We start from the raw sequence: 230,686 nt of genomic DNA, 5'->3' as shown, positions 1-230,686 counted from the left end.
GCTTCGCATGGATCCTGATCGGGTCCTGGGTGGCAATCTTCCCGGGGACATTGGATGTGCTCTTCGGCTTGCCGTACGACTTTGAGGCAACCTGGGGCGTCTCGCAGTTCACCTTCGAGGCCTTCGCCCTCGGCACGTTGGGATGCATCCTGGCACTGGGGCTCGTGGGTTACGCCCGTGGCAAGAGGGTGCGGGAAGCGGTAGCGCCCAGGAACGAGGCGGCGGAGCTGGTCAACGACTAGCTGCGGAATCGCCGGAGACGCACGAGTTCGCCGGAGGGGCTTCCCCGCCGTGTGCTTCAGCTGGTGAGGACAGCAAAACCTGTCACACAACAGCCTGACACACACGGAAGGCCCAGCGATCTGGAGCCTTTCCGGCGATCTCGACGGCGAGCTGCCGCCGTCGTAAGTCAGCGCGCTTCGAGGTCCTCGAGCGTTTTGCCCTTGGTGTCCGAGGACAGAAGGGTCGCGACAGCTGAAACCAGGCAGATGCCGAGCGTGGTCAGGCCGATGACCATGGGGATGTTCGCTGATCCCGGGGGAGCGATCGCCGTGAACAGGCTCGGGAAGAAGGAAGCGATCATGAGCCCGATGTTCTGCGAGACAGCGAAGCCGGTCACCCTCATCCGCATGGGGAACTGCTCCTGGAAGAACGTGGCAAAGGTGGCATTCCACATCTGGAAGAGAATGCCTTGAACGATCACGACGCAGACGAAGACCAAGGGAAGGCTGCGCTGCTCGATCGCCCACAGGTAACCCACTGTCAGCAATCCGCCGGCAATGCCGCCGGCCACCATCAGTGTTCGCCGGCCAATCTTGTCGGACAATGCGCCGAACAAGGGGATGGTCAGCACCGCGGCCACATTGGCAGCCAAGGTCACCCAGAGGAACTCGCTGCTGGAGAAGCCGATGCCGTAGCCCTTTTGGGTGGCGAAGGAGACGCCGAAGATGAGGGTGGCCATGCCGATGACGTTGGTGAATGTCATGATGATGCAGCGCAGCAAAACCCAGGGGTGGGTGCGCAGGAGGTCCACCAGAGGGAAGCGGCGCTTGGTGCCGGCGTCCTCGGACTGGGCCAAGTAAGCGGGAGGCTCCTCCACGCGGCGACGGATAACGTACCCGGCCACGATCACCACGGCGCTGAGCAGGAACGGCAAGCGCCAGCCCCATGAGTGGAACTGCTCATCAGGGAGCAGGGCGGCGAGCGGAATCAGGACGGCTGTGGCGAGGATCGAGCCCACCTGCGTGCCTTGCAGGCTGAAGCTCGCAAAGAACCCGCGCTTCGCGTCAGGGGAGTGCTCCACGATCATGGCACTGGCGCCACCGAGTTCCCCTGCGACGGCGAATCCCTGGATCAGCCTCAGAATTACCAGGAGGACGGGAGCCAGAAGGCCCACCTGTCCGTACGTGGGTAGGAGGCCGACGGCAAAGGTCGCGAAGCCCATGAGCAGCATTGCGAAAACCAGCACCTTCTTGCGCCCGTGGCGGTCACCGTAGGCTCCCAGGATCACAGCGCCGAGCGGGCGGGAAACGTAGCCCACGGCGTAGGTGGCCAGCGAGGCGATGATGCCGACGGTGGCATTCTCGGTGGGGAAGAAGATCGTGGGAAACAGAAGTGTTGCCGCCAGCGAGTACAGAGCAAAGTCGTAGTACTCCAGCGCGCTTCCGATCCAGCCGCTCATCGCGGCTTTCTTCGGATCCTTCTGACCCGCTGTGTGTTCCGGGGAGGTGCTGAGATCCCTCCGGTGCGTGACTGTCACGTCGCTGTACTCCTCTGGCGTCGTTGGCAAGGAACAAGAACTCTTCCCATCCAGGACTGAACAAAGTGGTCATTCAGCGTGAGGAAGGTTACATCTTGAATCGATTCATAAATCATAACGGCGTGACGTGGGTTACGTCAACGCACGACGGCGGCAGGCCACCTTCGGTTCCACTGGAACCAAGGCGACCTGCCGCCGTCGGTTATTTACTACTTGGCCAGGAAGCGGAGCAGGACTTCGTTGATTTCAGCGCCGTGTGTCCAGAGCATGCCGTGCGGTGCGTCTTCGATCTCGACGTATTCAGCGGATGGAAGGCGCTTGGTGAACTCGCGGCCTGTGGAGTCGATGGGAAGGATGCGGTCGTCAGTTCCGTGGACGATGAGTGACGGAACGGTGACCTTCTCGATGTCGGAGCGGAAGTCCGTGAGCCATGAATCCACAACTGCGAAGGATGCGTACCAGGACGAGCCTGCGGCGACGTTCCAGGAATTCCGCAGTGCTTCTTCGCTGAGGCGGTTGCCCAGGAAGTTATCGGTGTTGAAGAAGTCGTTGTAGAAGTTGGTGAACCAGGCGTAGCGGTCTTCGATTGCGGCGTTTCGGATGCCGTCGAAAACGGACGAGGGAACGCCGGTGGGGTTGTCGTCCGTCTGGAGGAGGAAGGGTTCAAGGGATGCCAGGAACGCGGCCTTGGCAATGCGGGCTTCGCCGTACGTGCCGATGTAGCGTCCAACTTCGCCCGTACCCATCGAGAAGCCAACCAGCACGACGTCCTGCAGGTCCAGGGTTTCAAGCACGGTGTTCAAGTCAGCCGCGAAAGTGTCGTAGTCATAGCCTGTGGTCGGCTTGCTGGACTTGCCGAAGCCGCGGCGGTCGTAAGTGATGACCCTGTATCCGGCGTTCAGGAGGGCGGCTGACTGCTTTTCCCACGAGCCGCCGTCCAGGGGGTAGCCGTGGATCAGGACTACGGGCTGACCTGTTCCGTGGTCTTCGTAGTAGAGCTCAATGTCCGTGGTGTTCTCGGTGCCAACCTTGATGAAGCCCATGATTTGTCCCTTTTCTCGAAGTGGAGAACGATCGTTCTCCCTGTGTGTTCTCCATAGTAGAGAACGTTCGTTCTCATTGCAAGTAGAATGGGTGCATGGATATTTCCGAAGTTCGCGAACGCATCGTTGCCACTGCCGACGAGCTCTATAACGCGAAGGGAATCCAAGCCGTTGGCATGGACGAACTTCGTTCGGCGGCAGGAGTCTCGCTGAAGAAGCTCTACGCGGAGTTCCCGTCAAAGAGCAGCATCCTCATGGCCGTGCTTGAGCGCCGGCACAAGTCATGGAGCGAAGGGCTCGACGCCACGGTGCAACGAGCTGGAACACCCCGGGAGCGTCTCCTCGCCATCTTTGACTACCTTGCGGGCTGGTTCTGCCAGGATTCGTTCCGGGGCTGCGGTTTCATCAACAGCTTCGCTGAACTCGGAGCCATCAGCCCGGACGTCGCCGAGTATGCGCGGAAGCACAAGGAATCGTTCCAGGAATACGTCGCCCGTTTGGCCAGCGAGGCCGGCGCGCCAAGCTACCTGGCGCCGCAACTCGCCATCCTCGCCGAAGGTGCGCAGACCACTGCGGCCATTGCAGGAACATCCGATGCCGCCGGGCAAGCGCGTCACGCAGCAGCGGTCTTGATCGACTCAGCCCTCGCAGCCGACTAGGCTTCTGACACGCGTCCGACGCGGCAGGAAGAAGACTATTCGTGTTTGAAGTCCCCAGCATCTTGTTCCTTTCGGCAGGCATTGCGGTGTTGGCCGCAGCAGTTCTGCCGAAGTTATTGCGTGACATGCCGCTTTCCATGCCGATGGTCTTTCTGGGCAGCGGAATTCTGGCCTTCACCCTGCTTCCTGACTTACCGGACCCGGATCCCATGCAATATGCGGATTTCACGACGCACCTGACCGAAGTGTGCGTCATCATCTCCCTCATGGGTGCCGGATTGGCTCTGGATAGACCGTTCCGGTGGCGCGGGTGGACCACAACATGGCGCCTCCTCGGGATAGTCATGCCATTGTGCATCCTGGTGATGACGCTCCTTGGCCTGTGGGTGTTGGGCCTGGGGCTGGCCGCCGCCATCCTTGTAGCGGCAGCGATCGCCCCCACTGACCCGGTGCTGGCCTCCGAGGTCCAGGTGGGAAAACCCGCAGACACTGAAGACGACCCTGACGAGGACGAGGTTCGCTTCGCCTTGACCTCCGAGGCGGGTTTGAACGACGGGCTCGCCTTCCCCTTTGTTTACCTGGCAATCCTCATCAGCTTGGTAGGGGCATCCCCGGAGGCATGGCTGGGGGAGTGGCTCGGGTTGGACGTGCTGTGGCGCACTCTTGCCGGGGTCCTGATCGGATTCGGAACGGGCAAACTGCTGAGCCTGATCTTCTTCGCTGCCAAAGGTAAAAGCTTCCGCCTGTCTGAACACTCCGAGGGCTTTGTGGCCCTCGCAGCTACGTTCCTTGCGTACGGTGCCGCGGAGATGGTGGAAGGCTACGGCTTCGTTGCTGTCTTCCTCTGCGCACTGACCATCCGTTCTGCAGAGCACAACCACTCCTACCATCAGGTGCTGCACAGCTATGTGGAGCAGCTTGAGCGCCTCATGACGGTGGTGATCCTGGTTCTCCTTGGTGGTGCGATAGCCCGCGGACTTTTGGACGGAATCGGTTGGCCGGAGCTGTTGGTAGCGTTCGCGTTCCTCTTGCTGGTCCGCCCTTTGGCTGGATGGCTTGGGTTGATGGGTGGAAAGACCGGTCCGCGCGAGCGCCTGGCCATTTCCTACTTCGGCATCCGCGGGATCGGGTCACTGTACTACGTGGCATACGCGCTGAGCCATGGCAACTTCGAAGCTGAGGCCCACGAGCTTTGGGCCCTGATCGGCTTGGTGGTTGCACTTTCCATCGCGGTGCATGGGGCCACCACCGCGCCCCTTATGAACCGGTTGGATCGGCTCCGGGCCGCAGAAGCCCGCAAGCAACATGGCGACGAAGGACGGGCGCCGACCACCGCTGTATAGGCGACGGAGCCAGGCCGGTTGCTACGGGCTCGCGGTCTCTGACAGCCATTCCCCAAGGGATTTTTGGCCGATGATCGCCTCGCCCACTGGCACGATGCTGGTTTCCTGGATGGGTATACCGAAGTACCCGGCGTTGGTATCGGCCACCACGGTGCGGGCATCGCCCTTGGCGCTGAGGACTCGCTTGCCGAACTCGTACATCGGCGCCCTCTCGGGGCCCGCTATTTCGACTGCGCCGTTCAAGGCAGGGGAAATTGCGGCTTCTGCTACCAAACGGGCGACGTCGGCGGCGGCCATGGGCTGCATCAAGTGATCGGTGAGGAAAACTGAGCCGTCGCGTGTGCTGACATCGGCGATCATAGGAATGAACTCGAAGAATTGGGTCGCCCGAACCACGGTGTAGGGAACCCCGCCATTCCGGATGGCGTCCTCCTGCGCGGTTTTGCCGGCGAAGTAGCCCACAGGGCCGATCCGGTCAGTGCCAACCACGGAGAGTGCGACGTGGTGCTGTACGCCGGCCTTCTTCTCTGCGGCTACGAGGTTGTTCGTGGAATTTGTGAAGAACGAGACCACCACGTCTTCGTCAAAGTCGGTGGTGTTGGTCAGGTCGACCACCACGTCAACACCTGTCATCGCTTCATCCAAACCCTCCCCTGTAACTGAGTTAATGCCGTTCGAAGGGGATGCCGGGACAGCCTCGTGCCCTTGGTCTTTCAAAATCTCCACAACCTGCCGGCCAATGAGGCCTGTTCCGCCTGCAATCAGAATCTTCATGTCCATGTCCTCCACCCTGGTCATCTCGGACAAACTTTGTCCGAGATGAACATTACGGACAGTTTTTGTCCGAGTCAACTAGTATGGGTACATGAAATTGTCCGGGGGTGTTGAGTGGGCCATCCACTGCTGTGTGGTGCTCAGCAAGATGGATGGGCCTGTGCCTGCCGGCAAGTTGGCCGGTTTGCATGACGTCTCGAGCAGTTACTTGGCCAAGCAGATGCAGGCCCTGTCGCGAGGGGGACTTGTTCGTTCCCTTCAGGGGCATGCCGGAGGGTATGTACTCACCCGTCCGGCTGATGAGATCAGCATTCTGGATATCGTCTTTGCTGTTGAGGGCAAGCAGCCGTTATTCGTCTGTACCGAGATACGCCAACGCGGACCCCTCGGCACGCCTCCGGAGGAATGCTTGGCGCCCTGCCCCATCGCGAAGGCAATGATGACAGCAGAGGTGGCCTGGCGTGACTCGCTTAGCACAATCTCCATCGGCGATCTGGCCCGACAGGTGAGCAGCACGTCAGGCCCGGAAGCCTTTCAATCGATCCAGGAATGGTTTTCCGGTACCCCCTGATCCCCATGACTTGCGAGCGGTGGATACTGGTGCGCACTGCGGTAGGGGACCAGTACATGGAAGACTGGACGCATGTCACCCCGTCCCATGAAACCGCGCCCCCAGTCCGACGCCGCTGACAATGAAGGCCCCACGCCGCTGAGTAAAGGACGCCGTCACCTCGCTATGAGGCTCGACGACGCGTGGCTTGGTTTTCAAACGCGTCTTGCGATCCGGCGTGGCCGGGTGGAGACAGTCATCCCTTACACCGGGTACGGCAGCACTTCCTGGGTCCGGGTCCTCGCACGGATCGTCCGAAGTGACCCCAGGGACGCCGCGGGTCACACAAATCCGTTGCAGGAAAGCATGCGCGGCTGGCGCAACTTCACCAGCGCGCCCGTGGCCCACGCCCAAGTGAACGTGACCATCGCCGGCACCGTTTTTGACGTGAGGGCTGACCGTGGCGGTGTGGTGGATGCTCGTATTCCCGTAGCCCTCGACGCCGGTTGGCACACCATTACGCTGCAATCCGGCGAGTCCGAAGTCGTGGAGGCTCCCGTGGAGATCGTCGCGGACGATGCCGAGTTCGGCGTCGTGTCTGACATTGACGACACCGTAATGGTCACTGCGCTGCCGCGTCCGTTCCTGGCTGCTTGGAACACCTTCGTCCTCAACGAGCACGCGAGGACTCCCACGCCGGGCATGGCTGTGCTGTATGAACGGATCGCCAGGACGGCACCTTCCGCACCTGTGCTGTATCTGTCCACTGGAGCATGGAACGTTGCCCCAACCCTGTCCCGGTTCCTATCCCGCAACTTGTACCCCGCCGGTCCCAAGCTCCTCACGGACTGGGGCCCTACTCCTGACCGCTGGTTCCGCAGCGGCCAGGAGCACAAGAAGACCTCGTTGGAACGTCTCGCGGAGGAGTTCCCCAACATCAAATGGCTGCTGGTGGGCGACGACGGACAGCATGATGAGTCCATTTACTCCGAGTTCGCCCAACGTCATCCCGCCAACGTCAGGGCCATCGCGATCCGTCAACTCTCCGCGGGTGAAGCAGTGCTCGCCGGTGGGCGGTCAAAGTCCGGAGGCCAGCCCACTCCTGGAATCCCTTGGATCTATGCCCCGGATGGAGCGGGAATGTCGGCCCAACTCGAAGAACTTGGCATCATTCGGAATGAGGTTCGGTCCGCCGACGATCCCGAAGAAGGCGAAGTGCACACGGCATCGGAGTGATGACTACGCAACGTCGATGAACACTGGGTTGGCGTAGAACCAGGTATCCGCCCACGGGTCAGCGTCCCCGAGGTTGTCTCCGTGGCGGATGGGCCCGGCGGGGTCCACGGCAGCGCCGTAGTAGCCTGCACCGTGGCGGTTTCCGTCGCTGCCGCGGAGCCGGAAGTAGCAGGATGTCTGCACGTCCTTGATGACGTGCTTGATGGTGAACGTTCCGGTACGCCCGGAAACATCGATCTGCTTCCATACCGCTGTGCCAGGGGCCCTCAAAGTGTCGGGATCTGCCGCGGCACCGGTTACGGCGCCACCGATGACGTCCACGTGGGCGAGTTTCGGGAGGATCCCCGCAAAGTTGCGGTAGTCCGTCGTCCTAATGGTGATGGAAATTTCGACGTCGGCGCCTCGCCTTACCTGCAGTCGGGAGCCGAGGGTGACGCCGTTGCGCCCGTTACTGTTGCCTGCTCCGGCGCCGCGCACCTCGCGGACCCGCACGTCGAGTCCCTGGAGGAGGTGTCCGTGGTCCACCCACATGCGGCCGTTGCGCATTGCTTCCAGGACGCCGGTGTAGGAGCGTTTGGTGACACCCGTGTGAAGGCGGCTGAACTGTCCCGGCCAGTAGTCGCTGCCGCCCTGCTTTTCACCGGTATCAAAGGGATCGGGACGCTTGCCCGTGACGGACCAACGATCGAATTCGCTGGGCAGGCTGAGGTAGGGCTCCTCTGGCGGATACGGTCCGGTTTTCCAGGTGTCCTTCACAGTGAGGTGGTTATCGGAGTTGGACGTGATCCAGAAGGGCAGGCCTTCAGCGAGCATGGAGTCCCAGACGCCACCCACCGTTGCGGTTGCCCAGTCGAAGCCGCCGTAGGGCCGGAAAGCGTCGGCAGGGTAGCCGGGAAAGCTGTACTGGGTAGGGTTGTTGGTGTATTCGCCGCGCTGGTCGCCGGCTCTGGAGAACTGGCTGACGCCGGAGCCTTGCGCACCCGGGGCGCCTTCCATGCCGATCATCACTTCGCGGGCGGCATCGCGCCAAGCCCGGAGTTCGTGCGGGGAGTCGATGCCCAGACGCATGGGGTGGTTGGCCAGCGCTACGACGTCGTCGATGTAGCCGGAGCGCCGTTGGTTGGCCAACCAGGCAATGGCTTCAACTGCTTTTCGCTCGAACGTCTCCACTTGGGCCGTTCCAGGGGTTGGCTTCTCCCATTGGTTCAGCTTTCCGTCCCACACCAGTTCGAAGGTCCGCAGGAGGTTCACTTCATTGGGACCGGGGGCGACGAGCACTGACGCGTGCTCAGCTCCCGGGATGTACCATTCGAGTCCCTGGAAGATCAGGAGGTCGGGCCTCGCTGCACGCTGCGCCTGGATTTCCTTGTTGGCGTTGACTGCTCCACCGTTGTTGGCGTGGCCAAAGTTGCTGTGCTCAGTCAGTGCCAACCAGTCCACGCCGTAGGACTGTGCGGTATCGAGCTGCTGCTTGATCATGTACTTGGCGTCGTGGCTGTACTGGGTGTGGACGTGGTGGTCTCCGACAAGCCACTTCAGCTGGGGGTCGTTGCCGCCCGGGTTCGCCGTCGCCGGCCGTGCCATGGCGGCCGTTGCCGCGCTGCCCGCGGCCAGGATCCCTGCCGACTGCAGGATGTGCCGGCGGCTCAATCCCATGGTTTTCAGCTCAGCATCGGCAAGCTCCACTCGTTGGCTGTGGGTGGTCGTGTTTTCGTCTGCGGTGCACATGGCGCTTTCCCTCTGTAGTTTTGTGATCCCCCCAGCGCGATCAGAGTAGGGAAGCGGAATGGCGCGGAGGTTAACCGGGCGGGAACGGTTGGCCCTATTCCAAGGTGGCGGCATGATTGTCATGTGTCACTTTTCCGAAGAAGAAGTGACTAGACTAAATCAGTGATCAGTCCCTTTTCTGCAGTACGTCCTCTTGCGCAAAAAGCGATTTCCGGAATCCTCGGACTCCCCGCCGCTGACATAGACCCTGTGGTTCGTGAGTCTCAATTCGCCGACCTGCAGCTGAATGCCGCCCTTGCCCTGTCGCGCCGACACGGCATGACTCCAATGGAGCTGGCTGAGCTGATCGCCGATGCCCTGGGCGGCGAGCCGTTGATCGCCGAAGCTACGGCCAGCAAGCCGGGCTACGTGAATATCGTGCTTGCTGATTCGTGGATTGAGCAGCAAATTAGGGACCTGTCGATTCCGACTCGACTTGATCCCAGTGGCCGGCGGGTTGTTGTGGACTATTCGTCACCTAACGTTGCTAAAGAAATGCACGTGGGACATTTGCGGACGACGGTTGTTGGAGATGCACTTGTTCGGATCTTGGATTGGCTTGGAAACGACGTCATCAAGCAGAACCACATTGGCGACTGGGGCACACCTTTTGGGATGTTGATAGAGCATGCTCTTGATGCGAAATCGAGTGGCCAGGACGCCCATGAACTCGCGGAGGATCCAAACGCTTTCTATCAGGCCGCCCGGGAAAAATTTGACGCAGACGAAGACTTCGCCACCCGCGCCAGATTGCGGGTTGTGCTGCTTCAAGCCGGGGACGAGGCAACCCTTTCCCTGTGGAGTGATCTGGTGGGCGAATCCAAGACTTACTTCAACAAGGTCTACGCTGCCCTTGAAGTATCCTTGCGCGACGAAGACTTGGCCGGAGAGAGCACCTACAACGCTCAATTGCCCCTGCTGTGCGAAGATCTTGAGAAAATCGGCCTTGCTACCGTTAGCGAGGGTGCGCTGTGTGCCTTCCCTGAGGGCTTCAAGGGACGGGATAGCCAGCCCGCGGCCCTGATATTGCGGAAGAGCGATGGCGGCTACGGCTATGCAACAACAGATGTCGCGGCCCTAAAGTACCGGGTACAGGAGTTGAAAGCCGATTCGGTGGTCTACGTCGTCGGTTCGCCACAGGCCAACCACTTGGAGATGGTATGGCAGCTGACCAGGGAAGCCGGCTGGCTCACACCGGCCACTGACGTAACCCACGTGAAGATCGGTAACGTTCTCGGCCCTGACAATAAGATCCTTAGGACTCGAAGCGGAAAGAGCTTTAAACTCCTCGATCTTGTTGCTGAAGCGGTGGCCCGGGCGCACAAGGTTCTCGTCGAGAGCAGCTCCCTTGAGAGTCCTGACGAGATGCAAGCTGTTGCGAGAATGATTGGTACAGGCGCCGTCAAATATGCCGACCTCTCAGTCGCTCATGACACCGAGTACATTTTCGACCTTGACCGCATGGTCTCACTCAGTGGAAACACGGCGCCCTATCTGCAATATGCCGTGGCACGCATAAGGTCCCTGATTGAGCGGGGTGAGCGAACCGGCCAAGTGACAAACACTGTCGTAATCAGCCTTCCCGAGGAGCGGCAGCTGGCCATGTCTCTCCTCAATTTTGAAGCAGCAGTGGAGACGGCCGGCGAAAAACTGGAACCGCACCGGCTCTGTGCATATTTGTTCGCGCTGACGCAACGTTTTTCGTCGTTCTACGACGCAGCACCGGTCCTAAACGCCGAAGACGATGCCCGTTCTTCCCGACTGGCTCTCTGCCGTGCCACTGAACAGGTGCTGGTTCAGGGGCTTAGTCTCCTTGGAATTCGTGCACCGCAGCGTATGTAATTCTGAGGGGAGCCTAGGGGTTGCCAGCCTCGGCTGTAACGCGGACAAGCCTGGAAATGGCCAAGCCCTGGATCAAAACCCGGACGAGGTGATAGCCCACGTAGGCAATGAGGGCTCCTGTCAGTCCTAGATCCAGAACGATGCCGAGGAGGAAAGCCAAAGGAACTTGAACAGCCCATGCGGCTAAAGTTGTCGCCACGAGAACTGTTCTTGAGCGACGCCAGGCTCGAAGATACGCGGCCGATTGTGCGCTTAGCCAGATCAGCGGGGACGAAACAGCCACAAGAACCAAGCCGGAGGCAGTCAGAGATGCAAGACTTCCGTCTGTGAACCAGGACGCCACAGTTTGGGTAAAAGTACCCAGCAGAGCGCCGAGCAAGATGAAGATGACAAGGATGAGTACGTGTGGCCTCCAGCTGAAAAGACTGGTTCCAGGCCCGCCGTCCCTACCCTCAAGGATTTGAAACGCAGTAGCTCCTGCTATAGCCAGGGCCGTCAGTACGTCCATGACGGTGATAGCTACTTGGCCCGCGCCCAGGGCTGCGTCGCCCACCACTGCGAGAATGGCTACGAAGGCCACCTCGCTGGTATTGAGGCTGATAACGTTACCGAATTCTGATATGAGAATAGGGCGATAGTCCCGAGGCAAATCATTGCGGATGACATTCCTCCAGCAGCTGCCTGGAGAGCTAATCGGACGCAAAAACGCATAGGTAATAACCATAAATGTGACGCTGAAGGCCTCAGCCAGAATGCTCCCATAAGCGGATCCTTGAACGCCCAACGCGGGCAGCATCCCGAAGCCATAAATGAGGAAGGCTGAAGCAACCACATTTAGAGTGTTCGACGTAATGCTGTTTACTACTGAGTAGATCGGCTTCAGCGATGCTTGCAGATGAACTGAAAGAACCATGGCGACGCTGACCGCAGGCAAGCCCCAAGCCCTGACGCTGATCCAAGCCACGGCTTCGGCTTTACTGGCTGGGCTTGAAAGCATCAACTCCGCCAGCGGTGATGCGAACGCAAGTATAAGAGCCACCCACGTCAGCGACGTAATGAGTACTATGCCGAGCGAGCGCCACAACAAATATGAAGCGAGCAGTCTGTTGTCATCGCCCAAGGGTCGAAGTACAACCACTTGATGCGTAATAGCAATCGCTTGGCTGGAGGTCACTGCAAACATGTATAGGGTGATTCCAAAAGCCACAGCGGGGAGAGCTGCATCGGAGACGTGACCCACCAGTAGGACGTCCGCTATTCCGATCAGGAGTGGAGCGAGCATTCCGGCAGTGAGCGGTAAAGCCAGCTTGGCAAGCTGCCGGGTATGGTTTGTCAGATTGGAACCCGTATTGGCCTGGCTCCTCGTTGATAGCTTCACGACTGAATACGCGATCCGTGTAGTTTGGCGTAGTTGAACCAAGCTGTCACTTCAGTTTGCAGCGATGTTCCCAACAACCTGAGTGACTGGCCTCTCTCCAAAAGGATTGCGGCACGTCTCAATGCTGCCAGCGCCAGTGCTGCGCTGAGGTCCCGTTGTGTGATCCGGGGCTCAGACTGACCCCGTCCGAGAGACCACCACTCAACTATTTTGGATACCGGGGGCCGATTCTCCGCGCCTACGCCCGCAAGGAACGGAGTTAACGCCTCCAAAGGATGGGTGAACGCCACGTGTTCCCAACTGCCGATTCGCAGTCCATCTGCTTCGATGCTCGCTTCGAACGGCGACAAGGCGAGTGTTGAAGAAACGCTTGTCATAGGTAGCAATTGCAGGACAGCTGCTGCGGCATCTCGGAGCGCGTGCATGTCATGGCTGTTAGCGGGGAGTTCAAGGTTTGGGACCCGTGTTGGTCTTTGCGGCGTCATTGAAGAGCCAGAGGTTACCAGCTCTGGCTCGATAAATTGTTCGCCTATCCATCGCTGGGCCCTTGCATAGGCTCTCAGCGCGGTTTCCCAATCGGGTTGCTCACTGAGCCCGCCTCCGAGCGGTGCTTTGTATACCTGCACATTCAGAGAAAGCCACTCCTGCGTTAGGGGACGTTGAAGCATGGACCGAAGCATCGTGTGCGGGAGTGGCGCGGGGTATTCCTTCGAGTACTGCGTTTCTGCACGCACCTCAAAGAATTCGCCTTGATTTGTCGCTACTCTGATGACCAGGGTGTCGCAGCGCAGTTTATGGGGTTGGATAAGGCAGTCGTCCCCGAATGTCTTTTCCAGTTCGGCTTGCAGTTCCCTGATCCATCCTTGGCGAAGCCACGGGACAAACGGCATGGCGGTTGGTTCCGCGACGCGATTTAGTTCACGGACAATGTCCGCACCTGCCTGTGAGAGACAAGTAATCCAGGAGACGTTTTCCAAGCTGATCCAAGTGAACTTTGACCAATATGACTGATCAACCTCGCACAGGAACACACTTTCGTCGCGACAAGCGAACTCCCACAAAGGATAGGCAGTGACGCCGAGAGCAGTTTCCACTGCAGTGGAGATTGCCGGGGCTTCGGCCGAATTTATGGCCGCCACGTCAATTTCCAAGTGATGGCCACCGGCTGCAGCTATTTCAAAGCCTAGCTCGGAGGAGCGTGTCAGTAGGACTTTCATCGCGGGGTAGGGCTTTCTGTGAGCAGGTTGGCGGTTGCTGAAGTGAGGGTTCGGTAGAGGCCCACAACGCCTGGTCCGGAATCGGCAACTTGGAGGAGGCCGGGATCTGTGAACAGACCGCGGCTGGCTGGTGCTGATGAGAGCACATCAAGCCACCGATTAGCGGTTTCAATTGACCCTCCAACGGCGATCAGAGCTGCGATCAGCCCGAACATCTCTTGATAGGTGACAAGCTTCATCGGATCGAGCAGCGCGGACGTGCGGGGGCGCCAGCGCAAGGGACCTTCAAAGGCGAGGGAAGAGGAGTACACACCCAAACGGAAGATGTCAGCGTCCCAGTCAGTCGGGTCCGTACGTGCCGAATGATCGTGGCGGCATCGAATGGCGTATCCCCGAAGCCTGCTATCCACCGGATGCTGGAAGCGCACACGGTGCAGAGCATCCGTGATGATGTCACGGTGATGCATTACACCTACGGGTAGGAGCGCATGTGTTCGTCGTGTGCTGTAACCGTACAAGCGGCTCGTAATCCCGGGGAGCTTCTCGCCCAGAACTTGTGCCTCATCATGACACTCGCTGCAAAACTCAAACCGGACCCTGTCCAGTTCCAGAGGAGTGGATACTGGCAATTCCACAGCCGTATCGACCCTCGCATTCATTGCCCGCCAAGAGGCGTCCATCAGGGTGGTTGAGGGTATGCCCGGAAGTTCGTCTAAGTGGTTCATGATCCTAGCTTTCAGCCCACTGACGCAGATGTTGCACGTGCTGAGAGCGGGCTAGTCGCAGAACACCAAAAAGCCTCGGCCACAAGCTCGCCTGGGTAGCTTCGGTCTGTAAAAGGAACCACGGGCATTTCAGGGATGGACAAAGTACTATCCGAAGCGATAGCAGCGTAAGTCATGGTCTCGATGAGATGACCTAAGTCCAAGTAGATGGTTTGGTAAGCGAGGCTGCTTCGGTACCTGAATTGCACGCGCTCTATGGAAAGGTGGATTCCTATCCTGACCGCGCTTTTGGCAGGACTTTCCCTGACCTTGGGAACCAAAGCACCGTCAATGTGAGCCAAAGCATGTAGCCCGGGATCGTATGCGAAAGAGACTTCCTTCCCGGAACCTTGCTCTGAGGGAAATTTCAAAGTCAGGTCGAAGGGGTGCGATGCTCCATGTGAGGGCACTGCGCGAAGTGTTCGTGGAAGTGCGCCGATCGTTGCATCGGCAAGAACTGCGTGGCACAGGTACAGAAAGCTTCCAAGCTTCGCATGGCTTCCTGTAGCGGCGGCAAGACCTGGAACCGGCAGAGGGATGACGTCCCGACGTTGATGTTGTTTCCAGGCCGCAGGCGGTGCGTCCTCGCTGGCCCACCGATTCATCTCCTGTATGTCGTTTCCGATTGTCGCGGGATCTGTATAGTCGGGGCGCTTGCTGCCTGAACAAAATTGATAGTCGCGTGCCCGTGCGGTGTCACGCTCGCCTTCCAAAAGACACACTTGTTCGTGCAACAGGCCCAACCGAAGCAGTTGCTCCAAACAGTCGGAAATTGAAGCTGGATGTACGTTCGACAGCTGCGCGAGCTTGACGGAGTTGGCGGCATCGACAACCTCCCAGGCGGACAAAACAGTAAGTAACCGCCCCAGCCAAGCCGGTATGGTCGACAGCCTACGAGCAGGTCGTTCGCCCCCCGTCTGCTCTACGACCCACGAGTCGTCAATGCGCACCAAAGCGAACGACTTGCAGACGAACAGCCGCTTATCCAGCATGGCCAGGCGCAAAAGTAGCCCGGAAACCGGCCGCATTCGTTGATTCCAAAGAGAACTTTCTCATGTCTGGAACCCACGTTCGCAGGACATGAAGGCCCAGCGAATCCGTTAGGGAGTTTCCGTAGTCCAAGACCACCGCGTGCACTTCATCGCCCAGCTGGGCTAGGGGTTTGCTGGGTCGGATTTCTTTCAAATGGCATTCTCCAAGGGGGTAATGTTCGTGAAGCTCGTCCATGTATTGAGGCGGAAGCGACGTGGGCGGGTAAGACGGTCCAAAGACCGGCCGGCCATCAACGACGTAGAGGTCGCTTCCGTGACGGAGATGACTCGCTTCATCCACCGCAGCCTTAGTAGCAATCGCGGCATCCGGGCTGGCAGCGGAACCAAAAGAACACGAAATCGTGGACTCGTCGTCGCTCCACCACCATAGGCAACCAGTCACGGTTATCCCTTCCCATTGACTGTGCCAAACGTCCACACCGCTCCCATCAACGTCCAAAGCGCCGAGGCGCTGGGTTGCTGCATGGGAATGTTCACTGCACCGAACGCTGTCAGTGGCCGCCCACCAGTCATCCAGCATGGACCTTTCCAAGACTTCAAGGAGTGCCCGCGCGGCGGCTTCCTCGTACGTATCAAAAAGTGCAAAACCGATGCTGTCGTTCGGAAGTTGGCAGCTCGGGACTGGAACAGTATCGGTTTGACCATCGGAAACGTAGGAGGCCCCATGTAAAGCCCACTCATTAGTGTTCGGAACTAATAGCCGGACTTGACCCCGGGGCCGAGTATGAGCAGATCGACGTTCAAGGCCCTCAAACCAGCCTTTGCATACGGCTTCCATGCGGGTAGGTCCTGCTCCGCCTGCAACAATGGCTGCGTTCCGGGAGCCGGCAGGCAATGTCAACGCAACGTCGGAGAGCCACAAGCCCGAGGCTGGCTGAAATTGCGTTGAACAGCGCAGCACGGGGCCGTAGGGAGGAGCCACCCACTCCAAACTGTGGCCGAAATCGAATGAAGTGAATACATGTGATTCCAGACAATCCGGATGGGCCAGCCCTGGCCTCAGGGGGTCCTTTGCCCTGTCCACTCCTAACCCTGCCCGCGCAGCCTCAACAGTCCAGAGATTTATGCATCCCGGGCAACGCACTCCACGGCCTTTCGTGCCAAACTCCACACTCATGGCAAGGCAATCGTGTATACGGGCAGATTGAGGGAGTCTTTGTCGTGGCCGAGAAGTTCGTTGGCAACTTGGTCATCGAACGCTCCGATGGGACAGGATGCAATTCCTTGTAAGGACAGTGCCAACACCAGGTTTTGGGCAATGTGGCCAGCCTCAAGAAGCATGTACCTATATCCCCGTTCGCCATAGCGCTGACCAACGGACCCCAAGTCCCCGGTAAGCAGGAAAGCTCCCTGAGACGTTGCGGCGGGAAACGCCGACACTCGTAGAAGGTTCTCTCCCGACTCCAAAGTCATTGCCTGCTGGTCCCAGCCGACAGTTCCATCCGGTTGCAGTGTAGCGATACCCACAGCGGGGTTGCCCCTAAAACCGATCCACGCAAGTGAGACGGAATAGGTGCCTCCGGGTGACGGATAAGCCCGCCGGCCGGTGGCGGGAAGCCCTTGTCCTGCAAGCAGTGTGTCCTCAACAAGTTGAGGTGTAATCACTCTCCGTCTGATTCGTTCCGAGGAGCGGAATGCCAAAATCTCTGACAGCCTCTCGAGCCCCGCTCCGTGATGCCTCTCCTGCAGCGGAGGGTGAACCGAATACTCCCCGCCCGAAGGTTGGGGCGGTACCGGGTAATTCCCCTCGCTCGAGGCCGCATGAAAACAAAGTGCGTCTACCAAATAGCTGCGAATCTTTGGCGATGCACACGGGTTGGACGTCAATTTCAACCCGCAGACACCAGATAGAGAGCGGACTCCTCGAGTCTGTCAGTGCCCAGTAGGGCGTCGGCCCGCTCTGCCACATGCGCCGGAGTTGGGAAAGTTGTTAGGCCAAATCCCGTAAAGCTCACAAGGTATCGCTGAGCAAGTTGACCTACCACGGTCATTAGGCCTCGATATGCTCTTGGATTGGACCTGTACTTGAACATCAGCCTGGACCAAACAACTGAGATGATGATCGCGCACCTTCCTTGCCCGGCCGGCGTTTGACCGACAAATGTGCGCTGCAGCAGCTCCCTGTGGTCCCCCTGACGGATCACCCCCAGAGCATGGTCCTTCGGGTCGTAGTGATACAGACCCGGCGCGATGCCATCGATGTCGTGCACTGCTACATAGGCCTCGAGATCTCCGAAAGTATTACGGAGTAGCGCGCCAGGATCACCTTCGTGGTCATCCTCTGCAGCTCGACGAAGACGCAACAGGGGATCGTTCACGTCGCGCAATACCCGGCTCAAATCCTGAGCGCTAAACGCGGCTCCCGTCCACGGCTGGTGCGTCCGCCTTGCGAGGAGGACCTCGGCAAGGTCGCGCACGGGAGCGTCACTAGCCTCTGGCAGGGCCGTATAGTCCTGGGCTCTGTATCGCCAAAACTCAGGTGTCCCGGCAATGGCGATGTCTTCCTTCAGCGATTCCTCGATCGGGACGAAATGTTCCGTCCCCGGGACGTCACTTCGGGGGAACTCATCGGAGAGGCAATGGAAAACCAAGGCATCGGTCCAGCCATAGCTATGCCAGAGCTTTGCCTCATCCAAGAGTGGATTATCCTCCAGCGCATCTTGAAGAACACCAGCTTTTAGCAGGCTGTCTACAAATGTCTTGACATCTGCCGGATTGTGGTTCTCCAGTGCGCTGACAAATGAGCTAACGACGGCCTCATAGGAGCGAGGCTCGCTGCTCTCAAGCAGTGGCGCGATGAGCTCAGCCGACGGTAAAGTGAAAGATTTACGTTCCAACAGCAAATCAATTCCAGGCCGCTCATCAATCCTTATTCTGCTGCAACGATTGAGGGTTATTAGCTCCATGACTTGCTCTCCCTAACGGCGATAAAGCCCATTGATGGCTCTGAAATTCGTGGGTTCCCCAAGAGTTCTGATACCGCATTGTCCATCAATGAGTAGCCGGCAAGAGTGGTGTAACCCAAAGAGTGTGCTACAAGGTTGGTGGTTTCAATAACATGCCCAACGTCATGGTGCAGCGGTCGATAGGTGAAGTTTTCGCGGTACCGATGCATGTTTCGCTCAGCCACACTCGTCAGAATAATCATCATTGACAGCGGTCCCGTGATCCATTCGGGCTTTTCCAGTATGTGATCATCTACCCACTGCTGCGAAACTTCTTTACCCAAGGGCTCCAGAGCGTGATTTCTCACGCTGTAATGGCTGACTGAACCCTGACTATTTTCCGCGAAGAGGATCACGTAAGCCTCAGTGGGGTGTCGGCTGCCTCCACTGGGTGACGTTTTCATCACGTGGGTGCCTGAAACCGGCAGGCGTTTACTGCCGGTTTGTCCAAAGGAGTAGTACAGCAGATCCGATAGGCGTTGCATGGGTGCAACTCCCGCGGGAGGCTGCTGATCGTTCGCGGCACGAAAAACCTCTCCATAATCGACGCTCAGCGTGGATCGCGGCTGAGGGAGCGAAGAGGCCGGATGGTGCAGGAGATCAAGATAGTGGGAGGGGGCCGGGGGGCCAAGCCTGCGCTGTTGGTGCATGAGCCCGACGTCCTGCTGCTGGCCCGTCTGATTCGTATAGTCGAGGCGTTCGGCGCTATCGGATGCGACTTGGTATTCGAAGGCGGCTGCCCAACCGGCCTGACCCCAAATATGCTGGGCCTTTGTCAGTGCGATCATTTCCGGCGTCTCGCGAATGACCAGTTCGGCTCTCTCCAGGCGAGATATTTCTTCGAGGGCCCGTTCATGCGTGATCCCGACCATGCCAGCCAGAGTTGTGGCTGCAGAATCAGGGTGAGTCCACTTGCCCAACTTTGAAAGAAACATCACCAAGCGTGGATCTAATTTCCCTTTATACCATTGCCGGGCTGTGGCGGAGGTCAGCCGTAACTCTCCGCCCATTGATTGAATTTGTAATGCATGTGCACGGGCTATTCGCACGCCGTCGTTCTCCTTTTGAGATGGTTCAGCTCACCCCAAAGGGTGAGCTGAACCATTTAACTGATCAAAGAATGATCACGCATCCCTGCCGGCGTGCGGCGATGGGCTGTACTTCGGAAAGATCGAGCTCAAATACTGAGTCGAGTTTCTCGGCCTCTGCAGTGACAGCCTTCTCGGCTGCTGCGGTTGCAATAGTTTCAGTCATAGATTTCACCCCCTTGATATCTAGATACCGAGAGCCTAACGCATCGATAGGCCGCATGTGCAACAGCTCACACCAGCCCAAGTGCCGTCTCTCCCTCGACTTTAGTAATTCTCGGGAATCAGATTCTCTGCATGGGCGGGGGGTGAGAGGCCGGCTTCGGCGCGAATTGGCGTGTTTCTGCCTCAAGTTAAACGCAAGCCATGATGCCAGCCATTCCGAATTCAACCTTCTTGGGTTGGCGGGCCCAGATTCTATCTCGCACGTAATATTTGTATTAATTGTTGACTTGCAAACACCGCGAATATGTGTTCCATGGATCTATTTGGGGATCAAGTAACGCGTCGGCTGTGTGACTTGCTCTTTATATAATTGCGGATAACATACGGCTGCCACTTTAGGTCTTCAATGCGTCCTGCGTGCTTTGTGCTGGCTTTTAGCCGCTCGCCTGGCTGAGCACCTCAGCCTCCTTGGGCGCCCCGACGGATCCCCGCTGAATCAAAGTCGCCACCAACTCCGGGCCGGACCCAGCGGTTTTCCTGCCCTCGATCTGTCGGATCAGCGCAGAGGCCGCGGCAATACCCATGTCATAGACGGGCTGTGCGATGACGGTGAGCGGTGGTGTGGTGAGGCGGGTCCAAGCGAAGTCGTCGTACATGAGGAACGAGACGTCATCCGGGATGGAGCGCCCTGATTCCTGGATGGCTTCCACAACGCTCAAGGCGATCAGGCCGTCGGAGGCAACAATGGCCGTGGCGGCATCCGGTCCGTCAAGCAGCTCACGCGTAATCCGCATGATGGAATCGGCGTCCCCAGCATTAAGCCGGATGAGGTCTGTGGGGTGGGGGAAGCCCGCATCGTCGAAAGCCCGGCGGATGCCGTCCAGGCGATCTGAGATCTGCGAAGAGTCCAAGGTCATCCCGGCAACATAGGGGGCGTCGGTCCGGACCGTGGAGACAACGGCGATCCGCCGGTGTCCGGCTTGGATCAAATGCAGGGTGGACTCGTAGGAAATGCTTCCCATGTCCACGGCAAAGGTCTCAACATCCACCCCTGCTGCGGCGCGGTCCAGCAGGACCAAGGGGCGTCCGGACTCACGGACCTGCTGCAGATGAGAGGTTTCCACTGAGGATGCGGGAGCCACGATGAGTCCGTCCACCCGCTTGTCCAAAAGCACGCGGACTGCATCCACTTCGGCAGCTCGTTCTTCGTCCGTGTTGATGAGGATGACGTTGTAGCCGCTCTTCTTCGCGGTGTCCGTGATGCCCCTCATGGCGAGTCCGAAGTGGGGGTTTTCGATGTCGCCCACCACCACGCCAATGGTGTTCGACTTGCCGGTGTTCATGCTGCGCGCGAGTTCGTTGGGCCGGTACTCGAGCTCCTCGGCCGCGGCGAGGACGCGCTCGCGAACCTCATCGCTCACGGCGCCGTAATTGCCCAACGCGCGGGCGGCTTGTGCCTTGGACACTTTCGCGGCTTTGGCGACGTCGGCAACCGTCACGTCCCGCCGTCGGGATCCGTCAGTGCTCATGTTCACCTTTCAGGAGGGGTGTTGACGCGGCTTTGTGAGTTCCGCTACATTTCTATCAATCGATGTGAGTCCGGTCTCAATCCTAGGGGCTGAGACCGGACTCAACAAGACCCCGCATCGAGCAATAACTTCAGCGGCTCCTGACAGCACCGCTTTCCCTCCCACGATTGGACAACGCTGTGATCAAACTGAATTTCCGCCCGGCAGCGCTCGCAGCAGCAGCCTTGGCGGCCATCCTCGCCCTCTCGGGTTGCGGCGGATCCACCGCCAGCTCCTCACCTTCCGCGGACAACCCCTACGGGCTGATCGAGCCCGGCACCATCCGTGTAGCCAGCCTCGGAGACTCCAAGCCATACACCTTCACGGACAGCTCCGGTAACTTCACCGGCTTCGACGTGGAACTGTTCAAGGACGTGGCCCACCGCGCCGGCGTAGACAAAGTTGTCTTCACCGGACAGGACTTCTCCGGACTCCTGGCAGCCGTAGCCAACGGACAGTTCGACGTCGGCGTTGCAGCTATCGGCATCACGGACAAGCGCAAGGAAACCGTGGACTTCTCCGACGGCTACCTCGCCGGATACCTGACGGTCATCACCACCAAGACCTCAGGCATCAACGACGCCGATGGCCTCAACGGCAAGCGTCTGGGCGTGGTCCAAGGCACCCTGCAGGAAGCATACGCAGTAAAGAACTTCACCTCGGCGCAGCTGGTCCGCTTCCCGGACAACAACACCGCCATCTCCGCGGTCAACAGCGGTTCCGTGGACGCCCACTTCCTGGACTACGAGGCAGCCAAGGAATACCAGGAGCAGTTTGGACTGGTGAGTGCCGCGGACATTCCGTCCTTCGACGCCCCCGCCGGCTTCGCCATCGCCAAGGACAAGCCCGCCTTCAAGGAAGCCTTGAACAAGGGCCTCGCCGAAGCTATGGAAGACGGCACCTGGAAGAAGCTCTATGAGAAGTGGTTCCCGGGCTCGCCGATGCCGGAGCAGTACCTTCCGAAGGCCGAGCAAACCTCCAGCCCGGCTCCGACCGCCAGCAAGTAAGCCCCAAAACACCTAACGTCTGAGAGCACTCAATGGATTGGCTCAATACCATCAGCCGCACGTTCTTCGACTTTGACGCCATGGTCGAAGTACTGCCCCAACTCCTCGGAGTTGGTCTTCTCAACACCCTGATCATCTCCATCGCAGCAACCATCCTCGGCGTAGTGATGGGCATGGTGGTGGCGGTCATGGGCATCTCGCGCTCCAAGTGGCTGCGTATCCCGGCAAGGATCTACACAGACCTCTTCCGCGGCCTGCCCGCTATCCTTACCATCCTGCTGATCGGCCAGGGATTTGCGCGGTTGAGCCAGTCGGTCTTCGGACCCTCTCCTTACCCGCTGGGAATCATCGCCCTGAGCCTCATCGCCAGTGCCTACATCGGTGAGATCTTCCGGGCCGGCATCCAGAGCGTTGATAAGGGCCAGGGGGAGGCCTGCCGGGCTTTGGGAATGAGCTACTCCAAGTCCATGGCCCTCGTGGTTGTGCCGCAAGGCATTCGCAGGGTCCTGCCGGCCTTGGTGAACCAGTTCATCGCAATCGTCAAAGACTCGTCGCTGGTCTACTTCCTTGGACTCCTGGTCAGCGAGCGTGAACTGTTCCGGGTAGGCCAGGACGCAGCAGTACTGTCCGGCAATCTTTCGCCGCTGGTCATGGCAGGCATCTTCTACCTGATCATCACGGTGCCCCTGACCCATTTGGTCAACTACTTCGACAACAAGTTCCGCACCGGCCGGCGTCGTCCCACGGCACCCACCAGTGGGCTGAAGGAAGTCAAGGAACTCGATGCGGCCTCGCCGCTCATCACCGGGAGCAACACGTGAACCTCACAAGCAGCAGCAGTGCCACCAGCACTAACCAGCCAACCAGCGACATTGAAAAGTTCCACGGCTCCAGCCTGGAACTGCAAAACCTGACCATGGCCTACGGAGACGTTGAGGTTCTCCGCAACGTCAGCCTCAATGTGGCACCGGGAACCACCACCTGCATCATTGGCCCTTCCGGTTCCGGAAAGTCGACGCTCTTGCGCGGGGTAAACCGCCTGCACGAGCCCAAGAGCGGCGACGTGCTGCTGGCTGGCGAAAGTGCCCTCAAGGTCAAGCCGGACATCCTCCGTGCACGTATCGGAATGGTATTCCAGCATTTCAACCTCTTCCCGGACCACACCGCCCTGGAAAACGTGGCATTGGCCCTGTGGAGCGTCAAGGGAATGTCAAAGTCGGAGGCCCGCGAACGCGCCCGGCGACGCCTTGCAGAAGTTGGCCTCGCGGAACGCGCTGACCACCGGCCACGTGACCTCTCCGGAGGGCAGCAGCAACGGGTCGCTATCGCCCGGGCACTGGCCATGGAGCCTGAGGTCATGCTCTTCGACGAAGCCACCAGCGCGCTCGACCCCGAGCTGGTCAAAGGTGTCCTCAACCTCATGGCAGGTCTCGGCCGCCGCGGCATGACCATGCTGGTTGTCACCCACGAGATGGGCTTCGCCCGCAAAGTGGCCGACCAAGTGGTTTTCATGGATGAAGGCGAAGTAGTGGAAATCGGAACCCCCACCGAGCTCTTCGACAATCCACGCAGCGAACGTCTTCAGCGCTTCCTCTCGGAAGTGTTGTAATGGGCGGGACTGTGACGCGCCGGCCAATAGCGGCACCCATCCGTACCGCCGTCGTCGGGTTTGGCGTCTCCGGCAAGGTGTTCCACGCGCCGCTGATTGAAGCGGACCCGGACTACTCGCTTGACGTCATTGTCACGGCAGATCCGCAGCGCATAGCCGAGGCCCGGGGGCTCTACCCGCAGGCAAGGATCGTCCCCACCCCGGAGGACATGTTCGCCCTCGCTGGAGACTTGGACCTGGTGGTCCTTGGAACGCCGCCGCTCACGCATCTTGAGCTCGGTGCCACAGCCATTGCCCATGGACTCAACGTTGTGGTGGACAAGCCCTTCGTCACTACGGTCGCCCACGGTGAGGAGCTGATAGGGCGCGCGTCCGACGCCGGTGTGCAGCTCACGGTCTTCCAGAACCGCCGGTGGGACGCCGACTTCCTGACGCTGCGGAAGCTGCTGCAGGACGGCGCCTTGGGCGAGGTTCGAACGTTCGAGTCGCGCTTTGAATGGTGGCGGCCGGAGGGCTTTGGCAATTGGCGCGATTCGGCCATGCTGGCCGAGGGCGGCGGGATCCTCCATGACCTCGGCGCGCACCTGATCGACCAAGCCATCCAGCTGTTCGGCCCCGTGGAGGAGAGCTACGGCGAGACCGCTAACCATGGCCCCCACCTGGATGCCGCCGACACCGAAGCGTTCGTGTCGCTACGCCACGAATCCGGTGTCCGGACGCGGCTGTGGATGAACGGAATGACCGCGCAAGTGGGCCCGCGCTTCCACGTCCTTGGCTCCAAAGCCGGCTACACCAAATGGGGACTGGACAGCCAGGAACCTGCCCTGGCAGCCGGCATCACGCCGTCGGACGCCACCTACGGCACAGAACCCCAGGAGTCTTGGGGGCTTCTGGGAGTGGACGGAGCAACCACGCCAGTCCCGGCCGAGAAGGGCGACTATCCACAGTTTTACAGGGAACTCGCAGCCTCTCTCCGTGGTCACGGGCCACTTCCCGTGCAGCCGGCGGAAGCGCTGGAAACCCTCAGGATCATCGAAACCATCCACGCGTTCGCCTAGGCGCGTTTTGCAGTATTTACCTCAAAGAAAGGGAGAACCATGTCCTCCACCAAGCACGTCGCCGTCATCGGAGGCGGCATCCTGGGCGTCTCCACCGCCGTCCACCTGCTCCGCCAAGGCGCTTCCGTCACTTTGCTGACCGAGCAGGGCCTGGCAAGTGAAGCCACCGGCCGTTCGTTGTCCTGGCTCAACTCGGCGGGGGAACGCTCCACGCCGTACCACCTGCTGCGGGTGGCCGGCGTTGACCGGTACCGTACGCTCTTCGCCGCGGACCCCAGCCGTGAATGGCTGCAGTTCGGGGGCGGCCTCATGTGGAACGCTGCCGGGCAGAGCGAGGTTACCGAAGCCCGTCACGCTTACGAGAAGTCGATTGGCTACGACTCCAAGTTGCTGTCCCCTGAAGAAATTGCCTCGGTGACCCCTGGCATCGATGCCAGCGCCGTCCCCGGGAAGGCCATCTTCAACCCGGGCGAAGGCTGGGTCAGCCTGCCGGACCTGGTGAACTTCCTGATGGAGGAATTCCACGCCTTGGGTGGCAAGCTGGTCCTTAACGCCGGAAAGGCCTCGGTAATGGTCGACGGCGGCCGGGCTACCGGCGTCGAAACTGCAGCAGGTGAAACCTACCCCGCTGATGCCGTGTTGGTTGCGTGCGGTGCTGCGACGCCCGCCGTCGTGAAGCCTTTGGGTGTGGAAATTCCCAACGGTTCGCCGGTTTCCATGCTTGTGGTCACCAAGCCGGTGGAGCATCAGGTCACGGCGGTGATGAATACGCCCCGGGCTGCTGTTCGTCCCAACCCCGGCAATACTTTCGCCCTGGATCACGACTGGTACGAGGAAGACATCACCGAGCATGCCGACGGTTCCTTCACCATCCCGGATGACGTTGTCCAGGAGCTTGCCGACGAATCCTCCAAGCTCATCGCGGGCAATCCAGAACTCAAACCGGCATCCTGGAAGATCGGTTACAAGCCCATCCCCGGCGACGGCGAACCGGTCTTCGGTGAACTCGGCCAGGTGCCGGGCTGCTTCGTAGCCTTCACGCACTCCGGTGCCACGCTTGGCCTTATCGCCGGCGAACTGCTGTCGGGCGAGATCCTCAGCGGTGAAAAGCACCCGATGCTGGCCACTTTCCGTCCGGGGCGTTTCTCCTAAACCGCTGTTGCCCTAAACCGCCTTTTAAGAGGCCAATGGCCCCGATACGCCATCTGCTCAAGCGTGTCGGGGCCATTGGAGTTTACGCCGGGCCTGATCGGGCTGGGGGAAGGAAACCGATCAGGCCCGGCGGGGCTGTTGTGTTGCTGTGTTTAGTTGGTGGTTTCGGTGCGTTGGGTGCCGGTGAAGGCGAAGGCGATGGTGGAGGTGGCGCCTTGGAAGTCGTTGTTCGCGGTGGCGGGGAACGCGGTGGTGACTTTGAGGTTGTCGGTTTTGGCCGAGGTCAGGGAGGTGAGGTTGTTCAGGACTTTGTTCGCGGCGATCACCGGTGAGGACGCGACCACGGTGGTTTTGGTGCCCGTGCAGCTGTAGGGGGCTGCGGCGCCGGTCCAGGCGACGGAGCAGTTTTCGATGGTCAGTTGCAGGCCGTTGGTGGCGTCGGTGGTGAGCAGGGATGCGGTGGTCCCGGCGGAGGTGGTGAGGGTGACGTTGTTCAGGTCCGAGTTGCCGGTGTTGGCCAAGGTGACGAGTTTTTCGACCTTGTCGCCCGGGAGCAGGCCTGCGACGGGGACGTTGAGGGTATTGGCCGGGCCGGGGGCGCCGAGGGCGATGGTGACGGTCCCGGCGGTGACTGCCTGGGAGGCGGAGGTGGAGGAGGTGAACGCGCCGTAGGTGCCCATGCCGGCCACTGCGGCTGCGGTGCCGACCAGTGCGACCGAGGCGAGGATTTTGCCGGAGGTGGTCTTGAGGCTGATGGCCATCTGAGTATGGTCCTTTCGGGAGGCCACCGCGGGTCCGGCCGGCCGTTCATTTTCCAGCCTCTCTGGCTGACAAGAACTACTGTGCCGGGCCCGGATCAAGAACAAATCCTGTGTTCGGTCAACAATTCCTCAAGAAAACCTCAAGACTTTTGCACCGTCTTCCCGCGCCTGCCCGGGACATTCCCGTTTACCTGCAACTCTGGCGTGATGGAAGGCTTCCGCTGGAGTTGCTGCCCACCGACACCAAACCCTTGGCAGAGATCAACGAAGGCCTCGATGCGCTTACCGAGGGGCGTGTGGTGCGAAGGCTTGTCGTAGCGTGATGACCCTTGAGGGCCTGAGCACGTTGAAATGCCGTGCTCAGGCCCTCTCGGCTGGGGAACCGGTGCGGCCAGGTTGGGCTACGCAATGACCCTGACGGTCGCCTGGGAATTATTGCCCTGGGCGTCGACCGCTATGACTTCCGCTCGGAAACTCGAACCATCCCGTTTGACAGGCAGAGGTACGTCCAGCACGGATGGTGCAGGGACCACATCAAAGCGATTAGCGAGCTTGGTGTCCAGGATCGGGTCGTTGCTTCCTTCGCGCGTCACACGAATCTTGTAGTGGTGCACCATCTCGTCGTCAGCCGCCTGGTTGATGCGCAACGTTAGATTTCCATCCTCTCCGGGCACGGCCGCCAGCGGTTGACCGTTGGGCCACGTTGGGCCGGATGTGTTGCGGTTCGCGTCCGTGTAGGTGAACGTCTCAACAATCTTGTTGCTGTCCCCGCGAGTGCTTACTTCCCACGCCTCACCAGCGAGCGTGCCATCGGACAGGTACGGCGGCTGCCAGTTAGCGGACCAGTTGCCGTCGGTGTAAATGTCATGGAGATCGGCATTGAAATTGATGCGGTTGATGACTGTGCGGCCGGGGTAGACCTCGACGGCAACGGCCTGTGCTGTGGGGGTTTCGAAACGGTTGGCCAGTTGACCCTCAGCCGTGAGCATTTGATAGCCGTGGTCGATCTCAATGTACGACGAGCTGGAGTCATTTACTGCAGTAAATGTCTTTTGGTGGATGGACCGGGGGTCGTTCAAGTTGAGGTGCGAGTGGCCGGAGAAGTAGATCGCGTGAGGAAAAGCTGAAAGGTCCTGGGCTAGTCGTGGATTGCTGGTCTGCTGACCGTCCATAACGGTTCCCGGAGTGGGTCGGTGACCCTGGATGATGACCGGTAGGTCCCGGTATGCCGGGTCGGCAGTGATGCCAGTCAGTTGCTCCCGCAGCCATGCGCCCTGTTGGGTGGAGTAGTTCTCCGTGTTGACGGTGATCATGGGAACTCCGTTGACTTCGGCGCGGTAGTAACCGCCACCGGAGTCCGGGAACCATTCTTTCGGGTACCCGGCGCGGAGCTCGGCCAGCGTTGCGTCATGGTTTCCGTACGACATAAAGACCTGGGTGTCACCCATGCCCTTCCGCTCGAGATTCTCGGCGAAGATTCTCTGCACTATTTTGTGGTCCTGGCCGCGGCCGTTCCAATTGTCGTTGATCATGTCGCCGTTGGAAAGGATGGCATCGGGGGTGCCAAGCACGTTCTTTATGGTGTCGAAATAGGATGCCCAACGCTTTCGATCGCCCTCGTAGTCGCCAACGTGTACATCGGACATGATCATGAATCGGGCTATGGGTTGTTCGCCCTTCCTGATGAGGTAGCCCTCGCTGGAGACAGCTCCGGGCTGATCTCCCTTGAAGGCCCGGGCCGTGAGATTCATGTCCTCGGTGATCTGGATCGGCTTGCCGGCAAAAGTAGGGCTGGCCTTCGTAGGGATGGTTCCGTCCGTCGTGTAACGGATGGTCTCTCCCGGGGCTGCGTTCAACCGGACCGACACTGATTCTTCGTGGCGTCCACCGTCGACGCTGAATGTCGGAGCCTCAGGCATGTCGTGCGGCGATGCCACTGCCGGCGGGGCCAGTGACAGCAAAGCAACAGCCATTAGGGCAGACATTCCTGCGAGGCGAGTCGCACTAGAGGGGTTTCTATGATTGGCAGTGTCTTGATCAGGCATTGATGCTCCGTAAGCCCATGCCGTGCGGGTGCCCGGCTAATTGGTGGTTGTGGTCCTCCCAAGGATTTAGCGGATGGGTATATGCAAGCCGAACCGACGATGAACAGTAATCATGTGTGTGGCGAAGGTTGTATGTACAGGTTTTTCGCTTGCGAGGCATGACCTAGTGCCGTTTCACCTCTGGATTCAGCTACCTTCATCGCGGGGTTGTCGATACTAGTCCCATGCTCGTCAGTCAGATCGAGCAGTTTCGGAGAAGCTGCCCGGGCTGCCGAGCCCTATCGTTGGGGTATCCGCATGAAATCCAGCAGAGAAGAGGGGCCTGCCATGGCTGAGACCGGAACAACTGACAAAGCGAAGTCCTACGACGGCTTCACTGAAGAAGAGCGCGCCGCAATGAAGGAGCGCGCACAGGAACTCAAGAAGGCGCCACGCAAGAAGGCGTCCAAAGCCGACGGCGAGGCTGACGTTATGGCCAAGATCGCTGAGATGCCTGAATCGGACAAGCTTATGGCCGAGCGCCTCCACGCAATCGTCAAGGAGCACGCCCCGGAGCTCACGCCCAAAACCTGGTACGGCATGCCGGCATACGCCAGGGACGGGAAGAACATTGTCTTCTTCCAGAGCTCACATAAGTTCAAGGCACGGTACGCCACCCTGGGCTTTGAAGAGAACGCGAAGCTGGACGACGGAGCCATGTGGCCCACGTCCTTCGCCCTCACGGAAATCACGCCTGAGGTAGAGTCCAGGATCGTCGAGCTCATCAAGAAAGCACTGGGATAGGGCAGCGCTCCTACGTCGGTTGGCTGTTGGCGGGCGGGAGATCAGGATTCATGGGTTCAAGGTCCGGGTCTTCCGCCGTCCAGACTTGAATGATGGCCCACGTGACGGCCGCAATGGGGACCGCCAACACGGCGCCGATGATGCCCGCGAGGATGGTGCCTGCTGTCAAGGCCATCAGGATGACCAGCGCGTGGAGCTCCAGGGATTTGCCCATGACGATCGGTTGGAGGAGGTCGCCTTCGAGCTGGTTGACTGCGATCACCACGATGATCACGATCAGTGCCACTAAGGGGCCGTTGGCCACGAGTGCCACCAGGGCGGCCAAAATTCCGGCCACTGTGGCACCTACCAGGGGGATGAACGCGCCGATGAACACGATGATGGCCAGGGGGATGGCGAGCGGAACCTGCAGGATGAGCAGGGCAGCGCCGATGGCCACCGTGTCCACCAGCGCCACAATGGCCGTTCCCCGGACGTAGCCACCCAGGACCTCCATGGTCCGCTTGCCGACGCGGCGAAGCTTGGCTTCGCGCGTTCCCTTGAAGGGCCGCAGGAAGAATTCCCAGATTTTGGCGCCGTCCTTGAGGAAGAAGAACAGGATGACAACCACCAGGCTGGCGCCGGCCAGGAACTCGGTGACCACCGACAACCCTGTCACTGCGCCGGACCGTACTTGGCTGCTCTGGGCAAACTCCACCACCGCTTCGCGGGCCTGGTTCATCTGCTCCCGGTCAATGGGGAAGGGGCCGGTCAGCAGGAAGTTCTCGAGTTCGTCCAGCCCTTGCGCTGCCTGGCTTATCAGTTCGTCCCATTGGCTGCGCACTGACAGCACGATGACAGTGATAACTCCGCCGAGCACTATTAATAGCCCCAGGAATGCGACGCCGGTGGCCAAGCCGCCGCGCCATCCGCGACGTCGCAGCATATTCACGAAGGGGCCGATGGCGGCGGCAAGGATCAGCGCGATGAGTACCGGAATGACCAGTAGTCGAATTTGCAGCAGCCCGAAGATTGCCACCACTGTCAGGGTAAGGACCAGCAGTATCTGGCTTGCCCGGATGGCCGTCCGGCCCAATGAGTCTTTCCAGAGATCGGGTTTGTATTGCCTGCGGACGGTTACGGGCGCTGTTTGTTTGGACGACGTCATGATGGCTCCTGTTCGTTCGCATCGGGTCAAGCCGACGTGATCAAACATAAGCCTACTGACTATTTTGCTGGCGTGGCGACGTGCCGGGTTGAAATGACCGGCTAGTGAGTCGGATCCGGATGCGGCGGAACCGGTCCGGGATCAGGAACCGGAGATGGACCCGGGGTGGGATTCGGGTCCGGAATAGGGCTCGGCGGGAAGGGTGTGGTGGGATCCGGCGGCGGTGGGACAGGTCCGGGATCCGGGGGAAACGGCTCGGGCTCGTGGGTTGGAGGCAGTGTCATGTCTCTCCTTTGCGTACTCAGGGTATTGCTCCGGCAGATACCAGCAGCCTACTCCCGCTTTCTTGTCAGCCACAGGGCCGACGTCCTGACGGCGCGCGGATATGGTGGTTACTTGTCCCGCTGATGCGCCACCACCCTGATGGTTTTGACTGATGGGTCTGCCGGATCCGGAAGAACCATCCCTGCTGCAGAACCCGTGCGCAGGTAATCAACCACAGCCGCGTTGATTTTTTCACCGGGCAGGATTGCTGGAACGCCTGGAGGGTACGGTGTGATCTGTTCTGCAGCAATGCGGCCAGCCGCTTCTTCGGCCGGCACGTTTTCCACGGGACCAAAAAAGGCATCCCGGGGGAGCACTACGGTGTCCATTTCCAAATCTTCCGGCTCCGGTATTTGGACCTTTGATGGCTCAGGCATCTGTGGAGCGGCATCGATGAGTTGCCGCAGACCCGTCAACAAGCGCTGGCTGGTTTCTTCGTCGTCGGACTGGGACAGTGTTGCCTCGATGCGTCGATGGTCATTGAGACCGACGTCGATTCGGCAGTTGGTTCGCAGCCAGTCCGCGGCCTGGTACCCGCTGATGCCTAGCCGTGCCACATCTATCAGGATGTGCAGGGGATCAAAATCGTGCGACGCCTCGGCCCGGATCAGCTCCGGCCCCAGGACGTGGAGCCCATCCATGCCATCGATGTCGGCCCGCACGCTATCTGCAAGGGTCAATGCCTTTTCCAGCAGGCCCCGTCCTTCCTGCAACATGTGCCTACGCCACCCATCAATTGCCGCATAAATCATTACGTTGGCGCTGGTGGTGGAGAGCAAGTCTGCGCACTGGCTGAGTCGAATCGGATCCACCAGGTCTCCCTGGAGGTGGTAGATGGACCCCTGTTCGAACCCCATACCCATCTTGTGGACACTGACCACGCAGATGTCGGCGCCGGCGTCCATCGCCCAGGTCGGGAGTCGATCATGGAACGGCAAATGCGCGCCCCAGGCCTCATCAATGATGAGCGGCTTTCCGCGAGAGTGGCAGATTTCGGCGATCTTCTGAATGTCGGCACACGTACCGTAAGGGGTGGGGCTCGTGATGAGCGCTGCAGCGGCATCCGGATAGCGCTGCCACATCTTCTCCACCTCTTCAGGGGACGGAGGATGGGCGATGTGCAGCTCGCGGTCCCACTGTGGGCGTATCCAGCGCGGCTGCAGCCCGGACAGGATGATTCCGGCCACTACGGACTTGTGTGCGTCGCGCCCAATCAGCAGGTCGCCGTTGCCTTTGGTCACGGCCAGGATGGACGCCTTGACTGAGAGGGAACTGCCGCAGGTTGAAAAGAATGCCTTGTCAGCCCCCACGGCATCGGCCATGAGCTCCTCGGCCTTGCTGAGGTATCCACCGGAGGACTTGCGATCGTCCAAACCTGCAGTGGAAAGTACATCGGAGCGAAAGGGGTCGGAGCCCATAACCTCCAAGGTCCGGGAATCGGCGCCCCGTCCCTGACGATGGCCTGGCGGGGTGAAGCCATATCGGTTGAGCCGGTGATACTCGGCCAAGGCGTCCAGTAGTGGCGCTTCATTATGGTCCATGGTGTCCTCCATTCCTCACAGCGAGGAAAATAAGTAAACTTACAAACCGTTCATCGAACTCTCCTTTTTTCGTACCCCGAAAGGCGAAAGGTGAATCAGTCGTGACCCTCCAGCAGAAATTGCCGCGACCCGCTGTCGATGCAATCGCCGCAGCGGTGGACTGGAATATGGCCTCATGCATTGAGGCGCTCATGGATTTGGTCAAGATACCGGGAGTGGCATGGCCAGGCTTTGACCGGGAGCCGTTGGAGCTGAGCGCCGCCCATGTTCGCGAACTCTTCCTCGAAGCTGGTTTTCCTGATGCACGTATCGTCCGTGGCTTCGGGGATGGAGGCGTGCCCGGTGCGCCCGCCGTATTGGCTCAACGGCCTGCAGCACCTGGATTTCCTACGGTCTTGCTCTATGCCCACCATGATGTGCAACCTGCCGGTCCAAACGAAGCCTGGTGGACGCCGCCCTTTGTGCCGGTTGAGCGCGGTGATCGACTGTTCGGGCGTGGCGTAGCCGATAACAAGGCCGGAATCATCATGCACCTCGCCGCCGTCAAAGCGATGGACGCGGTACTCGGGTCGGGGCACGGTCTCGGCCTCTGCATTTTCATTGAGGGAGAGGAAGAAGCGGGATCGCCAACCCTTGCCGGGATATTCGAGGACCAAGGGAGTGAGCTTCGTGCACAGGCAGCCATCGTGGCGGATTCCGGGAGCTGGGGGGTCGGAACGCCTGCGCTCACAACGAGCCTGCGGGGCTTGGTGGACGGCATCATCCGGGTTCGAGTCCTTGATCGTGCCCTGCATTCCGGAACCTATGGCGGCCCGGTGCTGGATGCGTTGACCGTGTTGGCGAAGCTCATGGCCAGCTTCCACGATGACGACGGGGCTGTTGCGGTAGAGGGTTTGGTTTCAACTTCCGGAAACGGGCTGGATATGGATCAGGACGTGTTCAGGCATGACGCAGGCGTTCTCGCAGGGGTGGAGCTGGCGGGCAACGGGTCACTCACTTCCCGGCTATGGACTAAACTCGCGCTCTCCTTCGTGGGTTTGGACGCCCAACCCATAGCCACGGCGGGGAATGTTCTGCTACCGGAAGCCTCCGTGAAGTTCAGCCTTCGGCTGCCCCCGGGGAGCGACCCCAACCAAGCGATGGAAGCAGTCAGGCGGCACGCGGCGCAGCACACCCCCTTCGGGGCGGAGGTGACGTTCTCTCCGGGAACGCGGAGCAAGCCCTTCACGGTGGCTCCCGATGATCCCATGATTCAGTCAGCCCTCTGGTCCTTGGAGACAGCCTGGGGGGCCCGCGCCGTCAAGATGGGGGTCGGTGGGTCCATACCGTTTGCCGCGGCGCTCGCGGAACAGCAGCCGGACTGTTCCATCCTCATCACCGGGGCGGAAGACCCCGATTCCCGTGCCCACGGTGCCAACGAATCGGTGCACCTCGGCGAACTCAGGAACGCGATATTAGCGGAAGCACTCTTTCTGGCGCAGTTGCATGTGCGATTTTTCTAGGTCATATGACCTAGAATCAAACTTATGAACGACTTCCTCGAACTCGATACCACCGGTCCCGTGCTGATCGTCGGCGGCTACGGCACCGTCGGAACGGCACTAACGCGCCTCGCGGCACCAGATTGGCCCTTGCTGCTGACGGGGAGGAACCCTGATCGCGGCAGCCATTTGATCAGCGGCAAGATTCCCGGCCAGCAACAAAACGTTTCAGTGCAGAAGTGGGACCTCAACCAGGCGGAGCCGTTTGCCGCCAAGGTCAGGGCAGTCATCAGCGCTGTCAACGATCCGGATGACAGGGTGCTCCGTGCTGCCGTCGGAGCCGGAATTCCGTATGTTGACGTCACCCGTTGGACCAGCCGCGTCACCCGGGCAGTCACGCAGGCCACCCTCCTACGGCCAACTGCTCCTGTACTGCTTAGCTCGGGCTGGATGGGCGGGGTCACCAACATCGTCGCAGCAGCATTGGCCGAGGACGCGGGCGGCGGGGACACGATCGACGTCGCCATCCGTTACGACATCAATGACCAGGCCGGTGTCGATTCAGTGGACTTCATGGACCGGCTGGGACTGGACTTCGAAGTACGCAAAGGCGGTCAGGCCGTCGTCGTGCGCCCCCTGACTGACACGCGCTGGGTGGACATCGCCGGCCGCCGTACCAAGGTGGCGCGGCTCGACACCCCGGAACAGTTCACTTTGCCTTTGGCTATCGGAGCGGGATCGGTAGCAACCCGGATTGGGTTTAGTTCCAATGCGTCCACGACGGCGTTGCTCGCCGCGCGTGCGGTGGGACTGTTCCGCTGGGGTAGCGGGGAACGGTGGGCGCCGCTGCGTCGCTCGTTACTGTATTCACCCGGCTCAGGTGGAACAGCACATATTCGCATTGATGTGAAAGGTCCGGCCGGAACGCGAACTGCGGTTATTTCCGATCCGCAAGGCCAGGCACATCTCACCGCGCTGGGTGGGCTGCTGGGGCTGCGCACAGTCCTCGCAGAAGGCGCGAGGGTCGGAGTTTCCTTCCCCGAATCCGCACCGGATCCGGCATCCCGGCTCGCGGAACTTGAATCACACGGTGTGACAATATTGAGGTCATGACCGAAAGCAAGGGCGCCCTGCGAAAGGCGGCGCTCCTTGACGCTGCAGAAGAAGTCTTGGTCACCAAGGGCAACGCCAACGCGGCAATGCGCGATTTCGCCGCCGCCGCGGGTGTCCGGATCGGGCACTTGCAGCACTACTTTCCTACGCGGGCAGACCTGATCCGGGCCGTCCTTGAGCGAAGCCTGGAGCGCTCGTTGCAGCGGCTTGCGGAGGAGTCCGGGCTGGACCTTGGTGCAAGCCAGGTCGAAAGCCTGACCCGGGATGATTCGCGTCGGCTCTTGACGGCGCTGCTGCATGAACATTCGGCCCTTGAGGACGTGAAGATGCACGTGGAGATCTGGGCGTTGGCCTCCGCAGATCAGCAGGCGGCAAGTGCGCTGAGGAGCTTCTATACGCAGTACTCAGCTCATGTTGCCGGCGTTGTGCGGCGCGGGAGGCCGGAGTTACCGGAGCCGGAACTTCACGGTGTGGCAGCCGCGATCGTGAGCCTCTTTGAGGGGGCGGCTGTGACACGCTCGGACATCGCGGGCTTGCGAACTGGGCCGGGCGACGACGCCATCATCCGCACGGCACAGTGGTTGATTCACGGACAGGAGCCCGCCCAGTGAATCAGATTGAGCCCACTCCGGCCCAGCTCCGGTGGCAGCAGCTGGAGTTCGGCATCTTTGTCCACTTTGGCATCAACACCTTTGCCGGCAAGGAGTGGAGCGACGGCAGCATTCCGGCGTCGGGGTTCAACCCGACAGAACTCGACGCCGGCAGCTGGGTCCGCACGGCGAAAGAGGCGGGCGCGAGGTACCTGATCCTGACCGCCAAGCACCACGACGGATTCTGTCTTTGGCCGACGGCAACCACTGACTATTCAGTTAAATCCGCGCCGTGGCGGGGCGGGGAAGGGGACGTTGTCCGCGAGGTCGCGGACGCCTGTGCTGAGCAGGGGATCGGGCTGGGACTCTACCTGTCCCCGTGGGACCGGAACGCTGATTGTTATGGCGATCCCGCCGCTTACGACGACTTTTACGTCCGGCAACTCACGGAACTCTGCGCGGGCTACGGTCCGCTCATGGAATTGTGGTTCGACGGCGCAGGCTCGGTGGGTCGTGAATATGACTGGGACCGGATCATCGCTGTTGTTAAGGAACACCAGCCCGACGCCATGATCTTCAACATGGGCCAGCCCACCATTCGCTGGGTAGGTAATGAGAACGGACTGGCGTCTGATCCCGTGGATTACGTTGTGGACCGCACCTCCGACACCCAATACACGGACTCCAGCTCCGGGTTGCATGCCGAACACTACTTGCCCCCGGAGTGCGATGTGTCCATCCGTCGCGGCTGGTTCTGGCATCCGGACGACCAACCGAAATCCGTGGAGCACCTGCTCGCCATCTATTACCAATCGGTGGGAATGGGCGCGAACCTCCTCCTGAACCTCCCTCCTGATACCCGTGGACTCATTCCTGACGAGGATTCCGCGAGGCTCAAGGCGTGGAAAGCTGAGTTGGATCGTCGTCTCTCCGGCGCTGTGGAAGCGTCGGTTGAAAATCACGACGGCGGAGCGACCCTGAGTTTCCCGGTTCCGGTTACGTTCAACCATCTGGAGCTGGTGGAGGACCTACTGTCCGGACAGCGGATCACACGACATGTGGTGTCCACTGATGGCGTCGATTTTATTGACGGGATGACTGTGGGTAACCGGCGGATCCACCAGCTGCCGGCTATTACTTCATCAGAACTGCACGTGAAGATCACGGGCGCCGGCGGACGGCTGGTCTCAGCGCGGGTTTATGGCGGCGCGTTGGAGGCTGGAGTACCGGCGATCCCCGAAGGCTACGAAGCCCCAACGGACGCACCGGAATAGATCTCCGTTCGCTCCTGTACCCCCAAATTGCCGTGGCCGCTTGCCGGGCGGCTAATAATGTCGGTGCCTGCTGTCAGAGTTAGGGCATGGAGCGATTTGGGGAGAGGCAAGTGGGCGCGGTGGTGGCGGATGCGCTTGTTGCTGCCTCGTCTCACGGCCTGCCGCCCCGGGTCCCTGCGCCGCCCGGCGCGGTTCCGGCCAACACCGTGAGTGGGGATTTGATCGAGCAGTTGCGGGTGCTGGAGGAGATGAAGTCGGCCATTACGGCTTTGCAGGCGCGGGTTGCTGTGGCTTTTGATCTTGCCCAGCGTGCCGAGCAGGCCGAGGCGGGTGTTCCAGCGGCGGAGCGGGGGCAGGGTGTGGGTGCGCAGGTGGCGTTGGCGAGGCGGGAGTCGCCGAATCGTGGGTCCCGGTTGCTGGGTTTGGCGAAGGCCCTTGTGCTGGAGATGCCGCGGACGCTGGCGGCTTTGAAGTCGGGGCAGTTGAATGAGTGGCGGGCCACGCTGCTGGTGAAGGAGACGGCGTGTTTGTCTGTTGAGGACCGGTGCGCGGTGGATGAGGAGCTCGCCGCCGATACCGGGACTTTTGATGGTGCAGGGGATAAGGCGATCGTTGCGGCGGTGAAGGCTGCCGCGTATCGGCGTGATCCGCGGTCGGTGGCGGGGCGTGCCAGCCGTGCGGCCGCTGAGCGGATGGTGAGCCTGCGTCCGGCGCCGGACACGATGACGTACCTGACCGCGTTGCTGCCGGTGGCCCAGGGGGTGGCTGTTTACGCAGCTCTCTGCCGCGCGGCTGATTCGGCCCGTTCCAGCGGTGATGCGGGGTCAGGCGGGGTTGTCCCGACCCGGGGTCAGGTCATGGCCGATACTTTGGTTGAACGCGTCACGGGTACACCCGGCGGGGTTTCGGGGATCAACCTGGACCTTGTCATGACCGACCGCACCCTCTTCCAAGGCGACAGCGAACCGGCCCGGCTAAAGGGCTACGGAATCGTCCCGGCCGAATGGGCAAGGGAACTTCTCGGTTCGGGGCAAGCCGGCCCAGATCACGCGAGAACGGCGGGTACAGAGTTCTCTGTCTGGCTTCGGCGGCTCTACACCGCGCCGGCCAGTGGCGAGCTGTTGAGCATGGACTCCAAAGCGCGGCTCTTCCCGACGAGGCTCCGTCGTTTCATCGCAACCCGCGACGATACCTGCCGCACGCCGTACTGCGATGCGCCCATCCGGCATATTGACCATGTGCTTCCGTGGCGTTCCGGAGGGACAACACACCTCACCAACGGTGCAGGGCTGTGCGAGGCGTGCAACCACACCAAGGAAATCCCCGGCTGGGCCAGCAAAACCGTACATGCCGACGTGCACGGGGGGACGCACACCCTGGAAATCAGCACCCCCACCGGACACAGCTATCAATCAAAAGCCCCACCCCTGCCCGGACACCGCCCGTCCAGAACGTAGAAAACTCATCTAGCCTTTTCCGCGGACGCCCGAGTGCTGCCCGCCGAAGCCTGATGCTGCCTGCCCTGGGGCTTGTTGCTGCCCGCTCGGAGACTCATTTCTGCCGACCTCGATGGGCCTGCAAAAAATTTCTGAAAAAAGTTCGTACCCCGCGTAACCCTTTGGTGTGCCGCGGCGATTACGTCTTTGAAAGGGCCGAGCTGGAATTTGTCCCCCATCATGTTCCAGCTCGGTTCTTCCTTGTCCCGGGGGCGTTTGATCTCCAGGGAGGTCTCGAAAAGTTTGGTCTCCGGGGAGTTTGTCGGGATAGCGGGTCCTTCTACGGGAGGGCGCGGAGAGCAGTTACCCTTGGTGGGGTCGTCCGTTGGTGACAAGGCGGACGTCCAGGCCCAAGCAACGGACCTGCCGCCGATCGAAAGCCTCCTTCTGTGACCGACGCATTGACCGATGAAGCGCTACATGCACTCAAGGGCAATAACGCGGAACTGTTCGGCGCCGTCTACCAGACGTTTGCCGGCCAGGTTCTCGGCTATCTGACGGCCAAAGGTGTGCCAGACCCGGAAGCAATCACCCAGGACGTGTTCCTGGCAGTTTTGCCCCGACTGGATGACATCAGCGGCGGAGTTCACGGCCTCCGGACCTTCATTTTCTCGGTGGCCCATGCCCGTATGGTGGATGAGCATCGGAAGCAAAGCAGGGCCCCTGAATATCACGAGTTTGACCCGGAGCGGGATACTCGGGAAGTGAGTTCCGCGGAGGCGGAAGCCATGGTTCTTTTGGCGCCCAAAGAGGTGATGAACCTTCTGGACTATCTTGGTGACGACCAGCGGGAGGTTTTGACACTTCGAATCGTGGCAGGCCTGACCGTTGAGCAGGTTGCCGAGATCATGGGGAAATCCGACGGGGCAGTGAAACAGCTGCAGCGGCGGGCACTTATTACGCTCCGTGAGCACTCGGCAGTAAAGGAATACGTGTCGCCATGACGTACAGGGATAGTGAACGCGAAGCAACCGTGGACGAGCTGCTGCTCGATGCCGATGCCGCCAACGGCACAGGTGTCGAGGCCACTGGTGTCGACGCCACGTCCGGCGTCCGTCAGGCGCTCCTCTCCTTGGGTTCCTTCGCCAACCTTCCAGCGCCAACTCCGGGTGCGGAGCTTTCCGCCATGCTGGCTGGTCCGCACGATGAAGTCTCCAAACGTCGCTGGAGGCACAAGCACCGCACCGCCGTAGTGAGCGTAGCCGTGGTGGCAGCGATGGGTCTGGGCGTCAGTGGTGTTGCCGCAGCGAGTTCCGGCTTCACCCGGAACCCTTCCTTTATTGATGAACTTCTGGGCAACGTCCGGCCCCAGTCCGTGGCCGCGTCTCCCGTCCTCCCGGTTCCCGATGCCCCCCGCGTCAGCACGGAACCTGCTCCGGTTGTGGATCCTGCGGCGGTTCCGTCGGTCCCTGCCACTCCATCCATACCCGTGCCAGGCCGCACAGCACCAGACGAAACTCCCGCGCAGGCGCAGGCACAGGCACAGGCACAGGCGCCGGCGCAGGGACAGGACGTGCTCGCGGCCCCCGGTCCCGCCAGTGGCGGGGAAAAGCCTGCTTCTGCCGGCCGCGCCCAGGGCGACTCAAGGCAGGGCGCCCCAATGCCGGGCGACTCCACGACGGGCCATGCCACGCCGGGCAGTGCCACGCCGAACCTTGCCATGCCGAATCTTGCCACGCCGAACCTGCAAACAAAGCCCGCCCCAACAAAGGCGGAGAAGCAGCAATCCGCTAAGCCTGATGCGTCACTTCGAGGGGCCGGGAAGCCTGGGCATGCTTTGCCGGGAGCGGGCGGCATCAAGCCCGGAAACGTTCCTCCCGTTCCGGGCAAGCAACGGACTGACGAGCAGTTAAGGACGGCGGCGGACAAGTGGAAGCAGTGGCTTAAGCAGGCCGACAGTCGCTAGGAAAGGACAGCCTCCTAAAGGAGAACCACGCCTCACGTGCAGAATATTCGGCAAAGCTGCTCGCGGAGGGCCGGGAGTAGGCTTGGCTCATGATGCATGTCAACGACCCGGCCGTCGTCGAGCGGTTGATGCGAACAAAAGGCACCTGGGCCATCGTTGGCCTCAGCACCAACCAGTGGCGCTCGGCCTACGATGTCTCGCTGTATGTCCGGGACAAGATGGGCATGGAGATCATCCCCATCAACCTCAAGGGCGAGGAGGTGCACGGCGAAAAGGGCTATAAATCCCTGGCGGACATCCCCGAGGCCAAGCACCCGATCGATGTTGTTGACTGCTTCGTTAACTCCCAACGCGTGGGCGCAGTGATTGACCAGGCGATTGCGATCGGTGCCAAGGCAGTATGGCTACAACTCGGCGTCTTTGACGACGACGCCGTGCAGCGTGCACGTGAGGCCGGACTCGATGTTGTGGTCAACTCCTGCCCGGCACGCGAAGGCTGGCACTACGGCCTGTGATGGCCGCGCTGATTCCTCTGCTAGATTGCAGCTGAATCATTTCTTGAGTCTTGGGGGACAACCATGTTCGGTGGCCATTCTGCGGTGCCTGTTTCCGCTCCCAGCAGACGGGCCGTCTTCAGTGTTTTAGGCGTTTCCGTGGTGGCCGGATTGACGGCGTGCACTGCCGCTGAAAGCTCGACGCCGGCGTTAACGCCCACTGGCGCTGCCGGCTCGCACGAGGCCCCGGGACCGAACGGTGCGTTGGCCGTCGGAGGCGAGGTACCGACGTCGTCCGCTTCTCCGACGCCATCTCCGACGCCAACTCCGACACCGTCAGCCACCAAACGCATCCGCCGCACGTTCATCCCGGATTACCAGCTGCCCCCGATCGTTGGCGGACTGGCTCCGGTGATTACCAAAATCGAGACCACGCACCCGGTGGTGTTCCTGACCATCGATGATGGCAACATCAAATCGCCGGAGTCGATCAAACTCCTGGCGGAGTACGACTATCCGTCGTCTCTGTTCCTGACCAAGGACACAATCTCGGACAATCCGGCTTTCTTTAACGCCTTCAAAGCCCAGGGCAGCCTGGTCGAGAACCACACGGTCACTCACAACATCAACATGGTGAGGCAGTGGGGTTATCAGCAGCAACTGAATGACATGGTGGGAATGCAGGAGTACGCGCTCCAGCACTATGGCCGCCGTCCTACGCTTTTCCGGCCGCCGGGAGGTGCCTATTCCAACGTGATGCGCCAAGCCGTTGCTGACGCAGGAATGAAGGCAATCGTTACGTGGGAGGCGAAGGCGAACGCCGGGAAGATGGACTACCAGGTGGGCAACTCACTGCGTCCCGGTGACATTGTGCTCATGCACTTTCGGGCTGAGTTCGCCGCTGACCTCGCTGCTTTCCGCGCCGCGCAGTTGGCGGCGGGACTTGAAGTTGTGCTGCTGGAGGACTTCCTGCGCGTGGTGTAGGCGGGCGTTAACGTAGCCCGCTGCCCGGAGCGCCAGTAGGCTCTCCCCATGGATGTTTCCACCCTCCGCGAGATTTGCCTGGGCTTTCCGGGTGCATTCGAAGACTTCCCGTTCGGTCCGGAGACCTCCGTGTTCAAGGTGCGTTCAGCCGTCGCGGGTGGTTCGCGTCAGGAGGCCAAAATGTTCGCTTTGTCCACCATGGATCCGGACAACTGGTCCGTGAGCCTCAAATGCGAGCCCGCATTGGCCGAACAACTCAGGGCCGCCAACCCCGAAATCACCGGTGCCTGGCATATGAACAAGACCCATTGGAACGGTGTCCGCCTGGATGGTGCCCTGCCCGATGACATGATCCGGGACATGGTGGAGGACTCGTACGACCTCGTGGTGGCCACCCTGAGCCGCAAGCAACAGGAGCAACTGGGCTGGGCCAGGCTTGCAAAACCACAAGGCAACTGACACGCGCGCAAACCCCTCCCCACGGCGCTGACATGGGGCTAGATTGATACTGCATACCTAAAGACCTCAGCCACTGGCTGGTCAGGAGCGGTTTGATGCTGGATCAGAAGACACTGGACCACCTATGGAACGTTCGCGATCCTGCAGCCTCGGAGGCCGCGTTCCGCGCGGCGATGACAGAGGAAATATACGACGCCGACGAGCGCGCTGAGCTGGCAACCCAGCTTGGGCGGGCCATTGGTTTACAGGGCCGTTTCGAAGAAGCCGATGCCCTCCTGGACGAAATTGACGACGACGAGCCAACTGTTGGCGTGCGTATCCTCCTTGAACGCGGTCGGGTTCTCCATTCCGGTGGGCGGGCCGCCATGGCTGTGCCTCTCTTGGAGCAGGCGGCGGAGTTGGCGGACCATCTTGGTGAGGAGTTCCTGGCTGTCGATGCCCTGCACATGCTCTCCATCGCAGATGCTGCCAACGCCGAAGTGTGGATGCGTAGCGCCCTTGAATATTCGTCCACGGCCCATGATGAGCGAACCAAGCGTTGGATGATTGCTTTGCACGCAAGCCTTGGTGCGTTTCTGCAGGGTAAAAACCGGCTCACCGAAGCCTTGGTGGAGTTCCAATTGGCCGAACAATGGGCGGAACGACTGGGAACTGAGCGGCAGAGGGCCATGGCGCGGCAGGCAATTACGGAGTGCGGAAAAGCCTTGGCAGAGGGTCCGTAGAAAGATCACGCTTTGACAAATGTTGATCGAAACTGCCAAGAAAGATTGATTTTCGATCATTCGTGGTGAATTATGTCACAGAAGGTTGGTGCTGCCAGAGCGCCAACCCAGACTGTCTGACTGAACGGCTTTCCCGCCGCAACAGTCGACACTACGAGTCACTGGAGGGTTTAGAAATGAACGTTCAGCACCAGTCCGTCGGACGCCGTGGATTCCTGCGCGGAGCACTCGCAGCAGCAGTGCTCGTGCCCATGGGTGGAACCATTGCTTCCTGTGCCGCGGGTGGCGGCGGCACTACCACCGGTCCCACCGGCACCGTTTCCGACACCAACCCCTTTGGCATGGCGGAGAAGGCAACCCTCGACGCCGTGATCTTCAAGGGCGGCTACGGCATCGACTACGTCGAGTTCGCGGGCAAGATCTTCGAAAAGACACACGAGGGCTCCACCGCCAAGATTGCCCCGTCCACGGACATTGCCCAGGAGCTCCAGCCGCGCTTCGTCGGTGGCAACCCGCCGGACCTGATCGACAACTCCGGCGCAAAAGCCATCGGCTTCAGCACCATCCTGGCTCAGCTCGAAGACCTTACCCCCCTTGTGGAGGCAAAGAACCTCGAAGGCAAGGTCATCAAGGACACCCTGTACACCGGCGTACTGGCTCCAGGCACTTTCGACGGCAAGCTTGCTGCCCTGAACTACGTGCTGACCGTATTCGCCATGTGGTACTCGGACTCCCTGCTCAAGGAAAACGGCTGGACACTGCCCAAGACCTGGGATGAGATGTACACCCTGGGCGAGCAGGCAAAGGCCAAGGGTAAGTACCTGTTCGTATGGGGCAAGGAAGCTGCCACGTATTACCAGGAAATGGCGATCGCTTCCGCGGTTAAGGAAGGCGGCGACGAAGTCCGCATCGGCTTGGAGAACCTCACCGCTGACTCGTGGTCCCACCCGGCTATCCAGTCCGTCTTCACTGCGCTGGACAAGATCGTGAAGGCCGGGTTCTTCAAGCCCGGTGGGTCCGGCACCCAGTTCACGGCAGCGCAGGCTCAGTGGACCAACGCCCAGGAGGCCGTGTTCTACCCGTCAGGTTCCTGGATTGAAAACGAAATGAAGGACCAGACCAAGGCAGGCTTCAACATGATGGGCGCCCCCGTGCCCACGGTCAGCGCCAGCCCCAAGTTGCCGTACACGTCCCTCCACAGCGCTGCGGGCGAGCCGTTCATTGTTCCCTCGCAGGGCAAGAACGCTGCCGGTGGCAAGGAACTGCTCCGCATCATGCTGTCCAAGGAAGCTGCGACCAACTTCGCCAAGACCAAACTGGCCCCCACCATCGTCAAGGACACTGTCCCGGCCGACGGCTTCGGTTCCACGGCACTGGTCTCGCAGACCAAGTTGCTCGCTGACGCCGGCGAGGACATCTTCACCTGGAACTTCATTGACCTCTACGGAACCAACAAGGACCAGCTGGTGGTCTGGAACAGCTTCCTGGACGGCAAGTCGGACGTCGCAACCCTCACTTCCGCACTGCAGAACATCTCCGACAAGGTCCGCAACGACAGCTCGGTCAAGAAGATCGAAGTGAAGTGACCTCAGTGAAAACTCAGCAGAGCCGGAACGACGACGGCCTGGCCGCCGTCGTTCCGGCAACGGCTCCACAGCAGCTGGTCAAGCGGCGGCGGAAACCGTTGACATGGGACAAGGTCAGCTTCTTCGCAGTCTTCCTCGGACTGCCGCTGGCGATCTACCTGTTGTTCGTGATTTGGCCGTTCGTGCAAGCCTTCGGTTATTCGTTGACGGACTGGTCCGGATTCTCTCCCAACCAGAACTTCATCGGCCTTGAGAACTACACCAAGATCTTTACGGACGATATTTTCATGAAGGCCATGGGGAACAACATCCTCCTGGTCATCTTCCTCCCCATCATCACCATCATCCTGAGCCTGGTGCTCGCATCATTGGTGACGGTTGGAGGCAGCAGCAAAGGCCAGATTAAGGGCCTGAGGAACTCCAGCTTCTACCGGGTTGTGTCGTTCTTCCCGTACACGATTCCGGCAATCGCGATCGGCATCATGTGGGGGCAGATCTACGATCCCTCCGGTGGCCTGCTGAACGGCATCCTTACCGGACTCGGCTTTGACCAGTTCAAGGACTTTGCCTGGCTGGGTGACAGGAACACCGCAATGATCGCCACCATGTTCGTGATTGTCTGGGGCTTTGTTGGCTTCTACATGGTCCTGTTCGTGGCTGGCATCAAGGGCATTCCTGCCGAGCTTTTCGAGGCCGCCAGGATCGATGGCGCCGGTCGCTTCCGCACCGCCGTGTCCATCACTATCCCTTTGATTCGCGACAACATCCAGACTGCCTACATTTACATGGGCATCCTGGCGTTGGACGCCTTCGTTTACATGGCGGCACTGAACTCGGGCGGCGGCCCGGACAACTCCACGCTGGTCATGGCGCAGCAGCTGTTCTTTACAGCATTCAGCAAGGGACAGTTCGGCCTCGCCAGTGCCATGGGCGTTGTGCTGGCCGTAGCCACGCTGATCTTCTCCGGATTGGTCTTCCTGGTCAACCGGCTCACCGGCGGCGATAAGGACGTGAGCCTGTAATGACTACCAAAGTCTCAACTCCCGAAATGAAGTCACTGCACTTCCAACCGCGGACACCGGCAACCACAACGGGCGACAAAGTGGTCGGAGCGGTCTCGCACACAGCGCTGACCATATGGACCCTCATCGTCATTCTTCCTTTGCTGTGGACGTTCATGTCCTCCTTCAAGACGTCCAGCGAGATCTTCGCCTCGCCGTTCGCCTTGCCGGGTGAATGGAAGCTGGATAACTACGTCAAGGCCTGGAGCGAGGCGGGCATCGGATCTGCCTTCCTCAACTCGGTGCTGGTGGTGGCCGTGGCACTGGTGATCGTCATGGTCCTCGGCGCCATGTGTGCATACGTTCTGGCCCGCTACACGTTCCGGGGCAGCCGGGCCATCTACTACCTGATGCTCGCGGGGCTGACTTTCCCGATCTTCCTCGCCATGGTGCCGTTGTTCTTTGTCCTGAGGAACATGGGCCTCCTGAACACCCTGCCGGGACTGATCCTGGTGTACGTGGGCTTCGCGCTTCCGTTTACGGTGTTCTTCCTGTTCTCCTTCTTCAAGTCGCTGCCCCATGAAATCACTGAAGCGGCGGCCCTGGACGGAGCAGGGGAGTGGCGGACGTTCTTCCAGGTCATGCTGCCAATGGCCAAGCCGGGCCTCGCCTCGGTTGCCATCTTCAACTTCCTGGGCCTCTGGAACCAGTTCCTCATTCCGGTGTCCATCAACGCCGCCGGTCCTCGCGTCCTCTCCCAGGAACTCGCGGCGTTCGCCGGCCAGATGGGCTACGCCGTGGACTACGGCGCGCTGTTCGCGGCCGTCAGCGTCACTGTCATTCCGGTGCTCATCGTCTACGTGATCTTCCAGCGCCAGCTGCAGGGGTCGGTTTCGCAGGGCACCTCCAAGTAACAGGCACCTCCAAGTAGTACAACCAAGCTAAAAAGCGTTCGACGGCGGTCCTCACCTAAGGGTGGGGGCCGCCGTCGAGTATTAATTCTGAAAGGATGGAACGGATTCTGTAGTGCAACGAAAGGCAGCAGTCCGTGATCTTTATTGTGGTCAAGTTCAACGTCAAGCCCGACTGGTCCGAGCGTTGGCTGGACCTGGTGGCCGACTTCACCAAGGCGACCCGCGAAGAGCCCGGCAACTTGTGGTTCGACTGGTCCCGCAGTGTGGACAACCCCAACGAGTTTGTTCTGGTGGAGGCCTTCAAGGATGATGCCGCTGAGGCCCACGTTAACAGCGAGCACTTCAAGAAGGCCATGGCGGACATGCCGCAGGCCCTTGCGGAGACTCCCCACATCATCAGCCGCCAGTTCGAAGGCAGTGGCTGGGACCGCATGGGCGAGTTGACCATCGACTAAGCGAAAACAAAAAGGCGGTGCCAGGCTCAACGAGCCCGGCACCGCCTTCTTAGTCAGTCCTCAGAACATCCAAGGGATCTCTGCATGGCCGAAATCGCTGAACGAGCCGAAACGGCCGGCCTTGAACGCCAACACCTCGCCGTCCCGGTCCCGGCACGTGGTGACCTGGCCGAAGAAGACCTGGTGATCTCCGACGTCGTACTGCTGCACCACCGTGCAATCAGCCTGCGCGAGGGCGCCCTTGATCACCGGAAGCCCGCTGTCCGTAACGTCGAAGTCTCCTTCGCCGAAGCGGTCGCCGCCACGGACGGCGAAACGCCTCGCCACTGACTCCTGCTTGGCACCCAGGATGGATACCGCGAACTTACCACTGGCCATCAGGGCCTCGCCGGTGCGGGTGCCGAAGTTCAGCGAGATCATCAGGATGGGCGGTTCCAGGCTGATGGAGGTCAGCGAGCTGATGGTCATCCCGTACAGCTCGTCATCGTGTTTGGTGGTGACCACGGCAACGCCGGTGAGGAATCGGCCCATCGCGCGGCGCATACCCATGGCATCGGGAATGGTGAAGGCTGGTGCCAGGCTCATGTCAGTTGCTCCGCTCCGTTTTTGCCGGATCCGTGTAGTACCGGACCTCGAACATTTTGGCGCCGTTTTCGGAAACCCATGGTCCGTGCTGCATTCCGGGAGGCCGGGTTGCCCAGTCGCCGGCCTTGAAGGTCTTCCCGAGGCGCTGATCCACGAACGAGCCCTCGAAGATGAAGACCTCTTCCCAGAAATCGTGCGTCAGTACGCCGTTGGGGGAAGTATCCGTCCCCGGCTCGAACTTGAGGATGCGCGTGACGCTGTCATTGTCCGTGTCGCGGGCGAGGATGGCCTCGGAGAGGCCCTCGATGTGTGGGTTGCAGGGTGCGAAGTCCACTGAAGATACAGGTGTGAACTCCACTTCAGGCTTTGCCATGGCTATGCTCCTTCCATGCCGGTGCCGGACCCGTTGACTGTGCTGTCGATGCTGTACGAACCGAGGAAGGTGTCCAGCTCCGCAACCAGTGCGTCATAGCCGTAGTTCCTGTAGGTGTAAGCACCGCGAACCACGAACGGAGCGCCCGCATAGAACATTTCGTACTGCTGGTGGCGACCGGCGAACTCGGAACCGATGATGTCCCAGGCAAGTTTGAACAGCTTGACGCGTTCCTCACTGGCAACGCCGGGGGACTGGACGTAGCGCTCCATGTCCGGCCGGGTAACGCTGCTGGTCATGTCGGCGATGCTGGACGGCAGCTGCAGGACGCCTCCGCCTACCAAGTCGCGGAGGATGGAAATCACGCGCGGGTACGTTTCGGACTGCAAGCCCATGGCCCCGTAAAGTGCGCTCTTGCCCGGAACCCTCATGCCGGCGTCGTCCGTGGTTGCCGTGTATTCGGCGGCGAGGACAGCTGACTCAACGGACTGCACAATGGCGGCGAGCTCGCCGAGCTTCTCCTGCACTCCGGGGATCTTGTCCGTGCCGTTGACCTGCGCAACTTTGCGGGCAACGGAGGCGATGAACTTCAGTTTGGTGGAGAACCGGATCTGGGCCTGCCAGTTGCCCAGGGCGTGGGCGCCGGTGTCGAAGAACTGGCGGCGCAGGGTCTCGATGTTCCGGTTGATGAACACGCGGTCCCAAGGGATGAGCACGTCATCGAAAACAACCAAAGCGTCAGGCTCGTCGTAGTGGCTGGTCAGCGGGTAGTCGAACTCGCTGGTTGCAGCCGGTGCGAACGGACGGCGGCAGTACAGCTTCAGTCCGTCGGTTGCCACCGGGATGGCGAAGCTGACCGCGAAGTCCACATCGTCCGGGCCCAGGGGCTTGATGCAGGTGACAAACACTTCGTCGGCAATGGCGGCGCCTGTGGCGAGCATCTGCGAACCGCGGACAATGATGCCTTCCTCGGTTTCACGTACGACGCCGACCTGCAGGTATTCGCCTTCCCAACCGGACGCTGTGGTTGCGCGGGAAACCTGCGGGGGAATGATCGCGTAGGAGAGGTACAGGTTCTCGGAGAGGATCTTCTTGTAGTACCGCTCCACGTTGCCGGCAAAGTCGCGTTCGTCGTTCTTGAAGACGTCCGGGTGGGAGCCGAACGCGGCGAAGAACGTTCCGACGTGGTCGGGGCTGCGGCCCACCCAGCCGTGAGTGTGCTTGGCCCACTTTTCGATCGCTTGGCGGCGAAGGACAAGCTCTTCCTGCGTGCGGGGAGCGGCGAAAGTGCGGTTGGCCGGTGCGTTGATTTCTTCCGAGTGGAACTGCATGCCGTTGGCAGGATCGGCTGCGATATCGAACAGCTCGGCCATGGTCCTGGCAACGTTCGCGAAGGCCGGGTGCTCCAGGACGTTGCCGACTACCTCGCCGTCGAGGATCACCGTCCGGCCGTCGTTAAGGGACTTCAAATACTGCTTTCCGGTTCTCATCGGAGTGAGCCTTTCTTGATTTTGTAGTTATGTTCAATGGTGGTCCCATTCGGGAAGGAGAGCTCCAACTTCCAGGAAGTTCCGTCTACGAACTTCCCGTTCAGGAGCGGAAGCGTGCCTCCCAAGCACATGAAATCAGCGTCGCCGATGTCGGTTCGTGACAGAAGACGCTCGACGACGTCGGCCGGCTTGAGGAGGCCGCTCAGCGAACCTTCCTGGTACAGGGCGCCGTCAACCCATGAACGGGCTGTGCATGCGTCGAGATCCAGGTCTTCCAGTGATTCGACAGCGATCACCTCGTTTGCGACGGGCTTGGGGCATGCCCGCTTGGAATCGCCGATGTCCTGGGCTTCAATGTCCCGGTCAGTGTGGTCGGAGCCGATGCCGAGGTAGTACTTTCCGTCGTGGCGGATGTAGAGGGGCTCGATTTCACCTGATGTCAGGTTTTCCGACGTCTCGTGCTCGCCCGAGGTCTCGAACAGGTCCGAGTCCATCCGGTAGAACATGGGAACTTCCGGTGGGGGAGCTACGCCGATTGCGGCGAGCTCATCGATGTGATGCTGGACTGCCTTGGGATCGCGGCCCGTGTAACCGGCCACTACTGCGTGGAAGTCGGTGATCACGATTGTCCTGTCGGTGCCCACCACCCTGAAGGTGAGGGGGACTTGCCTTGTGGTTTCCTGTGTTTGCATTGGTTCTCCTCTAAACAGTCAAAGTGTTGTAGGCGGGTAGGCGATCGCCAATGACGGGAAACTCTTCGCGGACTGCCTGAACCTGGCGGGGATCAATGTCCACCATCAGCACGGTTTCGTCAGAGCCTGCCTCGGCGATGACATTGCCGCCCGGGTCTACCACGCGGCTGTGCCCGCCAAGGTCCACGCCTTCCTGGTTGCCCGCGGCGTTGCAGGCGATCACGAAGATCTGGTGTTCCAGAGCCCTGGCAGTGGTGAGCAACCGCCAGTGTTCGCGCCTGGCAGCGGGCCAGGCTGCGGGAACGATCACGATGTCCGCGCCTCGGTGGCTCAACTCCATCCACAATCCAGGAAAGCGGAGGTCGTAACAGGTGATGCCGGCAACGGCGCCGAACGGCAGTGGGACTACTGGAAGTGAGGAGCCGGCAGTGAGCAGGCTGGCTTCCTTGGACTTGTAGCCGAACACGTGGATCTTCCGGTACGTGTGGACCACGTTGCCGTCCGGCCCCAGCAGGATGGAGGTGTTGCTGAGCTGGCCGTCCCCACCCGCCTCGATGATGCTGCCGAGGTGAAGGTAGACACCCAGCTCCGCCGCTACCCGCGAACACATGGAAACTGTTGGCCCGTCCAATGTTTCCGCGAGGTCCTCATAGGCATCGAAGTGGAAGTAGCCGGCGCTCCAGAGTTCAGGAAGCACGATGAGTTCTGCGCCGTTGATGCCCCGAAGGATGGCTTCCACGCGATCAATCCGTTCCTCACGGGTTTCGGAGTCCGGGCTGGCCACTTGGACGAGTGCGATTTTCATGCTTGCTCCTTATCCAGGCTTGGGGTGGGGTCCCTGTCCAGGTCGCTGAGCTTCAGGCCCTTGGTTTCCTTGGCGAACATCACCGAGACCATGGAGATCAGGCCCATGGCGGCGAGGTAAATGCCGATCGCATAGCCGGTGCCGAAAGCGCTGTAGAGCGCCAGGGCGATGATGGGGGACAACGAACCTGCGATCAGCGACGCCAGGTTGTAGGACACTGAGGTTCCGCTGTACCGGACGTCCGTTGGGAAGAGCTCGGAGAAGAACGCGCCGATCACTGAGCTGTACGCCGCAAAGATCAGGAGCCCTCCCACAGCTGCGGCAATGATGCCCCACACTTGGCCGGTGTTCAGCAGGAAGAAGAACGCGAAGGCCCACACCATGGTTGCGATCGAGGCACTAATCAGGATTGGTTTGCGGCCCACCTTGTCTGCGTAGACGGCGAGGATGGGAATGGCGACGACGGCGACGTCCTGGCCGATCATGACTGCGGTGAGGCCCGTCTGCCTTTGCAGCCCCATGATCTGGGTGACGTACGTGATGATGAACAGCGAGTAGATGTAGAAGCCTGCGTTCTCACCCATCCGGCTGCCGGTAGCGATGAGGATTTCGCGCCAGTTGCGGCGGAACAGTATGGCCAGTGGCAGCTTCCGTTCCTTGTTGCCTTCGGCTTCGCGCTTGCGCTGTGCTTCCTTGAACAGCGGGGTTTCCTGCACGTAGAGCCGCAGGATAAGACCAATGACAACCAGCAGTGCGGACAATCCGAACGCGATGCGCCAGCCCCAGGCCAGGAATTCGCTCTCCGGCATGGTGGCGGCCAGGATGGCCAGGACGCCGGCGGCCATCAGGTTGCCCAGGGGCGGACCCATGTTTGGCCAGGAGGACCAGAAAGCACGCCGGGTGCTCTCATTGCTGTGTTCGGAGACCAGGAGGACGGCGCCGCCCCACTCACCGCCGAGGGCAAAACCTTGGATCAGGCGGAGCAGCAGGAGGAGCAAAGGTGCTGCCAGGCCAATGGCGGCGTAGGAGGGGATGAAAGCGATAAGGGTTGTAGCCACGCCCATGAGCATCAGGCTGGCAACCAAGGTGGCTCGACGACCATGCTTGTCGCCGAGGTGTCCCAGGACTATTGCGCCGATGGGACGGGCAAGGAAACCGGCTGCGAACGTTCCCAAGGCAAGCATGGTGCCCACCATTGGATCGTCCGTGGGGAAGTAGAGCTTGTTGAATACCAGCGCGGCCGCGGTGCCGTAGAGAAAGAAGTCATACCATTCGACGGCGGTGCCGGCGAGGCTCGAAGCAGCAACGACGGGCAGGCTGGAGTGCTTCTGTCGCCTCAGTTCTGCTTTCTTCAATTCGGTCATTGTGGGGGTCCTTTTGCGGGGAGGTTCCGGTGCGTGAGCGGTGTCACTAAGAAGACTGTAGACGAGTTGTATACAACCTGTCTATATTTGAATCGGAAGTTTTTTCGGGACCCTCACCGTTCTGAATGCAACTCGTATACTGGGCTAGGCGAGAAAGGCTCTGCATGATCCAGATGACTCCCACTGCACAGTCGCAGCCAGAAGTGGCCTACCAGTGGATGAAAAGCTACATCGCGGCGCTCCCTCGTGAGGAGGAAACCTTCCTCAACGAAGGAGTCCTGGCAAAGACCACCGGCACTTCAAGGACACCTGTCCGTGAGGCCTTGCTTCGTCTTGAAGCCGAGGGATTCGTCAAACGCGTCCCCCACAAAGGCGCCTACGTCCCGCCAATCTCAGACCCCGATGTCCGTGCCATCCTGCAGGCCAGGGCGGTAGTGGAAAAGTGGGCGGTCTCAGCCGTGGAGACCATGCCTGACGCCCAGATCGACGCCTTCCAGCGCATCATTGACCAGCAACAGGAAGCGCGGGAAGACCCCGCGCGGTTCATTGAGCTGGATACCGAATTCCACACCCTGATGGTCCGGGCAGGGGGCAACCCCGTGCTTGCCGATTTCTATGCTTCCCTCCGGCAAAAGCAGCTGAGGATCGGAGTCAAGGCAGTCAGCCAAGGCACCGATCGCGCCGGGGATGTCCTCCGTGAACACCAGTTGATAGTTGACGCCCTCCGCAGCCGAAGCCTCGACGCCGCGCATCAGGCCATTGATGCACACCTCGACTCCACCCGCCTGGCCGTCATCGGCTACTAGTCTCCGCTAGTCCTCGCTGTGCAGCTCCCGCTGCCGCGAGCTCAGCAGCTCAAACTCAGGCCGGGCAGCCACGAACCGTTCAACGGCGTCGAGCACTTGCTGAAGGTGCGCGTGGTCGGCGGCCACCACAGCGGCACCCACCAGCGCCCGCCTGTGTTGGTCCTGCATGCCCGTTTCAGCGGCTGAAACCTCGAAGCGCCGCTTGAGCTCAGCCACGAGGGGCCGTACCAGCGAGCGCTTCTCCTTGAGGCTATGGACATCGCCCAGGAGGACGTCGAATTCAATCCAACCGATCCACATGGTTCATTATCACTGCAGGTCAGAGCCCGGGGCGAGGAGGACTTGATTGAATCTTGAGCCAACTCAACCGGTCTTCTTGAGTTGCACCCGGCAGGGTCTATGAGGTTGGCCTAATACGGCTGACGGACACATCCGCTGCTAGTTACCCAGGACTGCCAACGTGACCCGAACCCCTGCCGCACCCCGTACCCATCCGCGAACCCGATTGCATGCTGCGGCCACCATCGCCGCCTGTGCCGCAACTTTGGCGCTTACCTTCACCGCTGCTCCGGGAGCCCTCGCGGCACCCTCCCAGGGGCCAGGCCTCCAAACCTCGTCCAGCGTATCGGCCCTTGCCGGCCAGGCTGAGCAGACGCTGGTGGCACCGGTGATCGTGGGGCTGGATCCCACCCGGATCAGGGGAACCATCGTGGTGTCAGGGAAGCCGGAAGGGACGGTGCGGGCGACCGTGAACGGCCGGGTGGTCTTGGAAACCAGTGCAGCGGCCAGCATTCCCCTGGAAGCCGAAGTGACAAGCGCCGACGTTGTTAACCAGCAGCTCATCGTGGGGCTGCAGTTCCTTCCGGCCGCGCAAACCATGTGTGTCGTTTCCAACGCCACAGCCACCCTCAACAACCTGGTGGTGGACTTCAGCGGTACAGCCAAAGCTCCCACGACGGTAGGCGAGTTCTTCCCGGCGTCCGTGCCCGCCGTCGTACTTCCCGTCCCCGCGGACCCCCGCGAAGACGTTTCCGCAGCAATTATCACCGCTGCCGCGGCGATGTCCCACCGCTATCCGCAGGCTTCCGTCAGCGTGGTGCCGGAGGCCAAACTTGAGGCACTCGCATCGAGCCTCACCGCGGGCAGCCGGGTCCTCAGCGTGGTTCCGGATCAGGGTGAAACCGGAACCAGGCTCGCCACAGCCGCCGGCCTCCCTCAACTCATCCTCAGTGGCCACGACGAACAACTGCGCACCGCCGCCAGGGCGCTTGCCAGCGACAAGACAGCGCTCGCCGTGACGTCTTCCGTGACCGGCCTGACCTCCGCGTTGCCCGCCTCACCCGGCCTGACACAGAGCCTAAAAGACCTCGGCAGCACCAGCCTTAAGCTGTCCGGCTACGGCGCGCCGGAGTCCTACGTCGGTGTCTCCCAGTCACAGTTCGGCGGCCCGGTTTCCTCCGTGAAAGTACAGCTCAAGGGCACGCACACGGCAGTCCCGGATAACGCCCAGGCGCAGCTTTCAGTCTTCTGGAACGACTACCTGCTGAGTTCCAGGAACCTCGACGGCGGCGACACCTTTACGGTGGACGCTGACATTCCCGCAGGGCAGCTTCAGGCGAAGAACGGCCTGCGGATCCGGCTTGCCGCCCTCCCCGCCGGAGGTGACTGCAGCGGACCTGCCGGCGTCATGCCCATGGAGGTCACTGTGGACACCGCGGGCAGCACCCTCACCGGAATCCGTGGCGGTTCGACAAAAGCCGGCTTCGCACGCTTCCCCCAGGCCTTTGGCCAGAGCGTTCCCGTGGCCTTCGGTGACGGGGACGCCCAAGCGAACACCGTCAACGCTGCCACCTTGGTGACTTCCTTGCAACGGGACAATGCGTCCTTACTGGATACCCGCGTGGTGAGCCTGGACAGTCTGGCTGGCTCCAGTGAGTCGGGTCTGGTGGTTGGTGCCACCGCGGATGTCGCCAACAGGCTATCGGCTCCCCTCCGCTTGGCGGAGTTCCGCACCATCTCGCCGGACGACGTCGAATATGGCGTGGGTTCCTCCGCGCCGTTCGGCGTGTTGGAGGCCTTTGAACAGGGCGGCCGGGATGTGTTGCTTCTGGGTGCGTGGGCCCCGGAAAATGACACGGCCGCGGCGGCTGCCTTGCAGGAGTCACTGGCATCGCATGTCAGTGGCACTGAAGGTGGTTGGGCTTCCCTTTCCCGGAATCTCCTGGTCACGCAGCCGTCAGGGACACCTGTGTTGTTGGAAAGCAATGCGTTGGTTCCCCAAAAGGCTGTCACGGACGACTACCGCCCCTATGCCTGGTGGATTGGTGGGGCGGTGCTGGTGTTGGGCCTCGCGTTCGCGTTGCGTACCTTGCTCAGGACGCGGCGTGCCAAGGAAGCCCGGGCGTATGTGGATGCTGAGGAGCAAAAGGCGGGCAAGCCGGCAGAACAGAGTCATGGCAACTAACGTCACCACTCGCCCGAGGGCTGCCCACCGGCAGCCTGCACTGCGATCCCTGCCGGCGCTGGTCGCATGGGGGTGGGCGCGGCTAGGCGCTCCGGTGGCAGGCCGTAAGGTTCCCGGCACCAGGATCGTGGCTGTGGTGTCACTGTTGGTGGGCTACGCTGCCTGCCTCTACACCATCGGCCACGGTACCAACCTGGACTACTCCGACGCCCAAAGCCACCTCACCATTGCCCGCCGGATCTTCGACAGCAAGGCACCTGGATTTGAACAGTTGGGCACGGTATGGCTGCCCATGCCGCACCTGATGCTGGCCCCGTTCGTGGTGAACATGTGGTTGTTCAGCACGGGCTGGGCCGCGGGACTGCTCGGCATCCTTGCGCTGTCCGCCACCGCTACAGGGCTGTATCTCATCGCGGCCCGACTCGGCTTGGGCCGGGCCGGCCGGCTCGCGACCACTCTGGTGGTCCTGGCGAATCCGGCAATACTTTACGTCTACACCACTGCGCTTACCGAGCCCGCGCTCATCATGTGCATCGTGGGCGGCATGGCAGGTCTGGCGCATTGGGCAACCAGCCGTCGTCGAATGAGTGCAGGCGAACTAGCCGTCTTCGCCGGTATTCCCTCCGCTGCCGCCGTCCTGTCGCGGTATGAGGGCTGGGCGTTGGTGATGACCGGAACGCTGTTCGTGGTGATTGTTTCCAAGCGACGAACCGGCAGTTGGCGCGAGGCCCTGATCATGGCGTGCGGCTACGTCATGATTCCGGCCGCAGCTGTGCTGTGGTGGATCTCCTACAACTGGGCCATCTACGGCGACCCGCTGGAGTTCATGTTCGGGCAGTACTCCGCGTACGCGCAGCAGAAAAACATTACCGACGGCGGCCTGCTGCCTACCAAAGGCAACGCAGGGATCACGCTGACTACTTTTCATTGGTCGCTGCTGGAAACAATGGGCGTCGTCGTCCTCGCTTTGGCGGCGTGCGGCGCCGCCGTACTGGTCTTCAGGCGAGGTTTCGCCAACAGCACCTTACTGGTGGCGGTGACCGGCAGTGCTTATGCGTTCGCCCTGCTGAGCCTGTTCCTGGGCCAAACCGCCATAAATAATGATCATTCGTTGCCATCCACTTGGTGGAACAACCGGTTTGCCCTCACGGCGCTACCGTTGGTGGCACTCCTGGTGGCGGTATTTGTGGAGGAGCTTGTCCGCCCGGTCCGCACAAGGTACGTGCTGATCGGTGCCTTGTTGGCCGGGCTTATGGTGCAGAACTTGTGGTGGGCTGAGGACCCCGCCAATCGCCTCGCCGTGTTGGCGGAGGGACGGATGTCCGCAGAGTCAACCGCGAACTCAACTGCTGCTGCGCGCTGGCTCAATGAGCACTATCAGTCCGGCGGAATCCTGATGGACGAAAGTGCGCGCGGCAATGCAGTGCTTCCGGTCATGGGCATCCCGCTCAAGGAGATCTTCAATCGCGCCTCCGGTGACTACTTTGGGCCCGCCTTGGCGGACCCGGCGAAATATGCCAGATGGGTCTTCGTCAACGTTGAAGCGGGAACCGGGGCCCGTGACTCCGGGCCCACGGACCTGGTGTACCAGGCGATAGTCAAAAGCCCCTCCTTCAACGTCCGCTATTCAGTGGTGTTCTCCACCCCCACCCATCGGATCTATGAAAGGTCCTCCGACACATGACACCCACGTCACGCGCTGCTGATCGGCAGCTCAACCGGCAGTCGATCGGACAGACACTGCTGGCGGCCGGACTGATCACCCCGGAACAGCTGCAGCGGGCGCTGGACCGGGCCGCACGCGAAGGCGGGTTGTTGGGCCGGCACCTCATCCTGGAAGCCGGCCTGGACCGCCGTCGCATTTATGAAGTCCTTGCGCAGCAGTGGGATGCGCCGCTGGTTAACTTGGTGGCCGAGCCACCCGCCGACGCCCTCATGGAGCAGCTCGGTTATGACGAGTTGGGTGAGCCGCAGTGGCTGCCGTGGCGCATGGACAATGACGTCCTGACTGTGGCCACTGCGGTGGCTCCGTCAGCTGGCATAGCCGAGGAAGCAGCTCACCGCTTCCACGCCGCAGGGGTGGAATTCCGTACCACCACCGATTGGGACATCAACCAGTCCATCCAGCGTTCCTTCCGCCGCCATCTTCTCTATGAGTCGGCCGAGCGGTTGGCCGAGGAACGGCCAGGCGAGTCCGCACGGATTGCCTTGACGCGCTGGCAGCGTTTCCTGCCGGTGGTCCTCGTGGCCGGACTCATGCTTGCATTCGTGATCTCGCCCCTGACGGCCGTCATTGTGCTGTTGGCTGCGGCCAACATCGTTTTTCTGGTGAGCATCGGTTTCAAATCATTGGCGAGCCTTCGCTATCCGTTTGACCAGCTGCACTATGCCGCCGTAGTGCGGGCAAGGGACCGGGAGCGTGCCCGGCGTGGCCTTCCGCCGTTGGCCGAGGAGCGGGTTCCGGATGCCGAGCTGCCCGTGTACACCATTCTGGTACCGGTGTTCCGCGAGGCAAACATCATTGACAAGCTCCTGAGCAACCTGGGACAGCTGGATTACCCCAGGTCAAAGCTGGATGTGCTTGTCCTGCTCGAAGAGGACGACGCCGAGACGATCGCAGCCGCGAAGGCCTCGCGGCCTCCGGAGTATGTCCGCATCCTGGTTGTGCCCAGGGGAGATCCGCAGACCAAACCCCGGGCTTGTAACTATGGGCTGACATTTGCCCGTGGTGAATACGTGGTGATCTACGACGCCGAAGACCGCCCGGACCCGGGCCAGCTCCGGGCATCCATCGCAGCTTTCAAACAGGACGAATTCGAGCGCGCGCACCTTAACCCCAGCCGCAAACCCCTGATCTGCGTTCAAGCGGCGCTCAACTACTTCAATGCGGACCAAAACGTCCTCACCCGCATGTTCACCATCGAATACACGCATTGGTTCGACTCCATGCTGCCGGGCTTGGATAACTCGGGCATTCCCCTTCCTTTGGGCGGCACGTCCAACCACTTCGTCACGTCCCTCCTGAAGGAAGTCGGCGCGTGGGATCCCTGGAACGTCACCGAGGATGCGGACCTGGGGCTGAGGGCGGCAGTTGACGGGTACCGCGTGGGCGTCATCAACTCCACCACGTGGGAGGAAGCGTGCTCGCAGGTGCCGGCGTGGATCAAACAGCGAACCCGCTGGATCAAGGGCTACATGATTACGGCGGCAGTGAACACCCGGAACTCCCTGCGCTACATGAAGAGCACTGGAATTGCCGGCACCATCGGTTTCCTTGGCCTGATCCTCGGAACACCCTTGGCTTTCCTGGCCTACCCCTTAGTGGTGGGATTCACGGTGGTGACGTACATCGGGTATGACATCGTGGGCCTCGTGCTTCCCTCATGGCTGCTGGTGGGCGGTGCGGTATCAATGCTGCTCGGCAACGCCATGATGATCATCGTCTCCGGGGTTGCCACCCTGCGCCGCCACGGATGGCGGATTGCGATCTTCGCGTTACTCAACCCGTTCTACTGGGTGTTGCACTCCGTTGCTGCTTGGCGGGCCGCCTGGCAGATGCTTACCAGCCCGCACAAATGGGAGAAGACACCACACGGACTGGAGGCGGAGTATCACGACGACGGCCACTGGGTTGGGTGACAGCGCGCCGCATCTTGAGCCAATCTTGAGCAAACGCCGCATTGAGGTTGAGTAAGCCCCGGGACACTGAACTCAAAGGCCGGAGGGTGACCAGCTGAGGGGGTTGGACATGGAACTCGATGCATTCTCGGTGAGGGTGGCGCTGGGCGTGGTCACAGTGACCCTCCTGATGCTGTTCTGTACTTCATTCCACCGTACGCGCTCGCCTTATGCAGGCTGGTGGAGCCTGGCTTTACTCGAGTTCATGGCGGGCAATGCCGCCTTCCTCCTCAACGGAACCCCCCACCAGCAGTGGGCCAACCCCCTGGGCAATGTCCTGGTGGTGGCAGGCGCTTTCAGCGTGTGGGCCGGAGCGAAGACCCTCCGGGACCGGAAAGCCGCGTTTTGGCAGCTGGCTTTCGGTCCGGCCGTCACGGCTATTGCATCCTTTCTGGAAAACCCCGGGAGTAACGTTTGGTCCGGGGGCTTCGTTTATCTGGCCATGATGACGTTGGGCATAACATTGGCCGCCTATGACCTCTGGTTTATCAAGTCTTCGCATTCGCAAGTCCATAAAGCCCTGTCCATCGCCGCCGGCCTGCTGGCCGCCTATTACTTGGGCCGCTGGATGGTTTATGCCCTCGAAGGCCCTGGCAGTTACACGTTCCGCACGTATTTTGGGCCTGGACCGTCAGCGCTGATATCAATGGTCCTTCTGGTCACGGTGTCTTTCAGCATGACGGCCCTGACCAGCGACCAACTCATCAAAGGCTTAAGGGAACGTGCCACCCGCGACCATCTCACGGGACTCCTCAACCGTGGAGCCTTCCTGGATCTCGCCACAACGGAACTTGAGCGCCTTCATTCCACAGGCTCCGGCGCTGCAGTAGTCCTGGCCGACCTGGACCACTTCAAAGCAGTAAACGACGAACATGGCCACGGGGCAGGGGATGTTGCACTGCAGGCATTCGCTGACGCTTGCACAGCCTCGGTCAGGTCCACGGATCTCATCGGACGCTATGGAGGCGAAGAGTTCGTCCTCTTCCTGCCGGGAGCCACGCAGGACCGGGCCGGGAACATCGCCACGGAAATCAGCCGCCGGATGGCAGCCTTGCCCACTCCGGAGGGTGTTGTGTTCCCCACCATCAGCTACGGAGTCACATCAAGCATTCCCGTTGCGGCCGACCTCAATCTCATGATCGAGGTAGCGGACGCAGCCCTTTACAGCGCGAAAGCGCAAGGAAGAAACAGGATTGTAGGAGCCGACCGCCTTGAGGCGGCCACTATCGCGGATGAGGCAAGATCATGACCTTCAACGAACTCACCACCCGGATCCAGATCCAGCACACCCAGGAATTGTCCGCGTTCCGGCAAGGTATCACGAGCCCTCCATACAAAGCCGGGACACCTACCATGCTGAACGCGGACCGCCGTTCAGTACGGATGGGCCCCGTTCAGTCGGTGGAGGACACAAACGCCAACCTCACCATCGTGGCCGACGTCGAAGGCCTCGCCTGGTTCACGGCGGACAAGGGCCTCCTGGGCAGCTGCATCACAGTCTCCATCGCCGGTCACCGCAGGAACACCGGCACCCGAGTGCACCTCCCGCTCGCAGAATGCGACGCCTGGATTGAGGCAATCCTTGGCGGGGCGTGGATCACCCACGTGTACCGCTCCGGAAACAAGGTAGAGCCCGATGGCAAGCTGGACATTGCCTCATACCGGTTGTTCCTGGACGAACGCCGTAACCCCGTGGCCAAACCGCAGGCTGTCGCCGACGCCAGCCTGCGACGCTTGGAAGAGTCGTGAGAGGCTCCAAGCCTCGAAGGTTGATCCCGGCTGCTTCGGGGATCGAGAAACTGGAACAGCAAGTCAAAGCGCTCATGGAGGAGCTCCATTTTGTGCGCCAGGAACAGCGGCAGGAGGCTCTCACCGATTCGCTGACGGGGCTAGGCAACCGCCTCGCCTTGGTGGACGCCTTTATTGAAGCTCAGGGAGCCACGGCCAACGGCGCCGTCCCGCCGGCACTCCTCCTCCTGAACCTGGATGGGTTCAAGGCACTGAAAAACTCCGCGGGCCACGCTGCGGCGGACCAGATTCTGGTCACTGTTGCCATGCGTATCCGTTCGGCGGTTCGGGAGAACGACGTCGTCACCCGCCTGGGTGGCGACGAATTCGCGGTGCTGTTGCCAGCCACCCCGCAAAGCCAGGCCACCGCCGTCGGGAACCGCATCCTGGCCGCGCTGGAGCCGAACATCGACCTCGGCAACAACAGCATCCGCTGCGGCGCAAGCCTGGGGCTGCGCACCTCGGAACCACATCACAGCATCGAGGACCTTCTGCAAGAGGCCGACCTGGCCATGGAAGAATCCAAAAACGAGGGCAGGAACAAGCTTCGACTTTTTGATCCGGCCACCCTTCACGCCCGGCAGCTTCAGCGACAAATAGTGGGAGAGCTCCGCGAAGCCATACGTTCTGATCAATTGGTCCTCTTCTACCAGCCGATCGTTGAGCTTTCCACTGGCAGGATCGAAGGCTGCGAGGCTTTGGTTCGCTGGAATCACCCCATTCATGGACTGATCATGCCGGACCAGTTCATTCCCGTTGCGGAGGCCACCGGCCTGATCGCGGAATTGGGCAGGTGGGTCCTGCGCTCGGCCGTCGGACAGTTGCGACAGTGGCGGGACAATCCGGCCACCACACAGCACGACTTCTCAATGCGCATCAATGTTTCTGCCGCGGACCTTCAAAGCCTCGAGTTCGTGGACGACGTCGGTGAAGCCCTGGCGGAGGAGAGCCTGGCCCCGGAATCACTGGTGCTGGAGCTCACCGAGAGCGCCATCATCCACAACAACGAGCTGGACCGTTACACCTTGGCAAGCTTGCACAAGCTGGGAGTCGGACTCGAGATCGATGACTTCGGTGCCGGTTACTCGTCCATGGGCTACCTGAGGAAACTTCCGGTGGACCGGGTAAAGGTGGATCGGCAGTTCGTAAGGGACCTGGGCAAGGACCCTTCGCAGCTGGGCTTCCTGGCCGCTATCCAGGAAGTCATCCGTTCCTGTGGCCTTGAGGGTGTTTGGGAGGGGATCGAGACCGCCGAGCAGGCAGAGGCGCTCCGGAGCATCGGCTGCGCAAGCGGGCAAGGGTATTACTTCGGGCGACCGTTGCCGGAGGTGGAGTTCACTGAGCAGTTGGCTCGGCAAGTGGTGTGGCCGGCTTAAACAGGAACGCGGGGCCACATAAGCGGCCCCGCGTTTTGCCTGCTCCTAGCCGAAGTACTTCGGCAGGGTGGCTTCGTGTGCTTCGCGGAGAGCATCCAGGGAGAGCTCATCCACTCCGTTGATCTCCAGCTTTCCGCTGGCAGCGTCAACAACGCCGATACGGAGGTGGGCGAAGCCGCGCGCGGTGCACATGTCCTTGAATCGGACTTCCTCGGAGCGCGGCACGGACACGATGGCCCGGGCCTGGGACTCAGAGAAGAGGGCCGTGAAGAGGTCCACGCCGTCGCGCTCCATAAGTTCTTCAAGGGCGATGCGGGCACCGACACCGTAACGCAGCGAGGACTCAACCAGTGCGGCCGCCAGGCCACCTTCGGAGAGGTCGTGTGCTGCATCAACCATGCCGTCACGTGAAGCGTTGATCAGGATCTCGCCCAAGCCGCGCTCAGCTGCGAGGTCAACCTTCGGTGGCAGGCCACCAAGGTGTCCGCGGAGGTTGGACCATTCCGAACCGTCCAGCTCTGCTGCGGTGGTGCCCAGCAGGTAGATGGCCTGGCCGTCCTCGCGCCAGCCCGACGGCGTACGGCGGGCGACGTCGTCGAGCTTGCCCAGAACTGCCACCACGGGGGAGGGGTGGATCGGCGTGGTGCCGGTCTGGTTGTAGAGCGAGACGTTGCCGCCGGTGACCGGGATGCCGAGTTCCATGCAGGCGTCGGACAAACCACGGATGGCTTCGGCAAGCTGCCACATGACATCCGGATCCTCAGGGGAACCGAAGTTCAGGCAGTCGCTGACGGCCATCGGAACAGCGCCCGAGGTGGCAACGTTGCGGTAGGCCTCAGCCAACGCAAGCTGTGCACCCTGGTAGGGCTCCAGGTAGGTGTAGCGGCCGTTGGCGTCGGTTGCCAGGGCGACGCCCAGACCGGTTTCTTCGTCAACGCGGACCACACCGGCATCGTCCGGGTACGCCATGGCAGTGTTGCCGCCAACGTAGCGGTCGTACTGCTTGGTGATCCAGTCCTTGCTGCACATGTTCGGTGATGCCACCAGTTCGGTGACGGCTGCAGCCAGCTCCGAGGGAGCGGACGGACGGCCGGCGTCCTCAACAGATCCGGTGAAGGAGTTGGCCTGGACCGAGTCCTGCCACTCCGGGCGGGCGAACGGACGGTCGTAGACCGGGCCGTCGTGCGCAACGGTGCGGGGATCGACGTCGACGATTACTTCGCCTTCCCAGGTGATGATGAGACGACCGGTGTCGGTGACCTCACCCAACCAGGAGTACTCCACGGCCCATTTGTCCATAACAGCTTCGAAGGCTGCGATGTTCTCCGGCGTGACAACGGCCATCATGCGTTCCTGCGACTCAGACATGAGGATCTCGCCGGGGGTCAGCGTGGGATCGCGCAGCAGGACCGAGGTCAGCTCGACTTCCATGCCGCCGTCGCCGTTGGATGCGAGTTCGGACGTTGCGCAGGAAATACCTGCAGCGCCAAGGTCCTGGATGCCTTCAACCAGGGAGCCCTTGAAGAGCTCAAGGCAGCACTCGATCAAGACCTTCTCAGCGAAGGGGTCACCCACCTGGACGGCCGGACGCTTGGAGGGCTTGGTGTCATCGAAAGACTCCGAGGCCAGCACCGAAGCGCCGCCAATGCCGTCGCCACCGGTGCGCGCACCGAACAGGACAACCTTGTTGCCCTTGCCGGAGGCGTTGGCCAGGCGGATGTCCTCGTGGCGCATGACGCCCACGGCCAGTGCGTTCACCAGCGGGTTGCCCTGGTAGACGGAGTCGAAGACCATTTCGCCGCCGATGTTCGGCAGGCCGAGGCAGTTGCCGTAGCCGCCTATGCCGGCAACGGCACCGTGCATGACGCGGGCGGTATCCGGGTGGTCGATCGCGCCGAAACGCAACGGGTCCATCACGGCAACCGGGCGGGCGCCCATGGAAATGATGTCGCGGACGATGCCGCCGATGCCGGTTGCGGCACCCTGGTAGGGCTCAACGAACGACGGCGAGTTGTGGGACTCGATCTTGAACGTCACGGCCCAGCCGTCGCCCAGGTTGGTGACGCCGGCGTTCTCGCCGATGCCAACCAGCATGTCCTTCTTCATTTCCTCGGTGACCTTCTCGCCGAACTGGCGGAGGTGGTTCTTGGAGGACTTGTAGGAGCAGTGCTCGCTCCACATGACGGAGTACATGGCCAGCTCGGCGCCGGTGGGGCGGCGGCCCAGGACCTTGACGATCTCGTCAAACTCGTTCTGCTTCAGGCCGAGCTCGGCCCACGGGAGTTCCGTGTCCGGGGTCTTGGCTGCGTGCTCAACGGTATCGATGTTGAACTTCTTGGTGGTTTCCGTGGTCACTTGTCGCCTCCCACAATCTTGGTCAAAACGGAGGTGAAGAAGCCCAAACCGTCGGTGTCGCGGGGTGCGCCGTCGAGCGATTCCGGGCCGAAGCCGGTCTCCACAGCGTGCTCGGGGTGCGGCATGAGGCCCACCACGTTGCCGGCTGCGTTGGAGATACCGGCGATGTCACGGCGGGAGCCGTTCGGGTTGAAGCCCACGTAGCGGAACACCACGCGGCCCTCAGCCTCAAGGGCATCCAGGGTCTTCTCGTCAGCGATGTACTGGCCGTCCTGGTTCTTCAACGGCACAATGATTTCCTGGCCGTCCGTGTAGTCCACTGTCCAGGCAGTGTTGGCATTCTCCACGCGCAGTGTCTGGTCGCGGCAGATGAACTTCAGGTGGTCGTTCTTGATCATGGAACCGGGCAGCAGGTGCGACTCGGTCAGGATCTGGAAACCGTTGCAAATACCCAAAACCGGGAGCTTGGCCTCGGAGTTCGCGGCGTCGATGATCTTGGACATCAGCGGTGCGAAACGCGAAATGGCACCGGCGCGGAGGTAGTCGCCGTAAGAGAAACCGCCGGGGATGATGACAGCGTCAACGTCGCCCAGTTCGGTATCTGCATGCCACAGGGAAACCGCTGTGCCACCTGCAAGCCGCACCGCACGGGCGGCGTCGCGGTCGTCAAGGGTGCCGGGGAAGGTCACGACGCCGATCCTGGCGCCGGCCAAGCGGGGCTCTGCGGCGACGGCCACTGCCTCGCCAATCAGGGGAATCGAAGTCATATCAGGCCTCGACGACCTCGACGTTGACAACATCCTCGATCACCGGGTTGGACAGGAGAGTCTCGGCAGCTTCGCGGGCCTGGGCCAGGATAGCGTCGGTCACCTCGCCATCGACGGTCAGTTCGAAGCGCTTGCCCTGACGGACTGCGCTGAAGCTGTTGAAGCCGAGGCGGGGCAGAGCACCCACGATGGCCTTCCCCTGGGGGTCCAGAATCTCGGGCTTGGGCATGACGTCAACGACGATCCGGGGCATCCGGTAACTCCTGTGCGTGAGTTGGGTGAACCTTAAATAAGGCTGCCGCGGAGGTGCCGTCTCACGCCGTTCAGCCGCATCCAAACAGCGTTTTAGCACAGGGCTAAACACGTTGTGAACTGCAATGTTTGAACGGCATGGGGGGCGCTCCGCGAGCTTGCACACCTATTCTACCGGGATCAAGGCACATACCCTATTCAGGCGGATTGCGCGAGGGCACCCCGCCGTGATGGCAGAAATCGCTGGCCGCGGTTGTCCGCCGTCACTAAGATTGCGGCATGGCTGAGAAACCGAAATCGATGGTGCTGGGCGTAGTGGCCGCAGCCGTTTTTGCAGGTCTGGGCCGGATGGTCATCCAGAAAATCATGGCGGACAGGGCCGCCCGGGAGCATCGCGTCACTGCGCCTTTGGACAAGGAAACGCGGGCCAGGATCAGTGACGCCCTACGCACTCCAAGTAAGTAGGACCTAACCTCCGAAGGGCCGAAATTCGGCGGAATGGCGCGGATTAGGGCACATACAAATGCGCTATTCAAAGCGGTTAAATGTTGTGATTCCGGCGTAGTTTGGAAGGACACCAGGGGTTCAGCCCCCAGTACCTTTCGAGAGCCAGTACCTTTCAAGGGCCAGTACCTTTCAGGATCCAAACCAGGAGGAACAATGACCGAACACATTGCCGAAGTATCCGCCTGTAGCGTTGGCACGTGCGGATTCAACCACAACGGTTGCACCGCATTCGGAATCACCATCGGCGGCAGCCAGGACCACGCTTCCTGCGCAACGTTCATTGACACCAATGCCATGGGCGGCCTTCCCAAGGTCCTCGCCCACGTAGGTGCCTGCCAGCGCTCAGAATGCGTCCACAACAACAACCTCATGTGCGAGGCACATGACGTCAAGGTCGGGCCCGGCCGCGAAGCCGCCGACTGCCTTACGTACGAGCACGCCTGACAATTCACGCGAAGCGGGCCTGACCTCCATGAAGGTCAGGCCCGCTTTTTTGTGCGCTTACCGTAGGGTTAGCCGCCCTTGGGGTTGTTCGCGTCCTGCAATTCCTGCTCGGCCACGGCCTGGATCAGTGCCAGGAGTTCAGGGTCCAGCCCCGGCGCAAACTCTTCCTTGCGCTCTGGTGACATGGTCATAGGGAAGCCATCGGGCATGACATCGGTGGTCAGCTCGGTGCCATCGTTGGAGGGGGAAGCTCCCCGGAAGAGCTTGCCGGCTTCGCTGAGGTTGTCCGCGCTGAAGGTGTACTGGATGCTCTGCAGGCCCTTGTCCAAAAGCTTCTTGACTTCGGGGAACTGCTCAGCGTTGGTCTTCGGAATGGGAAGTACTTTGCCCCAGTTCACGCCCAGGCTTTCCAGTGCCTTGGCATAGGCATTCTCGTGCGCCTGGTCGCGCACGATGAGGTACGCGATGGTGGAGCGGGCTGTCTTGTTCTCCGTCATTTCGTAAATGCGGCACTTCTGGAGCCTGCCCGTGGATTCGAGCATCAGGTTATACAGCAGGTCCAAGACCAGGTTGCCGCTGTTGTAGACGTACGAACCACTCCACGGGTTGCCCGCGGCATCCACCGGCAGTGCACCCTGTGCGCCCACCAGATAGTGGTGGATGTTGCTGTGGTCCAGGGCGATGTTCAGGGGAGTGGCTCCCTTTGCTCCTGGCTCATCCACGGGGTCGGTCTTCTTGCCCTGGTAGCGCGGTGAGCCGTCAAGGAGTTGGGAAATGGTGGTTCCAATAAGTTCCACGTGGCTGATTTCTTCGGTTCCGATGCCCTGAAGGAGGTCCTTGTAGGGCTTGGAAGCCGGGTCGCCGCGGAAGTTCATGCTCTGGAACAGGTATTGCATCATGGTGCGCATCTCACCGAATTGTCCGCCGAGGCCTTCCTGGAGGGCGTTTGCTGCGGCGGGATCGGGCTCGTCAGCGGCGATTTCGTTGATGAGAAGTTGGGTGTGCAGGTACATTGCGATTCCTCACGTTGTTCATGCTGCGTGTTTGGGATGGAAACCCTCTGCTGGCCACCCCGGACCCACCTACCATAAGCATGCTTACTATTTGGAGGCAATGAAAATATCGATTTGATTGCCAGGCGTTAGCCCGCAACCTGATTGGTCAGTGCTGACCCTTCCTTGAGCGCCTTGATGTTGGCCAGGACCAGCTGGGTGGCGCCCTTAGGGCGGTTGCCGGCCACGTGCGGCGTGATAATCAGATTCGGTGCGGTCCACAGTTTGGAGTCGGCGGATAGTGGTTCGTCCTTGGTGACGTCGAGGGCGGCGACGCGCAGCCTGCCTTCTTCCAGGGCCGCCAGAAGGGCGTTCTCATCCACGGTGGCGCCGCGTCCTACGTTCACAAAGATGGCGGTGTCCGGGAGGTGCCGCAGGATGTCTTCGTTCAGGGCATCCTCTGTTTCCGCGGTGGCCGGCAGGATCGATACCAGGACGTCGGTGGTGTGCAGGACCTCCGGGAAATCGTCGTCCGCCACCACGGGGAAGCCGTAACGCTCACCCTTGGAGCTGGCGACGCCAGTGACGTTCGCGCCCAAAGCGGCCAGTAGCGGGGCCAGCCGTCCCGCGATGGAGCCAAATCCCCAGATGGTGACGTTAGCGCCGTCGAGCGTGTAGAGCTGCTCCGTGTCGGGTGCGGACTGGGCTGCGTTGTACGGCTGGTTCCAGGTGGAGCCTTTCTGTGACTCCATTAGCTGGTCCATGCGGCGGACCGCCGCCAAAATCAGGGTCAGTGCATGTTCGGCCACGGGACCATCGTGAAGAGAGCGGCCGGAAGTGATCGCCACGTTGTCGCCAAAGCCTGCTGCCAGCACAGAATCCGGTCCGGCCGCGAGCGTCTGGACCAGTCTGAGCCGGGGCATTTCCCTGGCTGCGTCGGCAAGGTTGTCCGACGTGTTCCGCCATGCCACCAGGACCTCGGCGTCGCGGTGGTCGCTGGGGATGGGCTTGTCCACCTGATACACGAAGGCCTCATCCTCGAGTGGGGAGAGGTCCAATTTGATGGTGTCGGGGACAAGGATTTTCACAGCGGCTCCGTTGCTTAGAGTGTCTTGGCGGTACGCACTCGAGGCTACCGCTCACGCCCTTGGTCCTGTAACGAATCACCGCTCCTATGACAAGACAAAAAACTTGAAATGTGCTGTATGTCATATTTGGCTCTCACTAGGTACTCTGTGACTCGGCTGGTTGCGCGGCTTTGACAGGAACTGTCAAAGGTTCAACCAACTAAAAGTTGACAGGGCATGGGCGATGGAGCCCGGTCCTCCCTCAGTGAAAGGTGCAACCACTCGTGAAATCACAAGGAAAGAGCTTCGTCAGAAGCGGGGGACTTCGAAAGGCTGCGGTACTTGCCGTTGGCCTGCCGTTGCTGCTCTCGTCGATGGCGATGCCGGCCCAGGCCGCTCCCGCCCCGGAGACGCCAGGGAATGTTGCAGGCGTGGCCAAGAAGAACCTTGACCCCAGCGCCTACAAGGACGGCCGATACATGGTGGTCCTGGCCGAAAAGCCTGCAGCGACGTACGACGGCGGCACGGCCGGGCTTGCTCCCACCAAGCCCGAAGAAGGCAAGAAGCTCGACGCCGACAGCGCCGAGGTGAAGGAATACCAGCAGCACCTGCAGCAGAAGCAACAGGAAGTTGCACAGCAGGAAAACGTCACCATCGAGCGCGACTTCACCACAGCTGTCAACGGCTTCAGTGCCAACCTGACGGCGGACCAGGCGATCAACCTTGCCAAGGACCCCAAGGTCCTCATGGTGGCACCGGACACGCAGTACGCTCCGGACTACTCCACCACCGACTTCCTCAAGCTCAGCGGTCCCAACGGAACCTGGGCTACCCAGTACGGCGGACAGGACAACGCCGGCAAGGGCACCGTTGTTGGCGTGATCGACACCGGCTACACCCCGTCCAACCCGTTCTTCGCCGGTGAGCCTGTTGGCCCGTTGGTGGGCAATGCCCAGGTAGGCGTTCCATACCGCACCGCTGACGGCAAGATCGCAATGCTGAAGGCCGACGGCGATACTTTTGTTGGTGAATGCCAGCCTGGTACCGACACGGGTGCTGACTACGACGGCAGCGCCTGCAACTCCAAGGTTCTTAGCACCCACTACTTCGCTGACGCCTTCCTGGAAACCGTTCCGCCGGAAAACCGCGCCCCCGAAGAAGTCATTTCTCCCGTCGACGTGGACAGCCACGGCACCCACACAGCCAGCACGGCAGCGGGCAATGCCAACGTAGACGCCGTAGTGGATGGCCGCAGCTTCGGAACCACCAGCGGCATCGCACCCGCCGCCAAGCTCGCCGTCTACAAAGTTTGCTGGGAAGATACGGATCCTGCCACGGGTGGCTGCTACGGCTCCGCCTCTGTGGATGCGATCGAGCAGGCCATCCTGGACGGTGTGGATGTGTTGAACTACTCCATCTCGGGTTCAACCACGTCCACCACCGATCCCGTCTCGCTGGCCTTCCTGTCGGCAGCTTCCGCAGGCATTTTCGTGGCAACCTCGGCCGGCAACTCCGGACCGACCGCAAGCACCGTAAACCATGGAGCACCATGGCTGACCACGGTAGCCGCGACGTCCTTCTCGCAGGAGCTTCAGGGCACTGTTGAGTTCTCCGATGGCAGCAAGTTCCGCGGAGCGAGCATCATGAACCGTGAGGTGAGCGGGGCCGGCGTCGTGCTTTCCACCAACGTTGCAAGCGGTGAAGGCAACGCGGCGCTTTGTGCTCCGGGCTCGCTGGACCCGGCCAAGGTAGCCGGCAAGGTTGTTGTTTGTGACCGTGGTGTTGTTGACCGCACCGCCAAGAGCGCTGAGGTCCTTCGCGGCGGTGGCGTCGGCATGATCCTGGTGAACCTGACCGATTCATCCCTGGACACTGACAAGCACGTCATTCCTACCGTCCACGTGAACCCGCCCGCCACTCAGACCATCAAGGACAAGGTCACGGCCAACCCGGCCATCACCGTATCCCTCCTGAACCGCGATACCACGGGCCTGCCCGCTGAAGCACAGCCGCAGATCGCAGGATTCTCCTCGCGCGGTCCGCTGCTTGCTACCGACTCGGACCTGTTGAAGCCTGACGTGTCCGCTCCCGGCGTCGCTATCCTCGCCGGCGTTTCGCCGATCGGAACCAGTGGAGATAACTTCGGCTTCCTCTCAGGAACGTCCATGGCTTCCCCGCACGTAGCCGGTTTCGGCGCCCTGATCCTGGCCAAGAACCCGCAGTGGTCCCCGGCCACCGTGAAGTCCGCCATGATGACCACCGCCGGTCCGGTCAAGCTGGCCAACGGCGCCATCAACAAGGATGTCTTCGCCACAGGCGCCGGACAGGTGGACCCGGCCAAGGTCCTCTCGCCGGGCCTGGTGTACGACGCCACCACCGAGGACTACCTGAAGTTCATCCAGGGCACAGGCATGGATCTGGGCATGGAAGGGCTGGGCACCACGCAGGCGCGGGACATGAACGTTCCCTCCTTCGCGCTGGGCAACCTCGCAGGCAAAGTGGAGGTCACCCGTACCCTGACTGCCCTGACTCCGGGAACGTACCGTGCATCGGCCAACGTTCCGGGTGTCAATGTCAAGGTCACACCGTCCGTGCTGACCTTTGGCGCTCCCGGTGAGAAAAAGACGTTCAAGGTGCAGTTCGAAAACAAGAATGGCGAACTTGGCAAGTTCGCCATGGGTTCGCTGAATTGGCAGGGTGCCAACAAGACCGTCACCTCGCCGATCGCCGTCCGGCCGCAGTCCGTCATCGCGGACAAGGCGCTGACGTTCACGGGAACGGGCCCCAACGGCTCCGGAGCCATCAACATCACCTCCGGCACCAACCTGCCGGTAGGCGTCACCGTTGATGGCCTTTCCAAAGCGGATTCCTCGGCAGTCGAACTGGTCCCCGGCCCGTTCGCGGGCGAAACCAATGCGTCCAACTATGTGAAGAAGGTGACCGTTGGCGCGAACAGTGCGCTTGCCAAATTCTCGGTGATCTCTTCCAACGAGGCCGCGGACTTCGACATGCTGGTGGTTACCCCGTCCGGGCAGCAGCTGCCTGCCGCGACGGCGTCTGCCAGCGAAACCCTGTCCGTCCCCAGCCCGGCGGCCGGTGACTACTACGTGTACGCCAACCTGTACGCGAGCCCCAACAACCAGCCTACAAAGGCCACTGTTGATGCCGCCGTCCTGGGTGCCAACCAAGGCAACGCCACCGTGACGCCGAATCCGATCCGCCTTGCCAACGGCAAGACGGGCCAGATCTCGCTGAACTGGAAGAACCTGGAGCCAGGCTCCTACATTGGTCGCCTGACCTTCGCAGGAACCAGCGAGCCGAGCTTCGTCACCGTCCTGGTCAACCCGGGCGGAACCGTGGTGGTTCCGGATGAGGAAGACCCCAAGAAGGACAAGAAAGACAAGAAGCACGGTGGCAAGATCCGCGCCGATGAGCCGACACAGAGCAACAACGCCGGCTAAGGATTTCCTGATTCAGTAACCCGGCGACGCGCAAAATTCGCGCGTGCCAGAGAAACGGGCTGAGGACACCTGAACCCAGGTGTCCTCAGTCCGTTTGCGTGTCACGGGCCTGTCGGGGTGTGGCGGGCCGGACCTACACCGCTCCGGCTGAGCCTCCGGTATTACCCAGCAATGCGGCCAAGGTCTTCCAGCGTGCAATCTCGCAACCATCAGTCCTACTGAACTGGCTGTGCACTTCGCGTCCCCGGAACCACCCGGTGACCACAGCTACCTGCGGGCCGCCGTACTGCTGCGTGCAGATCCGGTCCGGCCGCGGCTCGGGAAAGAAGACTTCCTCACCAAACTGCTCGACGGCGGCCAGCGCCGCAGTTGCATCAGGCAAGTTCGATTCCAGCGAGTCAGGGTCAGGCGACAGGATGCCTGCCGCGGACCGAAGGTGGAAGACCCGGCTTTCAGCGCCAGGTGCCTCCGTCAGCGTGACTGTCAGATCGACGTCGAACCCGCTCTTGTCTGTGCCGTTCTTATCAGTGCCGTTCTTATCAGGGCCTGACTTATCTGCGTGGCTATTGTCTGCGGAAACCATGTTTACCTTTCGCTGGTGGCGGCGGGTGCTCAGGCAGCCAAACCGCTCAGCTCATCCAAGAGCGGCCCTACTGCCTGGAGCACGCGGGCCCGCAACTCCTGGGATTCGGCCGCGAAAGCCCGCTGGTATTCAACGTACTCGGCCTTGCCCTGCGGTGTCTCAATCCTGATGGGCGGGTAACCCCATTCTTGAAGATCGTAGGGGGATGCCTGCATGTCCATCGTGCGGATCCGCCAAGACAACTCGAAGCAGTCCATCACCAGCTCGCTCGGCAGGGCAGGCGTTAGCTTGTAAGCCCACTTATATAGGTCCATGTTGGCGTGCAGGCAGCCCGGCTGCTCCATGGTGCGCTGATTCTCACGGGTGGGCGTCAACTCGTTCAGGGGCGTGGCGTCCGGGGTATAGAACCGGAACGCGTCAAAGTGCGAGCAGCGGATGCGGTTCTCTTCAACAACAGCATCCGTGCCCTCGCCGCCAAGCCTCAGCTTCAGGTATTCATGCCGCAGCTCAAACTTTTCCTGCCGGTACACCATGGCCCACTCATGCAGGCCAAAGCATCCAAACTGTGCCGGTCGCTTGGCCGTGCCCGCAAGGATGATCCCGGCGAAGCGGACAGCTTCGGCGCGGTCGGCGAGGAAGCCGGCCCGCTCAAAGGTGACCGCAGGCGTGCCTGGAGCCAGCCCTACAGAGGTGAGTTCGGCGTCGTCGAGCGCTCTGTAGAACTTCCAGGAGACGCGCTCCAAGGCGCGCTCGCCGCTGAGGACCATGCCATCGCCGGGATGCCAACGCTGCAACTGGCCCGGCTTCTGTGTGTAGTACGTGAAGAGAAAGTCCTCCACAGGATGCTTCTTACCGGCTGAACGACGCGCCAGATATGGATCTGCATAACGCGCGACGCGTGCATGGTGGGCCGCCTCCAGCCCGAGCCATTGCTCCTGGGGGAGGTGCCGCAGCCTAGAGGCCGCCATCTGATCCGAGGACGCTCTTCGCGGCGTCCCATAGGGCGATCTGGCAGCCATCCGTCCGGTTGAAGGAAGCGCTGACTTCCTTGCCGTCCACTGAACCGGTCACCTTGGCCGTTGCCGGGCCCCCGTACTGCATGGTGCAGGCCTGGTCCGTTCGCATTGGGGCGGGGCTCAGGATGGAGGGGCCGTTCTTGAGTGAAGTGCAGGCCACGGCTGCTGACGGGTGGCTGCTTTCGGCGGCGGGCACGCCATTCGTGCAGACGAGCGTGAAGGCCTGGGGAGCGGACTCCGGGGTTTCAACAAGCGTGATGGCGAGTTCGGCATTGCCTGCGCCGGCGGCTGCTGACGCGCTGGGAGCTGCGGTTTTGCTGGGGGAGCTGCTCGGGCTGCTGCTTGAAGTGGCCGACGACGTCGGCGCTTCAGTCGGGCTGTTGGTTGAACCGGGGGTGCCTGAGCATGCGGCGAGGCCGACGACGACCAATACTGCCAGTAAGGGCCGAACAAATCGCATGCGCATTGAGTCTCCTAGGTTGCATCCATTTTACGTGGCACTTTTGGTGCTCGCTTCAAGGACACCACCGAGGCTGTGGGCTTGGCTAGGGAGTCGCGCTGACGGGTTTCTGCTGTTGGGTCGCAGCGATCAGTCCGGTCATGGCCTGGTGGAGTTCAGCTACTTCTTCACGGCTGAGTTGGAGGCGCTCACGGATCTCGCCTGGAACGGCGGTGGCCTGCTCGCGAAGGGCGGCACCCTTATCCGTCAGTTTGACCGCCAGCGCACGTTCGTTGCCCGGAACGCGCTCGCGGGTAATCAAGTCAGCTTCCTCCAGGCGCCTGAGTAGCGGCGAGAGGGTGGCGGGCTCATGGAGGAGGCTGTCGCTGATGTCCTTCAGTGTCCGGGGGCTTCGTTCCCAGAGAGCAAGCATCACCAGGTACTGGGGATGGGTGAGCCCGAGCCGCTCCAGCACAGGCTTGTAGACGCCCACAACACTGCGCGAGGCCACTGTCAGGGCGAAGCAAAGTTGGCGCTCCAAGAGGAGGTCGTCGGTCTCCCTGGTGGACTCATCAAGGGCTGTCATGGCTGCCTCCTGTGCTTGCTGCCTGATCTATTAGCGCACTCCCGGCGATTAGTTAGTGCACTAATGATTAGCGTACTATGGACTTACTGAACCGCCTAAAAGAGGAGTCGATCCGCGTGGCCAAGGAATCCTTCACACGGAAGTTCATGCGCGCGACAGGGAAGTTCCGGGTAATTTTCGGGCCCGCTCACAGCAGTTCCCTCGATCACGAGATGACCGAAGCCAACCGGAAGCTGCTCGCGCAGCGCCAGGCTGAGACCCAGCAGTGGGAAACCCTCCGCCGGCCCGACGGCAGCACCTATGTGGTGCCCCGCAACCCGGAGGACAAATCGCTGCGGTAGGCGCACCTATCCCTCCCGCCGAGGTGGCACCTAATGCCCATGTTTTTGGGAAACATTGGCGTTATATGCCATCTCGACGGGGGATTTGGGGCGTAAAATTGGCCTCACTGAACGGCACGCGCCAGCCCTGCCGCTTTTCTCTCTCCGGTAAGGAAGGAGGTGGAAAACATGGGACGCAGAATGGAAGGCTTCGTCCATGTGACCGAGCGGCTGCAGTCCGTTTTTGGACCGGCAACCCACGGCGATACGGACAGCCCCGTGGTGCACAAGCACGATGATTTCGAGACCGCTTCCGAAGCGGATCTGAAGAATTTCGACGTCGAAACCGATTCTGAGGGCCATCACTACGCAGTCCGGAACAATGATCCGGGGCCAACCAGCACCGACTACAGCCTTTAATGAGGCGTGAGAAGCCGAAGGGTCGGACCGCGAACTCCGGCCCTTCCTTACGTGCCCACCGGCCTAACGTGCCCACTGGCCTGGCACCTTGACCTTCATCAGTTCATCGTGCCACTGTTGAGCAACTAATCAGCATGCTTATCATATGGGTAGTACGGTAATGCTCGTCTACAGAGGGGGCCGTCAATGAGTTTCCAGGATGATGCAGCAAGGATTCCGGGTGGTTCCGCCCGCCCGGACCGAGGAAGCCCGAACCAGGGTAGCTCGGAGCAACAGGAGCGCGTGATCCCGCCAACTTCGGGACACGACCGGCCGACCCGCACGGCTGCTTTGTGGGTGGCGGTGGCTGTGGGCTTGGTGGTTCTGGTGGTGCTGATCGTTTTCTTCGTCCAGAACCAGGACATGATCACCGTCCGGTTCTTCGGATTGGAGGGGACCCTCGCGCTCGGCACCACGTTGTTCATAGCGGCTGTGGGCGGCGGGGTCCTTGTGGCCCTTGCAGGCGGGGCCCGAATCCTCCAACTCAGAATCGCCAATCATCGCCGCAAGAAGGCCGTTGGCGGACCGGGAAGCGGCTACTAGCTTTAACTGCGGAAGGACCGGAGCGCTTGCTCCGGTCCTTCCGCAATTTAATCCCGACGGCGGCACTCCCTGACGATGTTAAGTCCGCCGGGGTGGTGGGCGGTTTTAGCCTTCGCAGTCAGTGCAGTAGGCGACGCCATCTTTTTCGCGTGCGATCTGCGAGCGGTGGCGAACCAGGAAGCAGGAGTGACAAGTGAACTCGTCGTTTGCCTGCGGAATAACCTGGATGACCAGTTCTTCGGCGACAATTTCGCCACCGGGGCCGTTGGCGTCGAGGCCATCGGTTTCGTCCAGTTCAAGCACGACACTCTTGGCCGTGGGAGCGCTGGCGGACTGGAGAGCCTGGAGGGACTGCTCCTGGTTCTCTTTTACATCGGTACGGAGTTCGTCGTAATCGGCTGCCACTTTTTAATGCCTCTTCGTGTTAGGGGGTTACCGGGTATGCAACGTACAGCATGCCACGAAAATTCCATACCATACCCCAGTTCTACAGCTTGTGGCGAAAACCACGTGGGTGGCGGGCAAAAAAACCCGCCATCCAACGTCATTTCGCCCCTGTGTTACCGAAGTTCCAAGTAGTTACCGAAGTTCAATATCCAACGCTTGGAAGTCATCGGACGCATGGCGACCCACCAACAGGCGGAACGTGCCCTGCTCAAACTGCCAGCCGCCGTCGTAATGTGCAAACGCTTTGGCGGGGATGCGTATTTCCACGCTCTCCGTGCCGGCTGGAGCGAGGTGTGTCCCGGCGTAGCCCGCGAGCCAGCGAACGGGGCGCTCCACGGTGGAATCGGCGCGGTCCAAGTAGACCTGGACAACTTCCCGCCCCGTGCGTGTGCCGGTGTTGCGGACTGGCACGTGCACCAAAACATCGTTCCCGGCGGTGACAACCTGTGGGGCGTGGGCCTTGCCCAGTTCAAAGGTTGTGTATCCAAGGCCATAGCCGAACGGCAGTGCCGGGGCGGCGCCCCCTTCGGCTTCCTGCTTAAGCCACGCACGGTAGCCGATGTGGATTCCCTCGGAGTAGACCACCTTGCCCTCAACGGGTGTGGTGTTCAGGACGGGAACGTCTTCCAGGGCGGCGGGCCAGCTCGTGGGTAGGCGTCCGCCCGGTTCTTCGACGCCGAGCAGGATGTCGGCGATTGCGTTGCCGAATTCCTGGCCGCCGAACCAGCCCAGCAATACTGCGCTTACCTTGTTGAGCCACGGCATGAGAACCGGTGACCCGGAGTTCACCACAACCACTGTGCGCGGGTTGGCGGCGGCTACGGCTTCCACGAGCTGGTTTTGGTAGCCGGGCAGGTGAAGGTCCTTGCGATCGAAGCCTTCGGATTCAATAGCGGCGTTGGTGCCAACAACCACCACTGCTACGTCGGAGTTCCGGGCAGCTTCCACTGCGGCGTCAATCTCAGCCTGCGGGTCCGTGACCACTGTCTCCTCACCCAGCAGGATGGCCGTGAACGGAATGACCTGTTGCTTGGGCAGCTGGTACTCGGCTTCGATCCGAACAGTCTGACCGGCTCCGGTTTCGAGTGCGTGGACGGTCTTGGGTGGATCGAACAGGGCGGCGCCCAGAACTTCGGTGTCGTCCTTGATCTCGTTGTTGAAAACTTCGGCTCCGTCCAGGACGAAGCGGATGTGGCCCACGGTGCCAACACCAACGTGGTGGACGCCTTCTGTCTCGGCTGTCCAGTCCGTTTCCATGCGGATGGAGGCCGCGCCGTCGGGAATTCCGATGCCAAACCAGATCAGATGCGAGGCCAGGCGGTCTTCGCCGGAGATCTCCGTGCCATCTTCCGCCAGGAAGGTCACGCGGATTCCGGGGACATCGGAGACGGGATTATGGAGTGATGCCCGGGGGAACGGCTGGATGCCCTCGGCTACCTTGGCGCCACGCGCGTAGGTGACGGTGACGTCGTCGGGCAGTGCCTTCCGCAGGCCTTCCAGCGGCGAGACGGTGTACTTGGGTATCACGGTGGCGCTGCCGCCGCCCTGGGTGCGGGCTTCGTCGGCGTTGTGGCCGATCACAGCCACATGGCTAAGCGCCTTGGCGTCCAGCGGCAGGATGCCTTTGTTGCGGACCAGCACGGCGCCGCGGACAGCCACTTCACGTGCGACGGCGGCCCCGTCCAGTTGCGTCGGGAGTTCAGTGACTGCAGGTTCGAAGCCTTCCAGGGAGCCAACACGTGCGGCGAGGCGCAGGATGCGGGTGACCTTTTCCAGAATCGACTCGCGGCTGACACGGCCATCGTTGACGGCAGCGAGGAGCTTCGGCCCCCAGTGGCCTACCGGGCCCGGCATTTCCAGGTCCTGGTGGGCGTTGGCGGCTTCCACCGAGCGGACGCCCGTCCAGTCGGAGACCACCACGCCGTCGAAGCCCCATTCGGTGGACAGCGGCGTTTCCAGGAGCTTGTTCTCGCTGGCGGTTGTGCCGTTGATGGAGTTATATGAGCTCATCACCAGCCAGGCCCGGGCCTCGGTGATGGCGTCCTCGAAGGCTGCCAGGTAGAGCTCACGCAGGGGGCGTTCGTCCACCACGGAGTCCGCGGTGAAACGCTCGGTTTCGGCCTCGTTGGCCAGGTAGTGCTTGGGGGTCGCACCAACGCCCATGGACTGGACGCCTGCAACATACCCGGCCGCCATGGTTGCGGTGAGCCGCGGGTCCTCGCTCATGCACTCGAAGTGGCGGCCGCCCAGCGGGGAGCGGTGCAGGTTGATGGTGGGGCCCAGAACGGCGTGGACACCCTTGCGGCGGGCCTCCTGGCCCAGGACCTGCCCGTACCGGCGCGCGGTTTCGACGCTCCAGGTCGCGGACAAAGCCGACGACGACGGCAAGGAGACTGAGTCGTGGCGCTCATCAAAGTCTTCCCCGCGGACCCCGGCCGGACCATCGGACATGACCACGCGGGACAGGCCGATCTCCGGGATGGCGTGCGTGGACCAAACGTCCGCGCCTGTCAGCAGTTGGACCTGCTGCTCGAGCGTCAGGCTCCGGGCCAATTCGAGGATCCGGGCTTCCGCATCCTGAGCTCCTGCGTGTGGGGCCGTGACGGCGGCCGAGAGTGCGGGGTTCATTTATTTGACTCCTTTGATACGTGTGACGAGGAGGGTTCCGATGATGCCCACAACGGCACCACCGAGGAACAATGCGGGGTAGCCACCCAGGGCGATGACGGGGAAGGCGATAGCAGGCACCAGGGATTGGGGGAGGGCCTGGGCGATGTTGAAGACGCCGAAGGTCTTGGCATTTTCTGACTGGTCGCTGGGCAGCAGGTCGGTAATGAGGGCTACGTCCACGGCGCTGAAGATGCCGAGTCCCAAGCCCAGGATCCCTTGGCCTACCAGCACCTGACCGGTGTTGGTGCTGGTAGCGATGACTACGAGGCCGCCCATCATGATCAGGGCCGAGATGATGACCATGCTCTTGCGTTTGCCCAGGCGGTCGCTGATCCAGCCACCTGCAAGGCTGGTGACCACAGTGCCCGCGGAGCTCACCAGGGTTGCTTGGAACACCAGGCTGGTGACCTGCGTTTCGGCGACGTGGAGGTGGTCGGTGAAGAAGTACGGCAGGTAGAGAAGGCCGGCGCAGTAGCCCACGTAGACCAGGAATTTGGTGACCCAAGCCCAGCCCAGGCCCGGGTAATCCTTGGGGTTGAAGTAGAAGGAACCCAGGATCTCCTTGAAGTTCAGTGGTGCCGGTTTCTCGGTGAGGACGCGGTCTTTGAAGGTAAAAGCAAAGGCAATGGCTATCGCCGTGCCGACGATCCCCGGGACTACCGCCATCTGTAAGGCGGTTTCGAACATCTGCGCGAAGAAAGCCGCTGCCACCAGGCCAATGGGCAACGTCATGCCGATAAGGCCGGATAGGCGTCCGCGCTCCGTTGGGCCGGCTTGGTCGGGAAGGGTTGCAACCAGGGCGGCCAGGGCGGCGTTGAAGCCCAGCTGTGCTACAACCCAAGCAATCAGAACCACTCCGACGTCCGTGGCCGAACCCAGCAGGAAGAGTGCTGCAAGTCCAAGGAGTGATCCGCCGACAATCCATGGTTTCCGCATGCCGAACCGGGACGTGGTTCGGTCGCTGAGCCGGCCAAAGAACGGATTGGCGAGCAAGGCGACGGCTGCTCCAACACCTGCCACGAGGCTGAGGGCACCAGCGCGGGTATCCGGCGTGGTGATCTCCGAAACCTTGATGGCGAGGACTACCAGTGCCGGGGCGAGGACGGCCATCCAGAGGCCGGCGCTCGCGATGGGCATGCCGATGACGTAGGCACGGGAAGCGGCTTTATGCGGGGCGCTTCCAAGCCCCGGGCCGACGGTTTCCGCGCCTGCTACCTGCTGATTGAGATTGAGGGCCACATTGCCTCCTGATGAACGGGTGACCCACCGTTGGGTCTCGAAGGAAGACTCTAGCGACAAAAATCTAGTGTGACTAGGTTTTGAGGATAAAAGTCGAGTGATGCTCGATTTTTGAACCTTCAAATAGACTGAACGGATGTCAACACCCAGGGCCCGCGGCCAGTACGCCAAGGGCGCCGAACGCCGCGAACAAATAATCCAGACGGCTACTGATGTTTTTGCCACTGAGGGCTTTGAAGGCACTGCCCTCAAGCGCGTCGCCGAACTGGTAGGCGTCAAGGAAGCCACCCTGTTCCACTATTTCAAGGGCAAGCAGGAACTACTGACTGCAGTCCTGGCGGAAAGGGATCGCCGGTCACTTGCAGTTGGTGGCGAGTCCGAGGTGGGCTTGAGCCTCTTGCCCGGCATCGCTGAGCGGAACCGCAACGAGCCCGGCCTGACCACGCTTTACGCGGTGGCCTCCGCCACGGCCAACGATCCCGGGCATGCCTCCCACATGTACTTCAAAGAGCGCTACGAAACAGTAGTGCGGGACGTCGCCGTGGACATCGAGCGGCGACAGAAGGCAGGCGAGGTACGGACCGACGTCGGGGCTGAAGCACTCGCGAGGCTGGTGGTGGCTGCCTTCGATGGTTTGCAGTTGCAGTGGCTCTACGACAAATCCGTGGATATGGCAGAGGGGCTGACGCAACTGGTGGAAGTCCTCCTGGCGCCGGCTCACCCAACTAAGTAGCACATAAGGCCGTTCTGAGAGCTCAGAACGGCCTTATGTGCTACTTAGTTGGGGCGTTGCCCGGGGGTGATCCTAGCGGCCGGTGCCGCCGTAGACGGTAGCCTCAGCGTCGCCGTCGAGCTCGAACGCATTGTGGATAGCGCGCACGGCATCGTCCAGGGCGTCAGCGCTGGTGACCACGGAGATGCGGATTTCCGAGGTGGAGATCATGTCGATGTTGATTCCGGCGTCGGAGAGGGCCTTGAAGAACGTGGCCGAAACGCCGGGGTGCGAACGCATGCCGGCGCCGATCAGGGAAAGCTTGCCAACGTGCTCGTTGTATTCAATGCTCTCGAAGCCGATCTGGCCTTCAGCTGCACGCAAGGCCGCAAGGGCGTCCGCGCCTTCGACGATGGGCAGGGTGAACGAAATGTCCGTCCGGCCGGTGCCGTGGGTAGAGACGTTCTGGACGATCATGTCGATGTTCGAGTGCGCGTCTGCGATCACCTGGAAAATTGCAGCTGCCTTGCCGGGAATGTCCGGTACGCCCACTACTGTGACCTTGGCTTCGGACCGGTCGTGTGCAACGCCGGAGATGATTGGCTGCTCCAAGGCAACTCCCTCTGAAATAGTGAACTTTTCGTCGGCCCCGGGGATGACCCAAGTGCCTTCGTTCTGGCTGAATGACGAGCGGACGTGCAGCGGCACACCGAAACGGCGTGCGTACTCCACGCACCGCAGGTGCAGGATCTTGGCACCGGAGGCGGCCAATTCCAGCATTTCTTCGCTGGAGATACGGTCGATCTTCTGGGCGGAGCTCACAACGCGGGGATCGGCCGTGTAGATGCCGTCCACGTCTGTGTAGATTTCGCAGACATCAGCCTCAAGTGCGGCGGCCAGAGCGACAGCGGTAGTGTCGGAGCCGCCTCGGCCCAAGGTGGTGATCTCGTTAGTGCTGCGGCTCATGCCCTGGAAGCCTGCCACGATCGCGATATGTCCCTTGTCCAGGGCAGTGCGGATGCGGTGGGGGTCGACGTCGATAATCCTGGCCTTGCCGTGAATGCCGTCGGTAATCATGCCGGCCTGGGAACCGGTGAAGGACTGCGCGGAAGCGCCGAATTTGTTGATGGCCATGGCGAGCAGGGCCATGGAAATTCGCTCACCCGCGGACAAAAGCATGTCCATTTCGCGGGCGGGAGCTGAATCGGTGACCTGGCTTGCGAGATCCAGGAGTTCGTCAGTGGTGTCGCCCATTGCGGAGACAACAACCACAACCTCGTTGCCGGCCTTCTGCGCATCCACGACGCGCTGTGCGACCCGCTTGATGCCATCAGCATCGGCAACCGAGGAACCGCCGAACTTTTGAACGATCAGCTGCTTGGTAAAGGCAGCCTCGTTGGAGAGCTCTTCGATTTTCACTTCGGTAGTGGGCATAGTCATGCGCGCACCCTCACTGCATCAATAGGGTTCGAACGCGGCGTGCTGAATCCAAATTGGAGCACACCTGCGTAGCTTATTTGCCCAGTTTATCGCCGCGTGCAGGGCTGGTAGGAATTGTGACCACATAGCGGCCATACGCTCTCACTACCACCCTGCAGTGCCCGTGCCGCCCTTGAACGGACCCACGATCTGGTGGGTGATCCACCCGCCGTAGAAGTTTCCTTCCTGGAAGGTCACCTGCTCGCCGTCAATCTCGCAGGAATCCATATGCTCCGGGTACAGGGCCACCCGGCCGCTGAGGGCCTCGAAACCTCGGGTCGGTTTCGGGTAGGTCCACCCGCCACGGGATACGGCGACGCCGCCGGCAACGACGTCGAAATAGCTCGCTTCGCCCTTGAACTCGCAGAAAGTGGTGCCCCCAACAGGGACCAGCACACCGCTCCGGAAGGCATCCAACGGCACGTAGTAGACAGGCGGATGACTGGTCTCCAGGACCCGCACAGCTTTGGTGGTGTCCACAATCACCTGACCGCCAAGCCGCACCACGACCCGTTCCGAGCGTGCTTCGATCCTCGGCGGGCGCGGATAGTCCCACACCGATTCCTGACCGGGGCCCGGTTTGATGGGACGGGGGCGCCGAAAGACGCCGGAAAAACCACGACTGGAGACCATGAGCCATGGTGGCACGTTCAGCTGGGATCTCGCCCTGAATTCGTGAAATCGGGGCTTACTCCGGAGGCTAGGATTATTGTCCGTGGATGCGAAGGAGAAGGAACACCTCAACCGGGTGCTGAACCGTCCGTACTACTACGGGTACGCCATGAGAGGTAAGACCCTCTTTGCGTACACGAAGGAAGAGTGGGGCATCGGTGCGAGTTCCGGCGGCGGCGACTACAACTTGATCCGCTCCTTCTATTTCAGTCTGGCACTAACGATTCTGATGGCGCCAGTTGCGCTGGCCTGCCTGATTCTTGCGCTTGTCCTCTTGATCAACCTGCAGATCACGGCCCTGATCATGGTGTTTTTTGGGCTCATCTTTGGCTTCGCCTTCCTCCAATGCTGTTTTAACGTCAAGGAAGAATGGCTGGGGAGGAAGGCTCGGAAACTCACGGGACTTCCGAAGCCTTGGTGGAAAGCATCCGATGACCACGCCTATGAATGGTTCTTGAACCATCCACACCCCCACATTCCCATGACGCTGGAGTACTTCCCGGATTCCGTGAAACTGCGGCAGGCAGCAGATAACGCCGCATCGAACTAGAGAGCGCATGACCGCCCGGCGTACCATCCACTTCATGAGGTTTGCGAGTGGCGATGGCCGGCTTACCTGACCACACGGGCGGTTCGGCTCAGGGGCGGAATGAACCCGAATACGAAGTGATCGGCGGCGTGATTGACGATCATCCGTCCAGCACTGCCCGGAAGGCGGATTCGGGGCCGCCGCGCGCCCCCGGAACGTTTAAGGTGACTGCGGGCGAGGCATGGCAGAACACCCGGACGTCCTTCACCTCGTGGTGGTTCTGGCTGGCCTGCGCACTGGGGACTGCTCTCGCATGGGGGATGGCCACAGCCTTGGTTGCGTGGGCAGAATCCAATGGTTGGTTCGAGACCGGCGATGCAAGTGCCACCTACCTGGTCATGGCGGCTATCCTGGCACTCGTGGCAGCGGTGTTGGGGGCCGGTTGGGGCTTCCGGCATACGAAGGGAAGCATCCCTGTTCTGCTGCTGTCAGGAGCCCTGCGGGGTGTGGCCCTGGCCGCCGTCGCGTGCGGTGGCTTGCTCATGGTGGCCCTCAGCGTCGGCGGGCCCATGGCGCTGGCCGGAGCCGCCGTCGTCGTCATTGTTCTTGAAGTAGCGCTATTCGGGCTGATCGGTGCCGGTTCGCGGAGATGCTTCGCCAAGGCAACTCCCGGCGTGGCTTTGGCGGTTCTGTTGGTGGTTTTCCTTTGCATCGGCAATGTGGCGGTAACCATCCTGCTGCTTCCTGCAACCGCGGGAACAGCTCAGGTTTCGGTGCCCGTCAACGTCGAACGGGACGACTCCGGAAGGACAATCTCCTACCTGTGTGTTGGCGACCTTCGCACGGTGCAAGTTCAGCATACGGACCGGATAGCTTGGCTGGCCGCGTCCAATCCAGCGCTGCTTCTGGGAAGCGTCGGTGCGGACTTCATTCCCGCAGAAAATGACCTGCGCTGGGTACTATCAGGACTGCAGTGGGCTGCCGACGGCCCATCACGCGAGGTCCAGTGCATCGGCGGGGAATCGAGCCAGGGGTTTGCGCCATCGATGCCCGTTTCAGTCACCGGACTCGCACTTCAAGCCGTCGTGGCCGCGTTGGTGCTTGCTGCGGCGCATCGGCTGGCTTTACGGAGGCTGCGGGCTAGTTCGGGTTCTGGCTAAACGGCTGGCGCACGTACTCGGAAATTACGACGCCTGAGCCGAAGGCCGTCGTCGACACCTCGCTGAAGGCGCTGGGCTGGTAGGTGCCGGGCGCGAAGAGCGGGACCCCGTTACCAAAGAGCAGCGGGCTGCGTTTGAGTACAAGCCGGTCGATCTCACCTGCGAGCTGCGTTGCCAGGTGCCCGCCGCCACAGAGCCAAATCGACTTCCCGGGCCGGGACTTCAACCGCCGCACAACGTCTACCGGGCTTTCATCGGTAAGCGTCAAATTCGGGTGCTCGCCCGGGATGTCCGCCTCGGTGCGCGTCCGGGAAAACACTATTTGTTCGAGGTGCTGGTACGGGCTGGTCATGCCCGCCGGAAGGCCCACGGCGTAGGTATTCCAACCCATCACCACCGTGTCGAACATTGTCCCGTTCCGTTGGATGCCCATGGCGTCCGCAATCACGGTAGGGATGGCGTCAGGGAAGCGTTGATTCTGCGCGGTCATGTGGTCGCCCTCCACAGGAAACGCGTCGAATTCGCCCCCTGGGCCGGCAATATAGCCGTCAAGGCTCACAGCAACGTAGTACACAAGCTCTCGCACGGGACCCCCAAGGTGGTTGATGTTGTGATTGCGGGATTACAAGAGGGCGTTCCGCCTGCCCTCGAAAGCGCGGCCCAAGGTGACTTCATCGGCGTATTCAAGGTCTCCACCCACGGGCAGGCCCGATGCCAAGCGCGTTACGGTGATTCCGATCGACTTGAGCATGCGGGCGAGGTAGGTTGCCGTAGCTTCGCCCTCGAGGTTGGGGTCCGTAGCGATGATGATTTCCTGGATAGCGCCGTCGTTGAGGCGTGTGAGGAGTTCGCGGATGCGCAACTGTTCCGGACCGATGCCCGCAATGGGGTTAATGGCCCCGCCCAGCACGTGATAGCGGCCACGGAAGGACCGGGTGCGCTCGACGGCCAACACGTCCTTTGACTCCTCAACCACACAAATGACCGACGGATCCCGGCGCTGGTCGCGACAGATGTTGCACGTTTCCTGCTCTGTCACGTTGAAGCAGACGCTGCAGAACTTCACGCGTTCCTTGACCGTGGTGATGGCCGTTACCAGGCGCTTCATGTCCTCGGGGTCCGCCTCAAGGATGTGGAACGCCAGGCGCTGCGCTGATTTGGGGCCCACACCGGGAAGCCGGCCGAGCTCATCAATCAGCTCTTGAACTGCACCTTCGTACACAATGTCCTCGTTAGGTTGAAATCAATGCTGGGGTCAGCGGGGTTGAAGGGGAGAACCGTCCAAGGCGCGCTCTTCGATCAGCTTTCCGCCCAGAATACGCTCCACCGCGGCGCGCCCAAAGACGCGGGATTCCTCGATGGTTTCATCTTCCGGACTGGGAATGTCCTCCGCGACTGACTCTGGCTTCGCCTGGGTCCGCACCGGTGCCTGGACACGGCCCGCTTGGGCTTCGGGGCTGTTGGTCAACCGCTGATACAGGCTCTGACGACCATGTGGACTGCCCGACGGCGCAGCCTCCTCGAGCGTGGCAACGGAGCCGTGCGCTTCCTCGGGTTGAGTCGCCAGAGACGGCCAGGCCGCCGGGGCGGCTGCTTGTTGCGTTCCAGGCCAACTCGACGCCGGTGCGACGTCCCAGCTGGAGCTCGGGTTCTCCTCGGCATTGGTGGGGTGACCGTAGGTTCCGGACGTTGTTGCCGGCGCCGGTGCTTGCGCCGCGGCCGGTTCGTAGTCCGGAGTGTTCGTTGCTGGCGCGCTTACTTCGACATCCTGCGCAGGTTGCTTGCCCACGTTGGACTCCGTGCCTACAACCCAGGTTCCGGGCGCCTGCTCGACTGCGCGCGACCACGGATCGTCGGAAACCTTAGCTGTGGTGCTGTTCGCCGGGGCGGCCGACGTTGTGGCCGACGTGGAGGATGCCACTAATGCTTGCTCGACCGGTGCGACGCCTGCCGCCGACGGCTGGCGCTTTGGGAAGGACTGGCCGTCCACTGCAGTGGCCGCTTGGGAACTCGTGTGGCTGTAGCCGGCCGGTGGCTCCCAGTCCGCAGGAGGCTCTTCATCCAGCGGCGGCGCATCCTCATCGAGCGGCGGACCCCAATCGTCGTCAGGGTATGAGTAGTCGCCGGAAGGCTCGGACACCGGCGGTGCGGCCGGAGTTGAGGCGGGAGTTGGGGCGGCCGGTGCGGGTGCCGGTGCAACTGGGGCGGGAGAAGCTACGGTCGCTGCGGCCGCGGGGGAAGCTACGGGTGCGGCAGCCGGTGCGGCTGCGGGGGAAGCTACGGGTGCGGCAGCCGGTGCGGCCGCGGGAGGAGCTACGGGTGCGGCAGCCGGTGCGAGACCCCATGCGGAGTCGACGGCTGACACCGGTGCCGGCGCGAAAGCTGTTTCCGCAGGCGCTGACGCGACACCTGTGGCTGTTGCCTTGGGTGATCCACCACCAGCCGACGCAGGGCCGCTCGCTGATGATGCAGCAGCCGGAGCTTCCCGGCTAGTAGGTGCTTTTGGGTTTGGCTCAGAGCTCGCTGAGCTGTTGCCGCCGGCCACTGCGACGATCTGGCAATCGATACCGATGGTCTTATGAATCGCCTGCCGAAGGTTCTCGGAGTGATCCGCACGTCCGAACGCACCGGCGAGGCCACCTGTTGTGAAGGCGAGCGTCAGTACCTGTCCGTCAAACTGTGCCACTTGGGCATTCGGTTCAACCAGCGCCCAAGTGCTGCGCTTGATCTTGGTCAGCGTCTGCAGGACATCCGGCCAGGCCCGGCGTAATGCTTCCACATCGCCGGCGCCTCCGGGAGCTGGCACCGGAGCAGCACCAGTCTGGGGAGCTTCGACGGGTGCCTGTTGGGGTGCAGGCGCTTGATGGGCTGCTGCAGCTTGTGCGTGCGGCGCGGCCTCCGCGGAAGGGGACGCGTGCCCTGGACGAACAGCGTCAGTGGAAGGGGTTGCCGGCGAGGCCGTAGGGGCGTGAACAGGCTGGGTCTGCTGTTGTGGAGCTTGAACAGGCTTCGGCTCAGACTGAGCTGTTTGGGATGAGGCAGCCTGCTGCGAGCGACTGGCAGCCGGACGGTCTTCGACGGGCCAATCACTGGTGGACACACGAGGTGCCGTGATGGCGTCCCGCGAACCAGCGTCAGAGGACGGATGAGCAGAGGACGGCTCCGGAGCGGGTGCCGCCGGGGCAGCCGTGACAGCCGGAGTTTCTGCTTGTGCATGCACTGTAGGTGCTGGCGGCGTAGTAGCCGCAGGGACCGGTGGGGCAGCAGCCACAGCCGGGCCGCCGCCGTCGCCCGTGTAATTCAGGCGACGTTCCACGCGGTCGATGCGTGCCGCGATGCCACGTTCGGTCTGCTCGGCGCTGGGCAGGAGGATGCGTGCGCACAGCAGTTCAAGGTGAAGGCGCGGCGACGTAGCACCGGTCATCTCGGTGAGCGCCGTGTTGGTGACATCCGCGGCCCGGGATAGCTCCGCCGCGCCCAGATTGGTTGCCTGATTGCGCATCCGGGCGATCTGGTCTGCGGGCATGCCGCGAAGAATGGCCTGTGCGCTCTCGGGCATCGCCTGGACGATGATGAGGTCGCGGAATCGTTCCAAGAGGTCTTCGACGAAGCGCCGGGGATCGTGACCGGTCTGGATGACGCGGTCCACGGCACGGAACACAGTGGCGGCATCCGCTGCAGCAACGGCGTCCACGATGTCATCCAGCAAGGAAGCATGCGTGTAGCCGAGCAACGCAACAGCGAGCTCGTAGTCCAAGCCGTTGGGACCGGCGCCGGCCATGAGCTGGTCCAGGACGGACAGGGTGTCACGAACGGAACCGCCACCTGCGCGGATGACGAGCGAGAGCACGCCGGGAGCCACAGGAACGTTCTCCTGCTGGCAAAGGAGCTCGAGGTACTGCATGAGCGGCTCCGGCGGCACCAACCGGAAGGGGTAGTGGTGCGTACGGGAGCGGATGGTCCCGATCACCTTGTCCGGCTCGGTGGTGGCGAAGATGAACTTGATGTGTTCCGGCGGCTCTTCGACGATTTTGAGGAGCGCGTTGAAGCCGGCGGACGTGACCATGTGGGCCTCGTCAATGATGAAGATCTTGTAGCGGTCCCGGACCGGGGCGAAGGTTGCGCGCTCGCGGAGATCGCGGGCGTCGTCCACGCCACCGTGGCTGGCGGCGTCAATCTCGATAACATCCAGCGAGCCGGAGCCGCCGCGTGCGAGTTCGACGCAACTGGGGCACTTGCCGCAGGGGGTGTCAGTGGGGCCTTCGGCGCAGTTCAGGCAGCGTGCAAGGATGCGCGCGGATGTGGTCTTGCCGCAACCGCGGGGGCCGGAGAAGAGGTAGGCGTGGTTCACGCGGTTCTTGCGGAGCGCCGTCATCAGCGGCTCCGTGACGTGTTCCTGCCCGATAACGTCCGCGAAAGAGTCCGGGCGGTACCTTCGATACAGGGCAGTTGTAACAGTCACAAGTGAAACCTACCTATAGGGACTGACAGTTAAAGTAAGTGACCCCTCATGCACCCGCCAGAGCCCATCTACCCTTGCTACCTTCCGGTCCTGGGGGAGTTCAACAGGATGACGCCACATGAGGGGCCGTCGACAAGCTTACCCGAACTTGGGTTGGGGTTCGAATCGGCTGGAAGGGCTGTGGATAAGGCTCGACGGCGGGTGGCTGTGTTGCGAGACTCAGCGCCAGCCATTCACCGGCCACGTCGTGAAAGCAGGCTCCTCATAAGGGTGCGCGGCCCGCAAAGCCCGCACGACGTCGTTGAGCATGTCCTCCTGAACAACGCACTCAACCCGGATTTCGGGCACCTGCTCCTCGATCCCCACCTCACCAACAACGGGGCGCGCTCCAGGCAGTGGCGTGAAGCGGCCAGTGCCTGGTGAAGTAAAGGCGCAGTGGGAGTAGTCGCCGATTCGCCCGGCGCCTGCGTCGCCAATGGCCAGGAGGACTTCCTCGATATGCGTCTCAGGAACGTAGGCAACCAGGGCGTGGAGCTGATCCATAAGCACATCCTGTCAATAAACTTCGGCTACAAACAGGTCTCAGCCATTGCAAAACGAGGGACCGCAGCGGACCATGGGTATGTACACCGATTGGGGCAATCTCAAGGTTGTGAGCTGCGAGGCCTGGGAGCGAGGGGCCGGACCCGGCAGCTCAACGGTGATACCGCAAGAATGGGCGCGTTGGGGGCGTCCATTTTTCCGTTAAGCAGCAGTTCGCCAAGCCTGTCCAAGGGAGCCATTTCAGCCCGATTACACGATGCCGAAATTCTCAGGTACAGTAGTATCTGCTTTCGAATCGGAAGCAAGGAGAATTCGCCTAGCGGCCTATGGCGCACGCCTGGAACGCGTGTTGGGTTAACGCCCTCGGGGGTTCAAATCCCCCATTCTCCGCGTTTGGCCCCAGTCCTTGGACTGGGGCCTTTTGCATTCCCGGAAGTTAATCGGCGTCAGCCTGCTGCTCGGCATCCTGCTGCTGTTTTGCCGCGACCCTCTCCAGCACTTCGCGGCAGGCGGCAGTTGCAGGATGGATACGGCCGGCCGTTCTGGTGGACGTAAAGACGGTTCGCTTCGGAAGGCCCGGGAGGTCCAGAAGTTGGACTGTGCGGGTTCTCCCGGTCCAGACGAGGTCCGGCATGAGGGCCACGGCATTCCCGGATTCAATGAGGCGGATCTGGGCTTGGAGGTCGGCCGTTTCGTAGCGAACATCCGGTTCGAAACCCGCCGAGCGGCACGCCTGCTCGGCCCAATGCCTGGAGGCGGCACCGCGAGGCTCCATGACCCACGGCATTGAAGCGGTATCCGCAAGCGAAGAAACAGTTTCCCCACCCAAACCCACCGGGGGAGTGGCCAGGCGGATGGCGTCGCTGGTGAGGATGACGCGGTCCAGGCCGCTGTGATGCGGGGCGGCGTGGCCCGGGTATTGCTCCGCCACCACAAGATCGAAGTCCCGCGCCCAGGTTTCGTAAAGTGCGGTCTCGGGCTCGCGCTGCGTCATCTCGACCCGGACCTCGGGATACTCCTGGCGCATGATGCTGAGGAAATCCGGAAGCAACGCCAACGCGGCGGACTGGAAGACGGCGAGCCGGACAGTGCCTGTGACCATGGAGAGCGATGCTGCGAGCTCAGTCTCGGCGCGCTCCAAGGTCTCCAGCAACGCAGCGGTGTGAGCCACGAGGATCTCCGCCTGCGGAGTCAGCTGCACCCGACGACCGGCTTTGCGCAGCAGTTCCACGCCGGCTTCCTTCTCCAGCAAGGTCAGCTGCTGGGACACCGATGAAGGGCTGTACTGCATTGCATCGGCCACCTCAGCGAGGGTTCCGCGGATCTTCAATTCGTGCAGCAAACGCAGCCTGCGGACGTCCAGCAAGGCGGCCTCCAAAGGTTCGGGATGGGTAATGAATATTCGTCAGAAAAGATCGCTTTTCCTAACGTGATTGTAGATCCATACTGATGGAAACAAACAAACTTCTCCGCCTCAGAAGGAGCCCCCATGACCAGCACCCTCCCGGATGCCACCGCCCCGCAAACCCAGGATTCCGGGCAGTTCGATGCTTTGGCCCACGAAGCCATCGCCTTGGTCCGCCACTGGCTTACCGAAGCCAGCAAGATCCCCGTCGATGTCTCAGCGCAGCGACTCGCGGGCGTCCTGAAGGACCCGAACGGCCTTGACTTCACTGTGGGATTCGTCGACGGCGTCATCCGCCCCGAGGACCTGTCGGTCGCCGGCCGCAAGCTCGCCGAGCTGGCCCCCAAGGTGCCCAAGTTCCTCCCGTGGTACATGCGCAGCGCTGTCCGCGTGGGTGGCGTCATGGCTCCGATCGTCCCGCAGGTAGTCATCCCGATCGCCCGCCGCGTGCTTCGCGAAATGGTGGGCCACCTGATTGTGGACGCCACGGACGCCAAGCTCGGCCCGGCGATTGCCAAGATCCGCCAGGACGGCGTTCACCTGAACGTGAACCTGCTCGGCGAAGCAGTCTTGGGCGAACACGAAGCGCAGCGCCGCCTGGATGGAACACTGAAGCTCCTTGCCCGCGAAGACGTGGACTACGTTTCCATCAAGGAATCCTCCACCGTGGCACCGCACTCCCCGTGGGCCTTCGACGAAGCCGTGGACCACGTTGTAGAGAAGCTCACCCCGCTGTACCGCCTCGCAGCGTCCTTCCCCAAGCCCAAGTTCATCAACCTGGACATGGAGGAATACAAGGACCTCAGCATGACCATCGCGGTGTTCAAACGCATCCTGGACATGCCCGAGTTCAAGAACCTGGAAGCCGGCATCGTCCTCCAGGCCTACCTGCCGGACGCCCTTGGTGCCATGCAGGAACTCCAGGAGTGGGCCACCGCCCGCCGCGCCCAGGGCGGCGCTCCCATCAAGGTCCGCGTGGTTAAGGGAGCCAACCTCCCCATGGAGCAGGTTGAAGCTTCCCTGCACGACTGGCCGCTGGCTACCTGGGGCACCAAGCAGGACTCCGACACCAGCTACAAGAACGTCATCAACTACGCCCTCACCCCGGAACACATTGACGCTGTCCGCATCGGGGTCGCAGGCCACAACCTGTTCGATGTCGCCTTTGCGTGGTTGCTCGCCAAGGAGCGGGGCGTCACCAAGGGTATTGAATTCGAGATGCTCCTGGGCATGGCTACCGGCCAGGCCACCGCAGTCCGCAAGGACGTCGGCAGCCTCCTGCTCTACACACCGGTGGTCCACCCGGGCGAGTTCGACGTCGCCATCGCCTACCTCATCCGACGCCTGGAAGAGGGCGCCAGCCAGGAAAACTTCATGAGCGCAGTCTTCGAGCTGAGCGAGAATGAAGCCCTCTTCAAGCGCGAACAGCAGCGCTTCCTTGATTCTCTCGCCGGAATGACGGACGAGGTTCCTGGCCCCAACCGCCAGCAGGACCGCCGCCTCCCCGCAGAGCCGGCACCGCTCGAGGGCTTCAGCAACACCCCGGACACCGACCCGGCGCTCCCGGCCAACCGCGCCTGGGGCCGCGACATCCTCAAGCGCATCCCCGGCTCCACCGCAGGCAACAAGATCGTGGAGTCCACCAAGGTCTCCGACGCCAGTGAACTGGACCGCATCATCGCCACGGCCGTGGACCATGGCAAGGCGTGGGGTGCCCGTCCGGCAGCCGAGCGCGCAGCCATCCTGCACCGTGCCGGCGACATCCTCGAGGCGCGCCGTGCGGAGCTTCTTGAGGTTATGGCTTCCGAAACCGGCAAGAACATCGACCAGGGCGATCCCGAGGTCAGCGAAGCGATCGACTTCGCGCATTACTACGCCGAGCGCGCCAAGGATCTGGAAACGGTCGACGGCGCCACGTTCGTCCCAGCGAACCTCACCGTGGTGACACCGCCGTGGAACTTCCCGGTGGCGATCCCCGCAGGCTCTACGCTCGCAGCGCTCGCCTCAGGCTCCGCCGTCGTGATCAAGCCTGCAAAGCAGGCCCGACGCTCCGGTTCCGTCATGGTGGATGCACTCTGGGAAGCCGGCGTACCGCGGGAAGTGCTGGCGCTCGTTCAGCTCGAAGAGCGCGAACTCGGCACCCAGTTGGTCTCGCACCCGAGCGTTGACCGCGTCATCCTCACCGGTGGCTACGAAACCGCTGAGCTCTTCCGCTCCTTCCGCCAGGACCTGCCCCTGCTTGCGGAGACCTCCGGCAAGAACGCCATTATCGTCACCCCCAGCGCTGACCTGGACCTGGCTGCCAAGGACGTTGTGTACTCGGCCTTCGGCCACGCCGGCCAGAAGTGCTCGGCCGCATCACTGGTGATCCTGGTGGGCTCGGTGGCCAAGAGCGCCCGCTTCCATAACCAGCTGATCGACGCCGCACGCTCCCTGACGGTTGGCTACCCGGAGAACGCCACAACGCAGATGGGACCGATTATCGAGCAGGCCAACGGCAAGCTCCTCAACGCCCTCACCACCTTGGGCGACGGCGAGACCTGGGCCATCAAGCCCGAGCGACTCGACGAAACAGGACGTTTGTGGTCCCCGGGCATCCGTTCGGGCGTCAAGCGTGGCTCCTACTTCCACCTCACCGAGTTCTTCGGCCCGGTCCTGGGTGTTATGACCGCAGAGACCCTCGAGGAAGCCATCGCCATCCAGAACGAGATCGAGTACGGCCTCACCGCCGGCCTGCACTCCCTGGATTCCGCTGAAATGGGCGTCTGGTTGGACACCATCCAGGCCGGAAACCTTTACGTCAACCGTGGCATCACCGGTGCGATCGTCCAGCGCCAGCCTTTCGGTGGATGGAAGAAGTCGGCAGTCGGTGCCGGAACCAAGGCCGGTGGACCGAACTACCTGATCGGACTGGGCAGTTGGCTCCCCGCCGAGGCCAAGGCCAAGCGCGGCACGATGCTTCAGGGTGCTGCCGCACAGATTCTCACTGCTGCAAAGTCCGCCGACGTGTCCGCTGAGGAACTCCAGACCCTGCAGCAGTCACTCTTCAGTGACGCAGCGGCCTGGGAATCCGAGTTCGGCACGCGCAAGGATGTCTCCGCCCTGTCCGCAGAGCGCAACGTCTTCCGCTACCGCTCCCTCCCCGTCACTATCCGGCTCTCCGAAGGCGAGCGGCTCGCTGAACTGCTCCGCGTTGTAGCAGCCGGTGCCGTAGCGGGTTCGGCACTCAAGGTGAGCTCCGCCGTCGCGCTTCCCGACGCAGTGGTGACCGTGTTCGCGAACCTCGGCGTCAGCGTCCGGATCGAGGACGACGCCGCGTGGCTGGCCCGTGCGGCCAAGTTCGACGCCGGCCGGATCCGCCTGATCGGTGGCGACTTCGCCGCGCTGAGCGCAGCCATGGGTGGCCGTCCGGACGTCGCGGTTTACCACGGTGCTGTGACTCAGGCCGGCCGGATCGAGATGCTGCCGTTCCTCCGCGAGCAGGCTGTGTCCATCACCGCCCACCGCTTCGGCACCCCGAACCACCTGTCGGATCACCTGATCTAAGGGCTTGGCCACGAAGGCCGGGTAGGACGGATTCGCTCCGACCTACCCGGCCTTCATTGTTGTCGATTGACCTGGCCCGTCAGGCCTCGGCGTAGCCGAGCCTCTGCAACCTCCGCCGGGCAGCCTGCTCGCTCGGACCGTGGGAACCCAAAGCGAACCGGACCATGCCCAGCACGGCCCCGGCAGCGGTGATGACGGGCAAGGGAACCGGACCAATCCCGGCACGGCGAATACCGAGCATCTCGCGGTACTTGGGTTCAAGGCTTGCGACTGCGGCTGCGAAGAGGATGCTGTAACCGGGTTTGAGGAGTGGGCTCAGGGGCGGGTAGCGAATGAACGACACCGTCTCGGCCAAGCGCTCATCAGCCCGAAGTATCCCGGAGGCGTACCACTGTTCAAGTTCTTCCTGAACCTCGGCCTCGGTCAATGGCGGGTCCTCCACTCCCATCAGCCGTCCGGCCGCTGCCCATTCGCGAACGTAGGCGTCGGGCCCACCTGGGATGGGCCGGCCCCAGATCCGGTTGGCGGTAATGAAGGAGTCTGCGTAGGTGATGTGGACCCAGCGGAGGAGTTCGGGATCGTTGGCGGCGTACTCGCGGAGGACTCCGTTGCCGTCTACATACGTTCCCCGGACGCGCTCGTGGATTTTGCGCACGCGCGCGGTCGCAGCTTCGGCGGCCTCCGTGGAACCGTAGGTCACCGTGAAAATCCATCGGACCGTGTTAGCCAGCCGCCCCAGGGGGTCTTTTTGGAAGCCTGAGTGCTCATAAACTCCGGCCAGCGCGCCGGGATGCAGGGCCTGCATCAGCAGTACCCGGATCCCGGCCACGATGGTAGCCACATGGCCGTGAACAGCCCAGACAGCCGATCCCGGCAGGTGATATCCGGCGTCGTCCCCTTCCGCGAGGCGCGGCACCCACTCCGGAGGCGTGCCCGACGTTCCGGTGAAGGTGCGCTGCAGTTCGTGCCTGTACTCCGTGAGGTAGTTCCTCATAGGTCCCATCAGACCTCGCAATTGCGCCCATGTACAGGGGAGATTTAGTACGGATCATGTCCCTATGACGGACGCATAAGGGCATGATCTGTATACGAACAAGAACGCCTGGTTAGGAGCGGACGCGCCTCCGGGATGGTGCAGCTGCCACCAGTAGTGCGGCGATGGCGACGGCGGCACTCAAGATGAGGCCCGGACGGTACTGTTCCAGCATGGTTTGGGCGCTGACGGTTCCGGCGGCCTGGCCGTGACCGCTGACCAGTGCTGTGGTGACCGCCAAAACCAGGGCGGCTCCGACTTGCGTACTGGTCTGGATCAGGCCAGCAGCGAGCCCCTGCTCGGAGTCCTTGATCCCGGCGGTCGCTTGGACATTGATGGACGGGAAAGCCAGCGCGAAGCCGATGCCCAACAGGACCACAGAGGGCAGGATATCCAGCACGTAGTTCGGCGTGGTGCCCACCCTGAGGAACAGGACGTAGCCCAGGCCAAGGGCTGTGAGCCCGGTGAGAATCAGTTGCGTGGCCCCGAACTTCTCAATGAGACGGTCCGCAAACGGCGCACTCGTAGCCACCAACAGGCCTGCCGGCAGCAGGGCCAACGCCATTCCCAGCGGAGTCCAGCCCAGCACGGACTGCAGGTACATGGTGACGATGAACTGGAAGCTGAGGTAGGAACCAAACAGTCCCACCGCGCTGAGATTCGCCCTGGCAACCCAGCCTTCCTTGAGGATGCTGAAGCGGATCAGTGGATGCTTGACCTTGTTCTCGATCACCGCGAAGGCTGCCAGCACGGCGATTGAAACTGCGAATCCGGCGATTGTTGCCACAGATCCCCAGCCCTGCTCCGGTGCTGAAACCAAGGTGTACACAAGGCCGAGCATGCCCAACGATAGAGTCACGGCGCCCCAAATATCGTGCCCGCTGTTTTCCGCCGACGGCTTGTCCTTCGGAATGAACTTCATGCCGAGGAAGACAACCACGACGGCGATGGGCACCGAGACCAGGAACGTCCAACGCCAGCTAAGGCTGGTCATCAGGCCACCCACTACCAGGCCCAGCGAGAAGCCGCTTGCGCCGAACGTGGTGAAGATGGACAGCGCCTTGTTGCGCTCGCGGCCTTCGGCGAAGTTGGTGGTGATGATGGAGAACCCGGTGGGTGCGGTGAACGCCGCGGCAAGTCCCTTGATGAACCGCGTGGCGATCAGGATGGCGGGATCGTCCACCAGCCCGCCAAGGAGCGACGCTGCGGCGAATACGGCCAGCGCAATGAGGAAGATTCGACGCCGGCCCAACAGATCGGCGAGACGGCCACCAAGGAGCAGGAGGCTTCCGTAGCCCAGGACGTAGGCCGAAACGATCCACTGCAGGGAATCGGTTCCCAGGTTGAGTTCCTGTCCGATGGACGGCAGGGCAACGCCGACCATGGAGACGTCCAGCCCGTCCAACGCCAGGACGGTGCACACAACCATGAGCAGCAGCCACTGGGCGCGCGTCCAGTGAACGGCTGAAACCAAAGGCGGCTCAGTTGAGGATTTGAGGGTGGTGGGTGATGTCATGGATTTGAATCTACATGACACGTCATTCAATGACAAGGAATATGATGTGGAATATTATGACGTGGATTCTAAAGCCGTAATGAACTAGAATCGGAGCATGGCAACGACGCGTGACCGTCAACTGGTTGAGCAGTGGCGCAGCATCCAAAACTCGTACTTCCGCACCGCAGGAGCGATAGACCGCGCCCTCGAAGCGAAGTTCGACATTGGCCTCAACGAGTTCGAAATCCTTGACCTCGTTGCCGAAAGCGAAGAGTCTGCGTGCCGGATGAAGGCTTTGGGGGAGCGCACGCCCATGACCCAGAGTGCTGTCTCAAAGGTGGTGGACCGGCTGGAAAGAGCCGGCCTGGTGTCCCGCGAAACCTGCGCAGACGATCGCCGCTCCCTCTTCTTGGAACTGACTGAGGCGGGGCGTGCACTCCACGCCAACGCCGCCGTCGAACACCGTGCCCTGCTGAAGGAAAACCTGGGCTCTTAGCGTCCGAAAACAAACCTCAAGGCTCTTGAGCCAAAACTGAGCCAACCTTTCGGTGGATGGCACCCGGGAAGCCTTTATTTCTCCCATGATTCCCGCAACAATGGTGCTTGCACGCCAGGCTGGGGTTTGGTGCCGCTGGCTTTGGGGAGTGTTTTGTGGGCAAGCATCATGAATCAGACCGGGTAGCAGATTTGATCCGCGCCGTAGGCTTCCATCGCGTTCTCATCGCGGGAAGTCTCGCCGTCCTGGCTTTCTTTGCGTTTGGCTTCCAACCCTTGAATTCTGTCTCCAGCAGTTCCGTTGGCGGAGCACTGGCACAGGGGGTAGTGGAACCAACGGCTCTAGGCACCCTGGTGCCGCCGGATGCCGAGACTTTGGTGATCGACTCCATGCCGGAGCCCCCAGAGCAAATCCCGGGCACGCCCATGGTCTACTTCGACCGCGCCATGGTAAGAACTGTCAGCAAGGACGGTTCCACAGGCCTTACCGTTGCCTCGGCCAGCCTGTCCCGGCCCCCCGCCGGCAGTCTCTACTCACCGCTTGAGGTCCTCAATAAGAGCTCGTCTTACGGCTACCGCTACAGTCCCTTGACGGGCCTGGCAGGAGAGTTCCACTGGGGCCAAGACTACGCAGCCGCCTGCGGTACGCGGGTCTATGCCGCAGACGCCGGCGTGGTGCGGGCTGTGGGATGGCATGTGTGGGGCGGTGGCAACCGGGTTGAAATCGAGCATGGCAACGGCTTGGTCACCACGTACAACCACCTCCAGGCAATAGGCGTGACCCAAGGCCAATCGGTGCGGGTGGGCGAGGTCATCGCAGAGGTTGGGACCACAGGCTGGTCGACAGGATGCCACCTTCACTTTGAGACGATCGTCAATGGTCTCCATACAGATCCCGCGAACTGGACTCTCCTGTCCATCCGGCAGACTGATCCACTGCAGACCATCGCCATGGTGAACTACCAGCCGGGTGTTGGCAACGGCGCCTCGGGAACCCCGCAGTGGGCAGTTCCTGTATCGGATGGAACCAACCGGGCTGTCATTGGTGGAGAGCACGAACACGACGAACCGCTTCCTGTTCCACCGCCGGCCCCGTCGGGAACCACTCCGCTGGCCACCACGACGCCGAGCAACCCTGGTGGAACTCAAAGCACACTGCCAGCCACCTCGACGCCGGTTCAAACCACGACGCCCACGCCTTCACCTTCCGTGACGGCGACACCGACGCCGACCACTACTGCTGCGCCGACACCGACACCGACCACTACCGCTACACCGACGCCGACGCCGACCACTACTGCTGCGCCGACACCGACACCGACCACTACTGCTACACCGACGCCGACCACTACTGCTACGCCGACACCGACCACAGCTCCGGAGACCAGCACCGTCCCACCGACGCTGACGACGGCCCCGGTGGCACCCGCCCCTCAGTCGGCCATTGCCCCGCCGCCGCCGGCAGTCGTTGAACCGGCTCCGGTCGCGCCCGCAGTTGTGGAACCGGCTCCGATCGTTCCCGCAATTGTGGAACCAGCTCCGGTCGCGCCCGCAGTTGTTGAACCAGTGCCGGTCGTGCCGGCTCCGGCGCCAGCAGTGGTTGAACCGGTGCCAGTCGTGCCGGCTCCGGCGCCAGCAATCGTGGAGCCTGCGCCGGTAGTTACCCAGGCTGTTCCGCCGGCTCCTGCACCTCCGGTGGCCCCTGCGCCCGCGCCGGTTGCCGTCCTTCCGACGGCGCTGCCGGTAGTCGTGCTTCCGCCCGGATACGTCCTGATCGCACCGGACCTGGTCCAGCGACCTGATGGTGTGATCGTGCCGTTGTCCACGCTCATCCTCCCGGCACCCTAAACCGGATACACGCTAACGGCACGTGAAACGCCGGATGATCCTGCGTTTCGCGGCCCCAAGCCAGCTCCCGTAAGCTCGATGGCGGCAAACCCGCCAGACGACGTCGTCAGGAAGCGAATCCCATGTCCAGCCTTTACAGCATTCCCCTCACCTTCAACGATGGCACCGAAGCCGACTTCGGCCGGTTCGAGGGCAAGGCGGTCCTGGTGGTGAACGTCGCTTCAGAATGCGGTTACACGCGTCAATATGCCGGCTTGGAAGAGCTCTACGGCAAGTATCGCGCGCAGGGCTTGGAGATCCTCGGCGTGCCCTGCAACCAGTTTGGTGGGCAGGAGCCCGGCGCTGACCAGGAGATTGCCGAGTTCTGTGAACGTAACTTTGGTGTGTCCTTCCCGCTGACCAGCAAAGCCAATGTCCTTGGCAAGCAGCAGCATCCCCTGTTCGCCAAGCTGGCCCGGGACGAGGACGGGCAGCCGGCCAAGGTGAAATGGAACTTCGAGAAGTTCGTCATAAATCGCGGGGGCGAACTCGTGGCCAGGTTCCCATCCGCAGTGGAGCCTGACTCCGAAGACCTTGTAAAAGCAGTGGAAGAAGCACTGGCATAAGACCACCAATCCCGAAGGGAGAAAAGTAATTTTCCAACATTCCGCCGGAAGTTAGCCAGTTGTTGGCTTGTTGTCTGGTTGGATTGGAGCTACTGGATTGACACGGGAGGCGCCGTCTCCCACCAAACGCTAAGGCGAAGCTATGGAGCTCATCGAGGCCGAATACCCCAAACCAGGTCATGTGCTTTTGCACCTGAGCGATCTTCACCTGGTGGGTGGTCCGGGCACGCTCCACGGCTCGGTGGACAGTGCAGCCAGGCTCCGGGAGATCTGCGAGCAAATCATCGCCTCCAGAATCAGGCCAGAGGCCATCATTTTCACCGGAGACCTCGCTGACAAGGGCGAGTTGGAAGCCTACAAGCAACTCCGCGAGATGATTGAACCTCTGTGCGCGTCACTGGGAGCCAAAGCCATCTGGGCCATGGGCAATCATGACAACCGGGCGAACTTCCGTTCAGCGTTCGCCGATGCCTCCGCGGCCAGCAAGCCACAGGATCCCGTGGACCGCAGCTACTTTGTCAACGGACTCCGCATCATCACCCTGGACACCACGGTCCCCGGCCATCACTACGGCGAACTGTCGGAATCCCAACTGGAGTGGCTGGCCTCTGAACTTGCCACGCCAGCCCCGGACGGCACCATCCTTGCCCTTCACCACCCGCCTGTCCCATGCGTGCAGGACCTCGCCGTGTTGGTGGAGCTGCGCGGCCAAGCCGCACTGGCCGCCGTCGTCCGTAACACAGACGTCCGCACCATCCTGGGTGGCCACCTGCATTACTCCACGACGGCGAGCTTCGCCGGCATCCCGGTATCGGTCGCCTCAGCTACCTGTTATACGCAGGACCTGGCGGTGCGCGCCGGCGGGCAGCGCGGCCGTGATGGAGCCCAGTCCTACAACATGATCCACGTCTACGAGCACACGATCGTGCACTCCGTGGTTCCGATGTCCGGTGGCGTCACGGTTGGCGAGCCCTTGGATGCAGCCGAGGTTCAGCAGCGCCTGGCGGCGGCAGGTATCCGCATTCCTCACGAGTCCCGGGTGGGGGCCCACACTTCGCCGGGAACGCACACCTCGTCGCTCCCGCTTGTTTCTCCCGGCGGCTTTACTTCTCCCAAGGCGCCTTGACGGGGAAGTACTTCTCCAGGAAGTCGGTCACCAGGTCGGCTCGTTCATTTGCCTCGACTTCGGGGAAGCTGCCGTCGTTCAGGCAGAAGAAGTCCATGTGGCGCTTGGCCAGGAGCTTTGGCAGGTAGTGCAGTCCGGCCCACATGGTGGAGTCCACGTACCTGACTTTGGCGCTGGTCTGCGTGACCGCGCGACCGGTAAGCAGGGCGTAGTAGTGGTAGAACGAATTGGTCACCGAGATGTTGTCCGCGGCCCGGAACCGACTGCCGGCAGTCTTTGCGAACTCGGCAGGGAATTCCTTCTCCATTTGGGCCACCACGCTGCGGCGCAGCGGCGCGGCCGTGTGTTCAAGGTGCCGGGTGGTGATCCGGCCGAAGCGCTCCCAGAGCAGCTTGCGGTTCACACGGGCTGCGTTCTCAAAACCGCTGCGTTCGGCGTCATTCTCACCCAACCCAATGCGGGTGTCAGCTTCGATGAACTTGGTAATGCCACCCGGCGTGAAGAACATGTCGGGGCCCACAGGGCGGCCAAAGAACATGTCGTCATTGGAGTACAGGAAGTGCTCTGATAGGCCCTTGATGTGGTGCAGTTGGCACTCTACGGCCTGCGAATTGTGGGTGGGCAGCACGGAGGGGTCGGCGAAGAACTCCTCGCTGCGAACAATGGTGACCGACGGGTGGTCGGCCAGCCATTCCGGTGCGGGGGAGTCCGTGGCGATGAAGATCCGCCGGATCCAGGGCGCGAACATGTGAACCGAGCGCAGCGCGTACTTCAGCTCGTTGATTTGCCGGAAGCGCGCCTCATGGTCGTCGCCCTCGCCGAGGACAGCCCCGGCCTGCTGGGCGCGCCTCCTGGCGATGTATTCGGGGTCACTGCCGTCCACCCATGAGAAGACGATGTCGATATCGAAGTCGATGTCGCTGGCATGGTCAGCGAACATGTTCTCGATGGTGGGCCATGACAGGCCATGCCGTTGGACTGTGCCCCGCACTGCGTCCTGGCGCAGCATGGTTCGGCGGGTGAGGGAATTCTCCACGGGGAGTTCCAAATGATCGCCCTCGAACCGCCACAGCTCAAGTTGCACGCCCAGGGCCGGGCCATACCAGAGCCCGCCGCCGATCTCGACACGCGGCCGGTACAAGCGGAAGATTCGGGCTTTTCGGTTAGCCGTGAGATCGCCGTCCGCCACCAACATGGAGGTCTTCTTCTTGGCGTCCACGGTCATGGAATAGAAAGGCTCATTCCGGAAGGCCGTGACCAGTGCCTCGCGAACCTCCTTGCGTGACTCCCAGTCAACGGCAATAACGGGCCGCTCATCATTGCCGCGCACGAGGATGAAATCGATACCGGCAGCGTCCAGAGCGGCCCTGACAGCCAGAAGATCGGACACCATGGCCTGTTGCGGAGTCAGGTCGCCGTTGACCAGGGCGTACCGCCCACGGTGACGGACGACGTCGGACCTGTGCTTAAGATGCGCGACGACGGCAGGCGAGATCGCCTCAGCAATCGTGTCCTCTTCGATGGACGGGCTGCCGTGGTAAATCGGATCGACCTGTGCTTGTGTGATGGCTGTATCTCCGGGATCGTGGGGGTGCGGGTTGCGATGGAACTTAGATCGAAAGGGCTTCGCGCCAGCTGCGAAGGAAAGCGCCGCCGGCGTCGTCGTGGATCACGTCATCCGCCAGTTCAAGGTCGGCTGCCGTCAAAATGGTGTAGGGCTTCACCGGCACGCCGTCTGCGGGCCGGACGTCCACGTGCTTCACATCGTGATCGTTGTGGTGAAGCCAGTCTGCCATGGCGTAGTCCGTGCGGGAATCACCCACCGTCCGCCAGGAGAGCGGAGTAATGCCTTGGGCTGCCAGGAGTTCAACCGCGCGGCTGGCTCCGAGGTCCTTGCCCAGCCGGACCGATTCGATGTCGGTGGAGATGATGGTGGGGTCCAGGCGGTAGTCCGCGGTGTCATCGGACTCGGGTGCGTGGTGGTCCAGGATGGCGGCGTTGAGGCCGTGGCGTCCCATGATGTCCAGGGCATCGGCGTCGAAGAGTTTCTGCTCCGCCAGGTAGTCCTCGCTGGCCACGTCCAGGTGCTGCTCCACGGAAACCATGGCGCGCTTGGTCTCATCGAAAAACATGTGTGCTGAATAATCCTCTGCCACGAGCCTGCGGATATCGTCGCCGTAGGCTTTGGGAACTGCGAGTTCGTGGTCTACGTGGATGGGGCCAGGGCCTTCCGCTGTGTAGCTGAACCATACGGCGCCCTTCTCGCAAATAGCGTGAATGACAGTGTCCGCCGGCATGCCAGCGGCAATCATGGGTTCCATGACTTGCTCGCTGATGAACGCATCAGAGCGGCCCGTGTTGAAGATGACGGGGATCCCGGCCGAAGCCAGGGCCACCATGTCCGCGATGATGTCCGGCTTGACGTCGCGCGTTACAGGGCTGGCGATAGGGCCATCGACATCCAGCAGCAACGCCAGAGCGGGCGTAGCGCGGGCAGCGGTCCGGTCAGTACCTTGCAGCGGTTGAGTCATGAACCCATTCTGTCAGTCCCGGCGGTTCCCATCACAGCTATGACGCGCGCGACGACGGTTAGTCACCTTTTGGCTACAACGTGCCTGTGCTGCGGGTCACAAGTTCCGTTAGGGCGGCTTCTTCCATAGGCTTGCAGAGTGATCTTCAAAGCTGTGGGCGAGGGACGCCCGTACCCTGACCATGGATACTCTGCGCCGCGGGACTGGGCTGCCCTGCCCCCGCGTCCTATCCGCCTCGATGAACTCGTTACCACCAAACGGACCCTGGACCTGGAGGCATTGTTGGCTGAGGACTCAACCTTCTTCGGTGATTTGTTCCCGCACGTTGTCCAGTATCAAGGCGTCATGTACCTCGAGGACGGGCTCCACAGGGCCGTCCGCACGGCGCTCCACCAGCGCACGGCAATTCACGCACGTGTATTGGTGATCGATGGCTAGCAAGCGCAGGCGTCCCAAAGATGTGACGCAGCTCCACGGCCACCATGTAGTGACAGGCCCGGAGCTTCGGGCAACCTTTGCCGAGGACGCCCAGGCGCACAAGGGCCGCTTCCGGCGGCGGCTGTTCCACGGAATAGTCCTGGTACTGCTGGTTGGCGTCATAGCGGCCGGAGCCGTGGGTGCCTGGGCGATCATGAACGGGGTGGTCAAAGTTCCAAGCTCGATTGCCAGCAAAGCGCCCACCAGCCTCTGCCCCAGCACCACGTTCGATTACGTCCCGAACGAGACCGTCACCCTCAACGTGTTCAATGCCACCTCGCGCGCCGGGCTGGCCAGCACGGTCGCTGAACAGTTCACGGCGCGTGGCTACAAGGTGGCCTCGGTGGACAACAGCGATACCGCTTACTCTGGCATTGGCGTGGTGGTCTCCGGAGTCAAGGGCCAGGCCGCGGCGTTCAACGTCCAGCGGAATCTTGCTGGAACGGACTACTTCGAAGACAACCGTGAGGACGAGTCCGTGGATGTCATCCTGACGCCTGGTTTCGAAGACTTGGTGGAACCTCAGCTGGTGGACCAGACCCCGGGTGCGCTGCAGTGCCCGCGTGAGGACCTGCGCATTGCGGACAACTCCAAGTGGCCCATCATTCCCACGCTGCCCGCGGATCAGTAGCTGGCTGAGGTCAGTAGCTAGCTGGCGAGGGCATCGTGGGTGGGCGATTCCAGGCGCATCGGCTTTCCGGCCTCGTCGAAGCGGGCTCCCGCGCCCAATTGGATGAACCGCACCGTTTGCGCCGTGTGAAGCTCGAGGGCCGTGTGAACTTCGGGGGCGGCGTGAAGTTCGGAGGCGCTGTGAAGCTCGACGTCGGAGGCCGGCGGCGGCGGGGCGGTCTCGCCGTCGGGCGTTCGGTTGCGTCGTGCGGCGCTGGCGGAAAGCGTTCCGTGAATGAGGCGCGCCAACTGGGCGACGTCCGTGTCCGGAAGGTAGCCCTGCTCCACGCCGTCCTGGAGGATGTCTTGGAGCAGGACGTTGAGGTCGCCCACGTGGTCGGCGAGCTTCGCGAAGGAACCGGGGGAGAGGACGGCGGCCATTGCCGGTCCTGGAGGCAAGTGGCGCCGGCTGAGATCCTCAACCTGGGACCGGACATAGAGGGCAAGCCTGTCAACGGGGTTTTCCAACGCAGCGAGTGAATCGCGGAGGTCAACGATGAAGCGCTCTGTCTCGTCCAAGGCGTACGCGATCAGCAATTGCTCCATGTCTGCGTAATAGTTGTAGACCGCCGTACGTCCGACGCCGGCGTGCCGGGCGACGTCCGTCATGGTGAGTCCCGGGAGGCCATGGGTGAAGAGGAGCTCTCCAAAAGCGGTCAAAATCCGACGTTGGGTCTCGGCGCGTTGGGCAGCGTTCGTGGCGGCCGTGATCCTTGGCATATAGACACTTTACAGTGATCTGTCACTAAGAGCTGTGAGGCCGGAGCGTCAGTTGCCTGTAGGAGCCCCGGCTGTGGTTTTGCGGAGGACCAGATGCGGCGTTCGGACTACGCTGCCCGGTGACTTCGCCCCTTCGATTCGGTCCACGGCACGGCCAACGGCCGAGGCGGCAAGGAGTGGAGCGTCTTGGCTAACGGAGGACAGCTGGACGAAACTGAGCTTTGCGAAGTGGCTGTCGTCATAGCCGAGCACCGATATATCCTCGGGAATCCGGATCCCTGTGGCCCTGAAGCTTTCCATGATGCCGAGGGCCGACCTGTCGTTGAAGGCGATGACTGCCGTGGGCAGGTTAGCCTGAAGAATCTGCCCGGCTCCCATGCCGTCCTCCTCTCCAGGGCCACCAGGAACAACCACAGGTTGGAGCCCGTGCCGCATCATTTCAGTGCAGTACGTCTCCCGGCGTTTGTCCGACGAAACGGCAGCGCCGCCGTCGACGTGGATGATCCGGCGATGACCGAGACTTACCAAGTGGTCAACGGCTATCGCGATGCCTGCGTGATCGTCACTGCTGACCGAATCCACGAGGTCGCCCACATCGTCGCGAAGGAGGCTCACCACCGGCACCTGGCGGGCGTGCAGGGCGAGATCATCCACGCTGAGGGTTGGGGCGATGATGATCAATGCCTCCGCGCCGACATCCAGCAAGGTCTCTATGGCGCGGGCCTCGGGCCTGCCGTTCGCTACGGCGCTCAGCGCTATTTCATAGCCTCTGGCGGAGGCCTCGGCGTAGGCGGCATCCACAATTTCCGCGTGGAAGGGCTGTGAGCTGGAAAAGATGAGACCCAGGAGTTTGGTCCTACTGCTCCGCAACAACCTCGCCCGGGAGTCTGCTCGATATCCGAGTTGGCGGGCTGCCTCCAAGACTCTTTGCCGCGTTGATTCCGCGGCGCCGGGTGCATCCCGCATCACGATGGAAACCAAGGCGCGGGAGACGCCTGCCGCTTCGGCTACGTCCATCAAGGTGGGGCGGCGCTGCAATTCCGACATATTTCCTCCTGGCTGCCCACAGTCTATAGAACGATCTAGACGTACGGCGAACGACATGTCAGGATGGTGCGACTAGAACGATCTAGATCGACTATTTCAGGAGCTTACTATGGGTTACCTTCAGCACCCGGTCACCGAAGACCGGCCGGTTCGTATCGCACTGATCGGAGCGGGATGGATCGGAAGTTTCCACGCTGAGTCGGTTGCGCATCGCATCCCCAATGCCCGGCTTGAGGCAATAGCCGATCCTGCCCTCCCTGCGGTCGAGGCACTTGCCGACCGCCTCGGCGTTGCCAAGATCAGTAGTGACGCCGCAGATGTGCTGAATGATCCTGATGTGGATGCTGTTCTTATCGCGGCGCCTGCGCGTTTTCATGCCGGGCTGATCGCCGCGGCTGCGCGGGCAGGTAAGCACGCTTTCTGCGAGAAGCCGGGCGGCAGGACCGTGGAAGAACTTGATGAGGCACTGGACGCAGCAGGGACCGCGGGCGTGATCGTCCAGTTCGGCTTCAACCGCCGCTACTCAAGCGACTTTGCCGCCGCCCGCAGGCTCATTGATGACGGTGCCATAGGAACCCCTCAGTTGCTGCGGTCCCTGACCCGCGATCCCGGCAATACTGACGGGATTGCCAACCCGGATCGGATTCCGCCGGGCACCATCTTTTTGGAGACCCTCATTCACGACTTCGATACCTTGAACTGGCTGAACCCGGGGGCTGTCCCCGTTCGCGTTCATGCTGTGGCTGACGCGCTGGTAGCTCCTGAAGCGAAAGAGGGTGGCCTGTTGGATACCGCTGTGGTCACTGTGACCTACAGCAACGGAGCAATTGCTGTTGCCGAGGCCAACTTCAACGCGCTTTACGGCTATGACGTGCGGGGAGAAGTTTTTGGCTCTGCCGGAATGGTGACGGCGGGAGGCCCGCAGGCCAGCTCTGCCATGAGCTACACCGCCGCCGGCATCAATGCGTCCACCGTCCGCCTGAACGTGGACCTCTTTCACGATGCGTATACGGCTGAACTCGCCCACTTCGTGGACTCCGTGAAGGCTGACCGTGACGGTATGCAAGCCCCCGCCGCACGAACTGCCGGTGGAGGCGACGCGCGCAACGCCTTGGCCGTGGCCCTTGCCGCGTCCCGTTCAGCTCAAACCGGGCTGCCGGTTGATGTGGCAAGTATTGCCGTACTGCGGCCAGCGGAACCCGCACTGCACACCGTAGGTGATGAAGCATGAGCCTCCGCTTGGCTGTCTGCGCTGAAATGCTCTACGGCGAATTGCCCTTGACGGAGCGCGTGAAGAGGATCCATGAGCAAGGCTTTGAGGTGGAGTTGTGGGACACCCGGGGCCGGGACATCGCGGCCCTGGTAGCAACGGGAGCCCGGTTCTCGTCGATGAGCGGCTATTTCGGCGGTAGCCTCACTGATCCGGGCAGCGCCGATGAGGTGCTGGCATCGGCGGAGAAACTGGTTCCTGTCGCGCTTGAACTTGGTATCGAGCGTATGGTGGTCCACCCTGCAGAGCTCGGGGATGGCGGCCGGGCTGTCCGCCCCGTTCACCGATCCACCGGCGAAATGTGGCTGACCGGTCGGCGCACGCTCGAACGCCTGGCGGCATTGGGCGAGAAGCACGGAGTGGTCTTCGCGTTGGAGAACCTGAACACTGTGCTGGACCACCCCGGCATCCCTTTGGCGCGGGCAAAGGACACCCTGGCGCTGGTCTCGGCGGTAAGCCACCCCAATGTCAGGATGATGCTGGACCTCTATCACGCTCAAATTGGTGAGGGGAACCTGATCGAACTTATCCGTGCCGCGTTGCCTTGGGTAGGAGAAATACAAGTAGCCGATGTCCCCGGCCGGTGCCAACCCGGCACCGGGGAAATCAATTACCCCGGCATCGCGACTGCGCTTAAGGAGGCCGGATACAAGGGGGTGGTTGGTCTCGAAGCGCAGGCTGCCGGAGGGGCCGGCCTGGAAGCAGGGGACACCGCGCTGGCGGCTTTCCGTGCTGCCTTTGAAGACTAGCCAAGAGTGGCCGGCGCTCTTGCCATGGGCGACAGTGCACTGCGTCCAAGGGCAAAATCTCGCGTAGCATCAAGGAAAACCGGTCAACAGCAGCGCCGGCCAACAGCAGCTAGGGGGCGTCTTGCGCGCAACGGTCAAGGACGTAGCGCGCCGTGCAGGGGTCTCGCCTAAAACGGTATCGAACGTGATGAACGGGATCGTGCCGGTGAGCGGCCCCACGCGGCTCAGGGTTGAGCAGGCCATGGCGGAGCTGGACTACGTCCCCAATCTCTCGGCGCGCGGACTGCGCAATGGCCGTTCGGGTGTTATCGGACTGGCGCTGCCGGATCTGGCGACTCCCTTCTCCGCGGAGATCGCCCAAAACATTGTGGAAGTTGCCCATGAGCAAGGCTTCAGCGTGCAGATCGAGGAAACGGGCTCCGACCCGCACCGTGAGCATGAGCTGATGACCCGGGCGAGGGCCAACCTGATCGACGGACTGATCCTCAATCCCGTGGTGCTCAAGGAGAGTGCCGTGCAGGTGGGCGTCGCGCTGCCTCCGGTGGTTCTCCTGGGTGAAGTCACGCAGCAGCTGGCCGACCGCATCTTTGTGGACAGCTTCGCGGCGGCGCGGGACATGACACTCGCTTTGGCAAGGCCTGGACGTCGGCGCATCGCAGTTCTGGGTGTCAATCGCGGAAGGCAATCCGCCACGGCGATCCAGCGGGCAGGCGGCTATGAAGCAGCACTTCAGATGCTGGGAATTGCCAAGGATGAGTCGCTGCTGATTTCCTGCGACAGTTGGACGCCTGCTTCGGCAGCTGCATCGTTGGATGAGTATCTGGACGCAAACCCCGTACCTGAGGCACTGTTCTGTTTCACCGACTCCATGGCTCTTGGCGCCTTGAATACCTTGTGGAAGAGGGGCGTGCGCATTCCGGATGACATCGCAGTAGCCGGTTTCGACGACGTGATCGACGGACGGTTTGCGGTACCTTCGCTGACCACCGTGTCCTTCGACAAGCGGGCAATTGCCGCGGAGGCCTTGCGTCTTTTGACCGAACGCATGTCTGACAGGTCCCATGGGCAACGCTTGGTTGAAATCGAGTACACCATTGTGGAGCGGGACAGCAGCAGAGGCTGAAACGAGAGCCTGCCACTAAATTGTGCGCGCTAACAATTTTCTCTTGCCCTGTACATTACATCGATGTAATGTGAGACCTGCGTCACCCCCGGGCCAACCTTTACCCAAGCGTGGAGATGCACCGGAACCGGACTTTGCAGTGCAGCAGTGACCTTTCAGCGGACCCATCCAAAGGAGTGACGGGTGAAGCAGTTTGAATCTTTGACCGGGAAACAGTTGTCCCGGAGGCAGTTATTGACAGGATCGGCCCTTCTTGGCGGAGGCCTGCTGGCCACCGGCCTCACGGGCTGCGGAGGTGCGGCCCAGGCCGCTGCAGTGCAGGACATCGGGTTCTGGCACCTGCTTTCCGGCGGTGATGGCATCAAGATGCAGGCCATGATCAACAGCGCCAACCAAGCCAATCCTGGTTTCAAGGTGCATCCCACAGTGCTTGCGTGGGGTCCGCCGTATTACACCAAACTGGCCATGGCCTCCGCAGGTGGCCGCCCTCCCGAGGTGGCCATCATGCATGCCAGCCGGGTTCCCGGATACGCGCCGGGCGGACTCATTGAGCCGTGGGACCTGGACCTGCTTGCAGAGAACGGCGTAAGAGCGTCCGATTTCGCCCCCAGGATCTGGGAGAAAAGCCAGCACGACGGCAAGGTGTTCTCCATCGCCCTGGATTCACACCCTTTCGTCATGTTCTACAACACGGATATCGCAGGTAAGGCCGGAGTACTGGGCAGTAACGGCCAACTACAGGAAGTGACCTCACCCCAGGAATTCAAGGCGATGGCCCTCGAAATGCAGAAGGTCACCAAAGCCCACGGCCTGTCCTTCGGCTATCTCGGCAGTGGTTCGCAGATGTGGCGCCTCTTCTACACCCTCTACAAGCAACACGGCACGGACATGGAACTGACACCAGGGCAGCCCATGAAGGTGGACCGGGAAGCGGCCATTGAATCACTGGAGTTCATGGCATCCCTCTTCGATGACACCATTGCAGCCCAAGCCGGAGACATCAGCACGGGCATCGCGGAGTTTGCCCGTGGGGGATCGGGGATGCTGTTCAGCGGCGTGTGGGAACTGCCCACCATGAAGAAGGCCGGAATACCCGTAGACGCGGCCACCATTCCTACGCTGTACGGAACGCCGGCTTCTTACGCAGACTCGCACTCGTTCGTCCTCCCACGGCAACTGAACTTGAATGAGGACAAGCGCAGGGACGTCTACAAGTTCGTCACCGATGTCCTCAAAGGATCCCTGTCCTGGGCAGAAGCCGGACACATTCCGGGCTTCCAGCCTGTGGTCCAATCACAGGCCTACCGCGAACTCACGCCCCAGATTCACTACGCCAATGCGGCGGACATCATTGCCTACGATCCCGAATCCTGGTTCAGCGGTTCCGGCTCGGACTGGCAGACCTACTTCGCGGAGACCGTGCAGAACGTCCTCCTGGGAAGGGACAAGGCAGCCGCGGGATGGGCTGCCTTCGAGCAACGCACCAACACCCTCCTCTCCCGTCCCAACCCCGTCTAACCGGCCCACCCACCGAGCGACCAAAGGAGTTCTTGAATGAGTACCTCTACGCTGTCCCGGCCGAGGCCGGAGAGTCTGCGCAAACCCGGGAGCCGCACCCGAAGCAACCTGAGCGGCTGGGGATTTGCCACCCCCTTCCTTGTCTTCTTCCTCGTTTTCCTCGTCTGGCCCATTCTCTACGGCTTCTACATGAGCCTTACAGGCAAGTCCCTTACCGGCGCCAACGACGATCTGATTGGCTTCGCGAACTATGCCGAAGCCTTGGCCGACGCCGATATGTGGCGGTCCCTGGGCAACACCCTCTACTTCACGGTGATCAGCACCGTCCCGTTGGTCCTCGTTGCCTTGGTCATGGCCGCCCTCCTCAACATCGGCCTTCCAGCCCAGTGGCTGTGGCGGCTCTCCTACTTTGCGCCGTACTTGCTGGCCTCCACGGTGGTTTCACTGTTCTTCACCTGGATGTACAACCCGCAGCTCGGCCTCATCAACGAGTTCCTGACAGGCATCGGCCTCCCACGCGTTGCCTGGTTGAATGACCCCAACGTGGCTATGTGGGCCATTGTCATCGCCACGCTCTGGTGGACCGTGGGCTTCAACTTCCTGCTCTATCTGGCCGCGATGCAGAACATCCCCGCGCAGCATTATGAGGCAGCCTCCCTGGACGGCGCCGGAGCATGGCGCCAATTCTTCTCCATCACGCTTCCGCAGCTGACACCCACCACCGTGATGATCGTGCTGCTCCAGATCCTGGCGTCGCTGAAGATCTTCGATCAGGTGTACCAGATGACCGCCGGCGGGCCAGGTGGATCCACCCGGCCCGTGGTGCAGTACATCTTCGAAACCGGGTTCACCGGATACCGGCTGGGCTACTCGGCAGCCATCTCCTACATCTTTTTCGGACTGATCGTGGTCATCTCGATCATGCAGTTCGTCATCACACGCCGCAGGAGTGCATAACCATGGCAACCCCTACCCTGACCCGTCCCGCCCCCAGTACCACCACCGGCAACAGCCTCAAGCTCCGCCAGCCCCGCAAGAAGCTGACCGTTGGCAGGATCGCGGCCATCGTCGTCGCTGCCTTCATCGCAGTGCTCTGGCTGATTCCGTTTGCGTGGGCCACGGCCACCGCTTTCAAGACCGAGACGGATGCCGCAGCTCCGGACGTGACGTGGCTGCCGCCGTCGGGCTTCACTCCCGAAGCGTTCGTCAAGGTGTTCCAGGATGGCAACATCCCGCTGTGGACCTGGAACTCGCTCTACACCTCGGCGGCCATCACGGCCATCACCCTGGTGATCTCGGCACTGGTTGCTTATGCGCTTTCGAGGATCGATTTCAAGGGCAAGAAAGTGCTGATGACGGTGATCATCGCGTCCATCATCATTCCACCGCCCGTGCTGATCATCCCCCTCTTCTACCAGATGCTGGCGCTTAACCTCATCGATACGTCGTGGGCCATCATTCTGCCGCAGGTCATCCACCCCGCCATGGTGTTCGTGCTGAAGAAGTTCTTCGACCAGATCCCGCGTGAACTCGAGGAAGCGGCCGTGATGGATGGGGCCAGTCGCTTACGGATCTTCACGCAGATCATCCTGCCGTTGTCCCGCCCGATCCTGGCCGCCGTAGCGATCTTCGTGTTCATCGGCGCGTGGAACAACTTCCTGTGGCCGTTCATCGCCACTAATGATGGCAACCTGCTAACCCTCCCGGTCGGCCTGCAGACCATCAAGAGCGCCTATGGCATCCAGTACGCGCAGAACATGGCATCTGCCCTGCTCGCCGCGCTGCCGCTGATTGTCGTCTTCCTCTTCTTCCAGCGCCAAATCATTAAGGGTGTTGCGACGACGGGACTCGCCGGAACGTAACCGGCACCATTCGAAAACCAACAGTTTCAGAACACAACAGTTTCAGAACACAACCAAGGAGATACATGTCCCGCGCACGCATCACCCTCGACCGCGACTTCACCATTGGCGAGGTACCCCGACGACTTTTCGGCTCTTTCGTGGAGCACATGGGCAGGTGTGTTTACACAGGCATCTACGAGCCCGGGCACCCCGAGGCTGACGAGAACGGCTTCCGTCAGGACGTCATGAAGCTCGTCAAAGAACTTGGCGCCACCGTCATCCGCTACCCCGGCGGCAACTTCGTTTCCGGATACAACTGGGAAGACGGCGTAGGCCCGCGCGAGAACAGGCCCCGCAGACTGGACGGAGCCTGGCACACCGTGGAAACCAACGCTTTTGGCCTGCACGAGTTCGTGGACTGGTCCAAGCAGGCCGGCACCGAGATCATGGAAGCCATCAATCTGGGCACCAGGGGAGTCGACGCGGCCCGCGAAATCGTGGAGTACGCCAATCACCCCGGCGGTACCTACCTTTCCGATCTCCGCGCCAAGAACGGCCACAAAGACCCGTTCAACATCAAGCTCTGGTGCCTGGGCAACGAGCTGGACGGTCCGTGGCAGATCGGCCATAAAACCGCCGACGAGTATGGCCGGCTGGCACAGGAAGCCGCCAAAGCCATGCGGTTCGTGGACCCCTCCCTTGAGCTCGTGGCTTGCGGCAGTTCGAGCTCCAGCATGCCCACCTTCGGCGCGTGGGAGCAGATCGTCCTGACGCACACGTACGACGAAGTGGACTACGTTTCCCTCCACGCCTACTACCAGGAACACGAAGGTGACGTCGGAAGCTTCCTGGCCTCCGCCGTCGATACCGACTACTTCATCGAATCAGTGATCGCCACCGCGGACGCCGTCCGCGCCAAGGGGAAGCACAAGAAGCACATCAACCTGTCCTTCGATGAGTGGAACGTTTGGTACCAGCGAGGATTGGACACGGAGGACCAGCCACACAACGTGATCAAGGCCGGTTGGCGTGAGCACCCACGGGTGATCGAGGACAAATACAACGTCACCGATGCCGTGGTGGTAGGGACGCTGCTGAACTCGCTGCTCCGCCACGGCGACCGCGTCAAGATCGCAAATCAGGCGCAGCTGGTCAACGTGATTGCCCCGATTCTCTCGGAAGAGAACGGGCCGGCATGGAAGCAGACCATCTTCCACCCGTTCGCGCGGATGGCCGAGTTGGCCAAGGGCCAGATCCTGCGACTCTCCGTGGACTCGGACAAATACTCGAACAACCGCTTCGGGGACACGGACCTGGTGGATGTCAGCGCTACCTGGAATGAGGAAACAGGGAGGGTCGCACTCTTCTTCGCGAACCGCGGGTTGGAAGAAGCCGCCGACGTCGAGGTTGCCCTGCGCGGTTTCGATGCCCGCCAGGTGCTCCGCGCCGAAGTCCTTGAAATCCCCGAGGACGGCGACCGCTTCACCATCAATTCCCAGGAGCAGCCGGGCCGTGTTGGCCTGACGGCTCTGGAAGGTGTGAAGGCGACCGGTTCCGAACTCCGCCTGACGCTGCCCGCCCTGTCCTGGGCCGTCGTCGAGCTTGATGTGGTGAAAGCCTAGCGGACCCAACTGAGTAACAGATCAGGCCGTTCCCAGCGCTGGGAACGGCCTGATCTGTTACCTACTTGGGTTAAATGCTGCAGCCGTCCGGGCCGCAGGCCTCGGCGTCGGAGGCGCCCACGGGGATCAGCGGGTTGGCTTCCTGCCACGCTTGGTTCAACGCCTGGCTGAAAAGATCAGCCGGCTGGGCACCGGAGATGCCGTACTTGCGGTCGATGACGAAGAACGGGACACCGGTGACGCCAATGGCGCGGGCTTCGTTGATGTCCTGGGTTACTTGGTCCGCGTACTTGTCGGAGGTAAAGAGCTCGGCAACCTCGTCGGCGGGGAGCTCAAGGGCTGCGCCGAGTTCGGTGAGGTACTCCTGGTTGCCGATGTCCTTGCCGTGCTCGAAGTGATCGCTGAGCAGGCGTTCCTTGGCGGCGTCCTGGCGTCCGTGGGCGGCGGCCAGATGGATGAGGCGGTGGGCGGTGAAGCTGTTGGCCACCACTACTTGGTCGAAACGGTAGTCCAGCCCTTCTTCCTTGGCGGTCTCCGTGACATGGCTGAACATCTGCTTGACCTGCTCCGGAGCCATACCCTTACGCTTGCTCAGGTAATCCAGCTCCGTGCCGTCGTAGTGCTCCGGGATGGAGGGGTCAAGCTGGTAGCTCTTCCACTCGATGTCCACCGAATCGCGGTGCGGGAACTGTGCCAGGGCGGACTCAAAACGGCGCTTGCCGATGTAGCACCACGGACAAGCGACGTCTGACCAGATCTCAATCTTCATGTTGGCTGCAACGCCCTGACGTGGCCCGACATTCCGGGAGTGAGCTGTTAGTTTGCTCACCCAACCCCCAGGTGTTGCCGGGGTGGGTGAGCAAGAATATGTTTAGAAGAGGTTGTGCAGTCAGCCTGTGGGTTGGGGGTTTACACGGAGAGAACCTCGTGCGAATCGGACTCATAGTTGGACCTTGGTTTACCGTACCGCCCGAAAAGTATGGCGGAACAGAGCGTGTAGTGGATGCGTTGGCGAGGGCTTTGTCCGACGCCGGCCATGAAGTCCTGCTGGCAACGGCAGCGGACAGCACTTGCCCTGTGCCCCAAATTCCGGGCTTTGGCCCAGCCGTTCCGGAGGACCTGGGACAGAGTTTCAGCGAGTTGGGGCATGTCATTAAGGCCTACGCGGAGTTACGGGACGTGGACATCATCCATGACCACACCCTGGCCGGCCCGCTCTATGCGCACAGACCACCGGGCGTCCCTGTCGTTACCACCATTCACGGCCCTTTGTCGCCCATCTACGCGCCGCTCTACCGTGACATGGCACAGGACACTGCAATCATCGCCATCTCCCACGATCAGTGCAGCCGGGTGGAGGACCTTGAGATCTCCGCAGTCATCCATCATGGGATTGACCTCTCGGCAGTGAGCGTAGGCCGAGGCGCCGGGGGATACGCCTGCTTTGTGGGACGTATGTGCCCGGACAAGGGGCTCATGGAAGCAGTAGCCATCGCCCGGGAAGCAGGAGTGCCCCTAAGGATCGCGGCGAAGATGCACGCTCCGGATGAGCAGGGCTACTTCCGCGACGTAGTGCAGCCCGCTTTGGCATCCAACGAAGAGTTCCTGGGCGAACTCTCCGATCCCGAGAAATACGAGTTGATGGGCGATGCGATTGCGCTGCTCAACCCGATTCAATGGCACGAACCCTTTGGGCTGGTCATGATCGAAGCACTAGCCACGGGAACGCCTGTGCTGGCGACGCCCATAGGGGCGGCCCCGGAAATCGTCAGGCATGGTGTCACCGGTTTTGTAGGGTCTGCCAGGGAGCTGGCCGACTCCGTTGCCCGCATCCCGGAGCTGAACCGTGAGGCGTGTAGACGCTCCGTGGAGGAATCGTTCAGCGCTCAAAGGATGGCATCCGATCATGTGGACCTCTACGCCAAAGTGATCGAACAATTCCAGGCAAAACCTCTTCCCGGCGAAGGCCTGTTGCAAGAGAATCAGAGTCGAGCCCTCTAAGGCTCCTTACCCTCAAGCAAGACCCCCGAGGAGGCCTTCCGGCCATGACCGCTTGGAACGAAGACACCGAAGCCGGGGCGTCCGAACTGGGTGCCGTAACCGTCGTCGAAGGTTCATCTTTTTGTATCTCCTCGCACTCAGGCGACATCCACGGTGGTGGCTCCCAAGGTACCTACTATCAGGACACGCGGATCGTTTCGCGCTGGATCCTGAGGATCAACGGCGCACTTAGGGAACCGCTGGTGGCACGGAACCCCACGGCTTTCCAAGCTGAGTATGTGGGACGGGCATGCTCCGCGGACGGCAGGTTCGACAGCCCCCTGGTAGTTCAGCATCAACGCCACGTCGGGGCCGGCCTGCGGGACGACATCACCATCAGGAACTACTCCGGGCAGGACGCGCCCTGCGAGATTGAACTGCTGATCGACGCCGACCTGGCGGACCTCTTCGACGTCAAGGGCGGCCGGACCCACAAAGCCGGGGCGCCGACGAGGAAAGCGCACAAGAAAGAGCTGCACATCGAATCCTCGCACTCCAGCGGTCAGCGCAGGGGAGTTGCCTTCCGGGCCTCCGGAGCCAAGGTGTCCGAGGACGGTTTGCGGTTCCACATCAACATCCCCGCACGCAGCCAGTGGTCCACCAGCATCATCGCCCACCCGTTGATCAACGGAAAAGGGCCCAACGATCCCTTCACTGAAACCACGCCGCTGCACCACACCCCCGGCGTCCGCCGCCACGTTGCCTGGGAAGAACATGTTCCCCGGATCGCCGTGACCGACCGCAACGTGGAGGAGGTCCTGGAGCGGAGCCAACGTGATTTGGGCTCCCTGCGCATCTTTGACCCCGAACATCCGGACCGCGTGGCCGTGGCGGCCGGAGCGCCCTGGTTCATGGCACTGTTCGGACGCGACTCCCTCCTTGCGTCCTACATGTCCCTTATGGTGGACCCGCGGCTGGCCGCCGGAACCCTGCAGACCCTGGCCGCGCTCCAAGGCAGCAAAGTGGACGTGGATTCCGAGGAAGAACCCGGGCGCATCCCCCATGAGGTCAGGCTCGGCGTCACAGCCGGACTCTCACTGGGCGGAACTGCCTACTACGGAACAGCAGACGCGACACCCTTGTTCGTCTCGACGCTCGGCGAGCTCAGCCGATGGGGTCTGGGCTCGGACATCATCGAGTCCCTGCTCCCGCACGCTGACCGGGCCATCGAATGGCTGGAACAGTACGGGGACCGCGACGGCGACGGTTTCATCGAGTATCAGCGGCCCAACGAGCATGGACTCGTCAACCAGGGCTGGAAAGACTCCTGGGACGGCATCAACTTCGCCGATGGCCGGATGGCGGAAACTCCCATCGCCCTTTGCGAGGTGCAGGCCTACACTTACGCGGCCTACGTGGGACGCTCCCTCCTAGCCCGCGCGGCGGGGGACACCGCCGTCGAACGCCGTTGCGCGGACCGCGCCGAAGCGCTGAAGACCGCCTTCAACGAGGCTTTTTGGCTCCCGGATCAGGGTTATTACGCGCTGGCGCTGGACAAGGATAAGAAGCCTGTGGACTCGTGCACGTCCAACATGGGGCACTGCCTGTGGGTGGGCATCGTGGATGAGGACAAGGCGCCCATGGTGGCGGAGCGGCTGATGTCCCCGGAAATGTTCACCGGATGGGGCATCCGGACGTTGGGATCCGACATGGGCGCGTACAACCCCGTCAGCTACCACAACGGTTCCGTGTGGCCCCACGACACCGCTCTCGCCGCCACAGGGCTCATGCGGTACGGCTTCGTGAAGGAGGCCAGCCGGGTCGCGAGCGGACTGTTCGACGCCGCCGAACACTTCGGCGGTCAGCTTCCGGAGCTTTTTTGCGGCTTCGACCGCGGAGACTTTGCAGAGCCGGTACCGTATCCGACGGCGTGTTCCCCGCAAGCGTGGGCGGCTGCGGCCCCCGTTCAACTCGCCCGGATCCTGCTGCGGTTCGATCCCGATTTCACCCGCAACGTGCTGCACCTGGCGCCCATCCTGCCTGACTCCTTGGGAACCTTCAAAGCCGACAACGTGCTGCTGGGGCGCTCGCGGATCACCATCGAGGCCTCTGGCTCGTCCGGAAGCGTGACGGGGGTACCGGCCGGTCTTGAGCTGAGGTCCGATCCCAGGCCGCCCCTGACCGGGGAAATGTTCGGCTAGTTTCCCTGGAGTTCGTGCTCCATGACGAAGTCGTGCTCCACGGTGTCGCCAAGCTTGAACGACTTGGTGCCCACCCGCTGGAAGCCACTTTTCTTGTAGAAGCGGATGGCCTTCGCGTTCTCGCTGTTAACGCCGAGCCACACCCCTGCTGCGCCCTTGTCCGCGGCGTCGGCCAGCGATGCCTGAATGAGTCGTGACGCGGCACCCTTGCCGTGGTGGTCGGGGTGGACGTAGCACTTGCTTAGTTCCGTGGAGGGGAGCGCCGAGAGCACGGAGGCCACGTCCGGGTCGCTGGCCGGCTTGGCAATCAGCATGGTGTAGCCGTTGAGCTGCCCATCGTCGTCGAGCACCAGGATGGTGATGTTCGCATCGGCGAGGTAGTCCTCGAAGTTGGCCTCGCTCAACGTCTTTTCGAGGTGTGCCTGGATGTCCGCCGACGAGGAGCCGGGCGGGCACGCCAGCGGGAAGGTGACGGCGGCGAGCTCAGCCAGCTTCCCGGCGTCGTGCGTAGTTGCGGTGCGGATGGTTTCAGTCACGTGAGTCAGGATACGGCCGAGACAGTGAGTTTACGTACTGTAGCCGTGCCACCCTCCACGTTGAGTTCCGTGCGGAGGATCCCGGGCTCGGGGAACACCAGATCGGTCAAGACAACTTTGCCGCCTTGCGCGAAGACTTCCACGGAGCCGTGGTCGACGACCACGCGGAGCCTGAGCACGCCGTCCTCAAGGGGCACAGGTGCAGACTCTGCCGACGCGAACTTTTCGTGGAAAGCGGTGTTGCCTGAGTTGCGGCGATCCAGGATGAGTTGGCTCGTCGCAGTATCGAAAGTAAGAAGCGTGGCGGCATCCCCGCCCAACGCGCCGAAAAGACTCAGGGTGGTTGTTCCGGCAGTTCCTGGTCCGATCTCGGCGTCAATCACGTGGATTGAAGCAGGATCTGCGTGCGGCAATGCCACCGTGGAGTCGCAAATCTCCTGGTCCTCCATGGTGTAGATGCTTGGCCCGAGCTCGGCCGGCAGCACGGGGCGCTGTACCAAACGGGGCAGGCCGCCGATGGTAGCCAGCTCAACCTCGCGGGCCAGTGACATGCTGGATCGCCACGGGGACGTGGGCAGGGAGTTGGCGTAGTCCCAGTTATTCATCCAGCCAATCATGATGCGGCGGTTGCCCGGAACATTGCTGAAGGAGACTGCTGCGTAGTAATCGCGTCCCCAATCGAGCCATAGGCACTGCCTCAGGTTGGCATTTCCGTCCTCAACTAATGAATCGCTGTCCGCGGTGAACTGAACCCCATCAAAATGGCCCACGAAGTACTGTCCTCCCGATCCTCCTGCTACGGCACCGGGGTTGATGTTGACCACCAGGACCCACTTGACGTGGTCCGGGTTTCCGTCGACGGGGAGGGGGAAGAGATCAGGACATTCCCACTCGCCGCCCGTGGCATTGGCAGGCCCGAACGTGCTCAGGTACTCCCATGCCTTGAGGTCTGCCGAGCGGTACAGGACAACCTGCTGGTGCTGTGCCTCCACCGCCACCATCACCCAGAATGAAGCCGACGCACCGTCGTACCGGAACACCTTGGGGTCGCGGAAATGCGCCGAGCCTCGATTGAGGACCGGGTTTCCCACGTACTTCTGCCACGTCATGCCCGCGTCCGTGGAGAAAGCGAGAGACTGCGCCTGAGTCCCCTCGAGTCCCGAACCTTCCTTGAAAGCGCTGGTGTAGATGGCAACCAAGGCAGGGTTTTCCGGGGTGCCGAAGCCGGTGGTATTGCCCTCATCCACCACGATGCTTCCGGAAAACACGTCCTCCTGCTCGTCGCAGGCAATGGCTACGGGATGCTCGTCCCAGTGAAGAAGGTCCCCCGAGGTGGCATGGCCCCAGGACATGTTGCCCCAGACGTTGTCGAAAGGGTTGTTCTGGTAGAAGAGATGGTAGACGCCCTGGTAAAACACGAGTCCATTGGGATCGTTCAGCCACGTGCTGTTGGCGGTGTAATGAAGGGCTGGCCGGGCCGTGTGTTCCGCGGGAGCGGCAGTGTGAGTGGTTGTATCAGTCATTGGAGTTCTACCAGGACATCCGTTTCAGGGCAGGAGGGGTCAGGGCGGCTGTGCATTTATGGTCCTTATGGTCGGGGGCGTCCGGGACTGGACGCAGATGAAGTCAGGTGTTGGTACGTGCTGTCAGGTTTGCGCTACTGTCGCCGGCCCCGGACTGTGGGGAGGCAACGGAATGACGCAGGACCAAGGGGCAGGGAAGAACGGTGGGGTGTGCCGCAAACAACTGCAGGTCCGTTTTTCCCTCAATGGCGTCGATCAGGTTCTTCGTAGCCCACGCGCCCATTTCATAGTGCGGAAGGGCAACCGTAGTCAGCGAGGGGTAAAGGTTTTCGGCAATGAGCTGCTGGTTATCGAATCCCACGATTGAGAGGTCCTCGGGTATCCGCAGCCCAAGTTTCCCGGCCGCCCTGTAAGCACCCATGGCCATGCGGTCGTTGTAGCAGAAGATGGCCGTGGGCCGGCTGGGAGATTCCAGGACCCGCAGCGCCGCTTGGTAGCCGCCTGGCACCTCGGATAGTTCCGAGTGGACCAGTTCATCATGAAACGTCAGTCCGGCGTCGGCCAGCGTGTCCTTGAAAGCCTTCAGCCGGGAGTGCGTTGCCGGGACGTCGTCGGTGTTGTTGAGCATGCCGATCCGCGTGTGACCGGCGTCGATCAGTGTTTGCACCGCGAGCCGTGCGCCGCCGGCTTCATCGGGGATGACTGAGGAGACGGAGTGGTTGATGTCCTCGGAGTCCACAAGGACTGCCGGAACCCCGGCCAGGTTCGTGGGTACGGACAGCTTCCGGTGGTACATGGTGGCGTACAGGATGCCATCCACCTGCCGATCCAGCAGATCGGCGACGTCGCTTTCGCGCGAATCCTGTGAACCGGTGCTGGTGGAGTTGATGATCATGATGTTGTACCCACGAGCCCGTGCCGTTTCCTCCGCCCCGAGGATGATCCTGCCCGCGTGCGGAGTGGTGGCAATCTCTTCGCTGATGAAACCGATCATGCCCGAACGTTGGGTGCGAAGGGCTTGGGCCAGCCGATTGGGTCCGTAACCCAGACGCTGGGCCGCTTCGTGGACCCGTTCCCTGGTTTCGGTACCTACGCGGGCGTAAGCAACGTCGTTCAGGACATGGGAGACGGTGGTGACAGAGACACCGGCCGCCGCGGCCACGTCTTTGATACCTACAGATCTTTTGGTCATTGCTCTCCCACGTCCTCATGGTTTTGATGGTTGTTGCTGATCCTACGTTCGGCTTACTCGTCCCAGTAGGCTATCGAGGAATACCCGCTGCCTGGCTCGTTTGGGCGGTCTCTGCGGCCTTGAAACCAATGGTCGGCGTGGCCCTTACAGCGTTGACGCTCCTGTCTGCGATCACCTGCTCGTCATTTCCGGAATCAAGGATGGTATTCCGAGCCGAGGCTGCATCAACCAGGACCGCCGTCACTGCAAGGCCCTCCGAAGCCCCGGTGGTCAACAGCGCATCCACTTGCGCCGAGAAGCAAGAGTCACTCGCCGCAGCGCGAACGTCCATGGCCACCACGTGATTGTTGGAGACGAAGTTGCCTGCACCCTCTGCCAGATGGATGATCACGGGTGTGGCCCCCGATGGTCGAATGCTCTCTGCGTCCACTATTTCCGAGAAGTGGTTGCCGATCACCGAGTTGTTGTTGCCACCGATGCGCAGCAGCCCGTAGAGGTCATCCCGCCCGTTATCCACTCCCAGGAACGGAGTCCAGGGCTCATGGTCCCTAAGGAAGTGGTTGGTTGCCACAAGGTTCTCAGAACTGTTTTCGGCAAGAACCACCATCCCGGGGTAGAACGAGTGCAGGCGGTTGTTGGACACACTTGAGCGTGTGACACCGTCGAAATGGATGCTGCTGGCACCGCGGGGGAATATGTTGTTCGCGGTGATCAGGAGCCCGCCATGGTTCTGGGCGTAGATTGAGTGACCCTTGAAGCCGGCCCCAATCAGGTTGTCGGTGATCTTGGACGCCTGGCCCCAACCGCGGAGTTCGATGCAGCTTCCGCATTCGGCAATGAAATTGTCGTGAAGGGAAAGGGCGTCCGCCTTGTAGATGGTGAGCGCATTCTCGAGGTACACGAAGCCCATCCCGTTAACACGGAAGGAGTCATTGGCGCTGGCCACATAGATACCGGTCTTGCCGTTGACGTAGCTGTTCTCCGCAGGCAGCCCCGAGCCATCGGGGGTGAAGTGCAGGCCATCGATGCAGAAGTTGGAGAATTCCACTGAGCTGATACGGGGGCTCCCGCTACGTTCAATGTAGAAGGCGGCGCCCTTGGATTCGTCCCTGAGTAAGTCGTCGCTGAGGGGAAGATCGACGATGACGTGGCTACCGCCGGGCCACAACTCATGGAGGTCCGGCCATTCTTCCTCAGGAACGTTGAACCGGATGCTCGAGGACGTAAAGCCATGGCCCGAGCCCTGGATCTTGAGGAAGCTGACATCGATGACCACCTGCGTGCGGAGGTGATAGTCCCCGGGCGGAAGGTAAATAACCGCTCCCGGCTTGCCGCCGTCGTTCTCATCCGTGACCGCCTGCCGGTCCTTGATGTCCGCGATGATGCTGTTGATGACTTCACCAACGTCCTCGGACGGGTTGCCGACTGGCCACGTGGTGACGTCGTAGTGGTTGCTGTTGGACATGGGGTCCTCTCTTAGCTTGAAAATTTCCTCAGCCTTGACCGCGCTCTTAGCCCTTGACAGCGCCGAGTGTCATGCCTGCGACGATTTTGCGCTGCAGGAGAAGGGTCAGGAGGATGACGGGGATCGAGTAGACGGCTGCGAGTGCGGTCATGGATCCCCAGTCCAGTCCGAACTGAGTCTGGAAGTTCGCGATAACCACCGGGGTTGTTTGTGAGCGGATGGCGGTCATGAGGAGGGCGAACAGGAACTCGTTCCACGAGGCCAGGAAGGCGAAGATCGCGGTGACTGCAATGCCTCCGGAGACCACAGGGATGACTACCCGCCAGAGCGCGCCGAGCCTGCTGCAGCCGTCAACTGTCGCCGCTTCCTCCAGGTCGCGGGGTACGGCCTCGAAGAAGCTGGACATGAGCCAGATGGACAGCGGCAACGAGATGGTGGTGTGGGCGATTGACAAAGCGATGGGCGCGTCCGCGAGACCTACGGAGGACATCATTGATGCCAGTGGGATGCCGATGGCCACCGGCGGGACCATGCGCGTCACCAGTGCGGCCATGATGAACACCCGGCCGCTGGGTGTCTTGTAGCGCGTGATGCCGTAGGCGGCCGGGATAGCCAGGACCAGTGACAACAGGGTGCTGATGATGGCTGTCTGCACGCTGTTGATGAACGAGGCCAGCACTCCGCTCCGGCCCAGGGCGTTGGCGTAGTTCTCCAACGTCCATTCCTTGGGGAGGATGGTGGGTGGAACGGCGATGGTGTCGATTGGCGTCTTGAACGAGGTGAACAGCAGGTACAGGAACGGGAAGCCGTACAGCACCATGGCCACCGCCAGCAGGATCCACAGGATGGTCCGGGTGCTTCGCCGTCCGGCTTCCAGCCCTTCGCGGTTGACGCCGCGGCGCTTGCGCAGGCCCTGTGTGACTTTCGACGTCGGCTGTGCGGCTTGGCTGGTCACGTCGCCCTCAGTTGCGGCTCGGTTCCGTGAAATCGCCGTCCGGGAGCTCATCAGTTGTCCTTTCCTGGCCGCCAGATGGTGGCCACCGCGAAGAATGCGACGGCGAGCATCGCCAGCAGGTAGATAGTGCCCATGGCGCTGGCCAGGCCGGGATCGCCAAAGCGAATCATGGTGCGGTAGATCAGCAGGCTCATGGTTTCGGAGGCGGACTGGGGGCCGCCGTTGGTTTGTATCAGGATGGTGTCGAAGGCGCGTGCCGCGTCGATTCCCCGGACAACCAGCGCCACTGCGATCACCGGGCGGAGGAGCGGGAGGATGATCTGGAACAGGAGGGCAGGTGCCCTGGCACCGTCCAAACGCGCAGCCTCAATGAGGTCACCGGGGATGTTCTGGAGGCCGGCGAACAGCACGAGGCACATGAAGGAGGTAGTGAGCCAAATGTCCGGTATAGCCACCGAGAACAGGACAATGTTCGGATCTGACAACCACCCGATCTGGTTCGGGTTGGAGAGGATACCCGCCTGGTGCAAGAGGGTTCCGATGAGGCCGAAGTTGTCTATCATCAGGAACTTCCACAGCAAGCCGGCAACAATCGGGGCGATCATCAACGGGTACAGGAAGACGGTCCGCCAAACCTGCGAACTGCGCCCGAGCGTGGTGAACAGGAGCGCCATTCCCAGGCCGAGGGCGAACTCGAGGGTAACTACCACCAAGGTGTAGGCGAGGGTTCGCCACCCTGCCCCCATGAAGGCTTCGGAGGCGAATGCGGTGACGTAGTTCTGGAACCCTACGAAGTCACGCGGGCCACCGGCGATAGGCGAGATCTTGAAGAAGCTGTCTGCGATGAGGCGGAACAGCGGGTAGGCCACGAATACGGCCAGGAACAACGCCGCCGGGGTCATCAGGTATAGGGCGAAGCGGCGATCGGAGATGCGCACGATTTTCTCTTCTGCTGGTTGGGGCCGCGGCCGGCACGGGGTTTATGGTTCCGGGTGCCGGCCGCGGAGTCTTTACTTGAGGAGGTCCTGGATCTGCTTCTTGGCTTCGGCCAGGAGGGTTGCGGAATCGCCGCCGGCCACTGCCTTCTGCAGGAGCGGGACCAGCACGGTGTCAACGATCTGCTGCCACTTGGCTGTTGCCGGGCGGGTGGCTGTGGCTTTGCCGTTGAGGGTTTCGATCAGTGGCTTGAAGCTCTCGTATCCGGGCTGGTCCTGGTACTTCTCGAACGCAGAGATGCGGGAGGCCAGGCCAAGGCTGGATTCAATGCCCAGACCGTTGTGGTCGTACGCGCACTTGATGAACTTCTTTGCGGAGTCTGCGTTCTTGGTGGCCTTCGGGACGGACAGGTACCAAGGTCCCGGAACACCTGCGACGCCGGCGCTGCCGCCAATCATTGATGCAGCTCCCACTTTGCCTGCCACCGGTGAATCCTTGGGGATCTGACGGTAAGCGTGGGCCCAGAAACGGGTCATGGCGGTCTTGCCCTGGTTGAACAGGTTCTGCGCTGCAGCCCAGTCAACTTGTGCAGCACCGGGAGGCGCGGACTTTGTGAGGCTTACGTAGAAGTCGAGTGCTTCTTTATGGGCTGCGTTGTCTATTACTACGTTGTCGCCGTCGAGGACCATGGGGGAGCCGGCCTGCAGGACGTGGGCAAGCCATTCAGTTTCCACGGCGCCCTTCACATCCGTGCCGTACATGCCGTCCTTGGTGAAGAATTCCGAGATGTCCTGGTACTGCTTCCATGTAGTGGGTGCAGCGAGTTCGTAGCCGTACTTTGCTTGGAAGTCGGCCTTGTTTTTGGAATCTTCGAAGAGGTCTTTGCGGTAGAGAATGATCTCGGCATTGGTCCACGCCGGAAGGCCGATGAAGTGGCCATCCACGTTTGCTTCCTTGACCAGCGCGGGGAAGATGTCCTTCTTGGCCTCATCGGTGAAGATTTCGTCGATGGGTTGGACCGCGTCCTTGAAGCTCGGAAGCCACACGGAGTCAAGTGCGGCAACGTCGAAGGAAACGTTGCCGGAGGAGAATTCACTGGAGAGCCGGTTGAACATGCCGTCGTACGGCAGTTCCACGAAGTTGACGTCGATTCCGGTGTCCTTCTTGCACTGTTCGGCAACGCCGGTGAGTTCGGCGTGACCGCCGGCTTCCACCAATACGTTGACGGTGCCTGCGGCGCTACCCGACGTTGGTGCCGGGCCCCCTGCGCCGCATCCGGTAGCCGCGAGTGCGACGGCGGTGCAGATGCCGCCAAGGGTGAGGAGCCTGGAGATGGTGTTTCGAGTGGACATCGCTGTCGACTCACTTTCTCTCGAACGGGATGGCAAGACTATTTGGGGTGAAGAATCGTTTTGCCAAAACGACTTGGCAACACTGTAGGGCTACCGGTTTGGACGTGTCAAGGGTCACTTTGCCGGGCCGTCATTGCCAAAAACGTCACGGGAATTTCGGCGTTGACAGCACTCATCAAGGCCACCTAGTGTTTTTCCCAGTCCGGCGAAGAAACGTTTTGGCAATTTTGGCCGCTTCCACCCGCTCCCATCCAGCAACTGGGTGTGGCAACTCCATCTCGGCTTTTCCTAGGAAGGCCCCACGCACGACGACGGCTGGCCACCAAAGTGACCAGCCGTCGTCGTGCGTTAAATGCCTTTACTTAGTCCGCTTTGACCGCCAGGACCGGGCAGTCTGCCTCCAGCAGGATCCGTTGGGAAACGCTGCCCATGATGAGCTTGCCTACGGGGCTGCGGCGGCGAAGGCCGATGACAATCAGAGCGGCATCATTCTCGTCGGCTGCGTCCAGGACTTCGGCAGCCGCATCATGGCCGCGGACCGGTTGCTTGATGATGTGCTGAATGCCTTGGTCAGCGAGCCGGTCCTCGATGCTCTGGATGTCCGGCTCCTGGGCGTAACGGTTGTCCACCAGGGCGTCGCCCTTGGAGGAGTTGATGACCAGCAGGGTGTCATTGCTCTTCTTGGCCTCGGCGATGGCCTGCGTCAACGCAGCTTCGCCTTCCGGTGTGGGGACGTATCCCACCACGATGGTCATGGTTTCTCCTTGTTGGCTTTGGTTGTTGGGGAGGCGGCTGGCACATTGCCAGGCGCCAGGCTAGCCGTCGCTTCCGCCGTCGCCGTCTGCTGTTCCGTCGGCGCGGTGGCTGCCGTGGCTGACGCCGCCGGCTTCCTTCGGGGCTGTGGCGCCGGAGTTACCCGGGATCACTGTGGCTGCAACGGGACGGTTGCGGCGGATGAGCTTGAAGATCAGCGGCCAGGCCAGGATGAGCGCCACGATGATGTAAACCACGATCGCGATGGGCTCGCTGAACAGGCCAGCGGGATCGCCGGCGCTCAGCTGCAGCGTCTTGCGGAGCTGGCCCTCAATGCGCGGGCCCAGGATGACGCCGAGGATCAGGGGCAGGACCGGAAGCCCGAAGCGCCGCATCATGAATCCGAGGGCACCGAGTACCAGCAGGATCACAAGATCGAAGGCCTGCAGGTTGACCGAGTAGGCACCCAAGGTAGCGAAGAAAAGGATGCCCGCGTAGAGGTAGGGGCGGGGGAGTTGCAGCAGCTTAGCCCAGACAGGCGCCAAGGGCAGGTTGATGAGCAGGAGCAGGAAGTTGCCGATGAAGAGGCTCGCAATGAGTGCCCACACAAGCGGTCCTTCGCTGGAGAACAGCTGCGGCCCGGGCTGGATGCCGTAGGACGTAAAGGCTGCAAGCATGACGGCGGCTGTTGCGTTGGTGGGGAGGCCGAGTGCGAGCAACGGGGTCATGGTTCCGGCGGCGGCAGCATTGTTGGCCGCCTCGGGTCCGGCGACGCCTTCAATAGCGCCCTTGCCGAACTCTTCCGGGTGCTTGGTGAGCCGTTTCTCTGTGACGTAGGAGAGGAACGTGGGGATCTCGGCGCCACCGGCGGGCAGGGCACCGAACGGGAAGCCGAAGGCGGTGCCGCGAAGCCAGGGCTTCCAGGAACGGCCCCAGTCCTTCTTGCCCATCCAAGGACGACCCACCGGGATGACGTGAAGCGGCGTGCGACGCAGGTGGGCCGCGACCCAGAGGGCTTCACCCACGGCGAAGATCGCGACGGCGACCACCACAATGTCCAAACCGTCCACCAACAGCGGCTGGCCGAAGGTCAGGCGGCGTTGGCCGGTCACGGAGTCGATGCCTACCAGCCCGATGGCCAAACCAAGGGCCAGCGAAGCGAAGCCGCGGAGCCTGGACGAGCCAAGCACGGCGGTCACCGCGAGCAGTGCGAGGACCATGATGGCGAAGTAGCTGGGAGCGCCCAGACTGACGGCAAATTGCACCACGATGGGCGCGAAGACCGCCAGTAGCGCGGTGCCGATGGTTCCGGCGATGAACGAGCCGATGGCCGCGGTGGCAAGCGCCTGTGCGGCCCTGCCGGCTTTGGCCATCTTGTTGCCTTCGATGGCAGTCACCACCGACGACGATTCGCCTGGTGTGTTGAGGAGGATGGAAGTGGTGGAACCGCCGAACATGCCGCCGTAGTAGATGCCGGCGAACATGATGAAGGCACTGGTGGGCTCCAAGGCGGCGGTGACCGGAAGCAGCAACGCCACAGTCATGGCCGGGCCCAGCCCGGGGAGGACGCCGACGGCGGTGCCCAAGAGTACGCCGATCACGGCGAACAAGAGGTTCATGGGGGTCAGGGCGGTCGCGAAACCGTCCATCAGGGAGGACCAGACGTCCATTAGAGGATTCCTTCCAGGAGCCCGGCCGGCAATGCGATGCCCAGGCCGAGGTAGAAGCCGTAGAAGGTCAGCAAGGACAGTGCGACGGAAATAAGGCCGTCACGAATGTAGCGACGACTGCCGAGTGCCAGCACGCTGCCCCAGAAGAGGACGGTTCCGGAAATGACCCAGCCGGCCCAGTCGATGAGCAGGATGTTCAGGATGAAAGCTCCGGCCAGCGGAAGGACAGTCTTCCAATCGGCAGGGTGTGCCAGGTCAACGTCTTCGCCGCCCTCGGCCTCACCCTTGCCGCCGCGGAGGACGTTGATGGCAAGCAAAACAGCGCAGACGATCAGCAGACCGGACACAATGAACGGGACGGTCTTGGGGCCTACCGGGTCCGACTGCGAGTACGGGGTGACCAGGCCGTTCGCGTCCAGGAAGACCAGGACGCCGACCACGCCGAGCAGGAGGGCTACCCCCAGCTCGGCGCGGCCTTTCAGGCCTGTGGCTAAGGAGCTCACGCCAACCCGAGCTTGGTCAGGACGTCCGCCACCCGCTTGTCCTGGTCTGTCAGGAACGTCTGGAATTCGTCGCCGGTTACGAAAGCGTCGGACCAGCTGTGGGTCTTGAGCGCTTCCTTCCAGCCTGCGGAGGCGTGCATCTTCTCAAGGGCGGCGATCAGGGATTTCTTGTCGTCCTCGCTGATGCCCGGAGGGGCCACAATGCCGCGCCAGTTGGTGAAGACGAGGTCAATGTTGGATTCCTTCAGCGTAGGAGCGTCCACACCTTCCAAGCGGTTCTCGCCACTGGTGGCCAGGACTCGGATCTCGCCGGACTTGATCTGCTGCAGGTACTCGCCGGCGCCGGAAGCGGCGAAGCCGAGCTTGTTACCGAGGATGGCGGGGAGGAGGTCGCCACCGCCGTCGTAAGAGACGAAGTTGACCTTGGTGGCATCGATGCCAACCGCGCCGGCCAGCTGCATGGGCAGGAGGTGGTCCGGGCCGCCGGGCGATGAACCGCCGCCAACTGCGATGGAGCCGGGGTTGGCCTTCCACGCCGTTACCAAGTCATCGATGGTCTTGTACGGGGAGTCCTTGCTGACCATGATGGCGCCGGGTTCCTCGATGAGCTTTGCCAGAGGGGTGGTCTCCGTCAGCTTCGACTCGGACTTGTTGGTATAACTTGCTCCAACAACGCCCAGGCCCATAAGCATGGTGAGGTCGCCGTTGCCCTTTTCATTGACGATGCGGGCAAGGCCCACCGTGCCGCCGGCGCCGGCAAGGTTGAATACCTCGGTGTTGGTGGAGATCTTCTCGTCGTCCAGTACCTTGGCGGCTGCCCGGGCGGTGGTGTCGTAGCCACCGCCGGGAGTGTTTGGAACCATGATCTGGAGTCCGGTGATAGGTCCTGCTGCACCGGTGCTGTCAGAACCGGTGGACTTACCTGTGGCACCGCAGCCCGTGGCCATCAGGGCGATGCCGGCGGCGACGGCGGCGATTCGCAATGCGCGGATCTGGCGCATGGTGTTCCTCTTCTCATCATCGAAAATTCGGTGTAGGGCGATCAGCGTTGTGCCCCGTTGATTTGATGCTAGGCGCGTAAGTGACAGGGATCACTCTTGTGTTCGCAGTGATCTTTAAGTTCATTGCGTTCACGGGTTTCTGTGGTCTGAGCTGGTCTTTCGTGCCGCTGGGGTATAGTTCCGATACGCCACGGGGGAAGCTGTTGTCCGCCCCTCCGATCACCGGCACCACCAAAGGAACCCAGCAGTGACCCGACTGACTCGAAGAAGAGGCATGTCCCTGGCAGGGCAGTACCTTGTGCTGCAGTTGCTGATCGTCCTGGCAGTTCTTGTTGCCGTTGTCGCCATTTCCTTAGCCCAATCCGCCGCTACCTTCGAACGGAACGAAGGACGCCGTGCACTGCTGGCTGCTGAAGCATTAGGCAGCAACCCCACTGTCCGCGCGTTGCTCCCGGAGGCCGAACCGCGTGTCGGTTCAGCACTCCCTGCCGTGGCCGAATCCGTGCGCACCGTTTCGGGATCATCGCATGTGGCCCTCGCCAAACTTGACGGCACCGTAGTGGCATCATCGGATCCCAGCCTGTTGGGCCAACCCCTACCGCTGGGTGAGAGCCAAGTGATGGAAGGGCGCGCCTGGACAGGTGTCCTGCCAGGCAGCAGCGGCGCCGTGCTGTCCGCCCACGTCCCCGTCCTGGACGATTCCGGAAAAGTTATCGGCGTCGCATCCATCAGCAGGAACTACCCATCCACCATTGAGCGACTAGGCGATGCCGTTCCCAACCTGCTCACCTATCTGGGTGTCGCCAGCGTCCTGGGCGTCGCAGGATCCCTCCTGTTGTCCCGCCGCGTTAAACGGCAAACCCTGGGCATGGAACCGAGGGAGATTACCGGTCTCGTGGAGAATCGTGAAGCGATGCTGCAGGGCTTGAAGGAAGGCGTGGTCGCTTTGGATCCACACGAGCGGATCACGGTGGCCAATGAAAGCGCCAGGCAACTTCTAGGCCTGCCACCGGATTGTGTGGGAAAGAAGTTGCGTTCCCTCCACGTAGACCCTGCGCTGAAAATAGTCCTCACCCGCGAACAGTCAGACGCGGATCAATTGGTCCTCGTGGGGGAGCGGCTGGTGGTCATGAACCGCGTTGCCCTGCGTTCCCACGGACGCGACATCGGTTCCGTCACCACGTTGAGGGACCGGACCGAGCTGTCCTCCCTGGAGAGTGAACTCGGCGCCACCAAGACCGTCACCGATACTTTGAGGGCCCAGGCGCACGAGTTTGCAAACCAACTCCACGTCATCTCCGGCCTGATCCAGATTGGCGAATACGATTCCGTGGTTCAGTTCGTCAACGGAGCCACCGTGGACCGGACGCGGCTCAACGACGACGTCACCAGCCGCATCGAGGACCCCGCGCTCGCAGCCCTGCTGATCGCCAAGGCCAGCCTGGCAACGGAGCGCGGAGTGGAGCTGAAGCTGGACCCGAAGTCCGCGCTGCCACGCGTCAACGAGGAACTGTCCCGCGACCTCACCACCGTGGTGGGAAACCTGGTGGATAACGCGTTCGACGCCGTCACTGGACTTCCCGGGGCCTCGGTCCAAGTGCTGGTGGTTAACTCGGGTGACGCCGTCACGGTAACCGTCCGGGACAACGGTCCCGGTGTTCCTTCCGACTCTGCGGAGGACATTTTCCGGCAAGGCTTCTCCACAAAAGAGCCCGGACCGGGCGACGCACGGGGGTTTGGGTTGGCGTTGTCACGGGTGATCTGCCGGCGCTCCGGAGGTGACCTGACGGTGTCCAATGATGACGGGGCAGTGTTCACTGCACGCTTCAACAAAAACACCTCTAACTCGGACAAACCCGACTCCGTCTCCAACAAGCTCGACTCCACGAAGGGGACAACGCAGCCATGATCAAGGTACTGATCGTCGACGACGATTTCATGGTGGCGAAGGTCCATGCCGGGTTCATCCAGCGGACGCCGGGCTTCGGGGTGGTGGGAGTGGCGCACACGGGGGCCCAGGCCCTGGTGGAAACGCAAAGGCTCCAGCCCGACCTCGTGTTGCTGGACATCCATCTCCCGGATATCAACGGACTGGAGCTCATGCACCAGCTCCGCGATGTTGCTCCGGACCTCGATGTACTGGTGATCAGCGCTGCCCGCGAAGTGGAAACCGTCCGAAAGGCCTTGCGCGGCGGGATCGTCCACTACCTCATCAAGCCCTTTTCCCAAGCTGACCTGCAGGAGAGGCTGGAGCATTACCTCAGTGCTTACCAAGGCTTGGACGCTTCCAAAGTGGAGGCCGAGCAGTCCGACGTGAATCGTGTCTTCGGCTTGGGCGTTTCAGAGCGGACCCTGCCCAAAGGTTGCAGCGTTGAGACACTTGAACTTGTTGAATCAGCACTGAAAACCGCGCCGGGTGACCTCTCTGCCGCCGAGCTCGCCGAGCAGCTGGGTACCTCCCGCGTGAGCGCCAGGCGTTACCTTGAGTACCTCCACGACGAGGGGGCGCTGGAGGTCAGACTCAAGTACGGCGTCGGACGCCCTGAACGGCGATACGTGCTGAAGGGGCGGTGATCCTGGGCTCTGCATTTAGTCGGTCGGTTTCCATCCCAAAGCCGGGCCCAGTTTTGCCGCGATGTCGTTGAGGATCTGCACATAGTCCTCGTGGTCGAAGCTGAAGGGCAGTGCGAACGCCACCTCGTCCACTTCCTGGAAACCAGCATGGGCGTAAAGTTGCTCGGCGATTTCGTCGCTGGTGCCGATCAGATCCTTCGCGAACATCATGCCCTTGGGGCCCTGCGGAGCCTCTGTGCGGGGAGTCCGTTCATCGACGTACCGCTGGTACTTCTCCTTCTGGGTGCTCGAAGCGGAATCGGTAGGGATCACCACTAAGCCCTGCGACGCCCTGGCAGTATTTCCGGACGCGTGGGCGGCGTGGCGGTATGCCCGAATCTGCGATTGTTGGACTCTTGCGAAGTCCGGTTCCTGATCCTTGTCGGGAAAAATGACACTGCTGGATAGTAGGTTGAAGCCGTTTGTCCCTGCCCAAACGGCCGACTTCATGCTTCCCGCCCCGTACCAAAGACGGCTGCGCAGTCCGGGGGAGTGCGGCTCCACCCGGTTGGAGAATTCCTCCACAACACCCTGCTTGCCGGAGAAGTCCCGGACCTTTTCGCCGGCGACCAGGCGGGCGAACCGGTCTACGCGGTCATAGCTGAAGTCTTCGACATCCCAGGAGTCGGCGTATAGATGGTGCTTCACGGTGTCGTAGTGCATCGGTTCACCCACGCTCAGGCCCGGATTAATCCGTCCCCCGGCAAGCAGATCCACGGTTGCCAGGTCCTCCGCCAGCCGCAGCGGGTTTTCCCAGCCCAGCGGGGTTACGGCGGTGCCGAGCTCAATCCTGGACGTGCGCTGGCTGGCGGCGGCCATCACCGCGACAGGGGAGGAGATGCCGAACTGTAGATGGCGGTGGCGTAACCAGGCGCTGTCGAATCCCAATTGCTCGCCGAGCTCGATGATCTCCAACGTCGACCGGTGGCCGGCCGCAGGGTCGGCCGGGTCGAACAGGCCAATAGTCAGAAATCCAAGCTTGCGGAGGGGTCGTTCAGGGCTGGGCATGGCATTCCTTCGCGTTTGGCGGGCGGCTACTGCCCAGAATAAGTGCCGGTACCAACGACGACGGCGGGAGGTTACCTTTTGTGATGGGCGGAGGTCCTATGCCGCGTCCGGGGAGGCGATGAACCGCATCAGTGTGTCCATGAGGTGAAGCGTTTCGCGTTCGGGGTCCAGGAGGAACTGGATGCGGAGGCCGTCCACCATGGCCATCACCATGGTGACTTTGTCATCGGCGGTCAGTTCCTGGCTGTCTTCGGTGGTGGCCAGCTTCTTGCTGGTGAAGTGTTCGCGCATCTTAGCGCGCCGGGAAATGAAGAAGTCGTGCGCCGGGTGGTTGGGGTTGGTAGCGGCGATAGTGATGGCCAGCCAGTTCCGGAGATGCTCCGGGTGTGCGAACTCTTCCTGGAGGATGCTGCTCAGCACTTTTTCGCGGGGAACTTTTGATTCCAGGATGCGGTTGGCGAGTTCGGCGTCGTCGAGGTCCCGCTGGGCAAGGGCGGCCAGCAGGAGCTCGTCCTTGGTAGCGAAGTGGCGCAGGAGTGCGGCGTGGGTGACGCTGGCGCGGGAGGCGATGTCCCTGAGGCTGGCCCGTTCGTAGCCATGCTCAGCAAAGCTGGCCGATGCGGCCCGGACTATTTCGGCCCGCCTGGCCGGAGTGGTGGCGTAAGGTCCGCGACGGCGGGACGCTTGTTTTGTCCCGGTTGCCTGCTCGGTAGTTGTGGTCACTGCGCCAACCTTCTTTCCTAGCTACGGGCAATTTCTCCGGGGGTCTTGTCAATTGTAACCACGGTGACTACTATTCACGAATAGTAACCATAGTGGTTACTCTTTACTTGGTTCGACGATGTCGTCGCAGGGCCATGCTGGAGATGCCACCAGCGGGGCGACCACTTTCTTGAAGGAGTCATTGGTGACTACGAACAATCACGAGGCGCCCAGCCTCGCCGGGGGCGTTGCCGCCGCCCAGCCGGTCCCCGGCAACCAGCCCCCAACCGCGGACCCGAGCACCCAGCTGTTGGAGGAACCGCAGAGTCCCGTCAGCAGGAGTTACATCTTTTGGCTGATGCTCGCCAGTTTCGGAGCGTCCATTGCCATGATGGTGCCGCTTTCCTACGGCATCGCTGTAAGGATCACTGAACTCGCCCCTGGCCAGGAACAGGTACTGGGCTTCATCACTGGCATAGCCCAGCTGGTCTACCTGATTATCAGCCCTATTGTTGGGATCTGGAGCGACCGGACGAGGTCCCGCTTTGGCCGCCGCAGCCCCTTTATCTTCCTGGGTACGGCCATCGGCCTGGCTGGCTTGGTAGTCATGGGTCTGGCGCCCAACCTGCTGATAGTAGGAACCGGATGGATCCTTGGCATGTCCGGTTGGTCGATTTCCGGCGCTGCCATCCAGAACCTGATGGCGGACAAATTGCCGGAAGCACAGCGCGGACGGGTCTCAGCCCTGACAGGCCTCATGACCCAAATCGCCCCCGTTTTGGGCATCGGTGTTGCCTACGCTGTCTCTTCAAACACCCTCTTGGTCTTTGTGGTCCCGGGTGTCATTGGCGCAGTACTCCTGGCACTCTTCCCGCTCATCAAGCCGGAGGGCAGCTCCAAGGACGTGGTGGTTGATTCGCAGGTAACGTTCCGCTCGGTGGTTGCCAGCTACGGCTTCAGCGTCCGGAAGTACCCCGATTTCGCGTGGAACTGGTTGGGCCGTTTTGTCTTCTTTATGGGCCTGTACTTCAACACCACTTTCGGCACGTTCTTCTACGCACAGCGCCTTGGACTCCCTGTTCGTGAGGTCGCCGGAGTGGTGGCGACCATCGGCATGTTGGGCGTCGTGGCCGCAGCAGCGGGTGCCCTGTTGGGCGGGTTCCTCTCCGACAAGCTCCGGCGGCGCAGGCTGTTCGTCATCATCGCGGCGCTGATCTTCGTGGCCGGCGCTTTGGCTGAGGCTTTCGCCTGGTCATTGCCGCAGCTGATCATTGGTGCGGTCCTCATGCAGACTGCCATCGCGGTGTTTGCCACCGTTGATCAAGCCATCATCTTCGCCATCCTGCCCAACCGCACGGAAACTGCCCGCTACATGGCGGTAGTGGCCTTCGCGCAGAAGATCCCCAGCGCAGTGGCGCCCCTGATCGCCTCGGTCATCATCACCATTGGCATCACGGGAACGGACAAGAACTACACCTTCCTCTATCTGGCCGGCGCTGTCCTGGCACTGCTTGGCGGGCTGGTCATCGCCCTCAAGGTCAAGTCCGTCCGGTAGGGATGCGCCGATGAAAACAGCATTGAAGAAGGAAGAAGGAATCACTATGGACACCATGCCTTTCGGGCTCGAGGTGGATAGTGGCGGTGACCAGTTTCCCGTCACGGGACCTGCCCCGCGCTTGTCTTGGAAAATAGCCCCCGGAGTATCGGCTGTTGCCTACCAACTGGAAGCAACGGTCGACGGCGTGGCGCAGCCACTTGCGACTGCCACTGGTCGCCTCTACGTACCTTGGCCTTGGGCTGAACTGCGCAGCAGGCAGCAGGTGACCTGGCGGGTTCGCGTAGCGGAACCAGCGGCCGCTTGGTCGGCGTGGTCCGCTTTTGAGGCGGGACTTTTCGACGCCGACTGGACGGCCTTGTGGGTTTCTCCGGTGGAAGGGGAGGACAAGCCATACGGCCAGCGTCCTGCGCACGTGCTTGCTACGGAGTTTGACCTTGCTGCCGGCGGAACGGACATGACAACCGCCCCTGCTGTGGTCTCGACCCGACTCTACGCCACAGCGTTGGGTGTCTACACTGCCACGATCAACGGCCAACGGGCAGGTACAGCGGAACTTTCGCCCGGGTCGACGTCGTACGACCGTACTCTCTACGCCCAAGCGGCAGACGTGACGTCCTTGATCCGGGCAGGCCGCAACCGGATGGAGATCGAGCTTTCGGATGGCTGGTACCGGGGCCAAGTGGGGGCCTTCCGGCATCCGGCCCAATGGGGAACACAGCTGGGAGCCCGGGCCGAGCTGCACATCGAATTCGCCGATGGATCCCACCGGGTGATTGGCACGGACGACACGTGGACCAGCGCACCTTCCTCCACTACCCGTGCGGACCTCATGGAAGGGCAAACGGTGGACCTTATGGTTCCGTCCGTGGCGCCGTCCAAGGTGTTGGTGAACCGGGTTATCGCTCCGGGAATCGAGTGGTCGCCCGCTCCACCGGTCAGGGTGATCCAGTCGCGTCCACCGTACAGTCTTCATGAACTGCGCCCCGGTGTGTGGATCGCCGACTTTGGCCAGAACGCTTCCGGATGGATCCGTCTTGAAGTTTCCGGAGGCGCGGGTGCTCGCACCGTCATCGAATATGGCGAACACCTTGGCCCTGACGGGGACCTGTCAACCTCACACCTTGACTCGCATCGGCCGGGTGAGCCAGCACGGATCTTTTCGCAACGGGATGAAGTAATAGCCGGGACCGGGGATGCTGTGTTTGAACCACGGCACACTGTCCACGGGTTCCAGTACGCCCGCATCACGCGGGAGGACCCCACACCATTAAGTCCTGCCGCCATCACCATGCAGGTTGTCCACACTGACCTGCCGCGGGCCGGTGAATTTTCCTGCAGCGACGAGGACCTCAATGCCCTGCACAGGATCGGCGAGTGGAGCTTCCTGGGTAATGCGGTGGATGTTCCCACAGATTGCCCCACGCGTGAGCGCCTGGCATGGACCGGCGACTACCAAGTGTTCATTTCCACAGCTACCCGGCTGCGGGACGTGCTGGGTTTCAGTCGCAAGTGGTTGCAATCCGTTCGCGATGACCAGCTCGACGACGGACGCATCGCCAACTTTTCTCCCGATGGCCGCCAAATCAAAAACCATCTGGACGACCAGTTCGCCATGATGACCGGTTCCGCCGGATGGGGAGACGCCATAGTCGCAGTTCCATGGGAGCTGTACGAGGCCTACGGAGACGAGGCGGTTCTTGCCGAAAACTGGGAGGCCATGGTCCGGTGGGTCCAGTGGGCCTTGGAGATGGCACGGACAACCCGCCATCACGAACGCCTGAAAGCGTCGCCTGCACCCGAGCCCTACGAGCAGTACCTGTGGGACGGCACTTTCCACTGGGGCGAATGGACTGAGCCCAAAAAGCGCGACGCCGAGGGGCGCCTGATTGACCCCGTCCAGGACAACCCCATGGCCTGGTTCATGGAAGACAAGGGAGAGGTTGGCACCGCTTACCTGTACCGGTCGGCGGCGACTCTTGGCTGCATCGCTGAGGTTCTGGGACGGACGGAGGATGCAGCGAAGTACACAAACATCGCAGAAGCCGTCCGCGATGCGTGGCGTCTTGCGTACCTTCGGGAAGACGGGACGACGGCCGCCGATACCCAGGCCAGCTACGTAAGGGCGTTGTCCTTCGGGCTGTTTCCCGCAGAGCGGCGCCAGCAGGCCGCAGACCGGCTGGTTGAGCTGATCCGTGCCGCAGGAACCCACCTCGGTACGGGCTTCCTCTCCACAGGCGACCTATTACCTGTCCTCGTCGAAGCAGGGCGACCCGATGTTGCCTACGAGCTCCTTTTCCAGCGCACGGCGCCGTCCTGGCTATCCATGGTGGACAAAGGTGCCACAACCATTTGGGAGTCGTGGGAAGGGCTGGACGAGCACGGGGATGCCCACGATTCCCTCAACCACTACAGCAAGGCCACAGTCCTTAGGTTCCTGCATGAGCACACGCTGGGACTGAGGCAGGCGCCGGGATCAGTCGCGTGGCGCTCCATCGTGATCGCCCCGACGCTGGCCCCGGGAATCACGTGGGCGAAGGGAACGCACGAGTCCCCGCAGGGCACCATCCGTGTGCACTGGCAGCTCGACGGCGACCACCTGCGGATCGATGCCGACATTCCGGCCGAAACAGAAGCGCGCATTGTCTTTCCGGACGGCTCCGAACACCTGGCAGGACCGGGCCGTTTCCGGGCCACCGCGCCCCTACCCACGCACGAACCGCAGGCTGTTCCGGTCGTTTGACCCGGTCCACCCAATCACAGCAAACCCACTGACTTACGAAAGATGAGGACCCTCATGACCACTTTCCCTGAGAATTTTCTCTGGGGTGCGGCAACCGCCGGCCACCAGATCGAAGGCAACAACGTCAACAGCGATTGGTGGGCACGCGAACTGACCATGCCGGGCATGGAGCTCTCCGGAGACGCCTGCGACAGCTACCACCGCTACCGCGAAGACATCGACCTCCTGGCCGACGCCGGCCTGGGCTCCTACCGCTTCAGCCTTGAGTGGTCACGCATTGAACCTGCGCCCGGTGCCTTCTCCAGGGCCGAGCTTGCCCATTACCGCCGCATGATTGAGCACTGCTTCGCCCGGAACGTCACCCCAGTGGTCACCTTGCAGCACTTCACCACGCCGCAGTGGTTCGCGAACGACGGCGGCTGGTTGGCTGAGGACGCTTCGGAAAAGTTCCAGCGGTACGTCACGGCGGCTACCACCATCCTGGACGGCGTGGAGTGGGTGGTCACCATGAACGAACCCAATATGCAGGCCGCGATCATGACGGCCATGCGCCGCATGCAGCAGAGCCAAGGCGCCGAGTGGCAAAGCCCCACCGTCGAAGGAGGCGAGGAAAAGAAACAAACACACAGCGACTTCCTCACCTACGCAGATCCCGAGATCGGGCGGGCATTCACAGCCATCCACCATGCTGCGCGCGACATTGTCCGCGCCCACACCGGTGCGAAGGTCGGTTGGACCATCGCCGCAGGGGCGCTCACTGCCGCTCCGGGCGGGGAAGAGAAGCTTCTTGAGATCCGCTACGGCAAGGAAGACGTCTATTGGGAAGGCAGCCGCGGCGATGACTTTGTTGGCGTGCAGGCCTATTCAAGTCAGGAAGTGGATGCCAATGGACTGGTGCCCCACCCGGTCCTCCCGGACAACACCCTGGTCGGCACCTCCTACCGTCCCGATGCGCTCGCCATGGCGGTACGTCATGCGTGGGCGGTGACAGGAGGTGTGCCGGTGATGGTCACCGAAAACGGCATCGCAACGGCCGACGACAACCAGCGGATCCGGTACACCACAGAGGCGCTGCAAGGTCTGCACCAGGCAATGAATGACGGCATCGACGTCCGCGGCTATCTCCACTGGTCCTTGCTGGACAACTTCGAGTGGGGCCACTGGGAGCCCACCTTTGGCCTGATCGCCGTGGACCGGGAGACCTTTGTCCGCACACCCAAGCCGAGCCTCGCCTGGCTGGGAAGTGTCGCCCAAGCCAACCGACTCGATCAGGCCAACCAGCTCACTCCGGCAAGTCAGGTCAATGCGGCGGCGACCGTATGAGCACGGCCTTTGCTGATGCCTCACTGACCCCTGTCAGGGACCTGCTTTCCCTCGCTGGACGCAGGGCTGTCATCACCGGTGCTGCCCAAGGACTGGGCAAAGCGATCGCGTTGCGCCTGGCCGAAGCAGGGTCGGACGTTCTTGTCGGAGACCTCGACGGCGAACGAGCGCGGGAAGCTGCGGAGGAGATCGCTGCACGTTTTCCGGTCTGTTCCTACGGAGTCGACATGGACGTGGCTAGTTCGGAATCCGTGCGCACTGCCGCTTCAGCTGCCGTTGCTGAACTGGGAGGCATCGACATCTGGGTCAATAACGCGGGGATCTTTCCCAGCACACCGGTCCTTGAAACTCAGGACGAAGAGTGGGAGAACGTGTTCGCCGTCAACACCCGAGGGGTGTTCAACGGTTCCCGCGAGGCCGCACGCCACATGGCCGGTGGCGGGGTGATCATCAACATCGTCTCCACGGCCGGTTTTGAGGGAACGGCCCCGGGCCTTGCCTCCTACGTGGGGTCCAAGCATGCTGTTCGCGGCATGACCAAGCAGATGGCGCTTGAGTTCGCACCCTTGGGAATCAGGGTGCTGGGAGTAGCCCCCACCTTCGTACCCACTGAGGGCACCATGGCCGCAGCCGCCACGCTACGAGCCGGGGACTCTGGTCCGACGCCGGACTCCGGGGCCGCCGCAGTCATGGCCGGCAGCCTCATGGGACGGCTGGGAACACCGGACGACATTGCACGCGTAGTGCTGTTCTGCGCCAGTGATTTGTCCACGATCATGACAGGCAGCACGCTTCTGGCGGACGCTGGCAAGACCATCTGAGGACACCACTTTCAGGGAACGAAGGCCTGGGCGATAGTGCCCGGGCCTTCAACCCTGATACCGCCTTCGGCTGCTGGAACGAAGAGTGACTGCCCCTTGGTCAGGGCGCAGGTATCGGCGGAGGACCGCGTTTCTACTGTCACGTTGCCATCGAGGCACACCAGGACGCGGGGACCGTCTCCCGGCAAAGTGGTGCGGCCTTCGTCAGTCTTCCCGGGATGGGCGATGCTCAATGCGAAATCGGGGACGGGGGGGCGGAAGGTGTGGGTGGTGGCACCTTTTGGTGCGGAGGTGACATCGAAGCCGCTGGAGGAGAAGTCCACCGCCCCCAGCATTGCCTCGATATCGATGTGCTTGCTTGTCAGGCCCAGCCTCAGGACGTTGTCGGAATTGGCCATGACTTCGAGGCCAAATCCACCCAAATAGGCGTGCGGTACTCCGTCAGCGAGGAACATCGACTCGCCGGGTGCGAGGTGCACCCTGTTCAGGACCAAGGAAACCACGGCACCAACATCGCCGGGGTAGGCGTTGGCCAATTCGCCCACGGTGGCACAGGCCGCCCGAACCACAGGATGTGGATGAAGCAAGGCTAGTGACGCAGCAATTTCCAGCACCGTCTGGATGTCCTCCGGGGGCAATCCCACCAGTATCTCCAACATCAGCCTCATGCCATGTTCACCTGGTGTGGTGCTGAGGCGAGCCCGTGCAGGTTCCAGCGGTCCGGCGATTTCCTCAAGAAGCCGGGCTATCTCCTGCCGCGGACGGAATCCTGCCAATCCGTCGAAATTTGAGATGGCGTAAACCATCTCTGGCTTGTTGTTCATGTCCTTGAAGGTGCGGTGGGGAGCATCCAAAGGAATGCCCTGCCGTTCCTCCTCCAGGAAACCCTTCGCGGCCAGCCCGCGGGTGGGGTGCACCTGGATGGACAAGGGCTTGGCGGGTGCCAAGAGCTTCACAAGATACGGCAGGCGTCCGAAAGCGGCATCAACCCTTTGCCCGAGATTGCCGAGGCGGTCCCGGGCCACCCACTCATCCAGGCCCTCGTTTCCTGTGGGCCCGATGATGGTTGACGGCCCCGTTGGATGCGCTCCCAGCCACAGCTCAGCAAAGGGTTTGCCATCGGGATCCGTGCCCAGAAATTCGGGCATGGACGTGGTGGAACCCCAGTCATACGAGCGCCGGGCGCCGGTCAGTAAATGCACTTTATGGTCCTTATGGATGAGTGGGTGGGGGCGGCTACGACAAGCTCTGAAGAGATGCCGAATGTAACTGTGGGTGAAGCGGGTGGTCCGGAGGCAGCATGGCGAGCTGGGCAACCCCGTCCAAGGGGCCACCCAAGGGTGCAAGGATCTCCGCAGACGGCCAGGCCTGTTCAAGTTTGTGTTTCAGGGGCAAAGCAACCCTGGGGTTGGACAGGATCTTCCCCACCCAGCTAATGGCAGGACTGTCCTCCACGGCCCATCCCGTATTGCGCAGGCTGGCTCCTACGGAGAGAGCCAGCTCATCGGTAGCATGACCAACAATCCGGGCCGAGACTTCGTCGTGATCCGAGAGATCGATGATGGCCCGGGCATACGAAGCGACAAAGGAGATTCGTTCGGGATTGGACTGGATGTCGATGTACGCTGTCTCGACGTCGGGAAAGTCACGGCGAAGGATGTCCAGGATCGCGGTGCGACGGCCACGGCCGTCATGTGCCCGCATGGCGGCGTCCAGGCCGACCCGACCGATCCAGTACCCGCTTCCGGCGTCGCCCATGATGTTCCCCCAGCCGTCGACACGCGAGTACCCGGCCGGGCCGGTAGCGAGGGTCACGACGCCGGTGCCAGCAGCCAACGCTGCTCCACCGCGCCCGCCGAGGCAGCCGAGGTAACCCGAGATGGAGTCGTGTGCCAAGCGGATCGCCGTGACGCCTAGATCTTCGCAGGCCCGTAAGACTCCCACGGCGTCGGCGTTATCCGGAGTCAGCCCGGAAAGCGCCGCGGCAACGTGTACTCGTTGTCGCGGTTGGTTGGTGAGGACCGAGCGGATAACTCGTTCGAGCTGGGGCATGAGCGGCGCGCTGGTAAGGAGCGGCGGAAATTCCCGCTCCAACTCGGTGATTGTCCCGGCCAGGAGCCTGGCGCGGATGGAAGACTGACCGCCGTCAATGGCGACGACGGTGGAAGGAGAGATCACAGGAGTTGCTTTCGGTCAGCTGGTGGGGGTGTTCACACCCGCGGGCACGGGCGGAGCTTCCGGAGTGAGGGTGATTTTGAGGGTATTGATGCCGTTCAGGAGCAATGCGCCAACGTCGTGGAATGCCGGTTCCTGGCCGGGGCCGGGCTGCAGGGCATGACCGTTGATGCTTGCCGAAGCAGTAGGGGCAAGGCCGTGGAAGATCAGCTTGGCCCTGCCTTCCCCTGACGAACGCCAGGGGAAGTCCACGCTGTATTCCCATCCACAGCGCGCCACCCAATCCGCAGATTGAACCGACCCGAAAGCTCCCGACTCAGCTGCCCCGGACAGGAGCCCCACGGATGTGAGGTCCTGGGAGATGGCTCCAGGCCTCGACGCAGGGATCAATTGCCCCGATACACCGCGGGGTGCTGGTCCTTCAACGAGGCGCATGTGCCACCCTGAGCTGAGTGCCCGGTTGCGGGCGCCCGTTGTAAGTTCTGCCCGAAATTGATGTGTCATGGTTGGCCTCTATGCGGTGGTTGAAACAGTTGAGGCGAGCACTTGGGTGGGTACGGCCCGCAAGTCGTTGGCCGTCCGCAGCACTGCTGGGGAGATGAATTCTGCCGGGTCCAAACCTTCGATGTCGGACGTTACCTTGAAGGTCCACTCCGCTCCCGCAGGCAAACTGACCAGGGCGTGATCGATGCTGGCCGCCGGATCCACGCGATCGACGTGGACGGTGATGTCGCGGACCAGCGAGTGAGACTTCACGGTGATTTCATAACCACCGGCCACGGCGTTGGCCGAGGCGTCCAACGGGGCAGGGTTGAGTTGCAGATCGATGTCCTCCACGAAAGTGTGAACGGTCAGTTCTGTCCCCATGCCCACGATCAACGCTTCGTTGGACGGGTCCTGAGGTGTCTGGAGTGCCTGCCCAACCGGCAAGGTGAGGACGCTACGGGCGGGGACCTCGACCTGTTCTTCGTGGTGGGACCGGACCTCGCCTTCAAGGGTCTGCAAGGAGAAGGTAAGCGGTCCGGCCCAGGGCTGGTCCGTGTCGTTCACCAATGACACCGACAGCTGCCCGTCACGATCCCCAAGGGAAATGATCCGCGGTGCGTAGGCAAGGCGGAGGGCGTGCCAAAGTGGCTTTGGCCGTTCCTGGGAGTCCACTGCTGCCCACGAGGTCACGGGCCAGCAGTCGTTGAGCTGCCACACGATTGCACCGGCGGTGCGGGGCCACCAGGAGCGGTAGTGCTCAATCGCGTAACGGACCGCCCGGGCCTGGTTGAGCTGGGTAGCCCAGTGCCAGTCCTGGAAGTCGGTAGGGATGCCCAGATGAGGGGCAAGGCCGCGGTCGAGCTTGCCGTTTCCGTCATCAGCTTTTTGGTGCACCAGGAAGACCGGGTCTTCCTTGGGGTCTACGGCGTTAGCCAGCGGTCCGCCGTCGTTCGCGTGCACAAAGTCGCTCAGCGTGCGCCAGGTTGGCGGACCCTGGAAGCCGAATTCCGAACAGAACCTGGGCACTTCGCTTCGGTACTGGGAGTAGTCAATCCTGTTCCAGACTTCCCACTGGTGATGAGTTCCGTGGTCTGGATGGTTCGGATGGATGTCCTCGGGCCGGAGACCGGGGGAATAGGGGCTGTTATCGCAGTAGGGGCGTGTGGGATCGAGTTCGGCCACTATGGCTCCAAGGAGTTCGTGGGCATAGCCGGCACCCCAGCTGCGGCCTGCCAGCTCTTCCTTCCAACCCCAGTCCTCGTGTCCCCACACGTTCTCGTTCCCGCCATTCCAGATCACCAAGGAGGGGTGGGGAGCGAGCCGCACAACGTTTTCACGTGCCTCAGCCTCGATCTCCTCCCAGAGCGGTGACTCTTCGGGGTAGGCGGCGCAAGCAAGCAGGAAGTCCTGCCACACCAGGATTCCGCGCTCATCACATGCCGAGTAGAAGTCCTCGGTTTCGTAGATGCCTCCACCCCATACGCGCAGGAGGTTCATGTTGGCGCCGAGGGCCTGATCCAGCCGGCGGTTGATCCGGTCGCGGGTGATCCGCGTCAGCAAGTGGTCATCCGGGATCCAGTTGGCGCCCTTAACAAAAACAGCTTGCCCGTTGACCAGGAGCGTGAACGCCGTGCCGTTGTCGTCCTCGTTGGTGTCCACTTGCACTGTGCGGAAACCGATCCGCCGTTCCCAGGCATCCAGTTCTTCGCCGTCGGGTCCTTGCAGGATGAGCTGCAGGGACGCCAGCGGCTGCTCGCCGTAACCGGCAGGCCACCATAGCGGAGCGTTGGGCACGTCCAAGGTAATGACCGTTGCGTCACTATCAGCAGGGAGGTGCGCTGCGACTGCCTGCCCCAGCACGGTGGCAGCCAAGGTGAGTGGGCCTGCTTGGCCCAAGCCCGAACGCTCAACAGAAATTCGAAGCTCCACGCGCCCGGTGCCCTCGGCGGTGACCGTCACCAACGGAGTGACCTGGGCGAGCCGCGCCACGGACCACCGCTCGATCCTGGCTTCCTTCCACAGCCCTGCCGTCCGCAGGTCCGGGCCCCAGTCCCAGCCGAAGCTGCACGCCATTTTCCTGACGAAGTTGAAAGGCACCGGGTGGTAAGCGCTCGGCCGATCACCCAGGCGGGAGCGGAGTTCCTCGGCATAGGCAGTGGCTGATCGCAGGGTGACCGAAAGCGTGTGCTGATTGCCATCGAGGAGGGTGCCATCGCCGGCCGCGCGGCAATCGAACCTGTAGGAACGGTGCATGTTGGCCGTGCGTCCCAGCTCGTGCATCCCCAGGGCAATGCTGCTGACGGTGTCCACGCCGTCGAAGACCAGGTCAACGCGTTCTTCCGGAGCCGGAACAGGCAGCGTCAGGGGGAGTTCGTAGCGCCAGTCGACGTGGTGCATCCACTGCAGCTTCTTTTCGTTGTCATCCAAATAGGGATCCGGGATGAGCCCGGCACGGAGCAGGTCAGTGTGTGCTGAACCGGGGACTTCGGCCGGGATGCGTGCCGGAATTTTGGCGGGTACCGGCCCTGCAACGGGTGATACGGTCCATCCTGCGGTCAAGGGCGTGGAGATCATCATGTGTCCTAGCGGTGTTCGAGAGTTGAAAGGTCTGCGCTGATTTCATCCATGTGCACCCACCGTTTGCTGAAGTGGTTGAAGCACACAGTGTTGTCTATGGCGTCGCGATCCGGGGGAAGCTCGCTGGCGGCAACCTTCCCGAGTCGTTCCGGATCGGGGGCAGCCTGGGCCAAAAGCTGGGTATAGGGGTGTTGCGGATTGAGGATGACATCATCCGATGGCCCACGCTCCACCACCCTTCCCCGGTAAAGGACCAGGATTTCGTCGGAGAAGTGCCGGGCGGTGGCAAGGTCATGCGTGATGTAGAGAACGGCAAGATTGTCCTCCCGCTGCAGCCTGCCCAGGAGATTCAATACGCCCAAACGGATGGACACGTCCAGCATGGAAACCGGCTCGTCGGCTATCAGCACTTGGGCTCCCGGGGCCAGCGCCCGGGCAATGGCGACGCGTTGGCGTTGTCCTCCCGAAAGCTCGTGGGGCCGTTTGGCTGCGATGACCTCCGCAGGGGTGAGATTGACGCGTTCCAGCATTTCCAGGACGCGGTGATGCGTTTCGGCGGCCGTCCGCGTCCTGCTGTGGATCTTCAGGGGACGGGCAACATGGTGCTCGATCGAGTGGAACGGATTCAACGACGCAAACGGGTCCTGGAACACCATCTGAACGTGCCTGCGATAGACAGAACCAAGCACGGGCGTCTTGTCATCCAGCTGCACGGAGACGGTGCCGGAGGACGGTTTCTCCATCTTTGTGAGCAGCTTGGCAATGGTTGACTTACCCGATCCTGATTCTCCTACGAGGGCCACTGTTTTGCCCGGCAACAGGTCGAAGCTGACGCGATCCACCGCCCTCAAGTTCCGCCGTCGGATGCCTTCCCGCAGTGCGTAGTCCTTGGTCAGGTTTGTCACCGAGACAGATGTCATGGCTGCTCCTCAAAGTCGTGGTCCTCACGGAAGCCGTTGTCCCGATCAAAATCTGCCTCATCACCCGAACGGATGAAGGCTCCTCTGCCACCGCTAAGGCTGGGAAATGAGGCGAGCAGCTTGCGTGTATAAGGGTGGGATGCGGAACGGTAAAGTGCCTCGGCCGTGTCCAGTTCCACGATTTCCCCGCGAAGCATCACTGCGATTCGGTCGCTGATTTCCAAGAGCAAAGGAAGGTCATGGGTGATGAATATGACGGCAAAGTTCAGTTCTTCCTTCAGCCGCACGATTTCCCGGAGGATGTCACGCTGAACCACCACATCAAGGGCTGTGGTGGGTTCGTCCATGATCATCACCTGTGGTTCCAGCAGCATGGCCATGGCGATCATCACCCGTTGGCGCATTCCACCTGACAGCTCATGCGGGTATGAACGCAGGCGCTTGGGGTCTACACCTACAAGCGTGAGGACCTCTGCGCACCGGTCTTGGCGGGCTGCCTTCCGGAGATCTTGGTTATGCGCCCGCAAGGTGTCATCCAATTGATCGCCAATAGTGCGGACTGGGTTCAGGGCGTTCATGGCACCTTGGAAGACCATGGACAGCTTGGACCAGCGGAAGCGGCGGAGGGCCTCGTCCTCCAAGGCAAGGAGGTCGATGTCCTGGCCGTCGCGATCGTGGAAGGTTACCTGGCCGGCCGAAATGCGGGCCGGCGGCTGATGCAGGCGGTTGATGGCATAGGCCAGAGTGGTTTTGCCGCAGCCCGATTCCCCAGCAAGGCCCAGGATCTCGCCGCGGCCAAGCTGGAAGTTTGCGTTCTTGACCGCAGGCACAGGATGCTCCGTCTCATACACGACACTCAGGTCCCTAACCGTCAGGACAGGCCCGTGGGACGTCAGTTCGGGTGCGTGGTCCAAGGAGAGGTCGGCGCTCATGACGTCACTGCTTTCTTCTGGAGCCGGGCCGCTTGGCGTGCGCGTTTACGGACCAAGCGGGCGTTCTTGAGCTTCGGATTGATGATCTCGTCAATGGAGAAGTTGATCAGCGAGAGTCCCATGCCGAACAAAGCGATCATCAGGCCCGGCGGCAGGAACCACCACCACGCTCCCAACGGCAGGGCGAAGCCGTTCTGCGCGTAGAACAGCATGGTTCCGAGCGTGGAGGAGCTGGATGCGCCCAGTCCGAGGAAAGACAATCCGGCTTCGCCAAGGATCGCGGCAATCACCGCGAATACGAACTGGGAAGCCAGCACCGGCAGGAGATTCGGGAGGATTTCGACGGCGATGACACGCCAGGCGCGCTCGCCGGACACCCGGGAAGCCGCAACATAGTCCCTGTTCCGCACGGACAGTGTTTGCGCCCGCAGCACGCGGGCCGACGCTGCCCAACTGGTCAATGCCAGCACCACGGCGATGGTCCAGAGCCCTCGGCTTTCGCGGGGAACAAAGCCGGAGATGACGATGACCAGCGGGAGGCCGGGGATCACCAGGAATACGTTGGAGAGCAGCGAAAACACTTCATCGGCGAAGCCACCGATGTAGGCGCCATAGATACCGAAGAACGCTGACAGGACGGTGGCAAGAACGCCCACCAGGAAACCGATCTGCAGTGAACCGCGGGTTGCGTGGGCAAGTTGAGCAAGGACATCCTGGCCGGTTTGGGTGGTGCCCAGCCAGTGTTCAGCCGAGGGGCCGCTGAGCCCCACGTTGCTGATGGCTGCGGGGTCGCCCACCAGCAACGGACCGATGGCTCCGAAAATTATGATTGACCCGATTAGTATGAGACCCGTGATCAGCCAAGGCGTCGGGGTGGGGAGCATGAGCCGCCAAGCCGGCTTGGGCCGTTGGCCCCGGCCGCGGGAAATGGTTGCCAGTTCCTCTGTTGGACTGGCTGGGGCCTGCCCTGTCATGGATTGAATGTTGGTCATGTGAATCTGCTCCTTAGCCCCTGGCCCGTGTGCGGGGATCGACCAGGCTGTAGAGGAGGTCGACCAGGAGGTTCGCTGCCAGGACAGCGATGGTGATGTAGAGGAACACGCCCTGCATGAGTGCGTAATCGTTGTTGGTTACGGCTGCCAGCAACCGGGATCCGATTCCCGGGTACGAAAACACCTGTTCGGTCACCACGGAGCCTGAGACGACGAACCCCAACGAGATGGCAAAGCCGGCTACGGATGGGAGGACTGCATTGCGTGCAGCGTAGTTACGGAGGATCCAGCGATCAGGAAGCCCTTTGGCCCGCGCCGTAAGGACGTAATCCTCGGACAACGTGGAGACCATCATGTTGCGCATTCCCAGCAGCCAGCCACCGAGGGAGGCGATGACGATGGTGAGTGCCGGGAGGATGGCGTGTTCTATGGCTGACAGGATGAAGGGTCCGTTGAAGCCAGGGTCCAGGACCACGTTGTAGCCACCCTGTCCGGGGAACAGTCCCAGCCCACGGGACAGGATGTACACCAGGACCAGGGCCAACCAGAAGTATGGGACAGCTGCAAGGAGTGTGGTGGCCGGAACCAACGAGTCCAACCACGTGCCTGGCTTCCAGCCAACCAAAGCTCCGAGCAGGATTCCCAGGAGGGCCGCGATGATGGTGGAAACGCCCACCAGGATCACGGTCCAGGGCATCGATGCTCCGATCACATCAGTAACCTTGGCGGGGAAGTAGCTGATGGATACGCCGAGGTCACCTTGGAAGATGTTGACCAGGTAGGTCCAGTACTGGGCAAGGATGGGCTGGGTGTCGTCGCCGCCCAGGAGGATGGCGTAGGACTTTCGGGTTTCTTCGGTGATGCTGCCTCCCCGCTGCTGGAGCTTTGCCAGCAGGATGTCCACGGGGTTTCCGGGCAGCAGCCTGGGAATGATGAAGTTCAGGGTCAGCGCCGCCCACAGGGCAGCGGCGTAGAAGCCCAGTTTTCGGATGACGTAGTTCACGATTTAGCCTTCGGCAGGCTTGAGTGACTTGAAGACCTGCGCTGCGTCCAGACGGGACCACACAGCAGGGAAGGCGTACATGTTGTCCTCGCTCGGCCACCCACTGAACTTTGCCTTGTTCCAAATACTCGTGGTGCCGCCGGTGACAACAGGGATGTAGGGCAAGTCCTCAACGATGGCCGACTGGATGATGTCGAATTGCTGCTGCCGTTCTGCCTTGTTGTCGAACGAGAGGTTCTTGACTGTTTCCAGGGCTGCGTCAACGGTGGGGTTGGAGTAGCGCGAGTAGTTGGTTCCTGCCGACTGCCCCACGGGTGCGGAGGTGGCGGAGGAGAAGAAGTAGTTGTAGACGTAATACGGATCCGCGGCCGGCCCTTGGTAAAGCGAATCGATGGCCAACTGGAACTTGCCCTTGGTTCGCTTGTCAGTCCACTCGTTCCAAGAAGACTGTGAAGCCTGAACGTCGATTCCTGCCGCCTTGGCCTGCTCTGAAATGGTTTGAATTGCCGTGATGTAGTCGGTCCAGCCGGTGACAACTTCAACAGTCAGAGTCAGTTTCTGGCCGTCCTTGGCGTAGATTCCGTCGCTGCCCTTGGCCCAGCCGGCTGCCTCCAGGGTCTTCTGCGCGGACGACGCATCCGCCGTTTCCGGCGCGATGGCAGGCTTGACCGCCGTCGAGATCCATTCAGACTGCGTATCTGTCAGGGCGAAGGACGGCGAGATAGGTGAGGCCGTGTTTTCGTAGGCCAGCTTGTTGAGCTGGGTCCGGTCGATGGCCAGGTAGAGGGCCTTGCGGACGGCCGGGTCCGTTTGCGGCCCCGTGCAGCCGAGCTGGACGTTGGCGCAGGCGGCCAGGACCTGCTGGCTCTGGGCGACTGTTTGCTTTTCATACTTAGGGAAGTTCTTGGACACGTTTTGGATGTCCGGAACGGGACCCGTCTGCCAGTCGATGGTGCCCGAGGCAATGGCGTCTGCGCCGGCGGTGTTGCCCGAGAGCGCGATGTACCGGACGTTCTTGACGGCGGGTTCGCCACCCCAGTACGTGGGATTGGCCTTGAGGGTGAATGCCTGAGGCTTGAAATCCGCCAGTTGGTACGCGCCAGTCCCCACCGGCTTTTCCACGACGTCGGTTTCGGGGTTGATCTTGGACCAGATGTGTTCGGGGACGATCACGGCCTGGGTGAGGATGTCCGGTCCGGTGACGAAGGCCGGCGTGTCCCAAACGAACGTTATGTGGTTCTGGTCCACCACGTTCACGGTGCCCTTGAAACCCAAGCTGTTCAGTGCAGGGTGCTGCTTGAGGAGGTTGAACGTGAAAGCTACGTCATCTGCTGTGAAAGCTTCGCCATCGCTCCACTTCACGCCGTCCCGCAGGGTGACCGATAGCTGCGTACCCGCGGCGTTCCAAGCAAATTCCGTTCCCAGGAGTGGCTCGGGCTTGGCGTCTGCTGATGCCTTGTTCTGGTAAAAGAGCGGCTCGAAGATGGCTCCCGGCCCGGCCACCTGGGACGGGGAGAAGGGGTTGAAGTTGATCTGGTAGTCGCCGGCTTGGCCGGTGTAGGCGATCAGTGTTGAGTCGTTTGCCGCGGTGGTTCCGCCGCCTGAGCAACCACTGAGGAGAAGGCCGAGTGCGGTTGCGCCGGCGGCCAAAGCAAGCGTGCTGCGCCGGAAGGTGGCAGCCCGGTTTCGAGAGGTGAGGAGCATCTCTGGTCCCTTTCATCTAGCCGGACCGCTGTGACCGGCTGGGGTTTTATGTGCCGTGGATCACGACCTATGAAAAAGTTAGGTGATTAAATTAAGTGAGTCAAGTTATTATTGAAAGTGAATCCAGGACGTCCCACCCAAAGGAGAACGGTGACCACCATCACGACGCATCCACCTCCGGCCGCCTCAACCAAGGCAAAGCTGCTGGACATCATGCGCACCCGCGGAACAGTCAGCAGGGTGGAACTTGTAGGCGCTACCGGCCTGACGCCGGGGACAATCACCAATGTGATCCGGGAACTGCTCGACGATGGACTGGTTCAGGAAGTCGGGCAGGCGCGCTCCACTGGAGGGCAGCCGCGGCGGCTCCTCCGGCTCCGTGGCCAAGCCCACTACGCAGTGGGAGTTCAGATGGACCGATGCACGAGTTCTGTGGTCCTGGCTGACTTCACCGGTCGCTTGGTAGCACAGCAGACTCTTCAAGGCTCGGGGAGCCATGCTCCGGGGGAGATGCTGGAGATACTCGCGGCCCGGATCCACAACCTGCTTAAGGACCAGGACGTGCCGTTCGAGAGCGTTCTTGGCATCAGCCTGGTCACACATGGACCGCAGAACCGTGTTGAAGGAACTCTCCTGGCACCACGTCCTACTCCCCAGTGGTACGGCTATCCGCTGGTGCCCGCGCTGTCACGGCTGACCGGACTGCCGGTCATTCTTGAGAACGATGCCACCGCCGCGGCCATGGGTGAGCAGTGGCTAGGGGACGTCTCCGCAGAGTCCTTCGGAGTGATCTACATGGCGAGTGGCCTCGGCGGCGGGGCTGTGGTGAACAAGGAGGTTTACCGCGGCGGAGGTTCCAACACCGTTGAAATCGGACACATCACCCTCGACGCTTCCGGACCACCCTGCGAATGCGGCAACAGGGGTTGTGTGGAGAACATTTGCGGTACTGCCGCAGTGGTAGCCCGTGCGGTCCGGGACGTTCCGCTTCGCGACAGGCTGGGCCTCAAAGACAGCCGGGTGGAAACGCTGAACGACTTTGACCGTATTTCGTCCGCCGCAGTGGGCGGGGACCTGGACGCCCGGCTCCTGCTGGAGGACGCGGCCCGCGGCCTCGGACAAGCCGCGGTAACCCTGGTGAACCTCTTCGACCTCAGCACCGTGGTGCTGGCAGGCCCGGCCTTCTCCACGGCAGGCGTGCTTCTCCGGGACCACATCTCGGCCACGGTCAACGCCGCCGCCTTCAACCGTGAACTGCAACCCATCAACGTCGTCCTGTCTTCACACGGTTCGCTTGCCGCAGCGATTGGCGGGTCATTACAGGTACTCCGCACCGTCGGTGACACCAAAGATCGAAAGACCGTTCCGCCGTCATTCCTTAGTCGACCCAATCAGCCCCAATTTGCCAGCCTCAACCCTTGAAAGATCCGGAGAACAGCATGACTCAGTCCCTACAGCCCTCACCCGCCATCCAGCAGGTACAGCCGTTCACGGTGCTGCGCCGCGACGGCGTGAGCATCGTCTTGCGGCACCTGTCCGCGGGCCTACCTTCCGTCCTGCACTGGGGCGCCGACGTCGGGCCCTTGGAGGACGACGATCTCCAAGCGATGGTCCTCGCCAGCGGCCGCCAAACGGCCCCCGGAACGCTCGACGCCGCATGGCAGCTCAGCATCCTTCCCCAGGAAGGTGACGGCTGGGCAGGTCGGCCCGGGCTGGTGGTGACCCGGGAAGGAGTTCCGGTCTTTCCGCGGTGGGCCGTTAGCGACGTCACGGTCAACGAATATGAGGCGAGCATCACTGCCTCTGACGAGGGCAACGGGCTGGAAATCCATGCAGATTTCGTTCTCACGCCTGGCGGTGTCCTCACGGTGATGCACCGCGTGATCAATACGGGAACAACTCCGTTGGACGTCCATTGGGTGGAAGCGACCATGCCGCTCCCGAAGACCGCCGACCATCTGACGGCATTTTCGGGGCGGTGGACCAGGGAGAAAGCTCCCTTCACCACGGAAATGCCGCGAGGCGCAGTCAGCCGCGAAACACGGCGTGGACGGGGCGGACACGATGCCCCCCACCTGGAAATTGCAAGCATCGGCAGGCCCGGGAACCGGAACGGTGAGATGTGGGCCGTCCACCTGGGATGGAGCGCCGACTGCACATACCGCACTGACCGGATGACAGATGCCGTAACGCTGTTGGGGGCCGGCGAACTCCTGCGGGCGGGTGAGATCAGGCTGTCGCCCGGTGCAAGTTACAGCACTCCCAAAGCCTGGTTCGCTTGGTCCGATGAGGGGCTCGACGGCCTGTCGGCCCGATTCCATCAAGCATTGCGCTCGCGGGAGCAACACCCCGGCAGCACCAGGCCATTGGTGCTCAACACCTGGGAGGCCGTCTACTTCGACCATGATCCGGCCACTCTGATGCGCTTGGCAGAACGTGCCGCGGAGGTGGGAGTTGAGCGTTTCGTCCTGGATGACGGCTGGTTCATGGCACGCCGCGACGACACCAAGGGGCTAGGGGACTGGACCGTGGATCCCGCCGTGTGGCCCCAGGGGCTGGGTCCTTTGGCCCAACGCGTCCACGATCTAGGCATGCAGTTCGGCCTGTGGTTCGAACCTGAAATGGTGAACCTGGACTCCGACCTTGCGCGGGCGCATCCCGAGTGGCTGCTTCACAATCCGGACCACGTTTGGGCTTCCCCTGACGAACTGTCCTGGCGGACCCAGTACGTACTGGACCTGGCTAATCCGGGCGCCTATGAGCACGTCCGGAACCAGATGAGCGCACTCATCGAGGACCTGGGCATCGACTTCGTCAAATGGGACCACAACCGCGATCTGGTGGAATCCATGCATTCCGGAGTGCCCGGCATCCACGGACATACCCTCGCCACGTACCGGTTGATTCGTGAACTCAAGGAAAGCCACCCGGGACTGGAAATCGAGTCATGCTCCAGCGGAGGAGCCAGGACGGACCTGGGGATACTCGAGTTTGCGGACAGGGTGTGGGCATCGGATTCCAACGATGCCGTGGAACGGCAGGACATCCAGCGATGGACACAGCTGTTGCTGCCCCCCGAGATGGTGGGAGGTCATGTGGGGCCAACGACGTCGCACAGTTCAGGCCGCACCGTCGATTTGTCGTACAGGGCTGCCACCAGCCTGATGGGATCCGCCGGCTTCGAGTGGAACCTGTTGGAATGCACCCCTGACGAACTGGAAACAGTGCGCGCTTTTAGTGCCTTGTACAAAGAGCTCCGTCACGTCCTGCACACCGGAGTTTCAGTGCATGCAGATGTCCTTGATCCGGCCCTGCGCGTCACGGGTGCCGTTCTCGCAGACCAGAGCGAGGGTGTCTGGACCATCGCGTCGGTTGCCACCCTGGAGGATGCCTTGCCCGAGCGGGTCAGGCTGGATGGCTTGGATGCGTCCCGGCGTTACCGGGTGAGGGTGAGGAAGGAACTCGGCGAGGCCCGCCATGGGTGGATAACTCCACCGTGGGTTTCTGCCGGGGAGATCACTCTTCCCGGGAGTGTCCTGGTCCGGGAGGGCCTGCAGATTCCGCTGTTGTGGCCGGCCCAGGCACTGGTGCTCCACGTCAAAGGTGTTTAGTCGGGGCTCCACGGCTAGTCCGGTTCCGGTGCCTTTAGGTGCTGCGAACGTGCGCGGGGTTTGCTGTGCTGCCCCGTTGCACGATTCGTCCTGTGGGGACGTGGACTACAGTCTGGACTGCGCCCGAGTAGGTCTCCATCAGGACCTCGGCCACGGTTCGCCCCAGCTCATGGACATCAAGGCTGAGAACGGACAGGGGTGGGGAGGCGAGCCGGCAACCGGGCCCGTCATCCCAGGCGAGTAAGGACACATCGTGGGGAACTTTCAAGCCCAGGTCCTTGGCTGCGCCCAAGCCAGCCACAGCCATCATGCTGTTGTCATAAATGACCGAGGTTGGAGGGGTGGGACCTGACAAGATCTCCCGTGTCCGCAGATCCCCGGAAGCGGCCGAGTAGTCACCTTCTACTGATAGTCCTATGACACCCCGTCGCTCGAGAGCTTGCTCAAATGCGACACTTCTGGACTTTGTATGGTGGAGGTGTGCCGGCCCGGAGACGCGTCCGATGACCTTATGCCCCAAGCCGGAGAGGTAATTGACGGCCATTTCCATGCCACCCGAATTATCTACATCCACCAGTGAGGCGCCATCCACCGGTGGGCCACCGAGGATGACAACAGGGAGGCCGAGCTCCAGGCAAAGTTGCGCCCTGGAATCGTCTGTTTGTGAGTCCGCTATAACCACCGCGTCCACGTCGCCACTGTCGGCCCACCGGGGATAGGCCTTCAGTTCCTCCTGATACGACGTGAACTGCCGAAGGAAAACGCTGGCCCCCTCCACATCAAGGGCTTCCTCCATGCCTGTCAGGAGATCCTCGAAGAAGGGGTCCGTGCCGTGGGGTCCGTTCTTACTCTGGACGCCCAGACCAAAACGTGGTGGTCGATTGCTTGTCGGTGCGGCATTGTCCATGTGCTAAGTATGGCTTCGACCGGCAATACTTAGCACATGAGCCGAGCCCTGAAACGTCCATGACCGTCCTGCCTTCCTCGTCCATCACACCCACAAGCAGGGCCTTAATCCTTGACCGCGTCAGGGCAGAAGGCCCGGTCAGCCGTGTCCAGTTGGCTGAACGAACAGGCCTGACGCAGGCGTCTATTTCCAATCTGGTCCGCTCACTTCTGGGTGAAGGATTGCTCGTGGAGACCGGTGAGCGGACCTTCACCGGGGCAAAGGGCAAACCCCGCGTACTCCTTGGGCTCAATCCCGGCGCGCGCTGCAGTGTAGGTGTCCAGTTGGGCGCGGACTGGATTGTTATTCTCGTGACGGATGCAGCCGGGTCTGTCCTCGCCCGGACACGGATACGCGGCGCCCGATCGAGGAATCCCCAGGAAGTGGTCCAGGACGTGGCCGGCCATGTGAACGTACTGCTGGGAATGGCGAGCCAAGAGCGGAACATCGTGGCGGGCATCGGCCTGGTGGCTCCCGGCGCCTTGGACCTCGACGCCGGTTCCATCCTGTCATCGCCGAGCATGCCTTTGTGGGAGGGCTTTCCCGTGAGGGAGGCAATGCGGGAAGCCGCCGCCTTGCCGACGTTGTTGGACAATGTTGCCACCGCTGCTGCCATGGGCGATTTCTGGAGCGGCGCCATCCCGGAGGCCACTGCTCATTGCACCTTGTACATGGGTGCCAGCATCAGTGCCGGGCTGCTCATTTCCGGGTCGCTTTATCGTGGTGCCAGCTCGAACGCCGGTCCCCTGGGAAGCGTGCGCTTCCAAGGAGACCGGCGGTCAGGGCTGACGCTGGAGGAGGTGGCTGGTCCACGGGCTGTTGCCGAGCGCGCGCGGGAGGCCATATCAGCCGGTAACGCCTCGATGGTCAAGCTCTCCACTGACAACGATCCGTTCAGTGACTTCGCAGTGATTGCAACAGCAGCCGTCCATGGCGATCCGTTGTCGGTGGCCCTCATCGAAGAATCCGCAGAATATGTGGCCGATGCTGTCCTGGCCTTGGTGAACATCCTGGATCTGGATTCGGTGACCTTTGCCGGACCTTCCTTCACCACAGCTGGTTCGTTGTATTTGCCCGTGGTGGAGCAGCGACTCCGTGAGGAGGCCTTTGCTTCGCTGAAGCACGGCGTCACGGTGCGGTTGGCAACACAAGTAACGGACGCGGCGTCGGTGGGCGCCGCTGCCTTGATGCTTCAACAGAGCATCAACCAGCCGGCGGCCAACCTGCCGGGACAGTACAGCTAGCCGGCTTTCAGCTCATCCAGGTAAATCGTTCCTGTGGTGGTCTTGCCGTCAGCAACCTGGTTCATGAAGATGTTGAACTGCGAGAGATCCTTGAGGTCCTCCGCAGTAATCCGCCGTGCTGCGTTGGCCGTGTCCCAAGGTGCCGGCCGGAAATCGGCAAAGGGGATGCTGATGTTTTGGCCTTCCGTACCATTCAGCGATGGATACGCCTCATAGGCCACCCCGCCGCAGACCAGCTGCAGAACAAGTTTCTGCTGTGATCCATCCGGGTTCAACCACAGGGAAAGAGCGTTGAAGGGGGACCAGTCGCCTTCTATCCGGCGGGTGATCCCGGTGTAATTCTGGAGCCTGAAGTCATAGTCGAAGCGCAACGAACGTTCTCCCCCGCCGACGGGGCTGTTGGACAGCGAAATGGAGTTGGCCCCCACTGCGCTGTACGTGGCTCGGAGTTCACTGTCATCGGCGTACGTTTCAAAGTCGTCCACCACACCCGGAGCGGCAGCTGGCTTAGCGCCAAGGACAATTTGTTGCTGAGCGGTGAGCTGGGCGTTCCCGGCGAGTTCGGCAGTCACAGTAAGGCTGGTCCGCGTATTTGTCAGTGCAGTTTCCGGCACCGTCAGGGTGCCGGTGAAGTATCCGGAAGCCGCATCGTAACTTAGCTGCTGCTTGGCCCCGTCATCGCCCACTGTGAACCAAGCGCGCTTGGCTTTTACGTCGCTGACACGGATGCGGACAGTTGTGCTGAGCTCCGTAATCCGGGCTCCATCAACAGGAGAGACCACATGCAGCGCCGGGGCATGATCCGAGGCCTTCACCTTTCGCTGCCAAACATCGCTCCTGGACAAACCTCCGCTGAAAACAGTGAAGTCATCCGCCGCAAACGCCCGGAAGTCCGGAAGCATTTCGTGCTCCGCCAACTCCCCGGTTGCCGGATATGGCACAAAGAACTGGCCGGTCCCATAGTTGGTCCAGGTCAGCATCCACGCCATCCGCCGGGCGTCGGGGTCGGATTTGAGTGCTGCCAGCACATGGCTGTACCAGGCCGTATCCGCGTTTTGCCCGTTCGCCTTGAGGGCTCCGCTGACACCAACTTCTGTCAGCGCCGCCACCTTGCCCCGCTCATCAGCGAGGCGCGAGATCATGCCCAGATCCGCTACGAGTCCATCCAGCCATTGCTGTGAGCCGCCGGAACTGTCGTAGTTGTCGTACCCGAGCACATCCACGAAGTCGTCACCAGGGTACGTGCGCAGGAAGACATCACTGGTGCCGCTGAAGCCGCCGCCCGGCGAGTAAGAGTAGAGGAAGTTGTGCACTTCTTTTGTGTCTCGAAGATATTCCACGGTGTAGCGGAACAGTTCGATGTACTGGGAGGAGGAGGCGTGGGCTGCTCCCCACCAGAACCACGATCCTGCATTTTCGTGGAACGGACGGAACACGATCGGGATGGGCTCGCCATTTTTGTCAACAGCGGCCTTCGCGATCCTGGCTACCCGGTCAAGGTAGTCCGTGAAAGCTTTGTTTTTGTCCCCACCGGGCATAACCCGCGGGACCACGCCACCGTCAGTGTCGTCAAACGCTCCACCAGTAACGAAGTTGTCCATGTGGGCGGAGAAGGTTTGGATACCTCCAATTTCGTCTGCTGCTTTGACCAGGCTGACCGTGTGCTGGAAGTTTTCCTCCGGTGTGGGGCTGCCGGGGGCAGAACCGTATCCTTCATGGCCAAAATCCCAGCCGAAGACCGCTGGATGCTCTCCGGTGGCTGCCTTGACGTCGGATTGGAAACCGTCGGCGCTCTCCGCAGGGAACGTTACGCCAAATTCCGTGTCCTGCTGGTGGCCGAAGAGGATGCCTTGGCCCTGCTGGGAGCGCAGGTAGGCAAACAGTGAAGCCGTCCGGGGCGTTGCCTCTGGATCAACTATGGAGACGCGCTCCGGAGGCCCGGAACTGCTCGGCGAAGGTGCGGGGGCTGCCGACGCCGACACGGCAGTGGAGGTCGCCAACGCGGCAATGAGTACGGTCAGGCCGCAGGTGCGTAGGCGGCGAAGAAACTCACTTGATGATTTCAATGTGGTCCTGTCTTCTCGGGGGATGCAACGGCGCATCGCCTCGGACCACAGTAAGTGATTAACTTAAGTAGGTAAAGATATTTAAAATTGCTGGGTTGTAAGGGACTTAGACCCCCACCGTTTTCAGATAGTTGCGGATTCCGTCCACAACCATCTGGTGGTCTTGGTCAGACGACAAGCCGGACACCGTGATCGCGCCGATCACGCCTGCGCCCCGTACGCGGATGGGGAACGAACCGCCGTCGAGCGTGTAGTCCTCCGGGGCCAGCCACCCGCCGCCAAGGGGGTTGCGGTCGGCAAACTGTTCACCCAACAGCGCCGTGCTGTGCTCAAACCGCAGCACGGCAGCGGACTTGCGGCGGATCCACTCTTCCTGGTCGGCGGTGGAACCGGGCAGGACGCAACGGAAGAGGACAATGTTGTGCCGCCGGATATCGATCGCCACTCCGAACTCCGAAGCAATGGCGTGGTTGGCGATGAGCGAACCGAGCCGCCAGGCGTCGTGGTTATCGAAGCTTGCGAAGACCAGCTCTTCTTCCTGCTGACGGAGTTCGGCAAGGCGCGGTGAATCACTCATTCTTGGGTTCCTTCCAGGACAGTGTCAGATTCGTAGCGAAGCCCGATTTGCTGACGAATCTCGTCCATGGCAGCCATGATGGCCACGGACTCGCCCGGCGGCAGGACCGTGCCCGCAGTCTCGCCCGTACGGATCAGGCGTTCGAGTTCTGCCGCCTGATACTGCATGCCCCGGCTGTTTACGGGCTGCTCGTAGCGCTCCACAACAGTGCCATCAACCGCGAAAACCGTGAAGGGGACGGGGTTGTACCAGGTGTGCTCGATGTCGATCCACCCTTCGGTCCCGATGACCATGGCACGGTTGGCGCTGGCGGCGTCGAGCTCGCAATCCACAATCGCCTGCGCACCGCTGGCGTATTCGAAGATTGCTGCCGTTTGGCGGTCCACGCCGGTAGCCGACATGGAGGCGCTGGCCTTGATCGACGCAGGCGTACCCAGGATGTCGAAAGCAAAGGAGATCGGGTAAATGCCCAGGTCCAGCAGCGCTCCACCACCGAGCGCGGGATCGTTGAGCCGGTGGGCCGGGTCCTTGGGAAGGCTCTGGTTATGTGTGGCCACCACCTTCCGGACCTCGCCAATAGCGCCGGCGGCAATAAGCTCCCGGAGACGGATCATGTGCGGCAGGAACCGCGTCCACATGGCCTCCAAGGCCACAAGCCCCTTGGACTCTGCCAAGTCAACGATGTCCTGTGCCTCGCGGGCGTTCATGGTGAACGCTTTCTCCACCAGCACGTGCTTGCCCGCATTCAGTGCCAGCAGGGCGTTCGCGTGGTGGAAGGGGTGCGGCGTGGCGATGTAGACCACGTCAATCAGCGGGTCTGCCACCAGATCTTCATAGCTCCCGTGCGCAGTGGTCACGCCGTACTGCTCCGCAAACGACTTGCTTGAGTCCAGTGAGCGCGAACCCACCGCCTGCACGGTGAAGCCATTGTCCTTCAGATCCTGCGTTTGGAGCCCGGCAATAAATCCTGTGCCGAGGATTCCCCAGCGGATCGTTCCGTCAGAGGTGCCATTACTGAGGGTCACGTGCTTAATCCTTGCTGCTGAAGGCGGCGTCGAAGCTGGTTTGGGAGGCCGGGAAGTCGAACTTCTTCAGCGCAGCGAGGGCTTCGGGGGCGCCGTGGAGGCGGTCCATTCCGGCGTCTTCCCATTCCACGGAGATGGGTCCGTCGTAGCCGATGGCGGTGAGGGCGCGGAAGGACGATTCCCACGGCACGTCGCCGCGTCCGGCAGAGACGAAGTCCCAGCCGCGGCGGGGGTCACCCCAGGGCAGGTGGGAGCCCATGACGGTGTTCCGGCCGGTGGGGCGGAGCTTGGTGTCCTTGCAGTCCACGTGGTAGATCCGGTCTTTGAAGTCCCAGATGAAGGACACGGGATCGATGCCCTGCCACATGAAGTGGGACGGGTCCCAGTTCAGCCCGAACGCGGGCCGGTGGCCGATCGCTTCGAGGGTCCGGACGGTGGTCCAGTAATCGTAGGCGATTTCGGAGGGGTGGACTTCGTGGGCGAAACGGACACCGCATTCGTCGAAGACGTCAAGGATGGGGTTCCAGCGGTCGGCGAAGTCCTGGTAGCCGGCCTCGATGACCTTTTCCGGGACGGGCGGGAACATGGCCACGTACTGCCAGATGGAGGAACCGGTGAACCCCACCACGGTATCCACGCCCAGGGCGCGGGCGAGGCGGGCAGTGTGCTTCATTTCCTCGGCGGCGCGTTGGCGGACGCCTTCTGGTTCCCCGTCACCCCAGACGCGGGAGCCGACGATGGCTTCGTGGCGGAAGTCGATGGGGTCATCGCAGACGGCCTGGCCCTTGAGGTGGTTGGAGATGGCCCAGACCTTCAGGTTGTACTTCTCCAGGACAGCGAGCTTGGATTCAACGTAGCCGGGCTCGTCCCAGCGCCAGGCGTCCAGGTGGTCTCCGGAGACGGCGATCTCCAGGCCGTCGTAGCCCCAGCCCGACGCAAGGCGCGCGACTTCCTCGAAGGGGAGGTCGGCCCACTGGCCGGTGAACAAGGTATACGGGCGGGGCATGTCAGGCTCCTTCAGTAACGGATGCGTTGAGCTGGATGAGTGAACTCTTTGCTGCAGCGGACTCTTCCACCGCGGCCAGGATGTGCTGGACGTTCAGTCCGTCTTCGAACGACGGCGACGGTGCCTCACCGGAGGCGATGGCCGTGAGGAAGTCCCGGATTTGGTGGGTGAAAGTGTGCTCCCAGCCAATGATGTGACCCTGCGGCCACCAGGCCTCGAGGTACGGGTGCTCTGGTTCGTTGACCAGGATCCTCCGGAATCCCTGTTCGCGGACAGGCAGTGTGGTGTCCATGAAATTGAGCTCGTTGAGGTTCTCCAGGTCGAACGTCAGCGAACCGAGTGAGCCGTAGATCTCGAGCCTGAGGGAGTTCTTTTGGCCCGTAGCCACGCGGGAGGCTTCCACCGAGGCGATTGCTCCGGAGGCGAGCGTGAGGTTAACCCAAGCGGCGTCGTCGACCGTTACATCCTCCAGCCCGCCAGCGGGACCATCTGCGCCGGGGCGCTGGTCAACAAAGGTCTGAAGACGACCGGAAACCTCGGTAACGGAATCGTTCAGGAGGTACAGGATCTGGTCGATGGCGTGCGAGGCAATGTCGCCCAGTGCGCCGGAGCCGGCCGTCTCTTTGCGGAGGCGCCAGGTCATGGGGGATTCGGCGTCGGTCAACCAGTCCTGCAAGTAGGCTGCGCGGATGTGCCGGACGGTGCCGAGGCGGCCCTCGGCAATGAGCTCACGGGCCAGGGCAAGCGCAGGGACGCGGCGGTAGTTAAAGCCGATCATGGACTGCACGCCCCGGGCCCGGGCTTTTGCGGCGGCTGCCGTCATTAACTGAGCTTCGCCGATGGTGTTGGCCAGGGGCTTCTCCACCAGGACGTGCTTACCCGCTTCCAGGGCGGCAGTGGCGATTTCGGCGTGCATCCAGCCCGGTGCGCAGATGTCCACGATATGAATGTCGTCCCGTTCGATCACGGAACGCCAGTCAGTGGCGGACTCGGCCCAGCCGTACTTGGCAGCGGCTTCGGCCACCTGGGTGGCGTCCCGGCCAACCAGCACTTTCTGCTCGAAGGCCGGGACGTCGAAGAAACCGGCTACGTTCCGCCAAGCATTCGAGTGGGCCTTGCCCATGAAGGCATAGCCGATGACCGCAACGCCCAGCGGCGTGTTTCCAAGGGTTGTCATGGTGTTCTTCGCCCGTTCTTATATGGTCGCTGTTTCGGGTGCCCAGTCTTCGGGGAGGGCAGCGGATACGGGGGCGTTGCTGGTGACGTCCACGAAGGTGCCGGATTCGACGGACTCGGTGATGGAGACCATGGTGTCCAGCACGTGGTAGGCGAGTTCGCCGGTGGCCCGGTGCGGGGCGCCCGTTCGGATGGCGCGGGCCATGTCCAAAGCTCCCATGCCGCGGCCGTTCGCGGGTCCGGTGGCGGGGATGATTTCGGGTTCTTCCGCGCCTGGACGCCAGAGCTTCAGGTCGCCGTCGAAGTAGTTCGGATCCGGGAGGGACAGCGTAGCTTCGGAACCGGTGATTTCCACGAATCCCATCCGCTGGCGCGGGGACTCGAAGCTGAAGACGCTGTGGGAGGACTGACCGCCTTCGAACTGTGCCATCGCGGAGACGTGCGTGGGGACCTCGACGGCGAATTCCTCGCCCGCCTTGGGTCCGGAACCGATGATGCGGGTGGCCTTCGCGGAGGAGCCGACGGCGGCCACCTTGCGGACCGAGCCGAAGGTTTGGATCAGGGCTGTGAGGTAGTACGGGCCCATGTCAAACAGCGGGCCGGCGCCGTGCTGGAACAGGAAGGCGGGGTTCGGGTGCCAGGATTCGGGTCCGGGCGTCTGGAACGTGGTCATGCCGGTCAGCGGGGTGCCGATGTCGCCCCGTTCGATGATCCGGCGCGCCGTTTGCAGGCCAGCGCCCAGGAACGTGTCCGGGGCCGTGCCGAGGCGGATACCCGCGGCGTCGGCTGCCTTGAGCAGGCCGAGCCCGGATTCGCGGTCCAGGGAGAAAGGCTTCTCGGTCCAGACATGCTTCCCGGCGTTGACTGCCGCGGTGGCGACTTCGACGTGCGCTGCCGGGATGGTGAGGTTGATGATGAGTTCGACGTCGGGATGGTTCAGTGCCAGCTCGGGCGTGCCGAATTCGGCGATCCCGTATTCCTTGGCCCGAGCTTCCGCGGTTTCGACGAAGAGGTCAGCGATGACCAGGACATTCAGATCCGGGAAGACCGTGAGGTTGTCCAAGTACTGCTTGCTGATGTTGCCCGCGCCAATGACGGCGACGCCCACGGGGCCTTTGCGGGTGGAAGGGGCGAAGCTCATGCCTGCACTCCTTCTGCGCTGGTTGCTGCTTCGGCGCTGGCTGCGGCGGTCAGGTAGGCCAGGCTCTGGGTGATGCCTTCGAAGATGTCACCGGAGTAGTCGTCGAATTCAACCACGCCAACTTCCAAGGACTTGGCTGCGGCGATGACGTCCAGGACCGGGATGCTGCCCTGGCCGGCGGGCTGTTGTGCTTTGGTGTCCGTGTTGCCTGGTCCGTCCTTGATGTGGATGAGTTTCACACGGTCACCGAGGCGGGCCAGAAGTTCCACGGGGTCTTGGCCGCCGACGGCAACCCAATAGGTGTCTACTTCCAGGACCAGTTCCGGGTCCAGCAAACCCTCGAGGTATTCCAGGGCGGTCTTGCCTTCGATCGTGGACTCCAGCTCCCAGGCATGGTTGTGGTATCCGACGCGGATGCCGTATTCGGCGCCCTTCTTTGCCGCGGCGTTGAGCTTGGCTGCGGTGGCCTGGACGTCCTCGGCGGTCTGCCAGTGCTCCGCGGGAAGGAAGGGGTCGATCACCGTGGTGATGCCCAGTTCCTTGGCCGCCGCGAAGATCTCGTCCTGATCCTGCGACAACAACGGGGCATGTCCGGAAGGAGCGGTCAGGCCGTTCTCCTTCAACGCCGCACCAAGTTCCTTGGCCGTGGCCACGAAGTTGTACGGCTCAACCTGCGTGAACCCGATCTCGGCAACCTTCCTGATGGTGCCCGGCAGGTCCTCCTGAAGAGCGTCCCGCAAGGTATACAGCTGGATTGAATAAGACATTGGATTCCTTTTCCGGGGAGGGTGTTCTGGAATATCGGCGAGATGGCGCCAGTCTAGTGAGCCCTCGGCAGGGGAGCTACAGGTTCCATCAAGCGCAGGTTTGTCATGCACTCATTTCAGCCTAGAGGGACTTTTGCCGAGCGTCTAGCAAAAGTATGTACTTTTCGGATTTACTTCCGCTGAATGACATGCATAAGCAATCGTGCTTCACTAAATGGATGACAACAGCTACCGGATCTGACGCCGGATACACCTCCGCGCCAGAGGCCGGTAATCTCTCTCGCGCCGGTAATCTCTTCCAGCTCCTCCGCGACGGTAAAGCCCGCACCCGTGCTGAGCTCGCCGAAACCACCGGGCTGGCCCGGTCCACTGTGGCCTCGCGCATTGACGCCCTCATCAGCTCGGGGCTCGTCGGGCCCGCCGGTGAAGCGAGCTCGACCGGCGGCAGGCCGCCGTCGCGCTTTGCTTTCAACCCGGCAGCGCGGGTGGTCCTGGCTGCCGACGTCGGTGCTACCCACGTGATTGTTGCCGTCACCGACCTCGGCGGCAACGTGTTGGCGGAGCGACGATTGGGACAGGAAGTCGCCGATGGCCCGGACGTCGTCTTGGGCCGCGTCATAACTGCCGGCCTGGATCTTTTGGCCGAATCCGGACGGGAGTTGGGCGACCTGGCTGGCATGGGCATCGGACTGCCCGGTCCGGTTGAACACGATTCGGGTCGGCCGGTGAAGCCGCCCATCATGCCTGGGTGGGACGGATTCGACGTCGTCACGTACGTTCAGCGCTCCCTGCCGGTTCCTGTTTTGGTGGACAACGACGTCAACATCATGGCGCTCGGCGAGCGCACGGCGTACTGGCCGGACCACGACAATTTCCTGTTCATCAAAGTCGCTACCGGCATCGGCGCTGGCATTATCAGCAGCGGACAATTGCAGCGCGGTGCCAACGGCACCGCCGGCGACCTCGGCCACGTCCGGGTTCCCCGCGGCGACGACGTCCTCTGCCGGTGTGGCAACCATGGCTGCCTTGAGGCGCTTGCCTCAGGTCCCGCCGTCGCGCGCCAACTACAGTCACAGGGGTTGGAGGCCACGGACGGCGCGGACGTCCTGCGGCTTGTTGATGAAGGCAACCTGCAGGCAATCCAGGCGCTTCGGCAGGCCGGGCGTGACGTCGGCGATGTTCTGGCAACCGTGGTAAACCTGCTCAATCCGTCCATCATTGTCATCGGAGGCAGCGTGGGGGAGGCTGGCGAGCATCTTGTGGCCGGAATCCGCGAAGTGGTTTATCGGCGGTCCCTGCCCCTTGCCACCACGCACCTGCGGATCGGCATTTCCATGGCCGGACAGCGCGCCGCGATCCTGGGCGCCAGCCACATGGTTACCCAGCACGTTCTGTCACCGGCAGTGATTGAGGCCACCCTCCAAGCAGCGGGATGAGTGCTCCTTATGGCCTTTCGCCGCGCGGGAGCGTGATAGCAATGAATGTGATGAAAACGCTTCCTGTCACTTTTCGGCCTGTCCCGTGAGCCAATTCCTCGCCAAGATTCCCCGAGGCTGGTTGATCCTTGCGTGCATCGGGCTGATCGCCCTCAACATGCGGGGCCCTTTCGTGGCGGTGGCGCCCGTTGTGGACTCCCTTCAGCAGGACCTTGGGTTCTCCCCGGTTGAGCTTGGACTGCTGACAGGCATCCCTGTACTTTGCTTCTCCCTCGCTTCGCCTTTGGCCTCCCTGGCGGGCCGCCGTCTTGGGGCAGAAGTGGCTGTGATGCTCACGCTTCTTGGTGTGCTGGCCGGCGTAGTGGTCCGTTCCAGCGGCGGTGCCATTTCGGTGATGGTGGGCACAGTCATCATTGGTGTGGCCATCACCATCGGCAACATCGCAGTGCCACTCATCATCCGGCGAGACTTCGCGCCCCGGCGCCAGGCAACGGCAATGGGCGTCTACACAGCAGCGCTCAACGTTGGTTCCTTCCTCACCTCTGTGGCCACGGCACCCCTTGCCGAGCTGGTGGGGTGGCGGCTTGCCTTGGCTGCGAGCGTATTGTTGGCCTTGGCGGCCATCCTGTTCTGGGTACCCACGGTTGGTGCTCGGAAGGCCTTTGTTCCGCTGAGGGTTCCGGCCCCTCCCGCGTCCTTGTCCGGTCGTGTTGCGGGTGTTCGGTGGCTGACCGTGGGCCTCACTCTCGGCTTCGCGGGCCAAGCATTTTCTTACTACGGGGTTACCGCCTGGCTGCCGAGCTTCCTGTCCGACGAACTCGCCATGGGCACCGCCGAAGCTGGTGCAGGCTCCTCGCTCTTCCAGATTTTCGCGATTGTCGGCGGCCTGGGCGTGCCGCTACTGGCCCGTTTCGCCAGTACGACGACGGTGGCGGTCACCTTGAGCGCGCTGTGGCTTACCGTTCCCGTGGGCTTGCTGCTGGCGCCTTCGTGGTGGTGGATGTGGTCCTCCCTGGGCGGTGTTGCCCAAGGTGGCGGCATCACGGTGATCTTCATAGCCATCATCAAGTTCGCGCAATCGCAGGCCGCCGCCGGGAAGATGTCCGCCGTGGTGCAAGGCGTTGGTTACTGCTTCGCTGCGTTGGCTCCTACGGTCGTCGGTTTCGTGCACAGTGTTTCCGGGGGTTGGACTGTCCCGCTGTTCGTGATCCTTGGCTCGGTGCTCGCGTTCTGCGTGTGCACCACGTTGTCCGTGCGCTGGGTTGCCCGGCAGCGCTAGGTTAGGCTCCTGCCCCTCAGCCCCTGTGCCAGCCCGACCCGGCCCAGCCCTGCCCGATTCGGGGGTTCCCTGCGGAGCGTGCCATGCGCACGGCATGCTGTGCAGCTAGGCAGCGAAGCGGAGTGCCGTGGCGCGGGAGGTGGGTGCCGCCGTCGTGCCGTTCTTAGCTCGGGCGCCCAGCCCGTGTGCCGGTTTCGATGGTAGCTGCAGGATAGGCGGTAGGAAGCGTCTTGTGTGCAGCGGGCCGTCGATTCGGAGCTCGGAGGCTCGGAGGCGGGGAGACTGGACGGGCTGTGGCGCTCGTGGGCATGGGAAAGCCCCGTTGCTGGGCTGCCTCCCCGACGGTCGGGGTCACTTGTTGCGAAGAGTGCAGGCAGCCCAGCGTCGGGGCTTGATGTGTCGCTACCCAGTAGACCTAGGCGGCGACGAGTTCCTCTTCCGTGGCCTCTTCTCGGGCCTCGGTGAGGAAACGGGCGTAGGCGGGGATGGTCAGGAAGGTGGGGAATTCTTCGGCCAGGGTGACTTCTTCGAAGATGGCGCGGGCGTCAGCGAAGCGATCCCCGTCGAAGCGTTCCAGGCGGGCGTATTCCTCATCCAGCATGTCTTCCACCCATTCCCGGGTGATGATGTCGCCGTGGTCGGTGATGGCGTGGGAGTGGATCCACTGCCAGAGCTGGGACCGGGAGATCTCGGCGGTGGCGGCGTCTTCCATGAGGTTGTGGATGGCCACTGCTCCGTTGCCGCGCAGCCAGGACTCGATGTATCGGATGCCCACCTCGATATTCAGACGAACGCCGCCCTCGGTGATGGTGCCTTCAGTGCTGGCGATGTCGATCAGCGCCCGGTCGTCCGGGGTGACGTCCTCGCGGGAGCGGTCCAGCTGGTTGAGGCGGTTTCCAAGAACAGAGTCAAAAACTTCCCGGCAAACAGGCACCAGATCCGGGTGGGCCACCCATGAACCGTCGAAGCCGTCGTTGGCTTCGCGGGTCTTGTCCGCCCGGACCTTCTCGAACGAGGCCTGGTTTGCTGCCTCGTCCTTGCGGTTGGGGACAGCTGCAGCCATTCCACCGATCGCCATGGCCCCGCGGCGGTGGCAAGCCCGGACCAGTTGCTCGGTGTAGGCACGCATGAACGGCTGGGTCATGGTCACCTGGCCGCGGTCCGGGAGCACGAAACGCGGTCCGCGGGTACGGAAGTTCTTGATCAGCGAGAAGATGTAGTCCCACCGTCCGGCATTCAACCCCGAGGCGTGATCGCGCAGTTCGTAGAGGATCTCCTCCATCTCGAACGCGGCCGTGATGGTTTCGATCAGCACCGTGGCGCGGATGGTGCCCTGCGGGATGCCCAGCAGGTCCTGTGCCAGGACGAAGATGTCATTCCACAGGCGGGCTTCGAGGTGGTTCTCGATCTTCGGCAGGTAGAAGTACGGGCCCTTGCCCTGGGCGAGCAGGCGGCGGGCGTTGTGGAAGAAGAACAAACCGAAGTCCACGATGCCGCCGGCGATCGGCTTGCCGTCGATCAGCATGTGCTTCTCCGGCAGGTGCCAGCCTCGGGGACGGACCACGATGGTGGGCAGGTCCTCGGCCGCCTTGAGCTTGTATTCCTTGCCCTCAGGGGAGGTGAAATCAATGCGACGCTCCAGTGCGTCGGTCAGGTTCAGCTGGCCTTGGATGACATTGCGCCACGTCGGCGTGGACGAGTCTTCCATGTCGGCGAGCCAGACCTTCGCCCCGGAGTTCAGGGCGTTGATGGTCATCTTCTTATCCACCGGGCCCGTGATCTCAACGCGACGGTCCTCCAAACCCGGGGCCGGGGGAGCCACACGCCACGACGGGTCGTTGCGGATGCCTTCAGTTTCCGGGCGGAACCGCGGATCCTGGCCGGCGGCGATCTGCCCACGGCGGGCGTGCCGAGCCTGCATCAGCTCCTGACGACGATCAGCAGTAGCCCTATGCAACTGGCCGATGAACTCCAAGGCGTCCGGAGTTAGAACCTCGTTCTGCCGGCAGATGGGCTGCGCGGTCAAAGTTATGCCATTGATAGTGAAGTTGTCAGTGAAGCTGTTCATTTCAAAACTCCTAAGAAAAGGTTCGACGGCGGCACTTGCCTGAGATGCGCACGAGGCCGAAGGGCCGGTAATGCGGCAGCCTGCGTAAAAGGGGCCCGGCGTCCCGGTCCGTCCTCGCTCAGCGAGGTCGAAACCGGGACGTGGGGAATAGCAGGCAGAGCATTGCCGCTCCGCAGGCCGGAGGCGACGAGCCGCCGTCGGAAGTGGTTAGTGGAACTGGCCCTCTTCGGTCGATCCGACCAGGGCGAGGGTGGATGCGTTCGGGTTGAGCGCAGTAGCAATGTCGTCGAAGTAGCCGGTGCCGACTTCGCGCTGGTGCTTGGTGGCGGTGTAGCCGCGGGACTCGGAGGCGAATTCCTTTTCCTGGAGCTCGACGTAGGCGCTCATGCCTTCACGGGCGTAGCCGTGGGCGAGGTCGAACATTGAGTAGTTCAGGGCGTGGAAGCCGGCAAGGGTGATGAACTGGAACGTGAAGCCCATGGCACCGAGTTCGCGCTGGAACTTGGCGATGGTGGTGTCGTCCAGGTGCTTGCGCCAGTTGAAGGACGGGGAGCAGTTGTAGGAGAGCATCTGGTCCGGGAACTCAGCCTTGACCGACTCGGCGAACTTGCGGGCCAGCTCCAGGTCCGGAGTGCCGGTCTCCATCCAGATGAGGTCGGAGTACGGGGCGTAAGCCTTGGCACGGGCGATGCAGGGCTCAATGCCGTTGCGGACCTTGTAGAAGCCCTCGGCGGTGCGTTCGCCGGTGATGAATTCCTGGTCGCGCTCGTCAACGTCCGAGGTAATCAGGGTTGCTGCTTCGGCGTCGGTGCGGGCAATGACCACCGTCGGCGTACCGGCGACGTCGGCTGCCAGACGGGCTGCGTTGAGAGTCCGGATGTGCTGCTGGGTGGGAATCAGGACCTTGCCGCCGAGGTGTCCGCACTTCTTTTCGGAAGCGAGCTGGTCTTCCCAGTGAACGCCGGAGGCACCTGCTGTGATCATGGATTTCATGAGTTCGTAGGCGTTGAGCGGGCCACCGAAGCCGGCTTCGGCGTCGGCGACGATCGGGACCAGCCAGTCCTCGACAGTCTTGACGCCCTCGGCATATTCGATCTGGTCAGCGCGGAGCAGGGCGTTGTTGATGCGACGAACAACCTGGGGGACCGAGTTGGCCGGGTACAGGGACTGGTCCGGGTAGGTCTGGCCGGAGAGGTTGGCGTCAGCTGCGACCTGCCAACCGGAAAGGTAGATAGCACGGAGGCCGGCCTTGACCTGCTGAACGGCCTGGTTGCCGGTCAGGGCACCCAAAGCGTTGGTGTAGCCGCCGGTGGGAGCTTCCTCGGTGAGCTGCTTCCAGAGCTTCTCCGAACCGCGGCGGGCCAGGGTGTGCTCTTCGGAGACGCGACCGCGGAGGCGGACAACGTCGGTGGCCGAGTAATCACGGGTGACGCCTTCCCAACGCGGGTTGGCGGACCATTCAAGTTCCAGCGCTGCTGCCTGCTGCTCGGCGGTCTGCTCTGCTGGTTCAAACGATGCGGTCATTGCATGTCTCCTAAGTGGTGCCCGGGGCCGGCCTCCGCTGCGCCTTTGCTGCATCGGCCGGCTTGCCCGGGGTCTGTATTTCTTTTTCGTAAGACCTACTTTTCTGCACTTCCAAGAGGGTTACTAGAGGAAAACTATGGAAAGAAATGCACTTCTTCGCGTATTCTCAAGAAATGTCGCCTGTGAGTTGGAATCGCGAAGTCGCATCGCCGTCGTTGTCCGCTGCGTCTCCTGAACTGGACGTCATCAGCCTCGGCCGCCGTGTGCGCCATCTGCGCAAGCAGGCCGGGCTGACCCTCGACGACTTGAGTGCCGCCGTCGGGACAGCACCAAGCCAGCTGAGCCTCATTGAGAACGGCAAACGCGAACCCAAGTTGGGGCTCCTTCAGCAGCTCGCTATGTCACTGAACGTGACTATCGATCAGCTTCTCGGAGCGGAGCCGCCGAGTCGTCGGGCAGCCCTGGAAATCGAGCTGGAGCGGTACCAGCGTGGGCCCCTGTACGAGTCCCTCAACCTGCCTAAAATCCGCATCAGCTCGCGGCTTCCGCTGGACGTGCTGGAGTCGCAGGTCGGGTTGCTTCAGGAGCTCGAACGCAAGCTTAATGAGCAAGTCGCGACGCCGGAAGAAGCCCGCCGCGCGAACGGCGAGTTGCGTGCCATGATGCGCGAGCGCGGCAACTATTTTCCCGAGTACGAGGCCGAGGCACAGAAGGTCCTCAAGGGGGTCGGTTACACCACCGGTCCGCTGAGCCAGCACGTCATCGCGGACATCGCAGAGAACCTCGGGTTCACCCTGCACCATGTGGGTGATCTCCCCCATTCCACGCGGTCCGTGACCGACTTGAAGAACCGCAGAATTTATCTGACGCAGAACCAACGCCAGGATCACGACCCCCGTTCGGTCCTCCTGCAGGCGCTGGGCCACTATGTATTGGGGCACGAAACTCCGCGGAACTACGGGGATTTTCTGGCACAGCGAGTGGCCACCAACTACTTCGCCGCCGCTTTGCTGCTTCCGGAACAAGCAACGGTGGAGTTCCTGCAAAAAGCCAAGGCCGCCAAGGAAATCGCCGTAGAGGACATCCGTGACGCCTTCGCCGTGTCCTACGAAACCGCCGCGCACCGCTTCACCAACCTCGCCACCAAGCATCTGGGCATCACCACGCACTTCCAGAAGACGCACCAGTCCGGCATCATCTACAAGGCCTACGAGAACGACGGCGTCACCTTTCCCCAAGATCACACGGGGGCGATTGAAGGGCAGCCGTCGTGCAAAGCGTGGACCTCGCGCGCGGTGTTCGACGTGCCGGACAAGTTCAGCGCGTACAGCCAATACACGGACACGCCATCGGGTACTTACTGGTGCACCGCCCGCACGGAGCGCTCCGCTGCCGGCGAATTCTCGTTGAGCATCGGTGTGCCGTACCAGCACGTGAAATGGTTCCGAGGCCGGGAGACCACCGCCCGCGCAACGTCCAACTGTCCGGACCCGAACTGCTGCAAGCGCCCCCCGGAGTCCCTGGCTAACGAGTGGGCCGGAAACGCCTGGCCGTCCGCCCGGGCGCATTCGCACCTGCTCGCCGCCATGCCGCCGGGCGCGTTCCCCGGCGTAGACGAGACCGAGGTGTACTCATTCCTGGCGGCGCACTCCGAACGCTGACGCTCTATCACTTCCCGCGGGTTTGGGCCTGACGCTCGCTCACGTTCCGGCAACATTTGGCGATCCCTCTCTCACTTCGCGTGAATTCCGTCCTCAAACGGAGCACCATGTGAGGACAACGGCAAACAGGGGGATGGGCCATGAAACGAACCCGGAAAGTGACAGTGATGCTCGCGGCAGCGGCCTTGGCGAGCGGCTCCGCGACTATCAGTGCCTGCGCGCCGCAACCGGCCGACGTCGGACTCCAAACGGCCGACGGCGTAACTCGCGTTTCGGTCCAGACGACGGACTACTCTGCGCAGTTTGCGGCGTTCAATGAGTCGACGCGTAAACTCGGCGCCACGCTACTCGCCGATGGCGGTGACTCGGATAACGGCAACGTAGTGTCGTCGCCGGCCAGCCTGCTGATTGCGTTGGGTATGCTTCGAGCCGGGGCATCAGGGGCCACTGCTACGGAGATGGATGCAGCCTTGGGGTTGCCCGGAGAGGGACGTGACGAAGCGATGAACGCGCTGCTCGCCTCCCTCGAAAAATTCGACGGCGACCCCGGTTCCGTGGACGAAGAGAACCCGCCCCGCAAGCCGCTTATGCATGCCGCCAACGGGCTGTTCGTTGATAAAGGCGTGCCCACCGGCGAAGCCTTTCTCACCACGCTCGCCAAACATTTCGGCGCCGGCGTGCACCCGGTGAATTTTCCGGATGAGGCTGTGACCAAACCGGCAATCGACCGGTGGGTCAGCAGGAACACCGGTGGCCGGATCAAGGAGGCACCCGCACAATACGATCCCGATAATACTTGTAGCCTGCTCAATGCCCTTTACTTCGCCGCCGCCTGGCAAACGCCCTTCGACGCGGACGACACGGCGGACGGCCCCTTCACCAAGGGCAGCGGGGAAGTAATCAACGTGCCAATGATGCACTCTTCGCTCACCATGGCGTACGCCGAAGGCCCCGGATGGCAGGCCGCGGATCTGCCTTACGCCGAGGGTTTTGTCATGCGGCTGGTACTGCCCGACGGCGGTGCCTCGGGTTCCGCAGGTGCGTCAGGTGCGGCGGGTCACGCCGCCGTTTCTGCGGCAGTGCTGACGGACGTGGCTAAAGGGCTGGGTGACGCGAAGCAGGGCATGGTCCAGATCAGCCTCCCCAAGTGGGACCACAAGACCACGTTTGAGCTGCGGAAAGTCTTCAAAACGCTCGGACTCAACCAGATGCTGGCCACGGACAAAGATTTCGACGCGATCCAGCAGGGCATGAAGCTGACGCAGGCGGCCCAGGCAGCCAACATCACCGTTGCCGAAAAGGGGACCATTGCCTCCGCGGTGACCCAGATGAATGCGGAGGCCTCCAGTGCCGTGGCTCCGGAGCGGGAGATCGTCCTCGACCACCCCTTCCACTACCAGATCGTTCACGTCGAGACCGGAATGCCCCTGTTCATGGGATGGGTGGCGGACCCGCGAAGCTAGCGGGCCAGACGCTGGACCAGCACCGCGGCGGCTTCGACAACCTCGTCGGCCTCGCGCTTAGTGTGACTGAAGGCCACTTCCTGCCCGGCGACGGTGATGATATCCGTGATCACGGCAACGGTGAGCCTGCCAAGGGTGTCGTCGCTGGCGCCCAAGAGCACGGAATTTTGCCGCACCCACTCGCGCCCACGTTCCCGCCGGAGAACCTCGAAGCCCGGGGGAGTGTCGCCCTCAATGAACACCCGCTCCAAGTGGCGATGTTTCCAGGTGTAGTCGAAGTAGCTGCGGCTGCCCACATTAAACAGCGCGAGGGGTTCGTTCTCGCCGTCCTTGCGCGCCTTCGCCACAGACGCGGCGACCAGGCGCTCATGTTCGTTTTGGTAGTCGTCCCACAGGGCGAGGAAGAGCTCAGTCTTCCCGCCAAAATGGTGATAGAGGCTGCCCACGCTTGATCCGGCCCGCGCCACAATGTCCGAGATACTCGCGTCGGTGAAGCCATGCTCAACGAATACGCTGGCGGCGGCGTCCAGGAGATTGCGCTGTGTTGCCGCAGTGCGGGTCCATTGCCAGGAGCCGGCAGTGGTGGCTGCATCGGATGTTTTGCGAACCACGCTCTCGCTCCTCTCGCAGGCGGAAGAAGACCGGAGTGTTGCCCGGCCATTTTTTGGAATCTTACTCTGGAGAGAATCCACATAGCCAACACCAAGCCTTGACTGGCCCACAGGGAACGGGAAATAATTCTGGAAGTCTGTTCTAGAAATGCATGTTGCGGCGTGTATCCGAATGCTGCGATTTTTGACGTCGAACGCCCCGAAACCCGGGTGCCGTTTTCACCGTCGGGCTGCAACTGGTTGAATCGCTATATAGCGCCAACTGGTCGCAGCCAAACAAGCCAGAGAGGAACGCGGCCTGATGTCCGTTTCAAGCAAGTCGTCCGGGATCACGTCGAACAGGTGGTTCAAACCCGTCGCCGTCACCGCAGGAGCTTTGGTGGTGGCACTGATCCTGGTGCTCGTTGCGCAATGGCTCCGGACACTCCAGCCCGTGCAGCAGTTCCTCACTGACTACCCGGGGCACTCGGCCATTCCTGAAGGCGCCCCTACAGGGTTCCCGGCCTGGCTTGGCTGGCAGCACTTCCTCAACATGTTCTTCATTGTGCTGATCATTCGCTCCGGCTGGCAGGTGCGCACCACCACGCGCCCGGCTGCCAACTGGACCCGGAACAACAAAGGTTTCATCAAGACCAAGAATCCCCCCACCAAGATCAGCCTGGACCTGTGGTTCCATCTGACTCTGGATGCGCTGTGGGTCCTGAACGGCATCATCTTCATTGTGCTGCTTTTTGCTACCGGTCAGTGGTTAAGGATCATTCCCACCAGCTGGGACGTCTTCCCGAATGCCGTCTCGGCGGGGCTGCAGTATGCGTCACTGAACTGGCCTGTTGAAAACGGCTGGAACAATTACAACAGCCTCCAGCTCCTCACCTACTTCATCACGGTCTTCATTGCCGCGCCGCTGGCCATCATCACGGGCATCCGGATGTCCGGGGCATGGCCCAAGAAGGCTGCGATCAACAAGTTCTACCCGATCGAGCTGGCCCGTAAAATCCACTTCCCGGTGATGATCTACTTCGTGGCCTTCGTGATCGTCCACGTAACCCTGGTGCTGGCGACCGGTGCCCTGCGGAACCTCAACCACATGTATGCCTCCAGCGACGACAGCAACAGCTGGTGGGGTTTCGGGATCTTCGCAGCATCCATCGTGTTCACGGCTGCCGCCTGGTTCCTGGCCCGGCCCTTGTTCCTGCGTCCGATCGCTTCTCTCATGGGCAAGGTCTCGCGCTAGCCCTTATGCAAAGAAAACAGCCGCCCCGGAAGAGTTTCCGGCGCGGCTGTTTTCTTAGTTATGAGCTAGGACAGAGCCCCGCCCTGCCATAGGGCATCAAACGGAGCACCCGAGGACACCCGGTTCTTGATGCCAGCGGTAACGAAAGCCTTCGCCGTTCGGGCAGCTTCCAGCGGGGTCGCACCCTTGGCCAGTTCGGCAGTCACTGCGGCGGCCAACGAGCAACCGGCACCCGAGACGGCGACTTCGCCAACCTTCGGGGCGCGCAGGATCTCCAGCGTCTCGCCGTCGTAGTAAACGTCGACGGCGTCCGGGCCTTCCAGCCGAACCCCACCCTTGGCAAGGACTGCTGCGCCACTGATCTCATGGATGCGAATGGCGGCAGCCTTGAGCGACTCCTCATCCGTAATGGTGAGCCCGGACAGCGACTCAGCTTCGAAATGGTTGGGAGTGACGAAGGTAGCCAGCGGCAGGATCTGCCCTTTCAAGGCTTGGTCAGTGTCCAAGGCGTGGCCAGGTTCCTGTCCCTTGCAGATCAGGACCGGGTCCAGCACGATGTGCCGGAATGACGCATCGGCGAGTGCTTTTTCCACGGTGCTGATGGTCGCCGGGCTTCCGAGCATGCCAATTTTCACAGTGTCCAGCACGGAAGGTGCGCCGGAAGCGGCACCATATGCCGCCGTCGTGGCTTCCAACTGGTCTGCAATGACTTGCTGGTCCACGGGGACAAAGCGGTGGTTCCAGTTGTCCTGCGGGTTGAAGGAAACAATGCAGGTGAGGTTCGCAATGCCGAACACTCCGAGTTCCTGGAAGGTCTTGAGGTCGGCCTGCGCGCCGGCGCCGCCGGTCGCTTCGGAGCCGGCGATGGTCAGGGCAATGGCAGGGGCAACAGCTGAAGTCATGTGTTCCATTTTGCCATTGGCTCCGCACAGACCGATTTTCGCGCCTCCCGGCTAACAGTGCGGCCTTAACCGTGCAGCGCCCGGTACGCGGCCTCTGCAGCCGGATGCAAGGGCAGACCAGCTGTGTTGATCAGAGTTTCCGGGCTGAGGAATTGAACGCCAGTACTGGACCTCGGCACCAGATCCTGGGCCTGCCCCACCATCAGCTCCACGGTTTGCCGAACTACGTGATCCGCCAAGTCCTTGCGGCACAGAAGCAGGTTGGCCACTCCCACGGTCCAGACGGCAGGCGCGTTTCCGTAGCTGTTCGCGGGGATGAGGACGCGGTCGTAGAAGAAATCCGACTGGGCCCGAGTTGCCGGGATGAGTTCGGAGAGGTCCAGGAGCCGCACGCGAAGTTCCTGTGCCGCGGCGGCGATGGGCGCCGTCGGGACGCCTCCGGACTGGATCATCGCGTCAATCGAACCGTCCCTCAGGGACGCCAGGGCTTGGTTCAGCCCAAGGTTGACCTGCCTCACAGCCCTGCCCGGCCCAGCCGTTTCACCTGAGAGTCCTGCGGCTTTGATGATCCGTCCCGCTGTGAGGGTTGTCCCTGATCCCGTTTCGCCCACGCCTGCGGTCTTCCCTGCAAGGTCGGCGAAGGTTCGGATTCCGCTGTCCTCGCGAACGATGCAGTGCACGTAGTTCTGATACACCTTGCCCAGCGCCACTAGCTGCCCGTCGTCCGTGCCTGGGGCTGTGGCTGTGGCTTGCGCGGCAGCGTCGGCCAGTGCGATGGCGAGTGTCGCCTCCCCGGATAAGACCCGCTGGATGTTCTCGAGGCTACCGCCGGTGGTCAGCGCGATTGCCCTTTCAGCCACCCGTTCACGCTGTAGCAGGTCCGCCAGGAGGGCGGCAAACTCTAGGTAGAAGCCGCCGGATTCGCCGCCGGCAACGGTAAGTTCCTGCGGCCGTTCCTCCGGTGTGCACGCCGCTGTTGATACAAGCAGGCCACCGCCCAAACCGAGCGCGGCAACCGCCTTTAGGGCGCTTCGCCGGGAGATCGCAGGCAACTCAGGCATGGGCCGACTCCCCAGGCCGCGCGAATTCAAGCCGGGCCGTCAGACCATGTGGTGCATTCGCTTTCAGGACCAGCTTGGCGCCATTCGCTTCCGCCAACCGTTCCACAATGGTCATGCCCAGCCCATTGCCGGGAATCTTGCTGTGCTGCGGTGCCCGCCAGAATCTGGTGGTGGATGCGGCGAGTTGATCGGCCGGGAGGCCGGGACCGTCGTCGGAAATCTCGACGGCGGTCCCTCCTTGCGTCTGCCGGCTCGCCACGGTGATGCGGGCCCCAGGGGCGTACTTGATGGCATTGGCGAGGAGTTCACCCACCATGTGCGCGAGTTCATCCGGATCACAAACGATCTGGTTTTCGGACGCTGGGCCCTCCAACGTCAGATTCGACGCGGCAAGGCGAGCGGCCGGCGTCGCCCTCTCCACTTCGCCCTGGAGGACCGGGAAGGGATCGATGACGGCCAGGCGCTTGTGCTCGGATGCCTGTTCCACCCGGGTAGACCCTTCAGAGGCGCGGTGTTCGGCGGTTGCCAGCTTCAGCACGCCGTCGAGCATTTCTTCCACCCGCTCAAGTTCGGCCACTACGCCGGCTGCCGCTTCTTTCTCAGGCTCCGAACGTAAGGCGAGCTGCAGAAGATCGATCCGCAGCCGCAGCGCCCCGACAGGGTTCCGGAGTTGATGTGAAGTATCGGCGATGAGCCGGCGCTGCGACTCCATGCTCCGGGTCACGGTGTCGGCCATGGCCGTGAAGGAGCGGCTCAGTGCCCGCAGCTCAGGCGGACCGGCTTCGGGAAGCTGGCTGGTTTTGCCCGTGGCTTCGAGCTCGTGGACTGCCTTGCTGAGACGGTGGACCGGGCGCAGAACCCAAGCCGTGATCCGCGACGCGGCCACGAGAAGCAGCATCCCCAGCGCCACCGCGGCAAGCCCGACGACGAGCCACCGCTCCCGTAGCTTCTGCCGTGCTGCGTCGAGGTTGACTTCAACAACCACTTCGCCGAGTACCTGGCTGGCCGTGCCGAAGGACCTGGAGATGAAGTCATTGCCTGTGCCGAATGCCCGGATGGGGTTCAGCGTAGTGTCGCTGAGATTAAGGCTCGCCCGGTTCAGTGCGTCGCTGACCTCTGGTTGGTCGTCGCTGAGGCCCCCGGAGCGAACGGTTTTCTGTTGGAGCCGGATAAGGATTCCTTCACCATAAAGCTCGGAATAGCGGTCCATCTCGCGCTGCAGTTGGGTTGTGTTGGTGTCCTCCACGGCGTCGCTGGCCAGTTGCGCGAAGCGGTTAAGGGCAGCGACGCGGTTTGTCTGCAGTTCCTGGGTGAGTTCCCTGCCGGCCGATGTCAGGATCACACTGGAAACCGTCACCACAATGACCACCACCAGCAGGCTGAGGATGCCCAGGACGCGGACTTTCACGGTTGCTCTACGCGGTAGCCCACGCCTCGGACGTTGATGATGAACCCGGGAAGTTGGAGCTTGGACCTGAGGCCTGTCAGGTGCACATCCAAGGACCGGGAATGTGCCAGGAATGCATCGCCCCAAAGTGCGTCCAGGATCTGCTCCCTGGTCACCACTGAGCCTGCATTCCTGACCAGCAGGCTGAGGAGGTCGAATTCGGTTGCCGTGAGGGCGAGTTGTCGTGTGCCCACCGAGGCCACCCGGCGGTCGAGGTCCACTTCCAACTCTCCGAGGACGACTGTGTGCGGAGCATCCTGGCCGGAACGGTTGGTGCGCCTGGTGACTGCCTCGATTCTGGCGAGCAATTCCACGAGCTTCACGGGCTTGACCAGGTAGTCGTCGGCGCCGGATCGGAGGCCCAGCACCACGCTGCGTTCGTCGTCGCGTGCGGTCAGGATCAGGATAGGAATCTGCGTGACCTGGCGGAGTTTCCGCAGGACGTCCAGGCCATCCAGATCCGGGAGGCCGAGGTCGAGCAGGATCACTTCGTGTTGGCGGTGGGCCAGGAGTGCGTCCTCGCCGCGGGATACCCGGGTGCGCTTGTGGCCGGCGGAGGCGACGGCTGCGCTCAAGGCCGACGCCATGGCGTCGTCATCCTCGACGATGAGCACGTGCACTGTCTGGTTCCTTTGGCTTGCTGTGGTCTGGTTCGCTGGGCTGGTCCGCTACTAGAGCTTAACGTTGTGAGGCCCGCTCTGCGCTCTTCGGAGTGTCCAAAGGGCGCAAAGCGGGCCTCACAAGGCAGCCAGGTCAGGCGTTGACCAGGTCCTTCTTGTCGTCGTCGTCCTTCGCGGTGCCCTTCGCGACGCCCTTCGCGACGAAGGCGTTGCCCTGTTCCGCGTCCAAGTGCGTCGGCTTCTTGTTCTTTAGCGCGAAGATGTACACAAGCAGCGAGATGAAGATTGCGGCAGTGACGTAGGTGAAGAACATGTCCACCTGGCCCGATTTCTGCAGGGCCGCACCGATCAGCGGTACAGTCCCGCCGAACAGCGAGTTGGCAATCGCGTAACCGAGTCCGACGCCGAGCGCGCGGATGGATGCCGGGAACAGTTCAGCCTTCACCAACGCGTTGATGGAGGTGTAGCCACCCACCATCAGGAGGCCGCCGAACATCAGGAGGAAGGCCACGAACGGATCCTTGGTTCCGGCCAGCGTGGAGAGCAGCGGCCAAGTGAACAGCACACCCGTCACGCCGAACCAGATCAGCAACGGCTTCCGGCCAATCTTGTCGGAAAGCATGCCGTACAAGGGCTGCAGCAACATGAAGATGAACAGCGCCCAGAAGTTGATCACGGAGGTATCGGTCTTGGCGATGCCGGACGTATCGTTCATGAACTTCAGGATGAAGTTGGTGTACGTGTAGAACGCCACGGTGCCGCCCAGGGTGATACCGATGCAGATGAGCAGCGGCTTCCAGTGCTTGGTGAACAGCAGCTTCATGGTGCCGGGCTGTGCTTCGCCAGCAACCTTGACGTGCGCAGCGCGGAGCTGGTCAGCAGAGAGGGTTTCCTCCATCGAGCGGCGAAGCCAGAGAACAACCAGTGCAGCGGCGCCACCAATTGCAAACGGAATCCTCCAGCCCCATTCGGTCAGGTCGTCCTTGCTCATGGTGTTCTGCAGGATGACCAGCACCAGGAGGGCCAGCATCTGACCACCAATCAGCGTGACGTACTGGAAGCTGGAGAAGAAGCCGCGGCGCTTGGCCGTAGCGGCCTCGGACATGTAGGTGGCGCTGGTACCGTACTCGCCGCCCACCGAGAAACCCTGGACCATGCGGATAAACACCAGCAGAATCAGGGCCCACAGGCCGATGACATCCTGCGTCGGCAGGATGGCGATGGCGAAGGAACCGGCGGACATCATGGTCACGCTGAGTGTCAGCGCAGCTTTGCGGCCCTTACGGTCGGCATACCGGCCGAAGAACCAGCTGCCGATCGGGCGCATGAGGAACGACGTCGAGAAGACGGCCATCGCCTCAAGGCCCGCCTGAAGATCGTCCGAGGAGTTGAAGAAGTGCGACTGGAAATACGCCGCGAAAACCGTATAGACGTAGAGGTCGAACCACTCCACGAGGTTGCCCGCGGAGCCCTTGAGGATGTTGCTCACGGCTTTACGTGTCTGGGCGGCTTCGCTCAGAGGTGCAGCTTGTTGGGTGCTCATCAATGAACCTTCCTGGACGGCGCCTGGGACGGCAGCCGTGTCTTGCCTGAGTTCGTTCTGTCCATGAAGCTGGTGCTCATGGCGTCCTTGCGCATGGCTCTTCGTCGACTAAGAAAGGCCCTCCAAGGTGAAGAGGACATGTTCCAAACTATGGGTGATGCACGGCACAGCCAACGTGGGAGCGGATTTCCTAACACTTCCTTAGGTTTCCGCCGGCTCGGGTTGAGGTGCGACGACGGGGACTCGCCTTAGCGCCCGACGGCGGCTCGCACCTTAGCGCCCGACGGCGGGGACTCGCCTTAGCGCCCGACGGCGGCTCGCACCTTAGCGCCCGACGGCGGCGGCGCGACCCAAGGTTTTCGGCCGCAGCTTCCGCTGTGGCTTTCCCGAACAGCCGGAGTTATCTTCAAGGCATGGGTGCAGTTCCACGGGTAGCCCGCGTCTTGAAGCATGAGGCAGCAAATATTCCGCTCCCACCGGGTCAGGTTGCCGGTCTGGTGCTGGACGTCGTCCTCGATCGCCTCCATCCCGTTCCCGTTGCCGGGGACAGGGTCCGACGCAGGGCTGCCGGTTTGGCCTTGGTTATGGCTGGTGCAGGACTCACCGGGTGGGCGGTTTCGGAGCGCCGGCGTGAAACGGCGGGAAGCTTTCAACTGGGCCATCCCGAGGGGCTGGTGACCACCGGACCTTATGCTGTGAGTCGCCATCCGATGTATCTCGGGTGGTGGCTGATCCACACAGGAGTGGCGGTAAACAGGGGTTCTGCTTGGGCTCTCGCAACTTTGCCGCTGGGAATGGTGGTGGAACATCTGGGCGCGTTGTGGGAAGAATCCATGCTTCGACAGCGATTTGGCGAGGCCTACGCGGACTATGAGCGGGATGTTCCCCGCTATATCGGTTCACCGGCACGGTTGATGCGCACCAGTTTCCAGATCGCAAGGCGGCCAACTCCCGCTGCGACGGCAATCGACGATCCTACCGCGGCACCAACTGCCCAGACTGGCAGCAGGCTGTAAATGAAAAAGACAACGGCCCACTCGGGACCCTGGCTGGACAGCATCACGCAGAACGTCAAGTGCGCCACGGCGATGCCCAGAGTCAGTCCCTTGCCTCCCAGCACCACCCGATCCTTCGGTCCGTAGCGCCATCCAGTGGATGGGCTCCTTGGTGCCAGCGCATACTCTTCATCGATTGACCACGGGTCCTGACTCATGACTACCTCCGAGTGATGTGAGCGAGCGTTCGGCTGAAGGGGTGATGATGTGAGCGAGCGTTCGGCTGAAGGGGCGATTATGTGAGAGAGGGATCGGCTTTGCCCTCGGCGATCTTGTTGAGGGCGCCCGCCAGGGTTGGGTGGTTGAACGCGAACCCTGCGTCGAGCAGTTTCCCAGGCTCCACCCATCGGCTCTTCAGCACCAGCTCTGTTTGTGTACGGATCAGGACGGCTCCGGCCTCAAGAAGCCAGGCCGGTGTCGGAATGCCGAACGGGACACCCATGCTTTGCCGAACCAGTGACATGAGCTCATGGTTGTCCACGGGGTAGGGAGTCGTCGCGTTCACCGGTCCGGTCAGCTCAGTGTGCTCGTGCACGAACAGCACTGTACGGAACAGGTCCTCCACATGGATCCAGCTGAACTTCTGCGTTCCCGGGCCCATATGTCCTCCCAATCCGAGCCGGGCAAGAGCCCGGAGGGGATTCATGACGCCACCGGCACCCAGGACGATCGCAATCCGAAGCGCCACCTTCCGTGTGTCCGGAACGGAAGCTGCCGCCAACTCGTCTTCCCACGCACGGGCAACGTCCACGGAGAATCCGCTGCCCAGCTCACCAGAGGCCTCAGACTGAGGAACGTCATCCGCGTGTCGGTAGATGGTGCCGGTACTCGAGTTGATCCAGGTCCGTGGAGGTTCGGCGCAAGCGGCAACCGCACGGCCCAACGCCCGGGTCGTCAACACCCGGGAGTCCAGAACCTCGCGCCGATGCTTTTCGTCGTATCGGCAATTCACGGAGCGTCCGGCGAGGTTCACCAACAGTTCGGCACCGTCAAGCGCTCGTGTGATGGCACCGCCGTCGTGCCATTGAGCGTCAGCCGAAGCGTCCCGCCCGACCGTTCGCACCACCCATCCTTCAGCATCAAACCGCCGCCGGAAGTAGCTTCCAATGAAGCCACTAGCGCCGGCAATCGCCACCGTTCTTGGCATCACGAGTCTTCCTTGACGCTTCGCACGAGCCCCAAGACGTCGTCGAAGACCTTGCTGACGCCGGGAATTTTCGCGAGCGACAAGCCTCGCGCCACCAGCGGTGCTGCGCCGTCGATCAATTTTCGCGTGCGCCGTTGGCCCTCAGACCGGTCGTAAACCCAGAACAGCGCGACGCCCATGTACGCCAGCCATAGCAGTTCGGGCAGATCTGCACGCAGTTTCCTGGCGACGGCGGGGGAGGAGCCCTCGACGGCGGAACGGAAGATCGCGAGGGAGGCGTTGCGGGCTGCGGAGGACGCCTCACCGAACGGGTTAACAGGCGACGACGGCCGGATCGCCGTCGCGATGAAGTCGGAACCGAACTGGTGGTACGGAGTCATGACGTCCACTCCTGCGTGCAGAACGGCTTTGAGCCGCCCGGCGAGATCCTGGACGCCTTCGAGTGCCTGCGCCGCCACCATGGCATGTTCGTCCTGCACTTGGATGTAGAGCTCCTGGACGAGCTCGTCCTTGGAAGCGAAGTAGTAGTAGGCGTTGCCAACCGAGACTCCCGCCTCCTGGGCAATGGCACGCATGGTGGTCTTCTCAAAGCCGACCTCGCGGAACATCTTCAGCGCCACGTCCGCCACCAGTTGCCGGGTCTGCTCGCTTTTTGCTGCCATGGTTCCGCTCCTCAAACGAGATTTTTGAACGTGTTCAACTAGGAGTATGCCATGATTTCTGAACATGTTCAAAAGATGGGGATCGCACGGACATACAACTACCGGCCCGGAGTGGGAGAATGGAACCGGTGCCGGGCCGGATGCCCCACCAACCACAGTGCTAATACAGCGGGGTTCCCTCACCACGGAGCCTGCGCGAACCACTACGAAATGGATGACCCATGCCCTCGCCCTCAGGCTCCAGTACTCTGAGCAAGCCCGCTCCGCGCTTCGCTTCGATCGGCTCCCCGTATTTCGGCATCATGCTGGCCATCATGGCCGTGGTGCTGATCTTGTCCAACATCGGCGCTTCCAAGGGCGTGGTGATTGGACCGATCATCACCGACGGCGGGTTCTTCCTCTTCCCGATCGCCTACATCCTGGGTGACGTGATGAGCGAGGTCTACGGCTTCAAAGTGGCGCGCAAGGCCATCATTACTTCCTTCGCGCTCTCGGTGTTTGCATCGCTCTGCTACTGGATCATCATCGTGCTTCCCGGCTTCAACGACGAGTACGGCACCGCAAAGCAAGCAGCCATCGAAGGTGCCCTGGGCCCGGTTCCGCTGATCGTCCTCGGTTCGCTGCTCGCTTTCCTGGCCGGGCAGACCATCAACTCCTGGATCCTGGTGAAGATGAAGGCGCGCACGGGCGAGAAGTCACTGTGGGCGCGCCTGATGGGCTCGTCCGTGGTGGGCGAATTCGTGGACACCCTGATCTTCTGCACCATCGCGGCGTCGGTCATCGGCATCACGGACTTCGGCTCGTTCTTGAACTATGTCCTGGTTGGCTTCGTCTACAAGACGGCCGTGGAATTCCTGTTCGTCCCCGTCACCGTGCTGGTTGTTGGCTGGATCAAGAAGCGCGAACCCAGCTATGGAGTGGCGGCGGCCTAGGAGCTGCGAAGCCTGAGATCGCGGGAACGCTGCGAGGTCGCCGGAACTGTCCATGCGATCTGACAGCCTCCTTCCCGCGATCTCGGCGCGCTACGAGTAGTACCGGCCCAGGGTCTCCGCCTTGAACTCGAAGAATTCCCCGGATTCGATGGCAAGACGCGCATCGTCCACCATCTTCACCACGAAGCGCTCGTTATGGATGGAGATCAGGGTTGCAGAGAGCATTTCCTTGGCCTTGAACAGGTGATGGATGTAGGCCCGTGAATAGTTCACGCAGGTGTAGCAATCGCAGCCGTCCTGTAGTGGCCCGAAGTCCTTCTTGTACTTGGCCCCGGACAAGTTGAACCGGCCAAACGGAGTGTAGAACGCCGAGTTACGGGCAACACGGGTAGGGGAGACGCAGTCGAAAGTGTCGGCGCCGTTCTCGATGGCCGTGAAGATGTCGTCCGGTTCCGAGATGCCCAGCAGGTGCCGCGGCTTGTCCTCGGGCAGTTCCTCGTTGCACCAGCGCACAATCGTGCCCAGGTTTTCCTTCTCCAAAGCACCGCCGATTCCGTATCCGTCAAAGGGCATGGCGCCCAGATCCTGGCAGGCCTTCCGTCGCAGATCCTCATACTGGGCCCCCTGAATGACGCCAAACAGCGCTTGGTATGGCTTACCCGCCCGGGAAGCGGTCAACGAAGCGTGTTCCTCCAGGCATCGTAGGGCCCACAGCCGCGTTCGCTCCAACGACTCCTCTTGGTAGGCCCGGGAGTTCTGCAACGTGGTGAGCTCATCAAAGGCGAACATAATGTCAGCACCGATCTGGTGCTGGACCTGCATGGAAATTTCGGGGGAGAAGCGGTGCCGATCCCCGTTGAGGTGCGATTTGAACCAGACCCCGTCGTCGTCAATGTGAGCCAGCCGCTCCTTGCCGGGCGCTACTGCATCGTCCGGCCCTGAGCTGTCCACGTTCTTCATATCGATGACTTTTTTGAACCCGGAGCCAAGGCTCATCACCTGGAATCCGCCCGAGTCAGTGAAGGTGGGCCCCGACCAGTTCATGAACGCGCCAAGCCCGCCAGCGGCGTCGAGAATCTCCGGCCCCGGCTGCAGGTACAGGTGGTAGGCGTTGGCAAGTACAGCCTGAGCGCCGAGCTCGGCGATTGACTCCGGCAGCACTGCCTTCACGGTTGCTTTGGTCCCGACGGCGATGAACGCGGGCGTCTGGATGGTCCCGTGCGGTGTGGTGATGGTTCCGGTTCGACCCAGGAAAGCGCCGCCGTTAGCCTCTACTTGTGCGTCCGACGGCGAGCACGTTTCAGTCAGGCGCTTGCCCACCGAGAACGAGAATTCGGATTGCCGGGCAGCCAGCCCGGGCAACTCATGCAGCGCATGCGGGGTGGAAGCTGGAACAGCAGAGGGATCGGACAATGACGCAGAAGCAGGAAGGGAAGCTGGCACGCTACCAAGTGTGCCAGCTTTACCGCGGGTAACCTGCCCAAAAACTCCTACGAACGGTAGTTCTCAGCCTTCCAGTTGTCCCACGAGGACCGGATGTCCGCCAACGTGTGGGCACCCAAATCGTAGGTGGAGGCAATCACCATGGAGCCGCCGTCGGGCCTTTTCTCCGGAATGGGCAGTTGCTCCGCTACGATCAGCAGTCCGTCCCCATGCTCGGCGTAGCTGTGCACGGTGAGGCCCACCTGGTGCCGGCTCTTGAACCAGACCTTGCCGGAGATCTTCTCACCGGTGGCAAGAGTGAGTGAGTACTCTTCCCCAACCGGCGGCAAATCCCCGAGCCCCAGCTTCTCAATCGCTGGCCCACCCTTACCCGGCAGGGAAATGAAATGGGTTCGCCGGAGCCCGTGGGGGTGCCGTTCCAGCGCGAACCGCAGCTGATGCAGGAACGTGAGCCAACCCTGGGTGATGTCCTCATCCCACTCGGCCCATTCCGAGTTGTGGTCGAGGGCGGCCCTGGTGACCCGCACTTCCGTACCACCGGAGACGGGGTGGAGCTCAAAGACGTCGCCGCCGTTGACGGTCAGGCTCGTGTGATCGGGCCCCTCCTCAACATCGGTGTTGAAGTAGATCTGTTTTATTTCGTCGGCGAGATCGTCGGCTTCCCAGCCGTGCCATTGAGCCACCAACGACGGTTCACGCAGCATTGTCCAAACCTGCTGCGCGTCGGCATTAATCACAACGCTCAGATTGTTCGTCATGGCCCCGAATCTACCGCCGTTGGCGCCCACATAACAGGTCTTGATATTCCCGAATATGCGGTACAGGGAAAGCTAGGCGCGCACCGACTCAAGTTCATTGCCGATCCGCCGGGCCAGCTCGTCCTCGTCGATGGTCTTCGATCCACCGTGGGCGCGCAGGAACATCAGCGCTTCGAGCCGGAGGAACCGCCATTCGCGCTCGGCTTCGTGGTTTCCGTTGTCGATTGCCCGGAAGATTTCCTTGTCGTACAGATTGGGTTCGTTCAGCGAACGCTGCCTGACCCGGGCATTGATGCGCGCCTTGAAGGGGTCTTCTTCCTGGGACTCCGGCGCGCGCAGCAGTTTCTCATAAACCGCAGCCCGTTCGGTTTGCCCGGCCTCGCGGCAAATGAAACTGGATAGCGCCAGGGCACGTTCGATCGATGCCCAGCGGTCCAGGTTGCCGTCAAAGGGCAACACATTCAGCAAGTCGGCGACAGCCAAAGCATGGTCCGGATCGCGCAGAACAATGCAGAGATCGAAGGCGAGATTGCTGAGGTCCCGCAGGCAGCTCCCCGACTTCGTATTGATGCCCTTCGAGAGCCGATCCGCAAGGACCTGCACGCCGTTCTTGCCCTTATGGTTGGCGGCGGCCGCACGGACCACGGCTTCGGGTGTGCCGTCTGGTTCAGGGATGAGGGCCAGCTCCTCGGCGCTGGGACCGGTGTGCGTAGGCGGCGTTTCCGGGCGCGGAGGAACGACGACGACGGGCTCCGCGGGAGCATCGGCGTCGCCCCCTGTGGAGGTGCTGGAGTCAGCGGTGCTTTCGTCCGCAACGTTGGACTCAGGAACTCCGTCACCCACCGGAACTCCGTCACCCACCGGAACACTGGACCCTACAGCGATCCGTAACGTGCCGCCGTCGGCCATCGTCACCAGCAGCAACGCTGCCACGCCGTAATCGTCTTTCTCCACCTCAATGGAGGCAATTTCCTCGGCCGGCCCGTCACCGGGTGGGAACACAAAATCCCCGGGTCGCAGGTCCCCAGCCTGCTTTTCCATGTATTGCTGTGTGGCTGGGCTGTGAGTCATCGGAAGTCCTTTGGTTCTCGTGGGGTCCGCCGTCCAGTCTACAAAGACCAGCTGGGGAAGGGGCCGGGACCCGCTAGAGAACGATGCCCGAGAAAGCCAGGGCCTGCCGGACGAGGTTCCCGCGACCTCCGTCGAATTCCTGCTGGACGTTCTCGCTCAGCACCTCTTGCGGCGTCATCCACGTGAGTTCCAAAGCGTCCTGGCGGGGTTCACATTCGCCGGTCACAGGAATGATGTAGGCCAGCGAAACGGCGTGCTGGCGGTCATCCGTGAAGCCTGTCTGCGACGGAGCCGGGAAATATTCGGCCACCGTGAAGGGAACAGGGCTGATGGGCAACTGCGGGAAAGCCAGGGGGCCGAGGTCCTTTTCCATGTGTCGCAGGAGCGCTGCACGGATGGTTTCGCGGTAGAGAACACGGCCGGAAACGAGGTAGCGGACCATGTTCCCGTCGGCGTCGCCCTGAAGGAGGGTGCCCACCTCGTTCACATAACCGAGCGGATCCAACCTGACCGGAACGGCCTCCACGTAGACCATGGGGAGGCGGCCGCGGGCTTCGAAGAGGTCTTCATCTGAAAGCCAGCCTGGATACGGGTCGGGTGTACGTACGCTCATGGTTAAGTTCTACCGCATCCCCAGCCGAACTTCCTTGGCAGCGGCGCCGTGGCTGCGGCGTTACGCTCTCGGCTGTATTACACGGCCGTGACTGGTGACTTCCTCACCACAATCGACGCTGGCGCCGCGCCGCCCACAGCATCCGGGTTGGCGACGTACAGGACGTCTTCGATGATCCTGGCCTCGATGTCCGCAGCCTTGAGGCGCTCATGCAGTGGTTCCAAATCGCCGTCGTACTCAAACGCGAGGTCCCCGTTGGTGGCGTCCGCGCCGTGAATAATCTGGAGGATTCCGCCGTTCTTGGTGGTGAACGTGGCCGATTCGTCGTCTTCTGTGCGCTGCCGGGCGCCGACGTTGCGGAGAACATTTGCGGAGAACGCCACCAAGGGGCTGACCCACGTTGCTACCACCGTGAGTGCTGGGTCGGCATGACTTGATGTGGCCCAGCTGCCATCTGCTGCCCGCTGCGCGGGGAAAGCAAAGAACTCGAAACCGTCATCGGCAGAGATACGCACCGTTGGCCCGTAGGAGGCTTCATGGAGCTCCGCTTGGGTACCGTCTTCCTCGGTGCGGCGGGCGAACTCCTCCAGATTCCCTACCTCGACACTGAAAATCGTGTAACCATCCAGTGGGTGGCCGTGCTCCAGCCGGCCCAACGCGACGCGGCCCGAACCGGCGTCGAACTCCTGCCAGTCGCCGTCGTCCACCGTCTTCACCAAACCCAGCACCTGCAGAAGCGTGGCCCACTGCTCAAAGTGCGATGTGTAGTGGATGGGGCGGGCTCGCAACATTGGTCCTCCTGGGCTGGGTCCTCGCGGTTCGGGTGTCCGCTCCCAGCCTATGCCGCGTGGCCTTGCGGGGGACGGTGCGTTTCACAGGAGAATGAACCCATGCCCATTGAACTTGAGGAACTCCTTGTCTCCGACGGAGCCGCTTGGCGCTCCTGGCTTTCGGAACATGCCGCTGAGAGTCCCGGCGTGTGGTTGATCCTGCACAAGAAGGGCGGCAACGTCACTGAGTTGGACTACGACGCCGCTTTGGATGAGGCCCTGTGTTTTGGCTGGATCGATGGCCAAGCGAAGAGCCGCGACGCCGAAAGCTACTTTCAGCGAATGACGCCTCGAGGCCGAAGGAGCATCTGGTCAGCACGGAATGTGGGCCACATTGCGAGACTGGAATCCGAGGGCAGAATGACCGATGCCGGACGAGCGGCCGTCGAAGCCGCAAAGGCCGATGGACGCTGGGAAGCTGCCTACGCCGGGCCAGCCGATTCCGTGGTTCCGGATGACCTTGCGGCAGCCATCGCCGCAGTCCCGGAGGCCCAGGCAATGTTCGATTGCCTGACCTCCCAGAACCGCTTCGCCCTCATTCACCGCACCAACGGTGTCAAGCGGGCAGACACCCGCGCACGCAAGATCGCCGGTTTCGTCGAGATGCTTGCCCGCCACGAGGCCCCGTACCCGCAAAGAAAGCGTCCCGTTTCCGACGACAGCTAGAGCGTGGCGGCAGCTTCCAGCGCCATCCATGCTTGAAGCTGCGTGGAAAGCTCGACGGCGGCCCCCACCGGATATGTTTCGCTCGCCGGTCGCTGGGGGTCGAAAGAGAACACAATGGCTGGAGTTCCCCTACGACCCTTGGCCTGGTCCGGGTTCTCGCGGCGCCCGGCCCAGAACGCTTCGGCTGTGCTGCGAACCAAGGACCTGGCCGTTTCCCTGGTTGTGGCCGTGAGCCTGTTGTCCCGGGCTGCCAAAGCGAGATAGCGGAGCAGGATACCGGTGAAAAGACCACCATCGCCCGTGCCATCACCGCGGATGACCTGCGTGCCGGGAAGCGTCAGCTCGCGTTTCACGGCGTCCACAAGGAGGGCAGCCCTGCGCAGGTTGTCGTCACCGCCCAGTTCCAGCAACGCACCCAGGACCGGGCCTTGGTTGTAGGTGTAAATGGCCTCATCCACCACCACGTTGCCCAGGCTGATCCGAAGCCCGTCCCGGTACACGCCACGTTCCGGGTGGAGGAGCTTGCTGTTGAGCCAGTCCACCAACTTTTGTGCGCGCTCTGCGTGGTCGGTCCGAGCATAATAAAGTGCCACGGGGGCCGTGGCAGGGGTGTTCTTGAAGTCCCTTTTGGTGCTCCAGTAAGTGCCGCCGCCAAGGTCGTCCGTAGAAGCTGAATCGAACTGCAAGGTCAGGCTCTTCCGCACATACGCGTTGCGCCGCCTGCCAGGTTTCTTGGTTTCCTCCGCCAGCTTCTCCAAGCGAAGCGTGGCGAGTGCCAGCCACGCCATGTCGTCGTAGTAGTCGTTGACGAATCGCAGCAGGTTCCGCAACCGGATTGTGGTGACCAGCCGGGAAGCGAGCCGGCCCGCGCTCGGGCGGGAGTCGCCGTCGAACTTTGTTTTACTTGCGAGTTCGCGCCGGCCCGCATCCACCAGGCAATCGACGTAGTGCGCTTGCCACCAGTAGTGCCAAGGGCCTGAGACGCTTTTGACGGTGTTGCTGGGAAGGCTCACTGCACCGATATGCGTACCTGGCAGGAACAGCAGCCGCCTGCCGAAGCTTCGGGACACTGATCGGGCCGCTTGGTTGGCCCGGGCTGCCCATTCGGTGGCGTTCGTGGAGGGGGCAGGCGTCCCGTGTGGTTCGATCTGGCTGGTCATGGAATTAGCCTAGCGGGGCGGGAAGTGTGCGCTTGCCCACAATTCCAGTTAACATGCATTAACGGATTTGGGTCTGCATCAAGGAGGATGAATGGACATCAAGGGCACGGTCGCGCTGGTAACAGGCGGGGCATCAGGGCTAGGGGCCGCTACAGCGAAGCGCTTGTTCGACGCTGGAGCTTCTGTGGTGCTGGTGGATTTGCAGCAATCGGCTGGTGATGAATATGCGGCCGAGCTGAACTCGGCACGTTCGGAGGTGGGGGAGTCGGGCCCACGCGCTGTCTTTGCTCCGGCCGACGTCACCAACGAATCTCAAGTCCAGGCCGCCGTTCACGCCGCCATGTCCATGGGACCACTCCGGATCGTGGTCAATTGCGCAGGTATCGCAACACCAGGGAAAGTTCTTGGCCGCGACGGCGTGCTGCCGCTGGATAACTTCAACAAGGTCATCCAGATCAACCTTGTGGGCACCTTCAACGTGATCCGCTTGGCCGCTGCTGCCATGGTGGAAACCGAGCCCGTCTCTACGGAACTGGGCGGGCCTGAACGCGGCGTCATCATCAACACCGCCTCCGTGGCCGCCTTTGAAGGCCAGATCGGCCAGCCAGCCTATGCCGCATCAAAAGGTGCTGTAGCAGCCATGACGCTCCCCTTGGCAAGGGAGTTTGCCCGTTCACTGATTCGCGTAGCCACCATCGCCCCCGGCATCTTTGAAACGCCCATGATGGCCGGGCTTCCCCAAGCGGCCCAGGACTCGTTGGGGCAGCAGGTCCCGCATCCCGCACGCCTGGGCCGTGCTGCGGAGTACGCAAACCTGGCGGCCCACATCGTGGAAAACGCCATGCTCAACGGGGAGACCATCCGACTCGATGGCGCCATCCGTATGGGACTCAAATGATGGGCGATTACAGCGGCTCTCCAGGGTCATTGCCTGGAACGGTTGTGCCCGGTAATTCCGGTTCGGGCGGGCCGGGCCCGTCGTCGGTAGCCGACCTCCCCACGGCTGACTTCTTCGACTTCGAATCGCTGCTTAGCGTCCAGGAACAACGGAAGCTCAACGAACTCCGGGCTTTCCTTGCTTCCGAGATCGCCCCGTACGCCGGGCAGTGGTGGGAGAAAGCAGAGTTTCCCGAACACATCCTCCCTAAGCTCGCGGCCCTCCGGCTCAGCGCGCCCGCCCAGCGCGGATATACCCACCTTTTCGCCGGCCTGGTCATAGCCGAGATGACACGCGTCGACACCTCGATCGCCACGTTCTTCATGGTTCACCACGACCTCTTCGTGGAGTCGCTGTACAACTTTGGCAGCGACGCCCAGCAGGACCGCTACCTCGACGACGCCTCCAACCTCCGCACTACCGGCGCCTTCGCGCTTACGGAACCGGATCACGGCTCCGACGTCGCCGGCGGCATGGAGACCACTGCCCGCCGTGTTGAGCGGGCAGATTCCGACGGCGGCGATTACTGGGTGATTAACGGCGCCAAACGCTGGATTGGGAACGGGACGTTCTGCGACTACATGTTGGTGTGGGCCAAGGACGAAACAGACGGCGCCGTGCGTGCCTTCATCGTTGACGCATCCTTGCCGGGCATCACGCGGAGCCGCATCGAGAACAAGATTGCCCTGCGGACCGTGCAGAACGCCGACATCGTGTTTGTGGACGTGGAGGTAGCTGAGGCAGATCGCTTCGCCGGCATCAGCAGCTTCGTGGACACCAACCACCTGCTCCGTGGCTCCCGCATCATGGTGGCCTGGCAGGCCGTTGGCCAACAACTGGCAGCCTTCGACGTCGCCCGGCAGTACGCCGTCGAACGCCTGCAGTTCGGTAAGCCGCTGGCCAAATTCCAGCTCATTCAGCAACACCTGGTGGACATGCTGGGAAACGCGGTGGCCAGTATGGGGATGATGGTCCGAATAGCGCAACTGCAGGAGGACATCTTCACAGATGCGCAAGGAGTGCGGCATGGAGGCGCAGGGATGGCGCAGGTGGCGCTCGCCAAGGCCTACTGCAGCGCCAGGATGCGGGAAACCGTGGCGTTGGGCAGGTCAATCCTGGGCGGGAACGGAATCGTTACCGATTACCGCATCGCGAAGATCTTCGCCGACGCCGAAGCCATCTACACGTACGAAGGCTCCTACGAAATCAACTCGCTGATCGTTGGCCGTGCTGTGACAGGGGTTTCCGCAATCGCTTAGACCTGCGTGGCTCGGACCGCCGTGGCTGTCCGGGCGCTAGTCTTGCGGAAGCTTCTCTCCGGCTTCTACCCGAACATCGATTGAATTGCCCCGGACGGGCATAGGGCAGGTGCCGTAAGGGGTAAATGCACTCGGGTAGTTGATGGCGCGGTTGAAATCGATCACCACGGTCCCGTCGGGCCGAGGCCGCGGGATGAACACCTTGCGCCATTCGTCCGTGGTCTCTCCGTTGGTTTCATCGTGGAAGGTTACGTTGAGCGCGCCCAGCTTCTCTTCCTCGGCGTGCAGCCGGATTTCGTGGGGAATACCCGGTACCCGGAACGCCACTTCGCCCACTGACCTGTGGACACCGTCCACCAAGGGGTTCGCCGTGCCGATGGGAACGTCCTTGGGCTCATCGTAGGCTTCAAACCGGCCCTCGATAACCCAGCCGGGGTTGTATTCGTACGTGGGGACACCTTTGAAACCAGTCAATACCGGGGAGCTGTTATCGCGTGTGCGAACGGCGTATTTGTCTGCGCGCATGGCGAGCTCCACCACAACTTGCTTGCCGTCCTCGCCTCCAAACTGTACCCACATGAGCGATTCTTCGTCCTGCAGTGTGGCCGGGATGGTCCCATCGACGCTCTGTCCCGTCTCAACGAGCGTGAGCCCATCTGCAGCGCCCGCTGTCAGGAAAGCGGTTGTGCCGTCGGTGGACCAGAGGCCAGGGACGAGTTCGACCTCGGAAGGTTCGGCCTCAAGCCATTGGAAAGATGTGAGCGTCAGCCAGCCGTGTTCGATGGCAAGAGCTGCATTTCGACCTGCACGGAACCGCTCCCAACGGGCGAGTTGGGCGTCGGTTGCGGTGGTGGGCGAGCTCATGGTTCTCCTCGGCGGGTCGCGTCAGTTCGTGGCGGTTGCACTTGCCTCAACTATGCGCCGGGCCTTGGCATTCCCGGAATTCACACGCCCTGAACCGGACTTTATCTTGGATCGGCTCGCGCTGGCCCTGACTCATGCCAGCGCGAGCCGGGATTGATGGACGGAAACGATGGGCCGCGCACCAAATGCCCAACCCATCGTTGTCGTCTTGCCCGGAAGATCGCTGTCCGGTCGGACCCTTAGTGCGACCGCTGCCCGTACTTACGGGCACCTGCGAAGGCGAGCAGGGATCCTACGGCAAGAAGGGCCGCAGCAATGAAGATGAACGCCTGTCCTTGGGCGCCGGTGTTGGCCAGTTGCTCAGAATTGTCCTCGTCGGTGGATTCTGCCGGTTCCTCTGGAATCACCACAACAATGGGATGGCTGATGCTCGGACTCGGTACCGGAGCCGAGGTACTGCTGGTGCTGGGGCTTGGTTCTGGTGTTGCCGGGGGTGTGGTTGTGCTGGGGCTTGGGCTCGGAGTCGGAGTAGCCGAAGGTGTGATGCTTGGGCTCGGTGTTGCCGGGGGTGTGGTTGTGCTCGGGCTTGGGCTCGGTGTTGCCGAAGGTGTGGTGCTCGGGCTCGGTGTTGGGGTCGTATCGACTGTTCCGTCGCCCGTTCCGCTGGCGATGCTGCGGCGCGTCTCGGCACCAACAGAGTGCTGTTCGCCCGAGATGTTGACTGTTCCGTTGTTCTCGTAGATATCCAGGGAAGAGTCGGTCACTGTTGTGACCACGAAGAGCTCCACATGCTCGCCTTCCGGAAGCCCCTGCCAACTTACTGTCAGCGACTGCGGGGTGCACTGGATGCTTGCCGGATATTGGTCATTATCGTAGGGTTCAACAATGTTGCCGGCGGCGCTTACGACCTTGCCAACGCGGGGTGTAACTTGGCTGCAATCGATTTCCATACCGGCGGCGGGGAAGTCCGTCACCACAACATCGTTGGTTTCAAAGGTCATGGGCGGCATGTAGAAGACCGACTCCAGTTTCGTCTGGGCGGGGTCTGCCCACCACATGGACTTTCCGACGGAAGTTGGCACACCAGGATCACAATCTTCTGTGCAGGGTTCAGTGGTCACGGGAACGCGAACCACTCTGTCACCAACAACGAAGTTCAGCTCCTCCGTTCCTCCGTTGGTGAGCTCACGCGAGTACTGGGTGGTGAAGGAACACTTTCCGCCGACATTCAAGGGATGCGATGCCACGAATTCGGTAAGGGTAAAGACCACCAGGCCGGCGTCATTCGCGGCTGCGATGGCGACTGTACGGCCATCCGGGTTTTTCAGGTCAAAGGCAGTGTCGCCAAACCAGCGCAGCTCAGCGGGGAGTCGAAGACTGAAGGTGTCCCCGGGCTGCGATTTGTCGGGGACAGACCAATTACATTTCACATCCACTTGGTCCCATTGCTTGGTAACTACTGATTCCGTGCTGATGGTGATCTCCGCGTCCGGAATATTTGCCGCAGTGGCCGGAAGAGCGGTCAGCCCCAAGCCCAAGACAGCCGTGACTACGGCCAGCAGCGCAGTCACCAGCGACACAGTTTTTAGATGGATCTGATTGTTCATTTTCTGGATGGTCCTTCGAATCCTTGGGTGTTGTGTTCCGTCAAAGAGTCAGTGTTGGCAGCGGAAGGTTCGTGACGTTGCAGCACGGATTCCGGACACGATAAGTTCAGCGGGGGTACCGTTCCGCGGCAATGGTTGTTGTTGACGTAGGCGTTCCCGCTTCAGAAAGCGGGTAGAACACCATGCGCGCAGGGTTCAGCGTCCCTTCCCACAGAGCCTCCAGCACCGCCTTACATCCCAGTAGCCGGGACAAGCTGCGTTCTCCAAGAGGGAAGAGGATATGGACAGCAGAATTTTGGTACATGGCCGTGGATCCGGTTCCGTGCAACTGGTCTTTGACCGCTTCCCCGAGCCGCGCAAGGAGCGTCCAGCAGTGTCCGCGGTTATGGCGGGGCCCGGGCAGCCGGATGACCGCCAAGGCATGCGATCCCGGGGACTCCGGCCCTAACGTGGATACCTCGTGCATCCGTCGCTGAAAATGCGCGCGGGTGACCAAACCTGTGTAGACATCGGTGCATGAGAGTGGCGCTGCTGTTTCGGCGACCTCCGCCCAACCTTCCGCCAGTGATTGAAGAGCGTCGATGTCGACGGGCTGCTCCGCAGCCACAAACAACGCGCGGAAGTCATTCATGGTTTCATTGATGCTCACGCCATTCGTGGCGCGGGCCGCTCCGAGTGATTTTGCCCTGCAGACCGGAATCGCTGTGCCAGTGGCGAGCGACCTTACGATTGTCCGGACTTCAGGCACAAACCAGTCCGCACGGAATCGCCACCCCATCTTGCAGCTGGCAGTTTGCCATCTTCGCTGCAGTAGATACCGTGAAAACGTACATTCTGCGAATGATTTGGTCCGAAACAAGGTCATATCCGAATAGTGCGCTGAGCAGTCGGTTCGTGACGAAGTGCTTACTTCAAGATTTGATAAAGACTCTGTAGGAAAACGCGTCACGACCTGCCCCTAACCCCCACTCCATATATATGGGCAGGGTTCTTGACGGTTTGGGGATGCCATAGATGGCACAGAGTTCACATGTAGGCAGCAAATCAAAAATCGACGACGATGGGCGTCTTATTGAGTTGGTCCGCGGCGGAGACATGTCCGCGTTCGATGGTCTTTATGAGCGACACCTGTCCATTGCATCCACCGTTGCCCGACGCAACGTGGACAATCCAAGCGACGCCGAGGATGTAGTGGCAGAGGCTTTTCAAGCTGTGCTGCAAGGCCTCGTGGCTGGGAGGGGGCCCGATACATTCTTTCGCGCCTACCTATTATCAACAGTTACCAGGTTGTCCCATCAGCGGAACCGAAAAGCCGGCAAGGTCCTGCCCAGCGGTGATGATTCTGTTCTTGATCACGCCTTGGCGGATTCAGATGCCGCCATCAATGCCTTCGAGTCCCGCACCGTGGCCAAAGCCTTTCGCACCCTGCCGGAACGGTGGCAGGCGGTGCTGTGGTACTTGGACGTGGAACGCATGAAGCCTGCAGCCGTTGCGCCCATTCTTGGGCTTTCTCCCAACGCTGTTTCAGCGCTTGCCCTCCGTGCGCGCGAAGGCCTCAGGAGGCAATACCTCCAATGCCATATCGCAGAGCAGCCCGATGGCAGGTGTTCCGAGTTTGCTTCAAAACTCGGCAACTTCATCCGCGGCGGACTTTCAGCAGCTACCGAGCGCAAGGTTAGGGACCACCTGAACGGCTGCTCTACATGTACGGCTGCCCTCTCGGAGCTGAAGGACGTTCAAGGGAGCATGCGTGCCGTGCTCCTGCCGTTGGTCACAGGTGTTCCCATTACGATCTGGGCGGGAAAAGGCGCGGGACTGGGCGTTCTGGGCGCGGTTTTTCCCGCTAAAGCTGCATTGATCGCACCAGCGCTCGCTCAACCAGTAGTCCTGGCCGTAGTCGCGGCGGCCGGGGTGGGTCTTGTGTTGGGGTCCATAGGAATCGTTGATCACCTGACTTCGGAGACCTATTCGCAGCAGCGCGCTCTGCAGACTGGCAGTCCACCCTGGGAAAGTGATCCGGTGATGCCCACCGCTACATCCAAGCCAAGCAGCACACCACTCCCTGCATCTTCCTCTCCGGCAGGGGTGCCCGCAGCCTCGGAAGAATCGCCTTCAGCCTTGGAGGAATTGGCCCCAACTCCGGTGGAGTCACCTTCAGCCGTTCAGGCACCGCAGCTGCCTGCACAGGATAACCCCGCACAGGATAAGCATGCGCAGGATAAGCCCGCTGCGTCTTCAGCAACCCCATCGCCGGGCGCGCCACCAGCCCCCGCACTCTCTGCCGGCCCGAACATCACCGTTCCGGCGGATGTTCAGGGCTCTGTGCGGCAAAACTCAGGGCGGGACGCAGCGAACATCACCATGGAAATCAACTTCCACGTCTCAGGTGCAAGCCCCCTGGGTAGCGGTAAAGCGGTATTTTCGGTTGCTGCGGATGCATGGATAGTGGAAGGTTCCCTTCAAGCTCCGGATGGATGGACCTGCGCCTTGGAGGGCCGGCGCGTTGCTGTTTGTACCAGCAGCTCTGTGCAGCGGAACGATCTTCAATTCCGTGTAGTCACCGACTCCAAGGGCAAGAAGAAAAACCGCGATCTGAGCTACACCTTGAGCGGCCCGGGGTTGGCTTCTAACCAGTTCTCCTACACCTACTGACATGGGACTCCGACTGCGGAAGGCGTCGCCAAAATCTGAGACACATTCTTTTGTTGAGTTCCGTGCGGGTAAGATCCCGTAGGAAACATTAGTAATCCGGCTCACAGTATCCAGCGCAGTGTACGGGCCAAACCAGATGACGAAGGTAAGTATCAATGGTTCACACTGCCCATCAAGACACCGATCTCGCAGCAGAACTGCGTGCGGACGTGCGTCGCGTATCAACACTTCTCGGCGAGTCCCTGGTACGACAACACGGTCCGGAACTGCTCCAACTCGTGGAGCAGGTTCGTTTGCTGACCAAGGAGTCCAAGGAAGCCGCGCGGGGCGGCGCGGATGCCACCGGCCCTTGGAGCGCGCACGACGTCGTTGCCCAGGTCCGCGAGTTGCTCGCCTCCCTGCCGCTGGACCAGGCTACCGATTTGGTCCGCGCCTTTGCGTTCTACTTCCACCTCAGCAATGCGGCCGAGCAGGTACACCGCGTTCGTGGACTGCGTACCCGGCAGGAAAAAGACGGCTGGCTGGCAAAAGCGGTCTCAGAGATAGCCGGCCAAGCGGGCCCACAGGTCCTGCAGGATGTGATCAACGAACTCGACGTCCGCCCTATTTTCACGGCGCACCCCACAGAAGCTTCACGTCGCTCGGTGTTGGATAAGGTCCGCAAACTATCGGACGTCCTTGCTGAGCCCACTGCGGAGGGGACTTCCGCGCGGCGCCGACAGGACCGACAACTCGCTGAGATCATCGACCAGATGTGGCAAACCGACGAGCTCCGCCAGGTCCGCCCCACTCCTGTGGATGAGGCTCGCAACGCCATCTACTACCTGAACAGCATCCTCACAGACGCCATGCCGGAAATGCTGACCGACCTTTCAGAACTCCTGGCCGAGCATGGCGTAACGCTCCCGGCGGCCGCCGCACCCCTGAAGTTTGGTTCTTGGATCGGTGGAGACCGTGACGGCAACCCGAACGTTACTGCTGCTGTCACCCGGGAAATCCTGCAGTTGCAGAACCAGAATGCTGTCCGCATCAGCATCGCCCTCATCGACGAACTCATCTCGGTGCTCTCCAATTCAACGGCCCTTTTTGGGGCCGACCAGGAGTTGCTGGATTCGATCGCCAGGGACCTCAAGAACCTCCCCGGACTGGACAAGCGCATCCTTGAACTGAACGCGCAGGAGCCTTACAGGCTCAAGCTGACCTGCATCAAGGCCAAGCTCATCAACACGGGACGCCGTATCTCCGCTTCCACATATCACGAGCCGGGCCGTGACTACGCCACCACTCCTGAGTTGCTTGCGGAGTTTGGGCTGCTTGAGGCCTCGCTGCGGAACCACTCGGCCGCCTTGGTGGCAGACGGCGCCCTGGCCCGCGTCCGCAGGGCAATCGCTGCCTTCGGCTTGCACCTGGCAACACTGGACATCCGCGAACACGCAGATTACCACCACGATGCTGTGGGGCAGCTGGTTGACCGGCTCGGCACTGAAAAGCCCTATGGTGAACTGACGCGTGAGGAACGCTTCATGTTCCTTGGGGCCGAGTTGGCTTCCCGCCGCCCGTTGTCCGGACACCCGATCAAGCTTGACGGCACTGCGGACGGCACGTACGACGTCTTCCGGAGCATCCGCCAGGCCCTGCATACCTACGGCCCGGACGTCGTGGAGACCTATATCATCTCCATGACCCGTGGTGCTGATGACGTCCTGGCTGCAGCGGTGCTTGCCCGGGAAGCTGGCCTGATCGATCTCTTCAGCGGCAAGCCCCACGCCAAGATCGGATTCGCTCCACTCCTGGAAACGGTGGAGGAACTCCGGGCTTCGGCGGAGATCGTGGACCAGTTGCTCTCCGATCCGTCTTATCGGGAACTTGTCCGTCTCCGGGGCGACATCCAGGAGGTCATGCTGGGTTACTCCGATTCCAATAAGGAATCCGGCGTCATGACCAGCCAGTGGGAGATCCACAAAACCCAGCGCAAGCTGCGTGACGTAGCTGCCAAGCATGGCGTCCGCGTTCGCCTCTTCCATGGCCGCGGAGGATCTGTTGGACGCGGTGGCGGACCCACTTATGACGCCATCATGGCCCAGCCGAACGGCGTGCTTGAAGGCGAGATCAAGTTCACCGAGCAGGGTGAGGTCATCTCGGATAAGTACTCCCTGCCCGAACTCGCCCGCGAAAACCTTGAACTGTCCCTGGCTGCGGTGATGCAGGGTTCGGCCCTCCACCGTACTCCGCGCACCTCGGATGACGAGCGTGAGCGGTACGCCAACGTCATGGAAACCATTTCGGATGCAGCTTTCGCCCGCTACCGCACATTGATTGACGATCCCCAGCTTCCGGCCTATTTCCTCGCGTCTACGCCGGTGGAACAGCTGGGTTCATTGAACATCGGCTCGCGCCCCTCCAAACGTCCGGATTCAGGTGCCGGTCTCGGTGGCCTGCGGGCAATTCCTTGGGTTTTTGGTTGGACGCAGTCGCGCCAGATCGTTCCGGGATGGTTCGGCGTGGGTTCCGGTTTGAAAGCCGCCCGCCAGGCGGGAGACACCGATCAGCTGCTGGAAATGATGGACCGCTGGCACTTCTTCCGCTCTGTGATCTCCAACGTGGAGATGACCTTGGCCAAGACGGACATGGAAATTGCGGGTCACTACGTTTCGTCGCTGGTCCCGGAGGAACTGCACCGGCTGTTCCACATGATCCGCGACGAGTACGAGCTCACTGTGGCCGAAATCGAACGGCTTACCGGCGAGATCGAACTCCTCGATGCCCAGCCGACACTGAAGCGTTCACTCGAAATCCGCGATCAGTACCTGGATCCGATCAGCTACCTGCAAGTGGAACTGCTCCGCCGCGTGCGTGAGGAGCAGCTTTCGGGAGGCGAGATCGACGAGCGGCTCCAGAGGGCCATGCTTATCACCGTCAACGGTGTAGCTGCAGGCCTGCGCAACACCGGCTAGCAAACCTTCTCTCACATCCCTCGGGATTCTCCGGATGCCTCTCTCATCACGTGAGAGAGGCATCCGTCCAAGGGCGTGGGATGTGCGAGAGCGTTAGGGTAGTGGGATGCCGTCGTTCCAGACCAAGTTGAAGATCACTGGCCTTAAGCCGGGCAACGCACCCGAATCGGTGATGGCCGCAGCGGTGGAAGCGTTGGAAACCCGCCACCATGTCGAATCGAACCAGCTCGACATCGTGGGAGGTGTACCCCAGATCAGTTTGCGCTTCACAGTGGGCGATCGGGATTACTCCGGCGAGAACGACGAAGCCCGGACGTCGGCAGCCATGATGCGTGACGCCGTCGAACGTGTAGCGGTCACCGGAAGCCTTTACGTGTTGCGCCGCAGTCGCGGCCGCTGGTCGCCGGTTTAGACCGGTTTGGAACAGTTAGCCAGCCCTACTCGGGTTGCGGCACGTCGCCGGGCTTGTCGGCGTCGAACGGTTCGTCTACCGGGGATCGGCTGCCGCGGCGCCGGGTGACGATCAAACCGACCACCACTCCGATGACCAATCCCAGTCCCACCCCAATGAGTGAGCTGGCCCAAAAGGGAAGTTTGGTGGTGGAGCCCGTGAAGTATCCCAAACCGACCTGCCACACGGCCCACAGCACTGCCCCCAAGCCGGCGCAGAGACTAAACCCGCGGACTGAAACGTTGGCGATGCCTGCCGCGGATGATGTGGCGAGCCTGCCGCCGGGGATAAACCGGGCGCCGATGATGGCGCCGTAGGTTGACGAGCGGCCGGCTTTGGCGATGGCCTCGTGGATTCCGCGGTGGACCCGGCGGCCCCACGACCACCGGTCCAGAACGTGGCTGATACGCCGTTTGAACAGCAAAAACACGGCCATGTCGCCCAACCAGGAAGCGAATGCAGCCAGGAACAGGATGAGCCAGAAGTTTGCGTGGCCGTCGGCTGCCAGTGCCCCGCCAGTGATCACCACCATCTCGGAGGGGATGGGTGGGAAGATGGCATCGCCCAACACAATGGGAATGATCCACAGGTAGATCGCGGATCCCCAAGTCTCCGGAGCGATGATGTCCATGGGCAAAAGGTACCGCACTTGCCGCGTCCCCCGCTCTGGGGTGAGACTGTCGCCATGCGAATCGAGATCCAGCGCGGTGACATCACCACCCGCGGCGTTGACGCGATCGTCAACGCCGCCAATTCGTCACTGCTGGGTGGAGGGGGAGTGGACGGCGCCATCCATAGGGCCGCGGGCACGGAACTTCTTGAGGCATGCCGCGAACTGCGCCGGACGCAACTGCAGGAAGGACTTCCGGTGGGTGCCGCCGTTGCTACGCCCGCCTTCCGGCTCCCCGCACGGTGGGTGATCCATACAGTGGGACCCAACCGGCACGTGGGCCAAACCGATCCGGCGCTGCTAGCGTCGTGCTTCCGCGAGAGCATGGAGGTTGCGGCCGGGCTTGGTGCCCGATCCATCGCTTTCCCTGCGATCAGCGCCGGAATCTACGGCTGGGACGCCGGCCAGGTTGCGGAGGTAGCGTTCGACGCCGTGAGATCGTTTTCGTTGTCGTCTTCAGCCCCCGGCGCTGAGGACAGCCCGCTTGAGCTGGTGGAGTTCGTGCTGTTTTCGGAGGAGACGACGGCGGTTTTCCGGGCTGTGTTTGATTCCTCCCCGGGGGTTGACTCCTAGCTGAGGGCTTCGCTGAGCTCCAGCTGGCTGCGATATTCCACACGTTGCTTGCTGATGGGGTCCACAAATGTGACGCCGCGGGCCAGCAACTGAAGGGGTTTCGAGTAGTCGTCAGGGGCTTTGTCCAGCAGGTCCGGGTAGAAGGCGTCGTTGACGATTCCCAACCCAAGCGAGGCCATGTGCACACGCAGCTGGTGCGTTTTCCCGGTGTGCGGTTCCAATCGGTACAACGCGCGCTGGTGAGTTCCGGCGTCGAACGTTTCTGTCTGTTCAATACGGGTTTCCGCGTTCGGTTCTCCGTCGATGACTTCCGCGAGCAGGTAACTGCGGGACTTGGTCATGCGATTGCGGACAATCACCGGAAATTCGACGGCGGGATACCCTGCGGCCGGTGTCGCGGCGGACACGCACTCGTATTCCTTCCGGACCTGGCGCTTCTCGAAGAGGACCTGATACTTGCCGCGTGTCTCCGGGTTGGTGGAGAGCAGCAGCAGGCCGGCCGTCATGCGGTCCAAGCGGTGCATGGGGATGAGGTCGGGGAGGTTGAGCAGGTTCCGGAGCCTGACCAGCGCGGATTCCTGGATGTAGGTGCCGCCGGGTGTCGTGGGGAGGAAGTGCGGTTTGTCCACCACCAGGATGTGTTCGTCTTGATGGAGGATGTTGATTTCCACGGGCAGGCGGGTCTCGGGCGGGAGTGTGCGGTAGTACCAGATGAAGGTGTGGTCCTCCAGCCTGGTGCTGCGGTTCAGCGGTACACCGCCTTCGCCTACGATCTCGCCGGCGTCGAAGCGGTCCTCGATGCCTTGCGGATCAATGTGGCCCCAGCGGTGCATCATGTAGTCCATTGCGGTGGTCCACGGTCCCTCGTCCGGCAGGCGAAGTCGGGTGGCGTTAACGCCGTCGCGCACGGGGAGGGGGGATTGCATCACCGAACAATTCTACCGGCGTCGCGTTGTGAGGCCCGCTCTGCACCCTTTGGCGGCTCCGAAAGGCGCAAAGCGGGCCTCGCAACGCGAAGTGGCACCGACGATATTAAAGTTCTTGACAATAAAAGTTGTCGGTACCCATACTTGAAGCATGTTGGACATCGAAGTGATCGAGGACCCGGCCGCAGCGGAAGCGTCGCTGGATCCGATCCGCACCCGAATCCTGCAGGAGCTCGTCGAACCGGCGTCCGCCACCCAGTTGGCTGCGAAGGTTGGACTGCCCAGGCAGAAGGTGAACTACCATCTCAAAGCCCTGGAACGGCACGGGCTGGTGGAGTTGGTGGAGGAACGACGCAAGGGCAACGTCACCGAGCGCGTACTCCGCGCGACGGCAGCGTCGTACCTGATCTCGCCGGTTGCCCTGGCGTCAGTGGCGCCGGATCCGCGGCGCTTCTCTGACCGGTTCTCTGCCTTCTGGTTGCTGTCACTGGCCTCCCGCACCGTGCAGGAGATGGGCAAGCTTATCGCCGGCGCTGCCGTGGCAAAGAAGAAGCTGGCAAGCTTCGCGATCGACGGCGAGATCACCTTCCGCTCGGCCGCCGAACGCGCGGCATTCGCGGAAGAGCTTGGTGTGGCGGTGACCAAGCTCGTGGACAAGTACCACGACGGCGGTGCTGCCGCCGTGGCGGGCGGAGCCCGTAAGCACCGCCTCGTCGTAGTACTTCACCCTGCGCTCAAGACCGGGGCGCTCAAAGCCCCTTCAACTCAGCAAGCCTCAAAGCAATCAGCGGAAAAGGACCAAAGCAATGACTGACAATCGGAAATTTGAAATCGAGACGGACGTCGAACTGCCCGGCACTCCCGAGCGTGTGTGGCAGGCAGTCACCAAGGACACCCCCGCGTGGATGTTCCCCACGGATCAGTGGCCGGACGTCAAGACCACCGAGGAATACCCCAGCCATCTTGTGTCCCGAATGGACGGCCCAGACGGATGGTTCAACCAGTTGGAGCACATCCTCGAGCCGCTTGAAGGCGGCCGAGCCAAGCTGCACTACGTTCACAGTGGGATCTTCGCCGAGAATTGGGATGAGCAATACGACGGTGCCAGCAAGCACACCGAGTTCTACCTGCACACATTGGGCCAGTACCTGCAGTACTTCGATGGCAAGCCCGTGGTTTTCACGGACATTCAGGGCCCTGCCTCTTCGCAGACGGCGGACGGTTTCGTTCGGCTGAAAAAAGTCCTGGGTGTGGATGGCGTAACCGCCGGAACAGCAGTGGAGGTGGACGCCGACGGCGTTGGGCGGCTGGCCGGCGTGGTGGACTTCTCCAACGAGAACTTCCTGGGCCTCCGGACCGCGGACACGATGTACCGCTTCTTCGGTCGGAACGCGTTCGGTGCTCCGGTCGGGATGACGGTGCACGAGTTCAGTGGCACCGCCGATGAAGAACTTACGGCCAAGGCCTGGGGTGCGTTCCTGGAGAAGGTGTACGCGTAGCAGTTTCCGGTCAGGCCGCCCAGGCCCGCGCTACTGATTCCAGGGCGGCCTCGTAGATCGAGGCCCAATCGGTGGCGGGATCATTCATCTGCGCAAGCTCCAGCCCGACGAGCCCATGGACCTGTCCCCATATGGCCATTGCCATGATCGCGGGGTCGTCCTTGCGCAGAGAGCCCGCTGACTGGGCGGCAACTACCGCCTCCACGAGGGGGAGCATCGAATCGGAAGCGACTTCCGGCGTCGGGCTGCAATCAACATAGGCGGCCAGCGCCCCGCCGAACATGAGGCGGTAGAGGGCCGGGTGCTCCAGTGCCCAGATGCGGTAAGCCCGGCCCAGTCCCAGTAGTCCGTCCTTGGCCGCAGCGCGTTGGGACTCACCAAAGGAGCGGAAACCGTCGTCGACGGCAGCCGTCAATAGTTGCGCTTTCCCGCCAAAGAGGGAGTAGATCGCCGTGGTGGACGTTTCTGCCGCTGCTGCTACGTCCCGGAGAGTGACGCGCGCCGGGCCCTCGCGGTCCACCAATTCGGCGGTAACCGCGAGGAGTCGATCCTGGACGTGTTGATCATGAACTACAGGTCTTGCCATACCCTCAAGTGTTTCATAACATTGTTTCATAACAACGTTATGAAACCCCGGACTCTAGGAGTCAGGGGTTTCCCAACTGAAGGATTCTCATGGCACAGGAGATCTTCCCCGGCCGCTTCACTGCGGACGTCGGGCGCGATACGGTGACCGTCTTCCTCATCGGGATGCGGGCAAACCGGTGGTGGAAGGTGGGACGCGTCGCCAAAGTGGCGTCGGCCATGCCCACCATGATGCAGCACCTCGCCAGGAACCCGGACGCCGGTCTGTTGGGCAGCGAGCAATGGTTCGGTCGGACCACTATCCTGCTCAGCTACTGGGAAAGTCCCGAGCATCTGAGGCGCTTTGCCGCAGATAGGGATTCGCCGCATCTGGGCCCATGGCGGAAATTCATGAAGGAGTTCGCGGGCAGCGGCGACGTTGGCGTGTGGCACGAGACGTACCAGGTCCCGGCGTCGGGTATTGAAGTGGTGTACAACGGCATGCCGCTCTTCGGTTTGGCCAAGGCGACCACGCATACACCGGTCGGGCCCGGCAACAACACAGCGAAGCAGCGGATGGGCGGGACCAGGCGGGCGGCAGCTTAGGCGACCGCGACGGCGGCTGGCCGCTCAGCCCTAAGGGTCCGGCGGAGGTGGGGCGAGGCGTCGAGCTTGTCCTGGGCGGAGCGGAGCGCGCCGACGGCGAACTCCAATTGTGCGGGGGGCAAGGTGTAGGGAACGCGCAGGTAGTGTTCGAATGCGCCACCCACGCCGAAACGGGGTCCGGCAGCCAAGCGAAGGCCAAAGTCGGGCGCGAGCACGGTCAGGGCCGTGCTTGAGGCAGACGGCAGACGGCACCACACAGTGAGTCCACCGCGGGGCCGCTCCACCTCCCACAAGGGCAAGTGCTCCGCGAGCAACCCCAACAGCGTTTCCCGGTTGTGCCGAAGCTCCTCGAGGCGGGCATCGAGCGGTTCCGCGAAGGACCGCACCAGGCGTGCCGCCGCCAGTTGTTCAACCACCGGACCGCCCAGATCCATGACTGTCCTGGTAGCGATAAAGCGGGCAATGAGGGACTCGTCTGCCCGGATCCACCCGGTCCTGAGGCCTGCCCAATGCGATTTGCTCAGCGACCCAATGGAAACCACCGCAGGACTGAACGACGACATCGGCGCGGTGCGGACGCCGTCGAGATTCAACCCACGCAGCGTTTCATCTACCACCAGTACGGTTCCGGAAGCAGCGGCCGCCCGGGTGAGGCGTCGTCGTTGGAGATCGGACATGATGCGCCCGGTCGGATTGTGGAAGTCCGGCACCAGGTAGGCGATGGCGGGGCGTTGCTGATTCATGGTGGCCACCATCGCATCGATGTCCCACGCGGGCGAGGTGCCGGCGGGCAATGCCACGGGCAGGGGCTTGCTGCCGGCCGAGCGGATGGCGTCCAGGGCGTTGGGGTACGTGGGGTGTTCCACCATGACCCGGTCCTGCTTTCCGGCCAAGGCGCGCAGCACAATGTTGAGGGCATGCTGTGCGCCGGACGTGACCAGGATCTGGCCCGGTGTCGTTGGCACCCCTTCTGCTGTGTACTTCTCCGCGATGGCTTCGCGGAGGGCCGGCACTCCCACCGCGTCGTACCCGAACCCGGGCAAGAGGGCAGGCAACTCGGTCAACGCTTCCGCGAAGGCGCGATGCACTACCTCGCCGGCTGCCGGCAATGACGCATAAGCGAGATCCAGAAGCCCCTCTGGCACCGCGAGCCCAGGCACGCTTGCTGGTTCGGTGCGGTGGGGAATGCATGTCCGTCCGCGGCTGCCCTGACCTGCCGTGAGGAATCCCTGTTCGCGCAGGCTCGCATACGCGGCAGTGACCGTGGTTCGGCTGAGTCCGAGTGTCTGGGCGAGTGCCCGCTCGCTTGGCAACGCGACGTCCAAGGGGATGCGTCCGTCCATCACCAGCAAACGCACGACGTCGGCCAGCTCACGGTAGGCGGGCAGGGCGCCGGAGTTCCAAGAGCCGAGGAGGCGAACAAGTGCGGTGGGATTCAGGGAGCCGGACATAAGACCAGTATTCCAAACTGGCTATGGAATACAAGGCCAGTTCTCTTGGATGATGTACTTCATGATGACCCGAAGAATCACTCAACTCCTCATTGGCCTCGCGATGTACGGCATCTCCTTGGCCATCTTTATCCGCGCCGGCCTGGGCTTGGACCCTTGGGATGTGTTTCACCAAGGCGTATCCGAAAAGACCGGCTTCAGCATGGGTGTTGTGGTGATCGCGGTCAGCTTTCTGGTTCTCCTCCTGTGGATCCCGCTCCGGCAGATGCCAGGGATCGGAACCATCGCCAACGCAATTCTTGTGGGTCTCTTCGCCGATCTGGGACTGTGGCTCATCCCGGAGTTCTCACACCTGGGCGGACAGATCGCCATGCTCGCCGGTGCCGTGATCCTTAACGGCATAGCGTCCGCTTGCTACATCGGTGCCCTCCTTGGACCCGGTGCCCGTGATGGCCTGATGACTGGGCTTGTCCGCCGAACTGGTTGGTCCGTGCGCCTGGTCCGCACCGGAATCGAGGTAGTTGTCCTCGCTGTTGGCTTCCTGCTGGGCGGCTCCGTTGGTGTTGGCACGGTGGTATACGCCCTTGCGATCGGCCCGATCGTGCAGGTGTTGCTGCCAAAGTTCATGGTCCCGGAGCGGGTAAAGGCAACGGCCCCCACGGAAATCGTGGAGGCCGCGCCGGCTGCCTGACCCGTCTATGGAGCCGGTTGGCAGCGCGGACAGAAGTAGATGTCCCGTTCTTCCGTGCCGTCCGGCCCTGCAAGGAGGCCGCGGCGTACAGCAGTGCCGCAGCGCCTGCAGGGTTGGCGTTCCCGGCCGTACACCCAATACCCGGGACGCATGGCCCGCGGCCCCAGTGTGGTCCTGCGTCCGGGGCCCAGGTTTTCGCCGAGGAGCCGCTTGGCGTCGTTAACTGTATTGGCAAGGTCAGGGACCTCTCCTATGGGCAGGGCAGGGTGAATGCCGGACAAGAAGCACGCCTCGCATCGATAGATATTGCCAATGCCCGCAAGCTTCCGCTGGTCCAGCAACGCGAATCCCACGGTGACGTCCGGTTCGGCGTGAAGCCTGCGCAGCGCTTCTTCCTCGTCCCAGTCAGGGCCGAGCAGGTCCGGCCCCAGGTGTCCGACGATCTTGTCTTCCTCAGCTGTGGGCACCACTTCCAGGATGCCCAGCGAGAATCCGACGGCGTCCACGGAATCCGTGCGGAGCACACACCGGGCAGTGTGGCCGGGTTTGGTCCAGCGACCACCCGCTGGGTAGATCATCCAGTTGCCCTCCATTTTGAGATGGGAATGGATGGTCAGGGCACGTGGTTTTCTGCTGGCGCCGGGTTCTTCGTCGGCAGGGCCCGTCAGGCGCATGAGCAGGTGCTTTCCCTTGGGAACAACCTCATCCATGGTCCAGCCCGCCAGATTCAGGGTGGCAAATCGTGGCACGCGGAAGTCGGAGGCCTTGATTGTCTTCCCGGCCAACGCCTCGTTCAGCCGTGACGCGGCCCGCCAAATGGAATCGCCTTCAGGCACGGATACGGAGTCCCTTCGGAGTGGAGTAGGCCCCCGCGGCCGCCAGGGCAACGGCGATCGGGGTTTCCAGGAGATCGTGGCCGTTGACTTTCTCCATGAAGAGTTTGTCCACGGCCCCGCGGCGCACCACATCCACCAGCGCCTGGGCCGCAACTGTCAGCACGGCGTCGTCCTGGCTGAAGGTGAGCAGCGTCTTGCCGCCGCGTTCGACGTAAAGGACCAACGCGCCGTCGACCATCACCACGAGTGCTCCGGCCTTGCGCCCCGGCCGATGCCCCGAACCGGCGTCGACAGAAAGGGCAGGCCAGGGAAGGGCAGCGCCGTAGGGGTTGGCGGGGTCGGTCGCGGCAAGTGCAAGCGCCGATGGCTCGGCTTTGGAGATGCGGGCGTCCTCCGTGAAAGACCTTAACCGGTCAACCGTGGCAGGGACGGCGAACTGGGCGGCCCCCAAATGCTCGATGAAGTAGCCGCGGCGGCAACGCCCGGCTTCCTCCAAGCGGGCCAACACTTTATACATGAGCCCGAATCCACCGATGATGTTCTCCGCCATGACCGAACCACGCGTCACCACGCCGTAGCGGTCCAACAGAAGCTCAGCCGTGCCGCGCGCATGGATGGTGGGGTCCAGCTCCGGCGCGGGAAGCGCTGACCATCTGCCAACTGCCGACGGCGGTGCAGGTGCGACGCCTCCTGTTACCGAACCGTACCGACCACCTGTGAGCCCCGGCGAGCCCAGCAGTCCCGTCCCATGGGAACGGCCAAGCCTGCTCATGCGCGGGGCCCGGGCCCTCGGTGCTTTGGCTACTTGCCGGTGCGCGGTTTTCCCGCCGGCGATCATGGCCCTCACGGGAGCGAAAGTATCACCTGTTACGCGGCCGGCCCAGACGAGGTCCCAGAGAGCAGACACCACGGCGTCGTCGCTCAACACTGCGTCCATGCCACCAGCTACATCAGTCAGTTGCCGGAAGAAGTAGCCACCGCCTGCGCTGAAATGTTCCAGGAGGCGCTGCTGGGCATCGCCGGGTTCGAATTCGGGGTCTGGGCTGAGCGTCAGCTCAGCGGAATCCGCTACGTGGAGGCTTATCCAGCCGTCATTGCCGGGTAGAGATCCTGCGCCGGACCAAAGGAGTTCGCCGGCGGCCATGAGTTCGTCCAGCATTGCCGGTTTGTAGTCCGCCACCCTGCTCGCAAGTACCAAGGGTTCCCAAGCGGATGCCGGGATAGGCACGCCGGACAGTTGATCCACTGCAGTGATAATGCCGTCCAACCCACGCAACGCCTGGCTTCTGGACTTACCAGGTGAGGTCACGTTCTGCCATGCCGGCAGGAATCGGCCGTAGGCAGCGGTGTCCACAGGCTCTACCTCGGCCCGCAGCGCGGCGAGCGAGCGACGCCGCAGTCTCCGCAGGACCTCGGCATCGCACCATTCGCTGGACGGTGGGGCGTCCACGCTGATGAGCTCTGAGTCAGCTGCTTCCAAAGCCTGCTCTGCGACGGCGTGTGGGCGGAATTCGCCTTCCACCACCCGGCCGTCGCCAGCGAGTCGCTTAAGGGCAGTATTAACCACCGCGACGCCCAGCCCCAGCCTCGCCGCAGCTTCGGCGGCCGTAAATGGGCCGTGGGTACGCGCGTACCGGGAAACGAGGTCGCCCAAGGGATCGTGGACGGGCTCAATGAATGCGAGCGGCACGCCCATGGGCAGCGGAACACCGATGGCGTCACGGAGGCGTGCCGCATCCTCAATTGCCGCAAAACGTTCGACGCCGCCGATGGTCACCTTGAGTGCGCGGTTGGCTTTCTGCAATGCCGCGAGGTGGGACCCGGCATCCACCACGCTGCCATGTGGCGCTGCCGCCGGTGCTTCTTCGAGGTCGTCTACTCCCTCGAGTTCAGTTTCCTCCGGCCCTTGGAGCCGCTCAGCTACTTCTTCAACGCTGAGCGGACCGAGCAGCCTCAGTAGATCCGCTACGCCTTCCATCCCACGAACCCGTCGGTCCGGCGCAAGGCGCTGCAGTTCCAATTCCGTTGAATCGATGACGGCGGCGTCCAGGAGTTCGCGCAGTTCCACGCGGCCCAGGAGTTCGTTGAGGAGCGTGGAGTCGAGGGCGAGAGCTGCAGCCCGCCGTTCCGCCAAGGGGGAATCGCCCTCGTAGAGGAACTGGGCCACGTAGCCAAACAACAGGGATTTCGCGAAAGGGGAGGGCTGCTGAGTGGTGGTTTCCACAATCCTCAGTTCCCTGCGCTCGACGGATGCTGCAATGTCTTTTAGTGCGGGCAAATCGTAAACATCCTGCAAGCATTCCCGGACTGTTTCGAGCACGATGGGGAACGAAGGATACTTCCGGGCGACGTCCAGCAACTGGGCTGAGCGCTGGCGTTGCTGCCACAGCGGCTGGCGCTTCGCCGGATTCTGCCGGGGGAGTAGCAGGGCACGGGCTGCACATTCGCGGAACCGGGATGCGAACAGGGCGCTGCCGCCTACTTCCGCGGTGACGATTTGTTCGAGTTCCTCCGGGTCAAAGAGAAAAAGCTCAGCACCGGGTGGTTCGTCTTCCATCATCGGCACGCGCAGCACGATGCCGTCATCCGCAGCCATCGCCGATCCGTCCAAGCCATAGCGCTGCTGCAGGCGTTGGCCCACTGCAAGTGCCCACGGGGCGTGAACGGGCATGCCGAACGGGCTGTGGAGCACTACCCGCCAATCGCCGAGTTCATCGTGGAAGCGTTCCACCACCAGAGTTCGGTCGCTGGGCACAATCTCCGTGGCTTCCTTTTGCTCCCTGAGGTATTGGATCAGGTTGCTTGCGGCGAAGGCGTCCAATCCGCTGGCCTGGCAGCGTTCCATGGCCGGGGCTTCGTCTGCGGCCGAGAGCTCCCGGATGAAGGCACCCAGCGCGCGGCCCAGATCTACGGGCCTGCCGAGGGAATCGCCCTTCCAGAAGGGAAGTTTGCCGGGTTGGCCAAAAGCGGGGGACACCAGCACGCGATCGTGGGTGATGTCCTCGATCTTCCAACTGGTGGCACCCAGGGCGAAGACGTCTCCCACCCGGGATTCGTAGACCATTTCTTCGTCGAGCTCACCAACGCGGCGTCCTCCTTTGGCAGCACGGGCCGAGGCAGTCGGTTCATTCCCGTCCGTGCTGCTGGGGGAAGCTGAACCCTCGACTTCTGTGCCGATGATGTACACGCCGAACAGTCCTCGGTCCGGGATGGTGCCACCGGAAGTCACTGCCAGGCGCTGCGCACCGGGCCTGCCCTCAATGGTCCCGGCATGCCGGTCCCAGACGATGCGGGGCCGTAGTTCCGCAAATTCGTCCGAAGGATACCTTCCGGCCAGAAGGTCCAGTGTGGCTTCGAAAGCCGAGCGTGGCAGGCTTGCGAACGGCGCTGAGCGACGGACAGTGCTGAACCATTCCTCGACGTCGATGCTGCCCAAGGCGGTGGCCGCCACTGTTTGCTGGGCCAGGATATCGAGCGGGTTGGCGGGAATGCTCAGCCGTTCAATCTGCCCACTCAGCATGCGTTCGACGGTGACGCTGGTGTGCAGGAGATCCGCGCGGTGCTTGGGGAAGAGCACGCCCTCGGAGATCTCGCCGACTTGGTGTCCGGCACGTCCGACGCGCTGCAACCCACTGGCCACCGACGGGGGTGACTCCACTTGGACCACCAGGTCCACTGCACCCATATCGATGCCGAGCTCCAGCGAGGAGGTTGCTACGACGCAGCGGAGCCTGCCGGACTTGAGGTCGTCCTCGATCATGGCCCGCTGGTCCTTGGAAACCGAACCATGGTGCGCGCGGGCCAGCACGGGATCGGCACCGGTAGTGCTTCCGGCCTGCGCCATCATGTGCGCAGGAGTGGCCGTGGAGGCCGGGAGTTGTGGGTTGGCTTCGGCCGCCCCAGGTGCCGCCCACTCGCTACCGCCCACCGCCATCAACTGGCGTTCAGCGTAGATCTCGTTGAGTCGGGCCGTGAGACGTTCCGCCAAGCGACGGGAATTGGCGAAGACAATGGTGGACTGCTTGGACAGGACCAGATCCACGATCTGCTCCTCCACATGCGGCCAGATGGATGCCTGGGGTTGCAGGCCCGATGCCGGTCCGGAGTCGAATGCTCCCGCAGCGCCCTGCAGATCCGACATGTCCTCCACAGGAACCGTGACCGTCAGGTTCCAGTTCTTCTTGGATGGCGGAGCGACAATTTCCACCGGAGCTTGCCCTGCCAGGAACTGGGCCACCAACTCGCGCGGCTGGACTGTGGCAGAGAGCCCGATGCGCTGGGCAGGCTTCGGAAGCAGGGCGTCCAGGCGCTCCAGTGAAACGGCCAGGTGCGCGCCGCGCTTGGTCCCGGCTACGGCGTGCACTTCGTCGATGATGATGGTGTCCACTTCGCTGAGCGTTTCCCGTGCGCGGGACGTCAGCATGAGGAACAGGGATTCCGGGGTGGTGATGAGGATATCCGGCGGGTTGGTCAACAGCGAGCGGCGATCTGCCGCCGTCGTATCTCCTGAACGCACGCCGACTGTCACCAGTGGAGCGGGAAGCCCTAAACGTTTGGCGGTTTGGGTTATGCCGATCAGGGGTGCTCGGAGGTTTCGCTCGACATCCACACCCAGTGCCTTCAGCGGCGAGATATAGAGGACGCGAGTCTTGGTTTTGGGGCGCTTCGCCCTCCCCTTGCCATTGGCCGGGACGGTCTCCAGTCCCGGCAGCGTGTCACCGGGCTTGGAATGCAGGCGATCGAGGGCCCAGAGAAAAGCAGCAAGTGTCTTGCCGGAACCCGTAGGAGCCACGACCAGCGCATGAGAACCAGAAGAAATCGCGTTCCATGCCCCATCCTGCGCGGGGGTGGGCTCGGAAAAAGCGCCTAGGAACCATTCCCTGGTTGCCTGGCTGAATCGGCTGATGGCGCCATCCGACGCCTGCGGCTCCTGCATTCCTCCATCATGCCCCACGGCTCCGACAGAATAAGCCGGAGCCGTGGGAAGACGGTCAGACTGCCTGGAATGCCGTGATGGTCAGGAGCTTAATACCGGCGTTGCTGCACGCATCGTGGGGCTCAGGGATGAAAAATGACGCCGTGTCGTTCGGCGGGTAGATCCGGAAACCGGCGGCGGGCGCTTTGGTGCAATCGCCGTAGTTTCCGGCTTGGGTGTAGCGGATTTCGGCCCACGCCGACTTTCCCGGAGCCAGTTCAATCTTGGTCACCGGAGTTGTGGTTTCGCGGGTTGCGGGTTCGCCGATTGGTTCACCATTGGCGTCGGCAGTCAGGGAGACGCCGGCGAAGCCTTCCAGGATGCAGGGAGCTGTGCCGGAGTTCGTCAGTATCAGCTTCTCGTAGATGCTGCCGGCCGCACCGCCGCCGGTCGCATCGGTTGCGGCGCTGAGGGACGCAGCCTTGCACAGCGCGGGCGCTGCGGGTGCCGCGGATGTTACTGACGCTGAGGGTGACGGCGTGGCCGTGGCAGAAGGAGGGCTTGACGTCGCCGGGGCCGAGGCCGACGGTGTCGAGGAGGTTGGCGGGGCACTACTGGTCCCCGTCGGGCTGGGGCTTGGCCCGCAAGCAGCAAGGAGCAGCAGCGCAGCGGCTGCCGTCGTCGTCACAAGACCGGTTTTGATGCGCTGAGTCCACATGGGCACCAGCTTTGTTCCGGCCGTGATGCGAGTCAATTCAGCCACGGCTGCAAGCGCGGATTGGCGCCCGGATTGTGATCTTCCGGGCACCAATCCACCGTCAACTACTTCGTGTCGGCTTTGGCTACTGCCGGCTTGGCAGAGCGGCTGCGGAAGAACGCAGCACCGCCCAGGCCCAAGCCGGCAATGCCGGCGATCAGGCCGGCCCAGCTGCGCGCCTGCGAGCCGTCGTCCGTTACAGCGGAGGCCTGCTCGGTGGATTCCGTCGTTGCTGCGTGGTGGTCGCCTGCGGCATCGGCGGGAGTGATGGTTACCGACGGTGCGGGAGCCTTCAGATCGTGCGGGTCCTGGCCTTCCTTGGCGATTTCGGACCAGTCAGTCTGGCCCTGTTCGCAGGTCTGCAGCGTGGGGAAGTAGATGGTCTTACCCGCCGCGTCCGGGAGCTTGACCGACAAAACCAGGGCGTCCCGCAGGTGCGGATCCAAAGGTGCTTTGGCTGTGTACACAATCTGGCTTGTGCGCTTGGTGATGGAGGTGCCGTCGTCCAGCTTCTTGGGCTCCGCGAGGGTCTCCGTGACCTTCTCCACGGTCCAGTTGGGGTTGACCGTCGGCTGGGCGTCGTTCAGTGCCTCAGGGAGCGAAATGGCAACTTTGGTGGTGCCGAAGGTGTCGCAACCGTGGGGAATTCCGAAGGTCACCAGCGCGTAGGAATTGGCCGCGGTTTTGTCAGGGTCTGCAGAAACGTGCGCGGATGCTCCGGCCAGGCCAGCCATCATCAGGACAGCGGTTCCACCGGCGACGGCGGTTGCGGACAGGGTGCGGCGAATCGAGGATTTCATGGGAAGTGCCTTTCGGGAGCGCCGGGTTATGCGGCGCGGGGTACGGATTTGAGGCCCGTCACCTTGCAAAAGGCTCGCTGTTGCGGCGCGCAATTTGGGGCGCGCAGGTGCCGGGCGGAACTAGGGAAGTTCGACGACGGCGGGCGGGCCGCGGCGGCTGTCTTGCCTAAGGTTCCGCCAGGGGCGGGGGATGAAGACATCGGGTGCGCCGATTGCGACAGGTGAGGCCCCGGCGTCGGGCCTGACCACCAGCGTGGGCAGGGCGAGCAGCGGCCGCAACCAGGCGGCGAGCTGCCACAATGCATCTTCACCCTTTGCCAGGACGACGGCAGAAGCAATGGTTGCCAGGACGTGGCCCACAAACATCATGGTGCCCAAGGCTGTACCGAGCTCATGGGTGTGCGTCGCTGCAATATCCAGCCCGGGGCTCAAGGTTCCGCTACCGAGGTGGTGGTTTGTTTCCTGCTTGCTGGCAGCTATTGGGCTCAAGGTTGTGAAAGCTTCGTGAAGTGCCAACTGCCCCGCGCCCAAGAGCCCCGCCATGGTGAAAAAGTTCAGCTTGAACCGGGTGGCGAGTGTGGCAGCAAGAGCCGTCAGGGCAACGAGCGCAAGCAGGACCGGTGCTGTGGGAAGTTCCCCGCCACCCACCACGTGGGCCCCTGCAGCGAGGAGAACCACCACAACCGAGATGGCTCCCGACCGCAGCGCATGAAAGGGCGCCCGGGACTGCGATGCGCGCACGGGCCCTCCCTCATTTGTGGCTGCTTGATTATCGGCGTCTTGATTCTATCGGGAGTTCGGTGCCGGTCAGGACCCGGATGGGCGCCTATGTGGATAGCTCGGCCTAACCCCTCGAAGACCGGACGAAAGTCGGTTTCGGCGGCTCCGGCACATTCGCCGCCGATCCGGACCGTCGACGGCGGAGCTCAAGTTTCAGGCTCTCCTCACCGCGAGCCATAGCCCAGTGATGATTGGCGGAGAAAGCCGGTTTGAAAAGCCAGCTCAGCCTGTGGAGCAAGGGCTTGGCTGCCCTGACCCGCCAGTCGTAGGAGATGACCACTTCGGGTCCATCGGTCTCGAAGGTCCAGCGACCGGTGCCGTTGAGGTCCCCCTCCGCGGTGAGCGCGAAGCCGTCGAGGGTCACCGGTTCGGTGATAGTGAGTCGCCAACGAAGGGTGTAGGGGAGCCAGCCCTTGGTATGAAGGTCAAAGCATGCACCAACTCCATCCGGTCCGCCTTCGGCTACGGGCGCGACCGTGAGGTAGACGGATGGCCACCACTGTTTGAGGGCCGCGGCGTCGCGCAGGACGTCCACTACTTCCTCGCGCGTACCTGCCACCCGCCACACTGTGATGAACGCGTAGTCGGTGCTTTTCTGTGTGCGCCTGGCCATTGTTGCCTCCGCTTCCCATGGTACTCACGGGTCCTTGACAGGGCTTTAGTGGCCCCGAAGCAGCGTAATCCCACTCTGGGGCGGCAGCGGAGCTACTCGCCGGAATTCTCACGGGAGGTGATGCCGAATGGCGCGGACTGGAGCTCGGTGAAGTTTCCGACGCTGGCCCGGACGGTGCACTGGGGCGTGATCTGCAGGGCTGTGACGGTGAGTCCCGAACTGTCTACCGCCAACGCTCCGCCACAGCCGTCGGCGAACCGGACGCCTTTCTCCCCGCCGGTCACGGCGGCCAGCATCTGCGATGGTTTGCCCGAGGCAGGACTCACGTAAAGCGGATTGAGTTCATCAGCGCCGCTTGCCCACACCGGGACCAACGTGATTTTCAAGGGACTGGGGGTTACGACGCGGGCGGGCGTGCGAACCTCTACACCCGTCAGGCGCTGTACCGGGTAGGCGGTGCCTTTGACCGCAGTGTCCCGCGTGGCGGCCGTGGTTGCCTCGGATCCGGCACGCAGCCACGCATCAATGGCTTTCTGGTCCGCGGGCGCCACAGCGACCTTTGCGTTCAGTTGCACCGATCCTCCGGCAGGAATCTCCACCCCCGACAGCTTCCAACCGCAGTCAACGTCAAGGCCGGTTATTGAAGCCTGGTTACGGCTCACAGTGCCGCCATCCCACGTCACGGCGGGGCATGCTTCGCCATCAGGAAGACCGGGGATGACCTCAAGGAATTCACCGGACAACGGCGCCTTCTGTGCCGAGTAGGACACCGTCAAACGGATCTGGCCGGAGGAAGGCTCGTACATGGCCGTCCGCGAAATCGTGAGGCCAGTCGGCGTCGCCGGGTCCTGCAGTTGCGCTGACAACTGCTGATCGGGTGGCGTGGGCGCCACCTGCTGGGTGGTAGGAGACAAGAGGATGAAACCCACCACCATTGCAGCGATCAACAGGACCGCAGCGCCGGCCAGAAGCAGCGCTTTGCGGGTCCGCCAAAAGGGAGTTGCATCCTGAGCTTCGGGCCGTTCTTCCGGCTGTGGCCGCACCTCACGGCGCGGCATGGGCCGGGCGATTGTGGCGCTGCCTGCCTGCCCGAGTTCAGGGGCCTCGGCATCCAGCCCGGAAGGAGAAGCAGCGGCAAAGGCTTCGAGATCGTCGTCGGTAAACGAGCCACGCACCACGGTGGCGTGGCGTTCGACGTCGTCGAATTCCGCTGGCGCTTCCCCTCGCGGAATCGGTGCACTGCCGGCAAGACCAGGCGTCAGGCGTCGGAGGGTCGAAGCAGCCTCGCGGGCTGTCGGTCGCTGGTCGGGGTCTTTGGACAACAGCCGATCGAGCACGCCCCACAAGGCATCGTCCACTGGAATCCGGGGTGGTCGCGACGAAACATGGCGGTACGCCACGCTGAAGTCCGTGCCAGGACCTGCAAAGGGGGTGCGCCCGGCAAGGAGTTCGTAGAGCAGGACACCGGTGGAGTAGACGTCCCCGAGAGGACCGGACCTGCCTTGGCTGATGAGTTCGGGAGGCATGTACTGCGGGGTGCCTATCAAACCCGTCGTCTGACGGATCTTCTCTCCCACAACGTCGGATATGCCGAAGTCTGATACCCGAACGTCCCCGGCCCTGCACTCGGACCACGGCTTGGTGAGCAGCACATTGTCGGGCTTGATGTCCCGGTGCGTCACCCCTTGTGAGTGGGCGAACGCCAGGGCATCCAGGATCTCAGCTGCGACGTTAACAGCGTCTTCGGGAGGTAGCGGTCCGGTGTCCTTAACAACGTCGCGCAGCGAGCCGCCCGCTACGTAGTCCATGACGATGGCAAGCCGTTCGCCCTCCACCACCATGTCCCGCACCGTGACGATATGGGAGTCCCGCAGTCCAAGCAGCACGGATCGCTCGCGGACGAACCGCTCCACTAACGACGGATCATCGGCGTGCTCCGGGCGTAGCACTTTGGCTGCCAAGGTCCGGCCGTCCGTGGAGGTGACGGTCCAGACTTCGCCCACCGCGCCAGAGCCCACCCGCTCGCCGAAGCGATAGGACGCGCCCAACGCCTGACCCGTTTGTGCCAACTGCATGTCCGTACTCTCCAAAGCTATCGATCTGATTCCCGGGCCGTCCCGCAGGCCCCTATGACGCGTCCAACGCCGGCTTAGCTCCCGGGGCTTATGGACTGGATCAGCGACATCTGCCCGCCCACACCCAAGTATCCGCGTCCAGCGGTCAACGCCACGGGTGCTTTCCGCGGAAGGGCGGCACCGAGCAGTTCGCCGTCGTAGTTGACGTCGGGCTGGAGAACCACGCCCAGGCGGGATTTTCGGATGGATTTGGTCCAGTGGCTGTAGAGCCCACGAAGATCGGCCGATCGACCGGTCGCGATGATGCAGAGGCCAGGTGGTCCGGAGGCCACGATCCCTGCGATGGACTGATCGGTATCCTCGAAGCGTTCGGCGTCGTCGATCAGCAGGAACACCGGGCCTCGCTCTATCCGCAGTGAGGCCAGCAACGCAGGCACCTCGTCCGTGCCTACGGCTATCCGGTCCAGATCAGCAGTGGCCAACGGGGAGCGGCGGTCGCAGATGCCCCAGACCTGGACTGGCCCGCGGGAAGTGGCTACGCCACGGACAGCCTCGGCCAGAGCCAGCAGCACGGTGGATTTGCCGGAACGGGCCGGTCCGGCAATCAGGGCGTGCTCACCCTCATAAATCTCCAGGAAGGCCGGTGAGAGATCAGTCTCGCGGATTCCCACAGGGATGTGCCACGGCTCGGTCTCCAGTTGCGGCTTCACACCCAACTCCGCCATGGTGACGTTGGTGGGCAGGCTCCTGATTGCCGTGGTCTTGCCAGGTGCATCTGCCCAGTTTTGGCGGACATGGTCCACAGCGGCCTCAAGGCCGATTCCCGGTGTTGCAACATGCATCTGCAAGGACGTCCTCGGATCCACGCAGCGTCCGGGGAGCGCCGCTGGAACATTCTTCGCCCGCACGCCCAGCGATGAGTAGTCGTAGTTGTCGGCGAGCCGGAAAAGCCACTTCTGCAGTGTCACTTCATTCATCACAGAAGGAACGGCTTTGGCGCGGGTAGTGGTCACGGCGAAGGAGAGCCCCAGCGCCGGCCCGTCGGCATACGCCCGGTACAGCAAACCGAGGAGTTGCTGCCCTTCGAAGTCCTGGAATTCATCGCGGAGGGACGCCAGGCCGTCAAGCAGGACCACCATGCGGCGATGTGTGCCCGGTGCGGCCCTGCGACTTTCCAATTCGGTGTTCAAGTGCCGTAGGAAACGCGCTTGTTGCTCCTTGGCGCCGGCACCGGTTCCCACATAGGCCACGGTGTGCGGCAGGCGTTTGAGGTTCTCGAGGTCACCGGAACCCATGTCCAGAATCATGAGATCCAAGTCGGCCGGATCTGCGTCCTTCGCAAGTGTCAGCGCGATGGACGCCAGGGTGGTGCTCGTTCCTGAGCCCGCCACGCCCATCAGCATCAGGTTGCCCACGGACAGGTCCCATCCAGCGGCGGACTGGCGCTGCAAGTCAGGTTCGTCCAGCAGGGTCACCAGGACGGTGGACCCTTGCACGCTTCCGACTGCCGGATGATCCGGCGCGGACGTGCCCGGCGCAGGGGTGTCCCGTGCGAATCCATCCAGTTCCACCCGCTCACCCAACGCCTCCGGCCAGACCTGCCTCGGAGGAGCGTATCCCGCCTCAGCATTGGCGTGGACAACGGCGTCGATAAGGAGGTCCAGGTCGTTCTCGTCCACCGCAGTGGACCGCGGAAGTGCAGGCGCGGGGGCCGGGACGCCGAACTGCCGGATGTCGCGGACATCGACGGCGGGACCGCCGTCGAGCAGTGCCTGTCCGGTGACCAGCGCGGTCTGGACTGGCGTGATGTCGTCCTGGCCGAGTTTCACAAAGGCACGGCCCATCTGGGCCCTGCCGATGGCCGAGGCAGCGGGTACGCCGATCACGTTGTTGGAGTCATCGCGGCTCTGGACGCGCAAGGCCACCCGAAGGTTGGTGTTGGCGAGGATGTCATCGCTCACCACACCGGCCGGGCGCTGCGTAGCCAGGATCATGTGCACCCCCAAGGTGCGGCCCACGGCTCCGATGCTGACGAGGGCCGTGAGGACGTCCGGGAAATCCTTGGCCAGCATGGCGAACTCATCCACCACCAGCAGCAGGCGCGGCATCGGTTCGGCTGGGTTGGTGGCCAGATAGGCGTTGAGGTTATCGATGCCCTCGCCTGCCTCCGCGAAAATCCGCTGGCGGCGCTCCATCTCCGCTTCCAGGGCCACCAGGGCCCGGTCGGCCAGTTGTTCGTCCAGGTTGGAGATGGTTCCGATAGTGTGCGGCAGACGCTCGCAGGCCTTGAAGGCGGCCCCGCCCTTGAAGTCCACCAGGATGAAGTTCAACCGGGTGGGATCGTTGCGTGCCGCGAGTCCGGCTACCAGGGAACGCAGGAACTCGGACTTTCCGGAGCCGGTGGTACCACCCACCAGTCCGTGCGGGCCGTCTTTGACCAGGTCCAGGGTGAGTGGCCCGTTTTCGCCGGTGCCTATGGGTGTGGAAACTCCGGTGGGGGCCTGCCACATTCTGCGAATGGTGGCTGCATCGGGGCGCTCGTAGCCAAGAAGGCCCGGCATCCGCACCAAGGAGGGCAAGGAGGCCCCGGGTACGCTGAGCTCAGGATCATCGAAGTGTGCCAGTCGTGTGGCGCAGCGGAGGGCTTCCTCCTGGTCGAGGCCGGCCAGGATGACATCCTCCACGCGCGTCAGGTCCTCCGGCTGGTCTACGGTGGCTGCAGCATCCTTGCCGACTCTGATGATGGTGGTGCAGGAGGCCGGCAGTTGCTCCTCGGACGTCGCTATGACGATGCCCGCCACGCGGGGTGGGCGCTGCTGCGGGTTGACGTGGCCACCGGGAACGGAACGCCCCATGCCGAGCAAGGCCCGTGCCGGGGCGTCCCTGCCCTCTGTCAGTACGTCGGAGTCGAGGACCACCATGAGCGCTGGGGTGGGTAATTCCTCCACTGAATCCTTCAGCATGCGCAGCATGGCCAGACTGGTCTCACGGTGCGCGGACATCCAGCGTTCGCCCGTGCTGCTGCCGGTTTGGCGTGTGTGGGGGAGCCACGAGGCCCATTCCCATTCATCGGCCCGGCCGGCGTCACAGAAGACGCCGATCGTCAGATCTGCCGGACCAACGTGCACCGCGGCCTGGGCTACCAGTGAGCGGGCCAACGCCAGAGTGCCTTCCCGCGAGCCAACAATGCCGACGACGCCGGCGTCGGTCAGGTCAACCAGTACGGGGGCTGCCAAGAGGCGGGCTGCGGCGAGGGTTTCCTTGACTTTTTCGTCCGGGCGCGAACCTGCCGCACGGTCAACTTCAGGCTTCCAGGGCACATCACCGGTGCCGGCATGCAGGGCCAGGAAGTCGTCCGAGTCCGCACGCCGTTGCCATAGTGACGTTGCCGGAAGCGCAGGACGGCGGATAACCGTAGCGGGATCGGGGACCATCTTGTGCCGCCGGGCGGTTTCAACTTCGGCGGCCGTACGGATCTGTTGCTCAAACTCCTTGAGTGCTCCGTCGAAGCGCTCTGCCTCTTCCTTCAGGCCCCGGGCATGGCGGCGCTTTTGCTCGAACCACATGCCAACCGCCATTACCGGGCTGAGCATGGCGAACATCGCGAAGCGCATGTCCCGGAGGATCATCACCATGGCAACGGCCATGACCAGCGGCGCCAGCACTGTGATGTAACTGAATTTATTGGCCGGCGGGACGTCCTTACGGCTCGGCGGGACCAATGGATCGCCGGCCGGTGCACGGCCAGGACGGGGTGGCCTGTTAAAGGGAGCAGTGGCTGCGGGAGTCAAATTGTGCAGGCTGCCGGGCGCGGGGGCGGGGGTCTCGTCCAGGACCGGGCGGAGGAGGAGAACCGTGCCGCCCGCCGTGATGGTGGCCGTTTGAGTGACGAGAACCCCGTCCTCGCCCACAGGTTCCCCGTTGACCAAGGTGCCGTTGGTGGAACCGCCATCCACCACCCGGAGTCCCTCCTCTTCGCGGCGAAGGCGGAAGTGATCCCAGGACGCGCTCTCAGTAGGAAGACTGAGGTCGGCGTGGGGTGACCTGCCGATGAGCATGTCACGGCCTTGCGGAACGTCCACCACACCACCCGTACGCTGACCCCCGGCCAGTGTGAGGCTCCAACCACGGACGCGGTGCGGGGCGGGCCACGGTGCGCGTGAGATGCGGCTGCCTTCCAGCAGTATCAGCTCGGACAGCGGTGTGGCGCCACGAACCTCTGTTTCGTTGACGAACACAGGTTCTTCAGGGGCGACACGGGGTCCGCCAGCGGCTTCCACTAAGTCGGACAACGTGATGGCGGGCGCAGCATGGGCAACCTCGCACTCAAAACGACGATCGTCCAGGTCGATCAGCACACGCACCGGGCGCTCCTCCTGTAGTGAAACTGTTCCCCTCAGGCATGGGGACAGAAAGGGTTGTTAGGGGCTGGCAGGCGCCGGTACCCAGACGAGCCGTGGAGCGTTTTCGTCTGCCGGACGAAGACCGAGGTCCTGTGGGGACGCGAACACAGGGATTGCATCAGCGGTCAGTGCTTGGGCTTGCGAGAAGTCCAGTGTGGGCCCGGCGAGGCCTTCCCCAGGGCCGAAGGACATGGTGCGCAGCGACGCTGCGACCTTCGCCGGTTCCTTGCTCCCAGCCAGTGCGGCCGCGCGGACCAGAGCCACCACGGCGTCATGGCTGCGTGCGTCCGCGGCCCAGGCATCTGCGGAGAAGGGGGTATCGTCCGTCAGGTTCTTGATCTCCGGATTGCCTCCAGCCAGTCTGATGCCTGAGAGGAAGGCAGACATTCCCCGTCCTTGGGCGTCCTGCTGAAGTGCGATTGCATCGCCGGTCGCAGGGGCAACGCTGACAAGTTGTCCTGAAGCGGTGCCGTCCAGCTCCGCGAGCGAGGATGCGAACGCGGGGGTGATGGCGCCGTCGGGCAGGACCAGCGGAACGGACACGTCGCGTGACTGGAGGGCTTGGACCAGGCGGGCGAGGCGCTGCGGCGTCGCCGCTGAGACCACAACAGCATCTGCGGGGTTGGCAGTCCGTGTGCCTTCGGTGTCCGCCGGCGCATCCTTGGACGGCGGGCGGAGCTGGTCGCCTGTACGGATGGCGGCTTCTTGGGCCAGGCCAGCCACATCGGAGAAGCCATCCAAGGCCAAGGTGTCGGAGATAGTTACAGAGGCAGGGACAGAGCCGCCGTCGCTGACCAGCAGCACCCGGCTCTTGCCGGCAAGTACGGTCCCTAAGGCTGCCTCGACAGAAGCCGCCGATGGGCCCGTGGTCCACGTGGTTTGAGTCGGTTCCGAAGCTTCGGCGTAGGGAAGGATGACCGGGAGGTTGAGCTCCTCGGCCGCCTTCGCTGCCGCGAGGGCCTGGGGTCCGGTGCTTGCTACAACGACGCCGGACACGCCCTGCCCGGCGAGGGCACCTACGGCGGCACGGGCGCCGTCTTCGGTGCCTTGGTCGTTCTGGGTGGGGAGCGCGACTTTCGCGCCACTTTGGCCGAAACGCTGCGCCGCCACCACAGCGCCCTGTGCTGCGCGGTTGTACTCGGTGCCGGGCTCGCCGGACTGACCGAACGTCATGACGACGCCGATGGAAAAGTCTGCAGGCAGGCCGTCAGCCTTCAGCGAAACAGGAACCGTAGCAGCTACAGGATCGGGCCGGGGAGCTTCCGAGGGACGGTTCAGCGTCATCACCAAGACTGCCGCAGCAGCAATGACGACGGCGGCTCCCGCAGCAATCAGGACGATAAGGCGTGCGCGGGGGCTCATGCTGCACCACCGATCTTCAGCGTGTAGAGCGTCTGGGACGTCGCGCCAGCCGGCACTTCCAGTTGGAACGGCGGCAGTTCATCCACCGCAGTGAGCGAGGCCTTGAACTGGGCCTGGCGCAACAGGAGTCCAGCCACGTCCCGGGAACGGATGTTGGCGTAGCCTTCAGCATTCTGGGAGGCCAGGGCCAACTGGAAGTCTGCAGTGTCCGCTTTTGCCGCGCTGGTGGCCATCGAGCCGAGCAGGCCCGAGCCATTGACAGCCCGGTCGCCCAAGTCCAGCATCACCTTATTAAGGCTGGAGGCGAGAAGGGCGCTGGCACCTTCGACATCCCGGGTGGAACCTGATGTGCTGGAGGCGATGTTGTCCAAGGAAGCCTGAGTGCTCTTGGACAGGGCGGCTGTCAGATCACCGCTCTGCCCCAGAAGCTCGTCACGCTGCTTGTTGACCGTCCCTTCGGCGTCCTTCACAACATCGTCCGAGGTGGACTTCAGCCCGGAAATGGACCGGTTGAACGCTGTGGTCACAGCTTCAGAGCTGGCATCGCCGATGTCGGCAACCTGCCGCACTTGTTCGTCCACGGTTTTGAAGACTTCGGCAGCAGTTTCGGCCGAAACGTCGCGGAGTGATTCCTTGATCTTTTCGCCGAGCATGTCCTGCTGCTCTTTCAACTTCGCAAGTGCCGTCGTTACTGTGCCGGAGGAGTCAATCGCGTCAGCGAGTGCGGTATCGAGCGCCTCAAGTCCCTTCTTGGTGCCGTTGACGTTTCCTGTTGCGGCGCCGTCGAGCGTCTTGACGGCGGTCTTGATCGCTTCAAGTTTGGTGTCGGCGTCGTCGAACGTCGACTCCAGGGCCGTGAAGGCCTGGCCAATGGCCTGGTCGGCGGCAGTCGTGTCCGTAGCTGCAAGCACTTCGTCCCAGGCAGCTGACTGCCCCTCGAGCCGCACGTCCAAGGGCTCCTTGAAGCCCGGCGGCGGATTCAGCGCGGGTGACGGGTTGCCGTCTTCATCGGTCGGTTCGCAGGGCACTGATGTCAGGTAGGAGCGCAGCCGTTCAACGTCCTGTGCGGACAGCTTGCCCTTGACCGGGATGAGACCGTTGTCAGTTAGCTTGCAGAGCTCGTCGGCCAGTTTCTGGTTTTGCTGCATCATGGAGCCATTCAGCCAGGTTCCCTGCCCGAGTTCGCCCTTTGCTGCCTTGGCATTGGCAGCGATGGCGAGGAGTTTCTGCCGGAGGGTGTCAATGCTGCTTTGCGCTGCGGTGGCGGCTTGGCGGGTCGCGGCCGCAGTGTCGGCGGCTGACTTGATGGCTGTGTCCAATGCCGCGAGCGCCTTGGTGTAATCCTCCGAGGTCCCGGAGCCTTCCAGCATGGCACCGAGGTCCGTGCGCACTTTTTCAAGTGCGACGGCGGAAGTCGCCTGGTCTTTGATGGCACCTTCCACTACTTGGGGCTGGAGGCCGGACACAAGCCTGTCTCCTTCTTGCACCAGACCCAGAAGCGCTCCGGTGACGGTTACGGCGGAACCGTACAGGGAGCACGTCATGGAACCCTGTTCAGCGCACTCTGCAGCGGTGGGGTTCTCGGGTCCCATAGTGGCTTTGAGTGCACCGGCAACGGTGTCACGGCAACTCGCGCTGACCTTCGCATAGGCGTCAAGCTGTGAGGCCATGGTGAGAACGCTGGAGTACACGGTGGCTGCCGGTGCGGCCTTGGCCACCTCAGCGGTGCAACCGTCACCGGTGATGGGGGTGACCGGCGGTGTGGCGGAAGTGTCGCCCAGCATCGCGTCCACGGCCGAGACCGTCAGTTTCAATTGCGACATGGTGGTGGACTGTGTGGCAGTCGTTGAAGACTCCAAATCAGTGCCGAGAACTTGCAGCTGCTGCTTCAGGTCCGACATCGTCGCGGCAAGGGCCTGCGAGTTGTCCCGTAGTTCACCGGCGGTCTTCGCACCGAGAGTCTGCGAGGTTGCCTGCAGGTTCCGGCGGACATCGGTAATGGTGGATCCGGCTTTCGCCAGGACGGTGTTGACATCAGATACCAGTGAAATGGTGCGGCGCTGCAGCTCCATTTCCGAACCGGTTCCGGAAGAGAAGGCGCTGGTTAGAACCCCGTTGGCACTGAGGTCAGTATTGAGGCCAGGCTGGACTGCGACGTCGAATTCGGGGACCTGGAAATCCTTCACGTCGGCGGCGAGCCGCAGCGTGGTGCTGGCGCCGGAACGCGGCGGAGCCAGAACGGTGGCCCACTGGACTACGGTGGCTCCGTCTTCGGTACTGCTCAGGACTCCGTTGGTACCTGTGGTGCCGTCGGCTGAGCCGGGTGATACGTCATCCGCCCGGATACCGGGTAGCTTGGTCGACGCGGCGATTGTCAGCGGGGCGCCTACCAGAGCGGTATCAGAGCGGGCCTGGCCGGCGGCGTCGTACTGGATGGTCTGTGGTTTGACGGTGAGGTTCTCCAGCGTCAGGTTGATCTCCACCGGACCGGTGTGGCCTTTTAGCTCGGCTAGGTCGGATCCCGACTTTTCACCGGCACGGTATTGAAGGCTCACGCGAACCGGGAGTTCGCCCACTACTTGGGCGGTGTCGTAGCTGGTGTTCTCCGCCGAGGAGTCGCCAGCAGCGGACACGGAGATGGTAGTGCCTTCGATCGTCTGCACTCCAGCGGCCGGGGACAGGCCCACGCGGACGCTCTGCAGGAGTTTGACGGGGTCGGACACCGGCTCCGGCTTGGGAGACTGGGTGCAGGACGTCGTCGCGATCAGTCCC

General features: G+C 62.1%; 200 protein-coding genes, 1 tRNA gene, 1 other RNA gene and 1 pseudogene (2 of these 203 only partly in view). 88 read left to right on the top strand and 115 right to left on the bottom strand.

Annotated features, from left to right (window positions below):
- Window positions 1-242, top strand: the 3' portion of a protein-coding gene (locus ACIQTW_RS10400) for an APC family permease (protein WP_402936728.1). Its footprint begins 1,267 nt before the window's first position; 242 of the gene's 1,509 nt are visible here — the last part of the coding sequence; its start codon lies off the left edge, out of view; its stop codon occupies window positions 240-242.
- A 167-nt stretch (window positions 243-409) separates the two neighbouring features.
- Here the strand turns inward: ACIQTW_RS10400 and ACIQTW_RS10395 are convergent, their stop codons facing one another.
- Complete coding sequence (locus ACIQTW_RS10395) at window positions 410-1,759, bottom strand: MFS transporter (protein WP_402936727.1); 1,350 nt, start codon at window positions 1,757-1,759, stop codon at window positions 410-412.
- 209 nt (window positions 1,760-1,968) lie between these two features.
- Window positions 1,969-2,802: an alpha/beta fold hydrolase gene (locus ACIQTW_RS10390; RefSeq protein ID WP_402936726.1), complete on the bottom strand. Its 834-nt coding sequence runs from the start codon at window positions 2,800-2,802 to the stop codon at window positions 1,969-1,971.
- 95 nt (window positions 2,803-2,897) lie between these two features.
- Between ACIQTW_RS10390 and ACIQTW_RS10385 the strand changes: the two genes are divergently transcribed.
- Together ACIQTW_RS10385 and ACIQTW_RS10380 are read left to right on the top strand one after the other, a co-directional pair.
- On the top strand, window positions 2,898-3,461 hold the full coding sequence (locus ACIQTW_RS10385; RefSeq protein ID WP_402936725.1) for a TetR/AcrR family transcriptional regulator: 564 nt from the start codon (window positions 2,898-2,900) through the stop codon (window positions 3,459-3,461).
- Between the two features lie 41 nt (window positions 3,462-3,502).
- Window positions 3,503-4,804 (top strand): cation:proton antiporter, encoded by a 1,302-nt coding sequence (locus tag ACIQTW_RS10380; protein WP_402936724.1) that lies wholly within the window; start codon window positions 3,503-3,505, stop codon window positions 4,802-4,804.
- Between the two features lie 21 nt (window positions 4,805-4,825).
- On the opposite strand, the gene ACIQTW_RS10375 is transcribed toward ACIQTW_RS10380, so the two are convergent.
- A complete protein-coding gene (locus ACIQTW_RS10375) occupies window positions 4,826-5,578 on the bottom strand; it encodes an SDR family oxidoreductase (protein WP_402936723.1) in 753 nt (250 codons plus the stop codon).
- A gap of 91 nt (window positions 5,579-5,669) precedes the next feature.
- Here ACIQTW_RS10375 and ACIQTW_RS10370 point away from each other — a divergent pair, with 91 nt between their 5' ends.
- The gene (locus ACIQTW_RS10370; protein ID WP_402936722.1) at window positions 5,670-6,149 is read left to right on the top strand and encodes an RrF2 family transcriptional regulator; all 480 of its coding nucleotides are present in this window, start codon (window positions 5,670-5,672) and stop codon (window positions 6,147-6,149) included.
- A gap of 72 nt (window positions 6,150-6,221) precedes the next feature.
- Window positions 6,222-7,364 (top strand): App1 family protein, encoded by a 1,143-nt coding sequence (locus tag ACIQTW_RS10365; protein WP_402936721.1) that lies wholly within the window; start codon window positions 6,222-6,224, stop codon window positions 7,362-7,364.
- A 3-nt stretch (window positions 7,365-7,367) separates the two neighbouring features.
- Here ACIQTW_RS10365 and ACIQTW_RS10360 read toward each other — a convergent pair whose 3' ends face one another.
- Window positions 7,368-9,092, bottom strand: coding sequence for a PHP domain-containing protein (locus tag ACIQTW_RS10360; RefSeq protein WP_402936720.1), 1,725 nt, complete (start codon window positions 9,090-9,092; stop codon window positions 7,368-7,370).
- A 162-nt stretch (window positions 9,093-9,254) separates the two neighbouring features.
- On the opposite strand from ACIQTW_RS10360, the gene argS reads away from it, so the two are divergent.
- Complete coding sequence (gene argS / locus ACIQTW_RS10355; RefSeq protein WP_402936719.1) at window positions 9,255-10,973, top strand: arginine--tRNA ligase; 1,719 nt, start codon at window positions 9,255-9,257, stop codon at window positions 10,971-10,973.
- A gap of 13 nt (window positions 10,974-10,986) precedes the next feature.
- Here the strand turns inward: argS and ACIQTW_RS10350 are convergent, their stop codons facing one another.
- From ACIQTW_RS10350 to ACIQTW_RS10305, 10 genes and pseudogenes are all read right to left on the bottom strand, one after another.
- The gene (locus tag ACIQTW_RS10350; protein ID WP_402936718.1) at window positions 10,987-12,351 is read right to left on the bottom strand and encodes an MATE family efflux transporter; all 1,365 of its coding nucleotides are present in this window, start codon (window positions 12,349-12,351) and stop codon (window positions 10,987-10,989) included.
- Complete coding sequence (locus ACIQTW_RS10345; protein WP_402936717.1) at window positions 12,348-13,502, bottom strand: hypothetical protein; 1,155 nt, start codon at window positions 13,500-13,502, stop codon at window positions 12,348-12,350. Before ACIQTW_RS10345 ends, ACIQTW_RS10350 begins: the two co-directional genes overlap by 4 nt.
- A gap of 62 nt (window positions 13,503-13,564) precedes the next feature.
- The gene (locus ACIQTW_RS10340) at window positions 13,565-14,293 is read right to left on the bottom strand and encodes a hypothetical protein (RefSeq protein WP_402936716.1); all 729 of its coding nucleotides are present in this window, start codon (window positions 14,291-14,293) and stop codon (window positions 13,565-13,567) included.
- 1,220 nt (window positions 14,294-15,513) lie between these two features.
- Window positions 15,514-15,660 (bottom strand): hypothetical protein, encoded by a 147-nt coding sequence (locus ACIQTW_RS10335; RefSeq protein ID WP_402936977.1) that lies wholly within the window; start codon window positions 15,658-15,660, stop codon window positions 15,514-15,516.
- Between the two features lie 25 nt (window positions 15,661-15,685).
- Window positions 15,686-16,162, bottom strand: a pseudogene (locus tag ACIQTW_RS10330) (YcaO-like family protein); the annotation flags it as partial.
- Window positions 16,163-16,497: 335 nt separating this feature from the next.
- Window positions 16,498-16,989, bottom strand: a complete 492-nt coding sequence (locus ACIQTW_RS10325; protein ID WP_402936715.1) for a SagB/ThcOx family dehydrogenase — start codon at window positions 16,987-16,989, stop codon at window positions 16,498-16,500.
- Between the two features lie 224 nt (window positions 16,990-17,213).
- The gene (locus tag ACIQTW_RS10320; protein ID WP_402936714.1) at window positions 17,214-18,290 is read right to left on the bottom strand and encodes a SagB/ThcOx family dehydrogenase; all 1,077 of its coding nucleotides are present in this window, start codon (window positions 18,288-18,290) and stop codon (window positions 17,214-17,216) included.
- Window positions 18,281-19,378 carry a SagB/ThcOx family dehydrogenase gene (locus tag ACIQTW_RS10315; protein WP_402936713.1) on the bottom strand — a complete coding sequence of 366 codons (1,098 nt, stop codon included), beginning with the start codon at window positions 19,376-19,378 and terminating at the stop codon, window positions 18,281-18,283. The genes ACIQTW_RS10320 and ACIQTW_RS10315 overlap by 10 nt, the downstream gene beginning before the upstream one ends.
- A 64-nt stretch (window positions 19,379-19,442) precedes the next feature.
- The gene (locus ACIQTW_RS10310; RefSeq protein WP_179017868.1) at window positions 19,443-19,583 is read right to left on the bottom strand and encodes a hypothetical protein; all 141 of its coding nucleotides are present in this window, start codon (window positions 19,581-19,583) and stop codon (window positions 19,443-19,445) included.
- Between the two features lie 433 nt (window positions 19,584-20,016).
- Window positions 20,017-21,111, bottom strand: coding sequence for a LacI family DNA-binding transcriptional regulator (locus ACIQTW_RS10305; RefSeq protein WP_402936712.1), 1,095 nt, complete (start codon window positions 21,109-21,111; stop codon window positions 20,017-20,019).
- Window positions 21,112-21,290: 179 nt separating this feature from the next.
- Here ACIQTW_RS10305 and ACIQTW_RS10300 point away from each other — a divergent pair, with 179 nt between their 5' ends.
- From ACIQTW_RS10300 to ACIQTW_RS10280, 5 genes are read left to right on the top strand one after another with little or no spacing between them, the layout of a single operon-like run.
- Complete coding sequence (locus ACIQTW_RS10300) at window positions 21,291-22,157, top strand: ABC transporter substrate-binding protein (protein ID WP_091465104.1); 867 nt, start codon at window positions 21,291-21,293, stop codon at window positions 22,155-22,157.
- 32 nt (window positions 22,158-22,189) lie between these two features.
- Window positions 22,190-22,978: an amino acid ABC transporter permease gene (locus ACIQTW_RS10295; RefSeq protein ID WP_011773348.1), complete on the top strand. Its 789-nt coding sequence runs from the start codon at window positions 22,190-22,192 to the stop codon at window positions 22,976-22,978.
- On the top strand, window positions 22,975-23,766 hold the full coding sequence (locus tag ACIQTW_RS10290) for an amino acid ABC transporter ATP-binding protein (protein ID WP_402936711.1): 792 nt from the start codon (window positions 22,975-22,977) through the stop codon (window positions 23,764-23,766). Before ACIQTW_RS10295 ends, ACIQTW_RS10290 begins: the two co-directional genes overlap by 4 nt.
- Entirely contained in the window at window positions 23,766-24,824 is a 1,059-nt protein-coding gene (locus tag ACIQTW_RS10285) for a Gfo/Idh/MocA family oxidoreductase (protein WP_402936710.1), read from the top strand. Before ACIQTW_RS10290 ends, ACIQTW_RS10285 begins: the two co-directional genes overlap by 1 nt.
- A 39-nt stretch (window positions 24,825-24,863) precedes the next feature.
- The gene (locus tag ACIQTW_RS10280) at window positions 24,864-25,976 is read left to right on the top strand and encodes an NAD(P)/FAD-dependent oxidoreductase (RefSeq protein WP_402936709.1); all 1,113 of its coding nucleotides are present in this window, start codon (window positions 24,864-24,866) and stop codon (window positions 25,974-25,976) included.
- 152 nt (window positions 25,977-26,128) lie between these two features.
- Here ACIQTW_RS10280 and ACIQTW_RS10275 read toward each other — a convergent pair whose 3' ends face one another.
- Complete coding sequence (locus ACIQTW_RS10275; protein ID WP_402936708.1) at window positions 26,129-26,737, bottom strand: TasA family protein; 609 nt, start codon at window positions 26,735-26,737, stop codon at window positions 26,129-26,131.
- Window positions 26,738-26,847: 110 nt separating this feature from the next.
- Here ACIQTW_RS10275 and ACIQTW_RS10270 point away from each other — a divergent pair, with 110 nt between their 5' ends.
- Window positions 26,848-27,060, top strand: a complete 213-nt coding sequence (locus tag ACIQTW_RS10270; RefSeq protein WP_402936707.1) for a hypothetical protein — start codon at window positions 26,848-26,850, stop codon at window positions 27,058-27,060.
- Window positions 27,061-27,138: 78 nt separating this feature from the next.
- On the opposite strand, the gene ACIQTW_RS10265 is transcribed toward ACIQTW_RS10270, so the two are convergent.
- Entirely contained in the window at window positions 27,139-28,710 is a 1,572-nt protein-coding gene (locus tag ACIQTW_RS10265; RefSeq protein WP_402936706.1) for a metallophosphoesterase, read from the bottom strand.
- Between the two features lie 399 nt (window positions 28,711-29,109).
- Here ACIQTW_RS10265 and ACIQTW_RS10260 point away from each other — a divergent pair, with 399 nt between their 5' ends.
- The gene (locus tag ACIQTW_RS10260; RefSeq protein ID WP_402936969.1) at window positions 29,110-29,565 is read left to right on the top strand and encodes an iron chaperone; all 456 of its coding nucleotides are present in this window, start codon (window positions 29,110-29,112) and stop codon (window positions 29,563-29,565) included.
- A 10-nt stretch (window positions 29,566-29,575) separates the two neighbouring features.
- Here ACIQTW_RS10260 and ACIQTW_RS10255 read toward each other — a convergent pair whose 3' ends face one another.
- Window positions 29,576-30,712, bottom strand: a complete 1,137-nt coding sequence (locus tag ACIQTW_RS10255; RefSeq protein WP_402936705.1) for an AI-2E family transporter — start codon at window positions 30,710-30,712, stop codon at window positions 29,576-29,578.
- A gap of 392 nt (window positions 30,713-31,104) precedes the next feature.
- Window positions 31,105-32,577 carry an aminotransferase class I/II-fold pyridoxal phosphate-dependent enzyme gene (locus ACIQTW_RS10250; RefSeq protein WP_402936704.1) on the bottom strand — a complete coding sequence of 491 codons (1,473 nt, stop codon included), beginning with the start codon at window positions 32,575-32,577 and terminating at the stop codon, window positions 31,105-31,107.
- A gap of 101 nt (window positions 32,578-32,678) precedes the next feature.
- On the opposite strand from ACIQTW_RS10250, the gene ACIQTW_RS10245 reads away from it, so the two are divergent.
- From ACIQTW_RS10245 to ACIQTW_RS10175, 15 genes are all read left to right on the top strand, one after another.
- Complete coding sequence (locus ACIQTW_RS10245) at window positions 32,679-34,079, top strand: M20/M25/M40 family metallo-hydrolase (protein WP_402936703.1); 1,401 nt, start codon at window positions 32,679-32,681, stop codon at window positions 34,077-34,079.
- 24 nt (window positions 34,080-34,103) lie between these two features.
- Window positions 34,104-35,171, top strand: a complete 1,068-nt coding sequence (locus tag ACIQTW_RS10240; RefSeq protein ID WP_402936702.1) for a saccharopine dehydrogenase — start codon at window positions 34,104-34,106, stop codon at window positions 35,169-35,171.
- Complete coding sequence (locus tag ACIQTW_RS10235; RefSeq protein WP_402936701.1) at window positions 35,168-35,782, top strand: TetR/AcrR family transcriptional regulator; 615 nt, start codon at window positions 35,168-35,170, stop codon at window positions 35,780-35,782. Before ACIQTW_RS10240 ends, ACIQTW_RS10235 begins: the two co-directional genes overlap by 4 nt.
- Entirely contained in the window at window positions 35,779-37,035 is a 1,257-nt protein-coding gene (locus ACIQTW_RS10230; protein WP_402936700.1) for an alpha-L-fucosidase, read from the top strand. The genes ACIQTW_RS10235 and ACIQTW_RS10230 overlap by 4 nt, the downstream gene beginning before the upstream one ends.
- Before the next feature lie 86 nt (window positions 37,036-37,121).
- Window positions 37,122-38,492, top strand: coding sequence for an HNH endonuclease (locus ACIQTW_RS10225; RefSeq protein ID WP_402936699.1), 1,371 nt, complete (start codon window positions 37,122-37,124; stop codon window positions 38,490-38,492).
- A gap of 428 nt (window positions 38,493-38,920) precedes the next feature.
- Window positions 38,921-39,475: an RNA polymerase sigma factor gene (locus ACIQTW_RS10220; RefSeq protein ID WP_402936698.1), complete on the top strand. Its 555-nt coding sequence runs from the start codon at window positions 38,921-38,923 to the stop codon at window positions 39,473-39,475.
- Window positions 39,472-40,437 (top strand): hypothetical protein, encoded by a 966-nt coding sequence (locus tag ACIQTW_RS10215; protein ID WP_402936697.1) that lies wholly within the window; start codon window positions 39,472-39,474, stop codon window positions 40,435-40,437. Before ACIQTW_RS10220 ends, ACIQTW_RS10215 begins: the two co-directional genes overlap by 4 nt.
- Window positions 40,438-40,526: 89 nt before the next feature.
- Window positions 40,527-40,952: a CoA-binding protein gene (locus tag ACIQTW_RS10210; protein WP_402936696.1), complete on the top strand. Its 426-nt coding sequence runs from the start codon at window positions 40,527-40,529 to the stop codon at window positions 40,950-40,952.
- A 138-nt stretch (window positions 40,953-41,090) separates the two neighbouring features.
- Window positions 41,091-41,915: a polysaccharide deacetylase family protein gene (locus ACIQTW_RS10205; RefSeq protein ID WP_402936695.1), complete on the top strand. Its 825-nt coding sequence runs from the start codon at window positions 41,091-41,093 to the stop codon at window positions 41,913-41,915.
- 48 nt (window positions 41,916-41,963) lie between these two features.
- On the top strand, window positions 41,964-42,374 hold the full coding sequence (locus tag ACIQTW_RS10200; RefSeq protein ID WP_402936694.1) for an MmcQ/YjbR family DNA-binding protein: 411 nt from the start codon (window positions 41,964-41,966) through the stop codon (window positions 42,372-42,374).
- A 95-nt stretch (window positions 42,375-42,469) separates the two neighbouring features.
- Entirely contained in the window at window positions 42,470-43,096 is a 627-nt protein-coding gene (locus tag ACIQTW_RS10195) for a hypothetical protein (protein ID WP_402936693.1), read from the top strand.
- Window positions 43,097-43,272: 176 nt separating this feature from the next.
- A complete protein-coding gene (ngcE, locus tag ACIQTW_RS10190) occupies window positions 43,273-44,682 on the top strand; it encodes an N-acetylglucosamine/diacetylchitobiose ABC transporter substrate-binding protein (protein WP_402936692.1) in 1,410 nt (469 codons plus the stop codon).
- Between the two features lie 5 nt (window positions 44,683-44,687).
- Window positions 44,688-45,704, top strand: a complete 1,017-nt coding sequence (locus tag ACIQTW_RS10185; protein WP_402936691.1) for a carbohydrate ABC transporter permease — start codon at window positions 44,688-44,690, stop codon at window positions 45,702-45,704.
- Window positions 45,704-46,597 carry a carbohydrate ABC transporter permease gene (locus tag ACIQTW_RS10180; protein ID WP_017198391.1) on the top strand — a complete coding sequence of 298 codons (894 nt, stop codon included), beginning with the start codon at window positions 45,704-45,706 and terminating at the stop codon, window positions 46,595-46,597. Before ACIQTW_RS10185 ends, ACIQTW_RS10180 begins: the two co-directional genes overlap by 1 nt.
- A gap of 134 nt (window positions 46,598-46,731) precedes the next feature.
- Window positions 46,732-47,052, top strand: a complete 321-nt coding sequence (locus ACIQTW_RS10175) for a putative quinol monooxygenase (RefSeq protein ID WP_402936690.1) — start codon at window positions 46,732-46,734, stop codon at window positions 47,050-47,052.
- Window positions 47,053-47,112: 60 nt separating this feature from the next.
- On the opposite strand, the gene ACIQTW_RS10170 is transcribed toward ACIQTW_RS10175, so the two are convergent.
- From ACIQTW_RS10170 to ACIQTW_RS10145, 6 genes are read right to left on the bottom strand one after another with little or no spacing between them, the layout of a single operon-like run.
- Window positions 47,113-47,637 carry a flavin reductase family protein gene (locus tag ACIQTW_RS10170; protein WP_017198389.1) on the bottom strand — a complete coding sequence of 175 codons (525 nt, stop codon included), beginning with the start codon at window positions 47,635-47,637 and terminating at the stop codon, window positions 47,113-47,115.
- 1 nt (window position 47,638) lies between these two features.
- On the bottom strand, window positions 47,639-48,010 hold the full coding sequence (locus ACIQTW_RS10165; protein ID WP_402936689.1) for a cupin domain-containing protein: 372 nt from the start codon (window positions 48,008-48,010) through the stop codon (window positions 47,639-47,641).
- Between the two features lie 2 nt (window positions 48,011-48,012).
- Entirely contained in the window at window positions 48,013-49,500 is a 1,488-nt protein-coding gene (locus tag ACIQTW_RS10160; RefSeq protein ID WP_402936688.1) for a 4-hydroxyphenylacetate 3-hydroxylase family protein, read from the bottom strand.
- Entirely contained in the window at window positions 49,497-50,192 is a 696-nt protein-coding gene (locus tag ACIQTW_RS10155; protein ID WP_402936687.1) for a DUF2848 family protein, read from the bottom strand. The genes ACIQTW_RS10160 and ACIQTW_RS10155 overlap by 4 nt, the downstream gene beginning before the upstream one ends.
- Window positions 50,193-50,202: 10 nt before the next feature.
- Window positions 50,203-50,997 carry a carbon-nitrogen family hydrolase gene (locus tag ACIQTW_RS10150; protein WP_402936686.1) on the bottom strand — a complete coding sequence of 265 codons (795 nt, stop codon included), beginning with the start codon at window positions 50,995-50,997 and terminating at the stop codon, window positions 50,203-50,205.
- Window positions 50,994-52,361, bottom strand: coding sequence for an MFS transporter (locus tag ACIQTW_RS10145; protein ID WP_402936685.1), 1,368 nt, complete (start codon window positions 52,359-52,361; stop codon window positions 50,994-50,996). The genes ACIQTW_RS10150 and ACIQTW_RS10145 overlap by 4 nt, the downstream gene beginning before the upstream one ends.
- A gap of 164 nt (window positions 52,362-52,525) precedes the next feature.
- Between ACIQTW_RS10145 and ACIQTW_RS10140 the strand changes: the two genes are divergently transcribed.
- Window positions 52,526-53,167 (top strand): GntR family transcriptional regulator, encoded by a 642-nt coding sequence (locus ACIQTW_RS10140; RefSeq protein ID WP_402936683.1) that lies wholly within the window; start codon window positions 52,526-52,528, stop codon window positions 53,165-53,167.
- A 6-nt stretch (window positions 53,168-53,173) separates the two neighbouring features.
- Here ACIQTW_RS10140 and ACIQTW_RS10135 read toward each other — a convergent pair whose 3' ends face one another.
- Window positions 53,174-53,467, bottom strand: a complete 294-nt coding sequence (locus ACIQTW_RS10135) for a DUF503 domain-containing protein (protein ID WP_402936681.1) — start codon at window positions 53,465-53,467, stop codon at window positions 53,174-53,176.
- A gap of 160 nt (window positions 53,468-53,627) precedes the next feature.
- Between ACIQTW_RS10135 and ACIQTW_RS10130 the strand changes: the two genes are divergently transcribed.
- The 6 genes from ACIQTW_RS10130 (at window position 53,628) to ACIQTW_RS10105 (ending at window position 62,473) form a co-directional block, all read left to right on the top strand.
- Window positions 53,628-55,631 carry a cellulose biosynthesis cyclic di-GMP-binding regulatory protein BcsB gene (locus tag ACIQTW_RS10130; RefSeq protein WP_402936679.1) on the top strand — a complete coding sequence of 668 codons (2,004 nt, stop codon included), beginning with the start codon at window positions 53,628-53,630 and terminating at the stop codon, window positions 55,629-55,631.
- Window positions 55,621-57,315: an ArnT family glycosyltransferase gene (locus ACIQTW_RS10125; RefSeq protein ID WP_402936677.1), complete on the top strand. Its 1,695-nt coding sequence runs from the start codon at window positions 55,621-55,623 to the stop codon at window positions 57,313-57,315. Before ACIQTW_RS10130 ends, ACIQTW_RS10125 begins: the two co-directional genes overlap by 11 nt.
- The gene (locus tag ACIQTW_RS10120; RefSeq protein WP_402936675.1) at window positions 57,312-59,270 is read left to right on the top strand and encodes a glycosyltransferase; all 1,959 of its coding nucleotides are present in this window, start codon (window positions 57,312-57,314) and stop codon (window positions 59,268-59,270) included. Before ACIQTW_RS10125 ends, ACIQTW_RS10120 begins: the two co-directional genes overlap by 4 nt.
- A 109-nt stretch (window positions 59,271-59,379) precedes the next feature.
- Complete coding sequence (locus tag ACIQTW_RS10115; RefSeq protein WP_402936673.1) at window positions 59,380-60,558, top strand: GGDEF domain-containing protein; 1,179 nt, start codon at window positions 59,380-59,382, stop codon at window positions 60,556-60,558.
- Window positions 60,555-61,058, top strand: a complete 504-nt coding sequence (locus tag ACIQTW_RS10110; RefSeq protein WP_402936671.1) for a hypothetical protein — start codon at window positions 60,555-60,557, stop codon at window positions 61,056-61,058. The genes ACIQTW_RS10115 and ACIQTW_RS10110 overlap by 4 nt, the downstream gene beginning before the upstream one ends.
- The gene (locus tag ACIQTW_RS10105; RefSeq protein WP_402936669.1) at window positions 61,055-62,473 is read left to right on the top strand and encodes a putative bifunctional diguanylate cyclase/phosphodiesterase; all 1,419 of its coding nucleotides are present in this window, start codon (window positions 61,055-61,057) and stop codon (window positions 62,471-62,473) included. Before ACIQTW_RS10110 ends, ACIQTW_RS10105 begins: the two co-directional genes overlap by 4 nt.
- Before the next feature lie 45 nt (window positions 62,474-62,518).
- Here the strand turns inward: ACIQTW_RS10105 and purL are convergent, their stop codons facing one another.
- Genes purL through purS form a run of 3 tightly spaced genes read right to left on the bottom strand, consistent with a single transcriptional unit; the run spans window position 62,519 to window position 65,848 of the window.
- Complete coding sequence (gene purL / locus ACIQTW_RS10100; RefSeq protein WP_402936668.1) at window positions 62,519-64,828, bottom strand: phosphoribosylformylglycinamidine synthase subunit PurL; 2,310 nt, start codon at window positions 64,826-64,828, stop codon at window positions 62,519-62,521.
- Entirely contained in the window at window positions 64,825-65,595 is a 771-nt protein-coding gene (purQ, locus tag ACIQTW_RS10095) for a phosphoribosylformylglycinamidine synthase subunit PurQ (protein WP_402936667.1), read from the bottom strand. The genes purL and purQ overlap by 4 nt, the downstream gene beginning before the upstream one ends.
- Window position 65,596: 1 nt before the next feature.
- Window positions 65,597-65,848 (bottom strand): phosphoribosylformylglycinamidine synthase subunit PurS, encoded by a 252-nt coding sequence (gene purS / locus ACIQTW_RS10090; RefSeq protein WP_011773385.1) that lies wholly within the window; start codon window positions 65,846-65,848, stop codon window positions 65,597-65,599.
- A gap of 278 nt (window positions 65,849-66,126) precedes the next feature.
- On the opposite strand from purS, the gene ACIQTW_RS10085 reads away from it, so the two are divergent.
- Together ACIQTW_RS10085 and ACIQTW_RS10080 are read left to right on the top strand one after the other, a co-directional pair.
- Window positions 66,127-66,312, top strand: a complete 186-nt coding sequence (locus tag ACIQTW_RS10085) for a hypothetical protein (RefSeq protein ID WP_017198376.1) — start codon at window positions 66,127-66,129, stop codon at window positions 66,310-66,312.
- A 195-nt stretch (window positions 66,313-66,507) separates the two neighbouring features.
- Complete coding sequence (locus ACIQTW_RS10080; protein ID WP_017198375.1) at window positions 66,508-66,798, top strand: DUF1540 domain-containing protein; 291 nt, start codon at window positions 66,508-66,510, stop codon at window positions 66,796-66,798.
- A 68-nt stretch (window positions 66,799-66,866) separates the two neighbouring features.
- Here ACIQTW_RS10080 and ACIQTW_RS10075 read toward each other — a convergent pair whose 3' ends face one another.
- Window positions 66,867-67,811 (bottom strand): manganese catalase family protein, encoded by a 945-nt coding sequence (locus ACIQTW_RS10075; RefSeq protein WP_402936665.1) that lies wholly within the window; start codon window positions 67,809-67,811, stop codon window positions 66,867-66,869.
- Between the two features lie 128 nt (window positions 67,812-67,939).
- Entirely contained in the window at window positions 67,940-68,878 is a 939-nt protein-coding gene (locus tag ACIQTW_RS10070; RefSeq protein WP_402936663.1) for a phosphoglycerate dehydrogenase, read from the bottom strand.
- A 353-nt stretch (window positions 68,879-69,231) separates the two neighbouring features.
- Here ACIQTW_RS10070 and ACIQTW_RS10065 point away from each other — a divergent pair, with 353 nt between their 5' ends.
- The gene (locus tag ACIQTW_RS10065; RefSeq protein ID WP_402936968.1) at window positions 69,232-72,318 is read left to right on the top strand and encodes a S8 family serine peptidase; all 3,087 of its coding nucleotides are present in this window, start codon (window positions 69,232-69,234) and stop codon (window positions 72,316-72,318) included.
- Window positions 72,319-72,451: 133 nt separating this feature from the next.
- On the opposite strand, the gene ACIQTW_RS10060 is transcribed toward ACIQTW_RS10065, so the two are convergent.
- The 4 genes from ACIQTW_RS10060 to ACIQTW_RS10045 form a co-directional block, all read right to left on the bottom strand.
- Complete coding sequence (locus ACIQTW_RS10060) at window positions 72,452-72,901, bottom strand: serine protease inhibitor (protein ID WP_402936661.1); 450 nt, start codon at window positions 72,899-72,901, stop codon at window positions 72,452-72,454.
- Between the two features lie 29 nt (window positions 72,902-72,930).
- Window positions 72,931-73,869 (bottom strand): 3-methyladenine DNA glycosylase, encoded by a 939-nt coding sequence (locus ACIQTW_RS10055; RefSeq protein ID WP_402936659.1) that lies wholly within the window; start codon window positions 73,867-73,869, stop codon window positions 72,931-72,933.
- The gene (locus ACIQTW_RS10050) at window positions 73,856-74,383 is read right to left on the bottom strand and encodes an SSI family serine proteinase inhibitor (protein WP_402936657.1); all 528 of its coding nucleotides are present in this window, start codon (window positions 74,381-74,383) and stop codon (window positions 73,856-73,858) included. The genes ACIQTW_RS10055 and ACIQTW_RS10050 overlap by 14 nt, the downstream gene beginning before the upstream one ends.
- A gap of 79 nt (window positions 74,384-74,462) precedes the next feature.
- Complete coding sequence (locus ACIQTW_RS10045; protein WP_402936655.1) at window positions 74,463-74,942, bottom strand: MarR family winged helix-turn-helix transcriptional regulator; 480 nt, start codon at window positions 74,940-74,942, stop codon at window positions 74,463-74,465.
- A 116-nt stretch (window positions 74,943-75,058) separates the two neighbouring features.
- On the opposite strand from ACIQTW_RS10045, the gene ACIQTW_RS10040 reads away from it, so the two are divergent.
- From ACIQTW_RS10040 to ACIQTW_RS10030, 3 genes are all read left to right on the top strand, one after another.
- Window positions 75,059-75,283, top strand: coding sequence for a hypothetical protein (locus ACIQTW_RS10040; protein ID WP_402936967.1), 225 nt, complete (start codon window positions 75,059-75,061; stop codon window positions 75,281-75,283).
- Window positions 75,284-75,451: 168 nt separating this feature from the next.
- Window positions 75,452-75,682, top strand: a complete 231-nt coding sequence (locus ACIQTW_RS10035; RefSeq protein WP_044568518.1) for a hypothetical protein — start codon at window positions 75,452-75,454, stop codon at window positions 75,680-75,682.
- 186 nt (window positions 75,683-75,868) lie between these two features.
- A complete protein-coding gene (locus ACIQTW_RS10030; RefSeq protein WP_402936653.1) occupies window positions 75,869-76,264 on the top strand; it encodes a lipopolysaccharide assembly LapA domain-containing protein in 396 nt (131 codons plus the stop codon).
- Window positions 76,265-76,369: 105 nt separating this feature from the next.
- On the opposite strand, the gene ACIQTW_RS10025 is transcribed toward ACIQTW_RS10030, so the two are convergent.
- From ACIQTW_RS10025 to ACIQTW_RS10015, 3 genes are all read right to left on the bottom strand, one after another.
- Window positions 76,370-76,669, bottom strand: coding sequence for a DUF4193 domain-containing protein (locus ACIQTW_RS10025; protein ID WP_011773410.1), 300 nt, complete (start codon window positions 76,667-76,669; stop codon window positions 76,370-76,372).
- A gap of 174 nt (window positions 76,670-76,843) precedes the next feature.
- Window positions 76,844-79,339 carry a beta-glucosidase gene (locus tag ACIQTW_RS10020; RefSeq protein WP_402936651.1) on the bottom strand — a complete coding sequence of 832 codons (2,496 nt, stop codon included), beginning with the start codon at window positions 79,337-79,339 and terminating at the stop codon, window positions 76,844-76,846.
- A complete protein-coding gene (locus tag ACIQTW_RS10015) occupies window positions 79,340-80,620 on the bottom strand; it encodes an MFS transporter (RefSeq protein ID WP_402936649.1) in 1,281 nt (426 codons plus the stop codon).
- 136 nt (window positions 80,621-80,756) lie between these two features.
- Here ACIQTW_RS10015 and ACIQTW_RS10010 point away from each other — a divergent pair, with 136 nt between their 5' ends.
- Window positions 80,757-81,353, top strand: coding sequence for a TetR/AcrR family transcriptional regulator (locus ACIQTW_RS10010; RefSeq protein WP_402936647.1), 597 nt, complete (start codon window positions 80,757-80,759; stop codon window positions 81,351-81,353).
- Between the two features lie 72 nt (window positions 81,354-81,425).
- On the opposite strand, the gene ACIQTW_RS10005 is transcribed toward ACIQTW_RS10010, so the two are convergent.
- Window positions 81,426-82,772 carry an aspartate kinase gene (locus ACIQTW_RS10005; protein WP_402936645.1) on the bottom strand — a complete coding sequence of 449 codons (1,347 nt, stop codon included), beginning with the start codon at window positions 82,770-82,772 and terminating at the stop codon, window positions 81,426-81,428.
- A 144-nt stretch (window positions 82,773-82,916) separates the two neighbouring features.
- Window positions 82,917-83,444: a DUF427 domain-containing protein gene (locus ACIQTW_RS10000; protein WP_402936643.1), complete on the bottom strand. Its 528-nt coding sequence runs from the start codon at window positions 83,442-83,444 to the stop codon at window positions 82,917-82,919.
- 82 nt (window positions 83,445-83,526) lie between these two features.
- Here ACIQTW_RS10000 and ACIQTW_RS09995 point away from each other — a divergent pair, with 82 nt between their 5' ends.
- Entirely contained in the window at window positions 83,527-84,033 is a 507-nt protein-coding gene (locus ACIQTW_RS09995) for a hypothetical protein (protein WP_402936641.1), read from the top strand.
- Window positions 84,034-84,086: 53 nt separating this feature from the next.
- Window positions 84,087-85,172 carry a hypothetical protein gene (locus tag ACIQTW_RS09990; RefSeq protein ID WP_402936639.1) on the top strand — a complete coding sequence of 362 codons (1,086 nt, stop codon included), beginning with the start codon at window positions 84,087-84,089 and terminating at the stop codon, window positions 85,170-85,172.
- On the opposite strand, the gene ACIQTW_RS09985 is transcribed toward ACIQTW_RS09990, so the two are convergent.
- The 5 genes from ACIQTW_RS09985 to ACIQTW_RS09965 all read right to left on the bottom strand — a co-directional run bounded on the left by ACIQTW_RS09985 (window position 85,153) and on the right by ACIQTW_RS09965 (window position 90,177).
- On the bottom strand, window positions 85,153-85,758 hold the full coding sequence (locus tag ACIQTW_RS09985; protein WP_402936637.1) for a dihydrofolate reductase family protein: 606 nt from the start codon (window positions 85,756-85,758) through the stop codon (window positions 85,153-85,155). The genes ACIQTW_RS09990 and ACIQTW_RS09985 overlap by 20 nt on opposite strands.
- 36 nt (window positions 85,759-85,794) lie before the next feature.
- On the bottom strand, window positions 85,795-86,394 hold the full coding sequence (recR, locus tag ACIQTW_RS09980; RefSeq protein ID WP_017198356.1) for a recombination mediator RecR: 600 nt from the start codon (window positions 86,392-86,394) through the stop codon (window positions 85,795-85,797).
- 33 nt (window positions 86,395-86,427) lie between these two features.
- Window positions 86,428-89,634: a DNA polymerase III subunit gamma and tau gene (locus tag ACIQTW_RS09975; protein ID WP_402936634.1), complete on the bottom strand. Its 3,207-nt coding sequence runs from the start codon at window positions 89,632-89,634 to the stop codon at window positions 86,428-86,430.
- Between the two features lie 34 nt (window positions 89,635-89,668).
- An RNA gene (ffs, locus tag ACIQTW_RS09970) (signal recognition particle sRNA small type) lies at window positions 89,669-89,765 on the bottom strand.
- An 88-nt stretch (window positions 89,766-89,853) separates the two neighbouring features.
- Window positions 89,854-90,177: a hypothetical protein gene (locus ACIQTW_RS09965; RefSeq protein ID WP_402936632.1), complete on the bottom strand. Its 324-nt coding sequence runs from the start codon at window positions 90,175-90,177 to the stop codon at window positions 89,854-89,856.
- 305 nt (window positions 90,178-90,482) lie between these two features.
- Between ACIQTW_RS09965 and ACIQTW_RS09960 the strand changes: the two genes are divergently transcribed.
- A tRNA-Ser gene (locus ACIQTW_RS09960) sits at window positions 90,483-90,567 on the top strand.
- A gap of 46 nt (window positions 90,568-90,613) precedes the next feature.
- On the opposite strand, the gene ACIQTW_RS09955 is transcribed toward ACIQTW_RS09960, so the two are convergent.
- A complete protein-coding gene (locus ACIQTW_RS09955) occupies window positions 90,614-91,543 on the bottom strand; it encodes a LysR family transcriptional regulator (RefSeq protein ID WP_402936630.1) in 930 nt (309 codons plus the stop codon).
- Between the two features lie 123 nt (window positions 91,544-91,666).
- On the opposite strand from ACIQTW_RS09955, the gene ACIQTW_RS09950 reads away from it, so the two are divergent.
- Window positions 91,667-95,128: a bifunctional proline dehydrogenase/L-glutamate gamma-semialdehyde dehydrogenase gene (locus tag ACIQTW_RS09950; RefSeq protein ID WP_402936628.1), complete on the top strand. Its 3,462-nt coding sequence runs from the start codon at window positions 91,667-91,669 to the stop codon at window positions 95,126-95,128.
- A gap of 79 nt (window positions 95,129-95,207) precedes the next feature.
- Here the strand turns inward: ACIQTW_RS09950 and ACIQTW_RS09945 are convergent, their stop codons facing one another.
- Both ACIQTW_RS09945 and ACIQTW_RS09940 read right to left on the bottom strand, forming a co-directional pair.
- Complete coding sequence (locus ACIQTW_RS09945) at window positions 95,208-96,131, bottom strand: oxygenase MpaB family protein (RefSeq protein WP_402936626.1); 924 nt, start codon at window positions 96,129-96,131, stop codon at window positions 95,208-95,210.
- Window positions 96,132-96,234: 103 nt separating this feature from the next.
- Window positions 96,235-97,677 (bottom strand): MFS transporter, encoded by a 1,443-nt coding sequence (locus tag ACIQTW_RS09940; RefSeq protein WP_402936624.1) that lies wholly within the window; start codon window positions 97,675-97,677, stop codon window positions 96,235-96,237.
- Window positions 97,678-97,774: 97 nt separating this feature from the next.
- Here ACIQTW_RS09940 and ACIQTW_RS09935 point away from each other — a divergent pair, with 97 nt between their 5' ends.
- The 4 genes from ACIQTW_RS09935 to ACIQTW_RS09920 all read left to right on the top strand — a co-directional run bounded on the left by ACIQTW_RS09935 (window position 97,775) and on the right by ACIQTW_RS09920 (window position 101,733).
- Window positions 97,775-98,155, top strand: coding sequence for a MarR family winged helix-turn-helix transcriptional regulator (locus ACIQTW_RS09935; RefSeq protein WP_402936622.1), 381 nt, complete (start codon window positions 97,775-97,777; stop codon window positions 98,153-98,155).
- A 155-nt stretch (window positions 98,156-98,310) separates the two neighbouring features.
- Window positions 98,311-100,002, top strand: a complete 1,692-nt coding sequence (locus tag ACIQTW_RS09930; RefSeq protein ID WP_402936620.1) for a M23 family metallopeptidase — start codon at window positions 98,311-98,313, stop codon at window positions 100,000-100,002.
- A 122-nt stretch (window positions 100,003-100,124) separates the two neighbouring features.
- Window positions 100,125-100,607: a glutathione peroxidase gene (locus ACIQTW_RS09925; protein WP_402936618.1), complete on the top strand. Its 483-nt coding sequence runs from the start codon at window positions 100,125-100,127 to the stop codon at window positions 100,605-100,607.
- A 142-nt stretch (window positions 100,608-100,749) separates the two neighbouring features.
- On the top strand, window positions 100,750-101,733 hold the full coding sequence (locus ACIQTW_RS09920; RefSeq protein ID WP_402936616.1) for a phosphodiesterase: 984 nt from the start codon (window positions 100,750-100,752) through the stop codon (window positions 101,731-101,733).
- Here the strand turns inward: ACIQTW_RS09920 and ACIQTW_RS09915 are convergent.
- A complete protein-coding gene (locus tag ACIQTW_RS09915) occupies window positions 101,711-103,126 on the bottom strand; it encodes a stealth family protein (protein WP_402936614.1) in 1,416 nt (471 codons plus the stop codon). The genes ACIQTW_RS09920 and ACIQTW_RS09915 overlap by 23 nt on opposite strands.
- Window positions 103,127-103,343: 217 nt before the next feature.
- Window positions 103,344-104,264, bottom strand: a complete 921-nt coding sequence (locus ACIQTW_RS09910) for a hypothetical protein (RefSeq protein WP_402936612.1) — start codon at window positions 104,262-104,264, stop codon at window positions 103,344-103,346.
- Window positions 104,265-104,402: 138 nt separating this feature from the next.
- Here ACIQTW_RS09910 and ACIQTW_RS09905 point away from each other — a divergent pair, with 138 nt between their 5' ends.
- Together ACIQTW_RS09905 and ACIQTW_RS09900 are read left to right on the top strand one after the other, a co-directional pair.
- Window positions 104,403-104,702: a type II toxin-antitoxin system VapB family antitoxin gene (locus ACIQTW_RS09905; protein WP_011773432.1), complete on the top strand. Its 300-nt coding sequence runs from the start codon at window positions 104,403-104,405 to the stop codon at window positions 104,700-104,702.
- Window positions 104,703-104,724: 22 nt separating this feature from the next.
- Window positions 104,725-105,372, top strand: coding sequence for a LytR C-terminal domain-containing protein (locus ACIQTW_RS09900; RefSeq protein WP_402936610.1), 648 nt, complete (start codon window positions 104,725-104,727; stop codon window positions 105,370-105,372).
- A gap of 17 nt (window positions 105,373-105,389) precedes the next feature.
- Here ACIQTW_RS09900 and ACIQTW_RS09895 read toward each other — a convergent pair whose 3' ends face one another.
- Window positions 105,390-106,130, bottom strand: a complete 741-nt coding sequence (locus ACIQTW_RS09895; protein ID WP_402936608.1) for a TetR/AcrR family transcriptional regulator — start codon at window positions 106,128-106,130, stop codon at window positions 105,390-105,392.
- A 48-nt stretch (window positions 106,131-106,178) separates the two neighbouring features.
- Complete coding sequence (locus ACIQTW_RS09890; protein ID WP_402936606.1) at window positions 106,179-107,177, bottom strand: LacI family DNA-binding transcriptional regulator; 999 nt, start codon at window positions 107,175-107,177, stop codon at window positions 106,179-106,181.
- A gap of 109 nt (window positions 107,178-107,286) precedes the next feature.
- On the opposite strand from ACIQTW_RS09890, the gene ACIQTW_RS09885 reads away from it, so the two are divergent.
- From ACIQTW_RS09885 to ACIQTW_RS09855, 7 genes are all read left to right on the top strand, one after another.
- Window positions 107,287-108,408, top strand: a complete 1,122-nt coding sequence (locus ACIQTW_RS09885; RefSeq protein WP_402936604.1) for a Gfo/Idh/MocA family oxidoreductase — start codon at window positions 107,287-107,289, stop codon at window positions 108,406-108,408.
- A complete protein-coding gene (locus ACIQTW_RS09880) occupies window positions 108,405-109,196 on the top strand; it encodes a TIM barrel protein (protein WP_402936602.1) in 792 nt (263 codons plus the stop codon). The genes ACIQTW_RS09885 and ACIQTW_RS09880 overlap by 4 nt, the downstream gene beginning before the upstream one ends.
- A 121-nt stretch (window positions 109,197-109,317) precedes the next feature.
- Entirely contained in the window at window positions 109,318-110,319 is a 1,002-nt protein-coding gene (locus tag ACIQTW_RS09875) for a LacI family DNA-binding transcriptional regulator (protein ID WP_402936601.1), read from the top strand.
- 183 nt (window positions 110,320-110,502) lie between these two features.
- Window positions 110,503-111,837, top strand: a complete 1,335-nt coding sequence (locus tag ACIQTW_RS09870; protein WP_402936599.1) for an extracellular solute-binding protein — start codon at window positions 110,503-110,505, stop codon at window positions 111,835-111,837.
- Between the two features lie 36 nt (window positions 111,838-111,873).
- Window positions 111,874-112,794 (top strand): carbohydrate ABC transporter permease, encoded by a 921-nt coding sequence (locus ACIQTW_RS09865; protein ID WP_091465228.1) that lies wholly within the window; start codon window positions 111,874-111,876, stop codon window positions 112,792-112,794.
- Between the two features lie 2 nt (window positions 112,795-112,796).
- A complete protein-coding gene (locus tag ACIQTW_RS09860; RefSeq protein ID WP_179018836.1) occupies window positions 112,797-113,699 on the top strand; it encodes a carbohydrate ABC transporter permease in 903 nt (300 codons plus the stop codon).
- Between the two features lie 65 nt (window positions 113,700-113,764).
- Window positions 113,765-115,303, top strand: coding sequence for an alpha-N-arabinofuranosidase (locus tag ACIQTW_RS09855; protein ID WP_402936596.1), 1,539 nt, complete (start codon window positions 113,765-113,767; stop codon window positions 115,301-115,303).
- Between the two features lie 70 nt (window positions 115,304-115,373).
- Here ACIQTW_RS09855 and ACIQTW_RS09850 read toward each other — a convergent pair whose 3' ends face one another.
- The gene (locus tag ACIQTW_RS09850; RefSeq protein ID WP_402936594.1) at window positions 115,374-116,072 is read right to left on the bottom strand and encodes a DsbA family protein; all 699 of its coding nucleotides are present in this window, start codon (window positions 116,070-116,072) and stop codon (window positions 115,374-115,376) included.
- Between the two features lie 158 nt (window positions 116,073-116,230).
- Here ACIQTW_RS09850 and ACIQTW_RS09845 point away from each other — a divergent pair, with 158 nt between their 5' ends.
- Together ACIQTW_RS09845 and ACIQTW_RS09840 are read left to right on the top strand one after the other, a co-directional pair.
- A complete protein-coding gene (locus tag ACIQTW_RS09845; RefSeq protein ID WP_402936593.1) occupies window positions 116,231-117,304 on the top strand; it encodes a glycosyltransferase family 4 protein in 1,074 nt (357 codons plus the stop codon).
- Between the two features lie 44 nt (window positions 117,305-117,348).
- Entirely contained in the window at window positions 117,349-119,484 is a 2,136-nt protein-coding gene (locus ACIQTW_RS09840) for a glycogen debranching N-terminal domain-containing protein (protein WP_402936591.1), read from the top strand.
- Here the strand turns inward: ACIQTW_RS09840 and ACIQTW_RS09835 are convergent.
- The 11 genes from ACIQTW_RS09835 to ACIQTW_RS09785 form a co-directional block, all read right to left on the bottom strand.
- Window positions 119,481-120,020, bottom strand: coding sequence for a GNAT family N-acetyltransferase (locus ACIQTW_RS09835; protein ID WP_402936589.1), 540 nt, complete (start codon window positions 120,018-120,020; stop codon window positions 119,481-119,483). The two genes, ACIQTW_RS09840 and ACIQTW_RS09835, sit on opposite strands and share 4 nt — an antisense overlap.
- A gap of 5 nt (window positions 120,021-120,025) precedes the next feature.
- Window positions 120,026-121,543, bottom strand: coding sequence for a glycoside hydrolase family 32 protein (locus ACIQTW_RS09830; protein ID WP_402936587.1), 1,518 nt, complete (start codon window positions 121,541-121,543; stop codon window positions 120,026-120,028).
- Between the two features lie 103 nt (window positions 121,544-121,646).
- Window positions 121,647-122,735 carry a LacI family DNA-binding transcriptional regulator gene (locus ACIQTW_RS09825; RefSeq protein ID WP_402936585.1) on the bottom strand — a complete coding sequence of 363 codons (1,089 nt, stop codon included), beginning with the start codon at window positions 122,733-122,735 and terminating at the stop codon, window positions 121,647-121,649.
- Window positions 122,736-122,805: 70 nt separating this feature from the next.
- Window positions 122,806-124,200: a NosD domain-containing protein gene (locus ACIQTW_RS09820; protein ID WP_402936583.1), complete on the bottom strand. Its 1,395-nt coding sequence runs from the start codon at window positions 124,198-124,200 to the stop codon at window positions 122,806-122,808.
- A gap of 46 nt (window positions 124,201-124,246) precedes the next feature.
- Window positions 124,247-125,206, bottom strand: coding sequence for a carbohydrate ABC transporter permease (locus ACIQTW_RS09815; RefSeq protein WP_402936581.1), 960 nt, complete (start codon window positions 125,204-125,206; stop codon window positions 124,247-124,249).
- On the bottom strand, window positions 125,206-126,093 hold the full coding sequence (locus tag ACIQTW_RS09810; protein WP_091465247.1) for a carbohydrate ABC transporter permease: 888 nt from the start codon (window positions 126,091-126,093) through the stop codon (window positions 125,206-125,208). The genes ACIQTW_RS09815 and ACIQTW_RS09810 overlap by 1 nt, the downstream gene beginning before the upstream one ends.
- Before the next feature lie 72 nt (window positions 126,094-126,165).
- Window positions 126,166-127,443, bottom strand: a complete 1,278-nt coding sequence (locus tag ACIQTW_RS09805) for an ABC transporter substrate-binding protein (RefSeq protein ID WP_402936579.1) — start codon at window positions 127,441-127,443, stop codon at window positions 126,166-126,168.
- Window positions 127,444-127,805: 362 nt separating this feature from the next.
- Window positions 127,806-128,198 carry a universal stress protein gene (locus ACIQTW_RS09800; RefSeq protein WP_402936577.1) on the bottom strand — a complete coding sequence of 131 codons (393 nt, stop codon included), beginning with the start codon at window positions 128,196-128,198 and terminating at the stop codon, window positions 127,806-127,808.
- Between the two features lie 60 nt (window positions 128,199-128,258).
- Entirely contained in the window at window positions 128,259-129,866 is a 1,608-nt protein-coding gene (locus ACIQTW_RS09795) for a tripartite tricarboxylate transporter permease (RefSeq protein ID WP_402936575.1), read from the bottom strand.
- Window positions 129,866-130,369 (bottom strand): tripartite tricarboxylate transporter TctB family protein, encoded by a 504-nt coding sequence (locus ACIQTW_RS09790; RefSeq protein WP_178993304.1) that lies wholly within the window; start codon window positions 130,367-130,369, stop codon window positions 129,866-129,868. The genes ACIQTW_RS09795 and ACIQTW_RS09790 overlap by 1 nt, the downstream gene beginning before the upstream one ends.
- Window positions 130,366-131,370: a Bug family tripartite tricarboxylate transporter substrate binding protein gene (locus ACIQTW_RS09785; protein ID WP_402936573.1), complete on the bottom strand. Its 1,005-nt coding sequence runs from the start codon at window positions 131,368-131,370 to the stop codon at window positions 130,366-130,368. Before ACIQTW_RS09785 ends, ACIQTW_RS09790 begins: the two co-directional genes overlap by 4 nt.
- A 274-nt stretch (window positions 131,371-131,644) precedes the next feature.
- On the opposite strand from ACIQTW_RS09785, the gene ACIQTW_RS09780 reads away from it, so the two are divergent.
- Complete coding sequence (locus ACIQTW_RS09780) at window positions 131,645-133,279, top strand: ATP-binding protein (RefSeq protein ID WP_402936966.1); 1,635 nt, start codon at window positions 131,645-131,647, stop codon at window positions 133,277-133,279.
- A complete protein-coding gene (locus ACIQTW_RS09775; RefSeq protein WP_091465257.1) occupies window positions 133,276-133,944 on the top strand; it encodes a response regulator in 669 nt (222 codons plus the stop codon). The genes ACIQTW_RS09780 and ACIQTW_RS09775 overlap by 4 nt, the downstream gene beginning before the upstream one ends.
- Window positions 133,945-133,959: 15 nt before the next feature.
- Here ACIQTW_RS09775 and ACIQTW_RS09770 read toward each other — a convergent pair whose 3' ends face one another.
- Window positions 133,960-134,991 carry an LLM class flavin-dependent oxidoreductase gene (locus ACIQTW_RS09770; protein ID WP_402936571.1) on the bottom strand — a complete coding sequence of 344 codons (1,032 nt, stop codon included), beginning with the start codon at window positions 134,989-134,991 and terminating at the stop codon, window positions 133,960-133,962.
- Between the two features lie 96 nt (window positions 134,992-135,087).
- Window positions 135,088-135,714 (bottom strand): TetR/AcrR family transcriptional regulator, encoded by a 627-nt coding sequence (locus ACIQTW_RS09765; protein WP_402936569.1) that lies wholly within the window; start codon window positions 135,712-135,714, stop codon window positions 135,088-135,090.
- A gap of 184 nt (window positions 135,715-135,898) precedes the next feature.
- On the opposite strand from ACIQTW_RS09765, the gene ACIQTW_RS09760 reads away from it, so the two are divergent.
- The 4 genes from ACIQTW_RS09760 to ACIQTW_RS09745 are packed head-to-tail and all read left to right on the top strand — an operon-like array spanning window position 135,899 to window position 142,135.
- Entirely contained in the window at window positions 135,899-137,248 is a 1,350-nt protein-coding gene (locus ACIQTW_RS09760) for an MFS transporter (protein ID WP_402936567.1), read from the top strand.
- Window positions 137,249-137,258: 10 nt separating this feature from the next.
- Window positions 137,259-139,991, top strand: a complete 2,733-nt coding sequence (locus ACIQTW_RS09755; RefSeq protein WP_402936565.1) for a family 78 glycoside hydrolase catalytic domain — start codon at window positions 137,259-137,261, stop codon at window positions 139,989-139,991.
- Between the two features lie 54 nt (window positions 139,992-140,045).
- Window positions 140,046-141,314, top strand: a complete 1,269-nt coding sequence (locus ACIQTW_RS09750; RefSeq protein ID WP_402936563.1) for a glycoside hydrolase family 1 protein — start codon at window positions 140,046-140,048, stop codon at window positions 141,312-141,314.
- The gene (locus ACIQTW_RS09745) at window positions 141,311-142,135 is read left to right on the top strand and encodes an SDR family NAD(P)-dependent oxidoreductase (RefSeq protein ID WP_402936561.1); all 825 of its coding nucleotides are present in this window, start codon (window positions 141,311-141,313) and stop codon (window positions 142,133-142,135) included. Before ACIQTW_RS09750 ends, ACIQTW_RS09745 begins: the two co-directional genes overlap by 4 nt.
- Window positions 142,136-142,146: 11 nt before the next feature.
- On the opposite strand, the gene manA is transcribed toward ACIQTW_RS09745, so the two are convergent.
- Genes manA through ACIQTW_RS09700 form a run of 9 tightly spaced genes read right to left on the bottom strand, consistent with a single transcriptional unit; the run spans window position 142,147 to window position 152,924 of the window.
- A complete protein-coding gene (manA, locus tag ACIQTW_RS09740; RefSeq protein ID WP_402936559.1) occupies window positions 142,147-143,337 on the bottom strand; it encodes a mannose-6-phosphate isomerase, class I in 1,191 nt (396 codons plus the stop codon).
- A gap of 34 nt (window positions 143,338-143,371) precedes the next feature.
- Window positions 143,372-144,313, bottom strand: coding sequence for a BadF/BadG/BcrA/BcrD ATPase family protein (locus tag ACIQTW_RS09735; protein WP_402936557.1), 942 nt, complete (start codon window positions 144,311-144,313; stop codon window positions 143,372-143,374).
- A gap of 15 nt (window positions 144,314-144,328) precedes the next feature.
- The gene (locus ACIQTW_RS09730) at window positions 144,329-144,814 is read right to left on the bottom strand and encodes a glycosyl hydrolase 2 galactose-binding domain-containing protein (RefSeq protein WP_402936555.1); all 486 of its coding nucleotides are present in this window, start codon (window positions 144,812-144,814) and stop codon (window positions 144,329-144,331) included.
- Window positions 144,815-144,823: 9 nt separating this feature from the next.
- Window positions 144,824-147,373, bottom strand: coding sequence for a glycoside hydrolase family 2 protein (locus tag ACIQTW_RS09725; RefSeq protein ID WP_402936553.1), 2,550 nt, complete (start codon window positions 147,371-147,373; stop codon window positions 144,824-144,826).
- A gap of 5 nt (window positions 147,374-147,378) precedes the next feature.
- The gene (locus tag ACIQTW_RS09720; RefSeq protein ID WP_402936551.1) at window positions 147,379-148,293 is read right to left on the bottom strand and encodes an ABC transporter ATP-binding protein; all 915 of its coding nucleotides are present in this window, start codon (window positions 148,291-148,293) and stop codon (window positions 147,379-147,381) included.
- A complete protein-coding gene (locus ACIQTW_RS09715; protein WP_402936549.1) occupies window positions 148,290-149,225 on the bottom strand; it encodes an ABC transporter ATP-binding protein in 936 nt (311 codons plus the stop codon). The genes ACIQTW_RS09720 and ACIQTW_RS09715 overlap by 4 nt, the downstream gene beginning before the upstream one ends.
- Window positions 149,222-150,217 carry an ABC transporter permease gene (locus ACIQTW_RS09710; protein ID WP_402936547.1) on the bottom strand — a complete coding sequence of 332 codons (996 nt, stop codon included), beginning with the start codon at window positions 150,215-150,217 and terminating at the stop codon, window positions 149,222-149,224. Before ACIQTW_RS09710 ends, ACIQTW_RS09715 begins: the two co-directional genes overlap by 4 nt.
- Window positions 150,218-150,230: 13 nt before the next feature.
- The gene (locus ACIQTW_RS09705; RefSeq protein WP_402936545.1) at window positions 150,231-151,220 is read right to left on the bottom strand and encodes an ABC transporter permease; all 990 of its coding nucleotides are present in this window, start codon (window positions 151,218-151,220) and stop codon (window positions 150,231-150,233) included.
- A gap of 3 nt (window positions 151,221-151,223) precedes the next feature.
- Complete coding sequence (locus tag ACIQTW_RS09700; protein WP_402936544.1) at window positions 151,224-152,924, bottom strand: ABC transporter substrate-binding protein; 1,701 nt, start codon at window positions 152,922-152,924, stop codon at window positions 151,224-151,226.
- Between the two features lie 150 nt (window positions 152,925-153,074).
- On the opposite strand from ACIQTW_RS09700, the gene ACIQTW_RS09695 reads away from it, so the two are divergent.
- Together ACIQTW_RS09695 and ACIQTW_RS09690 are read left to right on the top strand one after the other, a co-directional pair.
- Window positions 153,075-154,346, top strand: coding sequence for an ROK family protein (locus ACIQTW_RS09695; RefSeq protein WP_402936542.1), 1,272 nt, complete (start codon window positions 153,075-153,077; stop codon window positions 154,344-154,346).
- A 17-nt stretch (window positions 154,347-154,363) separates the two neighbouring features.
- On the top strand, window positions 154,364-156,535 hold the full coding sequence (locus tag ACIQTW_RS09690; protein ID WP_402936540.1) for an alpha-galactosidase: 2,172 nt from the start codon (window positions 154,364-154,366) through the stop codon (window positions 156,533-156,535).
- Window positions 156,536-156,569: 34 nt separating this feature from the next.
- On the opposite strand, the gene ACIQTW_RS09685 is transcribed toward ACIQTW_RS09690, so the two are convergent.
- Window positions 156,570-157,442 carry a LacI family DNA-binding transcriptional regulator gene (locus tag ACIQTW_RS09685; protein WP_402936538.1) on the bottom strand — a complete coding sequence of 291 codons (873 nt, stop codon included), beginning with the start codon at window positions 157,440-157,442 and terminating at the stop codon, window positions 156,570-156,572.
- A 59-nt stretch (window positions 157,443-157,501) separates the two neighbouring features.
- Between ACIQTW_RS09685 and ACIQTW_RS09680 the strand changes: the two genes are divergently transcribed.
- Window positions 157,502-158,725, top strand: coding sequence for an ROK family protein (locus tag ACIQTW_RS09680; protein ID WP_402936536.1), 1,224 nt, complete (start codon window positions 157,502-157,504; stop codon window positions 158,723-158,725).
- Here ACIQTW_RS09680 and ACIQTW_RS09675 read toward each other — a convergent pair.
- The 7 genes from ACIQTW_RS09675 to ACIQTW_RS09645 form a co-directional block, all read right to left on the bottom strand.
- Window positions 158,722-160,791, bottom strand: coding sequence for a glycosyl hydrolase (locus ACIQTW_RS09675; protein WP_402936534.1), 2,070 nt, complete (start codon window positions 160,789-160,791; stop codon window positions 158,722-158,724). The two genes, ACIQTW_RS09680 and ACIQTW_RS09675, sit on opposite strands and share 4 nt — an antisense overlap.
- Before the next feature lie 106 nt (window positions 160,792-160,897).
- Entirely contained in the window at window positions 160,898-161,368 is a 471-nt protein-coding gene (locus ACIQTW_RS09670; RefSeq protein ID WP_402936532.1) for a heme-degrading domain-containing protein, read from the bottom strand.
- Window positions 161,365-162,393, bottom strand: coding sequence for a Gfo/Idh/MocA family protein (locus ACIQTW_RS09665; protein WP_402936530.1), 1,029 nt, complete (start codon window positions 162,391-162,393; stop codon window positions 161,365-161,367). The genes ACIQTW_RS09670 and ACIQTW_RS09665 overlap by 4 nt, the downstream gene beginning before the upstream one ends.
- A 4-nt stretch (window positions 162,394-162,397) precedes the next feature.
- Window positions 162,398-163,399 carry a sugar phosphate isomerase/epimerase gene (locus ACIQTW_RS09660; protein WP_141283227.1) on the bottom strand — a complete coding sequence of 334 codons (1,002 nt, stop codon included), beginning with the start codon at window positions 163,397-163,399 and terminating at the stop codon, window positions 162,398-162,400.
- A gap of 1 nt (window position 163,400) precedes the next feature.
- Window positions 163,401-164,576: a Gfo/Idh/MocA family protein gene (locus ACIQTW_RS09655; protein ID WP_402936528.1), complete on the bottom strand. Its 1,176-nt coding sequence runs from the start codon at window positions 164,574-164,576 to the stop codon at window positions 163,401-163,403.
- Between the two features lie 18 nt (window positions 164,577-164,594).
- A complete protein-coding gene (locus ACIQTW_RS09650) occupies window positions 164,595-165,716 on the bottom strand; it encodes a Gfo/Idh/MocA family protein (RefSeq protein ID WP_402936526.1) in 1,122 nt (373 codons plus the stop codon).
- Window positions 165,713-166,483 (bottom strand): sugar phosphate isomerase/epimerase family protein, encoded by a 771-nt coding sequence (locus ACIQTW_RS09645; RefSeq protein ID WP_402936524.1) that lies wholly within the window; start codon window positions 166,481-166,483, stop codon window positions 165,713-165,715. The genes ACIQTW_RS09650 and ACIQTW_RS09645 overlap by 4 nt, the downstream gene beginning before the upstream one ends.
- 218 nt (window positions 166,484-166,701) lie before the next feature.
- Here ACIQTW_RS09645 and ACIQTW_RS09640 point away from each other — a divergent pair, with 218 nt between their 5' ends.
- A complete protein-coding gene (locus ACIQTW_RS09640; RefSeq protein ID WP_402936522.1) occupies window positions 166,702-167,919 on the top strand; it encodes an ROK family transcriptional regulator in 1,218 nt (405 codons plus the stop codon).
- An 85-nt stretch (window positions 167,920-168,004) separates the two neighbouring features.
- On the top strand, window positions 168,005-169,198 hold the full coding sequence (locus tag ACIQTW_RS09635; protein ID WP_402936520.1) for a CynX/NimT family MFS transporter: 1,194 nt from the start codon (window positions 168,005-168,007) through the stop codon (window positions 169,196-169,198).
- 415 nt (window positions 169,199-169,613) lie between these two features.
- On the opposite strand, the gene aceB is transcribed toward ACIQTW_RS09635, so the two are convergent.
- Together aceB and aceA are read right to left on the bottom strand one after the other, a co-directional pair.
- Window positions 169,614-171,266, bottom strand: a complete 1,653-nt coding sequence (gene aceB, locus ACIQTW_RS09630) for a malate synthase A (RefSeq protein ID WP_402936518.1) — start codon at window positions 171,264-171,266, stop codon at window positions 169,614-169,616.
- A 207-nt stretch (window positions 171,267-171,473) separates the two neighbouring features.
- The gene (gene aceA, locus ACIQTW_RS09625) at window positions 171,474-172,790 is read right to left on the bottom strand and encodes an isocitrate lyase (protein ID WP_178993320.1); all 1,317 of its coding nucleotides are present in this window, start codon (window positions 172,788-172,790) and stop codon (window positions 171,474-171,476) included.
- Between the two features lie 146 nt (window positions 172,791-172,936).
- Between aceA and ACIQTW_RS09620 the strand changes: the two genes are divergently transcribed.
- Complete coding sequence (locus tag ACIQTW_RS09620) at window positions 172,937-174,451, top strand: helix-turn-helix domain-containing protein (protein ID WP_402936515.1); 1,515 nt, start codon at window positions 172,937-172,939, stop codon at window positions 174,449-174,451.
- 140 nt (window positions 174,452-174,591) lie between these two features.
- A complete protein-coding gene (locus ACIQTW_RS09615; protein WP_402936513.1) occupies window positions 174,592-175,914 on the top strand; it encodes a serpin family protein in 1,323 nt (440 codons plus the stop codon).
- On the opposite strand, the gene ACIQTW_RS09610 is transcribed toward ACIQTW_RS09615, so the two are convergent.
- Window positions 175,911-176,525, bottom strand: coding sequence for a TetR/AcrR family transcriptional regulator (locus tag ACIQTW_RS09610; RefSeq protein ID WP_402936511.1), 615 nt, complete (start codon window positions 176,523-176,525; stop codon window positions 175,911-175,913). The two genes, ACIQTW_RS09615 and ACIQTW_RS09610, sit on opposite strands and share 4 nt — an antisense overlap.
- Window positions 176,526-176,826: 301 nt before the next feature.
- Between ACIQTW_RS09610 and ACIQTW_RS09605 the strand changes: the two genes are divergently transcribed.
- Window positions 176,827-177,759, top strand: coding sequence for a cytochrome b/b6 domain-containing protein (locus ACIQTW_RS09605; protein ID WP_402936509.1), 933 nt, complete (start codon window positions 176,827-176,829; stop codon window positions 177,757-177,759).
- A 65-nt stretch (window positions 177,760-177,824) separates the two neighbouring features.
- Here ACIQTW_RS09605 and ACIQTW_RS09600 read toward each other — a convergent pair whose 3' ends face one another.
- The 5 genes from ACIQTW_RS09600 to ACIQTW_RS09580 all read right to left on the bottom strand — a co-directional run bounded on the left by ACIQTW_RS09600 (window position 177,825) and on the right by ACIQTW_RS09580 (window position 183,332).
- On the bottom strand, window positions 177,825-178,661 hold the full coding sequence (locus ACIQTW_RS09600; protein ID WP_402936507.1) for a hydroxymethylpyrimidine/phosphomethylpyrimidine kinase: 837 nt from the start codon (window positions 178,659-178,661) through the stop codon (window positions 177,825-177,827).
- Window positions 178,662-178,726: 65 nt separating this feature from the next.
- Entirely contained in the window at window positions 178,727-179,722 is a 996-nt protein-coding gene (locus tag ACIQTW_RS09595) for a TAXI family TRAP transporter solute-binding subunit (RefSeq protein WP_402936505.1), read from the bottom strand.
- Window positions 179,715-181,130 carry a sensor histidine kinase gene (locus ACIQTW_RS09590; RefSeq protein WP_402936503.1) on the bottom strand — a complete coding sequence of 472 codons (1,416 nt, stop codon included), beginning with the start codon at window positions 181,128-181,130 and terminating at the stop codon, window positions 179,715-179,717. The genes ACIQTW_RS09595 and ACIQTW_RS09590 overlap by 8 nt, the downstream gene beginning before the upstream one ends.
- On the bottom strand, window positions 181,127-181,789 hold the full coding sequence (locus tag ACIQTW_RS09585) for a response regulator transcription factor (protein ID WP_402936501.1): 663 nt from the start codon (window positions 181,787-181,789) through the stop codon (window positions 181,127-181,129). The genes ACIQTW_RS09590 and ACIQTW_RS09585 overlap by 4 nt, the downstream gene beginning before the upstream one ends.
- Before the next feature lie 133 nt (window positions 181,790-181,922).
- A complete protein-coding gene (locus tag ACIQTW_RS09580) occupies window positions 181,923-183,332 on the bottom strand; it encodes an MFS transporter (protein ID WP_402936499.1) in 1,410 nt (469 codons plus the stop codon).
- 413 nt (window positions 183,333-183,745) lie between these two features.
- Between ACIQTW_RS09580 and ACIQTW_RS09575 the strand changes: the two genes are divergently transcribed.
- Window positions 183,746-184,348: a methyltransferase family protein gene (locus tag ACIQTW_RS09575; RefSeq protein ID WP_402936497.1), complete on the top strand. Its 603-nt coding sequence runs from the start codon at window positions 183,746-183,748 to the stop codon at window positions 184,346-184,348.
- A 274-nt stretch (window positions 184,349-184,622) separates the two neighbouring features.
- On the opposite strand, the gene ACIQTW_RS09570 is transcribed toward ACIQTW_RS09575, so the two are convergent.
- Together ACIQTW_RS09570 and ACIQTW_RS09565 are read right to left on the bottom strand one after the other, a co-directional pair.
- Entirely contained in the window at window positions 184,623-185,534 is a 912-nt protein-coding gene (locus ACIQTW_RS09570) for a TIGR01777 family oxidoreductase (protein WP_402936965.1), read from the bottom strand.
- Window positions 185,534-186,196, bottom strand: coding sequence for a TetR/AcrR family transcriptional regulator (locus tag ACIQTW_RS09565; protein WP_402936496.1), 663 nt, complete (start codon window positions 186,194-186,196; stop codon window positions 185,534-185,536). Before ACIQTW_RS09565 ends, ACIQTW_RS09570 begins: the two co-directional genes overlap by 1 nt.
- A gap of 221 nt (window positions 186,197-186,417) precedes the next feature.
- Between ACIQTW_RS09565 and ACIQTW_RS09560 the strand changes: the two genes are divergently transcribed.
- A complete protein-coding gene (locus tag ACIQTW_RS09560) occupies window positions 186,418-187,128 on the top strand; it encodes a queuosine precursor transporter (RefSeq protein ID WP_402936494.1) in 711 nt (236 codons plus the stop codon).
- Between the two features lie 90 nt (window positions 187,129-187,218).
- Here the strand turns inward: ACIQTW_RS09560 and tgt are convergent, their stop codons facing one another.
- The 5 genes from tgt to ACIQTW_RS09535 form a co-directional block, all read right to left on the bottom strand.
- A complete protein-coding gene (gene tgt / locus ACIQTW_RS09555; RefSeq protein WP_402936964.1) occupies window positions 187,219-188,490 on the bottom strand; it encodes a tRNA guanosine(34) transglycosylase Tgt in 1,272 nt (423 codons plus the stop codon).
- Between the two features lie 128 nt (window positions 188,491-188,618).
- Window positions 188,619-189,329 (bottom strand): SRPBCC domain-containing protein, encoded by a 711-nt coding sequence (locus tag ACIQTW_RS09550; RefSeq protein ID WP_402936492.1) that lies wholly within the window; start codon window positions 189,327-189,329, stop codon window positions 188,619-188,621.
- Window positions 189,330-189,401: 72 nt separating this feature from the next.
- Window positions 189,402-190,400: a DUF6707 family protein gene (locus tag ACIQTW_RS09545; protein ID WP_402936490.1), complete on the bottom strand. Its 999-nt coding sequence runs from the start codon at window positions 190,398-190,400 to the stop codon at window positions 189,402-189,404.
- A 73-nt stretch (window positions 190,401-190,473) separates the two neighbouring features.
- Window positions 190,474-191,013: an NUDIX hydrolase family protein gene (locus tag ACIQTW_RS09540; RefSeq protein WP_091465301.1), complete on the bottom strand. Its 540-nt coding sequence runs from the start codon at window positions 191,011-191,013 to the stop codon at window positions 190,474-190,476.
- A 77-nt stretch (window positions 191,014-191,090) separates the two neighbouring features.
- On the bottom strand, window positions 191,091-191,804 hold the full coding sequence (locus ACIQTW_RS09535) for a hypothetical protein (RefSeq protein WP_402936488.1): 714 nt from the start codon (window positions 191,802-191,804) through the stop codon (window positions 191,091-191,093).
- Window positions 191,805-191,903: 99 nt separating this feature from the next.
- Between ACIQTW_RS09535 and ACIQTW_RS09530 the strand changes: the two genes are divergently transcribed.
- A complete protein-coding gene (locus tag ACIQTW_RS09530; RefSeq protein ID WP_402936486.1) occupies window positions 191,904-192,509 on the top strand; it encodes a YdeI family protein in 606 nt (201 codons plus the stop codon).
- On the opposite strand, the gene ACIQTW_RS09525 is transcribed toward ACIQTW_RS09530, so the two are convergent.
- Window positions 192,506-193,669, bottom strand: coding sequence for a glycoside hydrolase family 76 protein (locus tag ACIQTW_RS09525; RefSeq protein ID WP_402936484.1), 1,164 nt, complete (start codon window positions 193,667-193,669; stop codon window positions 192,506-192,508). The genes ACIQTW_RS09530 and ACIQTW_RS09525 overlap by 4 nt on opposite strands.
- A 91-nt stretch (window positions 193,670-193,760) precedes the next feature.
- Here ACIQTW_RS09525 and ACIQTW_RS09520 point away from each other — a divergent pair, with 91 nt between their 5' ends.
- Together ACIQTW_RS09520 and ACIQTW_RS09515 are read left to right on the top strand one after the other, a co-directional pair.
- Window positions 193,761-194,567 (top strand): SDR family NAD(P)-dependent oxidoreductase, encoded by an 807-nt coding sequence (locus ACIQTW_RS09520; protein ID WP_402936482.1) that lies wholly within the window; start codon window positions 193,761-193,763, stop codon window positions 194,565-194,567.
- Window positions 194,564-195,865 (top strand): acyl-CoA dehydrogenase family protein, encoded by a 1,302-nt coding sequence (locus tag ACIQTW_RS09515; protein ID WP_402936480.1) that lies wholly within the window; start codon window positions 194,564-194,566, stop codon window positions 195,863-195,865. Before ACIQTW_RS09520 ends, ACIQTW_RS09515 begins: the two co-directional genes overlap by 4 nt.
- Window positions 195,866-195,901: 36 nt before the next feature.
- Here the strand turns inward: ACIQTW_RS09515 and ACIQTW_RS09510 are convergent, their stop codons facing one another.
- The 3 genes from ACIQTW_RS09510 to ACIQTW_RS09500 all read right to left on the bottom strand — a co-directional run bounded on the left by ACIQTW_RS09510 (window position 195,902) and on the right by ACIQTW_RS09500 (window position 198,967).
- A complete protein-coding gene (locus ACIQTW_RS09510) occupies window positions 195,902-196,729 on the bottom strand; it encodes a DUF1684 domain-containing protein (RefSeq protein WP_402936478.1) in 828 nt (275 codons plus the stop codon).
- Between the two features lie 239 nt (window positions 196,730-196,968).
- A complete protein-coding gene (locus ACIQTW_RS09505) occupies window positions 196,969-198,336 on the bottom strand; it encodes an Ig-like domain-containing protein (RefSeq protein ID WP_402936476.1) in 1,368 nt (455 codons plus the stop codon).
- Window positions 198,337-198,442: 106 nt separating this feature from the next.
- The gene (locus ACIQTW_RS09500) at window positions 198,443-198,967 is read right to left on the bottom strand and encodes a hypothetical protein (RefSeq protein WP_402936474.1); all 525 of its coding nucleotides are present in this window, start codon (window positions 198,965-198,967) and stop codon (window positions 198,443-198,445) included.
- A gap of 383 nt (window positions 198,968-199,350) precedes the next feature.
- Between ACIQTW_RS09500 and ACIQTW_RS09495 the strand changes: the two genes are divergently transcribed.
- From ACIQTW_RS09495 to ACIQTW_RS09485, 3 genes are all read left to right on the top strand, one after another.
- Window positions 199,351-200,988 (top strand): sigma-70 family RNA polymerase sigma factor, encoded by a 1,638-nt coding sequence (locus tag ACIQTW_RS09495; protein ID WP_402936472.1) that lies wholly within the window; start codon window positions 199,351-199,353, stop codon window positions 200,986-200,988.
- A 155-nt stretch (window positions 200,989-201,143) separates the two neighbouring features.
- A complete protein-coding gene (ppc, locus tag ACIQTW_RS09490) occupies window positions 201,144-203,942 on the top strand; it encodes a phosphoenolpyruvate carboxylase (RefSeq protein WP_402936470.1) in 2,799 nt (932 codons plus the stop codon).
- A gap of 106 nt (window positions 203,943-204,048) precedes the next feature.
- The gene (locus ACIQTW_RS09485; RefSeq protein ID WP_011773514.1) at window positions 204,049-204,354 is read left to right on the top strand and encodes a hypothetical protein; all 306 of its coding nucleotides are present in this window, start codon (window positions 204,049-204,051) and stop codon (window positions 204,352-204,354) included.
- Between the two features lie 25 nt (window positions 204,355-204,379).
- On the opposite strand, the gene ACIQTW_RS09480 is transcribed toward ACIQTW_RS09485, so the two are convergent.
- Window positions 204,380-205,024: a DedA family protein gene (locus ACIQTW_RS09480; RefSeq protein WP_402936468.1), complete on the bottom strand. Its 645-nt coding sequence runs from the start codon at window positions 205,022-205,024 to the stop codon at window positions 204,380-204,382.
- Between the two features lie 54 nt (window positions 205,025-205,078).
- On the opposite strand from ACIQTW_RS09480, the gene ACIQTW_RS09475 reads away from it, so the two are divergent.
- Window positions 205,079-205,636 (top strand): O-acetyl-ADP-ribose deacetylase, encoded by a 558-nt coding sequence (locus tag ACIQTW_RS09475; RefSeq protein ID WP_402936466.1) that lies wholly within the window; start codon window positions 205,079-205,081, stop codon window positions 205,634-205,636.
- On the opposite strand, the gene ACIQTW_RS09470 is transcribed toward ACIQTW_RS09475, so the two are convergent.
- Window positions 205,633-206,562, bottom strand: coding sequence for a pseudouridine synthase (locus ACIQTW_RS09470; protein ID WP_402936963.1), 930 nt, complete (start codon window positions 206,560-206,562; stop codon window positions 205,633-205,635). The two genes, ACIQTW_RS09475 and ACIQTW_RS09470, sit on opposite strands and share 4 nt — an antisense overlap.
- A gap of 151 nt (window positions 206,563-206,713) precedes the next feature.
- Between ACIQTW_RS09470 and ACIQTW_RS09465 the strand changes: the two genes are divergently transcribed.
- Both ACIQTW_RS09465 and ACIQTW_RS09460 read left to right on the top strand, forming a co-directional pair.
- On the top strand, window positions 206,714-207,376 hold the full coding sequence (locus ACIQTW_RS09465; RefSeq protein ID WP_402936464.1) for an ArsR/SmtB family transcription factor: 663 nt from the start codon (window positions 206,714-206,716) through the stop codon (window positions 207,374-207,376).
- Window positions 207,369-208,061: an SRPBCC domain-containing protein gene (locus tag ACIQTW_RS09460; RefSeq protein WP_402936463.1), complete on the top strand. Its 693-nt coding sequence runs from the start codon at window positions 207,369-207,371 to the stop codon at window positions 208,059-208,061. The genes ACIQTW_RS09465 and ACIQTW_RS09460 overlap by 8 nt, the downstream gene beginning before the upstream one ends.
- 10 nt (window positions 208,062-208,071) lie before the next feature.
- Here the strand turns inward: ACIQTW_RS09460 and ACIQTW_RS09455 are convergent, their stop codons facing one another.
- Window positions 208,072-208,647: a TetR-like C-terminal domain-containing protein gene (locus tag ACIQTW_RS09455; RefSeq protein WP_402936461.1), complete on the bottom strand. Its 576-nt coding sequence runs from the start codon at window positions 208,645-208,647 to the stop codon at window positions 208,072-208,074.
- 89 nt (window positions 208,648-208,736) lie between these two features.
- On the opposite strand from ACIQTW_RS09455, the gene ACIQTW_RS09450 reads away from it, so the two are divergent.
- Window positions 208,737-209,231 (top strand): DUF4188 domain-containing protein, encoded by a 495-nt coding sequence (locus tag ACIQTW_RS09450; RefSeq protein WP_402936459.1) that lies wholly within the window; start codon window positions 208,737-208,739, stop codon window positions 209,229-209,231.
- Here the strand turns inward: ACIQTW_RS09450 and ACIQTW_RS09445 are convergent.
- On the bottom strand, window positions 209,228-210,682 hold the full coding sequence (locus ACIQTW_RS09445; RefSeq protein WP_402936457.1) for a PLP-dependent aminotransferase family protein: 1,455 nt from the start codon (window positions 210,680-210,682) through the stop codon (window positions 209,228-209,230). The two genes, ACIQTW_RS09450 and ACIQTW_RS09445, sit on opposite strands and share 4 nt — an antisense overlap.
- Window positions 210,683-210,743: 61 nt before the next feature.
- Between ACIQTW_RS09445 and ACIQTW_RS09440 the strand changes: the two genes are divergently transcribed.
- Complete coding sequence (locus tag ACIQTW_RS09440; protein ID WP_402936455.1) at window positions 210,744-211,373, top strand: YitT family protein; 630 nt, start codon at window positions 210,744-210,746, stop codon at window positions 211,371-211,373.
- 5 nt (window positions 211,374-211,378) lie between these two features.
- On the opposite strand, the gene ACIQTW_RS09435 is transcribed toward ACIQTW_RS09440, so the two are convergent.
- From ACIQTW_RS09435 to ACIQTW_RS09390, 10 genes are all read right to left on the bottom strand, one after another.
- Window positions 211,379-212,209: a DNA-formamidopyrimidine glycosylase family protein gene (locus tag ACIQTW_RS09435; protein ID WP_402936453.1), complete on the bottom strand. Its 831-nt coding sequence runs from the start codon at window positions 212,207-212,209 to the stop codon at window positions 211,379-211,381.
- Entirely contained in the window at window positions 212,202-217,145 is a 4,944-nt protein-coding gene (locus tag ACIQTW_RS09430) for an ATP-dependent helicase (RefSeq protein ID WP_402936451.1), read from the bottom strand. The genes ACIQTW_RS09435 and ACIQTW_RS09430 overlap by 8 nt, the downstream gene beginning before the upstream one ends.
- A 55-nt stretch (window positions 217,146-217,200) precedes the next feature.
- Window positions 217,201-217,842: a DUF4232 domain-containing protein gene (locus ACIQTW_RS09425; RefSeq protein ID WP_402936962.1), complete on the bottom strand. Its 642-nt coding sequence runs from the start codon at window positions 217,840-217,842 to the stop codon at window positions 217,201-217,203.
- Between the two features lie 104 nt (window positions 217,843-217,946).
- Window positions 217,947-218,681, bottom strand: coding sequence for a YcnI family protein (locus ACIQTW_RS09420; protein WP_402936449.1), 735 nt, complete (start codon window positions 218,679-218,681; stop codon window positions 217,947-217,949).
- 120 nt (window positions 218,682-218,801) lie between these two features.
- The gene (locus ACIQTW_RS09415) at window positions 218,802-219,422 is read right to left on the bottom strand and encodes a hypothetical protein (protein WP_402936447.1); all 621 of its coding nucleotides are present in this window, start codon (window positions 219,420-219,422) and stop codon (window positions 218,802-218,804) included.
- A 103-nt stretch (window positions 219,423-219,525) separates the two neighbouring features.
- Window positions 219,526-220,074, bottom strand: coding sequence for an SRPBCC family protein (locus ACIQTW_RS09410; protein WP_402936445.1), 549 nt, complete (start codon window positions 220,072-220,074; stop codon window positions 219,526-219,528).
- Window positions 220,075-220,166: 92 nt separating this feature from the next.
- Entirely contained in the window at window positions 220,167-222,149 is a 1,983-nt protein-coding gene (locus ACIQTW_RS09405) for a serine/threonine-protein kinase (protein ID WP_402936443.1), read from the bottom strand.
- Between the two features lie 74 nt (window positions 222,150-222,223).
- Window positions 222,224-226,513 carry an FtsK/SpoIIIE domain-containing protein gene (locus tag ACIQTW_RS09400; protein WP_402936441.1) on the bottom strand — a complete coding sequence of 1,430 codons (4,290 nt, stop codon included), beginning with the start codon at window positions 226,511-226,513 and terminating at the stop codon, window positions 222,224-222,226.
- Between the two features lie 57 nt (window positions 226,514-226,570).
- A complete protein-coding gene (locus ACIQTW_RS09395; RefSeq protein ID WP_402936439.1) occupies window positions 226,571-227,914 on the bottom strand; it encodes a hypothetical protein in 1,344 nt (447 codons plus the stop codon).
- Window positions 227,911-230,686: the 3' portion of a hypothetical protein gene (locus tag ACIQTW_RS09390; protein ID WP_402936438.1), read on the bottom strand. It continues 86 nt past the right edge of the window; 2,776 of the gene's 2,862 nt are visible here — the last part of the coding sequence; its start codon lies beyond the right edge, outside the window — the gene reads right to left on this strand; its stop codon occupies window positions 227,911-227,913. Before ACIQTW_RS09390 ends, ACIQTW_RS09395 begins: the two co-directional genes overlap by 4 nt.

It is taken from the genome of Paenarthrobacter sp. NPDC090517 (assembly GCF_044769165.1).
Taxonomy (GTDB): domain Bacteria; phylum Actinomycetota; class Actinomycetes; order Actinomycetales; family Micrococcaceae; genus Arthrobacter.
Note: the sequence above shows the minus strand (reverse complement) of the source record. Positions and strands in the feature narration are given on the sequence as shown.

Excerpts from the sequence above, each read along its gene's own strand:
- ACIQTW_RS09920 (WP_402936616.1), top strand. The coding sequence starts at position 100,750 with ATGGAGCTCATCGAGGCCGAATACCCCAAACCAGGTCATGTGCTTTTG.
- ACIQTW_RS09795 (WP_402936575.1), bottom strand. The coding sequence starts at position 129,866 with ATGGACGTCTGGTCCTCCCTGATGGACGGTTTCGCGACCGCCCTGACC.
- ACIQTW_RS09605 (WP_402936509.1), top strand. The coding sequence starts at position 176,827 with ATGTCCGTTTCAAGCAAGTCGTCCGGGATCACGTCGAACAGGTGGTTC.
- ACIQTW_RS09410 (WP_402936445.1), bottom strand. The coding sequence starts at position 220,074 with ATGGCCAGGCGCACACAGAAAAGCACCGACTACGCGTTCATCACAGTG.
- ACIQTW_RS09565 (WP_402936496.1), bottom strand. The coding sequence starts at position 186,196 with ATGGCAGCAAAAAGCGAGCAGACCCGGCAACTGGTGGCGGACGTGGCG.
- ACIQTW_RS09485 (WP_011773514.1), top strand. The coding sequence starts at position 204,049 with ATGCCGTCGTTCCAGACCAAGTTGAAGATCACTGGCCTTAAGCCGGGC.
- ACIQTW_RS09940 (WP_402936624.1), bottom strand. The coding sequence starts at position 97,677 with ATGACATCACCCACCACCCTCAAATCCTCAACTGAGCCGCCTTTGGTT.
- ACIQTW_RS09650 (WP_402936526.1), bottom strand. The coding sequence starts at position 165,716 with ATGAGCTTCGCCCCTTCCACCCGCAAAGGCCCCGTGGGCGTCGCCGTC.
- ACIQTW_RS09460 (WP_402936463.1), top strand. The coding sequence starts at position 207,369 with ATGACTGACAATCGGAAATTTGAAATCGAGACGGACGTCGAACTGCCC.
- ACIQTW_RS09500 (WP_402936474.1), bottom strand. The coding sequence starts at position 198,967 with ATGAATGACTTCCGCGCGTTGTTTGTGGCTGCGGAGCAGCCCGTCGAC.
- ACIQTW_RS09645 (WP_402936524.1), bottom strand. The coding sequence starts at position 166,483 with ATGTCTTATTCAATCCAGCTGTATACCTTGCGGGACGCTCTTCAGGAG.
- ACIQTW_RS10000 (WP_402936643.1), bottom strand. The coding sequence starts at position 83,444 with ATGGTCTCCAGTCGTGGTTTTTCCGGCGTCTTTCGGCGCCCCCGTCCC.
- ACIQTW_RS09550 (WP_402936492.1), bottom strand. The coding sequence starts at position 189,329 with ATGACGAACAATCTGAGCGTTGTGATTAATGCCGACGCGCAGCAGGTT.
- ACIQTW_RS09515 (WP_402936480.1), top strand. The coding sequence starts at position 194,564 with ATGATGGGCGATTACAGCGGCTCTCCAGGGTCATTGCCTGGAACGGTT.
- ACIQTW_RS10045 (WP_402936655.1), bottom strand. The coding sequence starts at position 74,942 with ATGACAGCCCTTGATGAGTCCACCAGGGAGACCGACGACCTCCTCTTG.
- ACIQTW_RS09860 (WP_179018836.1), top strand. The coding sequence starts at position 112,797 with ATGGCAACCCCTACCCTGACCCGTCCCGCCCCCAGTACCACCACCGGC.
- ACIQTW_RS10195 (WP_402936693.1), top strand. The coding sequence starts at position 42,470 with ATGCTGGATCAGAAGACACTGGACCACCTATGGAACGTTCGCGATCCT.
- ACIQTW_RS09800 (WP_402936577.1), bottom strand. The coding sequence starts at position 128,198 with ATGACCATCGTGGTGGGATACGTCCCCACACCGGAAGGCGAAGCTGCG.
- ACIQTW_RS10085 (WP_017198376.1), top strand. The coding sequence starts at position 66,127 with ATGGCTGAGAAACCGAAATCGATGGTGCTGGGCGTAGTGGCCGCAGCC.
- ngcE (WP_402936692.1), top strand. The coding sequence starts at position 43,273 with ATGAACGTTCAGCACCAGTCCGTCGGACGCCGTGGATTCCTGCGCGGA.
- ACIQTW_RS09530 (WP_402936486.1), top strand. The coding sequence starts at position 191,904 with ATGCCCATTGAACTTGAGGAACTCCTTGTCTCCGACGGAGCCGCTTGG.
- ACIQTW_RS09420 (WP_402936449.1), bottom strand. The coding sequence starts at position 218,681 with ATGAAATCCTCGATTCGCCGCACCCTGTCCGCAACCGCCGTCGCCGGT.
- ACIQTW_RS10280 (WP_402936709.1), top strand. The coding sequence starts at position 24,864 with ATGTCCTCCACCAAGCACGTCGCCGTCATCGGAGGCGGCATCCTGGGC.
- ACIQTW_RS10060 (WP_402936661.1), bottom strand. The coding sequence starts at position 72,901 with ATGGTTTCCGCAGACAATAGCCACGCAGATAAGTCAGGCCCTGATAAG.
- ACIQTW_RS09885 (WP_402936604.1), top strand. The coding sequence starts at position 107,287 with ATGGGTTACCTTCAGCACCCGGTCACCGAAGACCGGCCGGTTCGTATC.
- ACIQTW_RS09670 (WP_402936532.1), bottom strand. The coding sequence starts at position 161,368 with ATGAGTGATTCACCGCGCCTTGCCGAACTCCGTCAGCAGGAAGAAGAG.
- ACIQTW_RS10030 (WP_402936653.1), top strand. The coding sequence starts at position 75,869 with ATGAGTTTCCAGGATGATGCAGCAAGGATTCCGGGTGGTTCCGCCCGC.
- ACIQTW_RS09945 (WP_402936626.1), bottom strand. The coding sequence starts at position 96,131 with ATGGGACCTATGAGGAACTACCTCACGGAGTACAGGCACGAACTGCAG.
- ACIQTW_RS09560 (WP_402936494.1), top strand. The coding sequence starts at position 186,418 with ATGCCCTCGCCCTCAGGCTCCAGTACTCTGAGCAAGCCCGCTCCGCGC.
- ACIQTW_RS09745 (WP_402936561.1), top strand. The coding sequence starts at position 141,311 with ATGAGCACGGCCTTTGCTGATGCCTCACTGACCCCTGTCAGGGACCTG.
- aceB (WP_402936518.1), bottom strand. The coding sequence starts at position 171,266 with ATGAACAGCTTCACTGACAACTTCACTATCAATGGCATAACTTTGACC.
- ACIQTW_RS09690 (WP_402936540.1), top strand. The coding sequence starts at position 154,364 with ATGACTCAGTCCCTACAGCCCTCACCCGCCATCCAGCAGGTACAGCCG.
- ACIQTW_RS09850 (WP_402936594.1), bottom strand. The coding sequence starts at position 116,072 with ATGAAGATTGAGATCTGGTCAGACGTCGCTTGTCCGTGGTGCTACATC.
- ACIQTW_RS09495 (WP_402936472.1), top strand. The coding sequence starts at position 199,351 with ATGGCACAGAGTTCACATGTAGGCAGCAAATCAAAAATCGACGACGAT.
- ACIQTW_RS09775 (WP_091465257.1), top strand. The coding sequence starts at position 133,276 with ATGATCAAGGTACTGATCGTCGACGACGATTTCATGGTGGCGAAGGTC.
- ACIQTW_RS10305 (WP_402936712.1), bottom strand. The coding sequence starts at position 21,111 with ATGAGCACTGACGGATCCCGACGGCGGGACGTGACGGTTGCCGACGTC.
- ACIQTW_RS10295 (WP_011773348.1), top strand. The coding sequence starts at position 22,190 with ATGGATTGGCTCAATACCATCAGCCGCACGTTCTTCGACTTTGACGCC.
- ACIQTW_RS09570 (WP_402936965.1), bottom strand. The coding sequence starts at position 185,534 with ATGCCAAGAACGGTGGCGATTGCCGGCGCTAGTGGCTTCATTGGAAGC.
- ACIQTW_RS10065 (WP_402936968.1), top strand. The coding sequence starts at position 69,232 with ATGGCGATGCCGGCCCAGGCCGCTCCCGCCCCGGAGACGCCAGGGAAT.
- ACIQTW_RS09720 (WP_402936551.1), bottom strand. The coding sequence starts at position 148,293 with ATGACATCTGTCTCGGTGACAAACCTGACCAAGGACTACGCACTGCGG.
- ACIQTW_RS09445 (WP_402936457.1), bottom strand. The coding sequence starts at position 210,682 with ATGTCCGGCTCCCTGAATCCCACCGCACTTGTTCGCCTCCTCGGCTCT.
- ACIQTW_RS10170 (WP_017198389.1), bottom strand. The coding sequence starts at position 47,637 with ATGAGCCTGGCACCAGCCTTCACCATTCCCGATGCCATGGGTATGCGC.
- ACIQTW_RS09990 (WP_402936639.1), top strand. The coding sequence starts at position 84,087 with ATGGCCGGCTTACCTGACCACACGGGCGGTTCGGCTCAGGGGCGGAAT.
- ACIQTW_RS10255 (WP_402936705.1), bottom strand. The coding sequence starts at position 30,712 with ATGACGTCGTCCAAACAAACAGCGCCCGTAACCGTCCGCAGGCAATAC.
- ACIQTW_RS09865 (WP_091465228.1), top strand. The coding sequence starts at position 111,874 with ATGAGTACCTCTACGCTGTCCCGGCCGAGGCCGGAGAGTCTGCGCAAA.
- ACIQTW_RS09455 (WP_402936461.1), bottom strand. The coding sequence starts at position 208,647 with ATGGCAAGACCTGTAGTTCATGATCAACACGTCCAGGATCGACTCCTC.
- ACIQTW_RS09640 (WP_402936522.1), top strand. The coding sequence starts at position 166,702 with ATGACAACAGCTACCGGATCTGACGCCGGATACACCTCCGCGCCAGAG.
- ACIQTW_RS09470 (WP_402936963.1), bottom strand. The coding sequence starts at position 206,562 with ATGCAATCCCCCCTCCCCGTGCGCGACGGCGTTAACGCCACCCGACTT.
- ACIQTW_RS10210 (WP_402936696.1), top strand. The coding sequence starts at position 40,527 with ATGATGCATGTCAACGACCCGGCCGTCGTCGAGCGGTTGATGCGAACA.
- ACIQTW_RS09655 (WP_402936528.1), bottom strand. The coding sequence starts at position 164,576 with ATGACAACCCTTGGAAACACGCCGCTGGGCGTTGCGGTCATCGGCTAT.
- ACIQTW_RS09925 (WP_402936618.1), top strand. The coding sequence starts at position 100,125 with ATGTCCAGCCTTTACAGCATTCCCCTCACCTTCAACGATGGCACCGAA.
- ACIQTW_RS10335 (WP_402936977.1), bottom strand. The coding sequence starts at position 15,660 with ATGAAGCGAGTCATCTCCGTCACGGAAGCGACCTCTACGTCGTTGATG.
- ACIQTW_RS10135 (WP_402936681.1), bottom strand. The coding sequence starts at position 53,467 with ATGTGGATCGGTTGGATTGAATTCGACGTCCTCCTGGGCGATGTCCAT.
- ACIQTW_RS09935 (WP_402936622.1), top strand. The coding sequence starts at position 97,775 with ATGGCAACGACGCGTGACCGTCAACTGGTTGAGCAGTGGCGCAGCATC.
- ACIQTW_RS09755 (WP_402936565.1), top strand. The coding sequence starts at position 137,259 with ATGAAAACAGCATTGAAGAAGGAAGAAGGAATCACTATGGACACCATG.
- ACIQTW_RS10265 (WP_402936706.1), bottom strand. The coding sequence starts at position 28,710 with ATGGCTGTTGCTTTGCTGTCACTGGCCCCGCCGGCAGTGGCATCGCCG.
- ACIQTW_RS10125 (WP_402936677.1), top strand. The coding sequence starts at position 55,621 with ATGGCAACTAACGTCACCACTCGCCCGAGGGCTGCCCACCGGCAGCCT.
- ACIQTW_RS10020 (WP_402936651.1), bottom strand. The coding sequence starts at position 79,339 with ATGAACCCCGCACTCTCGGCCGCCGTCACGGCCCCACACGCAGGAGCT.
- ACIQTW_RS09750 (WP_402936563.1), top strand. The coding sequence starts at position 140,046 with ATGACCACTTTCCCTGAGAATTTTCTCTGGGGTGCGGCAACCGCCGGC.
- ACIQTW_RS09825 (WP_402936585.1), bottom strand. The coding sequence starts at position 122,735 with ATGACCAAAAGATCTGTAGGTATCAAAGACGTGGCCGCGGCGGCCGGT.
- ACIQTW_RS10165 (WP_402936689.1), bottom strand. The coding sequence starts at position 48,010 with ATGGCAAAGCCTGAAGTGGAGTTCACACCTGTATCTTCAGTGGACTTC.
- ACIQTW_RS09880 (WP_402936602.1), top strand. The coding sequence starts at position 108,405 with ATGAGCCTCCGCTTGGCTGTCTGCGCTGAAATGCTCTACGGCGAATTG.
- ACIQTW_RS09525 (WP_402936484.1), bottom strand. The coding sequence starts at position 193,669 with ATGACCAGCCAGATCGAACCACACGGGACGCCTGCCCCCTCCACGAAC.
- ACIQTW_RS09430 (WP_402936451.1), bottom strand. The coding sequence starts at position 217,145 with ATGCAGGAGCCGCAGGCGTCGGATGGCGCCATCAGCCGATTCAGCCAG.
- ACIQTW_RS09505 (WP_402936476.1), bottom strand. The coding sequence starts at position 198,336 with ATGAACAATCAGATCCATCTAAAAACTGTGTCGCTGGTGACTGCGCTG.
- ACIQTW_RS09450 (WP_402936459.1), top strand. The coding sequence starts at position 208,737 with ATGGCACAGGAGATCTTCCCCGGCCGCTTCACTGCGGACGTCGGGCGC.
- ACIQTW_RS10145 (WP_402936685.1), bottom strand. The coding sequence starts at position 52,361 with ATGACCGAATTGAAGAAAGCAGAACTGAGGCGACAGAAGCACTCCAGC.
- ACIQTW_RS09700 (WP_402936544.1), bottom strand. The coding sequence starts at position 152,924 with ATGCTCCTCACCTCTCGAAACCGGGCTGCCACCTTCCGGCGCAGCACG.
- ACIQTW_RS10005 (WP_402936645.1), bottom strand. The coding sequence starts at position 82,772 with ATGACTATGCCCACTACCGAAGTGAAAATCGAAGAGCTCTCCAACGAG.
- ACIQTW_RS09440 (WP_402936455.1), top strand. The coding sequence starts at position 210,744 with ATGATGACCCGAAGAATCACTCAACTCCTCATTGGCCTCGCGATGTAC.
- ACIQTW_RS10075 (WP_402936665.1), bottom strand. The coding sequence starts at position 67,811 with ATGTACCTGCACACCCAACTTCTCATCAACGAAATCGCCGCTGACGAG.
- ACIQTW_RS10200 (WP_402936694.1), top strand. The coding sequence starts at position 41,964 with ATGGATGTTTCCACCCTCCGCGAGATTTGCCTGGGCTTTCCGGGTGCA.
- ACIQTW_RS10010 (WP_402936647.1), top strand. The coding sequence starts at position 80,757 with ATGTCAACACCCAGGGCCCGCGGCCAGTACGCCAAGGGCGCCGAACGC.
- ACIQTW_RS10035 (WP_044568518.1), top strand. The coding sequence starts at position 75,452 with ATGGGACGCAGAATGGAAGGCTTCGTCCATGTGACCGAGCGGCTGCAG.
- ACIQTW_RS10250 (WP_402936704.1), bottom strand. The coding sequence starts at position 32,577 with ATGGACCATAATGAAGCGCCACTACTGGACGCCTTGGCCGAGTATCAC.
- ACIQTW_RS10120 (WP_402936675.1), top strand. The coding sequence starts at position 57,312 with ATGACACCCACGTCACGCGCTGCTGATCGGCAGCTCAACCGGCAGTCG.
- ACIQTW_RS09725 (WP_402936553.1), bottom strand. The coding sequence starts at position 147,373 with ATGATGATCTCCACGCCCTTGACCGCAGGATGGACCGTATCACCCGTT.
- ACIQTW_RS09950 (WP_402936628.1), top strand. The coding sequence starts at position 91,667 with ATGACCAGCACCCTCCCGGATGCCACCGCCCCGCAAACCCAGGATTCC.
- ACIQTW_RS10275 (WP_402936708.1), bottom strand. The coding sequence starts at position 26,737 with ATGGCCATCAGCCTCAAGACCACCTCCGGCAAAATCCTCGCCTCGGTC.
- ACIQTW_RS09580 (WP_402936499.1), bottom strand. The coding sequence starts at position 183,332 with ATGAGCACCCAACAAGCTGCACCTCTGAGCGAAGCCGCCCAGACACGT.
- ACIQTW_RS10390 (WP_402936726.1), bottom strand. The coding sequence starts at position 2,802 with ATGGGCTTCATCAAGGTTGGCACCGAGAACACCACGGACATTGAGCTC.
- ACIQTW_RS10115 (WP_402936673.1), top strand. The coding sequence starts at position 59,380 with ATGGAACTCGATGCATTCTCGGTGAGGGTGGCGCTGGGCGTGGTCACA.
- purS (WP_011773385.1), bottom strand. The coding sequence starts at position 65,848 with ATGCCCCGGATCGTCGTTGACGTCATGCCCAAGCCCGAGATTCTGGAC.
- ACIQTW_RS10055 (WP_402936659.1), bottom strand. The coding sequence starts at position 73,869 with ATGGCGGCCTCTAGGCTGCGGCACCTCCCCCAGGAGCAATGGCTCGGG.
- ACIQTW_RS09840 (WP_402936591.1), top strand. The coding sequence starts at position 117,349 with ATGACCGCTTGGAACGAAGACACCGAAGCCGGGGCGTCCGAACTGGGT.
- ACIQTW_RS09425 (WP_402936962.1), bottom strand. The coding sequence starts at position 217,842 with ATGTGGACTCAGCGCATCAAAACCGGTCTTGTGACGACGACGGCAGCC.
- ACIQTW_RS10365 (WP_402936721.1), top strand. The coding sequence starts at position 6,222 with ATGTCACCCCGTCCCATGAAACCGCGCCCCCAGTCCGACGCCGCTGAC.
- ACIQTW_RS09545 (WP_402936490.1), bottom strand. The coding sequence starts at position 190,400 with ATGACTCACAGCCCAGCCACACAGCAATACATGGAAAAGCAGGCTGGG.
- ACIQTW_RS10155 (WP_402936687.1), bottom strand. The coding sequence starts at position 50,192 with ATGCAAACACAGGAAACCACAAGGCAAGTCCCCCTCACCTTCAGGGTG.
- ACIQTW_RS09520 (WP_402936482.1), top strand. The coding sequence starts at position 193,761 with ATGGACATCAAGGGCACGGTCGCGCTGGTAACAGGCGGGGCATCAGGG.
- ACIQTW_RS10235 (WP_402936701.1), top strand. The coding sequence starts at position 35,168 with ATGACCGAAAGCAAGGGCGCCCTGCGAAAGGCGGCGCTCCTTGACGCT.
- ACIQTW_RS10180 (WP_017198391.1), top strand. The coding sequence starts at position 45,704 with ATGACTACCAAAGTCTCAACTCCCGAAATGAAGTCACTGCACTTCCAA.
- ACIQTW_RS09465 (WP_402936464.1), top strand. The coding sequence starts at position 206,714 with ATGTTGGACATCGAAGTGATCGAGGACCCGGCCGCAGCGGAAGCGTCG.
- ACIQTW_RS09680 (WP_402936536.1), top strand. The coding sequence starts at position 157,502 with ATGACCGTCCTGCCTTCCTCGTCCATCACACCCACAAGCAGGGCCTTA.
- ACIQTW_RS09535 (WP_402936488.1), bottom strand. The coding sequence starts at position 191,804 with ATGTTGCGAGCCCGCCCCATCCACTACACATCGCACTTTGAGCAGTGG.
- ACIQTW_RS10225 (WP_402936699.1), top strand. The coding sequence starts at position 37,122 with ATGGAGCGATTTGGGGAGAGGCAAGTGGGCGCGGTGGTGGCGGATGCG.
- ACIQTW_RS09510 (WP_402936478.1), bottom strand. The coding sequence starts at position 196,729 with ATGAGCTCGCCCACCACCGCAACCGACGCCCAACTCGCCCGTTGGGAG.
- ACIQTW_RS09770 (WP_402936571.1), bottom strand. The coding sequence starts at position 134,991 with ATGCCCAGCCCTGAACGACCCCTCCGCAAGCTTGGATTTCTGACTATT.
- ACIQTW_RS10260 (WP_402936969.1), top strand. The coding sequence starts at position 29,110 with ATGGCTGAGACCGGAACAACTGACAAAGCGAAGTCCTACGACGGCTTC.
- ACIQTW_RS10385 (WP_402936725.1), top strand. The coding sequence starts at position 2,898 with ATGGATATTTCCGAAGTTCGCGAACGCATCGTTGCCACTGCCGACGAG.
- ACIQTW_RS10285 (WP_402936710.1), top strand. The coding sequence starts at position 23,766 with ATGGGCGGGACTGTGACGCGCCGGCCAATAGCGGCACCCATCCGTACC.
- ACIQTW_RS10340 (WP_402936716.1), bottom strand. The coding sequence starts at position 14,293 with ATGAACCACTTAGACGAACTTCCGGGCATACCCTCAACCACCCTGATG.
- ACIQTW_RS09830 (WP_402936587.1), bottom strand. The coding sequence starts at position 121,543 with ATGACTGATACAACCACTCACACTGCCGCTCCCGCGGAACACACGGCC.
- ACIQTW_RS10375 (WP_402936723.1), bottom strand. The coding sequence starts at position 5,578 with ATGAAGATTCTGATTGCAGGCGGAACAGGCCTCATTGGCCGGCAGGTT.
- ACIQTW_RS09615 (WP_402936513.1), top strand. The coding sequence starts at position 174,592 with ATGAAACGAACCCGGAAAGTGACAGTGATGCTCGCGGCAGCGGCCTTG.
- ACIQTW_RS10370 (WP_402936722.1), top strand. The coding sequence starts at position 5,670 with ATGAAATTGTCCGGGGGTGTTGAGTGGGCCATCCACTGCTGTGTGGTG.
- ACIQTW_RS09815 (WP_402936581.1), bottom strand. The coding sequence starts at position 125,206 with ATGAGCTCCCGGACGGCGATTTCACGGAACCGAGCCGCAACTGAGGGC.
- ACIQTW_RS10310 (WP_179017868.1), bottom strand. The coding sequence starts at position 19,583 with ATGACTGAAACTATTGCAACCGCAGCAGCCGAGAAGGCTGTCACTGCA.
- ACIQTW_RS09480 (WP_402936468.1), bottom strand. The coding sequence starts at position 205,024 with ATGGACATCATCGCTCCGGAGACTTGGGGATCCGCGATCTACCTGTGG.
- ACIQTW_RS09595 (WP_402936505.1), bottom strand. The coding sequence starts at position 179,722 with ATGCCTGAGTTGCCTGCGATCTCCCGGCGAAGCGCCCTAAAGGCGGTT.
- ACIQTW_RS09660 (WP_141283227.1), bottom strand. The coding sequence starts at position 163,399 with ATGCCCCGCCCGTATACCTTGTTCACCGGCCAGTGGGCCGACCTCCCC.
- ACIQTW_RS10160 (WP_402936688.1), bottom strand. The coding sequence starts at position 49,500 with ATGAGAACCGGAAAGCAGTATTTGAAGTCCCTTAACGACGGCCGGACG.
- ACIQTW_RS09685 (WP_402936538.1), bottom strand. The coding sequence starts at position 157,442 with ATGGACAATGCCGCACCGACAAGCAATCGACCACCACGTTTTGGTCTG.
- ACIQTW_RS10080 (WP_017198375.1), top strand. The coding sequence starts at position 66,508 with ATGACCGAACACATTGCCGAAGTATCCGCCTGTAGCGTTGGCACGTGC.
- ACIQTW_RS09475 (WP_402936466.1), top strand. The coding sequence starts at position 205,079 with ATGCGAATCGAGATCCAGCGCGGTGACATCACCACCCGCGGCGTTGAC.
- ACIQTW_RS10215 (WP_402936697.1), top strand. The coding sequence starts at position 39,472 with ATGACGTACAGGGATAGTGAACGCGAAGCAACCGTGGACGAGCTGCTG.
- aceA (WP_178993320.1), bottom strand. The coding sequence starts at position 172,790 with ATGACCGCATCGTTTGAACCAGCAGAGCAGACCGCCGAGCAGCAGGCA.
- ACIQTW_RS10050 (WP_402936657.1), bottom strand. The coding sequence starts at position 74,383 with ATGCGCATGCGATTTGTTCGGCCCTTACTGGCAGTATTGGTCGTCGTC.
- ACIQTW_RS09395 (WP_402936439.1), bottom strand. The coding sequence starts at position 227,914 with ATGAGCCCCCGCGCACGCCTTATCGTCCTGATTGCTGCGGGAGCCGCC.
- ACIQTW_RS09780 (WP_402936966.1), top strand. The coding sequence starts at position 131,645 with ATGTCCCTGGCAGGGCAGTACCTTGTGCTGCAGTTGCTGATCGTCCTG.
- ACIQTW_RS09890 (WP_402936606.1), bottom strand. The coding sequence starts at position 107,177 with ATGTCGGAATTGCAGCGCCGCCCCACCTTGATGGACGTAGCCGAAGCG.
- ACIQTW_RS10150 (WP_402936686.1), bottom strand. The coding sequence starts at position 50,997 with ATGAAAATCGCACTCGTCCAAGTGGCCAGCCCGGACTCCGAAACCCGT.
- ACIQTW_RS09965 (WP_402936632.1), bottom strand. The coding sequence starts at position 90,177 with ATGGATCAGCTCCACGCCCTGGTTGCCTACGTTCCTGAGACGCATATC.
- ACIQTW_RS10240 (WP_402936702.1), top strand. The coding sequence starts at position 34,104 with ATGAACGACTTCCTCGAACTCGATACCACCGGTCCCGTGCTGATCGTC.
- ACIQTW_RS09730 (WP_402936555.1), bottom strand. The coding sequence starts at position 144,814 with ATGACACATCAATTTCGGGCAGAACTTACAACGGGCGCCCGCAACCGG.
- ACIQTW_RS10110 (WP_402936671.1), top strand. The coding sequence starts at position 60,555 with ATGACCTTCAACGAACTCACCACCCGGATCCAGATCCAGCACACCCAG.
- ACIQTW_RS09910 (WP_402936612.1), bottom strand. The coding sequence starts at position 104,264 with ATGACTCAACCGCTGCAAGGTACTGACCGGACCGCTGCCCGCGCTACG.
- ACIQTW_RS10140 (WP_402936683.1), top strand. The coding sequence starts at position 52,526 with ATGATCCAGATGACTCCCACTGCACAGTCGCAGCCAGAAGTGGCCTAC.
- ACIQTW_RS10320 (WP_402936714.1), bottom strand. The coding sequence starts at position 18,290 with ATGGAGCTAATAACCCTCAATCGTTGCAGCAGAATAAGGATTGATGAG.
- ACIQTW_RS09855 (WP_402936596.1), top strand. The coding sequence starts at position 113,765 with ATGTCCCGCGCACGCATCACCCTCGACCGCGACTTCACCATTGGCGAG.
- purQ (WP_402936667.1), bottom strand. The coding sequence starts at position 65,595 with ATGACTTCGATTCCCCTGATTGGCGAGGCAGTGGCCGTCGCCGCAGAG.
- ACIQTW_RS09915 (WP_402936614.1), bottom strand. The coding sequence starts at position 103,126 with ATGGTGTCCGATCTTCTGGCTGTCAGGGCCGCTCTGGACGCTGCCGGT.
- ACIQTW_RS09405 (WP_402936443.1), bottom strand. The coding sequence starts at position 222,149 with ATGCAGTTGGCACAAACGGGTCAGGCGTTGGGCGCGTCCTATCGCTTC.
- ppc (WP_402936470.1), top strand. The coding sequence starts at position 201,144 with ATGGTTCACACTGCCCATCAAGACACCGATCTCGCAGCAGAACTGCGT.
- ACIQTW_RS10360 (WP_402936720.1), bottom strand. The coding sequence starts at position 9,092 with ATGTGCACCGCAGACGAAAACACGACCACCCACAGCCAACGAGTGGAG.
- ACIQTW_RS09575 (WP_402936497.1), top strand. The coding sequence starts at position 183,746 with ATGGGTGCAGTTCCACGGGTAGCCCGCGTCTTGAAGCATGAGGCAGCA.
- ACIQTW_RS09895 (WP_402936608.1), bottom strand. The coding sequence starts at position 106,130 with ATGCCAAGGATCACGGCCGCCACGAACGCTGCCCAACGCGCCGAGACC.
- ACIQTW_RS09710 (WP_402936547.1), bottom strand. The coding sequence starts at position 150,217 with ATGACCAACATTCAATCCATGACAGGGCAGGCCCCAGCCAGTCCAACA.
- ACIQTW_RS09600 (WP_402936507.1), bottom strand. The coding sequence starts at position 178,661 with ATGACTTCAGCTGTTGCCCCTGCCATTGCCCTGACCATCGCCGGCTCC.
- ACIQTW_RS09805 (WP_402936579.1), bottom strand. The coding sequence starts at position 127,443 with ATGTCCACTCGAAACACCATCTCCAGGCTCCTCACCCTTGGCGGCATC.
- ACIQTW_RS09540 (WP_091465301.1), bottom strand. The coding sequence starts at position 191,013 with ATGAGCGTACGTACACCCGACCCGTATCCAGGCTGGCTTTCAGATGAA.
- ACIQTW_RS09715 (WP_402936549.1), bottom strand. The coding sequence starts at position 149,225 with ATGAGCGCCGACCTCTCCTTGGACCACGCACCCGAACTGACGTCCCAC.
- ACIQTW_RS09785 (WP_402936573.1), bottom strand. The coding sequence starts at position 131,370 with ATGCGCCAGATCCGCGCATTGCGAATCGCCGCCGTCGCCGCCGGCATC.
- ACIQTW_RS09620 (WP_402936515.1), top strand. The coding sequence starts at position 172,937 with ATGCACTTCTTCGCGTATTCTCAAGAAATGTCGCCTGTGAGTTGGAAT.
- ACIQTW_RS09820 (WP_402936583.1), bottom strand. The coding sequence starts at position 124,200 with ATGTCCAACAGCAACCACTACGACGTCACCACGTGGCCAGTCGGCAAC.